Source organism: Marivita hallyeonensis (genome assembly GCF_900129875.1).
GTDB classification, from domain to species: Bacteria; Pseudomonadota; Alphaproteobacteria; order Rhodobacterales; family Rhodobacteraceae; genus Marivita; species Marivita hallyeonensis.
Genome location: NZ_FQXC01000002.1, coordinates 1 through 227520, shown reverse-complemented (window position 1 = coordinate 227520; position 227520 = coordinate 1). Strand labels below are relative to the sequence as shown.

Sequence of the window (227520 nt, the reverse complement as noted above, 5' to 3'; positions counted from 1 at the left end):
ATAGGATCGACCCATAAATCGCGCCGACGAGCAGTGCAGCGCCAAGAGTGATTGGCGACCTGTCGACAAGACCGCGTGTTACCAGAAAGCCGAACCATCCAAACACCAATCCGGACGCGCCGACATGGATGGCAAAACTGCCAAACAGCCAGACCAGCACGCCGCCGACGCCAACGATCACGCTATTCACAGTGACAAGCGCGCGTGTGGCCGTTGATACAAGCAGACAGCCCATCACCAAGAGGGGTGGCGTGTTCGAAATGAGATGGTTGAAGCTGCCGTGGAGCATTGGCATCCCGAGTATGCCGTCCAAGCCTTCCGGGTGGCGCGGCAACAGTCCGAATGCGGTGTTGAGGCTATAGCCCGTCGCCCAGTTTATGATCTGGATGACCCACAATGCGCCAACGAACATTGCAAGCCCCGCGACCCTGAAGAGGATGACACGCATTCGGTTTTTCGTTTCCATATTGTCAATAATTAGGTCCCGTGCAGAACGATCAAGGTGAGGATTCCGACGCTTTCGGATCGCGCCGCGCCGAAAGCGAATGTCAAAGCACCAAGCAGCGAGCGGTTCCTAGGGGATTAATCCAGATCAGGGTCAAGCGGCCCGTTTTCGCGATGATCGAAGCCATCCAGAGGGTGGTGCGCGATGAGGTGCAAAGTAAGTGTAGGAAACGAAGGAGGTGAGGGAATGGGATAAGCGCCGAGCGGCCTGGCTGTGATTTTTGGCTAAGTTCTCGTCTCTCATGTCGCTGTGAAGTGTTTTCAAAGTCAACTCAGATGCGAAAACCTGTATTAGCATTGGACTCATCTTGCCTCTGCACAGCGCTTCCCGAAGCGTTTTCACCGCAAATCCTCTGAGCATTCGATGGAAGACCTTTTTTACCTATCTGTCTTCGATACCTTTTTCTATGCGACCGTTCTTTTTGCGGCGTCGTACGTCCGGGGTTTCTCTGGATTTGGGTTCACCGGGGTGTTGTTTGCGGGACTGTCCTTCAAGTTGCCACTTGCCGAGATTGTCCCATTGTCGATCGCGCTCGAGTTGGCCGCGTCGTCTGTACAAGCGCGTGGCATCGTTCGGGACGTGAATTGGAGTGCACTTGGAACCCTGTTGGTGACTGGTGCAATCGGTACACCAATCGGTATCTTCCTTCTTGGATACTTTCCCGACGCGACCCTGCGGATACTCGCGTTGTCTTTTGTCTTTCTGTCGAGCGTCTATCTGATCTTCACAGGAACGCGGCGTTTCAGTTTTTCCCAAACATCCTACGCCGTGGTCGGTTCGTTTGTTGGCGTCATCAACGGTGCGGCAGCGTTGAGTGGTCTCGTGCTGGCTCTTTTTCTGAATTTCTCTGACGCAAGAGCGACTTCGATACGCGCGACGATGATCGCGTATTTGTTTTTCGCGGATCTCTGGGCCTGCGCGCTGCTCATCTACGCGGGCTATTACGATACCGTTGCAATCACTCGTTTTTTCACGTCTGTGCCACTGCTGGCCGCCGGTGTTTGGTTAGGGTCACGGCATTTCGCGTCGGCGCAGCCCGGGCAGTACAAAAGGGTGGTGTTCGGATTGCTCATCGCCCTGAGTGCAACCGGCCTTGTGGCAACCATTTTGGCGGAAATTTGAGCACGTTACGCGAGTCCGTCATCTGGCACGCGTCGCCACCAGACAACCTGTCCGAATTCGTTGATGTCGATGTGCAGAACGTCAGGTCGAAAATCGGTGCCATGTGGCTTCAACTCGGACGTGAGACACGCCCTAATGCCGCCCCTCGCTGAGCGGCTGCGACCCAAGCGCAACCACCTATCCTGGCCGAAACTCAGGTGCCGCCATTCCCATCGGACACGGAGTCCAGGTCTTGCAGGATGCGGACAACATCTTCATCGGAGACCTGTGAGAATTCCCTGTAATGTGCGCCAACTGCATTGAAGAATTCGGGTGTCTCAAGGCAGATCACCTCGTCGACCTCATCCTTCAAAGCGCGCAGCGTGTCGTCGGGCCCGACGGGCACTGCCAACACCAGCCGGGCTGGTTTCTGGCGACGCACCGCGGCCAGTGCCGCGCGGGTTGTCGCGCCGGTGGCGATTCCGTCATCCACAAGGATTGCAGTCTTGCCAGCGATCTCCTGACGCACGCGCCCTTTGAAGTAGCGCTCCCTGCGCTGCGCGATTTTCTCAAGCTGAGCTTGAGCGAGCCTGTCGATATCGTCCCGGTCGAGACCTGCCATGCGCATGACGTCCTCATTCAAGACAATCTCGGGGTCCGCGCCATCAACGACTGCGGCTGCAGCCAATTCGGGCCGGGACGGAACACCGATCTTGCGGACCATCACCAGGTCGAGCGGTGCATTCAGGCGTCGGGCAACCTCTGCGCCGAGCGGTACTCCGCCGCGCGGCAAGGCGAGGACCACGGGATCCGGATAGTTGCGTCGGGCAATGTCCTCCGCCAGGGCCTTACCCGCGTGAGCGCGGTTCAGAAAGACGACCATGCACGCCTCCTCCCGTGGAGCAAGTCATCCCTGAATGTCGCTCTAAATCCCCGACACCGCGGTGCATTCGCTTGCATCCATGTCTTGCACCGGATCATTCGGATCACACTCGATACCCGTTACCGGGTATGTGTCAGGCTCCGTGCATCCGGACATGGCGAGAATGGCCCCGATGAGAAGGGAACTTGCAAAGAGTTTCATAGCGTCACCTGTCTTCTGTTTTGCTGAGCAAACGGCTTGGAACTAGGGCTTACGTCTCCGGCCCTTCAGGCCAGCGCCAAGGCCATTTACTCGGAGGTCCTACACTCCCATGTACGCCGCAGATTTTTGTTGATTTGGATCAATGGGCGTATCGACGGCGTAGACGGTCCTCAGCATTCATTGGTGTCAGCATGGAGACGCTCCGTTTCCGGAATTGTGCGACTTAACCTGTGCAGATTTCAGACATTTTTCGGTCTCTTTGCACCAAGCGAGGTTTTTGGCGCCGGTAAACACGCGCCCTCCGGAATTGACCCCACAGCGAGGCTCTGTCACACACCTCTTCAAGTCACAGCCAAGGGGCCCGGGTACGGGCGAACGCCATGAAGGTTATCATCTGCGGAGCGGGTCAGGTTGGCTGGCAGATTGCGCGGCATCTCTCAGGAGAGCGCAATGATGTGACTGTCGTCGACAACAACGCCGACCTGGTGCGGCGGGCGACGGACAGCCTTGACGTGCAAGGGATCGCCGGGTTTGCGTCCTATCCGGATGTGCTTGAAAAGGCGGGTGCGCGCGATGCGGATATGATCATCGCGGCGACCCATTCGGACGAGGTCAACATGGTGACCTGTCAGGTCGCGCATTCGGTGTTCGAGGTGCCGCGCAAGATCGCGCGGCTGCGGTCGAAATCCTACCTGACAGCAATCTACTCCGACCTCTACCGCCGCGACCACATGCCCATCGACGTGGTGATCAGCCCCGAGATGGAAGTGGCGGAGGCGGCGCTGCAGCGGCTGAGCGCTCCGGCGGCGTTCGACACGGAGAAGTTCCTTGACGGTGAGGCGTCGCTGATGGGGCTGACCATCGACGATGACTGCCCGATCATCAACACGCCGTTGCGCCAGCTGACGGACCTGTTCTCGACCCTGCGCTCTATCGTGGTGGGCATCCGGCGGGAAGGCACACTCTTTGCGCCCGAGGCGGGAGATCAGCTCTTCGCCGGGGACGCCTGTTATATCATGGTGCACAACGAAGACGTGCGCCGCGCGCTGGAAATCTTCGGCAAGACCCACCGCAAGCAGGAGCGCGTGGTCATCATCGGCGGCGGCAATGTGGGGCTGACCGTGGCAAAGGAGCTCGAGGCGCGGGCGGATCGTATCCGGGCCAAGGTGATCGAGCGCAACCGCGTCTGTGCGGAGCGGGCGGCGGAGGCGCTGGAACGCACGATTGTGCTGCACGGCGATGGGCTGGACGTGGCGCTGCTGCAGGAGGCAAATATCGAACGCGCCGATGCGGTGCTGTGTGTGACCGACGACGACAAGGTCAACATGCTGGCCGCGGTGCGGGCGAAATCCGAAGGTTGCCCGATGGCGATTGCCCTCATCAATGACCCGACGCTTGAGCCGCTGATGGAGCCGCTGGGGATCGACGCCTATATCAATCCGCGTTCCGTGACGGTGAGTTCGATCCTGCGGCATTTCCGGCACGGGCGGGTGCGGGCGGTCTATTCCATCGGCGATGCGGAGGCAGAGGTGATCGAGGCGGAGGTTCTGTCGACGTCACCGATGGCGGGCCAGAAAATGCGCGATATCGACTTCCCTGAAGGCGTGATCGTCGGCGCGGTGCGCAAGGGCAGCAAGATCGTGCGTCCGACCGGTGCGATGGTGATCGAGGAGGGCGACCAGGTGGTGATCTTCACGCTGGCCAAGGACGTGCCAGAGGTCGAGCGCCTGCTGCAGGTCTCCATCGATTTCTTCTGATCGATGCCGGTTCTGTCCCGCCTGCCATTTCTGCTTCTGCTGACGGGCCTTGCGTCGGCGTCGATGATCCTCCCGGCGAGCGTGGCGCTTTGGAGCGAGTCCTTTCAGGATGCACGCAGTTTCTTCTATTCGGGGCTAATCGGCCTCATTCTTTGTGCGCTGGTGGCTTTCGCTCTGGCCAACCGGCCCCATAACCGCAGCGCGATCCGGCAGCTTCTGGCCTTGCTGGGGACCTTCATCGTCTTGCCGGCTGTTCTTGCCGTGCCGTTCTACGAGTCGGTGCAGACGACGTCTTTCCTGAACGCCTACGTGGAGATGGTGTCGAGCCTGTCGACCACCGGGTTGCCGCTCTTCGCGCCCGAACGGTTGTCGATGGCGGAACACCTGTGGCGGGCGCAGGTGGGCTGGATGGGCGGATTGCTCATGTGGGTCGCGGCGGCGGCGATCCTTGCACCCCTGAACCTTGGCGGGTTCGAGGTCACTTCACTGCGCGAGCCGGGGCAGGATCTGGTGGCGGGCGCAGCGCGGCGGGACATGGCCGATCCGGCAAGCCGTCTTGCGCGTAGCGCATCGGTGCTGGTGCCGACCTATACTCTTCTGACGCTTGCGCTTTGGTGTTTGCTGATCGTGGTCGGAGATGCGCCCTTCGTCGCGCTGACCCATGCGATGAGCATCATGTCGACCTCGGGAATTTCCCCGGTCGGGGGGCCGGAAGGAGCGGCGAGCGGCTTTACCGGCGAAGTGATCCTGGCGCTGTTCCTGATGTTTGCGCTGTCGCGGATGACGTTTTCGAAGGATACGGGCAGTTCCGAAAAGCAGGGGCTGCTCTTTGACCCCGAGTTCCGGTTGGGCCTTGCCATTGTTCTGATGGTGCCGGTCATCCTGTTTCTGAGGCATTTCCTCGCCGCGCTGGATATCGGCGATCAGGACAACTTGTTGGCCGGGTTGCGCGCCCTCTGGGGGGCGGCCTTTACCGTGTTGTCGTTCCTCACGACCACGGGGTTCGTCAGTGTCGATTGGGTGGATGCGCAGGCCTGGTCGGGGCTTGAGACGCCGGGGCTGATCCTGATGGCATTGGCGATGATCGGGGGTGGGGTGGCCACGACGGCTGGCGGTGTCAAGCTGCTGCGGGTTTTTGCTCTGATCATCAACGGAATGCGCGAGGTGGACCGATTGGTGCATCCGTCCTCGATCGGCCGGTCCGGGCTGGTGTCGCGGCGGACGCGGCGCGAAGGCGCCTTTATCGCCTGGGTTTTCTTCATGATTTTCGCCATTACGCTGGCGGCGACCACGATCGCTTTTGCGGCGTTCAACATCCCGTTCGAGCAATCGCTGGTGCTCGCCGTGGCCGTCTTGTCGAATTGCGGACCTCTCATCGAAGTGGTGGAGGCCGGGCGGCTGAACTTCATCGAGTTGGGGGCAGGGCCCAAGCTTGTGGCCGCCATTGCGATGGTCATGGGGCGTCTGGAATTGCTAGCCTTGGTGGTGATTGTGACACCGGATCTCTGGCAGGATTGAGCCGCAAAACACACTCTGCCCAAATTCCTTGTTTTTCCTCTGGAATTCACTGAGGTCGCACGACATAGTGACCGCAAATCACGTCCGACCGCGCGGTAAGAAAAAGAACAAAGGCAATTTTTATGGCATCCGACAAGCAAAATCTTCAGGACGCATTTCTCAACCATGTCCGCAAGACAAAGGTGCCGGTGACGGTATTCCTCATCAATGGTGTGAAATTGCAAGGTGTCATCACGTGGTTCGATAACTTCTGTGTGCTGCTGCGCCGTGATGGACAATCACAGCTTGTCTACAAGCACGCCATTTCAACCATCATGCCAGCACAGCCGATCAATCTCTATGACGGCGAAGGCGAAAGTTGAAAGAACACAAGGCGCATGTGACCCGCGCATGGGTTCTGCATCCTGACATCACTTCGGATCGCACCCGGCGGGCGGCGGAACCCGCCTTGGCGGAAGCCGTGGCATTGGCGGCTGCCTTGCCCGGTCTTGAGGTCGTGGGAAGTGATGTCGTCCGGCTGCCAAAACCTCAACCGGGCGCGTTGTTTGGCTCGGGCAAAATCAATGAGTTAGAGGCGCTTTTTAAAGCGCAGGACATTGAACTGGTCCTGGTCGACGGCCCGGTCACCCCCGTGCAACAGCGCAACCTGGAGAAGGCCTGGGGCGTCAAGCTTTTGGACCGGACGGGCCTCATCCTCGAGATCTTCAGCGACCGTGCGGCGACGCGGGAAGGTGTGCTTCAGGTCGAGATGGCCGCGCTCAGCTATCAGCGTACGCGGCTTGTACGGGCCTGGACGCACCTTGAACGTCAGCGTGGCGGTCTGGGCTTTGTCGGTGGTCCGGGCGAAACCCAGATCGAAGCGGACCGGCGCGCGATTGACGATCAACTTGTGCGTCTGCGGCGCCAGCTGGACAAGGTGGTCAAGACGCGCGGCTTGCACCGGGCGGCACGCGCCAAGGTGCCGTATCCGATCGTGGCCCTTGTGGGGTACACCAACGCCGGGAAGTCGACGCTGTTTAACCGGCTCACCGGGGCCGAGGTCATGGCGAAGGACATGCTGTTCGCGACCCTTGACCCGACCATGCGCGCCGTGAAGCTGCCGGACGGGCCGGAGGTCATCCTGTCCGACACGGTGGGTTTCATCTCGGACCTGCCGACAGAGCTGGTTGCCGCGTTTCGGGCGACGCTGGAAGAGGTTTTGGCGGCGGACCTTATCCTGCACGTCCGCGACATCAGCCACGCGGAAACCGAGGAGCAGGCTCAGGACGTGCGGGAGATCCTCAATTCGCTGGGTGTGACGGAAACCACCCCGATGCTTGAAGTCTGGAACAAGATCGACGTGATGCCTGCGGAAGACCGCGAAGCGGCGTTCACTCGGGCAGAACGGGACGACGCCGTCTATGCGACATCCGCCCTGACCGGAGAGGGGTTGGACGCGCTCCTTGCGGCCGTCAACCGTGTGCTTGTGGGCGAGAGGCGGGTGGAGCTTGTTCACCTCACCTTCGATGAGGGTCGCAAACGGGCGTGGCTATTTGACAAAGCCCTCGTCGAGTCCGAGCAACAGGACGAAGACGGCTACCACCTCACGGTGCGCTGGTCCGCCAAAGACGCACGCCAGTTCGAGACGCTCTAGGCCGCTGATAACCTGCTTTGCTCTGTTTCCTCTTGGGACAGGTATCCGGCGCAGAAAACAAGAAGCGGGATGGCCACGATAGCGCCCACCGGACCCCAGAGGTAGAGCCAGAAAACCACTGACAGGAAGACCAGTAACGGACTGATATCCATGTGTTTTCCGACAACTGATGGTGTCACGAACTGCGCTTCCATCGCGTTAATGGCGAGGTAGACCGCCGCTGGCGCGATGACCATCAACCCGTCGAAATTCAGAATACCGGCAAGAAGAAGCGCGCCCACCATGATCGCCGGTCCGACGTAGAGCAGGAAGTTCATCACGGCCGCCGCAGCACCCCAGGCATAAGCCATGGGAAGCCCCAGCGCCGACAGCCCAATGGCGACACAGATGCCCAAGCCGATATTGATGAGAGCCACGGTACCGAAATAGCGCGCGACGGCACGTTCGGCCCGGGCCAGACGGCTTTTGAGCGAGGCTTTACGAAACGCCCGCGCCGCCGACCGGTAAATGGCCCGCCTTTCCGTTAATGCGAAGAACAAGGCTGCAAAGAACATCAGGGCCTGACCCAGGATCAGGGGTGCAAAGAACACCGCGTCGAAAAGACTAGGCATCGGCGACGCGCTGCTGCTGTCGCCGTCGTCATCCGTGCCCATCATGGACTGGACATTCTGATTGAGTTCTTCGAGATCACGAAACTCGGCTCTGATTTCGAAGATCAAGAGGCGGACTTCGCGCTGAATGTTCGGGATTTCATCGAGGATGCGGATGACAATGGGTTCTGCCAGAAACGCGCTGATGGCGCCGATCACCAAGAGGGCAAGCAAAACGAGCGCCGCTGCCAGACCACTGCCGATGCGCATCCGACACAAACGGTCGTGAATGGGGGCCAGCACCACGGCAAAGACAAACGCAAGAACCAGTGGCGCCATGATGGACTTGGTCAAAAACAGTGCACCGATGACCACGACACTGGCCAAGGCGCACAGCGCAAATGTGCGCAGCGTGGCGTAGTGTGGGATGGCGTCCGCCATGTTACCCGCGACCGCGCGACTGGCCTGCCTGCATGCCAACGAGGAACGCTTCGACCATGGCGAGGTTTTGCGTCGGCGTTGATGCGCGCGCTGCAGCGCGTTTAGACCGGCGTTTCGACAACAAGATGACGCCGAGACCCATAACGACAAAAACGCCTCCAACAACCTGGGAGGCAATCAAAGAAGAATACTGGGTAGCCAGATAAGACCACGCAGCTTGGGTAAGAAAACCGAGGCCGATGGCTGCGAAGACACCGCCAATAAGCACGGAGAGCCCGCGCCGCACAGCGGCCCGGGCCTGAAACTTCAATAAACTCAGCATATTAGCGCCGCGACATGAATGTGCCGACAAGAAAGCCGATGCCAGTTGCGATCAGCAACGCCGTTGCAGGCTGCTCGCGCACTGTGTCTTCGGTTTTTTCCTTGAGCAGCAGGGCGCGCAGCTCTGCCTCGGTCTTCGCATTCTCGGCCTTGGATGCAAGGCTATTGATGCGGTCCGCGACGGTGTCCGCGGCAGAGTCCTTGGCGTTGGACCCCATTTGACCAACGATGCCAACAAGATCGCTCAGATCCTTGCGCAACTCGCTGATCTGCGCATTCAGTGCTTCCATATCTGCGGGTTTCTGTGAGCCGTTCGCTTTCGCGGTCGATGACGTCGCCATGAGTACCTCCTTGGTCTCTCTACAGGAGGCGTAACGCACCATGCCCAAAGGAGTTCCCAAGAACATCGACGGAAAACGCGCGTTGGGGTTTATTCACGCACCAGTCGCGTGATCCCCACCGATGCGGCGCGCGCAAGATCAGCGTCAAGAGACATCGGAATGTACTCACCCCGCCGCCACAGGATGCCCATGTCGTCGTAATGCCGGGACAGGAAATGACCGGATTGTCCGGTTGACAGGATGAAGACAGAGCTGTCGGGGTCAGCGAAATCGTAGACACCGCGATACCCCGCGCCATGAACATTATGGAACGGGTTTGGGTCTTCGCCTGAGACACGCCCGCGCATCAGCGTATGATCGCCACCCGATGTGCTTTGGCGGATGTTTACGAAATAGCGCAGGATCGGCACGTCGCCGAGTACGGCATGGTCGTGAGTTGCCTGATGCGCATCGCCCCAGCGCAGCGACTCGAGTGCGGTGCCGTAGGTTTCGGATATCCAAACCAGCGCATCGTCAAGCGCGAGGCGGGCGATATCGCTGCAGCTTTCCACAGCGGCGGACCGGATGATGTCGCACCACGCGCTGGCCCCGTCCACATCGCGATACACGCGTTCGATGAACAAAGGCTCGACATGCGTGAACTCTGACGCCAGTGGGCCAAGGTCATCACGGATCAGACGCTCCTGTAATGCACGCAGCCAGGCGGAATAGATCAGCGGTTCCGGCAGATGCTCATTCATCTCGCCGTTCCAGTTGGCGAGTAGGTCGAGCGCGCGCTGCCGCAGCCGTTCGGGCGTGCCCTCGGGGGCAGCTTCTCCTGTGAACCAGAGATCCGCACCGATCAGCGGCAAGAGCGCCCGCGCCGTGATCGAAACCGTATCGAGCTGTGCCTCGACAAAGCTGTCCCGCGTGTGAACCTCGCGCCCTTGCATCAGACCTTGCCAGCGCATCACGCGCTGACTGTCGCCCCAGTCGAAGCTCAGGTGCAGCGGGAAGGGTCGGTCGACCGATTTGTTGTTGGTATTGCCGACAATGCCGCCGGTCGGATTGAGGAATACGGGGTTTGAGTCGTCCGGGAACATACCTTGCCAACGGTTCTCTGGGCGCCAACCGAGCGATGGCAGACGTCCTTGGCTCTGATGGCTGTCGTCGCGCCGGGGCAGGGCACCGATCACCTTCATCGCGATGGAGTCTGCGTCGATCACCGTGAGGTTTTGCGATGGCGCCACATAGCCTTTGGATATGTCGAGCGCTTCCTCGACCGAACCGGCGTACATGAGGTTCACCGCCGCCGTCATCGACGTGTCGCGCGGGCTGAGCGCGGTCCAGCTGAGCGCGGTCACGTGTCCGGGTGGCGTGATGGTGCCAAGGTCGAACCGCGTTCCGGGCAGGATCGGACCATTGTCGCTCCAGCGAAGGGTCAAGGTCACAGGCGGCGCATCCTTGATCTCGATGATGGAGCGGCGGGTGATGAACTCCTTGAAGCCATCCGGTGTGCGGTACTGCTCGGGGTTGTCGGAGTTGAGCTCTTCGATGAACACGTCCTGATCATCGAGGTAAGATGATGTAACGCCCCATGCGATGTTCTCGGATCGGCCCGCCATGATGGCGGGAATGCCTGGAATCGTGGCACCGATCACACCCCCGACGGACAGGTCAATCCGCGCGAGATACCAGATCGCCGGGGCGGTAAACCCCAGATGCGGATCGTTCGCCATCAATGTTGACCCGGTAGCTGACCGCGATGCATCGGCCGCCCATGCGTTCGACGCCCCAGCCAGCCCGCGCCGTGGTACGGGCCACAGCATCGGGTCCGGGTCCGCCTGTGCAAATCGCGTGGCCGCGTCAGCGCCGGGGACAAGCGCAGCGTATTCCGGCAATGCAGCCACACCCTGACCGGGGATGTCCGGCAGGAGATCGGCCAGCCGGTTTTCGTCTGGCAAAAGAAGCGACGTGCGGGCGCGCAAGACCTCCTCGCTCAAATGGCCGGACAGTTGCAGCGCCATCAGCTTGATCATGGCGAGCGAATCCGCGGGCTGCCATGGGGCGATGGGCGCATTGAACATGAAAAACTCGGGCGCCCCCCGGCCAAGACTATCTCGGTTGATCTCGGTGATGCGGGCGTTGACGCCCGCAGCATAGGCGTCAAGGGCGTCTCGCGTGCGCGCATCTTGCACGTCGACCGATTGGACGGCCAGCGGGTACAGGTCCAGCCGTCTGAGCAGCTTGTCGTTCTCGACCGTGCGGCTGCCGAACAACTCCGACAACCGTCCCTGCGCGGTCCGGCGCATCAGGGTCATCTGCCAAAGGCGATCCTGGGCATGCGCGTATCCCAAAGCGAAGAACGCATCGCGGTCGGAGGCCGGAAAGATGTGCGGCACGCCGGAGTTGTCCCGCACGATTTCGACATCCGCTGTCAGGCCCGAGACCGGAATGACCTTGTCGTAATCCGGCAAGGAGCGCGAGGCGAGGTAGTAGATCGACACGGCCGCAACCACGCCGATCACCAGCGCCGCTGTTGTCAGCCAGACAAGTGCTCTGAATATCAGCGCCACGCCGGTTTCACCCCTTTGCAGTCGGTTCCAAGGACCCATCCATCATGCGCATGGCCCTACAGAACACGTCAGCCCTTGCCAAGAGGGGGGCGCGGCGTCAGGTAGAGGCAGCGAAATGGCACTGAATACGAGGGGAGCGTGCGTCATGGCAAAAGTTGCATTTCTGGGTCTTGGGGTCATGGGATATCCGATGGCCGGGCATCTGTCGAAGGCCGGTCACGAGGTGACGGTCTACAACCGGACCGCATCCAAGGCCGAGGCCTGGGCGTCGGAATTCGGCGGATCCCACGCGGCGACGCCCAAGGCGGCAGCCGACGGCGCGGAATTCGTGATGTCCTGCGTCGGCAACGATGATGACCTGCGCAGCGTGTGCCTTGGCGACGACGGTGCGTTCGCGGGCATGTCGGACGGCACCGCGTTCGTCGACCATACAACGGTGTCGGCGAAAGTGACGCGCGAACTGTATGCGGCGGCGTCGGATCAGGGAATCGGGTTTGTCGACGCGCCGATCTCGGGTGGGCAGGCCGGGGCAGAGAACGGGGTTCTGTCGGTTATGTGTGGCGGAGACGAGGACGTGTTTGCCCGCGCAGAGCCGGTGATTGATGCCTATGCCAGGATCTGCCGCCGCATCGGTGACAGCGGGGCAGGGCAGATGACCAAGATGTGCAACCAGATCGCCATTGCCGGGCTGGTTCAGGGCCTGAGCGAGGCGCTGCATTTCGCTGAAAAAGCCGGGCTTGATGGCCGCGCGGTGGTCGAGGTGATCAGCCAGGGCGCAGCCGGATCGTGGCAGATGTCGAACCGCTATGAGACGATGATCGACGACGAGTTCAACCACGGTTTCGCAGTGGACTGGATGCGCAAGGACCTTGGGATTTGCCTCGATACCGCCGACGAAGTGGGCGCGTCCCTGCCGGTGACGGCGCTCGTCGATCAGTTCTACAAGGACGTGCAAAAACTCGGCGGTGGGCGTTGGGACACGTCCAGCCTGATCAAACGCCTGCGCGCGATGGGATGATCGGTCGGGCGGATGTGGTGACACATCCGCCTGTTTCCAGTGACGGAAACGGCTCTATTCGGTGTCTGTCCCGCGCAGGGCCAGAATCGCGATAATGCCAACCACGCAAAGCCCCACGACGGCGATGTTGATCGGTCCCGAATTGGCAACGATGACGGCAATCAGGGCCCAAATCACCGTGATCCCGTATTCCGGCGCGCGATGCAGACGGTATTGCGCCACAAGTGCGATCACCAGACCAATCGACAACGCCACGATCGCGGACCATGTGCCGCTCAGGACACCGTAGCCGCCCAGCAGCAATCCGATCGAAACGGAGGATGCAGCGGTCAGCCACCCGGCATAGATCGCCACGGGCGCTTGCTGGAACCACCGGTCGGTGTCCCCGACGCGGAAGAGGCTGAGAAACGCGGTCGCCAGCATGGCCCAGATCAGGATTGTCGCCAGCACAGGCGACAGGTTGGCGACAGGCAGCCATGTGGCACCGATGGCAAGGCTGAGCACGAGGGGCGGGCGCATGGGCGCCCAGTCCGGATCGTCGCTGCGCTTGATCAGGCCAAAGACAGCGCCGACAATCAGCCAAAGGTAAATCAATCCCCAGATCGCGAAGGCGTACCCCGCCGGTTGCACGGGCGGGTTGTCCTGTGGGACCGGGAACTGATCAGGCTCAAACCCGTTGAAGCCCTCGGTGAACCAAGGCGATGCCGCAAACAACACTGCAGCGGTGACGACGAGTACGGACCAGAGCCTTTCCATCGATCAGACCATTTCTCCGTTTGCGCTGATGCGGGTCTTACCGCCTAACCAAGGATGCAACGCTTCGGGCAGGGTGACGGATCCATCAGACTCCTGTCCGTTTTCAAGCACGGCAATGAGGCACCGGCCCACGGCAAGGCCGGATCCGTTCAGCGTATGGACAAATTCCGGCTTGCCGCCACCGGCCGGTTTGAACCGGGCGTTCATGCGACGCGCCTGAAAGTCCCCGCAAACCGAGACCGAGCTGATCTCGCGATAGGTGTTCTGCCCTGGCAGCCAGACCTCGATATCATGCGTGCGCCGTGCGCCAAAGCCCATGTCCCCGGTGCAGAGCACAACCGTGCGGTAGGGCAGACCGAGCCGTTCGAGGATGCCCTGCGCGCAGCCGGTCATCCGGTCCAGCTCTTCGCGGCTTTTGTCGGGATGGGTGACCGACACCATCTCGACCTTCTCGAACTGATGCTGGCGCAGCATGCCCGCCGTGTCGCGCCCGGCGCTGCCCGCCTCGGAACGGAAGCACTGCGTGTGCGCGACGTAGCGGCGGGGCAGGTAATCCTCCTCCACCGTGAGGCCGTTGACGATGTTTGTCAGTGTCACTTCTGCCGTGGGCACCAGCCACCAGCCATTCGTGGTCTGATAGCTGTCTTCACCGAATTTCGGCAGCTGACCCGTACCGTACATCATGTCGTCGCGGACAAGGACCGGCGTCCATGTCTCGATCAGACCATTTTCCGAGATATGCGTGTCGAGCATGAATTGCGCCAGGGCGCGGTGTAGCCGCGCAACGGCACCCGACATCACGACAAAGCGCGAACCGGATAGCTTCGCGGCGGTCTCGAAATCCATGCCGGGCTGCACGCCCGCGATCTCGAAATGCTCTTTCGGCTGAAAGTCGAAGTCCCGAGGCGTACCCCAGCGATGGACCTCGACATTGTCCTCTTCGTCCTCGCCAACCGGCACGTCGTCGTGCGGCAGGTTCGGCAGACCCATGAGCAACGTGCTCAGGGTGTCGTCCAGTTCTTTGGCGCGCGCCTGCATCTCGGCGACCGCAGCCTTCTTGGCCGAAACCTCATCGCGCAGGCGTTCAAAGGCGGCCTCATCACCCGAAGTCTTGGCCTTGCCGATCTCTTTCGCCGCCTTGTTCTGGTCCGCCTGTGCGGTTTCGGCCGCGAGGATGGCAGCACGCCGGTCTTCGTCGATTTTCAGGATTTCGGACGAGACCGGCTCCAATCCACGACGCGACAGCGCCGCGTCGAACGCAGCGGGGTTCTCGCGGATGGCTCGGATGTCATGCATGGGTCTTGTCCTTCTGACTCGCTCGGGTGTTCGGCGGCCTTATGCACCGGAATTCGGATACATGGTAGGGGCTAAGGACCGGCGGTCAGTCTTCCGGCAAAAGGCTCACCGGCACTGCCAGTGCACCGCTCTGGCCCATCGCGCTGACAACCGCGGTCACCGACCACCTGTCACCGTCGCGGGTCAGTACGGGCCCCCCGGAATTGCCGGGCAATACGGGGCAGTCGAGGCGCAGCAGATTGGTAAGGGTCTGGCCGTCGCACTCAAATGACGCACTCAGCATATGTGGCCGTCGGGTCGAGTACCCCACAATACCGAAAGGTGCTGCGGCGCTGGTGGACAATGGCAGCGGGGGAATGTCGAGGGGACGCGCAAGGTCAAGCAACGCAATGTCGAAACGGATATTGAGCAAACCTTCCGCATAGGCCTTTGGGTGCACCCAGATGGACGCGCCAGTCGCGCTATCCGCCGCTGTGCCCTGAAGCCAGCCCGCGACAAAAGTGAACTCGTCGGGCCGGGGGCCAAGACCGTCAGTCCCCGAGACACAATGTGCGGCTGTCAGAACGCGATCCGGCGCGATCAGTACCCCTGTACACATCTCCCGGTTTCGAAAGCCGGATACGTTGAGCCGTCCCACGGCCTGCCACTGCGCGTGATCTTCGCGCGGCAGAACAGACAACTCCGTGGCGGACGCATGTCCTGCGGTCCAGCACAGCGCCAAAATGATCCAACCCCATCGCATGGCCGACTTAAGGCGCAATTTCCGCGCCATGCCAAGGTGCAGGATAAAAAATCGGAAGCCTTGCAACGAATGTCCTTTCCACAGACAACCGATCGCCTCGATCTCTCTCGGCAAGCCGCCTTGCAAAGCCCGACAGGTCAACATAGGTTCCGCGCAAATTTTCCGGCAATACAGCGTTGGGTGCCGCCCCGCCACGTGTGCCCACCCATCAACAAGGAGCCCGCCATGGAAGGCAGCGCAATCGCCCAGTTTATTCCGCTCATTCTGATCTTCGCGATTATGTATTTCCTGCTGATCCGTCCGCAGCAGAAGAAGATGAAAGAGCATCAGAAGATGGTCGAGGCGCTGCGCCGGGGCGATGTGGTCGTGACCCAGGGCGGGTTGATCGGCAAGGTTGTAAAGGTCAAGGAAAACAACGAGCTGGACGTCGAAATTGCGGAAGGTGTGAAGGTGCGCGTGGTGCAGAACACCATCGTGCAGGTCATGTCCAAGACCGAACCCGCGAATACCTGACCCTTTCCTAGCCTGCATCGGACCTATCCAACATGCTTCAGATCGATCTCTGGAAGCGCCTTTTGATCTGGACCACGGTCGCCGTCGGTCTGGTGCTGGCCCTGCCGAACCTGTTCTATCCGCGCGTCGAACAATACAACGATGCGATGGCCGCGATCGAGCTGACGGGTGAGACGCCCGAGCTGCTGGAACAAAGCGGTGACTGGCCGTCCTTTCTTCCGTCTGGATTGGTGAACCTTGGCCTCGATCTGCGCGGCGGGGCGCATTTGCTTGCCGAAGTGCAGGTCGAAGATGTCTATGCCGCCCGGCTCGAAGCGTTGTGGCCCGAGGTGCGCGATGTGCTGCGGCCTGAGCGGGACACGGTCGGCACCATCCGTCTGCAACCCTCGGCGGCGAACGAACTGCGAGTCCGTATATCAGAGCCCGACGGCATGGCGCGTGCACTTGAGCTTGTGCGCGGCCTGTCGCAACCGGTCGTGTCCCTGACCGGCGCGTTGAGCAACGACCTCGAAGTGCGCGCCGATGGTAGCGACATCGTCGTCACCTTGTCCGAGGCCGAGCAGCTTGCGACCGACGAACGTACGATGATGCAGAGCCTCGAAATCATCCGTCGCCGGATCGATGAGGTCGGCACTCGCGAACCCACGATCCAGCGGCAGGGCAGTGACCGCATCCTGATCCAGGTGCCGGGCATCGGCTCGGCTGCGGAGTTGAAAGAGATCATCGGCACGACCGCGCAGCTGACATTCCAACCGGTGGTTGGGCGCGGAACGGATGCAGCCGCATCGCCCGGTGTGGGCAACGAAATCCTTCCGTCGCTGGATGAGGGCGGCGTATTCTACACGCTGGAACAGGTGCCCGTGGTGACCGGCGAAGAGCTGGTGGATGCCCAGCCCAGTTTCGACCAGAACGGGCGGCCTGCGGTGAACTTCCGGTTCAACCCGGCGGGCGCGCGCAAGTTCGGCGATTATACGGCGGCGAATATCGGCAATCCCTTCGCGATCGTTCTGGACAACGAAGTCATCAGCGCGCCGGTGATCCAAAGCCACATCCCGGGCGGTTCGGGTATCATCACCGGCAATTTCACGGTGGAGGAATCGACCCAGCTCGCCGTGCTTCTCCGCGCGGGGGCTTTGCCGGCCGGTCTGGAGTTCTTGGAAGAGCGCACAATCGGCCCTGAACTGGGTCAGGACAGTATCGAAGCGGGCCGCATCGCCACTATCATCGCCTTCGTGGCCGTGCTGGTGTTCATGGGGCTAAGCTACGGTCTTTTCGGCCTCTTTGCCAATGTGGCGCTCATCATCAATATCGGCCTGATTTTCGGACTGCTCAGCCTGATCGGTGCCACGCTGACCCTGCCGGGCATCGCCGGGATCGTCCTGACGGTCGGCATGGCCGTGGATGCAAACGTGCTGATTTTCGAACGGATCCGCGAAGAGTTGAAAACGGCCAAAGGCCCGGCGCGCGCGATCGAGCTGGGGTACGAGAAGGCGCTGTCGGCCATCCTCGACGCGAACATCACCACATTCATCACGGCGGTCATTCTGTTTGTCATGGGCTCCGGTCCAGTGCGCGGCTTTGCGATTACACTGGGTCTTGGCATCATGACCTCGGTTTTCACCGCCATTTTTGTCACCCGGCTTTTGATCGTGATGTGGTTCGAACGCCGTCGCCCCAAGACGATCGAGGTCTGATATGCGCTTGCGACTGGTCAAACAGAACACGAATTTCGATTTCTTCAGCCGCTGGAAACTCTGGTTTGGCATCTCCGGCGTTTTGGTTGTTCTCGCCTTCGTGTCGTTCCTTTTGCAGGGTCTGAATTACGGGATCGACTTCCGCGGCGGTACGACGATCCGGACGGAGTCGACACAGCCGGTGGATGTTGGTGCGTACCGAGACGCGCTCACGCCTTTGGCGCTCGGCGACGTGGTGATCTCCGAAGTGTTCGACCCGACCTTCGGGCCGGACCAGAACGTGGCGATGATCCGCATTCAGGCGCAGGAAGGCCAAGAGGCGGTAACGCCCGAGGTCATCCGCGCAGTAGAGGCGGCGATGGTCGCCGTTGTGCCGGACATCCAGTTCGTCTCGGTAGAATCGGTGGGTCCGAAAGTGTCCGGCGAATTGATACAGACCGCAGCGATTGCCGTGCTTTTGGCGATTGGCGCGGTTCTGATCTACATTTGGCTCAGGTTTGAATGGCAGTTTGCACTCGGGGCGGTCGCTGCCTTGGTGCATGACGTGATCCTCACCATCGGCATCTTCTCGGAACTGCAGATCAAGTTCGACCTCGCCATCATCGCGGCGCTTCTCACGATTGTGGGGTATTCGCTGAACGACACGGTGGTTGTTTTCGACCGCGTCCGCGAGAACCTGATCAAATACAAGAAAAAGGATCTCAAGGAGGTTCTGAACATCTCGATCAACGAAACGCTGAGCCGGACATTCATGACCTCCGCCACCACGCTTCTGGCACTGATCGCGCTGTTCGTTCTGGGCGGTGACGTGATCCGGGGCTTCGTCTTCGCCATGATCTGGGGTGTGATCGTCGGAACCTATTCGTCGATCTTCGTGGCCTCGGCGATCCTCTTGTGGCTCGGCGTAAAGCGCGACTGGACAAAGCCGACGGACACGACCGGCAACCAGTTTTCGGGTGTGGATGCTTGAGGCCCTGACAGCCGCGCTGGAAACGGCGGGGCTGGTCTGGCTGGGATTGACGGTGCTGGTTGCCGGCATCGTCTATGGCTTCGCAGGCTTTGGCGCCGCGCTCATCTACATGCCGGTGGCCGTTGTCTTCCTCCCGCCAGCGGTCGCCATCGCGGCTTTCTCCGTCTCAGCCTTGTCTTCATTCTTCACGGTGGTGCCGAAGGCATTGCCACTTGTGGACCGGAAAGGGGTGTCGATCCTGATTATGTCGGCCACGATTGCCGCTTCGGTCGGCTTCTGGGTGCTCAGCCGCACGGATGTCACCGTCATTCGCTGGGTCGTCGTGATCGTCTGCGCCGTCACACTTCTCGCGCTTATCGCAGGCTGGCGGTATTCGGTAGAGCCGAACACCGTGACCCGGGCTGGTATCGGACTGGCCACGGGGTTCGTCGGTGGTGTGAGCGGGCTCTTGGGTCCGATCATGGTGCTCTTTCAGCTCGCCGGTCGCGATCGCGTTGCGGTGACCCGTGCCACGACCATCGTCTTTCTGACCGTCACCAGCCTTTTGTTGTTGCCGCTCATGTACTTGCAAGGCCTTCTTACATTGACTTCCGTCCTTCTGGGGCTGCTTTTCCTGATCCCCTACGGTCTTGGAACCCTCGTTGGGCAAGCCCTATTTGTACCGGATCGGGAACGGTTTTACCGGCTCGTAGCTTATGCCATTATCGCCGCAGCCACGTTGGCGGGCTTGCCACTCTGGGATTCCGTGTAAGGGGCACATCGCATGCGCTTGAACGAAGTAGTTTACACCGACGCACTGCCTGTTGAGGGCTATGGACCGGGTTTCTTTCGGATCGGTGGCGAAAAACACGAAGCCCCCCTGCTGACCTGGGCCAAGGGCACGTCCGCGTGGGGCGGTTACGATGACGCAAAGACCTTGGCAGCGTTGGCCAAAGAAGTGGACGTGCTCTTTGTCGGCACCGGGTCCGAGATTGCGCACCTGCCGGCTGACTTGCGTGACGCGCTGGAAGAGGCGGGGCTCGGGGTCGAGGTGATGAGTTCCCCCGCCGCCTGCCGCACCTACAACGTGCTTCTGTCCGAAGGACGGCGGGTCGCGCTTGCGGTCCTGCCGGTCACCTGACGCCGTTGCAGCGATAACGCCGACCAGTTTCGATTACGCGGCAGAGACATTTTGGCGCTTTTAGCGGTCGCGCCCGTGGTCTAAGCCCGAGCCATGACATTGACGGTCCAAGATTTGGCGGTGACGCGCGGCGGTCTGACGATCCTCGAAGGGGTCTCGTTCGAGCTTGCCGCGGGCGAAGCGCTGGTACTGCGCGGGCCAAATGGGGTCGGAAAAACCACACTTCTGCGCAGCATCGCGGGTTTGCAACCGGTCGAGGCCGGCATCGTGTCACGGGCGGAGGACCAGATCGCCTACGCGGGTCATTCCGATGGTTTAAAGGCCATGCTGAGCGTGACCGAGAACCTTCGGTTCTGGGCGTCGGTGTTTGGTCTGAGCGACGTTGAACCTGCCCTGGCGGCCTTTGACCTGATCGAACTTCGCGCGCGGATGGCCGGAACCCTGTCCGCCGGTCAAAAACGCCGTCTGGGCCTGGCGAGACTGATGGTGACCGGGCGCCCGATCTGGGTGCTGGATGAACCGACCGTTTCCTTGGATGCCGCGTCTGTATCGCTGTTTGCTGACGCCGTGCGACACCACCTGTCCTCAGGCGGCAGTGCGCTGATGGCAACCCATATCGATCTGGGACTCAGCGAGGCGCGTGTGCTGGACCTCAGCCCCTTCAAAGCAGGCCCCAAAGCACGTCAGATGGATGAGGCCTTCCTGTGAGGGCGCTGCTGATGCGCGACTTGATGCTGGCCTTCCGCGCGGGCGGCGGGTTCGGGTTGGGATTGGCGTTCTTCCTTATCGTCACAGTGCTCGTCCCCTTCGGCGTAGGTCCGCAAACCGACCTTCTTTCGCGGATCGCGCCCGGTATCCTGTGGATCGGAGCCCTGTTGGCCTGTCTTTTGTCGCTCGACCGCATTCTGGCGCTGGATTGGGAGGATGGGTCGCTCGACCTTTTGGCGACCGCGCCTTTGCCGATGGAAAGCATCGTTACGATCAAGGCGCTGGCCCACTGGATCACCACGGGCTTGCCTCTGGTCCTCGCGGCCCCGGTTCTGGGCGTGCTGCTCAACCTGCCTGGGCCTGCGTATCAATGGGTGCTCATCAGTCTCGCGGTCGGCACACCGGCGCTGAGTGTGATCGGCACGTTCGGCGCGGCGCTGACCGTTGGGTTGAAACGCGGCGGATTGCTGATGTCCTTGCTCGTGCTGCCGCTCTACGTGCCGACGCTGATCTTCGGAGCCGAGGTCGCGCGCCGCGGCGCAGACGGTCTCTCTGTGCAGACGCCGTTGATGCTTTTGGCCGGGATCAGCTTTGGCGTGATCGCACTTCTGCCATTTGCCAGCGCTGCCGTTCTCAAGATCAATCTGCGGTAACACGTCCCATGCGGTTTTTTGAATTGAAGGCGCTCGAAAAACCGCCTACCTGACACCCATGTCTTTGTGGGAATACGCCAATCCGGTAAAGTTCATCAGCACCACCGACAAGGTGTTGCCATGGATTTGGGTGTTGGCTGCCGGATGTCTCGCTACCGGGTTGATCTGGGGCTTCTTCTTCACGCCCGATGATTTCCGCATGGGGTCCACGGTCAAGATCATCTACATCCACGTGCCGTCCGCGCTTATGGCAATCAACGCCTGGCTGATGATGCTTGTCGCGTCGCTCATCTGGATCGTGCGCCGTCATCATGTCTCGGCCCTTGCGGCGCGCGCCGCTGCACCCGTAGGCGCGGTCATGACCGTCATCGCACTGGTCACGGGCGCTTTCTGGGGCCAGCCCATGTGGGGCACGTGGTGGGAATGGGATCCACGCCTGACGTCCTTCCTCATCCTGTTCCTGTTCTACCTCGGCTATATCGCCCTGTGGGAAGCCATCGAGAACGATGACACGGCCGCGGATCTGACCTCGATCCTCTGCCTCGTCGGGTCGGTCTTTGCGATCCTGAGCCGGTATGCCGTTAATTTCTGGAACCAGGGTCTGCACCAGGGGGCGACATTCTCTCTGGATCGGGAAGAGAACATCTCGGACGTGTTCTGGTACCCGGCAGTCATCAGCATGCTGGGGTTTGCGCTTCTCTTCGTGGCGCTCGTCTTTCTGCGCACCCAGACCGAGATCCGCGCACGTCGTACACGGGCGCTTCTGGCGCGTGAGGGTCAAGCCTGATGCCGGATCTGGGCAAATACGCATTCGAAGTGCTGAGCTCGTACGGCGTCACCTTCGTCATGCTGCTTCTGATCACATGGATCAGCGTCCGCCGGGCACGGAAGGTACGTGCCGCCTTGGAAGAGGTCGAGAGCCGCAAGGTGCGCAATGGCTAAAATCTCGCCGCTGATGGTGCTTCCGCCGGTGCTCTTCGCGGCGTTTGCGGTGCTGGCTTACGTGGGCATGTTCCGTGAAGACCCGCAGGGCCTGCCGTCGACGCGCGTCGGTCAACCGGCGCCAGAGATCACGACGCTGCCCCTTCCCGGCTACGCGCCGTTCTCGCCCGAGATGTTCCAGTCGGGCGAGGTGACACTCGTCAATTTCTGGGCCAGCTGGTGTCCACCCTGCCGCCTTGAACACCCGAAACTGCTGGAAATGCAGGCGGATGGCATTCCGATCATTGGCGTGAACATTCGCGACCGGGAAAACACCGCATCACAATACCTGGCTCAGGACGGCAATCCGTTCATCGCGGTGCCGTTTGATCCCGCGGGGCGCACGTCCATCGACTGGGGCGTGACCGCGCCACCGGAAACCTTCATCGTGGATCGGGATGGCACGGTTTTGTTCCGTTTCGCCGGGCCGTTGGTCGGGACTGACTATGAACAGCGCTTCGTGCCAGCGCTCAACTCTGCCCTGGCAGAGTAATCGCTCAGGGCAGGGTGATCGGAAGCGAATCCGTTGTCCCGGCGAATACGCTCGCGCCCGCAATAAGCAGCAGCGCGGCTGTCTGGACCAGCGTCAGCAGTTTCATGTCGTAACTCGTCAGTAAAGTGTGCCTGTTGAGACCTGAAAATGGGGGCAAGCCCGACAAAAGTGTAGGGTACAGGCTGTCACATGCGACAGGATGTGCCAGCAGTTGCACAAATTTGTCGAATTAGAGACGGTATCCGCCGGTCACGCCCAATATTTCGCCGGTGATGAAACCGGCTGCATCCGATGCCAGAAATCGCACCACGCCAGCCACATCGCTGGGGGTGCCAACCCGTCCGAGGGCCGTCAGATCCACAAACTTCTGAACCAATTTCTCTGGACGCGGCGACTCTGTGCGTTCGATCGCTCCGGGCGCGATCGCATTGACACGGATGCCGCGAGGGCCAAGAGTTTTGGCCATTCCCTTGGTCCAGGTATCGAGCGCCGCCTTGCTGGCGGAATACCCGGCAGCCCCCATCGCAGGCAGGCGTGCGTTCATCGAGGAAATGTTAATGACGGACGCCCCGGACTTGAGGTGAGGCAACGCCGCCTCCAGCAAGTGCATTGGCGCCGTGACGTTTACGGCAAAGGTCCGCGCCATGTCACCATCATCTGGCTCCACCACGCCTGCATTGTTCACAATGACATCCAGTCGACCCCACCGGTTGATCACTGCGTCGACAATCTCTTGTGCCGCCGCACGCTCCGCCAAATCGGCCTTGATCGCGTGGACACTGCGCAGCTTAGTCAGAACCCCATCTGGCTCAGTCGTGTTGTAGGTGAATGATACCGCGTGATCGCTGGCAAAGGCCTCGACAATACCGCGACCGATCCCGCGTGCGCCACCGGTGACAAGCACAACCTTCATCGCAGTCTCCTTTGGACTTAACTATCGTTTGCGACTGTCTCAGGATGCGCAAGCGCATGCACGGATCAAGCCAAGGGGTCAGGGCCAAAGCGGTTCTCGCCCGCGCTGCCTTTCTGAACGAAGAAGTAGATAAGGACCAGCGCGCCGAGGAACGGGATGAGGATCAGAAGATACCACCATCCCGACTTGTCCAGATCGTGCAATCGGCGGACACCAACGGCAATCGACGGCAGGATGATGGCCAGAGAGAAAACGGCCCCGATAATCGAAATCGGCTGACCGTCGGACGTCACTCCGAAGAGCGCTCGGTCGAGGATGGCGAGCAGTAGATTCATGACCATCAGAAACAGGACGAACCACCAGAATTCCGACCGCGCCGCGCGACCCGAGAATGTGGCGTATTTGGAAAGGCATGTTCTAACGGCGTCTTGAAAATTCATAACGTGCACCCTTCCACTCGAAAATCACGCGGGAATGCCGATATCGTGGCAGGCGACAGGATGGGCTTCAAGCTTTGATTGCTGCGTGTCTGAAAACGTCGCAAAAGGCCAAAAGAAAAGGCGAGCGGGACCGCTCGCCTTTCGCTTTGTTGAATAATGTAGCGCTTACTCTGCCGCGATCGCGTCTTCGCTGGCGAGGTTGCGCAGCACGTAGTGCAAGACGCCTCCGTTCTCGATGTATTCGATCTCGACCGCCGTATCGATCCGGCACTTGAGCGTGATCGTCTTCTCGGTGCCGTCCGCGTAGGTGATCGTGCAGGGCACTTCGGCCAGCGGTGTCACGCTGTCGAGGCCGTGGATCGCCACGGTTTCCTCGCCCGTGAGTTTCAGCGACTTGCGGGTGTCTCCGCCGGTGAATTCGAACGGGATGACGCCCATGCCCACGAGGTTGGAGCGGTGGATACGTTCAAAGCTCTCCGCGATGACTGCTTTGACACCCAGGAGCGCCGTGCCCTTGGCAGCCCAGTCACGCGACGAGCCAGCGCCGTACTGTTCGCCACCGAAGATGACGAGCGGTGTGCCCTGTTCCTGATAGGCCATGGCGGCATCGAAGATCGACGTCTGATTGCCGTCCGGTCCTTTGGTGTAACCGCCTTCGACGCCATCCAGCATTTCGTTCTTGATGCGGATGTTGGCAAATGTGCCGCGCATCATGATCTCGTGGTTGCCACGGCGGGAGCCGTAGGAGTTGAACTCGCGTTGTGGCACCTGACGTTCGATCAGGTACTTGCCCGCAGGGGTCGTGTCCTTGAACGATCCAGCCGGAGAAATGTGGTCGGTGGTGATCATGTCGCCAAGCAGGGCCAGCACCTTCGCGCCTTCGATGTTCTCGATCTTCTTGGTGTCCATGGTGATGCCCTGGAAGTAGGGCGGGTTCTGGACGTAGGTCGAGGTCGGCGGCCAGTCATAGGTCTTGGCATCGGTCGTTTCCACGCCCTGCCACTTCTCGTCGCCCTTGAAGACGTCGGCATACTTGGTTTGGAACGCCTCGCGGGTCACGGTCTGTTCGACCAGTTCCGCCACCTCTTTCGACGTCGGCCAGATGTCCCTGAGGTAGACGTCATTGCCGTCCTGATCATGCCCCAGCGGTTCCTTGGCGATGTCCACGTTCATGTCACCGACCAGCGCGTAGGCCACCACGAGCGGCGGGGAGGCGAGGTAGTTGGCGCGCACATCCGGGCTGATCCGGCCTTCGAAGTTGCGGTTGCCCGACAGGACCGACGTAGCGATCAGGTCATTGTCGTTGATGCACTTGCTGATTTCTTCCTCCAGCGGACCGGAGTTGCCGATACAGGTGGTGCACCCATAGCCCACGAGGTTGAACCCGATGGCGTCGAGGTCTTCCTGCAGATTCGCGGCTTCTAGGTAGGCCGACACGACCTGAGAGCCGGGCGCGAGCGATGTCTTGACCCACGGCTTGCGCGTCAGGCCTTTCTCGCGAGCCTTCCGGGCCACAAGTCCGGCACCGATCATCACGTACGGGTTCGACGTGTTGGTGCAGGAGGTGATCGACGCGATGACGACAGAGCCGTCATGCAACTGGTAATGGCCATCGTCGGTCTGAACATAACCACGCTTGTGATGACCCTCATCACCCGGGATCTCGGTCGGCTCCGGCGCGCCGCCTTCACCTTCCCAGCGGATTTCCTCTTTCGGACTGGCATCCTGGCCCGACCGGATGCCCTTGACGTACTCACCGAACGCCGTCGCTGCAGAGGTCAGCGCGATGTAGTCCTGCGGGCGCTTGGGACCGGAAATGGCAGGCACGATGGTGCCCATATCAAGGCTCAGCGTGTCGGTGTAGATCGGTGCGTAATCCGCATCCCGCCAGAAGCCGTTTTCCTTCGCATAGGCCTCGACCAGCGCCACGCGATCCTTGTCGCGGCCAGTGTTGGTCAGGTAGCGGAGCGTTTCGTCGTCGATCGGGAAAAAACCACAGGTCGCACCGTATTCAGGTGCCATGTTGGCGATGGTCGCGCGATCCGCCAGCGGCAGAGTGTCGAGCCCGGTGCCGTAGAATTCCACGAACTTGCCGACCACGCCCTTTTCGCGCAGCATCTCGACCACCTTGAGCACGAGATCCGTGCCGGTGGTGCCTTCCATCATCTCGCCGGTCAGTTCGAACCCGATGACCTCTGGGATGAGCATCGAGATCGGCTGACCCAGCATCGCGGCTTCAGCCTCGATCCCGCCAACGCCCCAACCAAGAACCGCCGCGCCGTTCACCATCGTCGTGTGGCTGTCGGTGCCAACAAGCGTATCGGGGTAGGCGACTTGTTCGCCGTTCTGATCCGCATCGGTCCAGACGGTCTGGGCAAGGTATTCCAGGTTCACCTGGTGGCAGATGCCTGTTCCCGGCGGCACGACGCGGAAGTTGTTGAACGCCGACTGGCCCCATTTGAGGAAGGTGTAGCGCTCCATGTTGCGTTCGTATTCGCGGTCCACGTTCATCTGGAAGGCGCGCGGGTTGCCGAATTCGTCGATCATGACCGAGTGGTCGATGACCAGATCGACCGGGTTCAGCGGGTTGATCTTTTCCGGATCGCCACCAAGCGCCACAATCCCGTCGCGCATCGCGGCAAGGTCGACCACGGCGGGCACGCCGGTGAAGTCCTGCATCAACACGCGGGCCGGACGATAGGCGATCTCGCGCGGGTTCTGACCGCCGTTTTCGCCCCACGTCCCGAAGGCCTTGATATCGTCGACGCTGACGGTCTTGCCGTCTTCGAACCGCAGCATGTTTTCGAGAACCACCTTGAGACAGGCGGGCAGGTTGGAAAACGATCCAAGCCCGGCCGCTTCTGCCGCGGGAATGGAGTAATACGCGATGGACGTACCGTTGACCGTTAGTGTCTTGCGGGTCTTGGCGGTGTCCTGACCAACCGTGATGGGCATGACATGGCTCCTTAAAGCGAGAAAATTCAGGAAGTCTGCCTGCTCTTTGCCCCATGCGTATGACTCGATCAAGGGGGGTGCGACGATTTTGGTATACTATTGCACACAATTATTTCAGAGCAGGGGAACGGACCCGAGATCGCGCGCTCTCGCAAAACCTTGATTGGTTATTTCAATCGGGTGAAGTTACATCTTCGGCAGGGTAAGAACGAACAGGACCACACATTCTATGGGCAAGCTTTGGGCAGTACTGGCGGCCATAATCATGGGCGCGTCGGTGACGACTGCGCGCGCGGAAGACGCGCCGGTGGTGGTCGAGCTTTTCACCTCTCAAGGCTGTTCCTCCTGCCCACCCGCCGATGAAATGCTCGCCCGACTGGGTGAGCGTGACAATATCATCGCCCTCGCGCTGCATGTCGATTACTGGGATTACATCGGCTGGAAAGACGAATTTGCGCATGCCGCCTTCACCAAGCGCCAGAAGGGATATGCACGCAGCTTCGGCAATCGCACGATCTACACGCCGCAGATGGTCATCAATGGCTCAAAGGACGTTGTCGGCAATCGCGCGATGGATGTGGCGGATCTGATTCAGGAGTACGAGCGCAAAGGCATGCTGGTGCCGCTCGACATTGCGCGCAACGGCACAACGCTTTCCGTTGCCGCTCCGGCGAAATCCGGAATGTCGAATGCCGATATCATCCTCGTGCGCTACACGCCTTACGAAAACGTCACGATCCCGCGCGGCGAAAACGCGGGCAAAACACTGACCTACAGCCATATCGTGACCGAATGGCGCGATATCGGTGATTGGAACGGCACTGCGCCTCTGTCGAAAACCGTGAACGTGACCGGATCAGCGCCGATCGTTGTCCTGGTTCAAGCCAAGAATCACGGCGCCATCTTGGCGGCGGCGCGCTTGCGCTGACGCTTCGGTTTCCAGCGCCGGTGAATCCAGAACCACTGCTCGGGATGCGCACGGACGCGCGCCTCAAGCCGCCGCGTCGCTTCCCGCATCATCTCGACCGGATCGCCATGTTCGATGGGAGCCTCGAACACGGCCTCGAAACTGACACCATCCGGCTGGCGGATGCCGAAGAAGGGCACCAGAAGCGCGCCGGTCTTGAGCGCGATATCGGCGGCTGACGTCAGCGTCGGGGCCGGTTGCCCCATGAAATCGATGGTCGCGCCTGCGCTGTCATACACATCGAACAGCAAAACACCCATTCCGCCTTCGCGAATGTGCTTGACCAGACCCATGGTGCCGCGTCGGCCCTGTTCGAACACCGGATCGGACAGGGCGTGCATATTCGCTGCGTAATGCGCGTTGAAGAACGGGTTGGACATCGGGCGATACAGCCCGCCGATGCGGTAGCCCCGTGCCACCAACGCGGCGCGCGGCGCTTCGAAATTGCCGAAATGACCGGTGACGAACAACACCGGTTGCCCGGCCTCCTTCGCCGCCTCCACCGCGGCCAGCCCTTCGCCGGAGACGGTCGCGTGTTGCATCCGGCGCATGAGGCCATGCACATCGTAATTGTCGATCATCGTCCGACCGGCATTGTCCGCAACCAGATCGGCCAGACGACGCCGGTCGAGCACACCCATGTCGGGCCAGATGTGTCTGAGGTTTTCCTCGGCACGTTGCCGGTAGCCCGCAAGCGGGGCCACGAGATGGCGGACCAAGCGCCCCATGAGCCATAACCGAGCGCGGATCGGCAGTCGCAGCGCCAGCCAGATCGCGCCGCGCAGGATCCGGTCCGACAGCCAGTCCTGCCACCCGCCCGGTTTGTGTTTGCGCTTCTTTTTCTTTGGCTTGGCCAATCGAGACCTCGGGAAAAACCGCGCGACGAAGCGCTTTGGAAAACGCTTGATACGCGATTTCGAAATCGCGTCAAAGCCCGTTCGACGCTGGTTTGTGAATTGCGCCGGATGGCTTGCCACGGGCTTTCCACGCGCCATAAAGAGAAAGGCGGGAAAAAGGGGGACTTGCGATGCACATCACCAACAAGACCACGGCAATCATTGCCGGAGGCGCGTCGGGCCTCGGGGCCGCCGCCGCGACGGCGCTGGCAGAGGTCGGCGCGCAGGTTGCGATCCTCGACATGAACACCCGCGCGGGCACTGACCTGGCGAAGACGCTCGATGGCATGTTTGTCGAAACCGATGTCAGCGATCCCACCAGCGTGTCCGCTGCGATGGATGCGGTGAAAGAGACCTTGGGCGCCGTCCACATTGCGGTGAATTGCGCCGGCATCGCGCCCGCAGCCAAAACCGTGTCCAAGGGCGCGGCGCATGATCCAGTGGTGTTCGTCAAAACAATCAACGTGAACCTGATCGGCACGTTCAACGTCGCCACACAAGCCGCTGCAATCATGTCGGAAAACGATCCTCTTGATGGTGATGGCATGCGGGGTGTCATCGTCAACACCGCGTCGGTTGCCGCTTACGAGGGGCAGGTCGGTCAGGTGGCCTATGCAGCCTCCAAAGGTGGGGTCGTGGGAATGACCCTACCGATGGCACGGGACCTCGCACCGCTTGGGATTCGCGTCTGCTCCATCGCGCCCGGGCTGTTCAAGACGCCGATGCTCGAAGGTCTGCCACAAGAGGTGCAGGACAGTCTTGGCGCGCAGGTGCCGTTCCCGTCGCGCCTCGGCGACCCGTCGGAATACGCACAGCTCGTGCGGCACATCGTGGAAAACCCGATGCTCAACGGCGAGGTGATCCGTCTCGATGGTGCCATTCGGATGGCGCCGCGCTAGATGCTACCGGGTAACGGGTGAAGTGAACGCGGCATGTCCTTCAGCGCTTTGATCGTCAGCCATGGTCAGCCCTCCGATCCCGAGGTCGGCGAGGCCGAGATCGCCGCGCTGGCGGCTGACGTCGCGCGGCACCTGCCCGAGGCACGGATCGACGGTGTGACGCTGGCGGCGGAAGGGCGGATCGAGGCGCTGAGCGCGGATCGTCCCGGCGCGCTTGTGTACCCGATGTTCATGGCCGACGGCTGGTTCACGCAATCGCAACTTCCGAAACGATTGGCAGACGGGGTTGGTCCGCAATTGGTGAGTTTCGGGATGGACTGCACTTTGCCGATGCTCGCGGCGAACTGGTGTCGGACCGTTTGTACGGAAAACAGCCTTGATCCGTACAAAACCGATCTGGTCGTGGCTGGCCACGGTTCGGGTAAATCAAGACGTGTGTCGGACGCGACACGGCGATTTGCCGAACAGGTCGCGGATGTGGTCAAACCGAACTCGGTGCGATGCGGGTTCGTGGAAGAAGACCCCTCACTTGAAGACGCGCTGTCTGGCCTCGGGACGAACGCCATCTGCCTGCCATTCTTCGCGGCGCGGCGTGGGCACGTTCTGGAGGATCTGCCAGCGGCGGTTGCAGCTTCGGGTTTCGAGGGCATCGTCCTTGATCCCATCGGTCTCCACCCGGATGTGCCCAAACTGATCGCCGATGCGCTTCGCTGGCGGGCGACGACGCCTGATGTCTCGAAATGCGTTTTTTGACCGTTTGGTAAAATATGGTAGGCCCGGCAGGACTCGAACCTGCAACCAAAGCGTTATGAGCGCTCTGCTCTAACCAATTGAGCTACAGGCCCGCCATGACTGTTTCAGTACCAGACCGCCGGAGCGCGTCAAGTCATGTGACAAGCGTCGGCGACGGGACGAGGTTGAGCGCGCCCATCGCCTCTTGCACGTCATCGGGCCAGAGCCACAGGCGATAGGCCGGTGGAAAGGCCATGTAGGCCTCGGGCCCGTGTAGCGTCCGGTCCCGGATGTCGGCGCAATAGCGACTGCGCCATGCGATCTTTTCGCGGTAACTCAGGCGATCTCCGCGCACGATCTTCTTGGTGATGCGATGCAGCTTTTCGACCATGCGGTACTCGTAGCCGGTGAGCGACAAGGGATCGGCGTACTGCCCGCGTCCGTTCGTTTGCGCGTCCAAAGCGGCCCTCACCAGCATCGGTAGATCCAACTCGCCCGGGACAGACGGGTAGATCACGAAAGGTGCGGCGTGGCCGCTTTCGATCAGGTCGAGATTGAAGGTCGCCCGCTCTGCCCGGGTCATCGTCGACAGCTCGGCGCCGGAATAGGACGGGGCGACATAGGCAAGGAGCCTGCCGTAATTGTCGAACTGCTCATCCGCCGAGCGCAGGAAGAGGTTCCTGCGGCGGCCATTCGGGCGGACGAGACGGGAATCGACCCGCGCCTTGAACCAGGCGCTGGCGGCTTTGCCCTGCGTGAACTGACGCGTCCCGGCCTGCGTCCCGTCGATCAGCGGCAGGATGTAGGTGGCGAAGTCCTGCGACACCGGCGCGTCGCCTTGCCGGATCCATGCTGCCAACTCGTCGAAATCCGCATCTCGTCGTGCTGCGCCTGCGTCTGACTTGGCGGTGACTTCGGGTGTGTCCACGGACAGCATACGAATAGGCATGCGGATGTTTGGGGTGTCGCCATCGCTGACATCGACCAGGGCGCGCGCGCCAAGAGAGGGCAAGTTGAACCCCGCGGGGGTCCAGAGGATGGAAATCGGATCTGCCATGGTGAATTCCTTCTTTTGAAAATTGCGGGTCAGGGCGGGCCAAAATTCACGCCACGCTCGCAGGGCAGTATAACAGATTTGTTGCGTCGCATGGACTTCGCAGTGCGCCTGCGCTAAGGCCGCGCCACATCGTTGGGGACGCGCTATGACAGACGGCAAGAACGGCATCACCTACGCGGATGCGGGTGTGGATATCGATGCGGGCAACGCGCTTGTGGAGCGGATCAAGCCTGCGGCCAAGCGCACGGCGCGGCCCGGTGTGATGTCCGGTCTCGGCGGGTTCGGGGCGTTGTTCGATCTCAAGGCGGCAGGCTACACCGACCCGGTTCTGGTGGCGGCCACCGATGGCGTCGGCACGAAATTGCGGATCGCTATCGACACCGGCCATGTCGACGGTGTGGGCATCGACCTTGTTGCGATGTGCGTGAACGATCTGGTTTGCCAAGGCGCAGAGCCTCTGTTTTTCCTCGACTATTTCGCCACAGGCAAGCTTGAGACCGATATTGCGGCGCGCGTGATCGAAGGGATCGCCGAAGGATGTGCCCGGTCGGGCTGCGCGCTGATCGGCGGGGAAACGGCGGAGATGCCGGGCATGTACCCGGCGGGGGATTTCGACCTCGCGGGGTTTGCCGTGGGCGCGATGGAGCGGGGCGGTGACCTGCCCAGCGGCGTCTCCGAAGGTGACGTGCTGCTGGGTCTTGCCTCGGACGGCGTGCATTCCAACGGCTACAGCCTTGTGCGCAAGCTCGTCGACGTTTCTGGCCTTGGGTGGGACGCGGATTGTCCCTGGTCGGAGGGATCACTGGGCGCGGCGCTTTTGACACCCACACGGCTGTACGTCACGCAGGCGCTTTCTGCGGTGAAGGCGGGCGGCGTGCATGCGCTGGCGCATATCACCGGTGGCGGGCTCACAGAGAACCTGCCGCGCGTGCTGCCCGAGAGCCTCTGCGCGCAGATCGACCTGTCGGCATGGACCCTTCCGCCAGTCTTCCGCTGGTTGGCCGAGACGGGCGGAATGTCCGAGGGCGAGATGCTCAAAACCTTCAATTGCGGTATCGGCATGATCGTTGTCGTGGCGGCGGACCGGAAGGACGAGATCGCCCAGGTCCTGCGCGATGCAGGCGAGACGGTGTCCGAGATCGGCACCGTAACCGGACAGCCCGGCGTTGCCTATTCCGGCAGTCTGCTTTGACGAAACGCGTTGCGATCCTGATCTCGGGTGGCGGTTCCAACATGGTATCGCTGGTCGAGGACATGACCGGGGATCACCCGGCCCGGCCCGTGCTTGTCTTGTCCAACAAACCCGATGCGGGCGGTCTGGCGAAAGCACAGGCGCGGGGCATTCCGACCGCGGTCGTTGATCATCGGCCGTTCGGGTCGGATCGCGCCGCGTTCGAGGTGGCGCTGAACCGGGTGCTCGATCAGGTGCGTCCGGACATCATTTGCCTTGCCGGGTTCATGCGCGTCCTGACCGAAGGGTTTGTCCAACGGTGGGACGGCAAGATGCTCAATATCCATCCGTCGCTTTTGCCGAAATACAAGGGTCTGCACACACATGCCCGCGCCATTGAAGCCGGGGATGCAGAGGCCGGATGTTCGGTGCATGAAGTGACCGCGGAACTGGATGGAGGCAAGGTTCTGGGTCAGGCGCGGGTACCCGTGTTACCCGACGACACGCCCGAAACGCTGGCCGCGCGTGTTCTGGTGCAAGAGCATGATCTTTATCCGAAAATCCTACGCCGGGTGGCCGAAGGCGACCGGTCGCGGCTTGACCTGACCTGATCGGTCCGCAGTTGAGCTATTCAACCCCGCGCATTTCCGCTATATCGGGTGCGGGGTGAAGAACAAGAACCGATAATGAACGACCCGAATTATGCACATCGTGACGACTACGGCGGAACTCGCGGCATTTTGTGACCGCGCGTCGCAAAGCCCTTATGTGACCGTCGATACCGAATTCCTCCGCGAACGGACCTATTATTCCAAGCTGTGCCTGATCCAGCTGGCCTTCAAGGGCGACGGGGACAGTGATGCTGTGCTGGTCGATCCGCTGGTCGATGGGTTGTCGCTTGATCCCTTGCTGGACCTGTTCCGCGATCCGGATGTGGTCAAGGTGTTCCACGCGGCCCGTCAGGATTTAGAAATCTTCTATATCGACCATGGCGTCATTCCCGAGCCGCTCTTCGATACGCAAGTCGCGGCCATGGTCGCGGGTTTCGGCGAGCAGGTGGGTTACGAGACGCTGGTACGCAAGATCGCGAAAGAGTCGCTCGACAAGTCCTCGCGCTTCACCGACTGGTCGCGGCGGCCACTGTCCGACAATCAGAAATCCTATGCCCTGGCCGACGTCACGCATCTTCGCGTGATCTACGAGCACTTGCGCACGCGGTTGGAGCAATCGGGCCGCCACAAATGGGTCGAAGAAGAGATCGCCGCGCTTCTGGCGCCCGACACCTATGTCACTCACCCTGAGAACGCGTGGAAGCGGGTCAAGACGCGGTCGAACGCGCCGCGTTTTCTGGCCTTTGTCAAGGAACTCGCGCGGTTCCGCGAGACCTATGCGCAAGAGCGGAACGTGCCGCGCAATCGCGTGTTCAAGGACGATGCGCTGGTCGAGCTGGCCTCGACCAAGCCGAAAGACACGGCGGAGCTTGGCCGGTCCCGCCTGTTGCTGCGTGAGGCGCGCAAGGGTGAGATTGCGGACGGGATCCTGAAAGCCGTTCACAAGGCGGCCAGCACGCCCAAGGAGCAGTTGCCCGAGGTCGACACGTCGCGCCAATCGCCGCAGGTCAATCCGGCACTGGCCGATCTGTTGCGCGTGCTGTTGAAGGCGAAGACAGAGGCGTCCGGCGTGGCGTCCAAGCTTATTGCCTCCGCGGCGGAGCTGGATGCCCTGGCGGCGGGAAAGCGCGACATCCCGGCCTTAAGGGGATGGCGGCGGGAGGTGTTCGGTGAGGACGCGCTTCGCCTGTGCGACGGTCAGATCGCCCTGACCGCGAAAGGCAAACACGTCGAGATCATCGAGATCTGAGTCTTAGCGCCGCACTGATCGGGCATTGTTCGCGCCGCGCACGGTGATTGTGCGGATGCCGCGCAGGTCCTGATCGGTGATCCAACGCGCAACAGTCACCTGACGCGCCAGTGGACCAACGCTGCGTGGACCGGGCTGCTGCAGGGCCCGCAGATCAAGCACAAGCGTGGTCGCATCGCTGGCGTCCTCGTCGGCAATCAGGCGAACGTCAAACGGACCGATCCGGCTTGCCACGCCGGTGGCGCGGATGATGGCCCCGCCGGGACGGCGGTCGACCAGAAGCTCGGTGACCTCGGCGATGGGACGTCCCTCGAAGGCCTCGGGCTGATTGTTGCGGAAGAAGGAAATGCGGCGGGCCGGAATGAGCGGGTTGGTCTCGCTTTCTGCCGGGTTCATCGCGGCGGGGTCCGGTGTGCTTGATCCGAACCAGTTGAACGGGTTGAAGCGGCTTTCGCTGACGGCGGCGCACCCGGTCAGCATCGCCGTTGCGAGGATCAGGAGCGTCACGGATTTACGCATGGTCGGGTTCCCTGCCTGTGTGTCTCCGACGTAACCGATTGTGCCGCCGTTGAAAAGCGCCAAGCCCGGGGTGGACGTTTGTGCCATGTCTGCCTAGGTGTGCGGGCAGACGCGTTCGACATCGGAGACAGGCATGGCCAACGCCGCATTTGAAGAGATTGTCGAGGATTTCGAGTATCTTGACGACTGGGAAGACCGCTATCGCATGGTGATCGAGCTGGGCAAGGCGATGGACCCATTGCCCGAGGCTCTCAAGGTGCCCGCCACCAAGGTCGAGGGCTGTGCGAGCCAGGTCTGGTTGCATCCGCAGATCGAAGACGGTGTGATTCAATTCGAAGGCGAAAGCGACGCGATGATCGTGAACGGGCTCATTGCCGTTTTGCGCAAGCTCTACAACGGATTGCCGCCGACCGAGGTGGCCTCGATCGATGCACGGGCGGAATTGGGACGGCTTGGATTGAACGATCACCTGTCGGCGCAACGGTCGAACGGATTGCGCGCGATGATCGAGCGGCTGCAGGGGTTCGCGAAAGTATCCGCGAGTTGAATTGAGCGCCTTTGGCGCGCTCTGTTGTGGTTTTGAGGGGCGCTGCCCCTCGGCCTGCGGCCTCACCCCGAGGTATTTGGGAAACAGAGAAGTGACGGGGGCTTGCGTGGCAACCGACGCCGGGAATTCCAGTTACGGTGGTTGTGGGCCGTTGAGTTAGCGGAACCGCTAGGTGTTGCCGTCTCCGGTAAAGCGAGCGGCGTCGGCGGCGGCGCGGCGGATGGCGTTCGATTTGTGAACGGTTTCTTGGTATTCGGCTTCGGGATCGCTGTCATAGACCACGCCGCCGCCGGCCTGGATGTACAGTTTCTTGTCCTTCACCAGGGCGGTTCGCAGCGCGATGCACATGTCCATGTCGCCGCCCGCGCTGAAATAGCCGACGCCGCCGCCGTAAAGGCCGCGTTTCTCCGGCTCCAATTCGTCGATGATCTCCATCGCGCGCACTTTCGGTGCGCCACTGACCGTACCGGCAGGTAGCCCCGCGAGAAGGGCCGAGAGGGCGTCATGCTCGTCGCTCAGTTCGCCCACGACATTCGAAACGATATGCATCACGTGGCTGTAGCGTTCGATGATGAATTTCTCGGTGGGGCGCACGGTGCCGATCTTGGCGACCCGGCCCACATCGTTCCGACCAAGGTCGAGCAGCATGAGATGCTCGGCGCATTCCTTCGCGTCCGTCAGCAGGTCCGCTTCGAGCGCGTTGTCCTCTTCGGGCGTCGCGCCGCGCGGGCGGGTGCCGGCGATGGGGCGGATGGTGACCTCATTGCCGAAGACCCGCACGAGGATCTCGGGGCTGGCCCCGATGACCTGAAAGCCGCCAAAGTTAAAGTAAAACATGAAAGGTGATGGATTAGTTCTTCTGAGAGAACGATAAAGAGAGAAGGGTGGAAGTGGAAAGTCCTGCGTCCACCGCTGCGCGGGCACCACCTGGAAGATGTCACCGGCGCGAATGTAATCCTTGGCGGTTTCCACGGCGGCCTTGTAGCCTTCATGCGTGAAGTTCGACACGGGCGGCGCAATATCGGCCGCGTCGCCCATTTCCCGCGCCTGCTGGGGCAAGGCGCGTTCCAGATCGCGCACCGCATCCATGACCCGTTCCGCCGCCTGTGCATAGGCGGCACGCGCGTTCAAGCCATCGCTGACCCAGGCGGGGGACACCACGGTGACCTCGCCTTTCACACCGTCCAGAACCGCCACGACCGAGGGGCGCAGCATCACCGCATCGGGCAGGTTGAGCGGGTCCGGATTGACGTTGGGCAGGTGTTCGACCAGCCGGATCATGTCGTAGCCCAGGTAGCCGAACAGGCCGGCTGCGGCCTGGGGCAGGTCGGCTGGCAGATCGATCTCCGATTCGGCGATCAGCGCGCGCAGTGTTGTCAGCGGGTCGTCGCTCTGGTCTTCGAAGGCGTCCGGGTCGTATCGGGCGGATCGGTTGATCCGGCTTTTTGTTCCGTGGCACTGCCAGATGATGTCGGGCTTCATCCCGATGATCGAATAGCGTCCGCGCACCTCGCCGCCCGTCACGCTTTCCAGAACGAAGGCATCCTTGGCCGCGCCGGTGAGCTTCAGCATCAGAGACACGGGCGTGTCGAGGTCAGCGGCAAGGCGGGCATAGACCACCTGGTTTTCACCCGCCTCATAGGCGCGGGCGAAGCTGTCATATTCGGGGATCAGGACGGCCATCGGTTACTGGATATAGGCGTGCACGGCGTTTATCGCGGTCTGGTTGACCTCGACACCGGCAGTGCGCTGGATGCTGGTTGCAAAGGCGCGGAACAGATCCTCGGCGATGTCGTTCGACGCTTGGTTGCGCAGGGCCTGCGCCAGCAGATCCATGGTTTCATCGCTGCGGTCGACCGGGTTGATTGCATCGAGACGAAGCAGGATGACGTCACCAACGCCCGCGATGGCCCGTGCATTCCCGACGTTCATCTCGAAAACGGCGGTGAGCAGATCAGCCGGCAGATCCGTGATTTGAGCGTTTCGGCCAAGGCCGGTTTCGGTCGTCGGTGTCAGTTCGACACTTTCGAAGGCCGCACCGCCCGACAATTGCGCGGCGACGCCTTCGGCAAGGCCCATCAGCTGTGCGGTTTGCTCGCGCGTGTCCCAGCCACGACGGACCTGGTCGATCACATCCTCGATCGGCTGCGGTGCGGGCGGCTGGATGCGGTTCAGGCGCATGGCAAAGATGCCACCATCGCCAAGCTGGAGAATCTCGGGGAAATCGCCTTCGGTCAGTTGCGCGGCGGCTTCGCCAAAGGCTTCATAGGCCGCGATCGCTCCGTCCGCGCCGGGGAACCAGTCGATCTGGCCAAGTTCGGCCTCGGTGGTCTCTGCCAGTTCCTCGAGCGTGGCGCCAGCGGCCAATTCATCGTCCAGCGTCTGCGCGAGGGCCTCGATCACGCGGCGCGCGCGATCGAGCGCCAGTTCGCCGCGCAGATCTGGGCGGGCGTCTTCGAAGGTCGTCACCTGCGCGTCGAGCACGGCGTTCACGCGGAAGAGTGCCGGTCCAAGGTTTGACGGTAGCGGGCCAACCACCTCGCCGACCTCGGCGTTGAAGACCGCGTCACCGGCGTCGCCCAACGCGTCCTGCGTGACGTCGCCCATGTCCACGTCGTCCAGTGCCAGACCGCGTTCGTCTACGAGGTCTTCGAAGCGCAACTCGTCATTCAGACGCGCCAGCGCCGCCTCGGCCGCGGCGGTGTCGCTGTAGACGAGACGTTCGACGAGGCGGCGTTCGGGTTGGTTGAACTGATCGAAGCGTTCGTCATAAGCGGCGCGGAGGGTGTCCTCTTCGACTTCGACGGTGTCGACGATCATGTCAGGCGTGATCCACGCGTAGGTGATGTCGCGCAGCTCGGGCAGGGTATAGGCATCGATATTGTCTTCGTAATACGCCTGCAGGTCGGCCTCGGACGGCTCGGGCAGGCCGGTCTGCAAATCCGATCCGGTCAGCCGCGCCCAGGTGAAGTCCCGGGTTTCGCCGGTATAGGCGAGCAGCGTATCGATATAGGTGTCCGGCAGGGTGTTGCCCGCGATCAGGGCGCTTTGCAGGATGGTGCGCGCGGTCTCGTCGCGCAGCTGCTCTTCGAACTCGGCTTCCGACAGCCCCTGATTGCGCAGGGCGAAGCGGTAGGATTCCCGGTTGAATGTGCCATCGCTGCCACGGAACGACGGGACCTGGGCAAGCTGGTCCGCGACCACTTCATCGCCGACAGACAAGCCGATGCTCGCTGCTTCGTTGTCGAGACTGCGCGCCGTGATCAGTTGCGCCAGCACCTGACGGTCAATGCCAAGTGCCTGCGCCTCGGACATGGGAACGGCGCGTCCGGCCTGCGCGGCGAAGGCGTTGATCTCGTTGCGCAGGGCGGTGACATAGGCGTCGGTCGACACTTCCTTTTCGCCGACCGTCGCAACCGAGCGCGCGGTGCCGGTCAGGCTGGTCGCGCCAAAGCCCGCAAGACCCACGAACAGCAGGCCCATCAGGATCCAGATGAAGGTCTTTGACAGTTTGCCTTTGCCCATCGCCATAGCGGTGTGTTCCTTGCTCTTCGCCGTTGATTTGCGTGTGTCTACGCGGCAGCGGTCGGGCTCGCAAGGGGCCAGTCCAGTGCGGCAAGACGGGTGAACAGGGTTGTGATCCCCTCACGGTCGACATTGGCGAAGGCGATGCGGAACTGCCGCGCGCCCGACGGGTCGTTGGCGGGGGTGAACATGGTGCCGGGCAGGGCGAGGATGCCCGCTTCCCGCACCAGTTTCGGAGCCAGTGTTGCGCTGCTTTCGGCGAAAGGATGTTCAAGATACGCGAAATACGCCCCGCACCCCATCAGCCGCCATCCCTTGTCGTCGAGCAGGGGCATGTTGTCATGGATCGCCGCGCGCCGGTCGAGGATTTCCTCCCTTTCGCCGGCAAGCCAGTCTTTCAGGTTCCGAAGTCCCCAGAGCGCGGCCTTCTGGCCCAGTTGCGGCGGGCAGATGGCGACGGTGTCGAGGAACTTTTCGACTTCGGCAAGAAGCGCCTGATCGGCGATGATCGCGCCGACGCGATGACCGGTGAGGCGGTAGGCCTTCGAGAATGAGTAGAGCTGTATCAGCGTATCGGACCAGTCAGCGTCGGAGAGCAGGCCGTGCGGTGGCGTCGGACGGCTGTCGAAATCGCGGTAAGTTTCGTCGACGATGAGCTTGAGACCGTTTGCGCGTGCAAGGTCGTAGAATGCCTTGAGTGTGTCGGCGGGATATTCCACGCCGCCCGGGTTGTTGGGTGACACCAGAGCGATGGCGCGGGTTCGGGGGGTGATGAGCGCCCCTGCCAGTGACGCGTCGGGAATCAGGTCGGGCCCGGTCTTGAGCGCGATCGCGGTGACACCGGACATGTCGAGCCACATCTTGTGATTGAAGTACCACGGCGTCGGCAGGATGACCTCGTCCCCCTGATCGCACAGGGCCGCGATTACCGCCGCGAAGGCCTGGTTGCAGCCTGAGGTGATGGCGACCTGCGACGGGGTTACGGTGCCGTGGTAATGCGCGGACCACTGGTCGCTGAGTTCCTCGCGCAGCGCGGGCAGGCCAAGTACCGGTCCGTAAAGATGCGTGTCGGGTTCAGTCAACGCCTCGGCCATCGCGTCGCGCAGCGGCGCGGGGGGTGGATCGACCGGGGCGGCCTGGCTGACATTGATCAGCGGCTGGTTGTCCGGAAACGTCGCGCCTTCGAGCCAGCGGCGGGCTTCCATGACCGGGGGCGCAAACGTGGCTTGGGTCCGCGTTGTCATGTCGGGTTCTCCAGAGTGTGCGCCTGCGGCGCGCTGGTTTGGTATGGTTCAGGGGCGCTGCCCCTCTTGGCCTTCGGCCAATTCACCCCGAGGTATATGCGAAACAGAGAAGCTGCGGGTCAGTCTTTGCCCCGGTAGGGTTCGACATATTGCAGGGCCATGTCCCAGGGGAAGAAGATCCAGGTGTCCTGGCTGACCTCGGTGATGAAGGTCTGGACCTGCGGGCGCCCCTTTGGTTTGGCGTAAACGGTCGCGATATGCGCGTTGGGCATATGAGCCCGAACCACCTCGAGCGTGCGCCCGGTATCCACGAGGTCGTCCACCACCAGAACACCGGTGCCATCACCGACCACGTCCATATCGGGGGATTTGATCACCTGTGGTTCGGACTGGGTCTGGTGGTTGTAGCTTTTTACGCTGATCGTATCGACCATGCGGATGTCCAGTTCGCGCGCAACAATCATGGCAGGGGCCATACCGCCCCGGGTGATGGCGACCACCGCCTTCCAGGCGCCGTCATCGGGGCCTTGGCCGTCGAGGCGCCAGGCCAGCGCGCGGGCATCGCGGTGCAGTTGATCCCAGCTTACGTGGAAGCCTTTTTCATGCGGCAGACGGTCGGTCATTGGATCCTCCGGAATGATCAGAACAGGGCGATACGCACGCCGAAGAGCGCGATCAACCCGCCAAACGCGCGGTCGATGCCGGTTTTCAGGCGGCCATAGGCGCTGCGCGCGTGTTGAAAGGAAAAGATGCGGGCGACGAGGATGTACCACAGCGTTTCGTTCGCGAAGATAATCGCCAGCAAGAGCACGCGGATGGAAAGCGGTGTGTCGGCGGGGACCAGACCCACGAAGACGGCGCCGAAAAAGACGGCAGTCTTGGGGTTGGACGCGAAGGTGACAAAACCGAACCAGATGGCGGAGAACGCGCTGCGTGGCGGTTGCGCACTGGTATCGGGCAAAGGATCCTTGGCGTGCCGCCACATCATGATGGCGATGTAGACAAGAAAGGCGCCGCCGATGAGTTTCAACGCGAGAAACAGCTGCGGCACCAATTCGAAAAGAAGCGCGAGGCCTGCCATGGCGGCCGCGGCCCAGAGCACGGCTCCGAGCCCGAATCCGATGGCGAGCGCGACGGCGGTGCCAAACCCTTCGGAGACGGCGGTGCGGGCCGAGACGACGAAGGACGGTCCAGGGCTCATCGCCGCGACGAGGTGAATGAGCGCAATGCTGAGGATGGCGGCGGTTGTCATGTCCTCAGCGCCCAAACAGAAGGCGCAGACCCAGCGCGCCGAGGATCACCGATGCGGCGCGATCGACCAGAGGCTTGAGACGAAGATACCCGGCGCGGGCCGGGGCGCTGGACAGACAGGCCGCGAAAATGGTGTAGGCCACGACCTCGACGACGAAGTGATTGAGCACGATCAGCGCTTTTGCGCCAAGGGTGAGATCGGGCGGAAAGATCACAACCAGAACTGCACCTGCGAAGAGCACGGATTTCGGGTTGGCGGCGTTCACTAAAATGCCGCCGAGATAGGCTCGCGCGCCCGGATGCGCAGAATCGCTTACCGCGTCCCTGGCATGGCGCCAGAGCTGGATCGCGATCCAGATCAGGTAGACCGCACCCGCTGTCTTGAGCAGAAGATACGCCCACGGCACCACCGCAAAAACCGCGTTCAATCCGAGCAGGGCCGCCCCGGTCCAGAGCGCCGCCATCGTCGCAAGCCCCGCACCGGTCGCCACACCTGCCGCGAAACCGCCCGCAACCGACTGACGCAGCGCGTAGAGCAGCGCGGGACCGGGAGCGGCCAGGGCGGCGAGCAGAGTGAGGTTGAAGGCGATGAACTGCGCGGTGGTCATGCCGGTTATTCCTTGCTCATGTCTGGCGCGTCGACCGCTTTCATTCCCACCACATGATACCCGGCGTCGACGTGGTGGGTCTCTCCGGTCACGCCCGCGCCCAGATCGGACAAGAGGTAGAGGGCCGAGTTGCCAACGTCATCGATGCTCACGTTGCGGCGCAAGGGCGAGTTGTACTCGTTCCATTTCATGATGTAGCGGAAATCGCCGATGCCGGATGCGGCGAGCGTCTTGATCGGACCCGCCGAGATCGCGTTGACGCGAATGCCGTCCTTTCCGAGGTCTTCGGCCAGATAGCGTACCGACGATTCCAGCGCGGCCTTGGCGACACCCATCACGTTGTAATGCGGCATGATCCGTTCCGCGCCGTAATAGGTCATGGTCAGCGCCGCGCCGCCATTGGTCATCATCTTTTCGGCGCGTTGCATCACGGCAGTGAAGGAATAGACCGAGATATCCATGGTCATGTTGAAATTGGCGCGCGTGGTGTCGACATAGCGACCGCGCAATTCGTTCTTGTCGGAAAAACCGATCGCGTGAACCACGAAATCGAGCGTGTCCCAGCGGGTTTTCAGGTCTTGGAAAAGGCTGTCGATCGACTCTTCGTCGCTTACGTCACAGGGCAGGACGATGTCCGAGCCAAGCTTTTCGGCGAGCGGGTCGACGCGTTTTTTCAGGGCGTCACCCTGGTAGGAAAAGGCCATCTCCGCCCCGGCGGCCCCCAAGGCCTTGGCAATGCCCCATGCGATGGACTTGTCGTTCGCAAGACCCATGATAAGTCCGCGCTTTCCCGCCATAATCCCGTCTTGCATGACACAGTGCCCCTTCTGCTAAAGTGTATATGTCGTTTAGGCGAAGGGCGCGAGGGCGGCAAGGCTGCGCGTGATTTCCGTTTATATCACGTAATTGGGTGACTCGACGTCCTACTCGACAAGACCTTAAAGCGTGCGCTACGCGAAATTTTTCGAGGAGACCATATGAGTGACCGCACCGGAATATTCGCGGGTGATGATCCGTTTGAGATTGCCCGTCGCTGGCTGAAAGAGGCCGAGGCGGCCGAGGTCAATGACCCGAATGCGATTGCGCTGTCCACGGTGGATGCAGCGGGCATGCCAAACGTGCGCATGGTGCTTCTCAAGGAGATCGAAGACGACGCCTTTGTCTTCTACACCAATTATGAGAGCCGCAAAGCGCAGGAAATCGATGGGGCGGGAAAGGCCGCGTTTGTTCTGCACTCGAAATCGTTGCACCGGCAAATCCGGGTCCGTGGGACGGTCACGAAAGAAGACGGTGAACGGGCCGATGCCTATTATGCTTCGCGGTCGCTCAAGAGCCGGTTGGGGGCTTGGGCGTCGAAACAATCGCAGCCTCTGGGGTCGCGTGGCGAGCTCATGGCGGAGGTGGCGAAACTGACGGCAAAGCTCGGGACGAACCCGCCGCGACCGCCGTTCTGGGGCGGGTATCGGATCAGCCCGACCGAAATGGAATTCTGGGCCGATGGCCCGTTTCGCCTGCATGACCGGTTCCGCTGGGTTCGAAATGAGGGTGAAAAGGGATGGAATATCAGTCGCTTGAACCCTTGACGCTCACGTCACGTGAAATGCGCGGCTTGTTTTCATTCCGGAAATAGGATGTTTTTGGCTTGCAACCCATCACCACACGGCCAAAATTGGAGTGGGAATTTGATGTTGGATAAGAATGTGGAACAGTCGCAAGACGTGGATGCGCGCGTTTCAGGTCACGTGAAATGGTTCGACCCGACGAAGGGGTTCGGGTTTCTGGTTTCCGATGATGGAGGACCGGACATCCTTCTTCACGCGAACGTGCTGCGCAACTACGGGCAGGGCTCGGTTGCGGACGGCGCGCGGATCGACGTGATCGTTCAGTCGACGGGGCGAGGCCTTCAGGCGATCGAGATCCTGAAGATCGCGCCGCCCGAAGGCGGTGACGTGGCACCGCTCGAGGACTTCAGCGGTGTGTCTCCGGACGAGATCGCGGCGGCCGAGCTTGAGCCGGCGCGTGTCAAATGGTTCGACAAGTCCAAGGGCTTTGGGTTTGCGAATGTCTACGGGCGGTCCGAAGATGTGTTTATTCATATCGAAGTCTTGCGCCGGTCCGGGCTTTCCGATCTTTTCCCCGGCGAAGCGCTCGCGCTGCGCGCCATCGACAGCAAGCGGGGGCGCATGGCTGTTGAGGTGCTTGCATGGGAAAGTGGTTTGGACTGAGCTTTGCGCTTGCGCTAGCCGCAACCGAAACGTTTGCACTCGATGCTTGTCAGGACGACACCATTCACCTGCGAGGGGACTGGGGGACGGCGCGGTTTTCCATTGACCTTGCGGACACGCCAGAGGAACGCAGCCGCGGCTTGATGTTCGTGGAAGACATGCCGCGGATGTTCGGCATGCTCTTTGTCTACGACCGCGAACAGACCGTTTCATTCTGGATGAAGAACACGCTCATCCCGCTGGACATGATTTTTGCCGATAGCGAAGGAGTGGTGCAGCGTATCCATTCCAACGCGGTCCCGGGGGACCTGACAGCCATTCCCGGCGGGTCGAACATTCAGTTCGTGCTGGAAATCAACGGCGGGATGGCCGACCGGTTGGGCATGGATGTTGGCACCGAAATGCGGCATCCAGCCATTCCCACCGAAGATGCCGCGTGGCCCTGCGGATCCTAGGCAAGCGGCGGAAAAAACCGCTTTTCAAATCGGACCACGACCGCTAAACGACGCGGCAGTCGGGGCGTAGCGCAGCCTGGTAGCGCGACGGTTTTGGGTACCGTAGGTCGCAAGTTCGAATCTTGCCGTCCCGACCATCATTCTCTTCCGCCACAGTTTCCAAATGCAGCCAACCGCGTTGCTAAGCGGCTGTTCTTGTTCAATTCCATTGAGCGTGGGATCAAAGTCACAGCCGTGATGTCAGACAGATTCGGCACGAGCCGAATAACGGGCGCTGACAATCCTCCAGCGACATTGAAGTGCGCCTTGAATACCTGTGGATAACTTTCTGACAGCGCTGAAAATTCCGCCCGCGCTTTATCCACAGACTTATCCGTCAGTCATCCACAGCTGAATCACCAGCCCTTGTGTCTTCTCTGCCGGTCAACCCAAAATCTATGTCAAAAAGTCGAAAAAACGTGTTGACGACTCTGTGAGCCTTCCGTCAGGTTGTGCAGGTCGGTCGATGCAACCACAACATATAGTGTTTCGGCGGACAAAGGGACGGGGATACCGGAAGACATGCTCACTCGCATTTCGCCTGCGCACACTGCCGTGCGCGGACCGGCATACTTGTCTCGATCTTGGCCTCATTTTGGGCCGTTGGGGTAGTCAAAAAAAGAGACCGGTGCGATGAAAATCGAAAGAAAATTTACGACAGCAGGGCAGGACGCGTATGCGGGGATCGAGTTTGTCTCGACCACGTCGGAAATTCGGAATCCTGATGGAACCGTCGTCTTCAAATTGGACGACGTGGAGGTTCCGGCAAGCTGGAGCCAGGTGGCAAGCGATGTCATCGCACAGAAGTATTTCCGAAAGGCGGGCGTCCCCGTTGCGCTGAAGAAGGTCAAGGAAAAGGACGTGCCGTCCTTCCTGTGGCGCTCGACCGCCGAAGACGAAGGCACCGAGCGCACTGGCGAAATTTCCTCCAAACAGGTCTTCGACCGCTTGGCAGGCGCGTGGGCGTACTGGGGCTGGAAAGGTGGCTACTTCAGCACCGAAGAAGACGCGCAGGCCTACTATGATGAGATGCGCCACATGCTGGCAACCCAGCGCGCCGCGCCGAATTCGCCGCAGTGGTTCAACACCGGTCTGCACTGGGCTTACGGCATCGACGGCCCAAGCCAGGGCCACCACTATGTCGACTACAAGACGGGCAAGCTGACCAAGTCGGACAGCGCCTACGAACATCCGCAGCCGCATGCGTGTTTCATCCAGTCCTGCTCGGACGATCTGGTGAACGATGGCGGCATCATGGACCTTTGGGTGCGTGAAGCGCGTCTCTTCAAGTATGGGTCCGGTACCGGCACCAATTTCAGCCACCTGCGCGGCGAGGGCGAACCGCTGTCCGGCGGTGGCAAGTCGTCGGGCCTGATGGGCTTCCTCAAGATCGGCGACCGCGCGGCGGGCGCGATCAAGTCGGGCGGCACCACACGCCGGGCGGCCAAGATGGTCATCTGTGATGCCGACCACCCGGATATCGAGCAATTCATCAACTGGAAGGTCAAGGAAGAGCAGAAGGTTGCCAGCATCGTCGCGGGGTCGAAGATGCACGAGAAGATGCTGAACGGCATTTTCGAAGCGATCCGCACCTGGGACGGCACCGAAGAAGACGCCTACGATCCCAAGAAAAACAATGCCTTGAAAGACGCAATTCGCGCCGCAAAAGGCGTGATGATCCCCGAGACCTACATCAAGCGCGTGCTCGATTACGCGCGGCAGGGCTATGCTTCGATCGAGTTTCCGACCTACGACACCGATTGGGACTCGGAAGCCTATGCCAGTGTGTCGGGGCAGAATTCCAACAACTCGATCCGCGTCACCAATGCGTTTCTGGATGCGGTCAAGAACGACGCTGATTGGGAACTGATCCGTCGCACCGATGGCAGCGTCGCCAAAACGATCAAGGCACGCGACCTGTGGGAAGATGTGGGTCACGCAGCATGGGCCTGTGCCGATCCGGGCATCCAGTTCCACGACACCGTCAACGAATGGCACACCTGCCCGGCAGACGGTGAGATTCGTGGTTCAAACCCTTGTTCTGAATACATGTTCCTTGACGACACAGCGTGCAACCTCGCGTCGATGAACCTGCTGACCTTCCTCAAGGACGGTGAGTTTCAGGCAGATGACTATATGCATGCCACCCGCCTCTGGACCTTGACGCTCGAGATCAGCGTCTTGATGGCGCAGTTCCCGTCCAAGGAAATCGCGCAGCGCTCCTATGACTTCCGCACGCTGGGTCTGGGCTACGCCAATATTGGCGGGCTCTTGATGAACCTCGGCTACAGCTATGACAGTGACGAGGGTCGCGCGCTCTGCGGTGCTCTGACGGCGATTATGACGGGCGTGTCTTATGCCACCTCGGCCGAGATCGCGGGCGAGTTGGGGCCGTTCCCGGGCTACAAGAAGAACGCCGATCACATGTTGCGCGTCATCCGCAACCACCGCAACGCCGCTTATGGCGCGACGGACGGCTATGAGGGGCTGTCGGTCAAGCCGGTGGCGTTGGATCATGCCAACTGCCCGGACAGCCGTCTTGTCGATCTGGCGATGTCGTCCTGGGACGAGGCGCTGCGGTTGGGTGAAAAGCACGGCTACCGCAACGCGCAGGCGACTGTGATCGCGCCGACGGGCACCATCGGTCTGGTCATGGATTGCGACACAACCGGGATCGAGCCGGACTTTGCGCTGGTGAAGTTCAAGAAGCTCGCAGGCGGCGGCTACTTCAAGATCATCAACCAATCCGTTCCGGCGGCTTTGGAAAAGCTGGGTTACGGATCTGCGCAGATCGAGGAGATCGTGTCCTACGCGGTCGGTCATGGCACCATCGGCAACGCGCCGGGCATCAACCACACCTCCCTGATCGGCCACGGCTTTGGCCCGGCGCAGTTGGAAAAGGTGGACGCGGCCCTTGCTGCCGCCTTCGACATTCGCTTCGTGTTCAACCAGTGGACGCTGGGCGAAGAGTTCTGCCGCGAGGTGTTGGGCATTCCTGCGGATAAGCTGAACGATCCGACCTTCGATTTGCTGCGGCATCTCGGGTTCTCGAAGGCCGACATCGACGCTGCGAACGACCACGTGTGCGGGACGATGACGCTGGAAGGCGCGCCGCATCTGAAGGACGAGCATCTGTCGGTCTTCGACTGCGCCAACCCCTGCGGCAAGAAGGGCAAGCGCTTTCTGTCCGTGGACAGCCACATCACAATGATGGCGGCGGCGCAGAGCTTCATCTCGGGTGCGATCTCCAAGACGATCAATATGCCCAACGATGCGACCATCGAGGATTGCCAGAAAGCCTATGAGCTAAGCTGGTCGTTGGGCACCAAGGCCAACGCGCTTTACCGCGACGGCTCCAAGCTGTCCCAGCCTCTCGCGGCTGCCTTGGTCGAGGACGACGAAGAAGCACAAGAGGTGCTGGAAAGCGGGTCCATCCCGGAAAAGGCGCAAGTGCTGGCCGAGAAGATCGTCGAAAAGGTGGTCATCAAGGAAATCGCCAAGTCGCACCGTGAGAAGATGCCGGAACGGCGCAAGGGTTATACGCAAAAAGCCATCGTTGGTGGGCACAAGGTTTACCTGCGCACGGGTGAATACGAAGATGGGTCCCTGGGCGAGATCTTTATCGACATGCACAAGGAAGGTGCGGGCTTCCGGGCGATGATGAACAACTTTGCCATCGCTGTGAGCGTCGGCCTGCAATACGGTGTTCCGCTTGAGGAATTCGTCGATGCCTTCACCTTCACCAAGTTCGAACCGGCGGGCATGGTGCAGGGCAATGACAGTATCAAGAACGCGACCTCGATCCTCGACTACATCTTCCGCGAACTGGCGGTCAGCTACCTCGACCGCACCGATCTGGCGCATGTGAAACCGGAAGGCGCGACTTTCGACGATATCGGTCGCGGCGAGGAAGAGGGCGTGTCGAACGTAAAGGAGATCAGTGAAAGTGCGGCGTCCAAGTCTTTGGAAGTGCTTAAGCAAATCTCGTCGACCGGGTACCTTCGGAAGCGGTTGCCGCAAGAGCTGATCGTGCTCCAGGGCGGTCAGGCGGCCGCGGTCGCCTTCGGTGGTGGCGATCCCGTGACGGCGCTCAACACGCTGGTGCCGGAAACGGCGGGTGTCACAGCCGTCGCGCTGGAGACCACGACATCGACCACGGCGATGACTGCTGTCACTCGGGCCAAGATGCAGGGCTACGAAGGCGAGGCCTGCGGCGATTGCGGCAATTACACGCTGGTGCGCAACGGCACCTGCATGAAGTGCAACACCTGCGGAGCAACGAGCGGGTGTAGCTAACCAGTCACGAGGCGGGTGCGCCCGCCTCTGACGCGCGTCAGGCCGCAGGCAAGATTATTCCGAGCGGTATACAAATGGGAGCTTGACGAGCGAAACTCAGAAGGGGGCCACTGCGGCCCCCTTTTTTTTCCAAACTTGCGCGTCAGAAGACCGAACTCACCCCGATAGCCTCCCGCAAACGCGCGCGGGCGCGGGCAAGGCGGGACATGACGGTGCCGACAGGAATGTCGAGCTCTTCGGCCAGCTCGCTTGGCGTGATCCCCTCGTAGGCCACGCGCCGCAGCAGGGCGCGGTCGGTTTGGGGCAGGTGGTCGAGATGGACCAGCACCTCGGCGCAGAAACAGGCAAGAGTGGCGTCCTCGGACGACGGCAGATCCTCGTCCTCAAGCGTGTCATGCCGTGCGATCGACTTGGATCTGGCCAAAGCCGCATGACGCAGGGCAGTCATCATGTAGGGCAAAGGCCGGTCGATCCGCGCGCCGTCGGCTTCCCGCTCCAACAGGGCGAGGCACGCGTCGTGGCACAGGTCTTCCGCATCCGCGTGAGAGCGGGTCAGGCGGCGGGCGCGTGCGCGCAGGCGCGGCAGGTGATCCGTATCCATGCATCCGGTATGACAGCGGGAAAATCCCCGGCCAGCCCGGGGCTTTCCGCCGACGGCGATCTCCCGCGCTTTTTCAGCGATGGGCTGCGCATGGCCACGAGCAAAACTGGCAGGTCTGCGCGCACGCAGGAGGTGACGGGATGCGAGGGCCGGTTTCGCCCTCATACATCGTGAAGGTCGCAACATCGCGGCGCTTCACATGAAGTTTGACATGGAGAAACACATGAAACGCACAATCGCAAAACTGATCGCACTTGGCCTGATCGCTTTGCCGGGAGCAGCCCTCGCGGCCGACTATGTGGCGGCCGATGGCAATGGCGACGGAATGCTGTCGCTGGAAGAGGTTCAGGCCATCCTGCCCGAAGTCACCACCGATACCTTCATTGCGGTGGATGCAGACGGTGATGGCCTTCTCAATCAGGACGAGTTGGCGGTGGCACAGACCGAGGGCCTGATGCCTGCATCGGACGGCTAACCTCCCTGCGTGGCTCCGGTCATCCGCGTGCCGGGGCCACGCGACTTAGTTCGTCCGAAATATCAGCATATTACAGGTCGATCGTGATCTCACCGTCCGCCCTTGCCGCCCGCGACTGGCAGAGGATGATCTGATCCGCACGCTGCGCCTTCGACAGAACGAAGTCCCGGTGTTCGACATCACCGCTCAGCACCCGGGCCTTGCACACCCCGCAAATCCCATCTGAACACTTCACATCCACCGCAATCCCGTTCTCCGCCAGCACGTCCGTCGCTGTCTTGTCGGCGGGTACGATGAAACTTCGCCCATCTTTCAGGCGCAGCGTAAAGGGGTGGTTTTCGTACGCCGGCTGCTCCGGCACAGCGAAGTATTCCAGGTGCCGGTGGTCATCGGGAAATTCTTTGGCTTCAGCGGCTTCCATGACGGCTTGCATGTAGTGGTCGGGGCCGCAGGTGTAGACATGATGCCCATCGGTATACTTGGGCAGCGTTGTGGCCAGATCAATGCGGCTGCCTTCGTCGCTAACATGTAGATGGACCTGCGAGGCCCAGGGCACGGATTGCAGGTCCTCAAGATATCCGGCATCCGCGCGCGACGGGATGGAGTAGTGCAGCGCGAAATCTCTGCCGAGTGCGTGCAGCTGGTGCGCCATGGCGATCATCGGTGTGACGCCGATGCCGCCCCCCAGAAGCCAGGTGAATTTGGCATCCTCGACCAGCGGAAAATGGTTGATCGGGTGCGAGATGAACACCTTGCGTCCCTCGGTGAAGACACGGTGCAGAAGGGCCGATCCACCACGCCCCGCATCTTCGCGCAGCACTCCGATCTGGTACGTACTGCGATCAGCCGGATCGCCGGACATGGAATACTGCCGCAGGTATTCCGGCGCCACGACCAGATCGAGATGCGCACCGGCGTCCCACGCAGGCAAGGCGGAGCCGTCGATGCTTTGGAATTCGTATTTCGTGACCGAGGGCGACATCCGTTCTACCTTGCTCACGATCACCGGGATGACCGGGCTTTCGGTTACGTCCTTCACCCGATGCAGATGCGTGGTGTCGCCCTTCGCCAGTCGCGCTCTGTGCGTGTCGGCGTCGACCATCTCGCCATAGGCCTTGATCCCGGCCTCGCGGTCCATCGGATCGGGGTAAGGGTAGGGATGTGGTGCCAGTGGTGCCGGATAGACGGCAAGCGTCTGGTCCTCGTACTTTAGATCAAGGCCCTTTTGCAGATCGCGGGCGTTCACCGGCTTGTCCGTCGGGCGATACCCACCGTCCTCTTGCAGTTCGAGGTCCCACCACCATTTCTTGACCGGGTTCAATCCGCCACGTCCGAGCGCGTCGTCGAGTTTTGCCAAAACCGGGGCCGCCTGAGGCACGTTCATCGCGGCCCAGCGGAACGGCTTTTCGGCGAACAAACCTTCGAGGTTCCACGGGCAGGTCTTCATGCACCGCCCACACATTGCGCCGCCTTCGGTGGTGATCCGATAGGTGGCGCATTTCTGGCTGTCCGATTTCCAGATCTCGTAGCCGTTGAACATCAGCTTCGGCCCGGCGGTTATTGCGCCAGACGGGCACTCACGGGCGCATTTGTTGCAGCTTTCGCAGAATTTCTGCAGACCGAAGTCGATGGGCTTGTCATGGGCAAGCGGCATATCGGTGGTGATGACGCCGGATTTCAGACGCGGGCCAAGGAAGGGGTTGAGGATCACTTCGCCGATGCGGCTGACTTCGCCGAGTCCCGACAGCAGCAGCAGCGGCGGTTGCAGCACCTCTCCATCCATCACGCTATGCGCCTTCGCGCTGTAGCCGAGGTTGCGGATCTGCCGTGCGATCACGCCCCCCAGAAGCGAAAACCGAAGATAGGCGCGCATCGATTGGGCGACGCTGATCCAATCGTCGCCGGACGCGCCTTCCATCGTCTCGTAGCCTTGGTCGATGATGACGCTGATCGCCTGATCGTGCGGCGGGTCGATGGGGTCGCCGCGCGCGTCGTGGCTGTACCACGCCCAGTCCGGGCAGCGGCTGATCCCGATGGCGTCCACGCCAAGCCAATAGGCAGTGGCCTTGATCGCATCGGCGTGGCCTTGCGGGTCGGGTACGTGGCGTTCGGGGGCAGGATCACCGTCCTGCAGGAGCACAAACGCGCCGAGCATCCGTCTTTGCGCCGACGACGGTGCCGATTTCCGGACGTAATGCCCGCCTTTGGCGCCGTCCTGCAGCTTCTTTCCCATGTCACCGAACAGCGCACGCGCGAACATATCGGTGCGCTTCGGAACACGCGGGACGTTTGCTTCGTCGATATAGGTCGTCGGGATGTCAACGCGTTTAAGCGTCTCGAACGGATGGGGGCCGTCGATGTATCGGCGTCGGTCAAACGGGTTCGTGTTCAGACTTGAGCGCGCGGATTCGGTGCCGAGGGTCCACGACAGCCCATGTGTGACCGCGTGTGGTTGGTCAGGTGACAGGGGCTGGTCGTGTTGCATCTCGAAGGTCGTGGACACGACCGCGACGCCAAAGCGGTCACCGAGCCACGGATTGACCAACCGGCCGTCCGAAACGTACGCCAACCCGGCCGCAACCGTACAAGTGTTCAGATCGACATCCGTGCTGGTCGCGGAATGCGCCTTCGCGTCCCAACCAAGAAGGCGCAGGTAGTTGGCGACAACCACGGCCGTTTCGGTTGCGCGCAGGCAGGCGCGATGGGCCTGTGCGCCTTCAATCCAGCCTGTGCCGGGCTCATTGGGCTTTGGGTCCCGCGGGATTTCGTACAGAAACACCAGCGCCGTCTGGTGATCGGCGATGGTCGTCTGCGGCGCGTCCATCGACTCCTTGAGGTCCGCCATGATGAGGTCGATGCCAGAGGCGAGGGTTTTCGTTTGCTGCGTCCGCAGAGCCTCTGCCAAACGGTCGATATCGGGATTGCGCGTTGGGGTGGAAAGCCGCGCTTCTGCGGGAACTGGCCCGATGCCGACCATTGACGCGTCCGAGAAATATCCGAATGCTTTCAGGTGATTGGAGCGTTCATTTAAATCTGTGGGCACGATTGACGGCGACCGGTTCACAAACCCGTCCCGAATGGCGTCCATCATCGCCTGGTAGTCGGTCATGGCGTTGATGATGGATGCCGGATCGTTGGCGCGCCGGAAGCTCAACGCGCCGTCGCGTGGGACGGAAGACAGGTCTGGCATCGGTCCGCGCACTGCTGTTTCCAAGGGAAACGGGCCCAAATGCACCGGGCGTGCCTTGTCCGAAAAGAGCCGAATACCCAAAGGGTGTCTCCTCACCTGTCCGGACGCAAGTGCATCATCGCTGCCTCAGGACTGCAAGGCATGAAAATCCTTCAGCCGCTTGCCTGCCTCATCCACGAACAGGCCTGGCAGCGGTGACAGCTCGATCACGCGGTCCATGCGGAAGGTTTCGAATGCCTCGTTTGTTTCGCTCCAGACAACGCAGGTCCAGATGCGACCCCAGTAGTCGAGGTGCAAGGGACGGACGATCTGCGGCGCCTCTTCGCCCTGTATGCGCAGACGCAGTTTCTGGCGCGCTCGGATGGCTTTGCGAAAGGCGGGCATGTGCTGAAACCCCTGTGCGGCCTCGGCAAAGGGGTAGGTGGCAAAGCCGAACCGTGCAGAGGGCGCGCCGACGTCTTCGGGCAGGACGGCGTCGACCTTGTCGGCAAGGCTGCGGGCGGCCTCGGCCAGATCATCGGTGGTGCCCGAGCCAACGGCCGCCAAACCGATATGCAGGGCCTCGAGCTCGACCTCGGTCAGGTTCAAAGGTGGCAAGGTGATCATCGCCCGGGCTGTGTAGCCGGACCCGCGCGCACCTTCGACCGGAACGCCCGAGGCAGCGAGCGTTTCCATGTCCCGGTAGATGGTGCGCACCGAGACATTGAGGTCCTGCGCCATGGCCTCTGCCGTGTGCAGATGTCCGTCCTTGAGCCGCTGCATCAAAGCGTAAAGCCGGTCGGCGCGTTTCATGCGATTCTCCTCATCTTGCGCATCAATACTGACAAAAACCTGTCAACTGACAAGCTCTTGACAAAAATCGCTGCGATTTGCCCCGGGGCCACGGATTTTGGCGCTTTTCCACAGGGGGCAAACCCACTAGAACCGGATCGAATTCAGCCGCGTGATCGCGGCAGGGACGATTCAAGGAGAGAGCGATGCTCAACAATATCGGCCTTCCGGGCCTTCTGCTGATCGCGGTCGTGGTCCTCGTGCTGTTTGGTCGCGGCAAAATCTCGTCACTGATGGGCGAGGTGGGCAAAGGCATCACGGCCTTCAAAAAGGGCGTGAAAGACGGCACCGAAGAAATCGAACAGGCCAATTCGGGTGACGAGGCCAAGGACGTGACGCCTGAGTCCGAAAAGGACAAGGTGTAACCCTAGATGTTCGATCTTGGCTGGACGGAGCTTCTGGTCATCGGCGTTGTTGCGCTGATTGTCGTGGGGCCAAAGGATCTTCCCGTGCTGTTTCGCAGCATCGGGCGGTTCATGGGCAAAGCGCGCGGGATGGCGCGTGAGTTCAGCCGTGCGATGAACGAAGCGGCGGATGACGCGGGTGTGGCGGATGTGGCCAAGACCTTCAAATCCGCAGCCAATCCGGTCAGTTCCGCAATGGATGGCGTGAAAGATGCCGCCAAGGCGATGACGGATATCAATCCCGACAGTCATACAGGTAAGCTGTCCGCCGAACGGCAGGAAGCGAAGAAAAAGATCGAGCTGTCTGCGGCCAAGGCTGCGGCGGAACGCAAGGCGCGGGAAGCCAAGGAAGCGGCGGACAAAGTCGCCAAGATGGAAGCCGCCGCCAAGCCGGACGCGACCGACACGAAAGACGCGTCATGAACAGTACGCCGGACGAGATCGAGGACAGCTCCGCCCCGCTGATCGAGCATCTGGCCGAGCTGCGCAATCGCCTGATCCATTCGGTGGTCGCCTTCATCATCGGGATGATCATCTGTTTCACGGTGGCGACGCCAATCTTCAACTTCCTGACGGCCCCTTTGTGCCAGGTGCTGGCAACGCGCGGTCAGGATTGCGACCTGATTTTCATCAGCCCGCAGGAAGGCTTTTTTGTCGCCATCAAGATCTCTCTCTTGGGCGGCTTCATGCTGGCCTTTCCCTATATCAGCCTGCAGATGTGGCGCTTTGTGGCACCGGGACTTTACAAGTCCGAGAAGGGCGCGTTCCTGCCCTTCCTGGTCGCATCGCCGTTCATGTTCCTCTTGGGCGCGTCCTTTGCGTTCTACGTGGTCACACCGCTGGCCTACGATTTCTTCCTCGGCTTCCAGCAATTCGGCGCGGAAGGCGAGGCCGTGGTCGACGAAGAGGTCGCCCAAGGCCTGTCGGTCGTCTTTCAGGGCTCGGCCCAGGAATATCTGAACCTCACTGTAAAATTCATCGTGGCCTTTGGTCTTTGCTTTCAGTTGCCGGTTCTTCTGACCCTGATGGGCAAGGCGGGGTTGGTGAGTTCCGACGGCCTTGGATCGGTGCGCAAATACGCCGTGGTCGCGATCCTCGTTCTGGCCGCTCTGGTCACGCCGCCGGATGTCATCACACAGATCATCCTCTTCGTCGTGGTCTACGGTCTTTACGAAGTGTCCATTTTCCTTGTCCGCCGGGTGGAGCGGAAGCGCGAGAAAGAGCTGCGCGCGCAAGGCCTCTGGATGGAAGATGATGACCTCGAAGATGATCCTCTGATGAAAGAGTTCGACGAAGACGAGGGCGCGAAACAGTGATCGACCCGATGGAGCGGATCGCCGCTGCGCTGGAACGGCTTGCCCCCGCGCCGCAGCCTGCGCCTGACTTCGATGCCGCTGACGCGTTTGTCTGGCATGTGGGCCCGGACCATCTGCAGCCCGTGCCCGAGGTGAGCCGGGTGCCGGTTGACCTGTTGGTCGGTGTGGATCGCAGCCGGGACACGCTGCTTGCGAACACAAGGCAATTCGCCAGCGGCCTGCCCGCGAACAACGCTTTGTTGTGGGGCGCGCGCGGGATGGGCAAGTCGAGCCTTGTCAAAGCGGTGCATGCGGCGATCCTGGCAGAAGGTCAGTCGGCAAAACTTGTGGAATTGCAACGCGAGGATCTGCCGAGCGTGGCGCGACTGCTCAACCTTTTGCGAGTGTCGTCGCACCGGTTCATCCTGTTCTGCGATGATTTGAGCTTCAGCCACGACGACCAGCATTACAAATCTCTGAAAGCGGTGTTGGACGGTGGCGTTGAGGGGCGGCCGGAGAATGTGGTGTTCTATGCCACATCGAACCGGCGCCACCTGATGCCACGCGATATGATCGAGAATGAGCGGTCCTCGGCGATCAATCCGTCCGAAGCGGTCGAGGAGAAGGTATCGCTGTCCGACCGGTTTGGTCTCTGGCTTGGATTCCATCCCTGCAATCAGGACGATTACCTCGCCATGATCCGGGGGTATTGCGACGCGTATGGCGTCGAGATCGACGATGCGACGCTGCGTGCGGAAGCGATCGAATGGCAAGCCACGCGCGGATCGCGCTCGGGGCGCGTGGCGTGGCAGTATTTCACCGATCTGGCAGGGCGTCGCGGCGTACGTGTCTGACGCTGCCCCGCGCTGCCTGTGCCAACGACATTAACCAGTCCTTTGGCAGACCGGCCGACGTTCATAGAATTTACTGGCAACGGCCCAGAATCTTCGTACGAAGATTCTGAGACCGGGGTGCTAATTTTGCGTTAAGGGCCTTATTGCCAAGGTCACGCGCGGCGGCGTCGGCCTCCGGACCGACCTGCGCGACCGCGCCCTTCGTGGCCGGCTTTCGGGGGCTGTTTGTTGAATTCGATCCAGGCCGCGCCGCCTTCGTCATTGTTGGTCAGGAAGTTGGCCGCGCGGATCGCCTCCATCTCTTTGCCCGGCTTCGGCTTGGTCGAGCCCAGGCCAAACAGCTGGCAAAACGTCTCGTCATCCATTTCGGGCGGAAGAACGATGCCTGCAGCCTCGACTTCGGCTCTTTTCTCGGCGAGTTTCGTCGGCCCCACGGGCAAGGCCACCGGGTTCATGATTGCGCTGGTCATGCCCGCCGTGATTGCCATCGGCAGGAAGGCGTTGTTGATCCCGTGTCGGTTCGGAAGCCCGAAGCTGATATTCGACGCGCCACAGGTGGTGTTGACGCCCAGCTCTTCGCGCAGACGGCGGACAAGGGTGAAAACCTGCAACCCGGCAGTGCCCATCGCTCCGATTGGCATGACGAGCGGGTCGACAACGATATCATGCGCGGGAATGCCAAAATCCGCAGCACGCTCCACGATCTTCTTCGCAACGGCAAACCGCACGTCCGGATCTTCACTGATGCCGGTATCGTCATTCGAGATCGCGACGACCGGCACGTTGTATTTCTTCACCAGCGGCAACACCAGTTCGAGCCGCTCTTCTTCACCCGTGACCGAGTTCAGAAGCGGGCGGCCTTCGGCTGCGGCAAGCCCGTTTTCCAAGGCCCCGGGCACAGACGAGTCGATGCAGAGCGGGCAGTCGGTGACGGCCTGCACATGTTCGACCAGTTCCTTCATCAAGGTCGGCTCGACGAAGTTGTTGTCGGCGTAGCGCGGGTCTTCGGCCATCTTGTTCGAGAAGACCGCGCCCGAGTTGATATCGAGCACATTGGCACCAGCGGCCACCTGTGCCAGTGCATCCGCCTCAACCCGGCTGAAATCGCCGCGTTCCAACTCTTCGTTGAGGACCTTGCGACCGGTGGGGTTGATCCGCTCCCCGATGACGCAGAACGGCTGGTCGAACCCGATCAAGGCGGTTTTGGTTTTTGACTCGATAACGGTCCGTGTCATGCGGCGGCTCCTTTGAGGCGGTCCAGCAGGGCTGGCAACGCGGTGTCGGTGAAATCCTGGATGGTGGCGTGGGCGCCGTTGTCCCGCAGGTCTGCGTCTGACAAGGCCGAGCGCACACCGATGGTAAACGCACCGGATGCAGTGGCGGCACGCACGCCTGTGGGGCTGTCCTCGAAGGCGATGCAATCGTGGTGCGCGACCTCGAGGCGAGACATCGCCGTCAGATAGGGCTCGGGATGCGGTTTGGCATGGGTACACTCCTCGCCGATGATCACGTCATCGACGAAGTCTTGTGCCCCGATGGCCGCGAGCATCGCGTCGGCATTCAGCCGCATCGCGTTTGTCACCACAGATACGGCCCATCCTTGAGCGCGCGCCGTTTCAAGCACATCCAGCACCCCCGGCATCGGCGGGTAGGGTCGCGGCAGGCGGGCGCGGAACTCTGCCTCTTTCCATTCGCTCAGGCCCTGCGGGTCCGGTTCGTCCGGCAGGAATTCGGCAAACACGTCGACATTCAGCCGCCCGTGCACATGCGCCATGTAGAACCCATCCGTCATCTCTAGACCGCGCGACGCCCAAAGTTCCCTGTACACCTGCTCGTGGATCGCGTCCGAATTGAGCATGGTCCCGTCGAGGTCGAACAGAAGTGCCGGCATCTTAGCTCAGCGGGCCGAGACCGGCGCCGTGGACTCACCGCCGTTCTCGATCGCCCAGGTCGCGTTTGTCTTGATCCCGCCAAGCGGGAAGAAATGCACCTGTTCGATATTGAAGTCCGGGTTCTTGGCTTTGTGCGCGGCAAGCTTGGTCAACACATCTGTCGGTTCGTACGGCAAAAGCAGCTTCGACACGTCCATCGCGCGCTTTTGCAGAACCCTGAGTGACGGACCAACGCCGCAGGCAATGGCGAATTTGATCAGGGTCTGAAGCTTGGCCGGACCCGCAATCCCGATATGGACGGGCAGGGTGATCCCCGCTGCAGACAGGTCGTCGACCCATTTGATGATCGGATCGGCGTCGAAGGCGAATTGCGTGGCCAAGGCCATCTTCGCGTCCGTCCGTTCGGAAAACGCCTGCTTCCAGCGCAGAGCGTCTTCGACATTCTTCATGCCGCCCTTCGGATCGATGTCCTTGTTGCCTTCCGGGTGGCCAGCCACATGCAGTCGCGTGAAGCCCGCCTTGTCGAACAGCCCCGTCTCTAGAAGCTGCATGGAGGAATGGAACGCCCCATGAGGTTCCGCCACACCACCCGCGAGGAGAAGCGCCTGTTCGACACCGGCTTCGCCCTGATAGCGCGCGATCCAGTCAGCCAGCATCATGTCGTCCTTGATGATGCGCGCCGGGAAATGCGGCATGACAGGAAAACCGGCCTCGGCAAGGCGACGGGCGGTGGCAACCATGTCCTCAATCGGCGTGCCGTCGATATGGGCAATATAGACGCGCGTCCCGGGTGCCAGGAGCGCTTGAAAATCGTCAACCTTTTCGGCGGTCCGGGGCATCACCTCGATGGAGAAGCCTTTCAGGAACGCCTCCAGGTCCGGAGAACCGGCCTGCCGCGTGTCTTCACGCTTGCGGAAATTCAACAAAGCCATGATGGCCTCCTTCAGGGTCACGGGGCGACAGCCCAGCCTTCATTGTCTATCAGCGCTTTCAGTCGCGCTGCGTCGTATTCCGCTTCCAGTCGCGCGGCCTCTGCCGTGCAGACGTCCTGCGCGTCTCCGTCGATCGCGTAAGGCGTGGCCTTGCGCCATTCAGCGAGGTAGCTGTCGGTGTCCGCCGCGCCGACCTTCATCGCGGCGCGATCAATCGCTTGCTCGAAGCGCTCACTCAGCTGCGCCTTGGCGCCGCGACGGCCTTTGCCAACGATGATTTGCGCTGGAATATCGCGCCAGTACACAACTGTGACATCCGCCATGGAACCGATTCCTTCGCCATTTGCGCCTTCGTAATTGAGCGCATCGCGCGCCAAGGGTCGGTTTTCGACTTAACCGCTTCTGTCCGCGACCCTGCAACAACAATAGGGTCTGGGCGTGACAAATGCGATGCACCACCGAGGCCAAAATTCTCAGCCTTTGCATGAGCCGCGTTCATAAAGCCGATATCGTCCATCAGGACGCTTGCGATACGCCGTGCGCCCGCTTAGGTTTAATGCAAGTTACAAATTCGGAAGGCGCGAAGTCATGGCGCCAAAGCGTCCCAAAGGTGCGGGCGCATTCCCGAAACCGGTTGAGAGCCCCGCGCCGTCGAGGCCCGATCCATCCGAGCTGTATGCCGCGTTGGATCTGGGTACAAATAGTTGTCGGATGTTGATTGCCCAACCCAAGGGCAATCAATTCCACGTGGTCGACAGTTTTTCCAAGTCCGTTCAACTGGGTGCGGGCCTTGAGAAGTCTGGGCGCTTGAGCCGGTCGTCGATGAACCGGACCATCTCGGCGCTTCGCGTGTGTCAGCAGAAGATCCGTCGCCACGACGTACGTCGGATGCGACTTGTGGCGACCGAAGCCTGCCGGCGGGCACACAATTCACGTGAGTTCATCCGCCAGGTGAAGCGCGAAACCGGTCTCACGCTTGAGATCATACAGCCCGAGGAAGAAGCGCGGCTCGCAGTGATCTCCTGTGCGCCGCTCGTCAGCACGAAGACCGAGCAGCTGCTTGTCGTCGACATCGGCGGTGGCTCGACCGAGCTTGTCTGGATTGACCTGAGCGCTGTGCCGAGCTTCGAACGCCCGCGCGCCATCATGCGCCTGCATGCCGGGTTTCACACCAAGGACAGCCCGTTCCCCGCCGCGCGCGTCGTGGACTGGATCAGCGTACCCTTGGGCGTTGCGACCTTGCGTGACCAATTCTCAGACGTCGAAAGCGATTCCGCGCGTTATGCGTTGATGAGCTGGTATTTCGAGGAAAACCTCGCCGAATTCGCGCCTTATAAGGACGAACAGGCGCGCGAAGGTTTCCAGATTGTCGGCACAAGCGGCACTGTCACCACGGTGGCCGCCAGCCATCTGGGTCTCAAGCGCTACGACCGGACCAAGGTGGACGGGCTGCGTATGACGTCGGACCAGATCGAAAAGGTGATTTCGGGCTATCTGCGCCTTGGGCCGGAAGGCCGCCGCGCCGATCCACGTATTGGGCAGGACCGTCAGGCACTCATCATGTCCGGCGCGGCAATTCTGCAGGCCTTGCTCAGGTGCTGGCCGACGGATCGCCTGTCGGTCGCGGACCGGGGTTTGCGCGAGGGATTGCTTTACGCCCAGATGTCGGCGGACGGTGTGCTGGAAGACGGGTCGTTCTGAGCCTCAACCCAACAGGCTGATCACCCGCCGCAGCGCAAGTTCGTAGCCTTCGACCCCGAACCCCGCCAGAACGCCATCGGCGCGGGCAGACACGTAGGAGTGGTGCCTAAACGCTTCGCGCTTGTGGACGTTCGAGATGTGGACCTCGAAGACCAGCCCGTCGAAAGCCTGCAGTGCATCGAAGATCGCGATGGAGGTATGCGTGAAAGCGCCCGGGTTGATCACAATCGCTGCCGCCTCATCTCGAGCGCGGTGGATCATGTCGATGATCTCACCCTCGTGGTTCGACTGCATGGCGTCCAGTGTCAGACCTGCGCCGGTCGCCAACGCGGCGCACCGCTCTTTCACGTCCTCAAGCGTGTCCGCGCCGTAGATCTCGGGCTCGCGCTTTCCCAGTAGGTTGAGGTTCGGTCCATTGATCAGGAAAACGGTCTTCGACATGGCGCTGCTCCGGCATTGGTGGCGCAGCAGTGCCAGCTTCGTCCGAAGCAAGCAAGCCGTCCCGCGGCATCAAACGCATCACGCGTGTCGCGCGAGCGACATCAAGATCGGACCTTTTCGTTGATTTTGGCTCCGGCGGTAGGGATCGAACCTACGACCAATTGATTAACAGTCAACTGCTCTACCGCTGAGCTACGCCGGAACACGAGGCGCGGTTTAGCAACAGTGTCGGCGCGCGTCCAGAGGGTTTGATAAAAAAAACCGTCGAAAGAGACGTTATCGGGTCAGACCAGTTCGAATACCGCGTCAGCGGTCAATTCTCCCTTGGGGAAAACTCTTTTTTTTCCATATAGATCAATAATATGCGCAAGAACATTGCGCATCGCGGCGGGCAAGAGGATGGCGGGTGTATCCGTGTAGATGCGCTCTGCCAAGGTGGCGCATGTTGCGGGGCTGTCCTGCAGAGCATCCAGGATCGCGGCCTCCCGCGAAAGCCGATGCGAGATGAGCCAATCCAACCGCGCGGCCGGATCGTCAATCGGCGCGCCGTGGCCCGCATGAAAGCTTGACCAGCGCGTTTCTCGCAACATCCGGCAAGACGCCATGAAATCGGTCAGGTCACCATCAGGCGGCGAAACCAGCGAACTGGCCCAGCCCATGACGAGGTCCCCGCAAAACAGGTGATCGCCAAGGGCAAAGGCCAGATGATTACCGAAATGGCCCGGCGTATGGAGCGCGGTCAATGACGCTCCTTCGATCTCAACATTGTCGCCTGTTCGAAGGCAAATGTCCGGAGCAAAACCCGCGTCAACGCCTTCGCCACCTCCCACCAAACCCGTCGCGGCCAAGTGCTGCATCACCGCGCTGCGCCCACCTGTGGCATCCGAGAACGCGTAGATCGGCGCGCCGGTCGCTGCCTTGAGCCGCGCCGCAAGAGGCGAGTGGTCGACATGGGCGTGTGTCACAAGAATGGCGGCGACCGTCGCGCCAGCACACGCGTCAAGAATGGCCTGCAAATGGCTTGCGTCTTCTGGTCCCGGATCGATCACCGCAACCTCGCGTTCGCCGACAAGATAGGTGTTTGTGCCGCGAAAGGTCATCGGGGACGGATTGGGGGCGACGAGACGGCGGATGCCCGGGGCAACTTCCTCTGCCTCTCCGATCTTCGGGCGAAAGTCGGGCTGGGGGTCTTGCATCGAACGCATCCACTCTCGGTCACATGCAACAGCACCAGTCTGCTGGAGAAAATGCAAGTCATCGGAGGCTGCTCATTTCGTTTTTCAGACACGTCCGCTAGCGTGGCCACATGACGTTTGACTGGTTGAAACGATACATGCCCCGTGGGCTTTATGGACGCGCTGCGCTCATTCTCATTCTGCCGGTGGTCACACTGCAGCTTGTCGTGTCGATCGTATTCATTCAGCGCCATTTCGAAGGTGTGACCGAACAAATGAGCCGCGAGATTGCCCGCGAGATCAACGCGGTGCTTTCGCCTGACTGGGTGGATGACCCGGCCTTGGCCGAGGCGCTCCGGCTTGATTTTCTTCCGACAAACGCAGCCGATCTTCCGGAAGACAACATCAGGCGGTGGTACGATTTTTCGGGCATTGTCGTGATACGCACGCTGGCCCGGGACGTGGTCGGGTTTCAGCGGGCGCATCTGGTCGACGACCGAACCGTATTCGTCTGGACCGCGAGGGACGGCCAGCAACTGACGAAGATCGAATTCAACCGCGAACGGGCCTCTGCGTCCAATCCGCACCAGCTTTTGGTCAATATGGTGGTCTTCGGTGCCTTGATGACCCTCATCGCCTATCTTTATCTCCGCAACCAGCTGCGCCCGATCACGCGATTGGCTGAGGTGTCAGAGGCTTTCGGTCGGGGCCGGCGATTGCCGTATTCGCCTGCCGGGGCGGTCGAGGTGCGAGCAGCGGGTCACGCGTTTCTGGACATGCGCGCGCGGCTTGAACGCCAGATCGAACAACGCACGATGATGCTGTCCGGGGTCAGTCATGACCTGCGCACACCGCTCACCCGATTGCGGCTTGGCGTGTCGATGTTGTCAGACGAAGAACGCGAACCATTGGAACGCGACATCGACGATATGCAGCGCCTGATCGACGCCTTCCTCGACTTCGCGCGCGGCAATGCCGAAAGCGCTGAGGCAGAGCCGACGCCCATACCGGACTTCGTGCGATCGATTGTTGAGGACAGCCAGCGTGCCGGAACACCGGTCACCCTTGCCGAGACCGAGGGGCAGGGCACCATCACCCTGCGCCGGACGGCCATGCGACGCGCGCTTGAGAACCTTATCGGCAATGCGGTCCGCTACGGAACACAGTGTGAGGTGTCCGTTGCCTTGGGGGAAAAATCTTTGCGTTTGAGGGTGGAAGATGACGGACCGGGTATCCCGCCCGAGCAGCGCGACGCCGCGCTTCGCCCCTTTGTGCGACTGGATCCCGCACGCAATCAGGATCAGGGGTCGGGTGTTGGCTTGGGCCTCGCCATCGCGGCGGATATCGCCCGCGTGCACGGCGGTGTCCTGCGCTTGAGTCAGAGTGAACGACTGGGCGGTCTGCGCGCCGATATCGTCATTGCCCGCTGACGGCGGGACGATGCCGACACCCGCAACCGGCCGCTTTCACCAAGCTAAAAAATCCGGCATTCTGGACAAAAGATATTGTAAAATGCGTCTTTTATAGACGATAACGACGGAGCGCTGTCGATATAAGACAGCCATTGGGAACCAAACGGGACGACCCGGCATGCCGGCATATAAATACGTTCACGATGTCATGCTCCGTGATTGCGAGCCATCTGGAATCGTTTTTCTTCCGCGATATTTCGACATGATGCACAATGTCATCGAGAATTGGCTCGATGAAGCACTTGATTGGCCGATGAGCCAGGTTCAGGGCAGCGATAATCTGTCATTGCCGTTTGTGAATGTCAGCGCGGAGTTTCCTGCGCCCAGCAGACTTGGCGACCGTTTGACGTGGCGGCTCTCGGTGCGCGAAATCCGTCGCAGCAGCATGTGGCTAGAGATTGTCGGCACCACCGGCGCCGAGACGCGCGTGTCGATGACCGGGACATTGGTTTTGACCGAGTCGATTGCCCTGCGAACTCGGCGCTGGCCGGACGCGATCCACGAGCGGGTCAAGGATTACCTCGTGGCGTCAGATCCGGCGGCAGAGAAGGTTGCCGAATAGGCGTCAGATCCCGGCCCGTAATGCGGCACTCTGAAGAAATTCAATCAGTTTCGCGCGATCCAGCGGCTTGAGCAGAAGCTCGATCTCCAGCCGTCGCGTCTCTTGTCGCAGGTGCGTCGATCTTTCTGCCGAGACAATCGCGCAGGGCAGGCGGCCCAGACGCCGAGTGAGCTCTTCGTACAGCTCCGTCCCGGTCGGGCCATCGCCAAGCTGGTAGTCAAGCAGCAGCGCGTCGGGAGAAATCTGCAGATCGTCCATCAGATCCAAGGCGCTCTCTGCGTCCTCAGCCTCGATCACGCTGACGCCCCAACTTTCGATCAAGATCGATATCGCGCGGCGCAGCTGCGGATCGTTTTCGACCAGCAGTGCGATCAGACCTGCTTGCGTCAGCCCGATGGGCGACGCGTTGATCGTTTTGTTGCGTGTGCTCAGTTCCGCATCATGTGCCAGTGGCACGTTCAGCATGAAACACGATCCGCGCCCGAGTTCGGACCAAAGGCCAAGCGGATGACCCAAACGCGCGCAGGCACGCTCGACAATGGCAAGGCCAAGACCGAGACCATCGTTGTTGCTGGCCTTCGTGTCGAGACGGCGGAATTCCTCGAAAATCGAATTTTGGTCTTCTTCGGCGATCCCGGGTCCGGTGTCCCAAACCTCGATCCGCGCGGATTCGCCATTGCGGCGCGCACCCACGACGACGCGACCGGTGTCAGTGTAGCGAATGGCGTTGGTCAGCAGGTTCTGCACGATCCGACGCAGATACGAGGGGTCGGTTTTCACCACCAGAGAACTGTCAAGGATGCGCAGTCTGAGCCCCTTCTGGGCGGCCAGAATGCCCATCTCGTCGCGCAAGGGATCGAAAACCTCGCGAAGCGCCACGGGGCGGATGTCAAAGCTCAGACCGTCCGATTCAAGCTTCGAAATGTTGAGGAGCGCGTCGATGATCTGTTCCGCCGCTTCGAGCGCGGTTTCGGCTTTGGACAGCACAGCCTGCTCGTTCGGGGCGTCCAGCTTGTCTGACAGCGACGCCATGAACAGCTTGGCGGCGGACAACGGTTGCAAAAGGTCATGGCTCGCCGCTGCCACGAACCGGGACTTCGACGCGTTCGCCCGCTCGGCGGCGCTTAGCGCATCTTCGAGCTCAAGCGTGCGCTCCATGACGCGCTGCTCAAGGATCTCGTTCAACTCGTACAGCTTCTGCGCCGCTTCGCGTTCGGCCGTCACATCGGTACAGGAGATCACGAACCCCCGGTCCGGCATCGCGCGACCGAAGATGTGCAGGATCGCGCTGTCCCCGCGTTGCACCTCAAAGGAAATCGGCTGCCGCAACCCGTCCGACACGGCCCAACGGCGGAACGACCCGCGATCGATGCCGCGGGTGAATTCGTATTCGTCGTCCAGATCATCCAGCAAGCCGACAAAGGTGGCGCCAATGCGCAACCGGCGGGCGGGGAGGGACAACAGCGTGCCGATTTTCTGGTTCCATCCGACCAGCTGCGCGTTCTCGTCGAAGATGCACACGCCTTGGTTCAAGTGATCCAGCGTCGCCCGGATCATGCGGGTCTGCTTGTCCCGAAGCTTGGCCTGCTCCTGCCGTTCGGTCCGCATGATGTCGGTGATGTCGGTCTGAAGAACCACGGTGCCGTTGTTCTTGGTGCGCTGTTCGGACACCTGCAGCCAGCGATCCTCGACAAGCCGGACGTTGAACATCACCCGCCGTTCCGTGTGCTTCTTGCGGCGCATCTTGGCCCAGGCGTTGCGATCCTGCGTTTCGGGCAGACTCAGGTACTTTGATCGGCTGACCCGGTCAACATAGCTGTCAAATGGCAGGCCCGGTTTCAGTTCCGTTGCGGTGTCCTTGAAGTCGCGGCAAAACCGCGAGTTGCAAAGCACCAGCACGTCCTGAGGATCGAACAGGGCGAACCCTTCCGAGATGGTTTCAATCGCATCGGCAAGGTTGCGCCGTGCGGCTTCGGTCTCGTCATTGGCCCGCGCGAGCTGAGCGTTGGCGTCGTGCAGAAGATCGAGCGTGCGCTCCAGTTCGAGTGTCCGTTCTCGCACACGCTTTTCCAACAACGCCGCGCGTTCGAACTGGGCATAGGCTGCACCGGATTGCGACGTCCCGTATTCCACACGCCGCATCAGACTGTCGGCGATCTTGAGCAGCTTTTCGTTCTGCCGCTCCAGCGTATCGTTTGGGTTAATCAGCGACATCGGATGCCTCGGACTTCACCGGTGGATAGATGGCCACTCCCGTGAGCGTCTGGTTGACGTGCAAACCGCCGATCTGTTCGCCATAGGTCGAAAAGCCGACGACGTTGTGTTCGCGCAAAACCGCGCTCATTTCATGCGTCCGCTGCTTTCTGCCAGCCTCGATCCGACGCAGGATGCAGTCACAGCCAAGGATGATCTCGGGTTTGTCCGGCATGGCAAGGTCAGTCAGTCCGCGCTCCAGATGCGCAACAATGTCCTCGTGGCGGGCAAGCGTCAGGACCATGCCCTCGTTGATGGCCGAGAAGAACACGAGATCGTTGTTCTGGTTCACCTGTTGGATTGCCCGAACGTGATGCGCATCGCCCAGCCGTACCACCACCGGGTGTTCTGCAAAGGTGAACTGGTCAAGCTGGTTGGGGTCCAGCCCAAGAAGCCGGGCGTATTCCAGCGCCGCTGGCTCTGCGTTGATCTCGTGCACGATGCGTTCGTCGGGTGAGGCCGACGTCACCACCATACGCTGGTCTGTAGGCAGGAGGTGATCGAGACTGAACACCCGCACAGGCCGATCACAGCGCGCAAGCACCACGATGGCGGCGTTCTTCATGATCGTGCCATTCCGCGCGAGCAGTGTTTCGGCAAATTTGGTCCCGTCGCCGGATGAGCCCCCGAAAAGGGGCGTCGGACCGAGCCCGGCAGACAGGAACGCGGTCAGCTGCTCTTCCCGAAGGCTGAGCCCGTCCACCAAGAGGAACGCGAATTCCGAGTGCCAGTTGGGTGCGCGTTTGGTCAGTGACAGGCGGGCTTCGATCAGCTCGCCGGCGATGGCGTGCTCGCTGATCGTTTCGAGGTCCTCGATCGCGTATGTCAGAACATTGATGTGATCCGACCGGAAACCCAGCGCGATGACCTGTTCTTCCTCGTAACCACCGCGTCCCAATTCGCCAGCGGTTGTACACGCAAGAACGTCCGCCGCACCGAAACGGCGCGACGCGTCTTCAACCAATGCCCGAAAATCGGCCTCTGGCGAGATAAACAGGCAGACAAGCTCAAAAGGTCCCGGTCCAAGCTGCTTCTGTAAATCTTCGACAATATTCGCGTCGTCGCAGCGCGCTTGAGCGAAGGCGACGACGTCTGAGGCGTTTTCAGTACATTCAGTTGCAGGAAAAACCCTGCTTCCTTCCACTCTGTGGTCCCCAAGTTTGGCTGGGACCGAGAATAGGAGGATCAGGTGTCGCTTGGCAAGACTCGGTTGAAGCGTGCTTCCTGCGCGATCAGGACGGCCTGGGTCCGACTGTGAACCCCCAGCTTGCGCATGATGGCGGTGACATGCGCCTTCACCGTGGTTTCCGCAATCGACAGGTCATAGGCGATCTGCTTGTTCAGCTTGCCTTCGCAGATCAGGTTGAGGATCCGCGCCTGTTGGTTCGTCAGCGATGCCAGTCTTGACAGCGCCTCTTCCGGGGCCTCGCGCGTCGCGTCCTGGCCTTGCGGATCGATATACCCGTCCGGCACAAAAGGCTGGCCCGATTGCACGGTCTCGAACGCATTCTGGAAAACAGCGCGCTGCGAATGCTTCGGCACAAACCCATCCGCACCCGCTTTCAAAGCGTGCGAAATCATGCGGTTGTCGGCCATGGATGACACGATCAGGATCATCGCCTTCGGTGCCGCTGTCCGTAGTCGCACCAACCCGTCCAGCCCATTCACGTCCGGCAGGTTCAGGTCCAAGAGGATCAGGCCGAACTCGTCTTCTTCCGACACTTTCGTGAGCGCCGCTTCCAGCGTGCCGGCCGTGTGGATGTCGTCAAAATCCGCAATCGACCTCAGGGTCAGGGTGAGCGCGTCACAAAACAGCGGGTGATCGTCCACCACCAAAGCTGTCAAAGCAGATGTTGATGTGTCTCGCATGGTCACGGGCTCACTCGTATCGTCGTCTGCGCGGAACCTGATCTCCGCCGATGTCGCTCAACTTTAGGCCGACAGGACGAGCGCGTCTCTTGCCGAAAGGTCTCATAGGCGCGCCGGATCACTTCTCGGGCAGAAGGCCCCGCGGGTTGAGTCGCAGCACCAGAAGAAGGATCAGACCCATCGTCAGAAGGCGCATATGCTGAACGGAATCAAGCAGATGGTCCTTCAACCACGACCCGTCCACCAAACCGGCTGTGATGACAGACATCAACAGTTGACCCATCGGTTCCACCTGTACCCAGAGGAACCAGATCAGGAACCCGCCGAGCACCGCGCCGAGGTTGTTTCCGGACCCCCCGACGATCACCATCACCCAGATCAGGAAGGTATAGCGCAGCGGTTGGTAACTCCCGGGCGTCAGCTGCCCGTCGAGTGTTGTCATCATCGCACCCGCGATGCCGCAGATGGCGGACCCGAGGATGAAGACCTGAAGATGCCGCGCGGTCACGTCCTTGCCCATCGCCCGCGCAGCCGTCTCGTTGTCGCGAATGGCGCGCATCATTCGGCCCCAGGGGCTCTTCAGCGCAAGCTGCGCCAGGACGAGCAGGGTGATAAGCACGACGGCAAACAACATGCCGTATTCAAGCTTCACGTACAGCGTGGATGCCGTCGTGGCATCCAGCCCAAAGCCCGCCGCACGCTCGACAAAGGCCGGGTCGTTCTGCAGATCGACCTCGTAGGGGACCGGCCGGGGCAGACCGATAACGTTCTTAACGCCCCGCGCCATCCAGTCCTCGTTCTTCAGGATCGCAATGACGATTTCGGCAATACCAAGGGTTGCAATGGCCAGATAGTCCGACCTCAGCCCCAGCGCGGTTTTGCCGATGATCCAGGCCGCACCCGCTGCCAGCAAACCGCCCACGGGCCACGCCAGCAGCACCGGAAGGCCGAGACCCCCAAGGTAGCCCGCAAGCGCCGGGTCCACCGATTCCACCGCATCCACCGCCGGGTCAAGCACCATGCGGTAGATGATCAACCCGACAAGCAGCACCGCCGCCGTGGCCCATCCCCGGACACGGCCCAGCGTGCGCGCCCAGACCAGCACTGCGCCGACAATCGTTGCAGCACCGAGGACGAGCCCCAACAGGATTTGCCCGCCCCCGGCGGCCCAGGCCGCGCCGACAGGCGGCATGGAGATCAGGACAACAGCCAAACCGCCCAGCGCGACAAAGCCCATGACACCGACATTGAAGAGCCCCGCAAGGCCCCATTGCAGGTTCACACCCAGCGCCATCACCGCGCTGACTAGACCCATGTTCAGGATCAAGAGCGCAGAGTTCCAGCTTTGCAGAAACCCGGTTCCAAGGATCAGGCACGCAACGGCGCCGAACAGTAAAAACGTTCTCATAGCGCTTTCCCCCGGAACAGTCCCGTTGGCCGGAACAGAAGAACGATCACGAGGATCACGAAGCTCACCGCGAATTTGTACTCCGTGCTCAGGATCTGCACCAAGCCGTCCGGCTCAAGGGCAGGGGGCATGAAATAGGTCAGCACCTTTTTCCAGGCATAGGTGATCCCGACTTCAGAGAACGCGATCACGAACCCGCCCGCAATGGCGCCCAATGGGTTGCCCAGGCCGCCCACGATGGCCGCGGCAAAGATCGGCAACAGAAGCTGGAAATAGGTGAAGGCTTTGAACGACTTGTCGAGTCCATAGAGCACACCCGCCACAGTGGCGAGTGAGGCGACGATGAGCCAGGTCACCAGAACCACCCGCTCCGGATTGATGCCGGAAAGTAGCGCCAGATCCTCGTTGTCGGAAAACGCCCGCATGGATTTGCCGGTGCGCGTCTTGTTGAGAAACCAGAACAGCGCCGCAACCACAATCACGGCTGTTACGACCGTAATCACCTGCGTGGTGCGGACAGCCAGACCTTCCTCAAGGCCCGTCATGTCGCGAAATGTCCGCGCCGAGATGACGAAGCGTTCACCATCGGCAAAGCGATAGTCGTCCGGTCCGATGATGATCCGCGTCAGGCCATTGTAGATGAACATCACGCCCATAGACACGATGACAAGGATCACCGGTTTGGCCTTTTGGGCGCGGTAGAACTTGTACACGTACTTGTCCGTCAACAACACCAGCGCCGTCGCGCCAAGAATGCCGAACGGTATTGCAAGCAGTGCCGTGGGGAAGGGGCCGAAGGAAATGCCCAGCGCCTGCATCCCCCAGGTGATCAGCACAACGAACATCGTTCCCATCGCCATCGTGTCGCCATGCGCGAAGTTCGAAAAGCGCAGGATGCCATAGATCAGCGTCACGCCCAGAGCGCCCAGCGCCAGCTGGCTGCCATAGGCAATCGCCGGGATCAGCACAAAGTTGGCCAGCGCCACGAAACCGTTGAGAAGATCCATCAGACGACCTCCTCGCATTGACCGTGATAGGTGATGACCATCGGTCCCTCGAAATACTGAACGGAGTACCGGGCGCTACCGCCAACGGCGATTGTCAACAGATGCGCCCCGTTCACATTTCCGCCCTGAAAGAGAAAGCCGCCGGTTTCAACGGTGTGTCCTTTGCCCGACATGGTCTCTGCATCCGTGATGATCTGGTAGATCGACGCCTGTGGCTGAACTTGTGTGACCGCGATTCCAAGGTCCGTCTCGCCGCAGGTCTCCGTCTCGAAACATTCGACGGTGAACCGACACTCGAACGCGTCGTCTGCGACTGCTGTCTGGGCGACAGCGCTCGCCAGTAGTCCCGCCATCATCAAAAGACGCATGCTCATCCCCCCAGAAAAGACCGGCGCACTTCGGCATCGGCCAGCAGGTCCTTACCGGTTCCGGTATGCGCATTACTTCCCTGCACCAGCACATACCCTTTGTCGGCGATCTCGAGCGCCTGTCGCGCGTTCTGTTCGACCATGAGAATGGAAATGCCGGTCCGCGCCACTTCGATGATCCGGTCGAAGAGTTCGTCCATCACGATCGGCGACACACCTGCGGTGGGCTCGTCCAGCATCAGCACTTTCGGCTGGGTCATCAACGCGCGACCCACGGCCACCTGCTGACGTTGACCGCCCGACAGCTCGCCCGCGGCCTGCGCGCGTTTCTCGCGCAGGATCGGGAACAGCTCGAACACCTGCTCCATGGTGCTGGCGAAATCATCTTCGCGGATGAAGGCCCCCATCTCGAGGTTCTCTTCTACGGTCATCGACGTAAAGATGTTCGACGTCTGCGGCACGAACCCCATACCGTGCCGTACCCGCGCCTGCGGCGTCAGGGCGGTGATGTCGTCACCGTCCAGCAACACACGCCCGTGACGCAGGTCGAGCATCCCGAACACCGCCTTCATCGCCGTCGACTTGCCCGCCCCGTTCGGCCCCACGATCACTGCAATCTCTCCGCGTTCTACGGAGATCGTGCAGTCATGAAGGATGTCGGGACCAGCCTTGCCATAGCCGCCCGTCATGTTTTCACCGATGAGGTACGGGCCATCCTTCCCCGGCATCGGATTCGGCTGCGTACCGCTTGATGTCAGGGTGCCGCGCCCGTGCGGATTGGTGATCGACGCATCCTTGTTGCCGCGGTCGTCCTGATAGGGGTTGTCGCTCATCCAACCGCCTCTTTGTTCTTCAATCCCGTGCCCAGATACGCCTCGATCACGCGCTCATCGGCCTTGATCTCGTCGATGGTGCCTTTCGACAGCACCTTGCCCTCAGCCATCACGATAACTGGATCGCAGAGGCGGCCGATGAAATCCATGTCGTGCTCGATCATGCAGAACGTGTAGCCGCGTTCCTTGTTCAGCCGCAGGATCGCGTCACCGATGGTGTTGAGCAGGGTGCGGTTCACGCCCGCGCCGACTTCGTCAAGGAACACGATGCGCGCGTCCACCATCATGGTGCGGCCAAGCTCCAGCAGCTTCTTTTGTCCACCAGAGACCTGACCCGCCTTGTGATCGGCCAGATGTTCGATTGTGAGAAATTCCAGCACCTCGTCCGCCTTGGCTTTCAGCGCACGCTCTTCATCCGCGATGCGCTTGCGCCCGAACCATGTGTTCCAAAGCGTTTCACCGGTCTGCCCACCGGGCACCATCATCAGGTTCTCGCGGCAGGTCATGGAACTGAATTCGTGCGCGATCTGGAAGGTGCGCAGGAGGCCCTTGTGGAACAGGACATGTGGCGGCAGGCCGGTAATGTCTTCGCCCGCCATGAACACCTGGCCCGAGGTCGGAGGCAGCACGCCTGCCACGACATTGAACAGCGTCGTCTTGCCTGCGCCGTTCGGTCCGACCAATCCCGTGATCGATCCGGTTTCGATCTCAAGCGTCGCGCCATCGACTGCGCGAAAGCCGCCAAAATGCCGATGGAGGTTCTTGACCTCGATCATTCCTCACCCAAAGCGTGAAAGACGCCCCTCAGTATATTGAAACGGCGCGGGAAACCCGCGCCGCCTGTGTCGTCATGTCAAGTCAAATCAGCGGTAACCGACCACCGTCAATGCGCCGTTCTCGACCGTGTACTCGGCATAGGATCCGGCAGCTTCACCCGGCTCGACCAGCTCAACACCCGTCGCGCCCTGGTAGTCGACGTCACCGCCACCGGCGATGATCTCAAGCGCCTTGTCCAGTTCACCCGGCAGGATCGGTTCGCCCGGTGCATTGGCCACGTGGAAGATGTGCGAAGCGTAATCCGCAGGCTCGGAAGAGCCCGCCGCTGCCATCGCCAGAAGCTTCAGCGCCGCCGCATCGTAGGACTCGCCCGCGTAAACGGATGTGCCGTCGATCCCAGCCGCCGTCGCCATTTCAGCGAACATCGCGGCTCCTGCGTTGTCGGAACCCGGCGCCGTGCCGATCATGCCGTCGATGTCAGATCCGAAACGCTCGGTCAGCGCGTCACCGATCATGCCGTCGCCCATCGCGAACATGTCGAAGGCACCTGTGTCGAGCGCGCCTTGGATGACGCCAGCGCCGCCCTGATCGACATAGCCCAACACGACAAGCGCGTCGCCACCGGCAGAGGCCAGAGCACCCACTTCGGCCGAGTAGTCGGCCTTGCCATCTTCATGCGGCGCAGAGAGCGTCACAGAACCGCCAGCGGCTTCATAGGACGCCTGGAACGCATCCGCGAAACCCTTGCCGTAGTCGTTGTTGGTATAGGTTACAGCCGCGCTGGTGATGCCTTTTTCAATCAGGATGTTCGCCAGGACTTCGCCCTGACGCGCATCAGACGGCGCGGTGCGGAAGAAGAGACCGTTGTCTTCGGCCGCTGTCAGGGCAGGGGACGTCGCAGAGGGCGAAATCATCACCATGCCGTTCGGCACCGACACGTTGGCCAGAACCGCACCTGTCACGCCCGAGCAATCGGGGCCCATCATGCCCTTGATGCCGTCGCTGGTGATCAGACGCTCGGCTGCCGCCGTGGCCGCCGCGCTGTCCACGCAGGTGGAGTCCGCGCGCACCGGTGTGACCGTTGCTCCGTCCAGCAGTTTGCCGCTTTCGGTGACTTCAGCCATCGCCATTTCGGCACCAGCGGCCATCGCCGGGGTCAGGGATTCAATGGGACCGGTGAAGCCCAGGATGATCCCCATCTTGATTTCGTTGGAATGGCTTCCTGCAATCGCAGCACCCGCCATCAACGCGCCAGCCGCAGTGGCTGTCAGCAGTTTTTTCATGATTCACTCCCGTGTTGGAACATCTCGCGTGTTCTGCCGCGAGATTAGAGTTGCCGGGGAAAAAAGAAAAGCCCTCTCCGCTCTATGAGGCACGACGTGGAGCCGTGGAAAAACAATCGCTTACGTACAGGAATTGGCTTTTCCTCCCGCTCTTGACGCAACGACGGTGCTGTTCACGTCTGCGTCGCCGTCGTTGTCGGCACCTAAATGCCCTCCATATTCATAGGTCAGGAGCGCTGAAACAGGAGATTGAGTCATGCTAAGCCTGCGGAGTTTGTCGTTTACCGTCCTTCTGGCTGTCACACCCGCGCTGTGTGCTGCGCAAGTCACGTCCGAGACGCTTCAGACACAGGCAGGCGCGATGCAGGCCTCTGCTATTGTCACCGGGCTCGACACGCCTTGGGCTTTCGGTTTTTTACCAAACGGTAAAATTGTCCTGACCGAACGACGTGGCGATGTTCTTCTGATCACTCCGGGCGAGGGTTCGGTTCAACTACGCAATCCGCCGAATGCCTATGCGGACGGGCAGGGCGGGCTGCTCGACGTGTTGGTGCCGCGGGATTTCGCGCAGAGCCGCGAACTGTTTTTTACCCATGCCATCCGACAGGGCCGCGGCAGCGGAACTGCCGTGACGAAAGCCCGCCTGTCAGCGGATGAGACGGCCTTGACCAATGTCGAGGTGATTTTTCAGATCGCACCTGGGTCCAGCGGCGGGCGTCATTTCGGATCCCGCATTGCCGAGGCCCCGGATGGTACGCTGTTCCTGACGGTCGGAGACCGGGGCGACCGCCCCTCCGCGCAGGATCGCAGCGTGCACAACGGCTCCGTTCTGCGGATCAACAAGGATGGCAGCGTGCCGACCGACAATCCGTTTGTGAACACCGAAGGCGTACAGCCCGAGATTTGGTCCTACGGCCACCGCAACCCGCAAGGTGCAGCATTTGATGAAAACGGTCAGTTCTGGGTCAACGAACACGGCGCGCGCGGCGGGGACGAGGTAAACCGCGTCGAGAAAGGCGCGAACTATGGCTGGCCCGTGATCGCCTACGGGCGTCACTATTCCGGCCGCTCTATCGGCGAGGGCACGTCAAAACCGGGCATGGAACAACCCGTGACCTATTGGGACCCGTCCATCGCGCCGTCGGGCATGGCGTTCTACAACGATGGTCCGGTGCGCAGCTGGGACGGCGACATGTTTGTCGGATCACTGAAATTCGACTACATCGCCCGCCTCGACGGATCACCGCTCCGCGAAGTTGAACAGATCCAGGGCGATAGCACACAACGCGTCCGCGATATCCGGCAAGGGCCGAACGGTGATCTGTGGTTCCTCAGCGTTGGCAACGGGGCGTTGTATCGGATGTCGGCGCCGTCGTCCTGATGGAGTGCATCCGCAAACAAGTTGGCCCGGCGAGGCACACCTCGCAGGGCCGCTTTTTCTTGAGAACTGCGCCTTAAACCGGCTCTGACTTCGCCGATTTCGTGACTTTGCGCGCCAGATCGGCGGCTTCGGTCATCGTCTCGTCGAGCGTGTTTTTCTCGGTATTGACGGCGTATTCGGCGCAACGGGACATGGTTTCGAACCATTCGCGAGCATCTTCGGCCATGCGTTCAGCCGAGTGACGCTGCCAGTCCGTCAGCATCGAGATGGCCGTCATCGGGTTGGATATGCCACCCGTGGTCACGCTGCGGGCCGTGTCCAGACTGCTCCGCACGGCGGCATGGCGGCGCTCGAACCAGTGCTGTGTGAAGCGTTGTGTTTCGTCCAGCACCTTCTCCTGCGTATCCCAGAATTGCTTGATCTGAGGCGCAATCAATGGCGCCAGAAAGGACATGGCCTGCATCGCATTCACGGATTTGGACATGTCAGGTGCGGCGGTGGTCTTTGAAGTGGCCTTTGGCATGGTTCCCTCGCGTTGGCATTCGATATCGGTGGTAGGTTACGGTGTGCTTTGGCATCGATGTCTCTGACTTCAAGCAACCGAGTGCGTAGATCGGCGGTTTCGTCGCGCTTGCTCCGGTCGACTGCCTAAATTTTCAGCAGATCTCAGGTTTCCGAGACCCCACGGATCGCCTCGGGATGGTCTTTCAGAAACGCGTGCAGCACCGCGTAGAGTTCTTTCGCATGGGCAACATTGTCCGCATGCAGCGCGGACCGGATGTCTTCGCAAATCATCTGCTGCACCTGCTGTGGCCCATGATGCAGGTGCATCATGTAATCCGCCAAAGCCGACGCGTTCACGGCCGGCAGGTTCTCGTGCTCTGCAATCGCTTCGATCTCCGCCCGATTCAGGCAGGTCATGTCTTCGATGTCGTCCAATGTGATCATGATTGGTCCTCCCCACGACGATCCGTTGAGGAGAAGTTTAGACAATCGCACCCGACGGCGCGCTGATGCAGATCAAAAGCCGGTTCAAACGGCGTCTTTCCTCTCAGACAGACAGGCGCGACGCATGTGCGCCGCGTTCACGGTACGGCGTCGTCTCGTAATGGGCGCGGTAGCATTTCGAAAAATGCGACGGTGAGGCAAAGCCACAGGCGAGGGCCACGTTGATCACGCTCATGTCGGTCTGCATCAGGAGGTTTCGCGCCTTCTGCAAGCGCAGTTCCATGTAATAGCGCTTGGGAGACCGTTTCAGGTAGCGACGGAACAGCCGCTCCAACTGCCTGGTGGACATGCCGACCTGTTGGGCGAGGATGGAGGGGCTGATCGGCTCCTCGATATTCTGCTCCATCATCTGGATAACCTTGGACAGCTTCGGATGCCGCACCCCGATGCGCGTCGGCACCGACAAACGCTGGGTGTCCTGATCTGTCCGGATGGAGTTGTAGATCAGCTGGTCCGCCACCGCGCCGGCAAGTTCTTCTCCATGATCGTCGGCGATGATCTTCAGCATCAGGTCGACGGAGGCCGTGCCGCCCGCCGTGGTGATCCGGTTGCCGTCGACCACAAAGATCGACTTGGTCAGCTCCACCTCGGGGAACTCCTCGGAGAAACTGTCCTGGTTTTCCCAATGGATCGTGGCGCGTTTGTTGTCGAGCAACCCAGCCGTGGCGAGCGAAAAGGCCGCTGTGCACAAACCCCCGATGACCAATCCGCGGCGCGCTTCACGACGCAGCCAATTGATGGTCTTCTTGGTGGTGGCCGACTGCACGTCGATGCCGCCGCAGACCAAGATGACGTCGTCTCGGTTCAGTTCGACGAGATCGGCGTCCAACCGAAAAGAGACACCGGCGGAACAGCGGACTTCATCTCCGCCCTCTCCGATGATCTTCCAGTCATACAGCGGCCGGTTCGCCATCCGGTTGGCGATGCGCAGGGATTCCACAGCGGCGGAAAAGCAAAGCATGGTGAATTCGGGCAAAAGCACAAACACGAAACGACGCGGTCGTTTGGGAACGGTCTCCACTTCAACGGTCTGACGTGTTGGTAGCATGCGTGGCGTTCCTTCCGACGTGCTCTGCGGCACCTTGCCTGCCAAATGGGCAGAAGTGGCAGGCTGGGTCAAGCACTAGGGGTGATTTCGCATATGGTCAGACCGTGCCGGGTTCGGTATAGACGGCCCGCTAACGCTAACGACCATGGATCTACCGGAGTAAAGACAATGACCGAGTGGCAAAAATCAGGCTGGCGCGCGAAACCGCGGGTGCAGATGCCTGACTATCAGGATGCAGAAAAGCTGGAGGCCGTCGAAGCCCAGCTTTCCAAATATCCGCCGCTCGTTTTTGCAGGCGAAGCGCGGAAGCTGAAACGGGAATTGGGCGCGGCTGGACGCGGTGAAGCGTTCCTGCTTCAAGGCGGCGACTGCGCCGAGGCGTTCGATCAATTCAGCGCGAACGCCATCCGCGACACGTTCAAGGTGATGCTGCAGATGGCGATGGTGCTGACCTTCGGCGCCAAGGTGCCGGTGGTCAAGGTGGGCCGCATGGCCGGCCAATTCGCCAAGCCGCGCTCGGCCCCGACCGAGGTCGTGGATGGTGTGGAACTGCCCAGCTACCGTGGTGACATCATCAATGAACTGGCCTTCACGCCAGAGGCGCGTATTCCCGATCCGGCGAAAATGCTGCAGGCCTACACACAGGCCGCCGCGACGCTGAACCTCTTGCGCGCGTTCTCGACCGGCGGTTACGCAGATGTGCATCAGGTGCATGCCTGGACGCTGGGCTTCACGGATCGCGAGGAATCCGAGAAGTACCGCGATATGGCGAACCGGATCAGCGACACGCTCGACTTCATGAAGGCGGCGGGTCTCGATTCCGATCGCGAACCGTCGCTTCAGACGGTGGACTTCTACACCAGCCATGAATCGCTTCTCTTGGAGTATGAAGAGGCGCTGACCCGTCAGGATTCGACCTCGGGCAAGTGGCTGGCGGGTTCCGGTCACATGATCTGGATCGGCGACCGCACGCGGCAGCCTGACGGCGCGCACGTGGAATTCGCGCGCGGTGTTCTGAACCCTGTTGGGCTCAAATGCGGACCGACGACAACCGCTGAAGATCTGAAGGTGCTCATGTCCAAGCTGAACCCCGACAACGAGGCGGGCAAGCTCACGCTGATCGCGCGCTTCGGCGCTGGCAAGGTCGGAGAGCACCTGCCGCGTCTCGTCAAGGCCGTGGCCGAGGAAGGTGCCAACGTAACCTGGGTCTGCGACCCGATGCACGGCAACACGATCAAATCGTCCACCGGCTACAAGACGCGCCCGTTCGAGAGCGTTCTGCGCGAAGTGAAAGACTTCTTCGCGGTGCACAACGCCGAAGGCACTGTTCCTGGTGGTGTGCATTTCGAGATGACCGGTCAAGATGTGACCGAATGCACCGGAGGTGTCCGGGCGGTGAGCGAAGAGGATCTGAGCGACCGCTACCACACAGCCTGCGACCCGCGTCTCAACGCGTCCCAGTCGCTTGAACTGGCGTTCCTCGTGGCCGAAGAGCTGACCGCACGACGCGAAGCAGAGGCGGCCGCAAAAGCGGGCTGACCCGTCGGGCCAGACGAATTGAAAGGGCGGGCTTCGGTCCGCCCTTATGCGTTTGAAACCACCAGTCGCAGATGGCCGCGCGAAATGCCGGGTCGTGAGGCCTGTGGCGCAGTCTCGCGCACCGGCTCTGTCTGCGCATCTTCTATCGTGAACCGCCGTGGCGACGAACCGATCCGACCGACCGTCACGAAGGTCCCCATCATCCGGGTCACACGGCCCTGATCATCGGTCAAAGGATAAAGACGCAATTGCGCGGACAAAGGCGGCTGACCGAACTTGACGTCGCCCGTCAATCCAAGTGTGACAATCGCCGGATCATCGAAAACATGTGCCACGCGATCCGTGAATTTCGCGCGGTCTTTCGGGGCGATCATGACGGCCAAGGGCATGCCAGCGACCTCCATATCCGCAACCGCGATCAAGGCCCCGCCCGCAACACGCACCCGCGCGTGCCCTTCGGACAAACGTTCGCCGACAAAGGCGTATTCCAACGCGTCCTGTATAACGCTTGGGTCGATGGCCGACCGCTTCGCCACACCGCGTCCCGCCGCAAGCTGATGCCAGTAGCGGTCGACGGCCTGCACAGCGCGTTCCTGATGTTGCGTCAGAACTGTTTCCAGCAGCGGATTGCCGAACATATCGCACCCCCATGTGATCTCACCCACCTCGGTATCGCACGAAACCCGCGCAACTTGATCTGAATTCTTAACAATTGGTTAACCGCTTTGCCGCGTTAGAGCGGCTTGCATCGCTTGGCGCCACAGCGTACCGAACGGACAAACCGACCATCGCGGGAGAGGCTATGCGGAATTCCATGACAGGCTTTGCATCGGGGCAGGGCGAGGCACTGGGCCTTGGATGGTCATGGGATCTGCGCAGCGTGAACGCCCGTGGGCTCGACATTCGCGTCCGCGTTCCGGATTGGATCGAGGGGCTCGATCAGGCCCTGCGAGCGTTGCTGACCAAGCGGCTGTCCCGGGGAAGCGTCACCGTTTCATTGCGGCTCAACGGCAATGGCACTGACGCCGTTCAGGATCTGAACGAGGCACAGTTGGAGCGTGTTCTGAGCGCGATGGCCCGGATCGAGGAAGACGCGATGGCGCGCGGTCTCAGCCTGACGGCGTCGAGCGCTGCGGATCTGATGAGCTTGCGCGGCGTACTCGATACCCCGCATCAACAGGCTGACCCGGCTGAGGTGCGCGCGTATCTGCTGCAAGACTTCGTTCCCGTTCTGGAAAGCTTTCTCGCGTCGCGTCAAAGCGAAGGTGCCGCCTTGACCGACGTGCTGCGCAATCAGGTTGCGCAGGTTGCCGATCTGGTCACGCAGGCCGACGCGATGGCGGATGCGCGCAAGGCGGAACAGCAGGACCGTCTGCGCGCCGCACTGGCGCGCGTGCTGGACGGTCAGGACAGCGTCGACGAGCAGCGCATCGCGCAGGAACTCGCACTCATCGCGGTCAAGGCGGACGTGACCGAGGAACTGGACCGCCTTCGCGCGCATGTGGATGCCGCACACGCGCTTCTTGACGCGGACGGAGCGGTGGGGCGCAAGCTCGATTTCCTGATGCAGGAGTTCAACCGAGAAGCGAACACGCTCTGTTCAAAAGCGCAGTCCGCGCCTCTGACCGCCATCGGGCTTGAGTTGAAGTCCGTCATCGATCAGATGCGGGAACAGGTCCAGAATGTGGAGTAACCCATGAGCACGCGTCGCGGCCTTCTCATCATCCTCTCGTCTCCGTCGGGCGCGGGCAAAACCACGCTGTCGCGACAACTGCTCGCCTGGGATCCGTCGCTCAGGTTTTCGGTCTCTGCGACCACGCGTGCCCCTCGTCCGGGCGAAGTGGATGGAAAACACTATCATTTCCTGAGCGAGGACGCGTTCAAGCGCGAAGTGGCCCAAGACGGCATGCTGGAGCACGCGCATGTGTTCGGGCATTTCTACGGAAGCCCGCGCAAACCGGTGGAAGAGGCAATCGAGGACGGGCGTGATGTTCTGTTTGACATTGATTGGCAGGGTGCGCAGCAGATCGTGAACTCGGCCCTCGGACCAAACACGCTGTCGATCTTCATCCTACCGCCCTCCATCGCCGAATTGCGCCGCAGGTTGGAATCCCGCGGTCAGGACAGTGCCGAGACCATCGGAAAGCGGATGCTGAAAAGCTGGGACGAGATCAGCCACTGGGGCAGCTATGATTTCGTGCTGGTCAACGATGATCTCGACCGGACGTTCGAGGATCTGAAAACCATCGTGACAGCAACCCGTCTCCGCCGACTTCAGCAACCGGGACTGGTCAATCATGTGCGCAAACTACAGCAGGAATTCGAGGATTTGAGATGACGCTTTACGCTTTGGATGGCGTGTCTCCGCAGGTGGCGGATGACACATGGATCGCCGATGATGCCAATCTGATCGGTGATGTCGTCATCGAAGACGGGGCCAGTGTCTGGTTCTGCGCCACCCTGCGCGGTGATAACGAACGGATCACCTTGGGCCAGGGATCGAACATTCAGGAAAACTGCGTTCTGCACACCGATATGGGCTATCCGCTTGTCATTGGTGAGAATTGTACGATCGGTCACAAGGTGATGCTGCACGGCTGCACCATTGGAAACAACACGCTGATCGGCATGGGCGCAATCATCCTGAACGGCGCGAGAATCGGTGACAACTGCCTCATCGGGGCAGGGGCCTTGATCACCGAGGGCAAGGAAATCCCGGACGGATCGCTGGTCATGGGGGCTCCGGGCAAGGTTGTCCGCGAATTGGATGCCGCCGCCATCGAGGGGCTGCGCAAAAGCGCGACCGGGTATCAAGAGAAAATGCGGCGCTACCAGACTGGGCTCACTGCGCTCTAACCCCGGCTTTTTCAACGAAAAGAAGAGTTTGCGCTTGAAGCCTCTTTCAATTGAGCCAGAGTAACCGGAATCGGTGTAAAGAGGATTGCAGAATGAAACTGCTATGGGCTGTCATCGCATGTCTTGCTTGGGTCACGAGCGTTGTGGCCCACGAGGTGCGCCCCGCTATTGCGGACTTTGAGGTTACGGATGGCACGCTGTCCCTGACAATCACACTCAACGGCGAAGCGCTGGCAGGTGAAGTCAGCCTCGATGGCATCACCAACACCGATGAACTTGACGCATCCGACGATGTTGATCGCCTTCGCGCCTTGGAACCGGAAGCATTGCAGGCTGAACTTCAGCCAAAAATGCCCGCCTTCGCCGAGAGCCTCGATGTGACGTCAGGCGATACGGCTGTGGCGCTGCAGGTGACTGACGTCACGGTGGACGAGGTTGGCAATACCGAATTGCCACGCGACACGGTGATTTCCCTGACCGGGGCAATCCCGTCGGGCGCTCAATCACTAAGCCTGACCTGGCCCGCAGCATACGGTGCACTCGTCCTGCGCCAGCAAGGCGTTGAAGAGCCGTATACCGGCTATCTGGAAGGCGGTCAGAGCAGCGGTGAGATCGCGCTCGGTGGCGGCGATGAAGCCAGCGGCTGGCAGACCTTTGCCACGTACATTCCGGTTGGGTTCGATCATATTCTGCCCAAAGGTCTGGATCACATTCTTTTCGTGCTGGGCCTCTTCTTCCTGTCCACGCGGTTCACGCCGCTTTTGTGGCAGGTCACATCCTTCACGCTGGCTCATACCGTGACACTGGCGATGGCCGTGCTCGGGATTGTCTCGGTGCCCGGCAGCATCGTAGAGCCATTGATCGCGGCTTCCATTGTTTACGTTGCGGTGGAAAACATCGTGTCCGACAAGCTGCACCGCTGGCGACCATTCGTGATCTTCGGCTTCGGCCTTTTGCACGGCTTGGGGTTCGCGTCGGTTCTGGGCGAATTCGGCCTTCCCGACGGCCAAGTGGTTCCGGCGCTGATCGGCTTCAACATCGGCGTGGAACTGGGCCAGCTGACGGTGATCGCGATTGCGTTCATCCTCGTGTGGTACGCACTTCGGGTGGACCGTGGCGAGGCAGACGTACGACCGGCTCAGGTTCTTTACGGCGTCCTTGCTGTTGTCTTTACGGGCCTCGGCATCGCAATGAACACCGACGGCTTCCAGGAGGTCATGGGCGCGTCCGCCATGGTGTTCTTCTGGCCACTGGCTGCTTTGTCGGTGCTCTGCGCCGTATCGGCAACGCTGGTCGATCAACTTGAAGCATACCGCCGCTACGTCGCCATCCCCGCCAGCGCGTCCATCGCGTTGGTTGGTGCGTATTGGTTCGTGGAGCGGGTGTTTCTCTGAGTATCCAATCCCTATCGGGAAGGCTTGAAGACGCGCCGCCGAAACCGCTTTGCAAGGCTTCTCGAAAAGCCTTGCACCCTGTTCGTGCTCTCGCTATACGCGCGCCACTGACACCGCAGGCGGGGTCGGGCCTTTGGGGGAGACATCCCCAAATGTCCACCGGTTGGCCATCTGGCTGATACCCCCGCTGAGGATTGAAACCGGAAAGGATACAACACATGGCTCTTCCAGAGTTCACCATGCGTCAGCTGCTTGAAGCTGGCGTTCACTTCGGCCACCAGACGCAGCGTTGGAACCCCCGCATGGGCGAGTTCATCTATGGCGCGCGCAATGGCATCCACATCATGGACCTGACGCAGACCGTTCCGATGCTCGACGCGGCATTGAACGTGATCCGCGAGACCGTCGCCAAGAACGGCCGCATCCTGTTCGTCGGCACCAAGCGCCAGGCGCAGCAGCCGATCGCCGAAGCCGCTGAGAAATGCGCGCAATACTACATGAACCATCGCTGGCTCGGAGGCACGCTAACCAACTGGCAGACCGTGTCGCAGTCGATCAACCGTCTGAAGAGCATCGATGAGCAGATGGAAGGCGGGGCAGAGGGCCTGACCAAGAAAGAGCGTCTGGGCATGGAGCGTGAGCAGGGCAAACTGCAAGCTTCGCTCGGTGGTATCCGCGAAATGGGAGGTGTCCCGGACCTTCTCTTCGTCATCGACGTCAAGAAAGAAGCGCTGGCCGTGGCCGAAGCCAACAAGCTGGGCATCCCGGTTGTGGCTGTCGTCGACACCAACTGCTCGCCCGATGGCGTGGACTACATCATTCCGGGCAACGACGACGCGGCACGTGCGATCAGCCTCTACTGTGATCTCGCAGCCCGTGCAGCTCTGGACGGCATGACCGCACAGATGGGCGCTGCCGGCGTTGACCTCGGCGCTCTCGAAGAAGCACCGGTCGAAGAAGCGGTGTCCGAGATGCCCGTCGGCGGCGCATCGGACGAAGCGGTCCATGACGACACGATGTCCAAGGACGCACCGCTCGAGCTTGAGAACAAGGAAGGCTGAGCCTTCGTTTGAACATGATGCGCGGCGTACCTATGTGCCGCGCAACCCGAACTGAATTTGAGGAGAGCCGAAAATGGCGATCACAGCAGCACAGGTAAAAGAACTGCGCGAGATGACCGGCGCGGGCATGATGGATGCCAAGAAAGCGCTGGTGGAAACCGATGGCGACATGGACGGAGCCGTCGATTGGCTGCGCACCAAGGGTCTGGCCAAGGCCGCGAAGAAGTCCGACCGCACTGCGGCAGAGGGCCTTGTGGCCGTCGTCGTGGAAGGCAACAAGGGCGTCGCGGTCGAAGTGAACTCCGAGACCGATTTCGTCGGCAAGAACGCCGAATTCCAGACCATGGTCGCGGGTATCGCAAAGCTGGCGATGAATGCGTCGGACGTGGCCTCGCTTCTGACCTCCGACATGGGCGGCAAGACGGTTCAGGATGTTCTGACCGACAAGATCGCCACCATCGGCGAGAACATGTCCGTACGCCGTATGGCAACGATCGAAGGCACGCAGGTCGTGTCCTACGTGCACAACGCGGCAGCGGATGACATGGGCAAGATCGGCGTGCTGGTCGCGCTGTCCGGCGACAACGAATCCTTCGGCAAGCAGGTCGCGATGCACATCGCCGCCGTGAACCCGGCATCGTTGTCTGCGGATGACCTCGATCCGGCCGTCATCGACAAAGAACGCCAGATCCAGATCGAGATCGCGCGCGAGTCGGGCAAGCCCGAGCAGGTGATCGAAAAGATGATCGAAGGCCGCATGAAGAAGTACCTCAGCGAAGTGACGCTGTTGGGTCAGTCCTTCGTCATCAACCCCGACCTGACCGTCGAAGCGGCGGCCAAGGAAGCGGGTGTCGATATCACCGGATTTGTGCGTCTTGAGGTCGGCGAAGGCATCGAGAAGAAGGAAGAAGACTTCGCTGCTGAAGTGGCGAAAGCCGTTCAGGGCTAAGTCATCCCCGACGAGACATGAAGGCGGCGCTGTCGGAATAGACAGCGCCGCTTTTTTTCGAACACCCGTCGCGCCATTGGGGTGGCTGCGACGGATCGTGGATCGGGATGAAACTCAGCCGGGACAGGCACACCATCTCCGAACACACAGTGCTCTTTGAGTGAGACCCGCAGAGCCTATACAATACGCGCGGATGCGGGCCTCGTGTTCCTAGGCTGTAATTGCCACCACTCACGGAACAACTTCAGATTGCCAGTTAACGCAACGTCAAGAAAGTCCGGATTTCCTGACCAAAGCAACTTTTTTCGGGTTTCAGGCGTCGCTGACGAACATTTGGTTCTGTAACGCGGCTTTCAGCACGGCCTGCGCCGTGGTGTCGACGTTCAGCGCCTGTCGCGCCAAACGCAAATGCTTTTCAACCGTTGCAGGTGTGAGCCCCATGATCGTGGCGATGTCCTGCATCGTTTTCCCGCCGCCGACCCATTCCAAAGCTTCACGCTGGCGCTTGGTGAGCGCCTGATTTGGGGGCGTATAGGGCAGGGTGAGGATCTTCAGATGCACGATGTTGTTCATCAGCTGAATGAGTTCGCCCGATCTTTCCCAAACCGCATCCACATCCGCCTGCGACATGCCCGGTTCCGCAATCAACGCGACGGCCCCCTTGGCGCGGTCCGACAGGCTGCGGAAGCTGATCGAGTATCCCGCTGTAATTCCATGTTTTGCATTGAACGCAAGGATGCGCCGCTCTGCATCGGTCACAGTGCCGCTTTCCATCATCATCTGCAGAACAGTCCAGCTTGCCGCGCCGTCGTTCTCAAGCGCCCATTGCACCATCGGCGCTTGGCGGTAGAGACCATCATTGACGAAATGCGTGACGTAATCGGATTCGATATTCGACAGGATGATGAAATCGTTCGGATCACCGAGCGAGGTCGCGGTGCGGAAACGCGTGAATCCGTAGAGCAACCGGTCAAACCCGAAATTCGCCATACGCCGACAATGCAGGTCCCACAGCGTCTCAATGCTGTTGGCGTGGGTCAAATCCAAAAGGGCCGCGTTTTGTACAGGCGTCATCGTGACCAAGACATCAAAGCTACAACTTTTTTTAGTGCGCGCGGCTTCGCTTTGTCTAGCGCGCCGGACGTTGTTTAACACTAATGGGTTACGTCCGACGTAGCTACGCTTTCCTACGGCACATGCAGGATTAGACGTTCCTTGTCCAAGACCGACTGCGAAAGCCCTAAATGCTGTTCGCAGTAGCAAGTTTATATTACATAATACTGATTATAAGAATAATATACGCGGGAAGCGTAGGCACTTCTCTTGTGAAATCAGCGGCCTGTGACACGTTGTTTACTTAGCGCTGTCTTGGAGATCAGAAGAACGCCTGAAGCCCTGTTTGCGCGCGTCCCAGGATCAAGGCGTGTACGTCATGCGTCCCTTCGTAGGTGTTCACCGTTTCTAGGTTCGCCATATGGCGCATCACCTGGAACTCGGCCGAGATCCCGTTCCCGCCGTGCATGTCTCGGGAAAGTCTTGCGATATCAAGTGCTTTTCCACAGTTGTTACGCTTAACCATCGAGATCATTTCCGGTGCGGCCTTGGCGTCGTCCATCAGGCGGCCCACTTGCAAGGACGCTTGAAGGCCCAAGGTGATCTCGGTCTGCATGTCCGCGAGCTTTTTCTGGAAGAGCTGCGTTTGCGCGATGGGCTTGCCGAATTGCTTGCGATCCAGCCCGTATTGCCGTGCTGCGTGCCAGCAGAACTCAGCGGCACCCATGACGCCCCAGCTGATGCCGTAACGCGCGCGGTTTAAACATCCAAACGGCCCTTTAAGCCCTTGAACATGCGGCAACAAAGCATCTTCGCCAACGTCGACCCCGTCCATGACGATCTCGCCGGTCACAGACGCGCGCAGCGACAGCTTGTTGCCGACTTTTGGTGCGCTCAGACCCGTCATGCCTTTCTCAAGCACAAACCCGCGGATCTTCCCGTCATGCGCGTCCGACTTGGCCCAGACGACGAAGACGTCGGCAATCGGGCTGTTCGAGATCCACATCTTCGATCCAGTGATCCGGTAGCCGCTCTCTGTTTTCTCGGCGCGTGTCTTCATCCCGGCGGGATCCGAACCTGCATCCGGTTCTGTGAGGCCGAAGCAGCCGATGAACGCGCCGCTTGCCAGTTTCGGGAGGTATTTCTGCCGCTGCTCTTCGGTTCCGTAGGCATAGATCGGGTACATGACGAGGCTAGATTGCACACTCATCATGGACCTGTAGCCGCTATCGACGCGCTCGATCTCGCGCGCGACAAGGCCGTAAGACACATAGGAGGCCCCTAGCCCGCCATACTCCTCGGGAATGGTGATCCCGAGAAGACCCATTTCACCCATTTCGCGAAAGATTTCGGGCTCTACGGTTTCACTGTTGTACGCTTCGATCACCCGGGGTTGCAGTTTTTCCTGCGCATAGGCGCGCGCGCTGTCGGCCATCATGCGCTCGTCTTCGGTCAGTTGATCGGCAAGACGCAGCGGGTCGTCCCAGGAAAACGACCCAAGATCAGGGGCGTCTTTGGCTTTCAAGGCAGGTTTCGGCGGGGTCATCTCGTTCATGGCAGGCTCCCAAATCTCGGCCTTTGAACGATAGCTTGTCGTCCTGCATCTTCAAACTCGATTCCGCAAGCCACGCTGAGGCACCTCCACATCAAAGCGACTCGCAAGATCGCGCGTGGACCGTCGTGGAAGGCCGCAAGCGGCTAATTTCGCCGAATGGACTTACGTCTTGCTGTCCCGCTGTCCGGCGTGACGTTTGGTCAATTCACTTGGGAAAGTCATGTAAAATCAGGCACCTGCAGGCAGCACTCAAATTTCTTCAATGCACGCGGGCCTGCGTCATAAAACTGTTACGCAACTGTCACAAAAGCATGGTCAACCGCGACTAGATCCGGCGCCAACGGTCATCAGGGGGATGGCCGAGAGATTCCAAACCAAGGAGCTGACTTCATGTCCGTGAAACTCTCTGTGTCCGCTGCTGCCATCGCAGCAGTTTCAGCAACATCTGCCATGGCGCGTGACAACGTCCAGATCGCCGGGTCGTCAACGGTCCTTCCCTATGCGTCCATCGTGGCCGAGGCTTTCGGTGAGAACACCGATTTCCCGACCCCGGTTGTTGAGTCCGGTGGCTCTTCCGCGGGCCTCAAGCGGTTTTGCGAAGGCGTTGGCGAAAACACCATCGATATCGCAAACGCATCCCGCGCAATGCGCGAGCGCGAAATTGCCGCCTGCGCCGAAAACGGCGTGACGGACATCATCGAAGTCCGCATCGGCTATGACGGCATCGTCTTTGCCTCGCAGCATTCCGGCCCGGCCTTCAACGCGTTCGTTCCGGCAGACATCTACAACGCCATTGGCGCGCAGGTCATGAAAGACGGTGCCCTGGTCGAGAACACCTACGAGACATGGGCCGAGTTCAACGCTGACCTGCCCGACGCGGAAATCGCGATGTTCATCCCGGGCACCAAGCACGGCACACGCGAAGTCTTCGAAGAACAGGTTCTGCTCGCCGGGTGCGAAGCCACCGGCGCCATGGAAGCGATGATCGCAGGCGGCATGTCCGAGGATGACGTAGAGGATGCGTGCCTCGACGTCCGGCAGGACGGCAAGTCCGTCGACATCGATGGCGACTACACCGAGACCCTCGCCCGCATCGACGCCAACACCAACGGCATCGGCGTGTTTGGCCTCGCCTTTTACGAGAACAATACCGACACGCTGAAGGTCGCGACCATGTCGGGCGTCGCCCCGTCGACCGAAACCATTGCCGCCGGTGAATATCCGGTCTCCCGCCCGCTCTTCTTCTATATCAAGAAAGCGCATATCGGCGTGATCCCGGGCCTCAAGGAGTTCGCCCAATTCTTCGTCTCCGACGATCTTGCTGACCCGTCCGGCCCGCTGGCGCAATACGGTCTGGTGTCCGATCCGGAACTGGCCAAGACACAGCAGATGGTCGCTGACGAAAAGGTCATGGGCGCCGACATGTAATCGTCCCTGCCCGACCAGACAGGAGGCGGCATATTTCGTCGCCTCCTTTTCCTTTTAGGTGATTAAACGTTTCTTGGGGGCTTCATGCCACTTTTCTGGCTCTTCCTGATCGTTCTGGCGATAGCCGCAGGGGCATATCTGCTCGCTCGGTCGCGGGTGTTGTCGATGGCTGGCGACGATCGCCGGGCACTGCATTCGCTGCCGTCCTACTACGGAAGCAACGCCGCGATGAAGTCGGCGGTCCCTGCCCTGCTGCTTCTCGTCGCCTGGCTCCTCGCGCAGCCGTTCATCGTCGATAACGCCGTTTCGTCGTTGATCCCCGACGCGGCGATTGCAGACAATTCGTCGCGCGCGCTGGTGATGGCCGAGGTGCGCCGGACGGCGGACGGGCTCGACATGGCCGTCGCGTCGGGCGGCCTGACCGAGGCGCTCGCGCGCAGCGAAGGGCTTGATCTGGACGTGGCCACATCCAGCCTGCAAGAGGCCGGAGCTATCGTTACTTCGCAGCTCACAGAGCCGGTGCTGGCCGCCGCACAGCAGTTTCGTGCGTTGAATACCATTGGCGCGCGTTGGATGTCGGTCGCGGTGATTATCGTTGCCTTGATCGGGGCCACATGGGGCATTCGCGAAGCATCGCCGGCGTTCCGCGCCCGCAACACTGTGGAACGAGGCGTGCGCGCCCTGCTCATCGCCGCCGCGTCCATCGCCATCCTGACCACGCTCGGCATCGTGCTGTCGCTGGTCTTCAACACCATTGAGTTCTTCCGCCTCTACCCCGCGTCCGAATTCTTCTTCGGTCTCAGCTGGGCTCCCAGCTTTTCGGGGCGCGGCGGCGCGTCCGACCTCGGGATCCTCCCGCTGCTGTGGGGCACGTTCTACATCTCGATCGTGGCGCTTCTTGTCGCCGTCCCGGTTGGTCTCTTCGCGGCGATCTACCTGTCCGAATACGCAAGCCCGAAGGTGCGCGCCATCGCCAAGCCGCTGTTGGAGGTGCTCGCAGGCATCCCGACCATCGTTTACGGCCTCTTCGCCCTTCTGACCGTCGGACCGCTTCTGGTCCGCGTCTTCGGCGACGATGGCCTAGGCTGGATGCAGGCCGGAACCGCGGTGATGACTGCGGGGCTTGTCATGGGCATCATGCTCATCCCCTTCGTATCTTCGCTGTCGGACGACATCATCAACGCCGTACCGCAAGCGATGAGAGACGGGTCATACGGGCTTGGCGCAACACAATCCGAGACGATCCGCCAGGTCGTGCTGCCCGCCGCCCTGCCCGGCATTGTCGGTGCGATCCTGCTCGCCGCCTCGCGGGCCATCGGCGAAACGATGATTGTCGTCCTGGGGGCCGGGGCCGCCGCGCGGCTGTCACTCAACCCGTTCGAAGCGATGACCACCGTGACCGCCAAAATCGTGTCGCAACTGACCGGAGACGCGGATTTCGCCTCACCCGAGGCGCTGGTGGCCTTCGCCCTTGGCATGACGCTTTTCGTCATCACGCTCGGGCTCAACATCTTCGCGCTCTATATCGTGCGCAAATATCGGGAGCAGTACGAATGACCGATGTCAGCATGGAAAGCGCCGCACCTCGCGGCACCCTCACCACTGTCGATGCCCGCACGAAAAAGCGCAACGCCGCCGAAAAACGGTTCCGCGCTTACGGGCTGACGGCCATCGTCATCGGGCTCTTCTTCCTTGTGGTTCTCGCGGTGTCGATTATCCGCTCCGGCCTGCCCGCATTCACCCAGACGGTTGTCGAGGTTGAGTTCACCCTGACGCAGGAGCAGTTTGATGAAGCCGAAAGTCAGCTCCTGAAAACAAAGGCTTACGAGAACATCTTCATCGCAGCCCTGCAAAGCCAGCTTGAGCAGCGCGGTCTGAATGTGGCTTTCGACGCCGCCGCCATTGAACGCCTCCTGGGCAAGACCGGTGGGACGATCCGCGAGTATTTCCGCGCCAATCCTGATCGGATCGGCACCCCTGTGAGTTTCGAACTGGCCGCATCTTCCCGTGTGGACGGCTATTTCAAAGGCCGCGTGACCCGCGACAGCGTTGTCGACAGTCGCTTTCTCATGGTGACCGACCTCGATCTGGTGGACGCGCTTTACGATGCCGGGATCATCAAAAGCGCGTTCAACTGGAACTTCATTACGGGAGCGGATACCGGCGTCGACAACCCGGGCGGTGCCGGGATCGGTGTGGCGGTGATCGGGTCGTTCTTCATGATGCTTGTGGTGCTCGTCCTGTCCTTGCCCATCGGCGTTGCCGCGTCGATCTATCTGGAAGAGTTTGCACCCAAGAACTGGTTCACCGACCTGATCGAGGTGAATATCTCCAACCTCGCCGCCGTGCCGTCCATCGTCTTCGGTATCCTGGGCCTCGCTGTCTTCATCCAGTTCATGCACCTTCCGCAATCCGCGCCGCTGGTGGGTGGTCTCGTTCTGACATTGATGACACTGCCCACGATCATCATCTCGACCCGCGCGTCGCTCAAGGCGGTTCCACCGTCGATCCGCGAAGCCGCGCTTGGCGTCGGAGCCTCCAAGATGCAGACAGTGTTCCACCATGTCCTGCCGTTGGCGGCTCCGGGTATCCTGACGGGCACCATCATCGGCCTGGCGCAAGCCTTGGGCGAAACAGCGCCGCTTCTGCTGATCGGTATGGTGGGTTATATCGCCCGCGCCTATCCCGAAGGTGTGGTCTCGGGTTTCATCGATCCGAATTCCGCCATGCCTGCCCAGATCTATACCTGGGCAGCGCGTGCTGATGCGGGGTTCTACGAAAAAGCCTGGGGCGGGATCATCATTCTTCTGCTGTTCCTCCTCACCATGAATCTCATCGCAATCATTCTGCGCCGCCGTTTCGAGCGCCGCTGGTAATCAGGACACGGTCCCATGTACGATGCACCATCCACGACGAAGGAGGCGGTAGTGACAGACGTCAAAATTCAAGCCAATGACGTACAGGTCTACTACGCCGACAACCACGCCATCAAAGACGTCTCAGTTGCGATTCAGGACAAGACCGTTACCGCCTTCATCGGCCCGTCGGGCTGCGGCAAGTCCACTTTTCTGCGCTGTCTGAACCGCATGAACGATACGATCGACATCTGCCGAGTTCATGGCAAGATCGAGATCGATGGCGAAGACATCTACGACAAGCGTGTCGATCCGGTGCAACTGCGCGCCAAGGTCGGCATGGTGTTCCAGAAGCCGAACCCGTTCCCTAAGTCGATCTACGACAACATCGCTTACGGTCCGCGCATCCACGGTATGGCAAGAAACAAGGCCGAACTGGACGAGATTGTCGAACGCGCCCTACGCCGCGGCGCGATCTGGGATGAAGTCAAAGATCGCTTGAATGCGCCCGGCACGGGTCTTTCGGGTGGTCAGCAACAGCGCTTGTGCATCGCGCGTGCCGTGGCGACGGAACCTGAAGTGCTGTTGATGGACGAACCCTGCTCCGCACTTGACCCTATCGCGACCGCGCAAGTCGAGGAACTGATCGACGAACTGCGCCAGAACTACGCCGTGGTCATCGTCACACATTCGATGCAGCAGGCCGCGCGCGTCAGCCAGCGCACCGCGTTCTTCCATCTCGGGCATCTGGTCGAATACGACGACACGTCGAAAATCTTTACCAATCCCGAAGACAGTCGCACTGAAAGCTACATCACCGGACGGATCGGATAAGCCGATGAACCAGGAACACATCTCAAGCGCTTTCGACCGTGATCTCGAAGGCATCCAGGCCCGCATCATGAAAATGGGCGGCCTAGTGGAACAGGCCATCCTCGACGCCGCGCAGGCGCTCGAAACCCGTGATCAAGAACTCGCCGAACAGGTCCGTAAAGGCGACCGCGCCATCGACGATCTGGAAGAGCTTCTGAACGAAGAAGCCGCCCGCGTCATTGCCTTGCGTGCCCCCACGGCCATTGACCTCCGGGTGATCCTGTCCGTCATGCGGATCAGCGCCAACCTCGAACGCATCGGCGATCTGGCCAAGAACCTTGCCAAGCGCAACGCGGTGCTAATGACCATGCCGCAGATCAACGGCTCTGCGTCCCAGCTGCGCCGCATGTCGCGCGATGTGCAGAAGATGCTCAAGGACGCGCTCGACAGCTACATTCAACGCGACGAGGGCTTGGCCCGCGACGTGATCGCGCGCGATGTGGACATCGACCAGATGTACAACACGCTCTTCCGCGAATTTCTCACCTTCATGCTGGAAGACCCGCGCAACATCACCCCGTGTATGCATTACCACTTCATCGCCAAGAACATCGAACGGATGGGCGATCACGTCACGTCGATTGCCGAACAGGTGGTGTTCCTCGTCACCGGCGAAAAACCCGGAGAGCCGCGCCCGAAAGAGGACGTGACCTCGTCCGACGCCGATCTGTCGCAACGCATGGAACTGGGGGACTAAACCGTGACCGCCGGGCAGCCCACCGTCCTTGTCGTCGAAGATGAACCGGCACAGCGCGAGGTTCTGGGATACAACCTCGAAGCCGAAGGATTTCGCGTGGCGAAGGCCGAGAATGGTGAAGAAGCGCTCCTCCTTGTCGATGAAGAGCAGCCCGATATCATCGTGCTTGACTGGATGTTGCCCAACGTGTCGGGCATCGAGGTGTGCCGCCAATTGAAGACGCGCTCGGACACACGCAACGTGCCGATCATCATGCTGTCGGCCAGGTCCGAAGAAGTCGATCGCGTGCGCGGGCTCGAAACTGGCGCCGACGACTATGTCATCAAGCCTTATTCGGTTGTCGAACTGATGGCGCGCGTCCGCGCCCAGTTGCGCCGTGCCCGTCCCGCGGCAGCGGGGCTCCGGCTCGAATTCGAGGACATCGTCCTCGACGCCGAGACCCATCGTGTCACGCGCGACGGACAGGAAATCAAGCTCGGGCCGACCGAGTTCCGTCTGCTCTCGACTCTGATGGAGAAACCGGGCCGTGTCTGGTCGCGCGAACAGTTGCTGGACCGCGTCTGGGGGCGGGACATCTATGTAGATACACGGACCGTTGATGTGCATGTGGGGCGGCTTCGGAAATCGCTGACCGCCACGGGCGGCACCGATCCCCTGCGCACCGTGCGTGGCGCGGGTTATGCGCTGGGGTGACTTTGCGCGGTGATGCATGACGCATCACTGGCCCGACCGCACCCTATCCGTCGACCGGCAAAATCACCGTAAAAGTCGTGCCAACACCAACACGGCTGTCGATCTGCAGGCGTCCCCGGTGCCGGTTGATGATGTGTTTGACAATCGCGAGCCCCAGTCCCGTGCCACCGAGTTCGCGGGACCGGTGGCTGTCCACGCGGTAGAACCGTTCCGTCAGACGGGGCAGATGCACAGGGTCAATGCCCGGCCCGGTATCATGCACGTCGATCCGCACCCCCTGCCCGCGCAGCCGGCTCTCGAAGCTCGGTTCCGACAGGCTGATCCGTACCGTCGCGCCCGTGCCAGAGTATTTGATCGCGTTCTCGACGAGGTTGGTCAGCACCTGTCGCAACTGATCCGCATCCCCCGGAACCGACACCGGAGTCTCGGGCAATTGCACGGAGAGGACGATGCCTGCATCGGCAGCAAGAGGGGCGAGGCTATGCTCTGTCTGACGGACCAGCGAGGCAAGATCGACGCTGTCGCGCGGCCGCACGCGTTCGTCCGCTTCCACCCGACTGAGCGAAAGAAGGTCCGACACAAGCCGGTTCATCCGTCCGGCTTCTGTGGCCATGATCCCCAGAAACCGCTCCTGCGCTTGCGGATCGTTCCGGGCGGAGCCTTGCAGCGTTTCGATGAAACCAAGCAGCGCCGTCAGTGGCGTGCGCAGTTCATGGCTGACATTCGCCACGAAGTCGCGCCTCATCTGACCCGCTTGTTCGACGGGCGTGATGTCCTCGAAAGACACCATGACGCCGCGCCCGCCTTGCATGTCGACCGCGCCGCAGGTCACCCGATATGTGACGTCATGCTGACCGTCATTGGTCAGGTATCGTGTTTCGCGCCGCGTCCCGTCGCGTTGCACCTGTTCGATGGTTTCCAGCAGAACAGGTTGTCGCAGCGCGGTGATGAAATGACGCCCTTCCGCGTTCAGGCCCAAGATTTTCTCTGCCGCCGCGTTCACTGCGAAAACCCGGTCATCGGGCGCAATGAGCATCGCCGGAATGCGCAACGCCGCCAGGATATCGCGCGGCGTCGCGGTCATCGTGACTTGGACACCGCTGCAAGCCCCGCATCAAACGCCGCGATCAAGGCGTCCGGATCCTCAAGACCCACGGACACGCGGAAGAACCCCTCGCTGATGCCCAATGCCGCGCGGCCCTCTGGCGTCAAGGCGCGGTGGGACGAACTCGCCGGATGGGACAACGTCGTGCCCACATCGCCAAGTGTCGGGGCAAAAGCGATCTGGTCCGCGCCCGCGGTGAACGCGTTCGCCGCAGCGCGTCCACCTTCGAGCTCGAAACTCACCATGTTGCAACCGTGCCCATGCAACAGGCTTTGCGTGCGTGGATAGTCCGGATGATCGGTCCGTGTCGGGAAAAGCACGCGCGTCACGCCGGGCTGTTTGGCGAGGTGATCCGCCAGCCGCGCGGCGGTTGCCTCGGCGCGGTCGAACCGCAGGTCAAAGGACATCAGGCCACGTTCCGCCAGCCAACAATCGAACGGGCTTGGAGTCATCCCGGTCGTCACCGCAAAATCGTAGATTGCCTTGGCATGGGCTTCGTCGCGCGCCGCGACCCAACCCAAAGTGACATCCGAATGCCCGGCAAGCAGCTTTGTGACCGAGTGCAAAACCACATCTGCGCCAAGCGCAAAGGGCTGCACCGCGCGCGGCGTCGTGAAGGTGTTGTCCACGACCAGAAGCACACCCCTCTCCCGGCAGAGCTCGGCAATACCGACCACATCCGCGATGCGCAGGGTTGGGTTGGACACCACTTCGATCAGGACGAGCCGGGTGTTCGGCCGCAACGCACCGGCCATCGCATCAACGTCTGTCGGATCGGCCAGCGAGGTCTCTATACCCAACCGCGGAAGATCGTCCCGCATCATGCGCAGCGACCGCCCGTAAAGCTGGTCACCGCCCACCACGTGATCCCCTGACTTGCACAGTCCCAGCAGCACGGCAGTCACCGCCGCCATACCCGACCCGACCGTGATCCCCGGCAGCGGCGCGCTCTCCAACGCATCGATACGGCGCGCCAGCACGTCGGCATTCGGATGTCCCTCACGCGCGTACGTATAGCCTTTGGCGCGACCCTCATATTGATCATCCAGACGATCCGGCGTCTCGCTTGCGTAAACCACGGAGGGCATAAGCGGAGTGACAACGGGGGTGGACGCGCTGTCTGGCATTCCATGCGGGCGCATCAGCGTGCGTTTCATCAACGGCGTTCCCTTTCGAACATTTTGCTGCAGCATGTTCGACACGGGGTGCCACAAAGCCCCGGCGGCAACAATGGGGGACGTCCCGCAACGTCCGAAGATCTCGCGCTTGCACCCGGCGGCGCGGCGCGCCATGACGGGGTATGTCTGTTCGCCCTGATATCCTCTGCATCGGCTCCGTTCTCTGGGACGTGATCGGCCGATCCGACCGGCATATGAAGCAGGGCAGCGACGTGCCCGGTCACATCACCCGGCTTCCGGGCGGCGTCGCCCTGAATATCGCCATGACACTCGCCCGCTTTGACTTGCGCCCTGCTCTTCTGAGCATCGTTGGCCGTGACCCCGAAGGCGAAGAGCTGGTGGCGGCCTGTGAGCATCTGGGCCTTCTGACGGAGCACCTTTACCGGTCGGACGACCTTCCAACCGATCAATACATGGCCGTGGAAGGCGCCAACGGTCTCATCGCAGCCATCGCCGATGCGCATTCGCTGGAACAGTCAGGTGACAAGATCTTGCGCCCGCTGATCGAAGGTCCGTTGGGGTTTGCCGATGCGCCCTTTGACGGTCCCATCGCGCTTGACGGCAACCTCACCGAAGGCCTGCTCGACCAAATCGCGCGCCATCCGGCCTTTGCTGCGGCAGATCTGCGCATCGCTCCCGCGTCGCCCGGCAAGGCCGAACGGCTCTTGCCGTTTCTGCGCGCAGGACGCGGTGTTCTCTATGTCAACCTCGAAGAGGCCGGTCTGCTCTGCCAGACCGAATTCGAAGACGCCCCACAAGCCGGCGCAACCCTGATCGAACGCGGCGCGGCGCGGGCGATTGTCACCGACGGCGCGAATGTCACCTGCGATGCAAGCAGCGACGGCACTCTCGCCGAACGCCCGCCCGAGGTCATGGTGACTCGCGTCACAGGGGCCGGAGACACGTTCATGGCTGCCCATATCGCGTCAGAGCTGCGCGGCGCGGATCGCGAAACGGCGCTTCACCGCGCCCTGTCCACAGCCGCCGCATACGTGGCCGGAGGACCGGGCGCATGACCACCCTGCCCCTTGATATCGCGTCACCGGTTCAAACCGCTCTCGATGAAGGGCGCGCTGTCGTCGCGCTCGAATCGACGATCATAACCCACGGCATGCCTTGGCCTCAGAACCTTGAAACCGCCCGCGCGATTGAATCCGCCGTACGCGATGCTGGGGCCGAACCAGCCACGATTGCCGTCCTCAAGGGCCGGCTGTGCGTGGGTCTCAGCGAAGCACAGCTGCACGATCTTGCCCAGGCCAAACATGTGGCCAAGCTCAGCCGCGCGGACATGGCGGTCTGTATCGCCAAGGGCGAAACCGGCGCCACCACGGTCGCAGCAACAATGACCGGGGCACAACTCGCGGGCATCGCCGTCTTTGCGACCGGGGGGATCGGCGGCGTGCACAAGGGTGCCGATCAAAGCTTTGACATCTCGGCGGATCTGCAGGAACTCGCCCAAACCCGCGTGACGGTGGTCTGCGCCGGGGCCAAGGCCATCCTCGATCTGCCCAAGACACTTGAAGTACTGGAAACTCTGGGTGTCCCCGTCATCGCCTACGGTCAGGACCACCTGCCCGCCTTCTGGTCGCGCCGATCCGCGCTCAAGGCGCCCCTGCGCTTGGACACCGCGACCGACATCGCGCGGTCGCACGCCATGCGCGCCGCTTTGGGCCTGCCGGGCGGGCAGCTGGTGACCAATCCCATTCCGGAAATCGCTGAAATCCCGCAATCCGAGATCGATCCGATCATCGCCCGCGCCACATGCGATGCCGAGGCACACGGGATCGCGGGCAAAGCGCTCACCCCCTACCTGTTGCAGCGCATTTTCGAACTGACCGAGGGCCGCTCGCTCGATGCCAATATCGCACTGGTGCTCAACAATGCCCGGTTGGCCGCCGAAATTGCACAGGAACTGACGCGCTTGCGCTGATTTCCGTGTCCTGAAAGTCACCGGCCATTGTATGGCGCGACCGGACTCCCTAGTTTTCAAGGGAACAGTGACGGAACCTCCATGACCACCCCATTCGACCCCAACCCTCGCAAACCGGGCTTGTTTTCCAGTTTGCGCGCAAGCTTTCTGACGGGTCTCGTGGTGATCGCCCCCGTGGGCATGACGATTTGGCTGATCTGGACACTGATTGGCTGGGTCGACGGTTTCGTCCTGCCTCTCGTTCCCGATAGATTCAATCCCGAAGAATACATCGGCATCAACCTGCGCGGCCTCGGTGTCATCATCTTTCTGCTGTTCACGATCGTCGTGGGATGGGTCGCCAAGGGCCTGATCGGTCGCTCGTTGATCCGGTTCGCCGAAAGCCTCGTGGAACGCATGCCGGTCATCCGCTCGATCTATAGCGGTGTAAAGCAGATCGCCGAAACCATCTTCGCGCAGTCCGAACGCAACTTCGAGAAGGCCTGCCTGATCCAGTATCCCCGCAAAGGCATCTGGGCGATCGGCTTCATCTCTACCGAGACGCGTGGCGAAGTTGCGATGAAGGCCGAAACCATGGGGCCACTGATTTCCGTCTTTGTCCCGACCACGCCGAACCCGACCTCCGGTTTCCTGCTTTTCTTCCCGCAGGAAGACATCATCGAACTGGACATGACCATCGAAGACGCGGCGAAGCTGGTGATCTCGGCAGGCCTCGTCTATCCAAATGCCAAGGATCCGACGCAACCCGCGAAGGCCGCGTAATAAATCCCTGACACTATCTTGAAGCGGAACACGGCGCTGTCCATGTGACGCTCAGGTCGCGCCGCAGTTTCGCGGTGGTGACTTGGGGATACATCTTTGGACATCATACTGGTGGCCTTCGGGCTTGCTGCGTTGCTGATCGGCGGCGATCAACTGGTGCGCGGCGCAGTGGGCGTGGCGAAACGTTTCGGCGTGTCGCCCTTGGTCATCGGCCTCACGCTGGTCGGTTTTGGCACCTCAGCGCCCGAACTGGTGACCTCGCTCAGCGCGGCCTTGTCCGGCGTCCCCGGCATCGCCATCGGTAACGTCGTCGGCAGCAACACCGCCAACATCCTGCTCATCCTTGGCGTTGCAGCGCTCATCCATCCTGTGACGGCCAACATGTCCGCCGTCTCGCGCGATCTGTTCTGGGTGGGGGGCACGGCCCTTCTCGTTGCCCTTCTCGCAGTTTTGGGCGAGGTCGGAAATTCGCTCGGCATGGTCTTGCTGGCACTGCTGGGCGTCTACCTCTGGCAGGCTTTCCGCGCTGCGGAACCTCCAAGCGAAGACCTGTCCATCCCGGCAGATCCGTTTTCCAACGCGGCCATACGATTTGTGATCGGCCTCGCACTGACCATCGGCGGAGCCATCGCGCTCGTCGATGGCGCAACCGGCATCGCACGCGGATACGGTGTTCCGGAAACGGTCATCGGTCTGACCCTCGTCGCGGTGGGCACGTCCCTGCCCGAACTGGCCACGACGGCCATGGCCGCACGACGGGGGCAATCCGACGTCGCCCTGGGCAATATCCTTGGCTCGGGCATCTTCAACATTCTGGGCATCCTCGGCACGACAGCGATTGTCGTTCCTCTGCCGATCGAACCATCGATGAGCCGCGACATCTGGGTGATGCTGGCAGCGACCGGCCTTCTTCTGGCGTTGCTCTACACAAGAGCACGGATCAGCCGTGCGTCCGGAGCCGGATTCCTGCTGCTCTACGCGGGGTACATGGCCTATCTCAGCCAAACATTTTAGTCAGATCGACGGTCTGGCGCTTACCCAAATCCTTGTGGTGATGCGCCAGAAAATCCCCGGCGGCGCGACGGCCGGCGTCCTTGAGACGGGCAATCACCGCCGGGACCGCGATCAGCTTTGTGGCCACCGACAGGTCATTCATCAGCGCGTCGTCGGCCACCATATGCACACGCACGTTCTTCATCGCGCCCTTCTTGATCGATCCCTCCGCCAACAGGCGCTGCACGAATTCGATCGCCCGCAATTCGCGCAGCAAGGAGGAATTGAAACTGATCTCGTTGATCCGGTTCTGGATCTCGTTCGGCATCACCGGCACCGAGTCCCGCTCCAGCGGATTGATGTTCACGATCAGAACGTCATCCGGCAGTTTTGGATCGAACAGCGGGAAAAGCGCCGGGTTTCCGGTATAGCCGCCATCCCAGAACGCCTCGACCGTCCCGGTCCGCGGGTCTTCAACCTCAACCGCCTGAAAGAGTGTCGGCAGACAGGCCGACGCAAGGATCGACTTCGTGGTGATGGCATCGCCCGAAAAGATACTGACCTTGCCGTCCCGCACCTGGGTGGCGCAGACGAAAAGCTCGGGCCCCTCGCGCGCGCAGACGCGACCGAAGTCGAACTGATCGACGATCTTCTCCAACGGGTTTTCGTAAAGCGGCCCCCAGGCATACGGCGACAGCATCCGTCCCAGCGTATCCCCAAGCATATAGGCGGGCGAAAACTCGATGGATTTGCTGACGATGGCGGGTTCGGGCATCCACGCCTGCATCCAGCGCGGCAGAGCCAGATCGTCCAGCTTTGCCACCTGCGTCCAGAGCCAGTCCAGGTTTTCCCGCGCGCCCTCGCGCCCACCAGTCAGCCAGCCGGACTTGAGCGCCGCCCCGTTCAGGGCACCGGCGGACGTGCCGGAAATCGCGGCAACCTCGATGTCATCCTCTTCCAGAAGCCGGTCCAGCACACCCCAGGTGAACGCGCCATGCGCTCCGCCGCCTTGCAGTGCAAGATTGATCTTTACCACAACACGTCTCGCTTCTCTGGTTCACAAATATCTCGGGGTGAGGCCGCAGGCCGAGGGGCAGCACCCCTCTCAGACGTCGATCACAACGCCGTCCAGCCGCCATCGACGGAAATCGTCGTCCCGGTGATCTGATCCGCCGCTGGCGAGCACAGGAACACCGTCGTTCCGCCAATCTGCTCTACCGTGGCAAACTCCTTTGACGGCTGACGTTCGAGGATCACCTTCTGCTTGGCCTCTTCCTCGGTCATGTCGTATTTCTTCGCCGTGTCCGGGATTTGCGCCTCCACCAAGGGCGTCAGGACATAGCCCGGACAAATCGCATTGGCGGTGATCGGCTCTTTCGCCGTCTCCAAAGCCACGGTCTTGGACAGCCCCACAATCCCGTGCTTGGCCGCGATATAGGCCGATTTGTAGGGTGAGGCTGTGAGCCCGTGCGCGCTCGCGATGTTCACCACGCGCCCCCATCCTGCTTTACGCATCATCGGCAACGCCGCCGCCGTTGTGTGAAACGCGGACGACAGGTTGATCGCGATGATCGCGTCCCACTTCTCGGTCGGGAACTCCTCGATGGGCGCCACGTGCTGAATGCCCGCGTTGTTCACGAGGATATCGCAGGCCCCCGCTTTCTCGATCAGCGCCCGGCACTGATCCGGCTTCGACATGTCCGCCTGAATGTAGCGCGCCGTGACGCCATGCTCCTTGCCGATCTCGGCAGCGAGGTCATGGTCTTCCTTGTTATCCGTGAACGAGTTGATAACGACATCCGCCCCGGCACGCGCGAGTTCCCGCGCAACGCCAAGTCCGATGCCCGAATTCGATCCGGTGATCACGGCGATTTTTCCCTTCAGCGACATGATCGCTCCTTCCTTCGTCATTTGCTTGTGCAGCACGCTAGATGCTGCGCCTGCATAATGCAAAGGGGAGATCGCGACGAACTCCGCGCATGCGAATCGATGGAGGTGGGGTTCCGAATCGGGACGTCGCGCTCGCGACGCGCCGATGACGCCGCCATTATCCGCATCCACGCTCGCGACACAGCGCGCCTTATTACAAAGGCACCTTGTGCATAACCCTGTGTATGAAGCGGCAAAAAAATGGCAGAAAAAAACCCCGGCACGAAGCCGGGGTTAAGTTATTGAGGCAGGTTTCATACAGGCAAGAAACCTATCGAGCAGTGACTCCTTTATAAGCAATGTTTCGCAGCGCTCCAAGCTAAAAGTTTGAAAAGGCACAAAAGCCTCGCTACCGTCGGCGACAATAAAACAAGGGCAGACAGGGATTGTTGCGAAAATGCGATCGGATTATTTCTCACTTAAGGGCTTGAGTTCCGCGATCAGTGCCCTTGCCGTCAGCGCTCAGATCGGAGCGGCTGAACCGCAGCATGGCATAGCTATGTACGGCGACCCGCAGCTTCCACCGGATTTTGTGTCCCTGCCCTACGCCAATCCCGATGCGCCCACTGGCGGCCGCATCGTCACCGGAGAGGTCGGCGGCTTCGACAGCCTCAATCCACATATCCCCAAAGGCTCCGTTCCGTGGCAGCTTCGTTTCCTCGCGTATGAAAGCCTGATGGGCCGAAACTACGACGAACCCTTCGCGCTTTACGGCCTTCTCGCCGAATCGATTGAAGTCGGGCCGGACCGCGATTGGGCCGAATTTGTCCTCCGGGAAGAAGCCCGCTTCTCCGACGGCAGCTCGGTCACCGTCGAAGACGTCATGTGGTCCTACGAAACACTCGGCACGGTCGGCCATCCCCGCTACCACGGTATGTGGGACAAGATCGCGTCGGTGGAACAGACCGGCGAGCGCAGCATTCGGTTCACCTTTAGCGAAGAAGACCGAGAGCTTGCCCTGCTCGTCGGCATGCGCCCGATCCTTCAGAAAGCGCAATGGGAGGGCAAGGATTTCGCCGAGTCCGGCGTCACGGAAATTCCGATCAGCAGCGCCGAATACGTGATCGACGATTTCGAACCCGGCCGCTTCGTGAGCCTGCGCCGCAACCCCGACTACTGGGGCAAGGATGTGCCCTTCATGCGCGGTCAGGGCAATCTTGACGAGATCCGCATGGAGTTCTTCGGTGACGGCACCGCCATGTTCGAAGCCTTCAAGGCCGGGGTCCTGAATTCGAACCGGGAATTCAACGCGGACGATTGGGACAATCGATACGATTTCCCCGCCATCGACTCGGGCGACGTGGTGAAATCGGTGCTGCCCCACGAACGCCCTTCGGGCATCACCGGATTTGTCATGAATACCCGAAACGAGGCGTTCAGCGACTGGCGCGTGCGCGACGCCATGCTGCACGCGTTCAACTTCGAGTTCATCAACGAAACCATGACCGGTTCGAAACAACCGCGCATCACGTCTTACTACTCGAACTCGGTTCTCGGCATGCGTGACGGTCCCGCAGAAGGCCGCGTGCGCGAATTGCTCGAACCCTTTGCCGATGAACTGCTTCCCGGCGCGCTTGACGGCTATGAACTTCCGGTTAGCGACGGCACAGAACGCAACCGCGCGAACATCCGGCAGGCCATCGCCCTGATGGAAGAGGCCGGATACACGATCACCGACGGTCAGATGATGACACCCGAAGGAGAGCCGTTCACGTTCGAGATCGTGCTCAGCCAAGGCAGTGCCGAAAACGAGGCGATCATCGACCTTTTCACCCAGTCGCTCGAACGCATGGGCATTTCGCCCACCGTCACCACCATCGACAGCGCCCAGTACAAGGAACGGACGAACAATTACGATTTCGATATGACCTATTACCGGCGTGGTCTGTCTCTTAGCCCCGGCAATGAACAGATGCTGTATTGGGGCTGTGATGGCGTCGAGGCACCGGGCACCCGGAACTGGATGGGGATGTGCTCACCCGCCGCCGAGGCGATGATCGACACGATCCTCAATTCCCGCAGCCGCGAGGAATTCCTGGCCGCCACCCGTGCACTGGACCGTGTCCTGACAACCGGCCGCTACGTGATCCCGATTTACCAGTGGAACATCAGCCGCGTCGCCCACGTAAAAGAACTCAAATACCCCGAAGAGCTGCCGATTTACGGCGACTGGATCGGCTGGCAGCCGGATGTGTGGTGGTGGGAAGAGGAATGATCTGATGCGACGCTGGTTCTTCCTGATCCTCACGGCTTGCACGCTCGGCGCCTGCGCCACCGTGGATGGCGTGGGTCAGGATATTTCGGCCGGAGCCCGCACCGTCCAGTCGTGGTTCTGACGGTCAAATCGCGGCCTACATGTTACCAAAGTCCTATGCGACTGCCTGTCACGTTAACATGTATTTGGGTTATGCCATTGTGAAAGCGCGAGGGGCGTTTAGGAGGAACGCCTGTGACCTGGGAAGACATTCGAAGCAATTGGCAGCATGCGCTGTCCGATTTGAAAGCCCGCTTTCCTCTGATGGATCACACGACCGTTGAGGCACCGCCGGAGACCTTGGTCGCCCTGACGCATCACATCGCAGAACGGCATGATCTGACCGCGTCAGAAGCATTGGAAGAGGTGAAGGACTGGATCTTCATTGTCTCCCTTGCCCGCATCGCAAGCGAGGTCGGTCACGAGTTTTCAGACCAGTGACGTCACCCAAAGGATGAGCGCGTCCTCGTCCGACACCGACACGACATTATGCCCCATCGTGGCGTCGTAATACGCACTGTCGCCCCGGCGCATCTCCACCGGTTCATAGAATTCGGTGTACAGCTTGATGACGCCCGTCAGGACATAAAGGAATTCCTCACCGTCATGGCGAACCCAACCGTCGAACTCATCCACCGACCTTGCCCGCACCCGCGCGCGGTAGGGCAACATCTGCTTCTTGGTCAGGGTTTCCGCCAAAAGCTCGTGTTCATAAGTGGTTGTGGCGTGGAGTTGACCCTCGCCCGTCGGCGTCACCACCATACGCCCGTTCACCTTTTCGCGCTGCGGCGGCGTGAACAGTTGCGGCACACTGATCTGCAAACCGGTCGCGAGCTTCTTCAGCGCGTCGTAGGTCGGCGACATCTGTCCGTTCTCGATTTTCGACAGGGTCGACCGCGCCAACCCGGCCTGCTGAGCCGCCTGCTCAAGCGTCCAGGTCCGCGCCTTGCGCAATTCGCGCACGCGCTCCCCTAAGTTAAGAGGTTCGGGGTGCTCATCGCCGCCACCATCACGTGCAATGCGGATCAGGTTTTTCGGATCATCTGACATGTGCGTAGCTATAGTCCGCGCCTTCCTGCCGCGCAACGTGCGCTTGCGCGCACCAGAACGACCGCATACGGCTTTGCCATGACCAGCCCTGCCTTTCCGCCCTGCCCGAGCAACTTCAACCTGACCGCCCATGTTCTGGGACAGGCAGACGCGCGCCCGGACAAGATCGCGCTTGCAGTGGTCAAACCCACCGGCGCAGAACGCTGGAGCTACGCGCGACTGAAAAGCGCCGTGCTTGGCTGCGCCACCGGTTTACTTCAATCGGGGCTCCAACCGGGCGACCGCCTTCTCATGCGCGTCGGCAATACTGTGGATTTCCCGGTCGCCTATCTGGCCGCCATTGCGGTCGGCATTGTCCCGATCCCCACCTCAACGCAACTGACCGAGGCAGAGGTGCAGGTCCTCATCGACATCACGGCACCCGCTGCCGTCTTGCACGATGGGCAAACCGACTGCCCGCCCGGTGTCAGGCTGATCCGTACGCAAGATACGCACGAATGGTACGGCCTCCCGCCCGCCGCCTACGATCCCGGCGACCCCAACCGCCTTGCCTACATCATCTTCACGTCGGGCACCTCCGGTACGCCCCGCGCCGTCTGTCACGCTCACCGCGCGATCTGGGCGCGCGGCATGATGATGGATGGTTGGTACGGGCTGCACGAGGATGACCGGCTCATGCATGCCGGTGCCTTCAACTGGACCTATACGCTCGGCACGGGTCTTCTCGATCCCTGGACCAAGGGCGCAACCGCCCTGATCCCGGCCCAAGGCGTAGAACATCACCAGCTCCCGCTTCTGTTGAAGCGGCACGAGGCCACGATTTTCGCAGCCGCACCAGGCGTTTATCGAAATGTCCTGAAGTCGTCTTCAATCGATCTTCCCAAATTGCGCCACGGGCTGTCTGCAGGCGAGAAACTCCCCGCCAGCATCCGTGACGCTTGGCAGAACGCCACGGGAACCCGGCTTTTTGAAGCCTTCGGCATGTCCGAATGCTCGACCTTCATCTCGACCAACCCTAAGTCCCCCGAGGTCGCCCCGCAAAGCCTGGGCTGGCCGCAACCCGGTCGCCGCGTCACGATTCTGGACGACTCCGGCCCCGTCGATTCCGGCCATCCCGGGATCATCGCCATCCACAAATCGGATCCGGGCCTGATGCTCGGCTACCTCAACGATCAAATCGCCACGGAACACCGTTACCAGGGCGACTGGTTCCTGACCGGAGACATGGGCCACATGACACCACAAGGCGACATTCACTACCACGGTCGCGCTGACGACATGATGAACGCGGGCGGCTACCGCGTCAGCCCGATCGAGGTCGAAACCGCCTTGCTGGCCCATCCCGATATCGCAGAGGTCGGAGTGACGGATATCGAGATCAAACAGGACATTCGCGTCATCGCGGCATTCTACGTGGCCGACCGCCCGCTTGACGAAGACGCGCTGAAGAACTGGGCGTCAAATCGTTTGGCCCGCTACAAGCAACCACGCCTGTTCCGGCGTATCGCCGCTTTACCGCGCAACGCCAACGGCAAACTTCTCCGCAAGACCTTGCCCGACGTCGATGCCCTATGACGTCGCCGGGTGTCCATTTCGGCCGGCACATGTTACGACAAACCAAATCGCAAGCTGGGAATGTAATATGGTCAAGCTCGACATCATGTCCGATCCGATCTGCCCGTGGTGCTATATCGGCAAGGCCAACCTCGACCGCGCCTTGGAGCAGCACCCGGATCACCCATTTCTCATCACCTGGCACCCGTTCCAGCTCAACCCCGACATGCCAAAATCCGGCATGGACCGCCGCGCGTATCTTGAAGCGAAGTTCGGCGGAAAGGAGGGTGCGGTCAAAGCCTATGCGCCTGTGGTCGAACACGCGGCAAATGCCGGGCTCGAGATGAACCTCGACGCGATCAAGACCACTCCGAACACTCTGAATGCCCATCGCCTGATTCATTGGGCCGGAATCGAAGGGCATCAGAACAGCGTCGTGGATGCGCTGTTCCGCGCCTATTTCGTCGAGGGCCGTGATATCGGCGATGTGGATGTGCTGGCCGATATCGCCGATACCGCCGGTATGGATGCCAGCATCGTCCTGCGCCTTCTGGCCACGGACGAAGACCTGAAGGACATCGTCGACCGCGATGCTGCTGCGCGCGGCATGGGCGTAACCTCGGTTCCCACGTTCATCGTCGCCAGCCAGCACGCCGTACCAGGTGCTCAACCGACCGAGCTTTGGCTCAAGGTTCTGGACGATCTCGCGCAAGGAGCCACGCTGGACGCATGACCACCCGCTTCCGTGTCGCGACCCTGATTCTCACGCTTGTGTTGATCATCGCAAGCGGCACGGTGTTTTTCCGCTGGGCCGAAGGGTGGTCCTGGCTCGACGCTTACTTCTTCACCGTCGTGACGCTGTCCACCGTCGGGTACGGCAGCCTCGTGCCAGCCACCGCGATCGGCAAGGTCGGGACAACCGTGTTCATCATGCTGGGCCTCGGTGTCTTTGCCGTCGCGGTCCAGCAATTCGGCGTCTTCGCCATGCGCAAACGGGAAGAACACGTGGAATGGCTCATCGGACGACTGCATCTCCCCGCAGAAACCGCGAATACGGACGCCGATCCGTCCGACTCCGAGGCCGAAGCCGAAGGCAAGGTTTAAGCTTTTCTCTATTCCTGACCGCAGCTTGGTGTTAGGCGTCGCGCCAGCCTGAGCGGAGTTCCCATGCCCACCAAAATGTCGCGTACAGAATTCATTGCCCTCATGGCAATGCTCGCGGCAACTGTTGCGCTGTCGATCGATGCCATGCTCCCTGCGCTGCCGCAGATTGCGGAAGACCTGTCGCCGGACAATCTCAACCGTGCGCAATTGATTATCACGAGCTTTGTCCTCGGCATGGGGGTTGGCACGTTTCTAAGCGGTCCGCTGTCTGACACGTTCGGTCGAAAGCCGGTGATGCTGGTCGGGGCCGCGATCTATATCTTGGGTGCGCTGATCGCGTCGACGGCGCAGAACCTCGACGTGCTTTTGGCCGCGCGCGTGCTGCAAGGGCTCGGTGCGTCCGGACCAAGAGTGGTGGCGATGGCCGTCGTCCGAGACCTCTATGTCGGGCGCGGCATGGCCAGGATCGTGTCCTTAATCATGATCGTCTTCGCCCTCGTTCCCGCCATCGCGCCGCTTCTCGGCGATATCGTGATCGACATCTGGAACTGGCGCGCCGTGTTCTACGGGTTTGTTCTGTTCTCCGCCATCTCGGCACTTTGGCTCGCCACTCGCTTGCCAGAAACGCTGGCACCGGAAAACCGCCGTCCGTTCCGTTTTGACGCCATGCGCATGGCAGTGGTCGAGATTTTTCGCCATCCCATCGTTCGGTTGTCGATTTTCGTTCAGACCCTCTGTTTCGCGATGCTGTTTTCTCTTTTGTCCAGCGTGCAGCCGATTTTTGACATCACCTTCGGACGCGCCGAGAGCTTCGCACTCTGGTTTGGAGCGATTGCGATCATTGCGGCAAGCTCTGGGTTTCTGAATGCGGCGCTGGTTGTCCGGCTTGGCATGATGGTGCTCGTGCGCGCGATGCTACTGGTGCAGGTCGCGCTCACCGCGCTTATCATCGCAGTCGGCTTTCTGGCCAAGGCCGGGCACGTCTCGAACGACCTCTATTTCGCGGCATTTGTTCTGTGGCAAATATCGCTGTTCTTTCAAGCCGGTATGACCATCGGTAATCTTAACGCCATCGCACAGGAACCAATGGGTCACATCGCCGGGATGGCCGCGAGTGTCATCAGCGCGGTGTCCACCGTTGGCGCTGTTTTCCTCGCCGCACCGGTTGGATTGCTGTTCGATGGCACACCGATCCCGTTGGCGGTTGCCATCTTCCTCGAAGCTGCGGCAGGGTTGGTCCTGATGCAACTCATGATGCAACGTGAGGCGCAACACATCGTGTAACCCGAGTGACCCAAAGGCAGGTAAGGACCGTCCCCATGTCAAAGATCAAAGTGGAAAACCCGATTGTTGAGATGGACGGCGATGAAATGACCCGGATCATCTGGGACTTCATCAAGAAGAAACTGATCCTACCCTATCTCGACATCGATCTGCTCTACTACGATCTCGGGATCGAGGAGCGCGACCGCACCGAAGACCAGATCACCATCGACGCGGCCGAGAAAACCAAAGAGGTCGGCGTCGCCGTCAAATGCGCGACCATCACACCTGACGAGGCGCGGGTCGAAGAGTTTGGGTTGAAACAGATGTGGCGCAGCCCGAACGGCACAATCCGCAACATCCTTGGCGGTGTGATCTTCCGCCAACCGATCATCTGCCGCAACGTCCCTCGCCTTGTCCCGGGCTGGACCCAGCCGATTGTCGTCGGTCGTCACGCCTTTGGCGATCAGTACAAGGCGACGGATTTCAAATTCCCCGGCGCGGGCAAACTGACCATGAAGTTCGAAGGCGTGGATGGCACCGTGATTGAACGCGAGGTGTTCGACGCGCCGGATGCCGGGGTTTTCATGTCGATGTACAACCTCGACGCGTCAATCACCGACTTCGCCCGCGCGTCCTTCAACTATGGTCTCAACCTGGGCTGGCCCGTCTACCTGTCGACCAAGAATACCATTTTGAAACAATACGATGGCCGCTTTCTTGAGATCTTTCAGGAGGTCTTCGACGCCGAATTCAAAGACCAGTTCGAAGAGAAGGGCATCGAATACCAGCACCGCTTGATTGACGATATGGTCGCCTGTGCGATGAAATGGAACGGCGGCTTTGTCTGGGCCTGCAAGAATTACGACGGCGATGTACAGTCCGACACCGTGGCGCAAGGCTTCGGTTCTCTGGGCATGATGTCTTCTATCCTGATGACCCCAGACGGCAAGATCGTCGAATCCGAAGCGGCGCACGGCACGGTCACACGACACTATCGTCAGCACCAGGCGGGCGAACAGACATCCACGAATTCCATCGCGTCCATATATGCTTGGACGGGCGCCTTAAAGCATCGCGCGAAGTTGGATGACAATATTGCCCTGCGCGCATTCGCCGAAACACTGGAACGCGTCGTCGTCGAGACAGTCGAAGCCGGCTTCATGACCAAAGACCTCGCACTTCTGGTGGGACCCGAGCAAAGCTGGCTCACCACGATGGGCTTTCTGGAAAAGCTGGACGACCGCCTGAACGCGGCACTGACAGGGTAATTCCCATGCGCGCCCTGCTCTTCGTCCTCGCATGTCTGGCCGCGCCTCTCTGGGCGCAAGGCTTTCCCGAGTTTGAGCGCACGACCATCACCGACAGGGCCGACCTTCTCACCGATGCACAAGAGGCAGCACTTCACGCCCGGCTCGCTCGGTTGCGTGAGGATACCGGTGTCGAACTTGCGGTGCTCACCCTGCCCTCACAAGCGCCCTACGCCCCGGAAGAGACGATCGAGACCTTCGCAACCAAACTCTTCAACCACTGGGGCATCGGCGACGCGTCGCGCAACGATGGCATTCTTGTGCTCATCCTGCCGGACGACCGCGCGATGCGCATCGAACTGGGCGCAGGATACGCCCGCGATTGGGATCGTGTTGCGGCAGAGGTGATCAACCGCTCTTTCCTGCCGTCGTTCGAGGCCGGCGACTACGCCACGGGTATCAGCACCGGTGTCGAGGACGTCATCACCTCCATCGCGGAACCTTTCACCACCGGCACCGAAGCGCCGCCGTCAAATATGCCCGCCATGAACTGGTTGGTCATCACTTCGATCGTGGGCTCATTTCTTCTGATCGCGAGGCGCTCCATCGGGGACTGGCTTACCCGACTGCGGCGCTGCCCCAATTGTGGGCGCCGGGCCCTCAGCCGCACGCGGAAAACGCTGCGAAAGGCCAGCAAGTCCTCCGAAGGCAACGGCGAGGTCAAAACGCGCTGCGCGATGTGTGACTACCGCGACGTGCGAAGCTTCACCATCCCGCGCACCCGATCCTCCTCGTCCGGCAGCTTTGGCGGCGGCCGGTCCGGTGGTGGCGGTGCCACTGGCCGCTGGTAGTGCAGGACCGGGTTGACACGGGCAATATATGTCATAATTCCTGACCTATGTTCCTGCTCAGCAAACCCCCTGCAGACCGCCACACCGCATTCGAAGATGCGCAAGGCATCCTCGTTGGCGCGACCCTCGTCGCGCTGTCGATCCAGTTTCTTGCCGCGTCGAACCTGCTTACCGGGCAGATCGCCGGTCTGTCGCTTCTGGGCAGCTACGCAAGTGACTGGTCTTTCGGTATCATCTTCTTTTTCCTCAACCTGCCGTTCTACATCCTCGCGATCCGCCAGATCGGTCTGACCTTCACGTTAAAAACCTTCGCCGCTGTCGTTGTGCTGTCGGTGATGTCGGAACTGTTTCCGCTGGTCCTTTCGATCGACACCCTTCATCCAGCGTTGAGTGCCAGTCTTGCCGGTGTCCTCGCCGGGGTCGGGCTGATCTCACTTTTCCGCCACGGCGCAACACTCGGCGGTGTCGGGATCGTGGCGCTCTGGCTTCAGGACACGCGCGGCATTCAGGCAGGGAACACGCAACTGGCGTTCGACCTCTTCGTCTTTGGCCTCGCCTTCCTGATCCTGCCGGCCGACGTCGTCATCTGGTCCTTGTTTGGCGCGGTCATCCTGAACCTGATCATCACGGTCAATCACCGCCGTGATCGCTACGTGGCCCGGTCATAACGCCCGCGACATGTCAAACGGCGCAAAAACGACCTGATGTCGTAATCGGCGCAGACCTGCTGCACCATCAGTCGCACGCTCCACCCTACGAATGAGGGAGGAGCTATGCGCAAACACTGGCCCGCGGTGGTCGTCATGTTGCGCACCATCGGAGCGCGTCGGGGACGCGCGGCTCGGGGACGACCCTTGGGGTGACCGATCCCGTCCACCCGTCCCATTGTTTGCCTGAAAGAACCCCATCATGACAGATATGTCCCCCCGTCGCGCCGGAGGCCGCGCCGCCCGCCGCGAGGCCCGCGCCAATCCTCTGGTTGACGAACTCCGCCCGATCCGCGCCGGAATGAACGGCGGAACCTACAAGCCTCTTGCTGAGACCGACCTCGAACGCATTCACAAGGCCGCCTTGCGCGCACTGGAAGAGATCGGACTCAGCGATGCCCCCGCCTCAGGCGTGCGGCTCCTGACCGAGGCAGGTGCCATCCTCGGCGACGATGGTCGCCTTCGGTTTCCGGCCGCTCTCGTGGAAGATATGCTGGCCATTGCCAACCGATCCGTCACGCTCTGCGGACGGGATCCGGTGCACGACCTCGACCTGTCGGGAACACGTGTGCATTACGGCACGGCTGGCGCGGCTGTGCATGTTGTCGATGTCGACACGCACGAGTATCGCGACAGCACCTTGCAGGACCTGCACGACGCAGCCCGCATCGCCGACCGCCTGGACAACATCCATTTTTTGCAACGGCCCATGGTAGCGCGGGACGTGACCGACAACCGCGAGATGGATCTCAATACGATCTATGCCTGCTGCGCGGGGACTAAAAAACATGTCGGCACCTCCTTCACCGAGGCCGCCTTCGTGCCAGACGCGCTGGAACTGTTGCACCTGATCGCGGGCGGCGAGGACACGTGGCGCGCGCGACCTTTCGTGTCGAACTCGAACTGCTTCGTCGTGCCGCCGATGAAGTTCGCGACCGAGTCGTGCGAGGTGATGGAGGCCTGTATCCGTGGCGGCATGCCTGTCCTGCTTCTTAGCGCCGGTCAGGCGGGGGCGACCGCCCCCGCATCGATCGCGGGCGCGATCGTTCAGGCCGTCGCGGAATGCCTCGCTGGTGTGGTCTACGTCAATGCCATGGCCCCCGGTCACCCGGCGGTGTTCGGCACCTGGCCCTTTGTCTCGGACCTGCGCACCGGCGCGATGTCTGGCGGGTCGGGTGAACAGGCGCTGCTGACCGCCGGTTGCGCGCAGATGCATCACTATTACAGCCTGCCGGGGGGCGCGGCCGCCGGGATTGCCGACGCGAAGCTGCCCGACATGCAGGCCGGATGGGAACAGATGTGCTCGAACGTCATGGCGGGTCTGAGCGGGCTGAACATGGTCTACGAGGCCGCCGGAATGCATGCGTCACTTCTGGGCTTCTGCCACGAAAGCCTGATCCTCGGCGACGACCTGATCGGTCAGGCCCTGCGTTGCGTTCGCGGGATCGAGGTCACCGAAGACGACCTGAGCCTTGAGGTGATGCGCGCCACCTGCCTCGATGGTCCGGGCCACTACCTCGGCAGCGATCACACGCTGACCCGCATGCAGCGCGACTACGTCTACCCCGTGCTTGGAAACCGCGCCTCACCGAAGGAGTGGGTGGAGCAAGGCCAGCCCGAACTTGTGCCGAACGCCACCGCGCGCAAGAACAGCATCCTCGCCCAACCGTCCCGCGCACGGTTTCCTGCCGAGATCGATGCGGACATTCGGCGACGGTTCGCCATCCATTTGTCGTAAAGCGGCGCGCCTGCGGCGCACAGGATGTTTTCATTGAGGGGCGCTGCCCCTCAAACTCCCCGGGATATTTTTGGCCGGAAGAAATACAGGCCCGCCAGACCCAAGCCCGACGGGCCAAAGAGAAAACTGCGTCTTCTCCCGGCGCGGTCATCGGCGTCCCCGCCTGTACCGCCAGGCCACCGTCGAAGACTTCGGTTAAGATTGTGTTTCTGCCGGCCGAAAATTATCCCGGGAGTGAGGCGCACCGCGCCGAGGGGGCCGACCCCCTTCCCTCATCTGACACAGGACCTGCCATGCCCTATGTGATCCTTGCCTTTGCCGTTCTGGCGGAAACCATCGGCACAACCGCCCTTCAGGCGAGCCAGCAATTCTCGCGTCCGCTGCCGTCAGTCATCGTGGTGATCGCCTACGGAATCGCCTTCTACCTGCTCGCCATCGCGCTCAGGACGTTTCCGGTGGGCATCGCCTATGCCATGTGGTCCGGGTTCGGGATCATTTTCATCACGATCATCGGCTTCGTCGTGTTTGGTCAAAAGCTCGACCTCGCCGCGGTTGCGGGTCTGGCAATGATTGTCGCGGGTATTCTGGTGATCAATCTGTTGTCGAATACCGCCACGCATTGATCGCACGCCCGGGCAGCCCGGGCGCGCGGCTCAGATCACACCGTCAGAAACGGAAGCTGCCACGGATCGAAATCGTATCCGCGTCCACGTCGATCCCGGAGTCGTCGAAATCCTCGAACCGGTGCGCGAGGTATTCGCCGCCAACGGTGAATTGCTCGGTCACCTTGTATTCGACGCCGAGACCGCCCACCAATCCGGTGTCATCCCCGACATTTGCGTTCAGCTGCGCTGCACCCACGGTGCCGTAGACCAGCGCGCGTCCGAGGTCGTACCCCCCGCGCAGCTTGGCGCGGAACACGTCGTCCACTTCGATCCCACCAAGTTCGATGTCTTCGCCGGTCTGGTAATCAAGCTCGCCCCCGATGACGAACTGGCCGAAATCGTAATCGTAGCCACCGTGCAGACCGTAGATGGTTTCGCTGTCGTCGAAATCATCGGCGTCGGCGGACAGATTGCCAAAGCTGAGACCGACATAAGGCCCGGTCCAGTCTCCGCCCGTCGGCGCGGGCGTGACCGCGATGGGTTGGGAAACCATCGGTTCCACCGGCGCGGGCTCGGGGCTTCCGGCAAAGCCTGCAGTTGCCGCCGACGCGATCAGCGCTGTGCTGAGCAAAATGCGTGTCATGAGATATCCTTTCTCTCAGGTAGGCCCGACGCGCGCCGCAACACTTTGCTGACGACCTGTCGCGGTGGGCTAGCCACACATGGCGCGATGCGGCGCAGTTTAGGAGGGGCGGCCACTTTGCTTGTGAATTCCGGCCATTCGCTGCCCAAATGCCATGCCGCGATCAGTGCTTTACCGCCGGTGGTCTGTCACAGTGCCGTGAGCCACTTGCGACGCATCTGCGGCACACCCAAATGCAACGGCTTTTTCGCTGGTGTTCCGAGACCCGGCCTTGTAACCCCCGCGCAACTCTTTCCTGTACGAGACTGACGATATGGACCTTCGCAACATTGCGATCATCGCACACGTGGACCACGGCAAGACCACGCTGGTGGACGAGCTCTTGAAGCAATCGGGCGCATTTCGCGCCAACCAGGCCGTGGCCGAACGCGCGATGGACAGCAATGACCTCGAACGCGAACGCGGGATCACCATCCTGGCGAAGGCCACATCCGTCGAATGGAAAGGCACGCGGATCAACATCGTGGACACCCCCGGCCACGCCGATTTCGGCGGCGAGGTTGAGCGCATCCTGTCGATGGTCGATGGCGTTGTTTTGTTGGTGGACGCTGCAGAAGGCCCGATGCCGCAGACGAAATTCGTCACCTCCAAGGCACTTGCCTTGGGTTTGCGCCCGATCGTTGTGCTTAACAAGGTCGACAAACCCGACGCTGAACCCGACCGCGCGCTGGACGAGTGTTTCGACCTTTTCGCCAGTCTGGATGCCAACGAAGACCAGCTCGACTTCCCGCATCTCTACGCCTCGGGCCGGTCCGGCTGGGCCGACTCTGAACTGGATGGCCCGCGCAAGAACCTCGACGCGCTGTTCAATCTGATCGTGAACCACGTACCCGCGCCCAAGCAGATCAAGCATCAGGACGAGGATTTCCGGATGCTTGCCACGACGCTTGGGTCGGACCCGTTTGTCGGCCGCATCCTGACCGGTCGGGTCGAATCCGGTCGGCTCAAGGTCGGTGCCACGGTGCAGGCGCTAAGCCGTGTCGGGCAGAAGATCGAACAGTTCCGCGTGACCAAGATTCAGGCCTTCCGCGGCCTGGCCATGCAGGACATCGACGAAGCGCTGGCGGGCGATATCGTCAGCATTGCGGGTATGTCCAAGGCCACCGTGGCCGACACGATCTGCGCGCTGGCGGTTGAAGAACCGCTCGAAGCGCAACCGATCGACCCGCCGACCATTACCGTCACCTTCGGCATCAACGACTCGCCGCTCGCCGGTCGGGACGGCAAGAAGGTGCAATCCCGCGTGATCCGGGAACGGCTGATGAAAGAGGCCGAATCCAACGTCGCGATCAAGGTCGCAGACACCCCCGGTGGTGAAGCGTTCGAAGTCTCGGGTCGCGGTGAATTGCAGATGGGCGTTCTGATCGAGAACATGCGCCGCGAGGGGTTCGAACTCAGCATCTCGCGCCCGCAGGTCATCATGAAAGAAGACGACGGCCAACTGATGGAGCCGGTCGAGGAAGCCACCATCGACGTGGATGACGATTATTCCGGCGCGGTGATCGAAAAGCTGACGGGCGCGCGCAAGGGTGAACTGGTCGAGATGAAACCGGCTGGCGCCGGCAAGACCCGCATCATTGCGCATGTGCCCTCGCGCGGTCTCATTGGCTATCACGGTGAGTTTCTGACCGACACGCGCGGCACCGGTGTTTTGAACCGCGTCTTCCACGGCTGGACGCCCCATAAAGGGCCGATCCCGGGACGCCGCGCGGGCGTTCTGATCTCCATGGAGAACGGAGAGGCCGTGGCCTATGCGCTTTGGAACCTCGAAGAGCGGGGACGCATGTTCGTTGGACCGCAGGCGAAGGTCTACACAGGCATGATCATCGGCGAGCACAGCCGTGACAACGACCTCGAAGTGAACCCGCTCAAGGGTAAGAAGCTGACGAACGTGCGGGCCTCAGGCACCGATGAAGCCGTGCGCCTGACGCCGCACATCAACTTCTCGCTCGAAGAAGCCATCGCGTATATCAACGATGATGAGCTGGTCGAGGTCACACCGAACGCGATCCGGCTGCGCAAGCGCTATCTTGATCCGCACGAGCGAAAGCGGATGTCGAGGGCAAGCTGACCCTGTTCAAATCGGAAGACACATCTTAGCCTGTGCATATGACCATGCGTGCATCGTGTCTCCTCGTGTTTGCCTTTTTGACAGGTGCTCCAGCCGGAGCCGTCGCCGAAACGCGCCTGTGCACGAACGGGTTGATCACGGTCCAAAGTGATACGCCCACTCACCTCGGCGCCATGTGTTCGGCGTCGGACCGCGCGCTAAGCCTGATGGATGAATGCGGCCTCAGAAAGCCGGCACCGGTAACCATCAGCGTCTCCGACCTCGACCCGCCGACCTGCCTTGGATTGTTTCATTGCGGTGAGGCCACAATCGAGGTTCTGTCGCCCGACATGATCGAAGCGCGTCGCAGTGAAACCGGAGTGTACAGCGACATTCCTGCAGACCGATTGTTTGAAAGCGTGATCGTGCACGAACTGGGCCATGCCGCGATGGACCAGACGCCCTGCCCGTATGGCAATTGCGTCGCGACCAGCGAATACTTCGCCTACACCTTCCAGCTTCTCGATCTTTCAGAAGAAGATCGCGCGACAGTGGTGCCGCAGGCCGAGCAACCGGTCGACGTGAAGCGCGATCAGATCAACTCAATGCTGCTTTTCATGGCGCCGGATGTGTTTGTCCGCAACGTGTGGGGGCACGTCTCGTCACGCGGGGACATATGCACCCAGCTGCGTGGCGTTCAGGACGGCATCATCGTCTTTGACCGGTTCCATCCCTAGGGCGCTCCCGGTCTTATTCCGTCGTCTCCACGATCAGCAATTCCCGCTCCGACGCATCCCGCGCGTGGTTCAGCGCCTGCTGATACTCAGGGCTGTTGTAACAGCTCTCTGCCGCTTCCAATGACGGGAATTTGGCCACCACGTTGCGCGCGCGCTCCTGCCCCTCAAGCTGCACATACCGCCCGCCACGCGCGATGAAGTGTCCGCCGTGCTTGGCAATCGCAGGTCCGGCCAGTTCTGCGTATTTTCCATACGCCTCGGGGTCGGTCACCGTGACATGGGCTATCCAGAGTGCTGGCATGGTCTATCCTCCCAAAACGGCCTCGGCGGCCTTGATCGCGGCATCGGCGTTCTCGGCGGATGCGCCGCCGCCCTGCGCCATATCGGGACGGCCCCCGCCGCCCTTTCCGCCCAGTTCTGGCACGGCGGCTTTCACCAGATCAACCGCCGACACGCGGTCTGTCAGATCGCCGGTGACACCCGCCGCAACTGCTGCCTTGCCGCCGGTATCGGCGATGAGCAGGATTGCACCCGAGCCCAGCCGCGCCTTGTGCTCGTCGATCAGCGGAGGCAGGTCTTTACCCGACACGCCTGACAGCACCTGCGCCAGGAACTTGACGCCATTGACCTCGCGCGCCTCGGCACCGCCGCCCTGCCCGGCCCCACCGGCCATCGCAAGCTCGCGCCGCAACTGCGCGACTTCGTTGGTGAGTGCCTTGCGTTCATCCAAGAGCGCCCGCACCCGCGACGGCACATCCGCCGCCTGCGCTTTCAACTCCAGCGCCACTTCGGCCAGACGGTGATCCTGCGCTGACAGATACCGGAACGCATCCGCCCCGGTCAGCGCCTCGATCCGGCGTACGCCTGCCGATGACGCGCTGTCGCCCAAGGTCACGAAAACACCGATATCCCCAGTCTGGCGCACATGTGTGCCGCCACACAGTTCCAGCGAATAGGTATTGCCGTTCGTGCCCTTTCCGGACCCCTTCTGCGCGCCCATCGACACGACGCGCACTTCATCGCCGTATTTCTCCCCGAAGAGGGCCTGTGCCCCGATCGCGCGCGCGTCGTCTGGCGTCATGATCCGCGTCTCGACCGGCGCGTTCTGACGGATGTAGGCGTTCACCTCCGTCTCGACCCTTTGCAATTCTTCCAGGGAGAGCGCCTTTCCATGGCTGAAATCGAAGCGCAGCCGGTCGGGTGCGTTAAGCGACCCGCGCTGCGCCACGTGATCGCCAAGCGCACGGCGCAGTGCTTCGTGCAGAAGGTGCGTGGCCGAATGGTTCGCCCGGATCGCTGTGCGGCGTTTGTGATCGACCTCCAATTGCAGCGCGTCCCCTTTCGAGAACGTGCCCCGCTTGACGGTGACCTGATGCGCAAACACCTTTCCGCCGCCCATGCGCTGGGTGTCGGTCACCTCGGCCTGTTCGTCCTCGTTTTCAAGACGCCGCAGCCAGCCGGTATCGCCCACCTGACCACCGGCTTCGCCGTAGAAGGGCGTCTGGTTCAGAACGACCCAGCCGGTTTCCCCTTCAGCCAAGCCTTCAACTTCAGCGCCGTCCTTGACCAGCGCGAGAACCTGACCTTCAGCGGTCTCTGTGTCGTACCCAAGGAAATCGGTCGCGCCATGCGCTTCTGCCAGATCGAACCACACCGCCGCATCCGCGGCCTCTCCCGATCCCGACCATGCCGCACGCGCCTTGGCCTTCTGTTCGGCCATTGCCGCATCGAACCCTTCGGTATCCACCGAACGGCCCTTCTCGCGCAGCGCATCCTGTGTCAGATCGAGCGGAAACCCGTATGTGTCATAGAGCTTGAACGCCGCCGCTCCGGGCAAAGGCGCTTCGTTGGACAGACTTGCCAGCTCGTCATCCAACAGCTTCAACCCGCGGTCCAGCGTCTGCTTGAATCGTGTCTCTTCCAGCCGCAGCGTCTCTTCGATCAGCGCCTGCGCCCGGCCCAATTCCGGGTAGGCCGCCCCCATCTGGCGCACCAGTGCGGGCACCAGCTTGTGCATCATCGGATCCTGCGCGCCCAAGAGATGCGCGTGCCGCATTGCCCGCCGCATGATCCGGCGCAGGACGTAGCCACGCCCGTCATTCGAAGGCATCACGCCATCGGCGATCAGGAACGACGTCGACCGCAAGTGATCGGCGATCACCCGGTGATGCGTCTTGCCCGGCCCGTCCGGATCGGAGGACGACGCATCGGCTGACGCCTCGATCAGCGCGCGCATCGTGTCGGTGTCGTAATTGTCGTGGCTGCCCTGCAAAAGCGCGCCAATCCGTTCCAAACCCATGCCGGTATCGATCGACTGCATGTCGAGCGCCTTCATGGAGCCGTCTTCGAACTGCTCGTTCTGCATGAAAACGATGTTCCAGATCTCGATGAACCGGTCGCCATCTTCCTCCGGGCTGCCCGGAGGGCCACCCCAGATGTGATCGCCGTGGTCGTAGAAGATCTCGGTGCAGGGACCACATGGGCCGGTCGGCCCCATCTGCCAGAAATTGTCGGACGTGGCGATCCGGATGATCCGGTCTTCTGGCACGCCCACCTTCTTCCAGATCTCGAAGGCTTCGTCGTCCGTGTGGTAGATCGTCGTGTAAAGCCGCTCTGCCGGGATGTCGAAATGCTTGGTGATCAGCTCCCAGGCAAACGGGATCGCCTCTTCTTTGAAGTAATCGCCAAAGCTGAAATTCCCCAGCATCTCAAAGAACGTGTGATGCCGTGCCGTGTAGCCCACATTGTCGAGGTCATTGTGCTTGCCGCCCGCGCGCACACATTTCTGCGCCGTGGTCGCGCGCGTATAGTCGCGATGCTCCACCCCGGTGAACAGGTTCTTGAACTGCACCATGCCCGAATTGGCGAACATCAGCGTTGGGTCATTTCGCGGCACGAGCGGGCTTGAGGCCACAACCTCATGCCCCTGTTTTTCAAAGTAATTCAGAAAGGTGGAGCGGATATCGTTCAGCGTTGGCATGGTGTGACCTGACGTGGCGCGGTGTGCTTTGATGTGGTTCGACGTGAAATAGCCGCTGGCCCATGCGCTGTCCACAGCCGAACCGGCCCCGCCAATGCAAAACAGGGCCGCCCGTCGGGAGCCCTGTTTCGCAACTCACCCAGACCTGCGTCGAGGTCCAGCGTGTTCAAGCAGTCAATGTCTACAACCGATCAGCTTTCGACGATGTCGTCGGCGTCTTCCTCGCCATGCGGCATGTCGAACTCCAGCCCGTGCGCGGCACGGATCTTATCCTCGATTTCGAGCGCAATGGCGGTGTTTTCCTTCAGGAAGGTCTTTGCATTCTCGCGCCCTTGCCCGATGCGTTCGTCACCGTAGGAATACCAGGCCCCCGACTTTTCGACGACACCGGCTTTCACCCCAAGGTCGATCAACTCTCCGGTTTTCGAGATGCCCTCGCCATACATGATGTCGAATTCCACCTGTTTGAACGGCGGCGCGACCTTGTTCTTGACCACCTTTACGCGGGTTGCGTTGCCGACCACCTCGTCGCGATCCTTGATCGCGCCGATCCGTCGAATGTCGAGGCGTACGGAGCTGTAGAATTTCAGCGCGTTGCCGCCCGTCGTGGTTTCCGGTGAGCCGAACATGACGCCGATCTTCATCCGGATCTGGTTGATGAAGATCACCATGCAGTTCGAGCGTGAGATCGACCCGGTCAGTTTGCGCATCGCCTGGCTCATGAGACGCGCCTGAACGCCAACGCTGCTGTCGCCCATGTCGCCTTCCAGTTCGGATTTCGGCGTCAGCGCCGCGACCGAGTCAACGACGACAAGGTTCACGGCACCCGACCGCACCAGAGTATCGGTAATTTCAAGCGCCTGCTCGCCAGTGTCGGGTTGTGAGATCAGAAGCTCATCAAGGTCGACACCCAGCTTCTTGGCGTATTGCGGATCAAGCGCGTGTTCCGCGTCCACAAAGGCACAGACGCCGCCTTTTTTCTGCTCTTCCGCAACGCAATGCAGCGTCAGCGTCGTCTTGCCCGAACTTTCAGGCCCGTAAATCTCGATGATGCGGCCTTTCGGCAAGCCGCCGATTCCCAGCGCGATATCAAGGCCGAGCGACCCGGTCGATGTCGACTCGATATCTCGAATGGCGTTTTCGCCACCCAGTTTCATGATCGAGCCCTTGCCGAACTGACGCTCGATCTGCGCCAGGGCCGAATCGAGCGCCTTTTGTTTGTTCGCGTCGCGCTTGCTGTCCATTGTCAGAAGATCTGCCGTTGCCATTTCTTTTCTTCCTTATTCCACACCCGTTGACGGGCGACAATTGCTGCTTTCGTTCACCTCTTGTTCTCACTGTGTATGAGATCAAAAAGAGAACATTTCAACTCTAAACTTCAACGCCACTGTTGCGCGCGCCGGTTAATGAGTGGTTTATGCCGCAGGATTTCGTCAAACGGATGCGCGTCATGCTGGTGTTCTGGAAGCAACGACTGGTGCTTTTGTCTGTGCCGAAAACCGGCACGCACGCGTATACACAGGCTTTGGCGCCTTTGGCATCCATGGTCATCACGGATCCACCAGAGCTGAAACACGCGCCCGTCTACCGCTACAATCGCTTCTTCCGCCCGATGTTCGAAAAGATGGGCGCGGACGACATGGACCTCGTTGCGGTGATCCGGGAACCGCTAAGCTGGCTTGGAAGCTGGTATCGCTACCGCCAACGTGACGACCTTGTCGGGCGACCGACGTCGACTCGGGATGTGACCTTCGATGACTTCGTCCGCGCGAGTTGCGAGGATGCGCCCCCGCCCTTCGCGAATGTTGGCTCGCAGGCCAAATTCTCAGAAGCGCGCCCCAACGGAACCCGGATCAGCCACTTCTTTCGCTACGAAGATCAGGCCGGATTACGTCGCTTCCTTGCCGAACGGCTTGGTCCGCTACCGGATATTCCGCATGTCAACGTCTCACCATCCACCGAGCTAAGTCTGTCCGAAGAGGAGCGCGCCCTCGCGCGTGCCCGACGCTCCGCCGACTTTGACCTTTGGGAGTCGATTCCCATCGCAGACGCGTCGCGCTAGGTATCCGCCTACTCGGCGGCGTCCCGGGCACGATCAGCGCTTGGCGCGACAAGTTGCTGATTCACAATCGACGTCAGATCGGTCAGGGAAAACGGCTTTGCGATAAAGGCCGACGCGTCGATGCCGGCACCTTCGGACTTGAACACGTCCTCGGCATAGCCCGACATGAACACCACCGGTACATCGGGCCGCGACGCGCGCGCTTCGCGCACCCAGCTTGGCCCATCCATGCCGGGCATGACGACATCGGTCACGAAGACATCCACGTGCAAGCTGTCGTCCTCCAGAAGTTCCAGCGCCCGTTCGGCGCAATGCGCTTCGATCACCTTGAACCCGCGCAGGGACAATGCGCGGGACGCGAACGCGCGCACGGGTGCCTCGTCCTCCACCAGAAGCACCACACCATGGCCAAGACCGACCGGCGCAGGCGCGGACTTGGGCGGGGTGCGGGGTGTTTCCGGCAGAGCGTCTTCGCATTCCGGGAACATGAGCGTGAAGATGCTTCCCTTGCCCATCACGCTGTCGACAAAGATGAACCCGCCCGTCTGTTTGACGATCCCGTAGACCGTCGACAAACCCAGCCCGGTGCCTTCGCCCGTGCGTTTCGTGGTGAAGAACGGCTCGAAAATCTTCTCGAGCTTGTCCTGCGGGATGCCCGACCCTTCGTCCTGAACCCGCACGATCACATATGACCCGGCGGGTACCTTGGCACGTCCATTCAGCGACGGTTCCGAAAGCACCTGCTTGTCGGTTTCAATGAGGATCCGGCCGCCATCCGCCATCGCGTCCCGGGCGTTGACGACGAGGTTCATGATGACCTGCTCCAACTGCCGCTTGTCGGCGCGGATTGGCGGCAAGGCGGGGTGCTGGCGCAGGTTCAGGGTCACTTTCTCGCCCACCAGTCGGTTCAGCAGATGCGTCAGATCCGACAGGCTGTCCCGCAGGTCGAGCCGCTCTGGCCGCAGCGTCTGCTTGCGCGAGAACGCCAGCAATTGACCGACCAATCCGGCGGCACGGTTGGCGTTCTGATGGATTTGGATCAGGTCGCCATATTCCGGATCACCCTGATCGTGCCGTAGCAACAACAGATCACAATGGCCTGAAATCGCTGTCAAAAGATTGTTGAAGTCATGCGCCACACCGCCCGCGAGTTGCCCGATGGCCTGCATTTTCTGACCTTGGACAAACTGAGCCTCCAGGCTCTTGAGTTCGGTCGCGTCGTTCAACACGGCAACGAGCATGGCCTCGCCTTTTTCGACCACGCGGGTCAGCGTGACCTGCACAAAGACTTCGCGGTCGGACCGGGTCAGCCGAAGGAATTCCGACCGCCGTAGGCCTTTCCCCGCCGCCGCGTCTTCCAGCCAGTCGGGGATCGACCGACCAAGCCCCTCCATGAAGTCGGGCAGCATACGATCATCCGTCTCTGACGCGTTGAGCAGTTCACGCGCCGACCGGTTCGCCCGGCGAATCGCGCCGTTCGGTCTGAGCTTCAAAAGCGGCACCGGCAAAGTGTCGAAGCCGCCCTCGTCGGCCTCGTCGCCCTCCATGCCGGTGGACGGCATCAGGACAACTTCCTCGCGGCCGAGGCCCGCTTCATGAACGCTCACCACATAGTCCTTCTGCGACCCGGTCCCGGTCAGATGGTGTACTTGCCCCGGCCGCAGCGGCGTATCTTCGATCAGGTCATCGATGCGTCGCACGCGCCCCCCGGCCAGATCGCGCGCGGCCTGGTTCATCCAGAGAACCGTGCCGTGTCGCCCAACCGTCAGCGTCGGAAATTTGACCGGTTTTCCGCCGGATACATCGCGCTCCTCGAAGTGCTCAAGCCGCCAGAGAAGCGCGTGCGGTCCGATCTGATGAGCGCTGATCCGAAGGTGCGAATCCGGCAAAACGACCGTCTCGGACGCGATGCCGTCAGCCATGGCGTTGCTCTGCACGCGATAGATCAGGGCCGCTGCGTCGGCCACGTACCCGTCAATCAACCCACGCACCGTCTGCCTGTCGACGGATTTGAAGGAATTCGCGGCGGCGCGGTTGGCCTTGATGACGGCACCGGAATGGTCAGTTAGCAGACAGGACGCCACATCGTATTCAACAAGACTGGCCAATTGTTTGAACGCGCGGCTTTCCATGATCCGCACCCAATAGCCTTTGCCGACAAGGAAGACCCAAGCCAAAGCAAATGCGCCCGCCGCAGACAGGAATCCCGTCTGCAGCGCCGCGTGCGGCGCGGCATAGGCCAAGATTGCGCAGACGCCCGTGAACATCCCCAACAAACCCTTGGTGGGAAATGCCTGCGACAAGGCAATAGCGGCGCGGTCAGGGTCGGTCATTGATGCGGGCCCCGGAACAGTTTGTTCCCGCCAGTGGACCGCATTTTCATTAAGCGAACATTAAGCGAGAATCGCGTTTAGGTTGTCGATGATTTACCGACTCTCCTCAAAATAGCTAGAAAAAATCCATCTCCGCCCGAAATCAAAGAAAACCGATGCTGAACAGCACAGATCCACTCGGGATGCGTCGACAGAAAACGTTGAATTTGAACTTCATTTTCAGACTTCAGCACAGAGCATGTGGCATAGGCTAAGGCACCGTCCGGCTTCACCAAAGGCGCCACGCGGTCCAAAATGCTCGCCTGAACGCCGTGCAGGTCCGAAAGACGGGCTTCGGTCAAACGCCATTTGCCTTCGGGAGAGCGCCGCCAGGATCCGCTGCCGGAACAGGGCACGTCGCACAGGACAAGATCGTAAAGGCCGGTCGGCGCGGCGACCTGCCGAATGTCGGCCCCCGCCCGCTGCGCGCGGGTGGTCAGGTCCGACATCCGACGCGGGTCGGCGTCATGCGCATCGACCGGGCCGCGCAGACGCGCCGCCATGGCAAGGGTCTTGCCACCCCCACCCGCGCAATAGTCCAGCACGCGCTGACCCGGCTGCAGTGGCAACGCATCGACAACCGCCTGGCTCGATACGTCCTGCAGTTCGACGAGACCGTCCAGATACGGACCGGACTGGGCAATGCGGCGAGCCCCATCGACAACCTCAAGGGCGGTCGGGGACAGGTCATGCGGGCGTGTGTCAATTCCTGCCGCGGAAAGCGCATTTTGCGCCGTTGTGCGATCTGCCTTCAGGGTATTTACACGCAGAAACACCGCCGCGCGCGACCGCACCGCTTCGGCTGTCGCATGAGCGTCATCGCCCAAGTCTCTGCGGAATATGTCGTAAATCCAATCCGGCAAGTCTGCCGCAGCCGCGCCGGACGGGACGTCACCGGCGTTTCGCTCGGCGTCAGATAGCGGTGCAAGACCGTACTTGTCCCCGGTGAACACCGTGTCCACGTCTAACCCGGTTTGCCGCACCCGCCCCAACACGAGCTCCCGACCGGACGTCCCACCGCCCAGCACAGCAACACTGCGCCAGCAGCGCAGGATGTCGAAGACGTGATCGCGCACCGCCGCGCGGTCCTTCGATCCGGCGAAGCGCGACCTGCGTGCCCAGTTGGTGAGCGCTTTCTCGGCTGGCACGCCGTCCGTGATCTCGTCCATGATCTGGGCAGCGGCAGCCCATCGCGCGGCAGGCGTCATGTCAGCGCTTACGACAAGCGGTAATTGGGCGACTCGCGGGTGATCTGCACGTCATGGACGTGACTTTCCTTCAGCCCCGCCCCGGTGATTTTCACGAACTGGCACTTGCTCCGCATATCCTCAATCGTCGCGCAGCCGGTATAGCCCATGGCCGCACGCAGACCGCCAACCAGCTGGTGGATCACCGTCCCGGCCGCGCCTTTGTAAGGCACCTGACCTTCGATCCCTTCCGGAACCAGCTTGTCATTGGCCGCATCCTTCTGGAAATACCTGTCCGCCGATCCACGCGCCATCGCCCCGATAGAGCCCATGCCACGGTACGCCTTAAAGCTCCGCCCCTGGTAAAGGATCACCTCGCCCGGGCTTTCGTCGGTCCCGGCGATCATGCTGCCGACCATCGCGCAGGACGCGCCCGCCGCGATGGCCTTGGCGAAATCGCCCGAGAACTTGATGCCGCCATCGGCAATCACCGGCGTGTCGCCCGCGGCCTCGGCGCAATCCATGATCGCGGTCAGCTGAGGCACACCGACCCCGGCCACCATGCGCGTCGTGCAGATCGATCCCGGCCCGATGCCGACTTTCACCGCATCCGCACCCGCGTCGATCAACGCCCGCGTCGCCTCGGCAGTGGCCACGTTGCCCGCGATGACCTGCACCTCGTTGGATAGCGTTTTGGCGCGTTTCACCGCGTCGATCACGCCAGCGCTGTGCCCGTGTGCGGTGTCGATGACCACGATATCGACGCCGGCATCCACGAGGGCACCGGTGCGCTCGAACCCGGCATCACCAACCGATGTCGCCGCCGCAACCCGCAAGCGGCCAAGATCGTCCTTGCACGCCGTCGGGTTCAGAACCGCCTGCTGGCTGTCCTTCAAGGTCAGAAGACCGGTCAGCTTGTTCCCCGCATCGACCACGAGAAGCTTCTCGATCCGGCGTGCTTTCATCAGGCTGATCGCCTCTTCCCGATCCGCCGGTTCGCGGAGTATGGCGAGGTTCTCCGACGTCATCATCACGTTCACCGGCGTGTCGTCGGAAGTTGCAAAACGCATGTCGCGATTGGTGACGATGCCGACCACGCGGTTCTTGTCGTCCACCACCGGAAATCCGGTGAAATTGTACCGTTCGATCAATGCCTTGGCGTCCGCGAGCGTCTGATCGGCGCGCAGCGTCACCGGGCTGTAGACAATCCCGGACTCAAACCGCTTCACCCTGCGTACTTCGCGGGCCTGCTGCTCAACGCTGAGGTTCTTGTGAATGACGCCCATGCCACCCGCCTGCGCCATGGTGATCGCCATCCGACCCTCGGTCACCGTGTCCATCGCAGAGCTCAGAAGCGGGATGTTCAACGCGATGCTCTTGGTCACCCGGGTGCGCGTGTCCGCGGTCGCCGGAAGCACCTCGGAGGCGCCGGGCACCAGAAGGACGTCATCAAAGGTGAGAGCCTCGCGAATCTCCATCGGAATCCCTTTCCACGGACAGTATCGTTAGGCACGTCCCTATCGCATGGGGCGGCACCGGGGAAAAGCCCCAATCGCCTTGCGGATTGCTCACGGCGTCGACTCGACCTTTACCCGGCTTTGACTCTGACGCACTGTCCCGGAAAAGACGGAGGGACGCGCGACATGACACACGGATATGAAACCGGGCGGCTCGATCTGCCCTTCACCGGCATCTGCACCTTCGCCCGCAGTCCCTATCAACCGGATTGGAGCGCCATCGACGCCGATGTCGCGATCCTAGGCGCGCCGTTTGATGCGGGCACGCAATGGCGCGCGGGCGCGCGGTTCGGGCCGCGTGCCGTGCGCGAGGCCTCGACCCTGTTCAGCTTTGGTCACGCCGGGGCCTATGATCACGAGGACGATGCCACGTACCTTTCAGATACGCGTACCGTCGATCTTGGGGATGCCGATATCGTCCACACCGACACAGGCCAAAGCCACGCCAACATTGCCAGAGGCGTCCGGGCGATCCGCGCGGCTGGCGCGCTGCCCGTGGTGATCGGCGGCGATCATTCCGTCAACATCCCCTGTATCGACGCATTCGAAGGCCACACCCCGTTCCACATCCTGCAAATCGACGCACATCTCGATTTTGTCGACGAACGCCACGGCGTCCGCGTTGGTCACGGCAACCCGATGCGCCGCGCGTCGGAAAAGCCTTGGGTCAGTGGCATGACACAAGTGGGCATCCGCAACGTCAGCTCTACCGCCCGCGAAGGGTACGAGGACGCGCGCGCCCGCGGATCGGACATCCTGTCGGTCCGTCAGGCCCGCGCTTTGGGTCCGAAGGGCGTGGCGACCCGCCTGCCCACGGACAAGCCGATCTACATCACCATCGATATCGACGCCTTCTGCCCCTCGATCGCGCCGGGAACGGGAACGCCGAGTCACGGCGGCTTTCTCTATTACGACGTGCTCGAACTGCTGCAGCAGGTGGCCCAACGCCACGAGGTCATCGGCATCGATCTGGTCGAAGTCGCCCCCGATTATGATCCCACCGGCTCCACATCGATCCTCGCGGCGCAGGTTCTGATGAACCTGCTCGGGTTCATCTTCCACGCCCGCGCAGAGAGAACCTGACCGCCCTGCCCACCAACGGGGCAAAGCGCACCCGTTTTCCGCCGAACGTGCTGCACCTGCAAAAGGGTGCTTGCGTCTGGCGCGCGCTCCGCCTTCACTCGGGGCAAACGACTCGACAGGCTTTTCATGACCCAAACCCTTACCGGTATTACGATCCTTGACCTGACCCACGTGCTCGCGGGCCCGTTCTGCTCAATGACGCTGGGCGATCTTGGGGCCACGGTGATCAAGGTGGAGCGCCCGGGCATCGGCGATGACACCCGGGCCTTCCCCCCGTTCAAGGGGGGCAAGTCGGCCTATTTCGCCGGCATCAACCACGGCAAGAAGTCCATTGCGCTCGACCTGAAAAACGATGACGACCGCGATACGTTCGAAAAGATGCTGGCGCGGTCCGATGTGCTCCTCGAAAACTTTCGTCCCGGCGTGATGGAGCGGCTGGCCTATGGCTGGGACGACCTGCACGAGAAATACCCCAAACTGATCTACGGCGCGGTGTCCGGCTTCGGCCACACTGGGCCCGAGGCCAAGCGCCCGGCCTATGACATGGTCGTGCAAGCCCGCGGCGGAGTGATGTCGATCACCGGAGAGAAGGATCGCGAACCGGTGCGCGTGGGCGCCTCCATCGGCGACATCGTCGCGGGAATGTACCTGTGCCAAGGGGTTCTGGCCGCCCTTTTGGATCGGGAAAGAACCGGCAAAGGCCGCAAAATCGACATTTCCATGCTGGATGCCCAGCTTGCCATCCTCGAACATGCCATCGCCATCACCACGGTCACCGGCACCCCGCCGTCACCGACGGGCGCGCGGCACCCATCCATTGCGCCGTTCGAAACCTTTCACGGGTCGGACGGGCTCTTTGTCATCGCGGCTGGTAATGACAAGCTCTTCGAAAAGCTCTGCGTCACGCTGAACCTGCCCTTGTCCGACGATCCGCGCTTTGCCACCAACCCGGCCCGGGTCAAAAACGCCCGGCTTCTCAAACGCCTGATCGAGGCCGTCACCATCGACAACACGCGCGCCCACTGGATTGCCAAACTCACCGCCGCCGGCATTCCGACCGGCCCGATCCAGACCGTCGATCAGGTGCTGCGAGACCCGCAAATCCTTGCCCGGAACATGGTGGTCGACGTGCTTGACCGCAACGGACGCCCCGCGTTCAAGGCATCGGGCAACCCGATCAAGCTGTCCGGCGTCAGTGACCCCTCCGTCCGTGCCGCCGCCCCGGACCTCGACGGCAACCGGGGCGAGATATTGCGCTGGCTGGAGAGCGACAAATAGCGTTACCCGCAAGGCCCTGCAGGGCGGGTCACGTCGACCCCCTGACGCGCGCGCGCAGTTACGGCCGAATGATGAAATAGCCTTCGTCATCAAGCTCCATCAACCGAACGACACCCGCTGTGACAACGCCGGCATGTTCCGTAATCGGCGGGGCAGCGCCCTCGTTCCGAGTCATCCCGGCAATCGTGTTGCCACACGCACTGAACGTCACCTCCGGGATACTTTCGGATATGCTTGCGATGCGCTCTAGAACGGGCGAGGTGTCCGCTCTGAGCATGTGGAGACCGGCATTGAAGGTCACGATCTCGATTTCGTAGAAATCACCGGAGTCGCTCATCCCCCGTGCAAAGTTTGTCGCCACGTTCAGCGCCTTGTTGAACGTGGCCGGATCATTGTCGCTGATCTGGATTGCCAGCCGTTTGACACCGTCTTCAGCTTGTCCGGCAAAGGCTGCGGGTCCGGCAAAGGTGGCCGCAATGGCCCCTGCCAGAACGGTTCTGCGTAACAGGTTCATGGTCGTCCTCCCTATGGTATGGGACAGGATAGATGCGATTATCGGCATGCGTCTAGGATTATGTCGTGCAACGCTGCCTCATGTCATGTTCAAACAGGCGCACACTGCCGTGCGACACACCCAACCAACGCACGGCATGTTTCGAGGTCGTTAACCAAGGACCCGGCATACCCCGCCGCACAAAGCGCTTTGAGCGGGAAGGGTCACTCCCATGCCGCGACACTTGAACTGACTCGCGAGGTTTGCGAATTCAAATACTATGTATTGCCAATATCCCGAGAGCGCGCAGCGCAGCAGGGTTTTGGCGATCCATGATTTCGAAAAGCTCGTATCTCTCTGCAGCCGGAAGGCGAACCATGAGAGACCGGTCTGAACAGGCTCTGGCAAACCCAGGGTACAGGTCCCGCGTTGAATCGCGGATTCGAGAGAACCGTCAGGCCCAAAAGGGCGGCGCCGCTTCTTTTCATGATGTTTCGTATGCCCGGCTAAACCCCGGTATACGACACACTATCAGTCTCGGGCGAAGGCCCGAGGACTTTGGAACACACAAATCCCTTGGTCAAACCAGGGGATGCCGAGCCCCTATGCGCGCGGGCAGGACATATCTGTCCAACCTGTCGGAAGCGATTTCGTCTACCGATACTGCCCCGCCGTGATGAACTCTCCGAACGCCTCGCACCAGACCACAACGGTGGTATAGGCCGTCAGATCGATACCTTCGGGGATCTCAAGAATGAACCCGCCAAACGTGTCGACATCCCCGATCAGAGCGGCCTCCGCCTTGATCGGTTCAAAAACGTCTTCGTGATCGACGAACTCGGTTGTCAGGTAAAGCTTGTAATCCGGCCCCGGAGCAAGCGCGCCTTCGTGCACGATCATGGTCGGTGTCAGGCTGATCGTGCCCTCCCCCCAATGCAACAGATCGCTGCCCCGCAAATCACGTGTCAACTCGACCGTGAAACTGGCGTTCGCCGCCTCCGCCTCGAGCATCGCCGCATCGGGGGATGGCGGTGCCGTGAGGATCGGCAGCAGATAGATGCCAAGCGCAAACCCGACCGCCACGGCAACTCCGTGGGTGAAAAGCCAAAGCAACAATCGCCTCATCGCACGTCTCCATAGGTGTGTCCCAAGCCTCGCACCACAAGCGCTGCGCGGTCAATCCGCGAACATGCCGTTCTGCATAATCATTATGACGCAATTCACCTTTTTCCGCCGACGCGCGCGCCTATGATCCATCGCAATCGAGCACAGTGAGAATCCCATGTCCGTCAAAGACCCTCTTGTCGTCTTCACACCCTCTGGCAAACGCGGTCGCTTTCCGGCAGGCACACCGGTGCTGACCGCCGCACGGCAATTGGGCGTGGACCTCGACAGCGTCTGCGGCGGGCGGGGCATCTGTTCCAAATGCCAGATCACGCCGTCCTACGGCGAATTTCCGAAACACGGCGTCACCGCGCTCGAAGGGGCGCTGTCTGACTGGAACGCGGTCGAGGCGCGTTATGACGAAAAGCGCGGTCTGAAGCCCGGGCGCAGACTTGGCTGTCAGGCCCAGATCCGTGGCGACGTGGTGATCGACGTCCCGCCCGAAAGCCAGGTGCACCGCCAGGTCGTCCGCAAGGCCGCCAGCGCGCGGGTGATCGAAATGGACCCGGCCACACGGCTTTACTATATCGAGGTCGATGAGCCGGACATGCATGAACCCACCGGCGATCTCGAACGCATCGCACGTGCGCTGAAGGCTCAATGGGATATCGCGGACGTGACCTGCGCCTTCCCGGTGCTCACCGGCCTGCAACCGATCCTGCGCAAGGGGCAGTGGAAAATCACCGTCGCCCTGCACAAGACCGCGCACGACGCCACACCGCAGATCATCGCCGCATGGCCCGGGCTGCACGAAGGCGGTCTCTATGGCCTGGCCATCGATCTCGGCTCCACCACCATCGCGGCGCATCTGACCAATCTCGACACGGGCGAGGTTGTGGCCAGTTCCGGCATCATGAACCCGCAGATCCGCTTTGGCGAAGACCTGATGAGCCGTGTCAGCTATGCCATGATGAACCCCGGTGGCGACGCGGAAATGACCCGCGCCGTCCGAGAGGCGATTAACACGCTGACGGTCGAAATCGCGACCGAGGCGCAGATCACGACGGATCTGATCCTCGAGACGGTCTTCGTCTGCAACCCGGTCATGCATCACCTTCTGCTGGGCATCGACCCGGTTGAACTCGGCCAGGCCCCCTTCGCGCTGGCCACCTCCGAGGCGATGAACCTCACCGCGCGGGACCTGCATCTGAACGCCCTGCCCGCCTCGGCGCAGATCCACATTCTGCCCTGCATCGCGGGCCATGTCGGCGCCGATGCCGCCGCGGTCGCGCTTTCCGAGGAGCCGGGCAAGTCCGAAGACCTTGTGCTGATCGTCGACGTGGGCACCAATGCCGAGATCCTGCTCGGAAACACCACCCGGGTGCTCGCCTGTTCCTCGCCCACCGGCCCCGCGTTTGAGGGCGCGCAGATCAGTTCGGGCCAGCGCGCCGCCCCCGGTGCGATCGAGGCGATCCGCATTGATCCCGGCACCAAGGAGCCGCGCTTCAAGGTGATTGGCTGTGACCTCTGGTCCGACGAGGACGGCTTCTGGGACCAGACCGCGTCCACCGGCATCACCGGCATTTGCGGCTCGGGCATCATCGAGGCCGTGGCCGAGCTGCGCATGGCGGGACTGATGGATCCGTCAGGCCTGATCGGGTCCGCCGCGCAAACCGGGACTGAGCGCTGCATTCCCGAAGGCCGCACCCATGCCTACCTGATCCACGACGGCACCGCGGACGGAGGCCCGCGCATCACCGTCACCCAGGGCGACATCCGCGCCATCCAGCTTGCCAAATCCGCCCTTTACGCGGGCGCACGCCTCTTGATGGACGAAATGAACGTCGACACCGTTGACCGCGTTGTGCTGGCGGGGGCGTTCGGGGCACACATCTCTGCCAAACACGCGATGGTTCTGGGCATGATTCCAGACGTTCCTTTAGAAAAAGTCACGAGCGCCGGGAATGCGGCCGGCACAGGCGCCCGCATCGCGCTCTGCAACCTCACCGCCCGCGAAGGCATCACTCGCACCGTCCGCGAGATCACCAAGGTTGAAACCGCCATCGAGCCGAAATTTCAGGAGCATTTCGTCAACGCCAACGCCATCCCGCACGCCACCGACCCGTTCCCGGAATTGGGGAAAGTGGTGACCCTGCCGGTGGTGGGGTTCAATGCGCAGGGGGATGGGAGTGATGGGAGGAGAGTTAGGAGGAGAAGGAGGGGTAACTCGCACGTCTGAATGGCATGTAAAGCTTGGGAATGCGTGCAAAAAGTGTTGTGGTGCAACCTTAAAGTGTGATCTCTTGTGTGTACGGCGTGAAGATCGGAGCCATTTTGTGGAAGTTAATGTCGTTTGCCCGTATTGCGAGAAGCAGAACCGTCATCAGGTTCACGGACTCAAAGAACACTCACTTACATGTCCTTATTGTAAGAAAGAGTGGCACTCACTAATTGGCATAATCAGGTCAAAAAGGTCTCGCGGTGACAAACGAAACCATTCGCGGAGCTACTCAATTAGAGCATTCTTCGACAATGGAGAAGACTTGCTGGAATTTCAGAGCTCTAGATATGAAGACGCCGAACTAAAGTCGAAAGACGACTTCATAATCAGTTACATTGAAAATAAACCAATCATTCTTCAAAACCTCAATGTTGCGAAATATTGGAAGTTGAATAACGGGCCAGTAGGTATCTGGGCAGTCCTTGTCGCTCTAACAATTATCCTTTTATTATTGCTTCTGTTGTTGTGAAACGACTCTTCCTGTGATGACAGTGATTTTTGAAAACGTCAGGCTTTAGAGCGTCTAGCATATCTCCTGCTGCATAAAACAAGTCCTCTGCCCCCCCCGACTTCGTTCGAACAACAAGGGTTGGGTACGTAATTTCACGCACCACCGATCTGCAAAACAACGTGCGTGCACGCACAAACCCTACGGCGACACATTGACCTGACATATAGTTATCCCGCCCGAGCGGCGGCGAAGCCGCCGAGTGATCGCCAGCCCGTCTCGGCGGGACGGCGATTTGGGTGACGTCTCGCGCCGCACATCGGATCGGCGGGTTTGGCTGGCATAAAGCGCATTGGAGCAGCGGTTGCATCGCCCTCCCACGGGCTCGCGGTCGCCCCGCTCACCCGCTTGCCGGAGGGTGTGCGATACCACGCCACTCGGTCTAATCCCGCACTCCCCTCGAATACCCTGTCGCACCATCCGGGGCTCTCGGCATATGGTCCGCATCTCACTTTGCTCCGGCGAAAAAAGCCACTGAACACGAAAAAAGCGCGGCCCAGTGGACCGCGCTCCTTCGAAAACTGTGGTATGGTTTACGCCGTCGCGGCGCGACCGCGGGGGCCTGCGATGAGCCAGACGATAAAGCCCACGACCGGCAGGATGAGGATCACGAGCGTCCAGATCACCTTGGGCAGTGTCGACGCGGCGGATGTGAAAATCTGGTAGATCGCATAAATATTCGCGACAAGAACGAGCAGTCCGATAAGTCCATATTCCATCTTAAGTCCTCCTTGAGATAACTGCTGGCTCAACCGACCACCCGTCACAAAGTTCCGAAAGAAATTTTGGGAACCCGATGCCACCCTGCTCGTTCTACCTGCAGTCAGCGGCTCGGAAGCTGCTGAAATGAAAGGAGTTTTAAGATGAAGGTTGGAGCTATTCTTGGTATCGCCGTGGTTGCCGTCGCGATCGCATTTGGTGTCTACATGGTTGATGTCGAACAGACAGAAGAGGCATCGCTGCCCAATGTCGAGCTGAACGTCGAGGGCGGGAACCTGCCCGAGTACAACGCCGAGGTGGGTGACATTGAAACCGGCACGGAAGAAGTGACCGTGACCGTCCCGACCATCGAGATCGAAAGCCCCGAAGAAGACGGCTCTTCCGGCTAAGGCATTATTGAACACGAACGCAGCCCGCTGACGCGCCACACGCCCGTCGGCGGGCTTTTTCGTGCCCGCAGCCCCCCGGCATGTCGAACGCTGACCCTGATCCCCTCGAAACTCTTTGGGCGCCCCACGAAAGCGCGGTATACTCGCCGCATTTCAGCACCCAGGGATTTCGCCATGACCGCGCCGCATGACCCTTTGCCGTCCCGCCGTCTGATCATCTGTTTCGACGGCACCGGGAACGAGATCGAGCAGAACGAGAGCAACATCCTGCGGCTCTACAAATGCCTCGAACACAGCGATACACAGCTGGTCTACTACGTCCCCGGTGTCGGCACGACCGACCGGGCGCGGATTTCCGGGCATTGGCTCGAAGGGTTTCGCGAATTGCAGGGGTTGGTGTTCGGACAGGGGCTGGAGGCGAATGTGCTCTCGGCCTTCGAATTCCTCTGCCGCAATTACCGCGAGGGCGATATCCTGTACTTCTTCGGCTATTCCCGCGGCGCGTACACTGCGCGGGTGCTGGCCGGGTTCATCAACCAGTTCGGTCTTGTCGCGCCGCACGAATTGCACCTGATCCGCCCCGCCTTCCGCATTTACCGCAGCCTGACCGAGACCGATCCGCGCAAGGCCTATGCCGATCTGCGCATCCAGACGCAGTTCTTTCACATGACCCACCCGCCGATCCGCTTCCTTGGCCTTTGGGACACGGTGAGTTCGATGATCCGCCTGCGGTTGGGTGCGGAGCGATGGATCCAGTTCGGCACCCATGCCTCGGTCAATGAAAACCCATCGGTGCAAGCGGTGCGGCACGTGCTGTCGATCGACGAACGCCGCCGCCTCTTCCGCCCGCAGTTTTGGGAACCGGGCCCATTCTACGGCAAGCGCAAGGGCAACGCGGCAACGGCCGAGGATCAGGATGTGAAACAGGTCTGGTTCCCCGGAACCCATACCGATGTCGCCGGGTCCGTGAGCGAAGCGCAGGCGGGGCTTGCCAAGGTGAGCTTTGTCTGGATGCGCGAAGAGCTTGATGCGCTCGACACGCCTTTGGCCTTCGAAGAAGAGCTGTATCGGCGCTATATGCTGGGCGAGCCGGACACGGTGACCAAGGAGATGGACCTCGATTTTGTCGCCCCCAATCCGCTGAGCACGCTGCATGATCAGTTGAAGAAGAACTGGGCCTGGCGCGCGTTGGAGCATTGGCCGCGCCGCAATGCCGACTCGAGCTGGCCCGACCAGAAATCCCGCCCCGGCTGGTACCGCCCGCGCGGACAGCACCGCTACATCGCCGAGGATGCCGACATCCACCCCGCCGCGTTCTTCCGCCGCCGCGAGATCAAGGCCTACGACCCGGCGAACCTGCGCCGTTTCGACGGCTGAGACTTCTTGACGGGTCCCCGCCCGCCCCGTATCTCACAGCCTTAGAGCGCGGGTATGGTGAAAAGGTATCACGCGAGCTTCCCAAGCTTAAGTTACGGGTTCGATTCCCGTTACCCGCTCCATGACTTTCCGGACACGATTTAGAGGAAGGTGACGTCGCTCTGCGTGCCGACGATCTGCAAGAGAAACTCACCGCTTCCATCGGCTGCCGTTGCCAGATCGAAAAACCCGTCCGCGGCGTTGAGACTGGCGGCTATTCCGTCGGACGTTCCATCAAATAGCGCCATCACTGTCGCGGCATTCTCAACGTTGCTCATGCCAAGCTCGGCTGCGAAATAGCGACCGATCAAAGCTTTCGAGATCAAGAAGTCCTGATCGGTTTCCTGCTGAGAGATGAAGTCTTCCGTCGCATCTGATGGCGTGAAACGCGTGCCTTCCAAGACGGCCAAAACAAATTGGCCGCGGTCCACGGCTCCGCTTTCCAGGGCACCGGTCCAGAAGGCGCGCCCGGCGTCGTCAGGCGCGCGCCCCAGCGTGTTTTCGTAAACGGTTGTGACAAGCTGCTGGGCCGGAAGGTCTGCCGGAAATACGGCAAGCCCTTCGGGCGATGTCGCGAAGAGTTCGGCAATCTCGGTCAATGGCGTGCCATTGGCAAAGGCATCAGCCCAGAAGGTTAATCCGACCGCATCAGGCGCACGATTGAAATAGCTGATATACATCTCAACCAAGTTGGTGAGGGACTCAAAACCGAGCGCACCGCCGTCGTCAAACCGCGACACATCGAATGAGCTATCTCTGAATTGAAGTGTTTCGATATCGAGCAAGGTGTCGACACCTTCGGCACCGCTTCTGTCAGTCAGCGTAATCCCATCGCTGAGGGAAAGCGTAAAAAGGTTCTGGGCGCCCGCGTAAACCGCCGTATCTGTGTTGCCATCGCCTTGCAGCAGGTCGTCTCCGGCATTGCCGATGATTGTGTCAGGCCCCTCCGTCCCTTCGAAGATGTCGTCCCGGCTTGACCCGGGCAGTTCATTTCCCGCCTGCGCCGTAAGGTCGAAACCGGCGGCTTTCGCTGCTCCCACCACGAAATCTGCGATGACTTTGTGTCCCGCTCCAGTCGGGTGAATGCCGTCCACACTGAAATATGTCTGATCATCCAAAGGAGCATCATCGGCAAAGATGTCGCTTGAGACATTGCTGAAACCAAAGCTGGCGGGATCGTCTTCGATATCGTCGACGAGCGACGCAATGTCGATGTAAAGCGCGCTTTGACCCACGACGGCGTCAACGTCGTCTGCGTAATCACTGAGCGCGTCATTGAAATCATCTGCGCGGCCATTCCAGAATCGTGCCAGCAGCGATCCCGAAGGAGCTTCATTGCCTAGGAACGCCCCGCCGATCGTGGGTTGGCCCAGAAGCAGGAAGTTCCGCGCACCGACTGCTATGAGTGTGTCCACAGCGGTTTCGATGTTGTCGACGATCGAGGAATCGAGCGAAAAGAGCTTTAAAATGTCGAAGTTGCTGGCATCTGCAACTTGCAGAAAATCATTGCCGCCGATCCAGATGGCAAAAACGTCCTGATCGTTTGGTGCTTCGATCTCGCCCGCCGCTACGAGGTTGGCGAAGCCTTGGGCTTGTTGCACGGCACCCGGCAGGGTCGGGTCCTCGTCCGAAGACGACACCGCGCCGCCATGGGCAAAATTGATCCCGTTCAGTTCTGAACCACCAAGAAACCCTTGTTCGTCCGGGGCCTGACTTATTGATGCAGCAGCAGGAGCAACGGCAAGGTCGTTACGAATGTATTCGTGCCAAACAAGCCCGTTCGAAGCCCGACCCGCGAAGAACAGGTCAATCGGCTCGTCTTGCAATTGAACGGCCGTCGCACCGTCATCGGACAGGCTGTCACCGAACACATAGAGTTCACCGGTTCTTGTCATGTTTTACAACTGTCTCATGATAAAGGGTCTGCCGGACAGACACTCGTTTGGTTTCAAACGCTCCGCAACCATTATACCAAGTCTTTGCGCCAGAGGCATAATTCCCACGAGTTGTCGAAGGTGGCCGGATCTTCGAACGTCCATTGACCTATCAATGGATCCATCGCGGCAACTATGTTTTCGTCAGTTCCCCAAACGCATACTGTATGGACCGAGCGCTTCCAGGTGCTCTTGCGATACATGTAGATCACGTGGCTGTTTTGCAGCCGCGGATACATCGAGGCATTTGTCGCAAGATCGGTTCCGTGAAACCATTGTAAGTTCAGTCGTGTCGCGAGCCAGCGCACGCCCTTGTCGCCACCCCTAAGCGCGCCGTTCCACGCCACGACCCCGGCGGCTTTCCCTTCATCCAGCAATTCAATGTAGGAAAGATGTTCCTGACCAAGGGTCTTTTCGGTATAGGCTTCAGTTGCGGCGGCCCAGCACGTGGACTGTTCCTGAATGAGGCGGGTTGGGCTTTCTCGGTAACACACTGGCATGATGATCGTCCTTTCAAATCGGCATTGAAAGGTTTCTGCCTGCAATCGACCTAGCTTGCCTGGTTCGGTTTTGTCGCACCACCAGACTCAAGGGTCGTCCCTGTTGGCACACCGGTCAATGGGCTTTGACCCAATCGGCGGAAAACCGATCATGCGTCCCGCAGGGCGATATCCGCTTCATGACACCTTTTTGCGTGTCTCGGCTTCTTTCACTTTCCTCGCGAGATCCTGCGCAATGGCGAAGGCGCCTTTGATCTTGTCGCTGTCTTTCTTCCAGTCGCGGCGGACGATGATCTTGTTGTCTTTCACTTTTGCCAGACCGCGTTGATCCTTGATGAAATCGACAAGGCCTTCGGGTGAGGCGAACTTGTCGTTGTGGAACTGAATGGTGGCACCTTTTGGTCCGCCGTCCAGTTTTGCGATCCCGGCGCGTTTGCACATCGCCTTGATGCGCACGATGAGAAGCAGTGTGTTCACTTCTTTCGGCAATTTGCCGAACCGGTCGATCAATTCGGCAGCAAAGCCTTCAAGCTCGACCTTGGTTTGCAGGGACGAGAGACGGCGATACAGGCCCAGGCGGACGTCGAGGTCCGGCACGTAGTCTTCGGGGATCAGCACCGGCACCCCCAGATTGATCTGCGGAGCCCATTGATCGTCGACCTCGGCCAGCCCCTCCATCTCGCCCGCACGGATCTTGGCGATCGCCTCTTCCAGCATCGACTGGTACAACTCGTAGCCCACATCGCGCATCTGGCCGGACTGTTCCTCGCCCAGGAGGTTTCCCGCGCCGCGGATGTCGAGGTCCTGGCTCGCGAGCGTGAACCCGGCGCCCAGCGTGTCGAGCGACCCCAAGACGCGCAGCCGCTTCTCTGCGGTGGTGGTCAGCTTGGCGCGCGGCTTGGTTGTGAGATACGCGTAGGCACGGGTTTTGGACCGGCCCACCCTGCCCCGGATCTGGTACAACTGGCTGAGACCGAACATATCGGCCCGGTGTACCACCATCGTGTTCGCGGTGGGGATATCGAGACCGGACTCGACGATCGTCGTTGCAACGAGCACGTCGTATTTGCCGTCGTAGAAGGCGTTCATCCGCGTGTCCAACTCACCGGCCGCCATCTGACCGTGGGCGATGACGTAGGACACTTCAGGCACCTGCTCTTTCAGGAACTCCTCGATCTCCGGCAAGTCACTGATGCGGGGAACCACAAAGAAGCTCTGCCCACCACGATAGTGCTCGCGCAGCAGGGCTTCGCGGATCGTCACGGCGTCGAATTCGGACACGTAGGTGCGGATCGCGAGGCGGTCGACGGGCGGTGTACCGATGATGCTGAGGTCGCGGACACCCGACAGCGACAGTTGCAGCGTGCGCGGGATTGGCGTTGCAGTGAGGGTCAGGACATGGATGTCCGAGCGCAGCTGTTTGAGCCGTTCCTTATGCGCCACGCCGAAATGCTGTTCCTCGTCGATGACAAGAAGCCCGAGGTTCTGGAACCGAATGCCTTTTGCCAAAAGCGCGTGGGTGCCGACGACGATATCCACTGTCCCCCGCGCCAGCCCGTCGCGGGTCGCCTGCGCGTCCTTGGCCGAGACAAAGCGCGAGAGCGGTCGCACCTCCAGCGGGAAGCCCCGGAAACGATCGGCGAAGCTTTTGTAGTGCTGGCGGGCGAGCAGTGTTGTCGGCGCAATCACGGCCACCTGCAAACCGGACATCGCCGCGACAAAAGCCGCGCGCATTGCGACCTCGGTCTTGCCGAACCCCACATCGCCGCAGATCAGACGGTCCATCGGCGTACCGGCGTGCAGATCGGTCATCACGTCTTCGATGGCGCGCAACTGGTCGTCGGTTTCCTGATAGGGGAAGCGCGCCGAGAACGCATCCCACGCGCCCGGCGGCGGATCCATGACAGGGGCCTTGCGCAAGGCCCGTTCCGCCGCGACGCGAATGAGCTTGTCCGCCATTTCGCGGATGCGCTCTTTCAGCTTGGCCTTCTTTGCCTGCCATGCGCCGCCACCCAAACGGTCAAGCAAACCTTCCTCGTGGCCGTATTTCGAAAGAAGCTCGATGTTCTCGACGGGCAGGTAGAGTTTGGCGTTCTCCGCGTATTCGATCAGCAGGCATTCATGCGCAGCGCCCGCGGCGGTGATGACCTCCATCCCGAGGTAACGACCGATCCCGTGGTCGACATGCACCACAAGGTCTCGCGGGCTCAGCGATTGCGTCTCGGTCAGGAAGTTCTCTGCCTTGCGGCGCTTTTTCGGGCTGCGGATCAGCCGGTCGCCCAGCACGTCCTGCTCGGACACCACCGTGATCCGGGCTTCTTTGCCCGCTGGATCCCAAGGGGCTTCGAACCCTTGCTCCAGCGGCCAGACCGTGAGGTGAAGCCCGCGCTTCCCGACCCGGGTCAGATCGTTGACCGAGATCGTCTCGGCGAGCCCTTCGTCTTCGATGAGCCCTGACAATCGTTCCCGCGCGCCTTCGGAATAGGACGCGATCACAACGGGCCCGTCCTGAAGTTTTGCACGTACATGATCAGCCAGAGATTTGAAAAGGCTGATGCTTTCCTGCTGACGCTCTGGTGAGAAGTTGCGCCCGATGCGACCGCCTGCATCAACCACGCCTGGACCGGAGGCCTGTGGCAACGGGTGAAACTGCACAACGCGACGATCCCCGAGCGCGGCCTCCCAAGCAGCGTCGTCGAGATAAAGCTGTTCGGGCGGCACCGGCTTGTAAACGGTATCGAGCCGCGATTTCTGCGAAAGTGCTGCCTTACGCGTCTCGTACTGGTCGACAATCCCGTCCCAGCGCGACAGCCGCGCGGGTGTCACCTGATCGTCCTGCGTCACGGGCACGCCCGGCAGGTAGTCGAAAAGCGTCTCCAGCGTCTCATGGAAAAACGGCAGCCAATGCTCCATGCCCGCCTGCTTGCGCCCTGCGCTCACCGCCTCGTAGAGCGGATCGTCACTTCCCGCGGCCCCGAATTCTATGCGGTAATTCTGCCGGAATCGCGTGATCGCCGCATCGTCCAGGATGACCTCGGACACCGGGGCCAGTTCTATAAGGTCCAGCTTCTCCGTCGTGCGCTGCGTGGCCGGGTCAAATCGGCGCGCACCGTCCAGAACGTCTCCGAACAGATCGAGCCGGACCGGGCCGCCTTCACCCGGAGGAAAAATGTCGATGATGCCGCCCCGGATCGCGTAATCGCCCGGTTCCAGCACCGTGGGAGCCTGTGAAAACCCCATGCGGACAAGAAAGGATCTCAGGGCGGTCTCGTCGATCCGGTTGCCGACTTTCGCGGTGAAGGCCGCATCCCGCAGCACGCTGCGCGCCGGTATCTTTTGTGTCGCTGCGCTGAGCGTGGTCAGCAGCACGTAAGCGGACGGCATCCCGTGTGTCAGCGCCGCCAGCGTCGCCATGCGCGCGGCCGAGATATCGGGATTGGGAGACACCCGGTCGTAGGGCAGACAGTCCCAGCCGGGAAAGGTGAAGACCGGCATATCCGGTGCGAAAATGCGTAGCGCATCGCGCATCTGCGCCATGCGCCGATCATCGCGGGCGATATGGCACACGGCACCACCGGCCTTTTCGGCCTCTGCCAAAACCAGCCGTGCATCGAACCCTTCGGGCGCGCCACCGATTGTGAGTTTTTGAGGACTGCTCATAGCCGCGTCATGTGGCGCGCGGGCGGGCAGAGGTCAACCGCCAAGCACTCCGATGCTCAGGTTGACATACATGCCCCACATCGCGGTGATGAAGATCGAAACCATACCGATGGCCTGTACGACCAACCGATGCCGCGCAAGGCGCTTGTAGATCTGGTCGATCGTATGCTCGGTCTCAAAAAGCGCCCGCGCCGTGCGCACGCTCAGCAAGCTGATGATCGCCATTGGGAATCCCAGGAAGAACAGGGCTTGCGCGATTTCCACACCGTAGAAGAACCCCAGCGTCACGCAGGTCGTCAGCAGGAACATGCCCACCCCGATGACCCAGAGGCCCGCCTCGTCCGCGATGTAAAGCAGTCGCCGGGAATTGATCCGCAGCAAATCGACAAAATCGTCTTCGGCCTGTCCGCCGTGCCGGCGCGCGCGACCGATCATGTCGTAGGGCACGCCCAGCACCCAATGGCTGGCCGATGACCATACCACGGCCAATCCGATCCAGAACCAAAGGTTGGAAAAGGACCGCATATCAATCAGTTCAAAGACGGATGAGTACCAATCCAAGTGGCTGCGGGTCCCTTGTTTGCCGGTCTTGCGCCGATCGAGGTCTTGTTCAGGCGGTCATTCCATGCCACCCAAACAGCACAAAGACAAGGACCGCCCCGATGAAACCGATCACTCCCGCTTTTCCTGCCACACGCCTGCGCCGGTTGCGCCGCACGGAAGGGTTGCGCGCTATGGTCCGCGAGAACAGCCTGAGCCCGGCAGATTTCATCTGGCCGGTCTTCGTGCGCGATGGCGAGGGTGTGGAGGAACCGATCCCGTCAATGCCGGGCGTGGTGCGGCGATCGGTGGACAAGGTGGTGCAGGCGGCGCGCGAGGCATATGCGCTGGGCATCCCGGCGATTTGTCTTTTTCCCTACACCGATCCGGCGTTGAAGACCAAGGATTGTGCCGAAGCCTGGAACCCCGAAAACCTGTCGAACCGCGCTACGCGGGCCATCAAGGACGCGGTGCCGGATCTCATGGTCATGACCGATGTGGCGCTCGATCCCTACAACATCACCGGGCATGACGGGTACATGGACGAGACCGGATACATCCTGAACGATGAAACGGTCGAGGCGTTGGTCAAACAGACGCTGAGCCAGGCGCGGGCGGGCTCGGATATCATCGGCCCGTCCGACATGATGGACCATCGCATCGGCGCGATGCGGGACGCATTGGAAGGGGAAGGGTTCCGAAACGTGGCGATCCTCAGCTATGCCGCGAAATATGCCAGCGCCTTCTACGGCCCGTTCCGCGATGCGGTGGGCGCGTCGGGCGCGTTCAAGGGGGACAAGAAAGGCTACCAGATGGACCCCGGCAATTCCGACGAGGCGATGCGCCTGATCGCGCGGGACCTGTCCGAAGGCGCAGACATGGTGATGATCAAACCGGGCATGCCCTATCTCGACATCTGCCGCCGCACCAAGGACATGTTCGGCGTGCCGACCTTCGCCTACCAGGTGTCCGGCGAATACGCGATGCTTGCGGGGGCGGCCGAGCGGGGGTGGCTCGATCATGACCGGGTGATGCTGGAAAGTCTGATGGCGTTCAAGCGCGCAGGCTGCGACGGGGTTCTCACCTATTTCGCCCCGGCGGCGGCGCGCGTTCTGAACGGGTAGACAAGGTGCCGGGCTGAGTCCGGTTCACCCCAACGTGTAGCAGTGCGCCGCTGATCCTGATCTATCCTTAGTGACAGAGCGTGTTCGTGGCGCTATACTGCGCACCAACCGGCGATAGACCGGACCATGAGGCATCGGCAAAAGAAAGAGCAGAACCATGACATCCCTGACACGACGTGAGCTGGCCCTTGGCCTTGGCGGCGCAGTCCTGCTTGCAGGCTGTTCGAATGGCGTAGGCGGCAATGGCGGCGCCCGCATCGATGCGCGGGTGGACGCGACGCTGGCGGAAATGTATCGGCGTTTCCCAGGAACCCAGAACCTCGCGGGCAATGCAAACGGCCTTCTGGTGATGCCGCTAGTGACCGAGGCGGGCCTCGGGCTAGGCGGTGCCTACGGGCGCGGCGCGCTACGAGTGAACGGCATCACCGTGGATTACTACTCGACGGCAAAGGCCAGTGCCGGTCTGCAGATCGGCGCGCAGCAATACGCACATGTCCTGTTCTTCATGACCGAGGACGCGCTGATGAACTTCCGTCGTTCGCCGGGTTGGGCCGCCGGGGCGAATATCGAATACGCGATCCCCGAGGGCGGTGAGACCATTGCAGCGGAAACCACAACGTCGCTGTCGCCCGTAATTGCGGTGATCTTCGGCCAGGCCGGTCTGCGGCTTGGCGCGACGCTGGAAGGTGTGAAGTATACGCGGATCATTCCCTGATCCGCGTCTGCTTGGGGGCTCTGCCCCCAAACCCCCGGGATATTTCTGAACCAGAGAAGAGACCTGCGGGTCCACCCCTTGCACGATGGCAAGGGGCTTCTCCGGTTACGGCCATCGGCGTCCCCGCCTGTACCGCACCGGCAGCTTGACGCGTTAAGGTTAACGCCTGGTTACTTCTCTGGTTTTCAAATATTCCTCGGGGGTGAGGCGCAACGCGCCGAGGGGGCAGACAGCCCCCTGCCCGATCAGCCAGCCATCGCCGCGGTCAGGTCTCTCAGTGCGCCGACCGGGTCGTCGGTCCGCCAGATTTCCTCACCGATCCCGAAGAAATCCGTGACCGGCGCAAGCGCGCGCACTGTTGCGGCGTCGAGGCCACCTTCGGCCACGACCGGAAGCTCGATGACCTGCGACCACCACTCGAACAGCTCGAATTCGGCCCGTGATCCGTCGCCGAGAGCGGTTTCCCCGACCGGGCCAAAGCTGACGTAGTCGGCACCCGCCTCGCCCGCGTTCATTCCGTCATGGCGTGACTGGGCGCAGAACGCGCCGACGATGGCGTCCGCCCCCAGTTCCTTGCGCGCCATGCGGACCGAGCGCGCGCCATCGGTCAGATGCACTCCGTCGAGGCCAAGGCGCTGCGCAAGGACCACGTGGGTGTCAATCACCAGCGCCACATCGAACCGATGCGCCACCTCGCGCACCGCGTCCGCCGCGCGCAGGATCAGGTCTTCGTCGCGGCTGGCCAGTGAGAGACGGACACAGGCCACCGCGTGGGTGTCCAGAACACGGGACAGGTCGGTCGGAAAATGGCTCAATTCGATCTCGGGCGGCGTGATGAGATAGATCTGCGGCTGCTCGGTGTCGGACATCTGCGGCCCCTTCGTGGTCTGTTGCGCTCCTATAGCGTCATTTCAACCGGCACGCCAAGGGCTTGGATGGCTTGCCCTTTGACCGGGGGCGCAATAGTCAGGCGCGCAATCGGTCCATTCGGAGCTTTCGTCATGCCCAGCGAGACAGCGCAGCCTGCCTTTGTACTCGTGCGCCCGCAGATGGGCGAGAATATCGGGGCCGCCGCACGCGCGATGTTGAATTTTGGCCTCGACCGGATGCGGATCGTGGCCCCGCGGGACGGCTGGCCGAACCCGAAGGCGGTGGCGATGGCCTCGGGCGCTGGGCGGCTTCTGGACGAGGCTCTGCTGGTGGAGCGAACCATCGACGCGGTGGCGGACTGCACCTATGTCTTTGCCACGACGGCACGGCAGCGCGGCATGACCAAACCCGTCGTCACACCGGAACGCGCCATGGAAATGGCGCGAGACAGGATCGCGGCCGGCGAGAAGGTTGCGGTGCTGTTTGGACCGGAACGTGCGGGGTTGGAGAATGACGATATCGCGCTTGCCAACGCGATCATTTCGGTTCCGGTCAACCCCGATTTCCCGTCACTTAACCTTGCGCAATGCGTGCTTCTGACCGGATACGAATGGCGGCGGCAGACCACCGAGGTTGTGCCGGAAACGGTCGAGATGGGCGGCAGTGACTGGGCCACGGCGATCGAAATGGAGAAGTTGGCCAGCCATTACGAAGACCAGCTTGACGCGGCGGGGTTCTTTTTCCCCGATGCCAAGGCGGATGGTATGAAACGCAACCTGCGGAACATGTGGTCGCGCATGCCGATGACGCGGGCCGATGTGCAGATGCTGCACGGCGTGCTGCGTCAAATGGTGCGTTGGAAAGAACGTCGCGACTGACTGGACGATGCCCGGGTGCAACCCTACTGTCTGCGCCAAATAACGGAGACACAATGAGCAGCAAACGCAGCATCTTTGAAGAGGTTGGCGCAGAGACGCCGCGCGCCACCGCACCGAAGGGCGGAATGATCGACGCGGGCAAGCGCGGCGCGCGCGGCGCAATCCGGGTCTGGCTGATGATCCTTTTCGCGCTTGTCGTCGTAATGATCGCCGTGGGTGGGCTGACGCGGCTGACCGACAGCGGGTTGTCGATCACGGTCTGGGCGCCGATCAGCGGGGCGATCCCGCCGTTGACCGCAGAGGACTGGCAGCGCGAGTTCGATCTCTACCGGCAGATCCCCGAATACCAGTTGCAGAACCAGGGCATGACACTGGCCGAGTTCCAGTTCATCTACTGGTGGGAATGGGGGCATCGGCAGTTGGGCCGCGTGATCGGACTGGTCTGGGCGCTGGGCTTCCTTGGTTTCCTTGTGGCGCGCAAGATCCCGACAGGTTGGACCGGACGTCTGCTGTTTCTGGGCGTACTGGGGGGGCTACAGGGCGCCATTGGCTGGTGGATGGTGGCGTCGGGTCTGACCGGAACCATGCTGGACGTGGCATCCTACCGATTGGCGACGCATCTGGGGCTGGCTTTCGTCATTCTAGGCTTCATCGCGTGGTACGTGTTCGAGCTGGGCCGCGAGGAGCGAGATCTGATGCAGGCGCGCCGCGCGCGGGAGGGCAAGCTGTTCGGCCTTGGTACGGGTCTGCTGCATTTCACCTTTCTGCAAATCCTGCTGGGGGCGCTGGTCGCCGGGATCGATGCCGGGCGGACCTATAACGATTGGCCGCTGATGGCGGGTGGCCTTCTGCCGCCCTTCCCGTTCGACATCGCGCCGGTCTGGCGCAACTTCTTTGAAAATGCGGGACTCGTGCAGTTCATGCACCGGGTGGCCGGGTACCTGTTGCTGATCTTCGGAACGGTTGTCTGGCTCCGGGCGCGGAAATCGCCCAATGCCGACACACGGTTCCGGTTCAACGCGGTTTATGCGATGCTCTGGCTGCAGATGGCGATTGGCGTCGTGACTGTGCTCTACATGGCCCCGTGGCAAATCGCGATCCTGCACCAGTTCGGCGCGGTGGTGCTGTGGGTTCTGATCCTGCGGGCCCGGTTCGGCGCGGGCTATCCAACGCAGCAATCCATTCGGGGAACCACGGCATGAGCACGGCCTATGACGCTTTGATGGCCTTTCAACGCGAGACCGAAGCGCTGGGTCAGATCGCCGGTCGGCTGGGCTGGGATCAGGAAACCACCATGCCACGAGGCGCGGCGGCGCAGCGCGGCGAAGAGATGGGCGCTCTGGAAAGCGTGCTGCATGCGCGCCGAAAAGACCCGCGCGTCGGCGAGTGGCTGGCAGCGTCGGACGCGACCGATGACGAAGCGAAGGCCAATCTGCGCCACATTCAACGGAGCTTCGACCGGGCGTCAAAAGTGCCGGATGACCTTGCCGCGGAGATCGCGCGGACAACTTCACTGGCGCAGGGCATCTGGGCCGAGGCACGGGCCAAGGATGACTTCGCAGCTTTCGCGCCAACCCTGAAACGGGTGCTGGACCTACGGCGTGAGGAAGGCGCGGCATTGGCAGATGGCGGTGACGCCCATGACGCGCTCTTGCAGGATTACGAGCCCGGCACGACGGCGGCAGAGCTTGAGACGATGTTCGGCGCGCTGCGTCCGCGTCTGGTGGCATTGCGCGACAAGGTGCTGGGTGCGCCCGCGCCTGCGGGTCTTGAAGGCACCTTCGATGAGACCGCGCAGATGAAACTGTCGCGCCAGATCGCCAAGGTCTTCGGCTACGACATGAGCCGCGGACGCGTCGACAAGGCTGTCCATCCCTTCAGTTCGGGGTCCGGCAATGATGTGCGGATCACCACGCGCACGAACCCCGTTGATCCGTTCAACTGCATCTACTCCACGATCCACGAGGTTGGTCACGCGGCTTATGAGCAGAATATCGACCAGGCCTATCTGCTGACGCCTCTGGGGCGCGGCGTGTCGATGGGGGTGCACGAAAGTCAGTCGCGCATCTACGAGAACCAGCTCGGGCGGTCGCGGGCGTTCACGACCTGGTTGCATGGGCAGATGGTCGAGGCCTTTGGCGATTTCGGAATCGCGGACCCGGACGCCTTCTACGGCACGGTCAATCGGGTGCACAAAGGGTTCATCCGGACAGAGGCGGACGAGGTGCAGTACAACCTGCATGTCCTGTTGCGCTTTGACCTGGAACGGCAATTGATCAATGGCTCACTGGATGTGTCCGACCTGGAAGAGGCGTGGAACACGCGGTTCGAGGCGGATTTCGGCTATCCGGTGGATCGCGCGTCGCACGGTGTGTTGCAGGACGTGCACTGGTCGGTCGGGCTCTTCGGCTATTTCGCCACATATACGCTTGGCAATGTCTATGCGGGATGCCTGCACGAGGCGCTGACAGCGGCGATCCCGGACATCGATGCACAGCTTGCAGCTGGCGACACCTCGGCGGCAACGGGCTGGTTGCGGGACAATCTGCAGCGGCATGGCGGCCTCTACGAGCCGCGAGAGGTGATCGAGCGTGCCTGCGGGTTTGCGCCGAATGAGGGACCGCTCCTGGCGTACCTGGAGAAGAAGTTCGGCGAGATTTACGGGGTGTAGGCTGGGTCTGCTTTGCGGACAAAGCCGCCGTTGGTCATTGCAGCCGGAATGGCTGCTTCTGGGGATGAAGATCAACTGCCTCAGGAAATCGCCAAACTACAAGGCAGCGCCCTGATTTCTCCAACAGCCATCTCTCCAATTGTCTGAGCAGTTATTACCACTCCGGCGAAGCGGTGCGTAAATTGATCGCTGGAGTACGCTTGTCTGGTAGTCCCCAAGGCTGGTTGCCGGCGCAACTCGTCAACCACACTCCCGTCACGGGCAAGGAAGCGCATCTCGACAGGTATACTGTTTCTTTGTTCTCTGGGTGGCAGGCTTATTTGGAACCCAATAGCACAAATCTCTTCGTCGAAGAGAAATGCGACGGAGTCTCTATCCTGCATATCAACTGACACCGCCAATTCTCCCGTTAAACCCTCCACTAAAGCTGCGCCGACTCGCACGCCTTCACCATCAATGACACGCCCCACAAGTTCTGTTGCTGTGAAGAAGCCCTCCAAAACGAGAGAGTTTGCCGGATCAATGTGCAGATAATTGGTTTCCCTAATACCATCCGCGGCGAGAGGACTACTTCCTAGGCAAGCAAAAGCCACACAGAGAAGACTACTTTTCATTTTGTGGTGCGTGCCGCTCGATTCATCACGTGTCACTCTATCCGGATCGTGTTCATCTAAAAACCGTGAAAGTCAGTTGCACAATACTGTTGACCTTCGTCATGAACATCGGCACTTGAGTATTTCATACTCATTTTCCATCGATCAAGATTCAAAAGCTGTCATTCGTTGGTCGCGCAGCATTTGGCGTTCTGGGCTCAACCCGGCTTTCACTGCACAAGCGAGAACGCCGTCGACCTTTCGGTACGTGGAGTGTCGGACGCTCTCTACAACGCCTTTTAGATGCGGCTTCGAAACTGCGCGCCAACGCCTGTCGATAGGCGTTGAACCCTTGCTCTATTGAACGGTGAATTCCCCCACCAGTTGCTGCCATTCGCCCGAGGCCAGCATCTTTCGGTGCGTGTATTGCACCGAATGTAACGGGCCTTCGATGCTGTCCTGCCAGAACTCGATGAACTCGAACAGTTTTGGATGATCCGGGGCCAAATCGTATTCCTGCCAGACAAAGGTGTTCAGCACATTCCGGTAGTCCGGCATTCGGTAAAACAGCTGCGCCGTGGTTAGCCCGTAGCCGCGCAGCATCAGCTCCGTTTCGCTCATCTCTGACATGCAAACCTCATACGTCGTTTCTTATACGACTCAGCTTGCCATGGTTTTCTTAACTTTCAACAAAAACAGTATGTTGGCAGGGCGCATGGATGAGTGCCAAAGCCACAGGTGCTGAAATCTTGGTCATTTGCATTGCGGCCTACATCCTGTCTCTGATATACCCTTGATCAACAAAATATAGACAAACCGACAGCAGGCTATCCACGTGAGCGACACGCCAGAACCCCCTGAAAATACGGAAGATATGCCGCCCTCGCGTCCGAAGTACGATGGGCCTCAAATCTCGATCACCGACGAGATGAAGTCTTCCTACCTCGATTACGCGATGAGTGTGATTGTGAGCCGGGCGATCCCGGACCTGCGGGATGGCCTAAAACCGGTGCACCGCAGAATTCTCTACGCGATGCATGAATCCGGCAACAGTCACGACAAGGCGTACCGAAAATCGGCGCGGCCTGTGGGCGACGTGATGGGGAAATACCACCCGCATGGCGACAGCGCGATCTATGACGCGTTGGTGCGGATGGCGCAGGATTTCTCGATGTCGCTGCCACTTCTCGATGGTCAGGGCAATTTCGGGTCGATGGACGGCGATAACCCGGCGGCGATGCGCTATACCGAAGTGCGCATGGACAAGCCTGCCGCCTATCTGCTGGCGGACATCGACAAGGACACCGTCGACTTTCAGGACAACTATGACGGCAAGGACCGTGAACCGACGGTTCTGCCCGCGCGGTTCCCGAACATGCTCGTCAATGGTGCGGGCGGCATTGCCGTCGGCATGGCGACGAACATCCCGCCGCATAACCTTGGTGAGGTGGTGGACGCCACACTGGCCCTGATCGAAGAGCCGGACCTGTCATCCGAGCAGTTGATCGAATACGTTCCCGGCCCCGACTTCCCGACGGGGGGCATCATGCTGGGCCGGTCCGGCGCGCGGAAGGCGTATCTGGAAGGACGCGGGTCGGTCATCATCCGCGCCAACACGCGGGTCGAGGAGATCCGCAAGGACCGCTGGGCCATTGTGATCGACGAGATCCCCTACCAGGTGAACAAGGCAACGATGATCGAACGCATCGCAGAAGCGGCGCGGGAGAAGCGGATCGAGGGTATCGCCCACGTTCAGGACGAGTCAGACCGCAACGGCGTGCGCGTGGTTGTCGAGTTGAAGCGCGACGCGACGGCCGAAGTTGTTCTGAACCAGCTGTTCCGCTTCACGCCGATGCAGACCTCGTTTGGCTGCAACATGCTGGCGTTGAATGGCGGGCGGCCGGAACAGCTGACACTGCGCAAATTCCTGACGGCGTTTATCGATTTCCGAGAAGACGTGGTGGCGCGGCGCACCGCCTACCTGCTGCGGAAAGCGCGCGAACGAAGCCATGTGCTTTGTGGTCTGGCGGTCGCGGTCACGAATATCGACGAGGTGGTGCAGACCATCCGGTCCTCGGCGGACGCGGCCGAAGCGCGCGAGCGGTTGATGACACGGCGTTGGCCGGCCAAGGACATCCTGCCCTACATCGCGCTGATCGACGACCCGACCCATACGGCGAACGAGGACGGGACCTATAACCTTTCGGAGACACAGGCCCGCGCGATCCTGGATTTGCGGTTGCAGCGCCTGACTCAGATCGGTGTCAAGGAAGTCACCGACGAGTTGGAAGAACTGGCGGGCAAGATCAAGGAATACCTGGAGATTCTCGGATCGCGCGACCGGATCATGGGTATCATCGCGGACGAACTGCGCGAGGTCCGCGAGTTGTTCGCCGTCGACCGTCGCACCGAGATCGTCGACTGGTCCGGCGACATGGAAGACGAGGACCTGATTGAACGTGAGGACATGGTCGTCACGGTCACGCAGTCGGGCTGGATCAAACGCACGCCTCTTGCCGACTTCCGGGCGCAAAAGCGCGGTGGCAAGGGCCTGTCGGGAATGGCGACCAAAGATGACGACGTGGTCACCACGCTGTTTGTCGCCAACACGCATACGCAGTTGTTGTTCTTCACGACCGACGGCATGGCCTACAAGCTCAAGACCTGGCGGCTGCCGCAAGGTGGGCGCACGTCCAAGGGCAAGGCCATCGTCAATATCCTGCCAATTCCGACCGGCGTGTCGATTGCAGCGATCATGCCGGTGGATCGGGACGAGGAAGACTGGGACGACCTGCAGATCGTGTTCGCCACGAGCGCCGGTGACGTACGGCGCAACGCGCTGTCCGATTTCACCAACGTCAAGTCGAACGGCAAGATCGCCATGAAGCTGCCCGAGGGGGTGGAACTGGTGAACGCGCGCATCGCGTCCGAGGATGACGACGTCATGCTGGTCACAGATGCCGGTCGCGCCATCCGTTTCCGGACCACCGATGTGCGTATCTTCAAAGGGCGCGACTCGACCGGCGTTCGGGGCATCAGGCTGAGTAATGGCGACCGCGTGGTCAGCATGGCCGTGATCCGACACTTCGAGGCCACGCCGGATGAGCGCGCGGCATATCTTAAGCAGCGGCGCCTCGTTGCAGGTGTGACGGACGATACGGAAGCGACCGATGAGGACGAAGGCAACGCAAATGCGCAACTGACGCAGGAGCTTTATGCCGAGATGTCCGCAGCGGAGAACCTGATCCTGACGATCACGGCCAAGGGTGCGGGTAAACTGTCGTCATCGCACGACTACCCGGTGCGCGGGCGCGGCGGTCAGGGTGTGCAGGCGATCGACAAGGCGATGCGCGGCGGGCCACTTGTCGCATGTTTCCCGGTCGAGATGGATGACCAGATCATGCTCGCCACCTCCAAGGGGCAGTCGATCCGTGTGCCGGTGGACGGTATCTCGTTCCGGTCGCGCAGCGCAGGCGGCGTGAAAGTGTTCAACACCGGTGCCGACGAGGAAGTCGTCTCGGTCGCGTGGATCGCGGATCAGGGCGAAGAAGACGCGCCGGAGGAATAAGCCCATTCCGGCGCGACCGACCGCCAAGACAAGCAACGATAGTGAGCGGCGCAGGGTTTTTCCTGCGCAGTTTTGTCTTTGTGGTGGTCGATGGGCCCGAGCACAGCGCGATGCGATTATCGCTGCACACGTCCATTCTTCGGGTCGAAATGTGACGTAGGGTCAGGAAATCCGGACTTGGTGCTTACCCTAGGTAAGGTGTATAAGTTACGTGTAACGAAAGTTCGTTGTGACTGGACTGAACGACATATCATTTCAATTGTCATCGCAGTTCGATCGCATCTTGTTCACGAGTGACCAAAAAAACGATTTTGAAAGACCTTTGACGATTTGGTATTGCGCGCGGCCCTGATCCGTAAGTGACACCTTCTTTTCAGAACGCCGGCCCGACCTACCCGTCGCACGGCAGGTCGGGTCTATTGACCCGGAGACGTTATGTCAGGCGTCCTTGACTACATGCGGACCTATCCAGACCTTCTTCAGGCCAGCGGTGTTCTGGGCTCGATCATCTATGTCGGTGGATTCGCCCTGGTTCAGTCGGGGCGCGCCTGCGGGAACGGGGCGACCTATTCCGCCAGCAAGATCGTCGCGGCGCTGCTTGTGCTCATCAGCCTTGTGGGCGCGTTCAACCTCGGTGCGTTTCTGATCCAGATCGGGTTCATCTTCTTCGGCACCTGGGGTCTGTTTCGGCGTTCCGGTACGCTGCCGCCGCAGGACGGGGTGGTGCACGCGCGCCTCGACGGGACGCGGCTGGTCACTCAGCCAAGCGCGAATGGGCAGATCGCACCTGCGTCTCCAGATGACTTGCCAGCGATTTCCGGTTCGGAAAGCCATCAACCGGCACCGGCGGGTGGTAAATCAGCTCGACTTTTCCTTGGCGACGCTGGGCCAGCACTCTGATGAGGTGTTCGCCAAATCCCATGTCGCCCCACCAACCGTAGAACCTTTGATCGCGGCCTTCCGGCGGATGATAAATCACCGTGACCGGCTGCACGTGCATGGCATGCATCAAGCGATCCGAGAAGAACGCGGCGAACAGGGTCGGCTTGAACGGCAAAACGCGTAGTGTGTCGGTCGACGTGCCTTCGGGGAAGAACAACAGCCGGTGGCCATGCTGCAGGCGCTCTTCGAAGATCGCCAACTGATTTTTCGCGTCGCGCGGGTCACGCCGGACAAAGACCGTGCCCGTGGCGCGTGCGAGCCAGCCGATCCCGGGCCACCCGGCGACTTCGGATTTGGAGACGAAATACACGTTCTTGCGTGCGTTCAGCGCGAATATGTCGAGCCATGAACTGTGGTTGGCCACAACCGCCCCCTGCACCTTCATCCGTGGCCCGCGTACCAGAAGGGGCAGTTGCAGAATGACAAATGCGGATCGGCATACGGCCTGGGTGATGTACGGGGTGACGGGGCGGTCGACGCCGAAGATGGGTCGTTCGATCAACCGCACGACCAGCAAGAGGCCAAGCCCACCGAAGGTCACAAGCCCAAGCAAGGTGCCGCGCCAGAGAACGCGCGTCCAGCCGAGCGCGGAAATCGCAACATCTTCGGGAGGATCGACGCTGTCCCAGGTTGGGCTCATGGTCGGGGCCGCGCCGCGAAGGACCCGGCGCCACCGGGCAGCGCGTCGGTGTCGAGGATCAGGCAGACGTCGGTGGTGTTGAACGCGTGATCCACAAACGCGCCCTGCCCGATCTTGCCGCCGATCTTGAGATAGGACTTGATCAGCGCAGGCGTGTCGCGCATCGCCGCCTTCCGGTCGACCTCGTTCTCCGGCAGGATTGCTACGGCGTCCGGTGTGCGCGATACCACCCGGTTTTCAGGGCGCGCGAGATAAGCGTGATGGAGATGCGAAATCGCATTGCTCAGGGTCACGACGTCGGTGCCGTGAAAACTTGCGACGCCGAACAGCACGTCGATCTCGTGCGAGGTCACGTAGTTCGCCAGCCCCTTCCAGAGCGCCATCAGCGCAGCGCCGCCGCGGTAGTCCGGGTGAAGGCAGGATCGCCCGAGTTCGAGCACCCTCCGGGGACTGTTCGTCAGGGTCGAAAGGTCAAATTCCCGGTCAGAGTAGAAGCCACCCGCCTGCTCTGCCTGCGTGCGCCGCAAAAGCCGGTAGACACCGACGACACCGCCCGTCGGTCCCTCGGACTGCAGGGGATCGTGCAAAAGCAAATGATCGGCAAACGCATCGAAGCGATCCCGTTCAAGCCGGGCATCATGATCGACATCCGGTCCATCCCCGCCCAGTTCGGCGATGAAGACCTCGTACCGCAGACGTTGCGCCGCCCGCAGATCGCTGTCCGAGCGGGCCAGTGAAACGTGCAGTGTTGGCGCATCCTGAAGCATGAATGAGGGACCCCAAGGTCGACTGACGCCACTCTAGTGGGAGCGGGTGTGACGCGCAACGACGTCACCCTGACGCCCGAATGTTGCCCGCGCTGCACGAATTAGGACTTTATCAACTTTTGGTTGCAAGCCTAGTCTTCAAAAACGGGAAGAAGTCCAATTCGCGACCCATCAATCACCACCTTGCCGACCTCGCGGAAATTCACGGTGATACGGCCGCCAATTTTGGATTGGACCTGTCCGATCCCCCAATCGGGCTCGGTTGGGTGGCGAACCAGTGAACCGGGTTCCAACAGGCCATTGAGGTCAGACATCAGAAGGCTCCTTACAGCGTGACGGAGAACATAGTGCACCACGACAAAGCTTCACTGGCCGCATTGATCGGATCGCGCATTTGCCACGATCTGATCAGCCCGATCGGTGCGATCTCAAACGGTCTTGAGCTGGTTGCCATGGGCACACCGGACCCGGCAAGCCCCGAAATGACCCTGATCCAGCAAAGCTGCGACAACGCCGCCGCGCGGATCCAGTTTTTTCGCATCGCATTCGGAAGCGCCGGTGATCCGCGACTGGTTTCGGCCGACGAAGCGCGCCGGACCCTGGCCAATCATTATGGCGGGACACGGATCATAACAGAATGGGCGCTGGACGATCCCGCCTCTCGGGACACGGTACAGTTCGGCTTCCTCGCCGCGCTGTGTCTCGAGTCGGCCTTGGGTCAGGGTGGCAGCATCGTTGTGGCCGTGGAACGTGACGCGGTTCTGGCGGATGCCAGGGGGCCCAGTATCCTCAATGATGCCGACTGCTGGTCGCTTCTCGAAACCGGCGCGGGCTCGGCGGACCAAGCCCTGCGCCCGGCTCAGGTGCAATTCGCTTTCCTGAGGCAGTTGTGCACGGATGCCGGCGTGACACCGCTGGTGCAGGTCTCAGCGACGCATGCGCAGGTCGTGATCCCGTTAACCACGGCGTGATTTCAATCTGCGCACGACGTCGTTGACGTGCTCCGACACCGGCCCGTCGCGCGGGGGGTCGAGCAGCGTCGTCAGCATGTCCGCCGTGGGCCGCGCCTTTCGCGTCCAGGTGAGTTCCGCAAGGATGGCGTGTGCTTCCGTCGGAAGGCGATCCGGGATCGTCTGCCCGGCCAGGGTCGCCCAGACGCAGGTCCATGCGCGACCGACGCTCCACGGATTGTAGCCGCCACCGCCCGAGACGATGAAGCGCGGCGACAAGGGGCGCAGCGCTTTGACCGCTGCAACATGGCAGCGGTTGGAGAGGTTCAGGCGCGACAGCGGGTCTTCGGTCACGGCGTCAGCCCCGCATTGCAGGTAGATCGCCTCTGGGCGGAACGCCTCGACAGCGGGCAGGATCACCTCGTTCAGGATCAGCGTAAATTCGGTGTCATTGAAACCGCGCGGCACGGGGATGTTGATCGCCGCGCCACCGGCGGTGTCGTCCACATCCCCCGTGAAGGGCCAGCGCCCGTCTTCGTGGACCGAGATCATGCGCACCTCTTCGGAGCCGTGAAACCCCACTGCAACCCCGTCGCAATGATGCGCGTCGATGTCGACATAGGCCACGCGGGTGAGACCCTGCGCCAGGAGGTGCTGGATCGTCAGGACAGGTTCGTTGATGTAGCAGAATCCGTTCGCGCGATCCGGCAGCCCGTGATGCGTCCCACCGCCGGGATTGTATGCGACACCGCCGTGACGCACGAGTTCCGCTGCCAGAAGCCCACCCCCGGCCGCGGTTGCGGGGCGGCGGTAGACTTCGGGAAACACGGGGTTGGACAGCGACCCGAGGTCGAAGTCGAGGTTCGGTTTCAGCGTGGCTTCTGCCGTTTGAAGCGCGTCGATGTAATCCGGCGCGTGAAAGCCGTGCAGCGCATCGGGTTTGGCGCAGGGGCTGGTGCGGTATTGCTCGGAGGGGAGCCATCCAAGGGCGCGGGAGAGATCGGTGACCGTCGGCACACGCGGGATCGACAGGGGATGATGCGTGCCATAGCTCGACCCGCGATAGATGCGGGCGCCGATGAAGACGGGTGCGGTCATGGGCGCAGAGCTAGACCGGCGCGCGCGGTGTGCAATGCGTGGACGCATTGCACCGCTTCCGGTGACGGCAGCGTCATCCGGCTTCGGCCTTTTCCGACAGTTCGAGCCATAGGTCCTCGGCCTCGGACAGCGCTTTCTGGCGGGCGACCAGGGCCTCTGACGCTTTCTGGAACTTCACTGGCTCACGGGTGAAGAGATCCGGGTCCGCCATCAACTGTTCCAACTTGGCGATCTCTGCGGTCAGGCGGTCGATTTCGGCGGGAAGTTCTTCAAGGCGGTGCTTTTCAGTGAAACTCAGGCCAGACTTTGCTTTCGATTGCGGTGCAGGATCGGTTTTGGGCTTGGCCTTGATCGCCGATTTCGCAGTGGATGCGGTGTCCTCTGACGTCTCACCCCGCTGGGCGCGATAGTCGCTCCACCCTCCGGCATAGACGGTGGCGCGGCCCCTGCCCTCCATCGCCACGGTGGTCGTCGCGACGCGATCAAGGAAATCGCGATCGTGGCTGATGAGCAGCACCGTGCCGTCGTAGTCACCCAGCAGATCCTGCAGCAGGTCGAGCGTTTCCACGTCGAGATCGTTGGTGGGTTCGTCCAGCACCAGGAGGTTCGATTCCCGCGCCATGATCCGGGCAAGCAGCAGCCGCGCTTTTTCGCCCCCCGACAGGGAACGCACCGGCGCGCGGGCCTGCCGTTCGTCAAAGAGGAACTCCTTGAGATAGCCGACCACGTGGCGAGGCTGTCCGCGCACCATGATCTGGTCCGTCTTTCCGGACACGCGCATCTCGGGATCGCCGGTCAGGTTCTCCCACAGCGACAGATCGCCGTCCAACTGCGCGCGGGTCTGGTCAAAGACGGCCGGCACCAGATTTGTGCCGAGCTTCACCGTCCCGGTGTCCGGCGCGATTTCCCCGATCAGCATCTTGATGAGGGTCGTCTTGCCAACGCCGTTCGGACCGACGAAGGCCACGCGATCGCCACGCTGCACGGTCAGCGAAAAGTCTTTCACGATAACGGTATCGCCAAAGCTTTTGGCAAGATGTCTGGCTTCGATCACCTTGCGGCCGGATTTCGGAGCGGAGGCGAGGTCCATCGCTGCCGCGTCCTGCCGCTTGATCATGGCGGCGCGTTCCTTACGCAGGTCCTGCAGCGCGCGCACCCGGCCCATGTTTCGCTTGCGGCGAGCGCTGATGCCTTCGACAGCCCACCGCGCCTCGGCCTTGATCTTGCGATCCATCTTGTGGCGCTGCAGGTCTTCTTCGTCCCACATCTTGTCGCGCCATGCCTCGAAATCGGCGAAGCCCTTGTCCTGACGACGCACCTGCCCGCGGTCGATCCAGAGTGTCACGCGGGTGAGTTCCGAGAGAAAACGGCGGTCGTGGCTGATCAGGACGAACCCCTTGCGGGTTTGCTTCAGTTCGTTTTCGAGCCAACCGATGGCTTCGATGTCCAGGTGGTTGGTCGGCTCATCGAGGAGCATCACATCCGGGTCCTGCGCCATCAGGCGCGCCAGCGCGGCACGGCGGCGTTCCCCACCCGAGGCCGTCTCGACCGGGCGCGCGGGATCGAATTTCAACCCTTCACCAGCCCGTTCCACCTTGTACATCTCTGACGGCTCAAGCCCGGAAGACGCGTAGTCGCCAAGTGTTGCAAAGCCGCGCAGGTCCGGGTCCTGTTCCATATAACCGACGCTGGTACCGGAGGGCACAACGCGGTCGCCCTTGTCAGGCTCAACCAGCCCCGCCATCACTTTCATCAGCGTCGATTTGCCCGATCCGTTGCGCCCGACCAGCGCGATGCGGTCGCCCGGTTGAATGACAAGACCGAGGTCATGAAAAACGGGCTCTCCGCCGAAGGTCAGCGAGATATCATTAAGTTGCAAAAGCGGGATGACAGCCATGCCGCTGCGCTATGATGCGCGGCGTCTGACGTCAAGTGGCGGCGTGCATCCCCCGCGCCAGGGCACGCAGGCGGCGCTTTCGCGGCTCGGGAATGTCCCCGATGCGCAGCGCGGTGAAGACGTGCAGCCGGTCGAGATCGGGGTCGCGTACCGCGAAATCGCTGACCCAGCTTCCGAGGCCCAGATAGCTTTTCAGAAGATGTGGCAGCCCTGCCGGGTCCGCGGGCCCATTCGGCAGGTCGATTGTGTCCACCGCGGTTTTTCCGGGTCGAAGCTTTTGCGGGCCGAGGTGATGCGCCCTGAGATACGCGAGCGCAGTGCGGTGGCGGTTGACATCGGTTCCGTCAAAGGAGCTGCACCCGATCATCATCGCCGCGCCATGGGTGTCGACCAGCGCGCCAAGCGCTGCCCATACGAGGCGAAACGCCATCGGGTCCAAAAGATCCGGCGCGTGACACAGGCGGCCCACCTCGACAAACGGCCCACGTTCGAACTGAAGCGGTGTCAAATCATAGGATTGGGCGGTGTAGGTCGATGACAGATGCGCGGCGTTGGATATCACGCGGGTTCGGAAGGCTGAAAGCACTTGGTCATTGCGCGTGTCGCAGACGGTCCCGTGCAGGCTAAGCGCATCGAACCTGTCGCGATCCGTGCCGGATTGCGGCCGAAAACAACGCCCTCGCAATTCGAGCGCAGCCTCACGCAAGTCCGCGCCAATGCCGATACGCGCGCGGTACGGTCCGACCCGAAGGTCGACCTCGTCAAGACCGTCCGCGACAGGCTCTGTCGCGGCGGGGAGCGCCATCAGTTGAAGAAATCGGCGGCGTTGATCCCGCCGATATTGCCGAAGAGCTTGCGGATGAAGCTCAGATCGCCATCGCCCGATTCCGTTACACGGCGCGCCAGCGGAACCACTTGCCCGTCCTGCAGGCCGTAGCGTTCGATGTTCTCTACCACCCCGGCGGTGTCGAAGGTGATCGCAAGAACCTCACGGTCTACCACTTCGGGACGGCGCCAGGCGAAGGTGCGCATTTCACTTTCGACATAGTAGAAGCCCGACTCGTTCAATGTACCCGAGGTGGAAGGCACACCAACAAGGTCCTCGACCGTGCCGCGCGTGTCCACGCCGGGCACGATTTGCTGCAGTTCGTCTTCTGTGGGAACGTAACCATGTGTGCGGTACTGGGCCGCACACCCTGCCATCGCGACAAACACAAGCGCCCCAAGCCCGATCCTGAGTGTCGATCCGATGCCCTGCATAGCGCCTCTCTTGCGTTGGCATTCACTGCCTTTTATCCCGATTACACGGCCTTGGGCCCGCGTTCAAGCAAAGGGTGCATCAAGAGACATGCCACAACAGGTTCTGAAACCCGGACAATTTCGCGTCGCCGATCTTTCGACACGCCATCCGACTGCCTTCGATCTGCAACCCGAAGCCGACGCGCGCGCGGCGGTGGCGGCGCAGTTGAACCTGCTGGGCGTGAAGAAGCTGCGCTTTCGGGGGGAGATCAGTCCTGCCGGCGCACAGGGCTGGAGCCTGACCGGTGCGCTGGGTGCGACGGTGGTGCAACCCTGCGTCGTGACGCTTGACCCTGTGACGACGCGCATCGACGAAGCCGTCGAGCGGCTTTTTGTTCCCGCCTCGTATCTTGAGATCGAAGCAGAGGCCGGGGCGGAAACCGAAATGCCCGAAGACACGCGGTTGGAGCCTCTCGGGCCGGTGATCTCGGCCTATGACGTGATGATAGAATCGCTGTCTCTGGCGCTGCCGCAATATCCGCGGCGCGCGGATGCTGATCTGGGCGACGCGGTGTTTGCCGAAGATGGTGTCACCCCGCTGACGGACGAGGATACAAAGCCCTTTGCGGGCCTTGCAGCGCTGCGCGACAAGCTCGACAAGGAAGAGTGAATAAAGGCGCCAGAAAACGCTTGCGGATTTCGCGTTTGCCCCTATGTTCGCGCCTTCATCTGAGGTGGGGGTTGCCCCCTGACCCGGTTCCCCGTAAGAGGCCGGACACACCCGAAAATGCGGCATGGCATTCATGCCACCGGTTATAGACAATTGAGGTTGAGACATGGCTGTCCAACAGAACAAAGTATCGAAGTCGCGTCGCAACAATCGCCGCGCACATGACGCTCTGGTTGCGGGAAACCCGAACGAGTGCACCAACTGCGGTGAACTGAAGCGTCCGCACCACGTGTGCCCGTCCTGCGGCCACTACGCGGATCGCGAAGTGATCGCACAGGCCGACGAAATCGACCTGGACGAAGACGCAGCATAAGCAACGATAAGGCGTTTCCCTCCGCATGACCTCCTTGCAGGATCAACATATGGCGGGTGACGGACCAATCGTTTTATCAATCGACGCGATGGGCGGCGATCTGGGGCCGGAGGCAGTTGTCTCCGGCATGTCTCGTTCTGCGAAGGCGAATCCGGAAATCCGGTTCTTGGTGCATGGCCCTGCAAAGAAGCTCAACAAGCTGATTGCAAAGAAGAAAGGCCTCGCCGAGCGGTGCGAGGTCCGCGATGCCGACAGTGTCGTGTCGATGACCGACAAACCGAGCCATGTCGTGCGCAACGGGCGCGAGACCTCCATGTGGGCCGCCATTGAGGCTGTCCGCAATGGCGAGGCAACCGTGGCCGTGTCCTGCGGCAATACCGGTGCGCTCATGGCGCTGTCGATGATCCGGCTGCGCAAGCTGCCCGGCGTGAACCGTCCGGCCATCGCGATCCTTTGGCCGTCGCGTAACCCGCAGGGCTTCAACGTGATGCTGGATGTGGGTGCCGATATCCGCGCGGACGCCGAAGACCTGTTGCAATACGCGCTGATGGGGGTGTCCTACGCCCGCAACGGATTGCATCTGAAGAAGCCCCGCGTCGGACTTCTCAATGTCGGCACTGAAGAGCACAAGGGTCGCCCGGAACTGCACGATGCACATGAGCTGATCTCCAAGGCGGCAGAACGTGCGCCTTTTGAATTCGTGGGCTTTGTCGAAGGCGGCGACATCCCGGGCAAAGCCTGTGACGTCATCGTCACCGACGGATTCACGGGCAATGTCGCGCTCAAGACAGGTGAAGGTACCGCATCGCTGATCGGCGATCGCCTGAAGGAAGCGTTTGCCTATTCACCTTTGTCGCGTCTCGCATCGCTTCTGGCGCTGACGTCCCTGCGACGTCTGCGCAAGAAGATTGACCCACGGCGCGTGAACGGCGGTGTGTTTCTTGGCTTGAACGGCACCGTGGTGAAGTCGCACGGATCTGCGGATGCGACTGGTGTGTCGGCGGCGATCAAGCTGGCCTTCCAATTGGCGCAATCCGGTTTTTCGGAACGGCTTGCCGCGCGGCTTGAGTCGATCAACGACATCACCTGGGACATCACCGAAGACACCGGCAGCGACAAGGAGAGCCAGGCATGACCAGACGTGCGGTTGTTGTCGGGCTTGGGCATTACCTACCGGAACGGGTCGTGCCAAATTCGGAGTTCGAGGCCACGCTTGAGACCTCGGACGAGTGGATCAAGTCACGCTCCGGCATCGAACGGCGTCACTTCGCGGCAGAGGGCGAGACGACATCTGACCTTGCGACGCGGGCTGCCGAGAAGGCGCTTGCGAATGCGGGGCTTGAGGCGAACGACCTTGACGCGATTGTCCTGGCGACGTCCACGGCAGATCTGACCTTCCCTTCAGCGGCCACGATGGTGCAACACGCCCTTGGCATGACACGGGGCTTTGCATTTGACGTTCAGGCCGTCTGCGCCGGGTTCATCTATGCGCTCAGCACGGCCAACGCGCTGATCCTGTCGGGTCAGGCCAAACGGATCATGGTGATCGGGGCCGAGACCTTTTCGAAGATCATGGACTGGACCGACCGCGGCACCTGTGTCCTGTTCGGCGACGGGGCCGGTGCGGTGATCCTCGAAGCACAAGAGGGTGAGGGGACGGCAGCGGATCGCGGTATTCTTTCTGTCGATCTGAATTCCGACGGGCAACACAAGGACATCCTCTTCGTTGACGGCGGGGTGAGCACTCAGTCAACCGGCTTCCTGCGGATGCAGGGCAAGGAAGTGTTCCGCCATGCGGTCGAGAAGCTGGCACAGACAGCGACCACAGCGATGGAACAGGCGGGCATCGACAGCGCGGATGTGGACTGGATCGTGCCACATCAGGCCAATATTCGCATCATCCAGGGCACCGCGAAGAAGCTTGGCCTGTCGATGGATAACGTTGTCGTCACGGTTCAGGACCACGGGAACACATCGGCGGCCTCGATTCCGTTGGCGCTGTCGGTTGGCGTCGAGCGCGGCCAGATCAAGCGCGGAGATGTCGTTGTCACCGAAGCGATTGGTGGCGGTCTGGCCTGGGGCGCCGTGGTGCTGCGCTGGTAGGCAAAAACCTTCTAAATTCTCGCACACAAGCCATTGATATTGACTCGGAAATTCGCAGGTCGCATGCTGTCCGGAACCGGGAGGGATGTATTGATGGGCCAAAAGACTTTGACACGGATGGACCTGAGCGAAGCGGTTTTTCGCGAGGTTGGATTGTCCCGAAATGAAAGCGCCGACCTTGTTGAAAGCGTGCTGAATCACATGTCGGACGCGCTGGTCGCGGGCGAACAGGTCAAGATTTCGTCCTTTGGCACGTTCTCGATCCGCGACAAGGCGGCACGCGTTGGACGCAATCCGAAAACCGGTGAAGAAGTCCCGATCAATCCGCGCCGCGTTCTGACTTTCCGGCCCTCTCATCTGATGAAAGACCGCGTGGCCGCCGGCAATAAGGGCTGACCACAATGAGCAAATCCGCAGATGCCTTCCGCACCATAAGTGAGGTGGCAGAGTGGCTGGACACACCAGCCCATGTTCTGCGGTTTTGGGAGAGCAAGTTCACGCAAGTCAAACCGGTCAAACGCGCCGGGGGGCGACGGTATTATCGTCCGTCAGACATGCTGCTGCTCGGGGGGATCAAGAAGCTGCTTCACGAAGATGGTATGACCATCAAGGGCGCGCAGAAAATATTGCGTGAACAAGGCATAAAGCACGTTTCTTCACTCTGCACTTTAAGTGTCGGTGACGAGGACATCATCGAGGACGTGGTGCTTCAAGAGGTACCCGCGTCCGAACCGGTGGACACTGTCGTGCCCTTCGCGAAACCGGCCGAGTCTGACACCGTTGATGACGCGACGGAGGAGATCGTTGCGCATGCCGAGGACGCGATGTTGGAGGTATCGACCGAAGACGAAAACGCACCAGCGGATGCGCAGATTGCCGAATCTGACGCCTCGGACACAGAACCCGTGTCGCCGGAAGAAGAGGCCCTGCCTGAGCCCGAAACGGCTGTTGAAGACACGCTCGAGGCCGACGCCGAGCCCGACAAGTCAGAAGACCTTGAACCGGAACCAGAGACGGCCGCCCTGCCCGGCTTTCTTCAGAAATCGATGGAAGAGCGCATCGAGGTTCAGGCGGAAGAGGCAGAGACCGAAGCCGCTGTCGCCGACCCCACACCGGAGCCCGCCGTCGTGGCACCGGAGCCGAAAGAACCTGCGCCCAGCGTCCTAAGTCACCTTTCGCGGATCCGAACGCTGTCGCCCGAGTCGGCCAAAGAGATCGCGCCCATCGTCGAGAAGCTCCGCGCCCGCGTTGGGTGATTGATGCATGAAGTGACGGTGGAATTCGCTCTTGCGGCCTGATCCAAAACCGTTATGACAGTCCGCAGTCGGGCTATGGCGCAGCCTGGTAGCGCGTCCGTCTGGGGGACGGAAGGTCGCAGGTTCAAGTCCTGCTAGCCCGACCAATCACACCATCCGCTATCACATGTCTTCGCACGAAAATCACTCTCGCGCGGGGCTCACCCAGTTGCTATGCAAGGCGAAACGCGAACCGGGGGAGTTTGGCATGACGGGTGTGTTGGCCAACCAGCAGATCGAGGCACTGATGGATCAGGGCGTGATTGCCGCTGATGTGCCGTTCGTCGATGGTCAGGTTCAACCCGCAAGCCTCGACCTGCGTCTTGGTACGGTCGCCTATCGCGTGCGGGCGTCGTTCCTTGCGGGCAAAGGCCAGCGCGTCGAGGATCGGCTCGCCGATTTCGAGATGCACCGGATTTCGCTCGAAAGCGGGGCGGTGCTTGAGAAAGGTTGCGTATACCTTGTGCCGTTGATGGAGCGGCTGGCGCTGCCCAAAGATATCAGTGCGGTGGCCAATGCCAAAAGCTCCACCGGGCGGCTGGATCTGCTGACGCGGACGATCACCGACGAGGGCACGGAGTTCGATCGGATCACCGCTGGTTACACCGGGCCGCTTTATGCCGAGATCTGTCCGAGATCATTCTCTGTGTTGGTTCGGCCCGGAATGCGGCTGAACCAGATCCGGTTCCGCAATGGGCAGTCCGTGCTGTCGGATGACGCGCTTGCAACGCTGCATGAAGAGCAAACGCTTGTGAATGGCGGCCCGGCGGTCATTGGCGACGGGCTGGGATTTTCAGTCGACCTGAAACCTGCCGAGGGGGATCTGGTCGGGTATCGGGCGAAACCGCATACCGGGGTGATCGACCTCGACAAGCTGGGGCATTATCGCCCGTCCGAGTTCTGGGAAGAGCTGCACACCACAAATGGCCGCCTGATCCTTGATCCGGATGCGTTCTACATTCTGGTGAGCCGTGAGGCGGTACACATCCCGCCGGATTACGCCGCCGAGATGGCACCGTTTTTGGCGATGGTGGGTGAATTTCGCGTTCACTACGCGGGGTTCTTCGATCCGGGCTTCGGCCATGACGCAGCAGGTGGCACGGGGTCTCGGGGCGTACTGGAAGTGCGCTGCCACGAAGCGCCGTTCGTGCTGGAACACGGGCAGATCGTGGGGCGTCTGGTGTATGAAAAAATGGATCAATCCCCGAGCCAGCTTTATGGCGCGGGGATCAAATCGAATTATCAGGGACAGGGTCTAAAGCTGTCCAAGCATTTCGCGGCTTAGTGCTGCGCGTCGTCGGAATGCTGTGACGGCTGCGGTTTTTTCCGCTTGGCCAGTGCACTTTGGCCCGCGTTCATCCCTGCATTGATGCCGGAATTGATGACGCGACGCATCACAGTGCGCATTACCATGTTGATGATCTGATTGAGGTTCATGTCGCCCTCCTACTGCTTTTGGCTGCCTCGATCCTGCAGATAGGCGACAATTGCGACGATTTTCAGGCAGTGTTTCTGAAAAAATGTGCAGAATTAATTAATCTTCAAACAGTTCGGACTGACCCTCTTCGGTCTCTTCCTCCGCGTCCACATCGCCTTCCCCAAGCTGCGGGACAGTTCCGGGCGGCGGACGGTTCTCTAGAAGACCTGCTGCGCGAAGTTCTTTGAGTCCAGGAAGATCGCGCGCGGATTCGAGACCAAAATGGTCGAGGAAATCCTGTGTGACGACAAAGGTCACAGGCCGACCCGGCGTCATGCGGCGACGCCCGAAGCGGATCCACTCCATCTCAAGCAGTTGATCGACAGTGCCCCGGCTGACCGAGACGCCGCGGATCTCTTCGATCTCGGCACGGGTCACCGGTTGGTGGTAGGCGATGATCGCGAGTGTTTCGATCGCGGCGCGGCTGAGTTTACGTGTCTCAACCGTTTCCTTTTGCATCAGAAATCCAAGGTCCGGCGCGGTGCGGATGGCCCAAGCATCGCCGACCTTGACTACATTGACCCCCCGGCCTTCGTAGCGCTTGCGCAGATGCACCAGCGCTTCGGCGGCGTCCGCGCCATGCGGCATGCGGTCGTTCAGTTCCTTCACGGTTACAGGTTCTGCTGTGGCGAAGAGGATCGCTTCGACCATACGCTCCTGTTCGCCCATCGGCGGTGCTTCGAAAAGGCTCTCTTCGATCTCGCTTTCGGTTGTGTCAGTCACCGCGCGGCTCCTTCCGGCGCAGTTCGATGGGGGCGAAGGTGTCGGACTGACGCAATTCAACCTTGCCCTCCTTCGCCAGTTCCAGCGAGGCCGCAAAGGTCGACGCGGTGGCTGAACGCCAGCGCCCCGGATCGATATTCCACCCATCCGGCATATAGGTGGAGATGTCCGTCCACGTTCCCGCAAAGCCAATCAAACCACGCATCCGCTCAAGCGCTTGTTCCATCGTGAACACCGCGTCCCTGTCCATAACGAAGGGGCGGAATTCATCCTTGGTGCGGATACGGGCGTAGCCCTGCATGAGGTCAAGCAAGGTGGCCGTATATTCGACCTTGCGCACGCGCTCGACCTGTTGTGTCACGCCGCGGGCAAAGAAATCGCGCCCCAACTGGTCGCGCGCCATGAGCTTTGCCGCCACGTCGCGCATCGCCTGAAGCCGTTCCAGCTGAAACGCGAGATGCGCGGCAAGATCTTCGCCTGACGGACCTTCTTCGGTCGGGTCCGGTGGCAGCAAAAGGCGGGATTTGAGAAAGGCGAGCCACGCCGCCATCACAAGGTAATCGGCCGCCAGTTCGATCCGCAAGGCTTTGGCCTGTTCGATAAAGGCGAGGTATTGCTGTGCGAGTTGCAGGACCGAGACCTTGCGCAGATCGACCTTTTGGGTGCGGCTTAGACTGAGGAGCAGATCGAGCGGGCCTTCGAACCCATCGACATCGACAATCAGTGCCTCGGCGGCAAGCCGATCAGCGACTGACACGTCAAACGTCTCTGGAGTCACGTCGTTCATGCACTGCGTCCCTGCTCAAGTTCTGCCAGATTGGCCTTGAGGGCGGCAATGTCAACATCCTCTGGCGTCGGACGTCGCACGATGGCCGCCTCGGCCCGGGCCTGACTTGCAGCGGGCATGGTCCCGATCCGGTCGATCAGGGCGATCCGTTCGGCCAGATCGCCGTTGCAGTGCAGAATGACATCGCAACCGGCGCGCATCGACGCGGCGCCCCTCTCCGGGACAGTGCCACTGAGCGCGTTCATCGAAATGTCGTCGGTCATGAGAAGACCGTTGAACCCGATATCGTCGCGGATTCGCCGGATCATGCTGGGTGATGTGGTGGCCGGTTGTGTTTCGCCCAAGGCACTGAAAACAAGGTGCGCGGTCATGCCCATGGCGCAGTCTGCAAAGGGTTTGAACGCCGCGAAATCGATCGTGTTCAGCGTCTCTTCCGGTGCGTCGATCCGGGGCAAGTCAAGATGGCTGTCCATCCGCGCCAGGCCGTGCCCCGGGATGTGCTTAATCACCGGGAACACCCCGCCAGAGAGGTGCCCTTCGACCACGGCTCGGCCAATCCGAACCACCTGATCCAGATCCGATCCGTAGCAGCGATTGCGCAGGAACGGATGGGTTTCGGGACGCGCGATGTCAAGCATCGGGGCACAGTTGGCGTCGATACCCAAGTCCATCAGTTCGTGCGCGATGATCCGGTAACGCAGGTGCATGCCCTCTTCCGCGTTTTTGCCAAGGCGTGTCACGTGGTCAAGTGGGGGCAGCCATACCGTCGCCAATGGGGGGCGCAGGCGCTGTACGCGGCCGCCCTCCTGATCGATGAAGATGGGCGCGTTCCAGCCCACCGTGTCGCGCAGGTCGGCGGTCAGCGCGCGGATCTGATCGGCGGTTTCAAGATTTCGGTCGAAGAGGATGAAGCCAAAGGGGTTGGCCTCTGCAAAAAACGCGCGCTCGTCCGGAGACAGGCGCGCGCCGTCGCAGCCGAAAATGGCTGCGCCAAACGGTGTCACCGACTGACCACCGGGATGCAATCGGTGCCTTCTGCAACAATGGCGGCACAAAAGCGACGCGAGTCGCTCAGATCGGCAAATCCGTGCGCCCGAAGGCGGTAGAAGACGCGCCCACCTGACGTGGCTTCCTCGATCACGCGCGACTTGCCTTCAAGGTATTCGCCGAACCGCGCTTCGAGCTTTGTCCACTGATCGCGAGCAATCTCGGGGCTGTCATACGCACCGAACTGCACGAGCCGTGTGCCGGTGGGGATCTCGGACGGAGAGAGTTCCGAAACGCCGGTCGGCGCGGCGGCGGGGATGGCCAAGGACGCCTGCTGCAGCCCGGCCGGGCGTTGGGCCGGTCGCAGGGATCGCGCGACACCCGGGATCGAGGCGGGGATGATCTCTGGGCCCTGGTCGACGGCGGCCACCTGTTCCGTGGCGGTGTCGTCAAAGACACCCGTGTCCGGCGCGGGGTCCAGGTCGGCAAACGGCGTGGCGTTTGCGGCGATCTGGTCCGCCAACGCGCGGATCGGATCATCCGCGCTCATGATATCGGTGAGGGCCAAAGACGATGTGTCTTCTTCCGCGTCCTGGCGCAAGGATGCGAGAGCTACCTGCTCTGCCTCGGTCAGCGACGTGTCGGGGCCGATCTGAGAGACCGGGATGTCTTCATCCGTGATATCCAGAGGACGCGGCGCGAGGACCAATTGCTCGGGCGGTTTGGCCGAGGTGCCAGATCCGGCCACGTCGTTGACGGCCAGTCCTTCGTGACGGGCAATCTGTCCACCCGGGTTTTCCGGGGCCACCCGCATCGGGCCGTCGATCGCCTGCACCACCGGGACGCCGGATACGTCTCGCATGATGAGCCTGTAGCCCCACACTGCAATCCCCACAACCAACGCCAGCGACATGGCCGCGCCCAGCCAGTTGGCTGCCGAGGCCACGTTGCCCGACGTCTTCTCCCCGCGTGCGGGGCCCGTCATCTGCATGTCTGCCATGTCCGCCTCTTTGCCCGGTGACTGTGCCACCGGTGATCTCTTGCCTTTGCCTCAGCCAGTCACGGCGCTTTTGTCAGCGCATCTCTTCGACTGGCGTCACGCCCAAGATACCAAGGCCGGACGAAATAACAACCGAGACCGCCCGAGCGAGGGCGATTTTCGCTTGTGAGGCCGCGGTGTTGCCTTCCTGCAAAAACCGAAGCTCGGGCACGTCGTTGCCCCTGTTCCAAAGCGTGTGCAAATCCGACGCGAGTTCATAGAGATAGAACGCCACGCGGTGCGGTTCGTTGGTCCGGGCGGCGATCTGGATCAGACGTGGCCATTCGGCCAGTTTCCGCGCGACTGCGAGTTCCGTGTCATGGGTCATACCGGACAGATCGACGGAGGCGAGGGTCGCGTCATCAACATCAATCCCGGCCTCCCGCGCCTTGCGCAACACCGAATTTACCCGGGCGTTGGCGTATTGCACGTAGAAGACGGGATTGTCCTTGGACTGCTCCAGCACCTTGTCGAAGTCGAAATCCAGCGGCGCATCGTTCTTCCGCGTGAGCATGACAAAACGGGTCACGTCGGGGCCAACCTGATCGACAACGTCCCGCAGGGTGACAAAGGTCCCTGCCCGCTTGGACATCTTGAACGGCTCGCCGTTCTTGTAGAGCTTCACAAGTTGGGTGAGTTTGATGTCGAGCGGCGTCTTACCATCCGACAGCGCACTGACCGCTGCTTTCATCCGTTTGACATAGCCGCCATGGTCAGCACCGAAGACGTCGATCAAGAGGTCGTAACCACGCTGCACCTTGTCGTAGTGATACGCGATGTCGGGCGCGAAATAGGTCCAGCTGCCATCCGACTTCATGATCGGGCGGTCGACGTCGTCGCCATGCGCGGTCGACTTGAACAGCGTCTGTTCGCGCGGTTCCCAATCTTCGGGTTTCTTGCCCTTGGGCGGTTCCAACACCCCCCGGTAGATCAGGTTCTTGTCCCGCAGACTATCGATGGCCGCCTCGATCAGACCGGTGCCGTAGAGCGACTTTTCGCTAAAGAACACGTCCATTTCGACACCGAGCAGCGCGAGATCCTCGCGGATCAACTGCATCATCGCGTCGGTGGCGAAGGACCGGACCTCGGCCAGCCAGACGGACTCGGGTTGATCGACATAGGCGTCGCCGACCTCGGCCATCAGCGCCTCCCCGACCGGGATCAGGTAGTCGCCGGGATAGGTGCCGTCCTCAAAGGCCACCGCCTGACCATGCGCTTCGAGGTAGCGCAGGTAGACGGACCGCGCGAGCACATCGACCTGCGCGCCACCGTCGTTGATGTAGTATTCCCGCGTGACGTCGTAGCCCGCGTAATCAAGCAAGGACGCCAGCGCGTCCCCGAACACCGCGCCACGGGTGTGACCGACATGAAGCGGACCGGTCGGGTTGGCGCTGACATATTCGACATTCACCTGTTTGCCCGCGCCCATGTCGGACTGGCCATAGCTCGCGCCAGCACCCAGAATGGCGCTCGGCAGAGTTTGCCAGACCGAGGTATCCAGCCGCAGGTTCAAAAACCCCGGACCGGCGACCTCGGCGGTCGACACCCGCGGATCCTGCGCAAGTTTATCAGCCAGCGCCTCTGCGATATCGCGCGGTTTCTTGCCGGACGGTTTTGCCAACACCATGGCCGCATTGGTCGCCATGTCACCGTGCAACGGATCGCGTGGCGGTTCGACCGTCACGTTGTCAAAGCCCAGCCCGTCCGGGAGCGCACCCTCGGCCACCATGGCATTGAGGTTGTCGATCACCAGTGTCCGAATGTCGGAAAAGAGGTTCATGTCACACGTCCTTTGCTCGGCACGTCCTCTACCACCTTGGCGCGCGGCGTCAAATGGCGGTTTCCGTGGGTCAGGAATGCGCGTCCATGACATCGGTCCCGGTCAGACGGGCGTGCTCTTGCAGGGCAAAGCGGTCGGTCATACCGGCGATGTAATCGGCCACGATCCGGGCGAGTTCGGTGTCCGACGTCACCTCGGCCACGTCCTTGCGCCACTGTTTGGGCAAAAGCGACGGATCGGACATGAAGAGCGGGAAGAGCGTGTTGATCACATCCGTCACTTGCGTGCGCATTGTGACCACGTCGGGAGCGCGGTACATCCGGTGGAACAGGAATTCGCGGATCACCTTCAGATGCGTCCAAAGGTCGGGCGAGAATTGCACCATCATCCGGCCGGCGTGCCGGATATCGGTCGGTGATTGCGGATCGAGGTCAGCTAGGTTGCGGCGCGTCACGGTGATGACATCGGAGACCAGCAATCCGAAGAACCGGCGCAACGCTTCGTGCCTGCGGCGGTAGTAGTTGAGGCCGGGATGTTTGCGATCCACCTCGGTAAAACAATCACTTACGATGGGGAGTTCGGCCAGTTCATCGGTCGAAAACAACTCGGCACGAAGACCGTCATGCAGGTCGTGATGGTTGTACGCGATGTCGTCTGACAAAGCCGCGACCTGCGCCTCGGCGCTGGCGTGGGTGTGCAGTTCAAGATCGTGGCGCGCGTTGTAATCGGCCAGGGCAAGTGGCACTGGGGCGCCCACCGGGCCATTGTGTTTGGCAATGCCTTCAAGAGTTTCCCAGGTGAGGTTCAACCCGTCGAAATCGGCGTAGTGCCGCTCCAGAGAGCTGACAATGCGGATCGCCTGGGCATTGTGATCGAACCCGCCATAGGGTTGCATCAGCGCATTGAGCGCGTCTTCGCCCGTGTGGCCAAACGGCGTGTGGCCCAAGTCATGCGCCAGCGCAACCGCCTCGGTCAGTTCCAGATCGAGGCCCAGCGTCTTGGCGATGGTCCGCGCCACCTGCCCGACCTCGATCGAATGGGTCAGACGTGTGCGGAAGTAGTCACCCTCGTGTTCGATGAAGACCTGCGTCTTGTGTTTCAACCGCCGAAACGCCGAGGCGTGGATGATCCGGTCGCGGTCGCGCTGGAAACAGGAGCGGAACTCGCTTTCCTCTTCCGGATAAAGCCTGCCCCGCGATCCCTTCGGATCGCACGCAAATCGCGCCGTCATCGCCGCACCGCCTGTTCTTGTCGCCTGTCCCGCCGATCCTTATATTGAGGGTTGAGCACAAATCAAAGCGTAGCCGAGGGCAACATGCAGCTTCCCCCAAAAGTCACAGAACGTGCGTTCGAACGTTTGTCCGAGATCGGCGCAGGCGCAGAGGGCAAGGCACTGCGCGTTGCGGTCGAAGGCGGCGGGTGCTCCGGGTTTCAGTACGACATCAAGCTGGATGAGCCCGCCGAGGACGATCTGGTCCTTGAAGGACACGGCGAACGGGTCGTGGTGGACTCCATCTCGTTGCCGTTTCTGTCGAATGCGGTGATCGATTTCTCCGAGGAGCTGATCGGCGCGCGGTTCGTGATCCAAAACCCGAACGCCACATCCTCATGCGGATGCGGCACCAGTTTTTCGATGTAGCGATCTTGGGGGCGCTGCCCCCAAACCCCCGAGGTATTTCCGAAACAGAGAAGGATCAGCGGGCGACGCTCTGATCCGCGCGGGCGAAGCCGTGGAAAAAGTCCGCAAAGTGCTGTGATGAGGTTTCGGCCTGGTCGAGCACCGTCATGGCCTCTTGCGACAGGGCGTCTTCCATATGCAAGCGCATGGTCAGCCAATCGCCGCTGCGCGCGTCCATGTTCAACATCGCTTCGGACATCTCTCGCATCGGTGTGGCGCGACCGGGACGGTGATCGAAGCGCATCCGGTCATACGCGAAACCCTTTACGAAGGCCGGGTCACCGGTGACGGCCTGGTGCCAGTTGCAGACCAGAAACTCGTGGTAATCGTCCTGCAGACCGACATGTGATCCTTCCTCGACATGGAAGAGCGCGGTTTCGCGTTTCAGCCAGTCAGTCCAGAGCGGGCTTGGCGTTTCACCTGCGTAGTGCATGGCGATGCAGATTTCCGACAGCAGATCGGCGTTCTGCTCGATGAAGGCCAGCAGCCCGGCGAAATGCAGACTGCGCTTGGCCTGCGCGTCAATCTGCGGATCGCGGCGGCCGTATTCGCTCAGATAGAACACGATATGCGTGAGTTCGTAGGCGGCCTTCTTGTTGGGCAGTGTGAATGTCTCTGACCGGGCCATGAAGTCCCGCGCCCGGGCCTCAAGCGCCGGAATATCGCCTTTCGGCATCACGCCGCGACGTGTCATCAGGCGCACGGCTTCGAACCTTTGCAGGTCGGACAATTCGCTCTGCGGCAGGTCCTTGTCGGCGACCCATCGGATCAAACGCTCCGCGTGGTCGCCCGGCATGCCAAGGTCTTCCAGATCGAGGGTGATCGACAAAAAGAACCGGTAGTACTGCGGGAAGAACTGCAGCCGCTTTTCGATCTTGGCGTAAAACTCGGTGTAGGGGTTGAGCGCTTCGGCACCAGGTTGCGTTCCGGTGCATTCGAGGATGTTGAGGACCTCTGCGTTTTCCTTGAGCCAGAACACATCGTCCGTGGTGCGGCGGTGGCGGGCGAAGCAGCTCAGAAGCGCGCCGAGGCGCGCCTCTTGCGGGTTGATCCGGGACGGGGGGGTGAGTTGAATGACGTTGGTCATTGTCCATGCCTCCATTTTTTTCGGGCGACAGGACGGGCCACCCCGCCCCGGGTCAGATACGTGGATTACAGGCCGCAGGTGAACAGCGCGCAGCCGTCACCGGAGCGTGTGTCGGACGCGGATGCCGAGAGACCGCAGGTGAAAGCCTCGACGGCGTCGCCAGTACGGCTGTCGGTGGAGGTCACCCCCAGACCGCATGTGAAAGCCTCAACGGCGTCACCAGTGCGGCTGTCGGAAGACGTCGGGGCGAGGCCGCAGGTGAACATCTCGGTCGCGTCACCGAGCATCACGTCGCCTGAAGACGTCGAAGTGAGACCGCAGGTGAAGAGCGCAGTTGCATCTCCGCCGTGAATATCGCTTGCGGCGAATTCCTGCTGAATTTCTTGCGTGTTTTCAGTAATCTGGAACTTACGAAGTGCGGTCATGATGACCTCCTGTGGCTAGGGTTTAGAGCCTCAGGCTGGCACGCAAAAATTGTATTTGTGAATATTGAATATCGTTAAACGTGTACTAGGCGATCTTATCCACACGAGGACTCGCCTATAGGTTGTTTTTGAAATTGGCGGTTCTGGCTTGTCCACAAATGCAAATTTCTTGTGGATAAGATGACGTTTGGTCAACGACACCGGACACATTGTGCTTTTTCGGGACCGCAGAACCTCGATCTAGCGCCGAATCCTTGCGTTTCGATTCGGTACAAACACGCCTTGTGCGTCTCACTGCATCTTGGGATAGAGGGGCATGGCGGGAGGTCTGACATGAAAATAGCCACGTTCAACATCAACGGGATCAAGGCGCGCCTGCCGGCCCTGAAAGACTGGCTGACCGAGAGCGCCCCGGATGTGGCGATCCTGCAAGAGATCAAATCCGTCGATGACGCCTTCCCGCGCGAGGCCATCGAAGAGCTTGGATATGCGGTCGAAACACACGGCCAGAAAGGCTTCAACGGGGTCGCCATCCTGTCGAAGCTGCCCTTGGAGGACGTCACACGCGGCTTGCCCGGTGATGACGACGACGAACAGACCCGCTGGATCGAGGCCACGGTCGTGGGTGAAACGGACGCTGTTCGGGTCTGTGGTCTGTACCTGCCGAACGGCAACCCGGCGCCCGGACCGAAATACGACTACAAGCTGGCGTGGATGGAGCGGCTGCATGCGCGCGCACAGGCGCTTCTGGCGGCCGAGATGCCCGCGCTGATGGCCGGGGATTACAACGTGATTCCACAAGCCGAGGATGCCGCGAAGCCGGAGCAATGGACCAAGGACGCGCTGTTCCTGCCCGAAACCCGTCAGGCGTTTCGACGCATCCTGAACCTAGGCTTTACCGAAGCCTTCCGCGCACGCACGCACGGCGGCGGGCATTATTCGTTCTGGGACTACCAGGCTGGTGCATGGGAACGGAACAATGGTATCCGCATCGACCATTTCCTGCTGACGCCCGCCTGTGCGGACATGATGACGGATTGCTGGATCGAAAGCGCTGTACGCGGCCGGGAAAAACCGTCCGACCACGTGCCCGTCTGGGTATCCCTGACGGCCTGAGCGACACGTCTCTTGCCTTGCGCAACAGACCACCGCGACTTACATCGTCACCAAGACCAACCACGGAGTTCCCCAGTATGGCCATGCAAGCGCAGGAAATCGAAGACTTGATCCGCGCAGAGTTTCCGAATGCCAAGATCACCATCACCGATCTGGCGGGTGACGGAAATCATTACGCGGCCGAGGTCATCGACGAAAGCTTCAAGGGCAAGAACCGGGTGCAACAGCAGCGCGCGGTCTACGCGGCGCTCAAGGGCAAGATGGATGGGTCGAACGGTGAATTGCACGCGCTGGCTCTGACGACGAAAGCCCCGGACTGATGCCCGCACGCCTGTGGAACATCTTCATGGTGCTTCTGATTGGGCCATTCGCCTATTTGGTTTGGAAACCCGTCGGCGCGAAACCCGGTGAGCCCCCTTCCAAGGCTGGCGCGGAATGCTAGACTTCCTTGCCAATACATGGCCGATGTTCGCCGCCATCGGTCTCGTGACCGTAATAACCATAGGCGCAACCATGCCGTATATCCGCAAGGACCGGAAACGCCACGAAGAGATGGAGCAAGACAATGAGTGACGCGACGCAGAAAATCGAGGAAACCGTCAAATCCCACGACGTGGTGCTGTATATGAAGGGCACGAAAGAGATGCCGCAATGCGGGTTCTCCAGCCGTGTGGCTGGTGTGCTCAACTACATGGGCATCGACTATACGGATGTGAACGTGCTGGCAGACGAAGGCATTCGGCAGGGGATCAAGGAGTATTCCGACTGGCCGACCATCCCGCAACTCTACGTCAAAGGCGAATTCGTCGGCGGGTGCGATATCGTGACCGAGATGACGCTGTCCGGTGAACTGGACACACTTTTCGATGAAAACGGCGTCGCCTACGACAAGGACGCGGCGGAGAAAATTCGTCAAGCAAACGCCTGACACTGCTTTGCGTATCAGGAAAAAGGCGCCCCGGAGGCGCCCTTTTTTCTTGAAGCGGCCCCTACCCGGCCCGTTCCTCGACATCGCGCGCCAAGGCTTCGGTGCGCGCGGCGATCTCCTGCAGCGTCTCCGTGACTTCGGTTGGGACCACCGGAACTTCCACCCGCTCGGGTTTGGGTGGCGGCGCGTCTTTGAGCATCCGCAGCTCTGATTGATAGCCCGCTGCACGATCTTCCATTTCGCGCAGCTTGTCTTCAAGACCGGCAGTCTTGTCCGCCAACATCAGACCCGCCATCAACAACATGCGGGCTTCCGGAATACGCCCGACCTGCTGGGCCAGAACCTGCGCTTCGGTGTCCAGCATCTTGGCTGCCGCATGCAGGTACTGCTCTTCGCCTTCCTGGCAGGCAACATCGAATTTGCGTCCACCGATCGAGATTTCGACTTCGGGCATCAGCTTGCCTCCTGTTTGTCCGCTGCCGCTTCGAGGAGCGGTTCGAGCGAGGCCAGCACCGCTTGTGTTTCCGCGCTCTCGACCGCGCGCGCGGCGCGCAGGCCTTCCAACTCGGCCAGCATGGCTTTGTTGATTAGATGCGGTTCTCCGACGTTTTCGGCAAGCGCGCTGCGCAGCTCTTCGTTTGTGGCGCGCAGCATCTCGTTCGACTGGCGCAAACGCTGCATTTCAAGGTCTAGGGCAGAGACATCGACGCCCGGCGCCGCGCTCGCGCGGGCCGCTTCCAACTCGTCCCGGTGACTTTCATGCAGCTTGCGTACCCGCTCTTCCAATTGTGCGTTGGCGAGCTTTTCGTCTTCGAGTGCTTCCTTCAGACGGGCCACCTCTTCGGGGTCACCCTGTGGTTCCGGTGCTGGGCTGGAGGCCGCAGAGGCACGCTCTTCGAGGCGCGCGACACCCTGCGCCACCCTGTCCAAAGCCGCCGTGATGCGGTGTTGCAACTCGTCAATCTGGGTCATTTGCCTGATCCCTGTTTCTTCTCTGCCCGAGCGTGTCCAACTGCGGTCACACCCATTTTTCCGTGCTCCCGGAACGAATCGCTCCGTCCTCTTAATGTGAAAGTTTAACAATCCGCGCATAAAAATGCGCCCCCCTATCGGTGACCGGCGCAGGCGTGCGGCTTGAACTCTGACACAACACTGGTATGAGCGCCCTGACCGACCCTCATCACCTTTACGACAAGGACGAATTGGCCCGTGGATATCGAAACACTCAAAGCGCAGAACCCCGCTCACTGGACCAAGGCCGCCGCCATCCGGGCGCTGACGCTCGACGCGGTTGCGGCTGCGAATTCGGGACATTCGGGCATGCCTATCGGCATGGCGGATGTGGCGACCGTGCTGTACGAGAAGCACCTGAAATTCGATGCCGCGCGCCCGGATTGGTTCGACCGCGACCGGTTCATCCTGTCCGCAGGGCACGGGTCGATGTTGCTCTATTCGCTTCTGTACCTGTGTGGCGATCCCGAAATCACCCTCGATGAGATCAAGAACTTTCGTCAGTGGGGCGCAAAGACCGCCGGACACCCGGAGAACTTCCTCGCGCAAGGGATTGAGACGACAACCGGTCCGCTGGGTCAGGGTCTTGCCAACTCCGTGGGCTTCGCAATGGCCGAGGAATCCCTGCGGGCGCGGTTCGGCAAGAAACTGGTCGACCACTACACCTACGTAATCGCAGGCGACGGATGCCTGATGGAAGGTGTCAGCCACGAGGCCATCGGCATCGCGGGCCGACAGAAATTGTCGAAGCTCGTTGTCTTCTGGGACAACAACAACATCACAATCGATGGCACGGTTGAGTTGTCGGACCGGACGGATCAGGTCGCTCGTTTCAAAGCGGCGGGCTGGCACGTCCAGGAAATCGACGGCCATGATCCGTCCGAGATCGACGCGGCCATCACTGCGGCGAAGACCGACGACCGTCCGTCCATGATTGCCTGCAAGACGCATATCGCCCTCGGCCACGCGGCACAGGATACGTCCAAAGGGCATGGCGCGCTGACCGACGCTGACCAGAACGCGGCCGCAAAGGCGCTATGGGGATGGACCACCGGACCATTCGAAGTCCCGGATGACACGAAGACGGCGTGGGAAGACATCGGCCGCCGAGGTGTTGCGGAACGCGAGGCCTGGGAGGCGCGCGTGGCCGACCTCTCCGCCACGCGTCGGGCCGAGTTCACGCGGACGATGTCGGGCGAGGCCCCGAAGAAACTGTCCTCGACCATCAAGGCCCTGAAGAAGCAAATCTCCGAATCCGCGCCGAAAGTTGCGACACGCAAAAGCTCCGAAATGGTTCTTGAAGTGGTGAATCCCATCGTGAAGGAAACCATCGGCGGATCAGCGGACCTTACCGGATCGAACAACACAAAAACCGGCGATCTGGGTGTCTTCGACGTCGACAACCGCAAGGGCCGTTACGTCTATTGGGGCATCCGGGAACACGGCATGGCCGCCGCGATGAACGGGATGGCGCTGCATGGCGGCATTCGGCCCTATGGCGGCACGTTCATGTGCTTTACCGATTACGCGCGCCCGGCAATGCGCCTTTCGGCGTTGATGAAGGTGCCGACGGTCTACGTGATGACGCACGACTCGATTGGACTGGGCGAAGACGGCCCAACGCACCAACCTGTCGAACACCTCGCCATCAGCCGCGCTACACCGAACACGCTGGTCTTCCGGCCTGCCGACACGGTCGAGACCGCAGAGGCATGGGAGTTGGCGCTGACACAGACCTCCACCCCCTCCGTCCTGTCGCTGACGCGGCAAGGCCTGTCCACTGTCAGGACCGAGCACAAAACCAAGAATATGGTAGCCCAAGGCGCTTATGTGCTGGCCGATGCGGACGGCAAACGCCAAGCGATCCTGCTGGCCACCGGGTCGGAAGTCGAAATTGCCATGGCGGCGCGTGATATGCTGCAGGCCGACGGTATTGGCACGCGTGTCGTGTCCATGCCCTGCTGGGAACTGTTCGAAGAGCAGGACGAGCGCTATCGCAAGCGGGTTCTTCCCGGCGGCCCCGTGCGCGTTGCGGTCGAGGCAGGCATTCGCTTTGGCTGGGACCGGTGGCTCTTTGGCGAGCGCGGCAAGCGCGAAAAGTCGGGATTTGTCGGCATGCATGGCTTCGGCGCGTCTGCCCCGGCCGAGACCCTCTATTCCGAGTTCGGCATCACGGCAGAGGCCGTGGCGCAAAAGGTGCGGGGTCTCATTGAGGGCAAGTGGCAGCCGGACCCGCGCACGTAAGACGTGCGCGTCGGGCGGTGCACACCGCCCGCACGATGCGGTGACGCATCGGTCGTATCGCGATGACGCGATCCGGGCGATGCCGGACGGCATCGCTGAGACTGCGGTGACGCAGTCTCTGTGCTGTCAGGACGTGCGGCGCAGCTCCGTCGATCTTTGGAACACCGGATAGGCCCGTTCCGAGAGTTTTGGCGGATCACGCTCCACGATGAGGCGCACCGGATCGCGGTTGCAGAACACCACGAACTGTTCCCCGTTCTCCACCAGTGTGAAGCCGCGTCTGTGGACTTCGGCAACGAACAACTCGCGCCCCGCGATCCGTTCCACGTCGCGCACGGCGCGATGGATAACACCACCACGGCCAACCGCCTTGGCGGAAAAGACGCTGCGGAGCCAATGGACGGGATCGAGGGGACACGGTGTTGTCATGCGGTAGAGCATGGTCCCATCGCGGTTAAGGAGTAGTTAAGCCCCCTTGGGCATGATCGCCCTCCAGACGGGACCGACCACCTTCACGCCAACTGGGATCAGGATCAGCCCCCACAAAAAGCCCAGTACGAAGTCAACGGCTGCGGTCACCGCCCATTCGAGGAAACCGTTCCCATTGCCGAGCGCGACTGCGAGATGATGGATCGTGTCCTCGGGCCAATGCCAGCCCATCTGCGCGACGGAGTGCACGATGATGGACCCGCCAACCCACAGCATCGCCGCCGTGCCGACAATCGTCAGCCCCTTCAGCAGCCACGGCATGAACTTCACAATGCCACGTCCGAGCGCCCGCGTGATGCCAAGCTTGCCCACCTGGCTGAGCCACAGCCCCACGTCATCCATCTTCACGATGATCGCCACGGCACCGTAGACGGCGACCGTCACCATGATCCCGACGAGCGCCAGTGTCGCGCCCTGCATCCAGATATTGTCACTGTCGATGACCGAGAGCGCAATAGTCATGATCTCGGCCGACAGAATGAAGTCGGTCTTGATGGCGCCTTTGACCTTCTCTTCCTCGAGATGCAGCGGGTCCTCGATGTCGTGGCTGCCATCCGGGCCACCGGAGTGATCGTCATGGGGCTGCAAAACATGCACGATCTTTTCGGCGCCCTCGAAGCAAAGGTAACTGCCGCCGAGGATAAGAAGTGGCGGGATCAGCCATGGCGCAAAGGTGGACAACAACAGCGCGGCGGGCAGAAGAAAGACGAGCTTGTTGATGAAGGACCCGCGCGCGATGCGCCAGATGATCGGCAGCTCGCGGGCCGGTTCGAACCCGTGCAGGTATTTCGGTGTGACCGCCGCGTCATCGATCAGGACGCCTGCGGTCTTTGACCCGGCTTTCGCCGCCGCAGCACCAATATCGTCGACAGAGGCCGCCGCTACCTTTGCAATTCCCGCAACATCGTCCAGCAAGGCCAGCAAGCCACTCATACCATCTCTCCACGCGACCGGTCTGCGCGAAAACCTAGCGCCACTTGCCGGTCAAGACCACCCGTGTGATTCCCCGCAGCGCGCGACGGTGCAAACCGTTATCGCAAACGGTTTCCGCATGGCGCGCGATTGTTAGCGCAAGCACGAGGCACCACGCCACGTTTATCGCTAACATATTGCGAAAAAACGGCTTTTGCCTTTGCCCGCATTGCATGCATCGGTATACGAAGCGTGAAAACGCAGGAGACGCAGTCATGACGGTCACTCTCGGTATCAACGGTTTCGGACGCATCGGGCGCTGCACGCTCGCGCATATCGCGGAAAGCAGCCGCAATGATGTTCAGGTTGTGAAAATCAACGCGACCGGCCCGATTGAGACCAACGCGCACCTTCTGAAATATGACAGCGTTCATGGCCGGTTTGCCGGCGACGTGAAGATCAGTGGCTCGACGATGGATCTGGGCCGCGGTCCGATGGACGTCTTCTCGACCTACAACCCGGAAGAGCTCGACTGGTCAGGCTGTGACGTGGTGCTGGAATGCACCGGCAAATTCAATGATGGCCACAAAGCCGATGTGCACATGAAACGTGGTGCGAAATCGGTTCTGATCTCGGCACCTGCGAAGAACGTGCAGAAAACCGTCGTCTACGGCGTCAACCATCGCGACCTGGTGGCGGGCGATACGATGGTGTCAAATGGGTCCTGCACCACCAACTGTCTCGCACCGCTCGCGAAAGTGCTGGATGAAGCCATCGGCCTCGAGTCGGGCATTATGACGACGATCCACTCCTACACTGGCGATCAGCCGACGCTGGACCGTCGGCACAAAGACCTGTATCGCGCCCGCGCCGCGGCGATGGCGATGATCCCGACCTCTACGGGCGCTGCGAAAGCGTTGGGCGAGGTCTTGCCGAACCTCAAGGGCAAGCTCGATGGATCGGCCGTTCGGGTGCCGACGCCGAATGTGTCGGCTGTCGATCTGACGTTTTATGCGAAGAAAGATGTCACGGTAGATGATGTGAACGCGGTCGTGGCCGAAGCGGCGGCGACACATATGGGCACTGTTCTGGCTTACGATCCGGAACCCAAGGTCTCGATCGATTTCAATCACACCACGCAATCCTCGATCTTTGCGCCAGACCAGACCAAGGTTGTGGGCAAGCGCATGGTTCGGGTGTTGGCGTGGTACGACAACGAATGGGGTTTCTCGGCGCGGATGGCGGACGTCGCGGGTGCGATGGGACGCCTGTTGCACTAACGCGGCGCGTTGACACCCGAATGCCGTCAAATGCGCGGTTTGGACGCCGGTTCCCGGTCTGAATCGCAAGTATTGGGCTCCCCCTTCGCTTCGATCAGCAGCACCTGAACTTCCCTTTCCGCGCGCGGACGGTGCACGACTCTTTTGGGCACGATGACCATCTCACCTGCCCGCACCACTTCGGATGTGCGATCCTCGTAATCCATGATCATCTCACCCGTCAGCACGAGAAAGAAATCGTCGGTCCTATCGTGTTTGTGGAAAGGAAATTCGCCCTGGAATTTCACCACCATGACTTCGCTGTCGTTGTAATCCGCGACAACGTGCGGGTCCCAGTGCTTTGAAATTACGCCAAGTTTTTCCACAAGATTGATGGCGTTAATTGCATCCTCCGTCACTCCAGGCCCCTGGTTTCCACTGTGGCACAGAACCTGTGATGGGGTGGCGTGACAAGCCGATTGCGCTCTGGCATGTTTGGCCCGAGCAGAAAGTGTGGGTGACGTGACCAACTCAATTGCCATTGGCCTGGGGCTTTTGATCCTTGGAGGGATAGGCGTGGATGCCTTTCTGACCGGGGGCGAAGGATTTTTGTTTCTGGTGCGCAAGGGCCTAGATCTGCTCGAGTGGATCGCGTTCTGGCGATAGCGACCGCGTGTTCGGTCGCTTGACAGTGGAATGATGGTCTGATTGTTAGCGTTAACAGCGCCGTCCGGCGCGGCTGCCACCAAAAGCGAGGAGCCCCGAATGAGCATAAAGGTTGCAATCAATGGATTTGGCCGGATCGGCCGGAATGTGTTGCGGAGTATCATTGAATCGGGGCGCACCGATATCGAGGTCGTTGCGATCAACGATCTGGGTCCGGTCGAAACCAACGCGCATTTGCTTCAATTCGACTCTGTGCACGGCCGTTTCCCGGTCGAGGTGAAAACCACCGAAGACACGATTGATGTGGGCCGTGGCCCGATGCGCGTGACCGCGATGCGCAACCCGGCTGACCTGCCCTGGTCGGACGTGGATGTCGTCATGGAATGCACCGGCATCTTCACGTCGAAAGAGGCCTGTCAGGCGCATCTGGACAACGGGTCTTCCCGCGTCCTCATTTCGGCGCCAGGGAAAGATGCCGACAAGACAATCGTATACGGCGTGAACCACGACAGTCTGACCTCGGACGATCTGGTGGTCTCGAACGCGTCCTGCACCACGAACTGCCTGTCGCCAGTGGCCTACGTGCTCAACAATGCGATCGGTATTGAGCGTGGGTTTATGACCACGATCCACTCCTATACCGGCGACCAGCCGACGCTGGACACGATGCACAAGGATCTGTACCGCGCCCGCGCGGCGGCACTGAGCATGATCCCCACCTCCACCGGTGCAGCCAAAGCCGTGGGACTGGTCCTGCCTGAGCTCAATGGCAAGCTGGACGGCGTGGCGATCCGGGTGCCGACACCGAACGTGTCCGTGGTTGACCTCACCTTCACTGCGTCGCGCGAGACAACCGTGGATGAGATCAACGACGCGATCCGCACGGCGGCAAACGGGCAGCTCAAGGGCATCCTTGGCTATACCGACCGCAAGCTGGTGTCATCGGATTTCAACCACGATCCGCATTCGTCGATCTTCCACACCGATCAGACCAAGGTCATGGACGGCACTATGGTGCGGATCCTGACGTGGTATGACAACGAATGGGGGTTCTCGAACCGTATGGCGGATACGGCGGTGGCGATGGGCAAGCTGATCTAGGCCTTCTCGCCCTGCAAGACCTGAAAAGCGTCCCATCGGGGCGCTTTTTTGCTGACCGATACGTGGTCCGGGAACAGTGTTCGCGTCATGGCGTTGAGCCTTCACAAGGAGGACCATCATGACCCATTCCGTCAATCCCCCCATCACCGCAGGCCGCGAGCCCGATCTGGCCGATGAGGATGCCCGCACTCCGAACGATCACCTGCAAGAACTGTATACCCGCATCGTTGACGCCAAGGCTGGCTTTGACGTCATGGTGGATAAGGCCGAACCGGACTTCCGCGATGTGGCCCTGTCTTTTCGCGACATGCATCAGCGCCATGCCGACACGATCAAGGACATGCTCCACGGCAATGTGGAGGAGGACGGGTCGTTCATGGGCACGATCAACAAGGCCGTGGTCTCCATGCGCGCGTTTTTCGACGAGATCGACGAAGACGTCATGGACCAGGTCCGTCGCGGGGAAGAGCATGTCATCGATGCCTTCCGTACTGCAGAGGCGAGTGTGTCACAGGCTGACGAAGCACGTCTGATCGCCTTGCGCGCCGAACTGGAAGACCTGCTGGATCGCACCAAGCATCTGGATTGACGGACACAACTTGACGTCGGGTCGCTATGCATCCCATGCATGGTGGCTTGACGTTTTCTGCAGTTGTGCTGCGGCGCGGCATCCCTATCTCTTGGGCATAGCTGGTAGCGCAAACAGTGCTGTCGGTTCAGGACCATAGAGCAAGGAAAGGACTGACAATGGCCCATTTTATGTCTTCCGTGCGTGACCGTATCGAAAAGCGGGCCGCTTACAATCGCACCGTGCGCGAAATCCGCAACATGCCGCTGGATGTGGCACTTGACCTGGATATCTACCCAGGTGACGCGGAGAAAATCGCGTATCACGCCGTTTACGGCCGGTGAGCGCCGATCACACTCGGACCCATGGCACAGCCGCGCGATCTCGCGCGGCTTTTGTCATTTGGTGTTCTGGAACCGTTGGGTCAATGCGTCCCGCACCGGGGCCGTGACAAACTTGCTGACGTCGCCGCCAAGTCGCGCGATTTCCTTGACCAGTTTCGACGCAATCGCCTGGTGACGCGCTTCGGCCATGAGGAAGACCGTCTCGACGCTGTCATCCATGGCCCGATTCATGCCCACCATCTGAAATTCGTATTCGAAATCCGCAACGGCACGAAGCCCGCGAATTATCAGGGTCGCCTTCACGTCATGGGCACAGTCGATAAGCAGGTTTTCAAACGGATGCACCACGATCTCGATCCCGGTCTGTTCCGCAAGAGAGACGCATTCGGCCTCGATCATCGCCACACGCTCTTCCAGATTGAACAACGGACCTTTGTCGCGATTGATCGCCACGCCGATGACAAGGCGATCCACGAGCGCCGCCGCACGGCGAATGATGTCGATATGGCCCATGGTGATCGGGTCGAAGGTCCCTGGGTAAAGACCAATGCGCATGGGCAGTCTCCGGCGTGACGTCGCTGTGTGCCTGTCTGGCATCAAAGACTGAGGAGAATCAAGTCGATGGGCTTCGGGCCTAGTGGCCCATGATCATCCCTTCGAGCGCATTCTTCTCCATCGCCAGTTCGTTCAGCCGGGCCTTGACCACGTCACCCAGTGTGATGAGGCCGATCATCTTGCCATCCTCGACCACCGGCATGTGTCGGAAACGGCCCTCGGTCATCTTGGCAAGAACATCATCGGCGTCATTGTTGCGTTGGCAGGTCACGAGTTTGGATGTCATGTAGGTGTCGACCGTTTCGGACAGGCACCCTGCCCCGCGCGCAGCCAGCTCGCGGACGATGTCGCGCTCGGAAAGAATGCCAAGCGCTTCGACCCCGTCGTTGGAGATCACCACCGTCCCGATCCGCTTTTCCGCAAGCACCTTGGCCGCTTCAGAGATGCTCGTCCCGGACGCCACCGTCACAACCGCGTCGTTGGCTTTGCTCTTCAGGATGTGGTGCACTTGCATGATCGTCCTCCGATGACGTGATCTTAAACACCAGCGTCCTCACCGGACCGTGATCTGTCAAGTGTTTCAAGGTCGGACAGGTGCGCCCGGCGGAAACGCTGCGCGCTATCCACCGCATCGGATTGAACCAGTCGCATCGGGAAAACGACAACGGTTGGCTTTGCTGCCGTTCGTCGAACTCGATGAATCGTAGCAAATATCTGATCAACAGTTAGTCTTCTTGAACATGAGCCTTGAGATCACACTGCTGGTACTGATCGCGGCCGCGTTGCACGCAGGCTGGAATGCACTGATCAAGATCAGCGGTGACCGTATCGCCGTCATGGCGGTTGTCACGTTGGCTGGCGCAGTTCTCTCTCTGTTTGCCCTGCCTTTTGTGGAGAGCCCGGCACCGGCAAGCTGGCCGCTACTGGCGTTGAGTATCCTCATTCACACCGGATATCATTTCTTTCTTCCTGTAGCCTACGACCACGGTGACCTTGGGCAGGTGTATCCCATCGCTCGAGGCGCCGCACCGATCCTCGTGACAGTGGGCGCGTTTGTTTTTGCAGGTGAAAGTGTCAGTGGGTTTGCACTCGTTGGCATTGGTTGCCTTGCGGTGGGGGTCATGGCGCTCACGTTTGATGGCGGAAAAGCCAGTTCAATCAAACCCAAAGCAGTCTTTTTTGCGCTTGCGACTGGGGTTTGTATTGCTGCCTACACGGTCGTCGACGGGTTGGGCGCGCGGCAGGCGGGTTCCATTTTGGGCTTTGCGGTGTGGCTTACGATTGGGGATGGCATCCTGACGTTTCTGATCGCGCTGATCTGGAAACGCCGCGAAATCACTGGCGTCATCAGAGACAGCGCATTGATCGGCTTCGCCGCTGGCGCGATGCAAATCGGGGCGTATTGGATCATTGTGTATGCCTTGGCCGTCGCACCAATGGCCATGGTTTCCGGCTTGCGAGAAACAAGTGTCCTCTTCGCGGCGCTCATTTCGACATTCATACTTAAGGAAGGATTCGGTGTGTGGCGCTTTGTCTCTGCCACACTGGTGACTTTTGGGCTGATCGTCAGTCGCGCGAGAAATTAGTCAGTGCAGGTGACGTCCACTTCAGGCTCGGAGTTGCCATAACTCGGCACAAACCGTGCTCCGTCTCGTTTGGTATTGCTGGCTAAGAAGTCTGCGCACTCTCACACCCCCTTGAGCCTAAGCGCGCGGTGACTAAGCTGCGCGCGACTTGTGGAGGAGGATTCTCATGGAAGAGCTGTCGCATTATCTGGATGGCGCGCTGGTTAAGGGGACGTCTGGGCGGTTCGCCGATGTCTACAATCCGGCAACGGGTGAAGTTCAGGCAAAATGTCCGCTGGCCAGCGCCGACGAAGTGGCCAAGGCGGTCGACATCGCGGCGGCGGCACAACCGGCCTGGGCCGCGACCAACCCGCAGCGCCGCGCGCGCGTGATGATGGAGTTCGTCCGCCTCCTCAACCGGGACATGGACAAGCTGGCCGAAGCGCTGAGCCGCGAGCATGGCAAGACGATCCCGGACGCGAAGGGCGATGTCCAGCGTGGTCTGGAAGTGGTGGAATACTGCATCGGCGCACCGCAGATGCTGAAGGGAGAATACACTGACAGCGCCGGCCCCGGCATCGACATGTATTCGATGAAACAGCCCTTGGGCGTCACGGCCGGCATCACGCCGTTCAACTTCCCGGCCATGATCCCGATGTGGATGTTCGCGCCGGCCGTCGTGTGCGGCAATGCCTTTATCCTGAAGCCGTCCGAACGCGACCCGTCCGTGCCACTGATGCTGGCGGCGCTGATGGAGGAAGCGGGTCTGCCCAAGGGCATTTTGCAGGTCGTGAACGGCGATAAGGAGGCGGTGGACGCCCTGCTCGACCACCCGGTGGTCCAGTCGATTGGTTTCGTCGGCTCCACGCCGATTGCCGAATACATCTACGGGCGCGGCTGCTCCAACGGCAAACGCGTGCAATGCTTCGGTGGCGCGAAAAACCACATGATCGTCATGCCCGACGCGGACATGGATCAGGCGGCGGACGCGCTGGTCGGTGCAGGTTACGGCGCGGCTGGCGAGCGTTGCATGGCGATCTCGGTCGCGGTGCCCGTGGGGGACGAGACAGCGGACCGTTTGATCGAGAAACTGGTGCCCCGGATCGAAAAGCTCAAAGTTGGCCCCTACACTGCCGGTGATGATGTGGACTACGGTCCGGTCGTGACATCCGCTGCGAAGCAGAACATCCTTGGCCTTATCCAGTCCGGTATCGATCAGGGCGCCGAGCTTGTCGTGGATGGTCGCGACTTCAGCTTGCAGGGCTATGAGGACGGCTTCTTTGTCGGTCCCCACCTCTTCGACCGGGTCACACCCGATATGGACATCTACAAGAAGGAAATCTTCGGTCCCGTCCTGTCGACTGTGCGCGCCGGATCTTATGAAGAAGCCATCAAGCTCGCGATGGACCACGAGTACGGAAATGGCACCGCGATCTTTACCCGTGACGGCGACGCGGCCCGTGATTTCGCCAACCGGATCAATATCGGCATGGTGGGTGTGAACGTCCCCATACCGGTACCGCTGGCCTACCATACTTTCGGCGGATGGAAGAAATCGGTCTTCGGTGACCTGAACCAGCACGGTCCGGACGCTTTCAAATTCTACACGCGCACCAAGACCGTGACGTCACGCTGGCCGTCCGGCATCAAGGAAGGCGGAGAGTTTAACTTCAAGGCGATGGACTGACCGCACGGGTTTTCAACGCGGAAGCGGGCGATCCCCCGCTTCCGCATCTCAACAGCGTCACGACTTGCGCCACGGCAAGCAGTTCGGGTCACGCTCTGAGGTACACGTCAATTTCAGGGCGCAAAATTCCCGCGTCACATCAGATTTCACGCCGCCACTGACTTGGGTCGATGGCTGTTGCACCCGCAGCACTGGCCACGCGGGCCAAGGCAGCCACCCATACCGTCACCCTACAGGGCTTTGCGTTTTCGCCTTCCTCGCTCACGAATTCTCCGGGCGACACGCTCGTTTTCACGAATGCCGACGCCGCACCGCATGCGGCAACGGCAAGCAACGGCGCGTTCGATCCGGGGCGTCTGGGACGCGATGAAAGCGCGCAGCCACAGTTCGCGTCCGCAGCCTCTTTCGCCGATATCTGCGCGACCCATCCCAGCTTTCCGGGCTCAATCACCGTCACCTGACGCGATCTCACGTGGTGCGCCTCACAATCAGGTTTGCGCGACAAGGGATTGATCTTCCTTATGTTTTGCGAAAGAACCGGGGTATTGACCCACAATCGCCCGGTTCCCATATGCCCGCCACGTTTCAAATCCTGCCCTCCCACAACCTTGTCTATGTCCAGTACAGCGGGCTGATGCTGGTCGAAGACAGTCTGCGGGCCTTCGGCGCTTACGCACAACACCCCGACGCCCGACCGGGCCAGCGCCATTTGATCGATCTGAGCCGCATCACGGATATGGAGCGGGATTTCGCAAAGGTGATGCAGCTTCAGGCCGCAAAGGCGGAGGACCTTGCTCATAACGGATTGGAGACCATGATGGTCTATTTCGCCAATACGCCCGTCTCGCTGAAGGCGGCGGCGCTGGCGAAGAACGGCTGGTCGGCAAGCCAAGGGGTCATCGCGATCGTTCAGGAAACCGAGGCCGCGGCGTTGTCGTCACTTGGTCTGGCGTTTTCGAACATCTCGGCCATGCTCACCGCTGAAGAACGCAAACGCGCCTGACGCGGGTTGATGACAACAGACACACAATGTCTAAACTGACGCGACTTGCGACAGGAGGCACGGCATGGCAGAACCGGAATTCAGCATCGGGATCGAAGAGGAATACCTGCTGGTCGACCTCGACAGTTTCGAGTTGGCCGAGGCCCCGGAAGAGCTGATGAATGCCTGTGCAGCGGAGCTGGAGGATCAGGTCAGCCCCGAGTTCTTGCAATGCCAGATCGAGATCGGCACCAAGGTGTGCGCCGACATCAACGAGGCGCGGGACGATCTCAAACGACTGCGCAGCACGGTGGCGCGTTGTGCCAAGACATACAACCTCGCGCCGATTGCCGCCTCCTGCCATCCGTTCGGCGACTGGAAGGCGCAGCACCACACTGACAAGGAAAGGTACAATAACCTCAATTCCGCCCTGGGCGGGGTCGTGCGGCGCATGCTGATCTGCGGCATGCATGTTCATATTGGACTGAATGACGACGCGTTGCGCGCCGATCTCATGGGCCAGATGGCGTATTTCCTGCCGCATCTGCTGGCCTTGTCCACCTCCTCTCCGTTCTGGCAAGGCGAGGATACGGGTCTTGCCTCCTATCGCATCTCCGTCTTCGACAACCTGCCTCGCACGGGCTTGCCACCGTCCTTCGACAGCTGGTCGGAATACGAACGCTCCGTACAGGTGCTGATCGACCTCGGCGTGATCGAGGATGGCACGAAGATCTGGTGGGATCTGCGCCCCTCTGCCAATTTTCCAACGCTGGAAACCCGTATCATGGATGTGCAACCCCGGCTGGAAGACACGCTGAGCCTTGCGGCCCTGAACCAGTGCATCATGCGGATGCTGTGGCGTCTGCGCACCAAGAACCAGCGGTGGCGGCGCTATGATCCTTTCCTTATCGCCGAAAATCGCTGGCGCGCGCAGCGCTACGGTGTGAGCGACGGGTTGATCGATTTCGGCCGTGGCGCGATCGTGCCGATGCCGGAACTGATCGACGAACTCATCGACCTGATCGAGGAGGACGCTGGCATCCTGCGCTGTCTCAGCGAATTGGAGAACAGCCGCGCCATGGTCACATCGGGCAATGGCACGACCCGGCAACGCGATGTCGTTGAGGCGTCCAAGTCGGCGGGCAAGGACCAGGACACCCAGATGCGGGATGTGGTGGCGCATCTTGTCGATGCTTTCCATGACGGGCTCTAGCGCGGGTCTTGCAAAACTCCTGAAACAGTTGGAAATTAAACGGGCGTTCAATTCGCAGACCAGAGGGGGAGCTGTGCGATGGATTTCGCCCTGACCGAAGAACAATCCGCGATTTTCGACATGGCCTACGCCTTCGGGCAAGAGAACATCGCGCCGCATGCCCGCGAGTGGGAAGCGCAGGGCACCATCCCGAAAGAGCTCTGGCCGGAACTGGGGGCCTTGGGCCTTGCGGGGCTCTATGTCTCTGAGGACAGCGGAGGGTCGGGCCTGAGCCGCCTCGACGCGACGCTGGTGTTCGAGGCCCTGTCAATGGCTTGCCCCTCGGTCGCGGCGTTTCTGTCGATCCACAACATGTGCGCCAAGATGATCGACAGCTTCGCCAGCGACGAGATGAAATCCCGGGTGCTACCCAAGGCCATGACGATGGAAACCGTGCTCAGCTATTGCCTGACCGAGCCGGGCAGCGGGTCGGACGCAGCCGCGCTGAAGACCCGCGCGGATCGCACCAATGAAGGCTATACGCTCAACGGAACCAAGGCGTTCATCTCGGGTGGCGGCTATTCGGACCTTTACGTCGCGATGGTGCGCACCGGTGAGGACGGACCGAAAGGCGTATCCGCTGTTCTTGTCGAGGATGGCACGCCGGGGCTGAGCTTTGGCGGGTTGGAAGACAAGATGGGCTGGCGGTCGCAACCCACGCGACAGGTGCAGTTCGACGACTGCAAAATCCCCGCCGCGAACCTTCTGGGTGAGGAAGGCCATGGCTTCAAATATGCCATGGCGGGTCTCGATGGCGGACGTCTGAACATCGCCGCCTGCTCGCTCGGTGCGGCGCAGACCGGACTGGACGCAACGCTTGCCTATATGAGCGAGCGCAAGGCGTTCGGGAAATCCATCGATCAGTTCCAGGCCTTGCAGTTCCGCCTGGCCGATATGGAAATCGAATTGCAGGCGGCCCGAACCTTCCTGCGTCAGGCTGCGTGGAAGCTCGACACAAACGCACCGGATGCCACGAAATTTTGCGCGATGGCCAAGAAATTCGTGACCGAAGCCGGCAGCAAGGTGGTCGACCAGTGCCTGCAGCTGCATGGCGGCTACGGCTACCTCGCCGATTACGGCATCGAAAAGCTGGTCCGCGATCTGCGTGTGCACCAGATCCTCGAAGGCACGAACGAGATCATGCGCCTCATCGTGGCGCGCCAGATGCTTGCCAAATAGCCCGCGTCCGGGCTTCTCTGGTTTCCAAATATCCCGGGGGTGCGGCCGAAGGCCGAGGGGGCAGCGCCCCCTGCTCCGCCATCAACAAGCGACGGACCATGACAGACATCCACATTCGCCAAGACGGCCACGCCGGTCGCATCACGCTGAACCGGCCGAAAGCCCTGAATGCGCTGACCTACGAGATGTGCCTCGCCATCGAAGACGCGTTGTGGCGCTGGCGTGACGACGCGGGTGTCAAGCTGGTGCTGATCGACGCGGAAGGCGAAAAGGCGTTCTGCGCGGGCGGCGACATCGCAGAGATGTACGCCACCGGGACCGCAGGGGACTTCGCCTACGGTCAACGCTTCTGGCGCGATGAATACCGCATGAACGCATTGGTGGCGGAATACCCCAAACCCGTGGTCAGCTTCCTGCAGGGCTTCACGATGGGCGGCGGCGTCGGGGTCGGCTGCCATGGATCGCATCGCGTTGTTGGCGACACGAGCAAGATCGCCATGCCGGAATGCGGGATCGGTCTGGTTCCCGATGTGGGCGGGTCCTACCTGCTGGCCCGCGCGCCGGGGCGTCTGGGCGAATATCTGGGCCTGACAGCCGAACGGATGGGCGCGGGCGATGCAATCCACGTGGGCTTTGCCGATCTCTACTTGCCCGAGGCTGAGTGGGAAGGCGTGAAAACCGCCCTAAGCGCCTCCGGCGACGTGACGCACCTAAAGACCCGCGCACAAACACCACCCGACGCCCCTCTCGCCGCGCAGCAGGCGCAGATCGATGCACTCTTCGGTGGTGCGCAGCTGGGCGATGTCGTGAACGCGCTGCGGGCCGATGGCGGTGAGTTCGCGCAGTCGGCGCTGGACAAGCTGCGCCGCAATGCGCCCCTATCGATGGCTTGCGCGCTTGAGATCATACACCGGTTGCGTGAAGGCACACCGAACATTCGCAAGGCGCTGGAGCTGGAGTATCGCTTCACTTCGCGGTCGATGGAACATGGCGATTTCATCGAAGGTATCCGCGCCGCCATCATCGACAAAGACAGATCACCAAAATGGCGGCATGATCTGGAGTCGGTGCCCGCGGTCGACATGGCGGCGATGCTGCGTCCGGTGACTGGGGAAAAGTTGGATTTCGAACGACAGGAGCGAGCGATGAAGATCGGGTTTATCGGTTTGGGGAACATGGGCGCACCAATGGCGAAGAACCTGGCACGCGCCGGACATGAAGTCATCGGCTATGACATGGCCACGGTTGCAGTCGATGGCGTCTGGTCGGCCCGCAGCGCGTCCGAGGCGGCGACCGATGCCGACATCGTCGTCACAATGCTGCCAAATGGCGATATCCTTCGCGCCGTCGCCGCCGAGGTGATCCCGGCTATGAAATCCGGGGCCGTGCTCCTTGATTGCTCGACCGTCGACGTCGAAAGCGCGCGCGCCGTGGCGGCAGATGCCGAGGCTGCCGGTCTTCTGCCCCTCGATGCGCCGGTGTCCGGCGGGATTGGCGGCGCGGCTGCCGGAACGCTCACCTTCATGGTCGGAGGATCCGAGGCGGCGTACAAGACCGCCCTGCCCCTGTTCGACATCATGGGCCAGAAGGCGGTGCATTGTGGCGCGTCCGGAAACGGTCAGGCGGCGAAAATCTGCAACAACATGATCCTTGGCGTCACAATGATCGCCACCTGCGAGGCGTTTGCCCTGGCAGACAAGCTGGGGCTCGACCGGCAGGCGATGTTCGACGTGGTAAGCACGTCCTCGGGCTACAGCTGGTCGATGAACGCCTACTGCCCAGCCCCGGGGATCGGACCGCAAAGTCCGGCCGACAATGACTATACCCCCGGTTTCGCAGCGGAATTGATGCTCAAGGATTTGCGGCTCAGTCAGCAGGCCGCCGAAGCCTCGGATGCGGACACGCCGCTCGGTCAGGCGGCGACCGAGCTCTACCGGACCTTCGTTGAAGATGAAGACGGTAAGGGGCGCGATTTTTCAGCCATGTTGCCCAGGTTCGAAGCCCGCAAGCGTGGGTGATATGGCGGCGCAGGTTTGATTCATATCATATTCCAGGTGGTGCATGTGACGTAGAGTGACGGCATGGAAACCTTGGGAGGCTGATATGTTTGCAAAAAATATGCGGACTTGGGACCGCATTCTGCGCATCGTCGTCGGAGCGGCCCTGATCATCGCGTTCTTTATGGGCGTTGGCGGCTCATGGAACTGGGCGTTTCTGATCGGCATCGTCCCGCTTGTAACCGGAGTGCTGGGATCCTGTCCCGCATACTCGGTTTTTGGGATCAAGACGTCCGGCTGACCTGCCTTAATTCGGGCCAACCCGTAAACAATCGTCAAGATTAAGTCCCAATTAACCTTAATTCCTGCGCACTGATGCCGTCTTGGCGAGTGAAACAAAGGCAAGTCACCTTTGGTTCACTCGTCGGGACAGTATCCCATGCCCATCGCAACAGAGCTTCCAATCAACACCGCCGCCACTGCGCTTGACATGGCGAACGAAATCTTCGGCAGCGGCGTTACCGTCGTCAGTGCCACCTATTCCGGGGACCCGCTGTCGTCGGGAACCTATTCCAACGGTCTTGTGGTATCACCGGGCGTTGTTCCGGCAGATACGGGCGTTATTCTGTCCACTGGGTTTGTCGCAGACTTCACCAACGATTCCGGCACCACGAACACGAACATCAGCGCCAGCACCGGGAGCAACTCCAGTGGTATTAACGGTGATGCCGACTTTGATGCCCTTGCCGGACGCCGCACGTTCGATGCGGCGATCCTCGAAGCCGTGTTCGTTCCCGATGGGGATCAGATCACCGTCGACTTTGTCATCGCCTCTGACGAGTACCCGGAATTCGTGAATTCGGAATTCCTTGATACCGTAGGTGTTTGGGTGAATGGCGTGGAAGCCACCGTATCCATCGGGAACGGCGATGCGTCGGTTGGCAACATCAACAGTTCTTCTGCGCCGAACCTGTACAACGACAACACCGGCGACCAGTTCAACACCGAAATGGACGGCTTCACCGTCACACTGACCTTTGTGGCGCCGGTCAATCCCGGTGTCGCCAACACCATCAAAATCGGCGTCGCGGACGTATCCGACCCGAACTACGACACAAACCTTCTGATTGCGGGTGGCTCGGTGCAGTCCACGATCGTGGCACAAGACGATCAGGTGAACGCGGGTTTGAACAGCACCAAAACCCTCGCCGTTCTGGACAATGACAGCACGACTGGCGGGACGCTGACGATCACCAAGATCAATGGCATTTCCGTCAATCCGGGAGACTCGGTCACGCTCACCTCCGGGCAGGTTGTCACGCTGAACGCAGACGGAACTCTGACGGTTGATACCGACGCGGACGTGGAGACCGTCTATTTCAACTACACGGTGTCCAATGGCCTCGGAAACGAGGATACCGCGATCGTTCAGGTCACGCAGATGCCCTGCTTCGTTGCCGGCACGCTGATCGACACACCCAAAGGCCCGGTCCCTGTCGAGACCATCAAGGCCGGTGATCTGGTCATGACGCTGGATGATGGGCCGCAGCCGGTGCAATGGGCCGGTGCGCGCGAGACAGCGGCACAGGGTGATTTCGCGCCCATCCGGATTTCCGCGGGCACATTCGGCGCAAGCGCCGATATCTGGCTGTCACCCCAGCACCGCGTGTTGATCAGCGATTACTGGGCGGATCTGCTGTTCGGCGAACCCGAGGTGCTGATCAAGGCGAAGGATTTGGTGAACGGAACCACCGTGCAACGCGTGCCGACCGGAACACCGGTGACCTACGTGCATCTATTGTTCGACCGTCATCAAATTGTACGAAGCAGCGGATTGGCATCCGAGAGCTACCTGCCGGGGCCGATGATGTCCAAAAGCTTTGACGCAGAGGCGCAGGCCGAGATCGTCGCGCTGTTTCCGGAGCTGGCCGATGTGACCAATCGGGCGTGGCCGTCCGTGCGCCCCATCCTGAAGAGTCACGAAGCGCGCACCCTGCTGGCACGCGCGGCGTGATCGTCATTCCGCGGCCATCGGTTTCTTTGTTCCCAGCATCGGTTTGAGGTAGCGACCGGTATGCGAGGTCGCGACCTCGGCCACTTGCTCGGGCGTACCCGTGGCCACGATTTCCCCACCGCCATCGCCGCCCTCAGGGCCAATGTCGATCAGCCAGTCGGCCGTCTTGATCACGTCGAGATTGTGTTCGATCACGATGACCGAATTTCCCTGCTCCACAAGTTCATGCAGCACTTCAAGAAGTTTACGCACATCCTCGAAATGTAAGCCAGTTGTGGGCTCGTCCAAGATGTAAAGCGTCCGCCCGGTCGACCGTTTTGCGAGCTCTTTCGACAGCTTCACGCGCTGCGCTTCTCCGCCTGACAGAGTCGTCGCTTGCTGGCCAACCTTGATGTAGCCAAGCCCGACTCGTACCAATGCATCCATCTTCTCGCGGATGCTGGGCACCGCCTTGAAGAACTCCTGCGCATCCTCAACCGTCATATCAAGAACGTCGGCTATGCTCTTGCCCTTGAACTTGATTTCAAGTGTCTCGCGGTTGTACCGCGCGCCTTTGCAGGTTTCGCAGGTGACATAGACATCTGGGAGGAAGTGCATCTCGATCTTGATGACACCGTCGCCCTGACACGCCTCGCAGCGACCGCCCTTGACGTTGAAGCTGAACCGCCCCGGTTTGTAACCGCGCGCCTTGGCCTCGGGCAGGCCCGCGAACCAGTCGCGGATCGGAGTGAAGGCCCCGGTGTAGGTCGCCGGGTTCGACCGTGGCGTCCGGCCAATCGGGCGTTGATCGATATCGATGACCTTGTCGAGGTGCTCCAGCCCCTTGATCGTTTCGCACGGCGCCGGTGTCTGCCGCGCACCGTTGAGGCGCATGGAGGCGGTCTTGAACAACGTCTCGATCGTCAGCGTGGACTTGCCGCCGCCCGACACACCCGTGACGCAGACGAATTTGCCAAGCGGGAATTCGGCAGTGACGTTTTGAAGGTTGTTGCCAGTGGCCTTGACCACCTTGATCGACTTGCCCTTCTTGCCCTTCCGCCGTTCCGGTGGCACCGCAATCTCCCGCGCGCCGCTGAGGTACTGGCCGGTCAGCGACGCCGGATCGTCGGCGACCTGCTTGGGCGTGCCCTTGGCGACGACCTGCCCACCATGCACACCGGCGCCCGGGCCGATATCGAAGACATAGTCGGCTTCGCGGATGGCCTCCTCGTCATGTTCCACAACGATCACCGTATTGCCTTGATCGCGCAGCGATTTCAGCGTGCCGAGCAGACGGTCATTGTCGCGCTGGTGCAGACCGATCGAGGGTTCGTCCAGCACGTAAAGCACGCCGGTCAGACCCGACCCGATCTGGCTGGCAAGCCGGATCCGCTGGCTCTCGCCGCCCGAAAGCGTCCCGGCATTGCGGCTGAGCGTCAGGTATTCAAGACCCACATTGTTGAGGAACCCGAGCCGTTCGCGGATTTCCTTGAGGATCGCACGCGCAATCTCGTTCTTCTGATCGGTCAGGTGTTCCGGCACGATTTGACACCAGGCGAACGCCTCCTTGATCGACATCTGCACCACCTGGCCGATATGCAGAAGACTGTCCGGGTCATTCGACGGGCCGATCTTGACCGCCAGAGCCTCTTCCCGCAGGCGATAGCCGCCGCAGGTACCACAGGAGCGATTGTTCTGGTACCGCTCGAACTCTTCCCGGATCCAGTTGCTGTCGGTCTCGCGATAGCGGCGTTCCATGTTCGGGATCACGCCTTCGAAGCTGCGCGTGACCTGATAGACGCGACCGCCTTCATCGTAGCGGAACAGGATCTCTTCGTCGCCGGAGCCGTAGAGGAAGACCTGCTGGATATGCGGTGCGAGGTCCTTCCAGCGGTCATTCTTGTTGAACTCGTAATGCTTGGCGAGCGCTTCGATGGTCTGCAGGAAATAGGGTGACTTGCCCTTACGCCACGGGGCCAATGCACCGTCTGCGATCTTGAGTGTGGCATCCGGGACGACCAGACGTTCGTCGAAGAACAGCTCGACACCCAAACCATCGCAATCCGGGCAAGCCCCGAACGGCGCGTTGAACGAAAACAGGCGCGGTTCGATCTCGGGGATGGTGAAACCGCTGACCGGACAGGCGAAGTTTTCTGAAAACGTGAAGCGCTGAGGCTCCTGAGCGCCATCGTCGCCGGAGGAGGACGGCACGGTTTCAAGGATCGCAATGCCATCCGCGAGATCGAGCGCGGTGCGGAAACTATCGGCCAACCGCGTCTCAAGCCCTTCCTTCACCACCAGACGATCGACCACCACGTCGATGTCATGCCGGAACTTCTTGTCGAGCGTCGGTGGTTCGTCCAACTCGTAAAACTGACCGTCAACCTTGACGCGCTGGAAGCCCTGCTTGCGCAGTTCAAGGAATTCCTTGCGGTACTCGCCCTTCCGGTCGCGCACGATGGGGGCAAGAAGATAGGCGCGCGTGCCCTCCTCCATCGCCATGACACGGTCAACCATGTCCTGCACTTGCTGCGCTTCGATAGGCATGCCGGTGGCGGGGCTGTAGGGCGTGCCGACGCGTGCGAACAGCAAGCGCATGTAGTCGTAGATTTCGGTAACCGTGCCCACGGTCGAGCGCGGGTTTTTCGAGGTCGTCTTCTGTTCGATTGAAATGGCCGGGCTCAGGCCCGAGATGTGATCCACATCCGGCTTTTCCATCATGTCGAGGAACTGCCGCGCGTAGGCGGAAAGCGACTCCACATAACGGCGTTGACCCTCGGCATAAATCGTGTCGAAGGCCAGAGACGACTTGCCCGAGCCGCTGAGACCGGTGATCACCACAAGCTGATCGCGTGGAATATCCACGTCGATGTTCTTGAGATTGTGCTCACGCGCGCCGCGTACTTCGATGTTCTTCAGCTCGGCCATCATGTCCCCCGGATCGGATGCGTTAACACATAGTAGACGCCTCCGATTTCGCCAATCGAAAAATGAGAACAAAGGCGGAACTTCACATTTCGCCCACAGGAAAAGCAAAAGCCCCGGGCCATCCCCAGGGCTTTGTCGTGATGCGATATGCTGGCCGTTACTTGAGCGTCACGCCGCAACTTTCGAAGAACGCGAGGATTTCGTCGGTCAGAAAGCCTTCGCCGGTGGCGATCTGGATCAGTTCGAAGGCACAGCCATTGTTGACTTCAATAACGACGGGACCGTCTTCGGTGATCGCGATATCAGTCGATCCGAAGCGGTTCGCCCCATGCATGAGCGCCACCTTCTCGTTAACGTCCAGCACTTCTTTCCAGTACGGCAGGGTCTCGCCCAGAAACTTGCGATCCGATCCGGGAAGGCCATCAAGCTCGGTCAGCTCGCCATTGCGGTTGGCGACGATGCGCTTGATTTCGCCCGTTTCCGGCTCAAGCAGGCACACCAGATTGCCTTTGCGCCAGAAGTTGTCGGCAATGTTCGCGCCCATGGGCAGCTTGAGCAGCGTAAACGGCACGCGGAAGCCATCGTCAGTGATGAGGTTCAGACAGCGCACCGTTGCCACGGCATCCGTCACACCGTCGAAGAAGCTATGCGGGACAACGCAGTGCTGGATGAGGTAGCTGCGGTCGCCGAAGACGTCATTCGCCAGTTCCTCGTACGTCACAGGATCACGGCCATCGACCATCACATGCGTGTCGGTGCAGCCAGACAGACGCACTGCGCCCGCGCTCCACATGCCATTGAGGTTCTTGGCGAAGAGCGGGAACTCTTTGCACGTCGTCAGGAAGTCTTTCAGCGCGTCAGCGCCGTGTACCTTCGGCACGTCCGGATAGTAGCGCGGGCTTGCATCGTAGACGGCGGCGTTGCGCGGCTGGGGCACACCATGTGCGGCGAGGATGGAGAAAGACAGCCATTTGTCTTCCGTCACGGACCACCACTGCGGGTCATTGCAGGGCTTGATCGTCGGCCAGTGGATATGGGCCGAGATGAAACGCGAGCGCTGGTCGTCGGTGTATTTGCTGCGGTCATAGAGCTTGTACATGAGGTATTCGTACAGCTTCAGCTTGCCGCGCTGCTTGCGCAGCTTGAAAAAGTCAAGCGCGATTGTGATCGGGCTCAGACCGCTGGCTTTGGCGGCGGCGGCGAGTTGCTCGGCCGCGTTGACCTTTGTTTTGCCCTCGATCAGCGCGAGGTCTTCGACGTAAACAGACATGCTCATCCTCATTGAACTGTTTCCAATTCGGATAAGCGGGATTTGTGGGCAGATTGTGGCGGAAGCAGATCAATTTTCGGGAGGTCAGGGTACCGACCTGCTTCCGCGCAGGGATCACCGATAGAGGAGCGATGTCCCGTTATGGAACACGTGCACCTTGTCAGGTGACGCCCCCAATTTCACCGATTTCCCGCGCAGTTCCGCGTGGATGCCGGGCAATTTGCCGATGACAGCATCGCCATCGCCCTGCTTTTCGAAGTAAAGCAGCGTGACCTCTCCGAGGGCTTCTGTGATGTTCACCTTGCCTTCGAAGATGTGTTCCCCGTCGGTTTCGAGGAAGTCCTCGGGGCGGACGCCGACATTGACCTTCAATCCCATGTCCGCGTCCGTGGTCGGGTAATCGGACACCGCGGTCCCGCCGCGATCCATCTTGATCGTGGTTTGCTGCCCGGTGCCGACGATTTCGCCCGGAAGCAGGTTCATCGACGGCGAGCCGATGAACTGCGCGACGAATTCGCTGTTGGGCCGCTCGTAAAGTTCGAGAGGCGCGCCGACCTGCGCGATGCCCTTGTTGGCCAGAACCACGATGCGGGATGCGAGCGTCATCGCTTCGACCTGGTCGTGGGTCACGTAGATCATCGTGGATTCGGGCATCTGCTCTTTCAGCTGCGCGATCTCGATCCGGGTGGCGACGCGCAGTGCCGCGTCCAGGTTGGAGAGCGGTTCGTCGAAAAGGTAGACCTTCGGATCACGCACGATGGACCGGCCGATGGCCACACGCTGACGCTGGCCACCGGACAGTGCTTTGGGCAACCGGTCGAGGTAAGGATCAAGCTGCAGCATCGTCGCTGCGCGGTTCACCGCCTCGTCGATTTCGTTCTGCGGCTTCTTCGCGATCTTGAGCGCAAAGCTCATGTTCTCGCGCACGGTCATGTGCGGGTAGAGCGCGTAGGACTGGAACACCATGGCAATCCCGCGCATCGCGGGGGGCATGTCGTTGACCATTTCGCCGTCGATTTCCAGCGTGCCGCCAGTGATCTTTTCAAGACCTGCGATCATCCGCAGAAGCGTGGACTTGCCACAGCCGGACGGGCCGACGAAGACGATCAACTCCCCCTGCTTGATATCGAGGTTGATATTGTTGAGCACGTTGACCGCGCCGGCATATGTCTTTTCGACATTGGTCAGCTTCAAGTTGGCCATGATTGTCCCTCCCTTTTCCTGGTATTTCAGGAATTCATTTTCAGCGCGAGGCTGGGTTGCCACGGGCCAAGATGCAATTTGCCGTCCGGCTGTGGTCCGGCACTCCCTAATTCCAGACCGATCTGCGCCCATTTCCCTTTCGGCATGTCGATGACCGCCGGGTCATCGCTGATGTTGAAGGCGCAGAAGATCGTTTCGTTCTCGTAGGTCCGGGTGAAATGGATCACCGTCCCGGTTGCCTTGACCTTGTCATGGCTGCCCTTGCTCAGCGCGCGGTGCGCGTGGCGGAAGCCGATTGCGCGACGGTAGTGGTGCAGGATCGCTGACGGATCCTCCTCCTGGTGCGCCACTGACCGCTGCAGGTGTTCATGGCTGACCGGGAGCCAAGGCATTCCGGTGGTGAAGCCGCCGTTCTGGTTGGAATGCTCCCACACCATCGGCGTGCGGCATCCGTCGCGACCCTTGTACTCCGGCCAGAACTCGATGCCGTACGGGTCCTGCAGGTCTTCGAACGCCACGTCGGCTTCGGTCAGGCCAAGCTCTTCGCCCTGGTAGATACAGGCCGATCCGCGCAGGCACATCATCAGCGTCGTCATCAGGCGCTGCGCGCTGTGGTCGAGGCTCCAGCGGGTGGCGTGGCGTTGCACATCGTGGTTGGAGAAAGCCCAGCACGCCCAGCCGTCGGCGGCCACGTTATCGACCCGGTCCATGACCTGCACGATGTAGTCAGCCGTCGGTCGGGTCCCGGAAAGGAACTCGAACGCGTAGCACATCTGCATGAGATCATCGCCCTTGGTATATTCGCCCATGATCTCGAGCCCGCGCTGTGCATCGCCCACCTCGCCCACGGCGGCGGCCCCGTAGGGTTCCATCTCCGCGCGCAGTTTGCGCAGGAAATCGAGGTTCTCGGGTTGGTTCTTGGAATACAGGTGATCCTGGTGATTATACGGGTTCACGCTGGGCGCGATGGTCGAATTGCGCTTCTCGGGCGGCAATGGCGGGTTGTCCCGCAACTCCTTGTCATGGACGTAGAAGTTGATCGTATCCAGACGGAAGCCATCCACCCCGCGATCCAGCCAGAACCGTGCCACGTCCAACAATGCATCCTGCACTGCGGGTTCGTGGAAATTCAGGTCAGGCTGCGAGGTCAGGAAGTTGTGCAGGTAGTACTGCTCTCGCCGACCGTCCCACTGCCAGGCCGAGCCGCCAAAGATCGACAGCCAGTTGTTGGGCGGTGTGCCATCGGGTTTGGGATCGGCCCAGACATACCAGTTCGCCCGCGCGTTGTCGCGGCTTGACCGGCTTTCCTTGAACCACGGGTGCTGATCCGAGGTGTGGCTGAGCACGAGATCGATCATCACGCGCATGCCGTGCTGATGCGCGATCTGAACGAGATGATCGAAATCGGCGAGCGAACCGAACATCGGATCGACATCGCAGTAGTTGCTCACGTCATAGCCGAAATCCTTCATCGGAGAGGTGAAGAACGGGCTGATCCAGATCGCATCCACGCCAAGCGACGCGACATGCGGCAAACGGTTGGCGATTCCAAGAAGATCGCCGATACCGTCGCCATTGCTGTCCTGATAGCTGCGCGGATAGATCTGGTAGATCACCGCACCGCGCCACCAATCCGTGTCGATGGCTGGCAATTTCGCTGCTTGGCTCATTGCAACGCTCATGTGTCTCAATCCTTGAATTGGCCCCTTTCGGGCCGGTCTCAGTTGTTATTTGGGCGGGGGTCGATGTTACTTGACCGACCCGGCAAGAAGTCCGCGCACCAGGTATTTCTGCATCGCGAAGAACACCAAAAGTGGTACGGCGATCGACACGAAGGCGGCGGTGGCGAGGATTTCCCAGTTGCCTCCACGGGTGCCGAGCAATTCCACGATCTGGTTGGTCATGACGGTCGTCTGCCCCGTCGCGTCGATCAGGAACACTTTTGCCACCAGCAGGTCGTTCCACGTCCAGAGGAACTGGAAAATCGCGAAACTGGCGAGCGCCGGGAAGGACAGCGGCAGGATGATCTTAACAAAGATCTGGAATTCCGTCGCCCCGTCGACGCGCGCGTTCTCGATGATGTCACGCGGCAGGCCGACCATGTAGTTGCGCAAGAGGTAGACCGCCAAGGGTAACCCGAACCCGGTATGCGCCAGCCACGTGCCAAGGTAGCCCTTTCCGATGCCGATCCCGAGGTGCAGTTTCAGAAGCGGGATGAGGGCCAGTTGCAGCGGCACCACCAAGAGGCCCACGACAATCGCGATCAACAGCGCCCTGCCCGGGAAATCCATCCATGCCAGCGCATAGGCTGCAAAGGCGGCCACCACGATGGGAATAATGGTCGCCGGGATGGTCACGGTCAGCGTGTTGAAAAACGCCTTCGCCATACTGTCGGTCGCGTTGCCCGACAACAGAACCTGCTCGTAATTTTCCAGCGTGAAGTCCGGCGGCACTTCTGCAGTCACAAAGACGCGCTGCCCTCGATTGCCCTCCATCTGCACCGGGCTTTCCAGCCGGTAATCGCCATTGGCGTTGACCGTGATGCGCTCGCCGTCGCGCAGCTCGGCTGTGTCGCCGGGTGCATACGCCCCCACATCGCGGGACGAGGTACCCCATGCGGACATGTCGATTTCGTCCGACAGGTCTTCCCCGGCGAACAGGTTGCCTTCGATCACGTAGACACCGTCGACCAGCACTTGTTCATCCGGTGCCGCAGTGCGGAGCGTGAGGCTTTGCTCGGTCGGGAACAACGCGTTCCACCAGCCCGACGTGGCAATCTGGTCGGCCGTCCGGAAGGACGACACGAACAGACCCACGGTCGGGAATAGCCAGAGCGCGACCAGCACCACGACCGAGATATGAACGGCCCAGGTGAGAGAGGATTTGGTTCCTGCGATATTGTCCATTGGTCCGTCTCTCCCTAGCGCATTTCAGCGCGCGCGTTGCGCACATTCCAGACCAGGATCGGCGTCACCAAGAGCATGATGACAATCGCACTGGCCGACCCGACGCCCCAGTCATTGGCGCGGAACAGTTTGTCGAACATGTAGTTGGCAAGAACCTGCGTCTCCCACTGGCCATTGGTCATCGCGAAGACGATGTCGAAAACCTTGAGAACGACGAGCGTGATGGTGGTCCAGACCACGACAATGGTCCCCATGATCTGCGGAACTTTGATCTTGAAGAAGATCTGCAAGGGACTCGCGCCGTCCACGATGGCGGCCTCGATGGTTTCTTCCGGAATCCCGCGTAGAGCGGCGGACAGGATCACCATGGCAAAGCCTGTCTGGATCCAGATCAGTACGATCATCAGCAGGAAGCTGTTCCAGATCGGAACGGTCAGCCACTGTTGCGGGTCGTTGCCGGTCATCCAGACATAGATCGCGTTCAGTACACCGATCTGCTCGGTCCCCGGCGGGCGTGCATCGTAGACCAGTTTCCAGATCACCGCCGCGCCCACGAAAGAGATCGCCATCGGCATGAAGATCAACGATTTCGCGATATTCCCCCACGAGATCCGGTCGGTCAGCTGCGCCGCAAGAAGGCCGAAGGCCGTCGACATTGCAGGCACCACGATCAGCCACATCATATTGTTGCGCATGGCTTCCCAGAACTTCGGTTCGGATGCCATTTGCGTGTAATTGGCGAGCCCCACGAAATTATAAACCGTGGTCCCGTCCGGCAGCGTTTCGCGTTCGGTCAGGGACAGACGAATGGTTTCAAAAACCGGGTAGGCCAGATAAAGCCCCAGAGCCAGAATGGCAGGCAAGAGAAACAGCCAGGGACGCACAAGATTGGCCCGGTTGATGTTCTTTCCGGCGTTCGGTCCCTTGGCCGGGAAGATCACCTTGTCCAGAAGCTGGTTCGAAAAGTAGAAATAGCTGAGACAACCGCCGACGCCGATGGCGATGGTCAGAAGACCTTGTAGCGCGGGATTCATTCTCGTCCCTCCCAATGTGTTGGCTGATCCAGCATGTTTCGCTGGCAGACCCTTCGCGGGCTCTTGGTAGTGCAGCGGTCAGGCTGCGGGCTGCCCGGGGAACCGGGCAGCCCTTTGCTTGATAGGCGTGCTTACTTCAGCGCGTCCCAGCTGTCCTGGATCTGGCTGGCAACTTCACCAGCGTCTGCGCCGCCAGCATAGTCGACCATGCCGGTCCAGAACGTGCCTGCACCCACGCCACCCGGCATCAGGTCGGACCCGTCAAAGCGGAAGGTCGTCGCGTTCAGCAGGATGTCGTTCATCTTGGCTGCCGCGTCGGTGGAGAACTTGGAGCTGTCCACACCCTTCAGCGGTGTGAGGAAGCCACCCTTCTCCATCCAGATCTCGTGCGCGTCTGTGGTTTGCAGATACGCGATCAGGTCATGCGCCGCGTCGTTTTCGTTGGTGATGGCCCAGAGCGTGCCAGCACCCAGAACCGGGGCGCCAAGATCCTGACCTGCATAGGCCGGGAAGTAGAAGAAGTCGGCATCCGCGCCCACTTCGGTGCCTTCCGGGAAGAATGCCGGAATGAACGACGCCTGACGGTGCATGTAGCACTGCGGCGGCGCTGCAAAGAGACCCTTGGGACTGTCGCGGAAATCGGTCGAGGCCACGGCCCCCGCTCCACCGGCAACGTAATCGTCGTTGCGGGCGAACGCTCCGAACTCTTCGATCGCCGCAACGACACGCTCGTCATTGAACGGGATCTCGTTGGCGACCCACTGGTCGTAGACTTCAGGCGGCTGCGTGCGCAGCATCATGTCTTCGACCCAGTCCGTCGCTGGCCAACCTGTGGCCCCGCCGGACCCCAGACCGATGCACCACGGTGTTTCACCGTCGGCAACAATCTGATCGGTCAGCGCCTTGAGCTCTTCCATTGTCTCGGGGATGTCGTAACCCGCGTCTTCGAAGTTCTCCGGCGAGTACCAGACGAGCGACTTCACATCGACCTTGTAGAAGAAGCCATAGAGGTCCTCGGACCCGTCGGGACCCGCATAGGTGCCCAGATCAACCCATGACTGACCCGCCGCGTAGTTTTCGGCAACCCAATCTGCCGTGCCATCACGCAGCGGTGTCAGGAACCCGCGCGACGCCATGTCGGACGCCAGACCCGGCTGCGGGAACACGGCGATGTTCGGAGCGGACCCGGCTTCGGCATCCACCACGATCTGCTGTTCAAAGCTGTCGGAGCCGACATAGCTGACGTTGTGGCCGGACTTTTCCGCGAAGTCGGCGAGCACCGCCTCAACGATTTCCTGGTCCGGGCCGAGCCACGGGCCGAAGACCGTCAGGTCTTCAGCATAAGCGGCGCTAGCGCAGAGCGCGGCAACGGCCACACTCGACGTGAGTGTCTTTTTCATGAAATACCTCCCAAGTTGCGCTTTATCAGCGCCTAACTCATCCCCCGCCCCGGAATCACTCCAAAGCGCTTTGGATGCAGTGACGATACGCATTCCCGTGCACCTGTCAATCCAATGATGATACCGCTAACCACATAAGTTTTGCTGCTTTGCAGCATAATTCGTTTCTCAAGAGGGCTTCCCACCAAAGAAGTTTTGTGTGTTACTGATCGGGTGTTTTCAAAGCGCTTTGGGACCGACACGTGAATCTCAAACAATTGTCAGAATACCTGAACCTGTCGCAAACCACGGTCAGCCGTGCGCTGAACGGGTACCCAGAAGTGAACGAGGACACACGTACACGGGTTCTGAAAGCAGCGCACGAGCTGAATTATCGTCCAAACACACGCGCCAAAGGCCTCGCCACGGGTCGCGCTCTGGCCATCGGACACGTCATACCGGTCTCGAACCAGCATGAGATGGTCAATCCGGTCTTCGGCGACTTCATCGCGGGCGCTGGCGAAAGCTATGCCAAGGCGGGCTACGACATGATGCTGTCGCTCGTCGCCGATCAGGACGAGGCGCGCGCCTATCAGGACATCCGCGCGCGTGGCACCGTGGATGGCATCATCGTGCACGGACCAGTCATCAACGATGTCCGCATCGCGCTTTTGTCGGGCATCGGCTTGCCCTTTGTCGTGCATGGCCGGTCGACGGACGTGAATCTGGCCTATTCTTGGATCGACGTGAACAACCGCGGCGCGTTCGAACGCGGCACGCAGTTTCTGATCGAACTCGGCCACCGGCGGATCGCCCTGCTCAACGGGCTTGAGCACATGGATTTCGCATTCCGCCGTCGCAAGGGGTACGAAACCGCGCTGCAGAACAACGCCCTCTCCATCGACCCGGATCTGATGCGGAGCGAGGAGATGACCGAGATCTATGGCTACCGCGCCACGAAAGCCATGCTGGGGTACGAAGACCCGCCCACCGCGATTGTGTGCTCGTCGATCATCACCGCCATCGGCGCGCGCCGTGCCATCCACGAGGCGGGACTGACGCTGGCGCGGGATGTGTCGATCATCACCTTCGACGATGCGCTGAGCTACCTGGAAAACGGGGACGATGTGCCGATCTTCACGGCACTGCGGTCCTCGGTGCGCTATGCGGGACGGGAAGCGGCAGAGATGCTTTTGTCGCTGATCTCGGTGCCCATGAACGCTCCAAAAACACGGCTTCTTGAGGCGGAACTGATCATCGGTCGCTCCACCGGCCCTGCCCCAACATAAAGGACATCGCTATGTTCAATTTCACGCGGCAGGACTTTCCTGACGACTTCCTCTTTGGCACCGCGACGTCGAGTTACCAGATCGAAGGCCATGCCTTCGGAGGCGCCGGAAAGACCCATTGGGACACGTTTGCCGCCACACCCGGCAACGTGGTTCGCGCCGAAAACGGCGACCGCGCCTGCGACCATTACCACCGCTACGAAGAAGACCTTGATCTGGTCGCTGCAGCGGGCCTTGACGCCTATCGCTTTTCGACCAGCTGGGCGCGGGTTCTGCCCGAGGGCCGCGGCACACCGAATGCCGAGGGTCTCGACTTTTACGATCGCCTCACCGACGCGATGCTGGAACGCGGTCTGAAGCCCTGCGCGACGCTCTACCATTGGGAATTGCCTGTGCCGATGGCCGATCTCGGCGGCTGGCGCAATCCGGACATCGCAAAATGGTTCGGCGATTTCGCGCACGTGATCATGTCTCGGATCGGGGACCGCATGTATTCGGTTGCGCCCATCAATGAACCTTGGTGTGTCGGCTGGCTGTCGCACTTTTTGGGCCACCACGCCCCCGGCCTGCGCGACATCCGGGCGACGGCGCATGCGATGCACCACGTTCTTCTCGCTCATGGCACAGCGATCCAGACGATGCGGGGGCTTGGCATGACCAACCTTGGCGGCGTGTTCAACTTGGAATGGGCGACGCCCGCGGATGACAGTTTGGCCGCGAGACAAGCCGCTGACCTATATGACGGGTATTACAACCATTTCTTCCTGTCCGGCGTCTTCAAAGGCACCTACCCCGAAACCGTGATGGAAGGTCTCGGGCCCCACATGCCAAAAGGCTGGCAGGACGATTTCGATGTCATCCAAAGCCCGCTCGACTGGTGCGGGATCAATTACTACACCCGCAAGATTATCGCGCCGAACGATGACCCGTGGCCGAGCCACGAAGAGGTTGAAGGCCCGTTGCCCAAGACTTTCATGGATTGGGAGATCTATCCCGATGGCCTCTACCAGTTCCTGACCCGGACGGCGCAGGACTACACAGGCGATTTGCCGATCTATGTCACCGAGAACGGCATGGCGGCCCCTGATGTGCTGGAAAACGGTCAGGTCGCGGACTCGCACCGGATCGATTACCTCAACCAGCATGTCGCCGCCGCGCAACGGGCGATGGCCGACGGTGTGCCGCTCAAGGGATATTTCATCTGGTCGCTGCTCGACAATTACGAATGGGCGCTTGGATACGAGAAACGCTTCGGACTGGTGCATGTCGATTTTGACACGCTGGACCGCACGCCGAAATCCTCTTATCACGCGCTCAAAACCGCTTTGGCCCGGAGCTGATATGCCGCTGAAAGCCCTCGTCGCCGATCTGGGCGGCACCAACACACGCGTGGCGCTGACCGATGGTGCTCAGGTCCGCACGCATACGATCAAACGTTACCGCAATGCTGACTACCCGGACCTGCCTTCAGTCCTGCGGGCCTATATGGCCGAACAAGATGCCGCACCGGATGCCGCATCGGTTGCGATGGCGGGGCCGGTTCGGGACGGTGTCGGCACACTCACCAATCTGAACTGGACGGTGGACCGCGCAGCGGTGGCCGAGGCCACGGGCGCAAGCACCGTTGCGGTGCTGAACGATCTCCAAGCACAGGGCCACGCGGTCGATCACCTGGCACCCGACGTGGTCAAAACGGTCCTCAGAGGCGCAGAGGCCGGCCCGCAGGCGGCGCGACTTGTGATCGGTGTCGGCACGGGCATGAACGCCGCGGCGGTCTACCGGCTGGACGGCCGCACGTTGGTACCGCCATCAGAGGCAGGGCACGTGTCCTTGCCCGCGCAAGATACCCGAGAGTTGCGCTTGCTGGACTGGATCGCGCGCAAGCACGGGACACCGGGACTGGAAGACGTCCTGTCGGGCCGAGGGTTCGAGAGAGTTTACGCTTGGCTCTGCGAGGAGGCCGGTGACGGCGACCCGCTCGACGCTGGCCAGATCATGGCCGGTGTCGATGACGGATCGAATCCGCGTGCAGTGGAGGCTGTGCGGATGTTCATCCGCATGCTCGGTCGCGCGGCGGGCAATCTGTCTTTGGTTCACCTGCCTTTCGGCGGTGTGTATCTCTGCGGCGGCGTCGCTCGGCACTTTGCGCCGCATTTCGAACGGTTTGGTTTTGAAGAGGCGTATTTTGACAAGGGTCGGTTCTCGGACTTCATGCATCAGTTTCCGGTGCACGTCATTGAAGACGATTTCGCTGCGCTGACCGGGTCCGCTGCGCATCTGGTGGAGATTTACGGGTGAACATCCGTTAACGCAGTCACGATACGCATCGATGGTTAGATCGGGTCGCGACGCACGCCAGCTGACGCAAGCGTTTCCCCTTCAATCTCAACGTCATGCGGGTTGTGGTTAAACCAGAATCGTTCGGTCGCGGTGTCACGCACACGCACGCCCCGCGGCAGGTCGAGCGTCTCAACACCAGCACGGTTGCAGAGATCTTTTACCAACCGGTCAAAAAACGCGTCATCACCCCATCCGCCGCAATAAGTTGTGGTCCCAGACCGCATGACCACCGGCATCTTGCTCTCGGTTTCAAAGACCGCCTCGGCGCCACCTTCCAGATGCTCGAACCAGTTCCGAACGGAACCGCCACCCGCCACCGCGATCGGCATATCCGGGCGCAGTGTTTCGAGGCGAGAGACCGTCACGTCCAAATCCGGCCAGGCAGGTGGCAGCGGTACAGGGATGTTGAAATCCGCGTCACGGCACGCGCTGCGCGGTCCGATCAGAACTTCGGTATCTGACGCCATCAACGCGGTCTTGAGGTCATCTGGCATCACCATCATGCCCGGCGCGGCCACAATTCGATAGCCATCGAACTGTCGCTGCGTCGGCGGAAGGATGTCGATGGACAGGCCCGCCCTGCGGAACGCCCGGTAGAGATCGAACACCAGCCCGAAATAGTCGAGCCCCTGCCCCTGTGGCTGCACCTCCCAGGACCACGCTGCGTCGTAGTCGAAGATCAACGCGACCGGTGCTTGGGCGGGTGCCACATCGGGCGCGTCGGCCAGCTCCTCTGCCACTTGCTCGGCCTCGAAAAACCCCGGTGCGGCCACGCTGTCGGGCCGCAGGAGGCCCGCGTGCAGCTGTTCCTGCGCAAACGGCGCTTGCCGCCAGCGGAAATAGCACACCGCCTCTGCCCCGTGCGCGAACGCCTCCCACGTCCAAAGCCGCACGATCCCGGGCAGTGGCGCGGGGTTGTAGGGCGCCCAGTTCACCGGGCCGGGCTGCTGTTCCATCACCCACCAACGGCCTTTGCCAACGGCACGGTAAAGATCGTGGTGAAATGCCTGAAAATCCGGGTCCCCCTGACGGGCATAATGGCGCTGGTCCAGGGGCGTGGCCCCGACGCGGTCTTCGAGGAACCCCAGCGGATAGCTGTCCCATGTCGCGATCTCGAGGTCTTCGCCAACTGCGAAATGGTCAAAATCGACGATCCGGCCCATGTAATTGTGCGAGATCGGCGCGTCGGAATACTGCCGGATGATGTCCACCTGCGCGCGGTTGAAGGCGACGACCTGATCCGATGAAAATCGCCGAAACGCCTGCACATGCGCGGGGTTGGGTTCGGTGACCGTGAGGTTGGGCAACTCGATCTGGTCGAAATCGTCGTAGTCCATCGACCAGAACACGTTGCCCCAAGCCGCGTTCAGCGCCTTGATATCACCATCGTTGCCATGCCCCGGATAGCGCGCGCGCAGCCAGCCGCGAAATGCCTGACGGGCGGCACTGGAATAGGACAGGATGGTGTCGTGGCAGCCGTATTCATTGTCCGTCTGCCACGCCGCCACGTGCGGATTGCGCCCGTAGCGTTTGGCAACCTCGGTCACGATCCGGCGGCATTCGTTCAGATACCCCTGATGGCTGAAGCAGTAGTGCCGCCGCGACCCGAACCCCCGACGCCGCCCATCTGCATCGACCGCGAACATGTCGGGGTGCTTGTCACATACCCAACGCGGCGGTGTGGCAGTTGGCGTGCCCAGAACGACCTTGAGACCGGCCTCTCCAAGAACGTCTATCGCATCGTCGAGCCAGCCCCAGTCGAACCGTCCGCCTTCGGGTTCAATCCGGCTCCACGCAAATTCGCCGATACGAACCCAGGTGAGGCCCAACGCAGCCATCCGGGCCGCGTCCTCTTCCCAGATCTCACGCGGCCAGTGTTCGGGGTAGTAGCAAGTGCCGAGCGTGCGTTTCATAGCAGGACTTGGTGTTCTTTCTGGCCTGTGGTGCCCGAGGGTGCAGAGAAGGTCATCCCGTCGGTGTCGCCTGCGGGGTTCAGACCATCAGCTGCGGTGGTCACAAAGAGCGTCGACAGATCCGCACCGCCAAACGCCGGGCAACTCGACTGTGCACCCGGCACGTCGATAGCGCGGACAAACGCGCCGTCGGGACCGTAGCACGCCACGCGCCCGGCCCCCCACTGCGCGACCCAGAGATTGCCGTTGGCATCCACAACGGCTCCATCGGGATTGAGACCGGCCGCGTTCAAATCCGTGAAGAGCTCCGGCTTGCCCTCGGGAAAGCCGTCATCATCCAGCGCGACGCGCAGGATCTTGCGGTTCGGCGTATCCGTGTAGAATGCGTGGCGGCGATCGGGGGCGAAACAGATCGCGTTCGAGATGGTGATCCTGTCGAAAAGTTTGGTCAGCGTGCCATCGTAGTACCGATAGATCGCGCCAGCCTTGGGTTCGGCATTCTTGCCCATCGTGCCGATCCAGAACCCGCCCCAGGGATCCGCACGCCCGTCATTAGACCGCGTGACGTCATTGTCACTCTCAAGCGGATGCAGAAAGGTGCTTTCGCCTGTTGCAGTCTCAAACACTGACAGCGAAGTCTCACTGGCGATCAGAAGAACGCCGGTGTCGATCCATCCCGCGGCCGAGACGTGTTCATCGAAATCCCAGCTCTGCTCGTCCGTGCCATCGCTGCGGAAAAGCCGTTTGCCAAGGATGTCGAACCAGTAAAGCACCTGTTCTTCGGGGTGCCAGAGTGGCCCCTCTCCCAATGCGCAGACCGTTCGGCTGAAGATATCCGCCATCAGGTCATCACCGCGTCATAGGCTGTGACAATCTCGGTCGCGCGGTTGTGGACGTCCTCAACGCTCGCACCGGGTTTGTAGAGTGCCGATCCGATGCCGAAACCGCTGACACCGGCTTTAGCCCACTCCGCAAAATTCTGCGGACCCGCGCCACCAACAGCATAGGTTTCTGTATCCTCGGGCAAAACCGCCTTGATTGCCTTCAGCCCGTCCGGCCCGATCAGCGATCCGGGAAAGAGCTTCAGCCCGTCCGCGCCATTGCGCAGCGCCGTGAAGCATTCAGTTGGCGTCATCACGCCCGGATAGCTTTGCATGCCGGCCTGTTTCGTCGCCACAATCACGCGCGGGTTGCAGTCGGGTGACACCACCATCCCCGCCCCAATCCGGCTGAGGCGCAGCACATCGTCGGGCGACAACACCGTGCCTGCGCCGATGAGAGCGGTATCGCCGAACGCCGCGACCATGCGTTCGATGGAGGTAAACGGGTCCGGCGAATTGAGCGGCACTTCGATCCGGTCGATGCCCGCGTTGATCAGCGCTTCGGTGATCGGTTGCGCCTCGTCCGGTGTGATGCCGCGCAGGATGGCGATGATCTTGCGGCTCATGTTGCGCGCTCCTTCAGGCCCTCGTAGGCCGCCTTCAACCCTTCAAGCGTCATGCGTTCGGCATCCGTTCGTTTAACGGGCAGACCCTGTGCTCCAAGCGCGTCTGCGTAAGCTTTGCACAACGCGTCGTCGCCGATCAGCGCAACGTGCTGGCCCAGCCAATAGGGTCGCGCGGCGGCAAGTTCTGCGCCAATGAGCAGACCCGACAGCCGGGCGCGCGCCTCGTGTGCATCAAGATTGTTCAGCAACCCCTCGGCCCGTATGGAAAAAAGACGTGCAGCGAGGTCGGACGGGTTCGACATGGCGGTCGAAACTGCATCGGCAAAGGCTTCTGGATCCCATCCCATTTCCGCGACGCTGTGGCGGAGGACCGATTGTTCGGACAGAAGAGCGAACATCTCGCCGGTCATGAAGGTGCGGAAACTGACGATCTCTCCCGCGCTGATATGCGCCCACTTGGTGTGCGTGCCGGGCAGGCAGATGATGCCGTCGAATTTCGGGTTGAGCGCGAGGAAGCCTGCGATCTGGGTTTCCTCACCGCGCATGACATCCGCCGGGCTGGTTTGTTTCACACCCGGCAGGATGTGAACGGTCAACCGTGGATCCCGTGTCGCTAGCGGTGTCGCGCGGTCGATGCCCGGTGGAGCGCAAGGAACAGCCACGTATTTCGCCTCGGCCCAACCTTGCCGCGAACCGGCCATCCCGCAGATGACAACAGGCGTGCGATCCGTCTCAAGCGCTTCGCCGACAAGGTCCAGCAAGGCGGGTTCGAACTGATCGCGCGTCAGGTGCCCCATGCCCGCATCGCTGGTTTTCCGGAACTTCACTGCTCCGTCTCGGGACATGCCCCAGACGCGCAGATGCGAAGTGCCCCAATCGACCGCCAGCCAATCCGTCATGCCGCCACCGTCACGACACCACCGTCGACGGCCAGCGTCTGGCCCGTCATCATGCGGCTGGTTTTGGACGCGAGAAAGAGCGTGGCATCCACCACGTCCTGTTCCACGAGGTGTTCCTTGAGGCACTGCTTCTCGAGATGCGCGGCGAGCGAGGCCGGGTCGGCCCACAGCTCTTTCTGTTTGGGGGTCAGCACCCAACCGGGGGCCAGCGCGTTGATCCGGATGTTGTCGGGGCCGAATTCGCGGGCAAGGCTGCGGGTCATGCCGGTGATCCCGGCGTTCGACGTGGTGTAGGCGATATATCCAGCGTTTCCCATCATGTAGCTGATGGAGCTGAAGTTGACGATGGCGCCGCCGCCGGCGGACTGCATGCCCGGGATCACGGCCTGGCAGGCAAAGAAATACGCGTCGAGGTTGATCGACAGGGACCAGTCCCAGAACTCCGGATCGACATCGAGCGCCTCGTGCCGCTTGTCATTGGCAGCGTTGTTCACAAGTGCGGTGATCGGGCCATGCGCCTCGGATGCCTGCGCAATGGCTGCCTGCAATGCAGTGGTGTCGGTGATGTCGCATTGTATGAACAGCGACTCTGTGCCGTGCTTGTCCGCCATCGTGGCCACAAATTCCGACGCGTCCGAGCGGCCGACAAACGCGACCTTGGCGCCCTGCCCCAGAAAACCGTCCGTCAGAGCCGCACCGATACCGGACCCGCCCCCGGTGATGAACACCGACGCGCCCTTGAGGTCGTGGAAGGTTGCATATGACGACATTCAGGCGGCCTTTTTCCGTCGGGCGAATTCGGGAAGCATCTCGCCATGCGCGGCGAGCAGATCGGTCACGAGGCTGCGGATCTGGCGCAGGTCCAGTTCAGCAGCGGTGTGCGGATCCATCATCGCGGCGTGGTAGATGTGGTCAATGTTTTCGTCCACTAATGCGCGGACCACCAACTCCTGCACGTTGATCTGTGACCGCATCAGGGCCACGAGTTGCGGCGGGATATCGTCGACGACCGAAGGCTGAATGCCATTGTGATCGACCATGCACGGTACCTCGACCGCCGCGCCCATTGGCAATTGCGGCGCCTGCCCGCGATTCGGAAGGTTGCCATAGATCGTGTAAGGCTGATCGGTGACCATCGCATTCATGATCTCGGCTGCGAATTCGTGGCTTTTGGCGAAGTCGATCTGATCCGTCGTGCGGTAGGTTTTGGCCTGCTCAGACCAGTCGGCCATCTGTTCGATGCAGCGCTTGGGGTATTCGTCGAGCGGTACGCTGAACGTCTCGATAAGGTCCTCACGTCCATCCTTGATGAACCACGGCACGTATTCCGCGAAGTGTTCCGAGCTTTCGGTACAGAAATAGCCCAGATGCTCCATCACCTCGTAGCGCACCTTGTTGGCACAGCGCGGCATGAGCAGCGGCGGTTTCGGCAGGCTGCCGGTGCGATACCCCTCGCGCAACGCGGGATAGAGCGATTGGCCCTTGTGGGTGAGATCAAGGAAGAAGGCGACGTGATTCACGCCGGCAACGCGGTAGCGGATCTCGTCTTTCGGCAGATCAAGATCGTGCGCCAGTTCCTCGACCGTGTTCTGCACCGAATGGCACAGGCCCACCTGCTTCACGTGAGGATACCGTTCGGCGAGCGCCCAGGTGTTGATCGCCATCGGGTTCACGTATTGCAAAAGCGTCGCCTCGGGACACAGCTCTGCCATGTCCGCAGCCACGCGCCAGAGATGCGGTACGGTGCGCAGGCCACGCATGATGCCGCCGACGCCCAGCGTGTCGCCGATGGTCTGGCGCAGCCCGTATTGCTTGGGAATGTCGAAGTCGATCACGGTGGACGGCTCATACCCACCGATCTGGAACGCGGTGACGACGAAGTCGGCGCCGGCCAGCGCGCGGCGTTGATCCATCGTTGCTTCGACCTGCGCGCGCCGACCAGAGGCAGCAATCAGCTTGCGCGCGACGAGTGCCGATTCTTCCAGCCGCTGCTCGTTGATGTCCATCAGCGCGAAGGTGGCCCCCTCCAGTGCCGGGAAGTGGAGGACATCGCCCACGATATTCTTCATGAAAATCGTCGAGCCCGCACCGATAAAGGCGATACGTGTCATCTGTCGTAGGTCCTTATTTCACCGCGCCCAGCGTGAGGCCCGCGATAAAGTGTTTCTGCATGAGGAAGAACATCAGCACCGGCGGCAGGGCCGCGACAATGCTGCCCGCGCTCATCAGGTGGTAGGCGGCGCGGTACTGTGCGTTGAAGCTGGTGATGCCGGCAGTGACGGGTTGGGCGTCCGGCCCTTGCGTCAGCACGATGGCCCAGAAGTAATCGTTCCAGATGAAGGTGAAGATCAGCACCGCCAATGCGGCCAAGGCCGGTTTCATCAGCGGAAGCACCACAAACCAGAAGATGCGCCATTCCGCGACGCCTTCGACCCGCGCGGCTTCGATCAGCGGAAACGGCAAGGCGCGGATGAAGTTGCGCATGAAGAGCGTGCAAAAGCCGGTCTGGAACGCGATGTGAAAGAGAACGAGACCGGTCTTCGTGTTGTAAAGCCCCATGTCGAGCGTCAGATCGCGCACCGGCACCATCAGAATCTGGAACGGCACGAAATTGCCCGCGACGAACATGAAGAACACCCACAGGTTCGACCTGAACTTGTAGATGCCAAGAGCAAAACCCGCCATCGCGGACAGCGCCACCGCACCGATCACTGTCGGCACGGTGATCAGCACCGAATTCAACATGTAGCGCGGCATGTCCGAGTTGAAGAACACCTGAGAGTAGTTATCAATCAGGTCGAAGGAGCCGGGCATGCCCCAGTAATTGCCTTGCGTGAAGTCGGAGGCTGGTTTGACCGAAAACACAGCCACGGCGATCAGCGGCAAGAGCCACATGATGAGCGCGAGCGGCAGGAGCGTTTTGTACGTGGTCTGCGCGGCGGGGCTCGCTTGTTGGATGGGACGCGGGAACATCAGCGCACCTCTCTCGCTGGAAGCGCATCGCGCTCTGCCTTCTTCAGGCTTTTCCGGATCAGATCATAGGACGCACCCAAACGATGCGTGACCTCGTCGAGATCGGCATCATCGAACCGCAGCCGCACCCAGCTTGCGTGGAAATAAGGGGCTTTCACGGCGCTGGTCGTGTCAATGAGCATCGCCGCCATGTCAGCGCTTTCGGTTTTCACAGACACACCGTCCATGTCGCCGTCACCGCCGAAGCAGGCGTACATCTTGCCGCCGACTTTCCAGCTGACCAGTTCCGGCGGATGCGCCGGGGTCGCTCCCGGAAAGGTCGCACAGATGGCGTCAATCTGGTCTCGGGTGACCGCCATCTCAGCGCCCTCCCCGCTCTTCGCGGTACATCGAGAAGAGGAAGTAGGCGATGAAGACCAGCATGATGAGGAAGAGCACAACCGCAATGGCCGCGCCGTAGCCCATGCGGAAGCCATATTCCGACAGGGCTTTTTCGAACATGTAGAAGGACAGTACCCGCGTTTGCCCAAACGGGCCGCCATTGGTCATGATGGAAATGAGGTCGAACGACCGCAGCGCGCCGATGATGGTCACGACGAACGCGATGAACGTGGCGGGTTTGAGCTGCGGGATGATCACGTACCAGAGCATCTTCCAGCCCTTTGCCCCATCCAGACGCGCGGCCTCCACCTGCTCCGGGTCCACGGCATTGAGGCCCGTCAGGTAAAGGATCATGCAATACGCCGTCTGCGGCCACAGACCGGCAGCGATGATGCCATAGGTGGCCCATGTCGGATCACCCAGCACGTTCACGGGGCCAAGGCCGAACCAGCCCAGCATGTTGGACAACAAGCCCTCATTCGGCAGGTAGAACCATGCGAAGACAAGGCCGACAACGACCTGTGAGAGAACAAACGGAGAGAAAAACAGCGACTTGTAGATGCGGATGCCCGTGACCGTCTGGTTGAGGAACAACGCAATGAAAAGGCCCGCGGGAATGGCGAGAAGGTAGAAGACCAGCCATTTGAGGTTGTTCCAGAGCGACACCTCGAACGCGCGGTCGGTCACCAGTTCCTGGTAGTTCGCCATGCCGACAAAGCGCGCCTCTCCCAGACCGTCCCAGTCATAGAGCGAGATCGAAAAACTCTGGAAGATCGGGATGATGACGTAGACCGCGAAGAACAGGATCGCAGGCGCAAGAAACAGCCATGGCGTGACCGCAATTTCGTTACGCTTGTACCAGCCGCGTTTCGGCGGCGTGGCTTCGGTGTCGGGCAAGGCTGTGACGGTCATGGGCGTTTCCTCCACACGGCACATGCGAAAACCGGCAGTTTGCGGATGTGTCGTGGTGGGCCGGGCCAAAGCACCGGCCCACCGGTCTGGCGTCGGCCGGGCCTAAGCCCGGCGTCAGATTATTGATAGACGCGCTGGCGCACCTGTTCGAGGCGGGACAGGATGTCGTCAAGGTTGTCCGGGAACACCATGAATTCCTGGAAGCCTTGCATCGCTTCTGCCGCCATCTCGGCCGGGAAGTCGCGGTCAAAGAACTGCGCCACACCGCCCGGGCTGTTGGAGCTGAGCATCTCGAAACCTTCCGCGAGGAACTTGTCATCGTCGATCGACGCCGAGGCGTTCACCGGAAGCTGGCCCAGGTTTGCGCCGTTGTTGATCTCCGTCTGCTCTTGCGCCGAGACGACGAAGCGCAGGAACTCACGCGCCGCGTCCTTGTTCGCGGCATTTGCCGGAATGTGGAACGTGTCGGTCGGCGCATCTTCGGCCAGCGCGACATCCGGGTTGATCGCCGGGAACTGGTAGAAATCGATCTGGTCGTTGCTCAAACCCGCTTCGCGCAGCGGAGCCACGGCGAAATTCCCCATAAGATACGCGGCAGCTTCGCCGTTCACCATGAAGGGCAGAGCTTCCTGCCAGCTGTAGTTCTGATGGTTGTCGACATAAGCGCCCATGTCGATCAGCTCGCGCCAATTGGCGAAGGTCTCGCGCACGCGGTCATCCGTCCACGGCACATCCCCGGCGGCCATTTCCATATGGAAATCATAGCCATGCGTGCGCAAGTTCAGGTAATCAAACCAGCCACCCGCGGTCCAGAGGAACTTGGTGCCAATGGTGTAGCACTTCACGCCATTGTCCAAGAGCGTCTGACAGTTGGACTTCATCTCATCAAAATTGGTGGGCTCGCTCAGACCGTACTGGTCGTAGAGGTCCTTCCGGTAATAGACGCCCCACTGATAGTACGTGTACGGCACCCCCCACTGCTTGCCATCGATGGTCATCGCGCCCTTGGTCGAGGCAAGGTTCTCGGCGATTTCGGGCTCTGCCCACAGGTCAGAGACGTCTTCGAAGAGACCCGCCTCAACATACGGACGCATGCGGTTCGCCGCGTACCATGTGGCCACGTCGGGCGCATCGGCAGTCAGGAAGTTGCGGATCTGCGTCTTGTACGCTTCGCGGTCGATCACCGTGGTTTCGATGTTCAGATCGGGATGCATTTCCTGGAAGCGGCCGATCATGGCTTCCATTGTGGCGCGCGGTGCCGGGTTCGACGTGTCGAGAAAAATCTTCAAATCGCCGGTCAGCGCGTGGCCCTCTGCAAACGCCGCCGGAGCGGCAAATGCCGCTGCAAGCGCCAGTGCCGACGCTTTCAATGTGGAACGCATGGTATCCTCCCTTATGCTCCCAACTCTGTCGCAACTGGTTTCATTATTTGAAACCTTGTTTTGCATATTGAAATCATAACAGCGACTCGCCTATGCTTGTCAACAGCCGCTTCGACGCGACGGACGGCACAGGGAGGATTTTCGCGCATATGACGGCGGTCGATAAAAGCGACGGAACCGTGGGCAAAGCGCTTGCCGTGCTGGACCAGATTGCGTCTTACGGGCGCCCCGTGCGCTTTGCCGAGCTTCTGGGTGACTCGCCCCTGCCGAAGGCCACGCTCTATCGGTTTGTGCAGACCCTGACCAATCAGGGCATGCTTCAATACGACGTCGAGCGACAGACCTATGCACCCGGTTTACGCCTTGTGCGTCTGGCGCATTCCGCATGGGCTCAGGCCTCTCTGGCACCCGTCGCGCGGCCCCATATCGACGCGCTCAGCCATGAGACTGGCGAGACGGTGCATCTGGCGCAGCTTGACCATGCGCAGGTTCTGTACGTCGACAAGCGCAACGCGCGCGATCCGGTTGAGATGTTCAGCCAGGCGGGCAAGGTCGGCCCTGCCTACTGCACCGGGGTCGGCAAGGCGATGCTGGCTCATCTGCCGGAACCGGAACTGACCACGGTTCTGGCCCAACAAAGCTGGCACCAGTTCACACCCGCGACGCACGGATCGCCCGAGAGCCTCCGTGCCGAATTGGCCGAGATCCGGGCAACCGGGATCAGCTTTGATCGCGAAGAACACGAGATCGGGATCATTTGCGTCAGCGCGCCGATCCTGAACAGCCAGAACCGCCCGCTTGGCGCTTTGTCGGTCACCGGAACAACGCGTCGTACCAATCTCGACGCGCTGGCGCAACTTGGACCACGGCTGCAGCAAGCGGCCCGCGCCATCGCCCGGGACGCCGAAAGCTGGGTGTTTCCACAGTCAGCCGCGCCCCACACCATGTCACAGGGAGAGAGACCATATGTCCGGAGTGACGCTTGAGAAAGTCATCAAGCGCTATGGAGACACACAAGTCATCCATGGCGTCGACCTCGACATCGAGCACGGCGAGTTCTGCGTGTTCGTCGGACCATCCGGCTGCGGCAAGTCCACGCTTCTTCGCATGGTCGCCGGGCTGGAGGAAACGACGGAAGGTACGATCCATATCGGCCCACGCGATGTGACGCGGCTGGACCCGTCCGACCGGGGCGTATCCATGGTGTTCCAGACCTACGCGCTTTATCCGCACATGACGGTTGAGGAAAACATGGGGTTCGGTCTGAAGATGACAGGCCATCCCAAAGCGGCAATCACCGAAAAAGTGGCCGAAGCGAGCCGTATCCTGAAGCTCGACGAGTATCTCAAACGCAAGCCCAAGGCGCTTTCCGGCGGCCAGCGGCAGCGCGTTGCCATCGGGCGCGCCATCGTCCGTGGACCAGAGGTGTTCCTGTTCGACGAACCGCTTTCCAACCTCGACGCCGAATTGCGCGTGGAAATGCGCGTCGAGATCGCGCGCCTGCACAAGGAAATCGGCGCCACCATGATCTACGTGACCCACGATCAGGTCGAAGCCATGACGCTCGCCGACAAGATCGTCGTGCTGCGCGCGGGTCGGATCGAACAGGTCGGTGCCCCGATGGAGCTTTACCGCGACCCCGACAACCGGTTTGTCGCCGGTTTCATCGGCTCGCCGTCGATGAATTTCCTTGCCGGGACCGTCTCAGGCGACAGCGTTTCGTCCGAGGGTCTTGGCACATCCATTGCAAAAACCGCCTCGGCTCAGGATGGGCAAAACGTTCTGATCGGCCTTCGCCCCGAACATCTGGAGATAACCCCGGGCGGCCAGCACCGCGTGGATCTGACCGAGAGTCTTGGTGGCGTGTCCTACGCCTATATCACTTGCCCGAGCGGCGAGAAGATCGTTGTGGAAGAACGAGGCGATCACCGGTCTTCCGAAGGCGACATGGTAGGTCTGGTGATCGATCCCAACCACCTGTTCTTGTTCGACGCAAAAACCGAAGCGCGTTTGCGCTAGCCGAGGATCAGGCTTCGATCATCTCGACCCGCGTGGCGTGACGCCCGCCTTCAAACGCAGTCGTCAAAAAAGCCTCGACGATATCAAGCGCCAGTCCTTCGCCCACGACACGCGCGCCGAGGGACAGCATATTCGCATCGTTATGCGCCCGGATCATCCGCGCCGAGAAGGTGTCAGAACAGACACCGCAGCGGATGCCTGGCACCTTGTTTGCGGCCATCATGATCCCCTGCCCGGTGCCGCACAGGATGATCCCCAGATCGCAATCGCCGGAGGCCACCTTCTCGGCCGCAGCCTTGCCGTGAACCGGATAATGCGTGCTCTCGGTCGAGGTCGGTCCGATATCGACCACGTCCCAACCCAAGCCTTGCGCGTGACGCGCCACCGCCTGGCGCAATTCGATCGCGGCGTGATCGCTCGACACAACAATACGCTGGGCCATACTCACTCTCCGTCAATTTTGAAGGGGCAAAAGGGTCAGTTCAAAGGGATCGATACTCGAAACTGAACAGTTTCGATGCCCGGGTTGTCGTCGTAGATCCCGGCATTGGAGCGATGATCATAGCTCACCGCCATGCGCCATCCTTGCCGGGTTTCGTATCCCAGCTCGATCCCAGACCGGAACGCGATGGGTCCACCAAGGTCGAACCCGCCATTGTCGAAATAGAGCCCCGGCATCGAGTGCAGTTCAGCATAGGCGCCGCTGCGGCCGAACGGGATGGTGTAGGTCGAGCCGAAACCCATCCAGGTCTCGCCGTTTTCCCCAACGGACAGACCCGCCGCATTGCCGAACGGCCCCCGCTTATGGCCCAGATCGTAGCGCAAATACACTTCCGCCGCCGGATCGGCCCGTCGTTCAAGCACTTCGCCCCCCGACAGCGCAAACCGCGGCGTGGTCTCGGATTTGCCAAGACAGCCCGCCTCGGTGCCGCAATGGTTCATGCCCATGTCGGTCAATCCAAGAACAAACAACAATACCGCGAAGGTCCCGTCTGCCATGATACCTGCCTCGTCACTGCTTTTGCAGACCATGCCAAACTCGCGCGTGAGACGCAATCATCGCCCCCGGACTAAGACCAAGTTTCCGCTGAAGCATCCGTTCACGGGTTAGTCGCTCAAACCGCTCGCCTGCACCGCGCTGTGCGATATCCGCATCTGGACACGGTGCCCCGACATTGTAGGATCCCAATGTTCAGATTTTTCAAAGGAATTTCACATGCCCGTAGAGTACCAGGTTTTCAGAGACACCCCTGCAGTTGCCCATTACGCACCCTACGGCCTTGGGGACCTGGTCTTCACGACGTTTTATTTCCGCGTCCCGAACGGACTGGTGACGAACAGCAATCGCCGTCGACCGGTCATGCACGCGAACGTGACAAACAAGGGCGGCGTCACATTCCGTGCCACCCTGAACGGCGTACTTTTGGTGTCCCGGTCTCTGGGACGGAACAGCAACGTCTTTGTCTCGGAAGTTTTTGACTGGCGGACAGTGGTGCCGGACGGCGCGCAGCCCGGAGACGAACTTGCCTTTCGGTTTAGCGGAGACCACAACCTCAGACTTTCAGATGCCGTCATCTGGTATCATGTTGAATAGAGGTCGCAGCAGACACAAAACTCGGTAATCCGAGCGGTGCGTCAATCATGCTGGTGCAAGGCACGTGCGCGGGCTGCTCCACCCCGCGACAGGGTTGTTTCATCGTTTTTGAGGGATACATCACTTTTTACTAGGTTTGGCGGTGACCTACTCTCCCACGTCTTGAGACGCAGTACCATTGGCGCGACGGCACTTAACGGCCGGGTTCGGAATGGAGCCGGGTGTTTTGCTCGTGCTA

223 protein-coding genes, 5 tRNA genes, 1 rRNA gene and 2 pseudogenes (1 of these 231 only partly in view) are annotated in these 227520 nt (G+C 61.0%); 117 read left to right on the top strand and 114 right to left on the bottom strand.

Annotated elements, in window-relative coordinates; translation table 11 throughout:
* On the bottom strand, positions 1 to 466 hold the 5' portion of the coding sequence (locus BUA42_RS06760; protein ID WP_143152636.1) for a rhomboid family intramembrane serine protease. 134 nt of this gene lie to the left of the window's left edge; the window shows 466 of its 600 coding nt (coding positions 1-466); the start codon lies at positions 464 to 466; its stop codon lies beyond the left edge, outside the window.
* Positions 467 to 868: 402 nt separating this feature from the next.
* Between BUA42_RS06760 and BUA42_RS06755 the strand changes: the two genes are divergently transcribed.
* A complete protein-coding gene (locus BUA42_RS06755; RefSeq protein WP_072776958.1) occupies positions 869 to 1627 on the top strand; it encodes a sulfite exporter TauE/SafE family protein in 759 nt (252 codons plus the stop codon).
* Positions 1628 to 1820: 193 nt separating this feature from the next.
* Here BUA42_RS06755 and BUA42_RS06750 read toward each other — a convergent pair whose 3' ends face one another.
* Positions 1821 to 2489, bottom strand: a complete 669-nt coding sequence (locus tag BUA42_RS06750; RefSeq protein WP_072776957.1) for a phosphoribosyltransferase — start codon at positions 2487 to 2489, stop codon at positions 1821 to 1823.
* A 42-nt stretch (positions 2490 to 2531) separates the two neighbouring features.
* Positions 2532 to 2690, bottom strand: a complete 159-nt coding sequence (locus BUA42_RS21130) for a hypothetical protein (protein ID WP_178346867.1) — start codon at positions 2688 to 2690, stop codon at positions 2532 to 2534.
* Between the two features lie 380 nt (positions 2691 to 3070).
* On the opposite strand from BUA42_RS21130, the gene trkA reads away from it, so the two are divergent.
* The 4 genes from trkA (at position 3071) to hflX (ending at position 7598) form a co-directional block, all read left to right on the top strand.
* Positions 3071 to 4447: a Trk system potassium transporter TrkA gene (gene trkA, locus BUA42_RS06745; protein ID WP_072776956.1), complete on the top strand. Its 1377-nt coding sequence runs from the start codon at positions 3071 to 3073 to the stop codon at positions 4445 to 4447.
* 3 nt (positions 4448 to 4450) lie between these two features.
* Positions 4451 to 5965, top strand: coding sequence for a potassium transporter TrkG (locus tag BUA42_RS06740; protein ID WP_072776955.1), 1515 nt, complete (start codon positions 4451 to 4453; stop codon positions 5963 to 5965).
* Positions 5966 to 6087: 122 nt separating this feature from the next.
* Positions 6088 to 6327 carry an RNA chaperone Hfq gene (gene hfq, locus BUA42_RS06735; RefSeq protein WP_072776954.1) on the top strand — a complete coding sequence of 80 codons (240 nt, stop codon included), beginning with the start codon at positions 6088 to 6090 and terminating at the stop codon, positions 6325 to 6327.
* Positions 6324 to 7598 (top strand): GTPase HflX, encoded by a 1275-nt coding sequence (gene hflX, locus BUA42_RS06730; RefSeq protein WP_425435026.1) that lies wholly within the window; start codon positions 6324 to 6326, stop codon positions 7596 to 7598. The genes hfq and hflX overlap by 4 nt, the downstream gene beginning before the upstream one ends.
* On the opposite strand, the gene BUA42_RS06725 is transcribed toward hflX, so the two are convergent.
* The 4 genes from BUA42_RS06725 to BUA42_RS06710 form a co-directional block, all read right to left on the bottom strand.
* Positions 7595 to 8629, bottom strand: a complete 1035-nt coding sequence (locus tag BUA42_RS06725; protein WP_072776953.1) for an AI-2E family transporter — start codon at positions 8627 to 8629, stop codon at positions 7595 to 7597. The two genes, hflX and BUA42_RS06725, sit on opposite strands and share 4 nt — an antisense overlap.
* A 1-nt stretch (position 8630) precedes the next feature.
* The gene (locus BUA42_RS21305) at positions 8631 to 8951 is read right to left on the bottom strand and encodes a phage holin family protein (protein ID WP_072776952.1); all 321 of its coding nucleotides are present in this window, start codon (positions 8949 to 8951) and stop codon (positions 8631 to 8633) included.
* 1 nt (position 8952) lies between these two features.
* On the bottom strand, positions 8953 to 9291 hold the full coding sequence (locus BUA42_RS06715) for an ElaB/YgaM/YqjD family protein (RefSeq protein ID WP_072776951.1): 339 nt from the start codon (positions 9289 to 9291) through the stop codon (positions 8953 to 8955).
* 89 nt (positions 9292 to 9380) lie between these two features.
* Positions 9381 to 11846, bottom strand: coding sequence for a penicillin acylase family protein (locus BUA42_RS06710; protein ID WP_072777450.1), 2466 nt, complete (start codon positions 11844 to 11846; stop codon positions 9381 to 9383).
* Positions 11847 to 11961: 115 nt separating this feature from the next.
* On the opposite strand from BUA42_RS06710, the gene BUA42_RS06705 reads away from it, so the two are divergent.
* Positions 11962 to 12864, top strand: coding sequence for an NAD(P)-dependent oxidoreductase (locus BUA42_RS06705; RefSeq protein WP_281249778.1), 903 nt, complete (start codon positions 11962 to 11964; stop codon positions 12862 to 12864).
* Between the two features lie 54 nt (positions 12865 to 12918).
* Here the strand turns inward: BUA42_RS06705 and BUA42_RS06700 are convergent, their stop codons facing one another.
* The 3 genes from BUA42_RS06700 to BUA42_RS06690 all read right to left on the bottom strand — a co-directional run bounded on the left by BUA42_RS06700 (position 12919) and on the right by BUA42_RS06690 (position 15688).
* Entirely contained in the window at positions 12919 to 13620 is a 702-nt protein-coding gene (locus BUA42_RS06700) for a hypothetical protein (protein ID WP_072776949.1), read from the bottom strand.
* 3 nt (positions 13621 to 13623) lie between these two features.
* Positions 13624 to 14916, bottom strand: coding sequence for a serine--tRNA ligase (serS, locus tag BUA42_RS06695; RefSeq protein ID WP_072776948.1), 1293 nt, complete (start codon positions 14914 to 14916; stop codon positions 13624 to 13626).
* A gap of 85 nt (positions 14917 to 15001) precedes the next feature.
* Positions 15002 to 15688, bottom strand: a complete 687-nt coding sequence (locus BUA42_RS06690) for a trypsin-like serine peptidase (protein WP_072777449.1) — start codon at positions 15686 to 15688, stop codon at positions 15002 to 15004.
* Positions 15689 to 15883: 195 nt separating this feature from the next.
* On the opposite strand from BUA42_RS06690, the gene yajC reads away from it, so the two are divergent.
* The 10 genes from yajC (at position 15884) to BUA42_RS06640 (ending at position 22790) form a co-directional block, all read left to right on the top strand.
* Entirely contained in the window at positions 15884 to 16171 is a 288-nt protein-coding gene (gene yajC / locus BUA42_RS06685) for a preprotein translocase subunit YajC (protein ID WP_072776947.1), read from the top strand.
* Between the two features lie 32 nt (positions 16172 to 16203).
* Complete coding sequence (secD, locus tag BUA42_RS06680) at positions 16204 to 17865, top strand: protein translocase subunit SecD (RefSeq protein WP_072776946.1); 1662 nt, start codon at positions 16204 to 16206, stop codon at positions 17863 to 17865.
* A 1-nt stretch (position 17866) separates the two neighbouring features.
* Complete coding sequence (gene secF, locus BUA42_RS06675) at positions 17867 to 18835, top strand: protein translocase subunit SecF (protein ID WP_072776945.1); 969 nt, start codon at positions 17867 to 17869, stop codon at positions 18833 to 18835.
* Positions 18828 to 19586 (top strand): sulfite exporter TauE/SafE family protein, encoded by a 759-nt coding sequence (locus BUA42_RS06670; RefSeq protein WP_072776944.1) that lies wholly within the window; start codon positions 18828 to 18830, stop codon positions 19584 to 19586. The genes secF and BUA42_RS06670 overlap by 8 nt, the downstream gene beginning before the upstream one ends.
* 12 nt (positions 19587 to 19598) lie before the next feature.
* A complete protein-coding gene (locus tag BUA42_RS06665; protein ID WP_072776943.1) occupies positions 19599 to 19955 on the top strand; it encodes an Mth938-like domain-containing protein in 357 nt (118 codons plus the stop codon).
* A gap of 93 nt (positions 19956 to 20048) precedes the next feature.
* On the top strand, positions 20049 to 20663 hold the full coding sequence (ccmA, locus tag BUA42_RS06660; protein WP_072776942.1) for a heme ABC exporter ATP-binding protein CcmA: 615 nt from the start codon (positions 20049 to 20051) through the stop codon (positions 20661 to 20663).
* Complete coding sequence (gene ccmB, locus BUA42_RS06655; RefSeq protein ID WP_072776941.1) at positions 20660 to 21316, top strand: heme exporter protein CcmB; 657 nt, start codon at positions 20660 to 20662, stop codon at positions 21314 to 21316. Before ccmA ends, ccmB begins: the two co-directional genes overlap by 4 nt.
* 58 nt (positions 21317 to 21374) lie before the next feature.
* The gene (locus BUA42_RS06650; RefSeq protein ID WP_072776940.1) at positions 21375 to 22103 is read left to right on the top strand and encodes a heme ABC transporter permease; all 729 of its coding nucleotides are present in this window, start codon (positions 21375 to 21377) and stop codon (positions 22101 to 22103) included.
* Positions 22103 to 22258 carry a heme exporter protein CcmD gene (ccmD, locus tag BUA42_RS06645; RefSeq protein WP_084066144.1) on the top strand — a complete coding sequence of 52 codons (156 nt, stop codon included), beginning with the start codon at positions 22103 to 22105 and terminating at the stop codon, positions 22256 to 22258. Before BUA42_RS06650 ends, ccmD begins: the two co-directional genes overlap by 1 nt.
* Positions 22251 to 22790: a DsbE family thiol:disulfide interchange protein gene (locus tag BUA42_RS06640; protein ID WP_072776938.1), complete on the top strand. Its 540-nt coding sequence runs from the start codon at positions 22251 to 22253 to the stop codon at positions 22788 to 22790. Before ccmD ends, BUA42_RS06640 begins: the two co-directional genes overlap by 8 nt.
* Positions 22791 to 23019: 229 nt before the next feature.
* Here BUA42_RS06640 and BUA42_RS06635 read toward each other — a convergent pair whose 3' ends face one another.
* From BUA42_RS06635 to acnA, 3 genes are all read right to left on the bottom strand, one after another.
* Positions 23020 to 23703: an SDR family NAD(P)-dependent oxidoreductase gene (locus BUA42_RS06635; RefSeq protein WP_072776937.1), complete on the bottom strand. Its 684-nt coding sequence runs from the start codon at positions 23701 to 23703 to the stop codon at positions 23020 to 23022.
* Between the two features lie 65 nt (positions 23704 to 23768).
* The gene (locus tag BUA42_RS06630; RefSeq protein ID WP_072776936.1) at positions 23769 to 24143 is read right to left on the bottom strand and encodes a DUF805 domain-containing protein; all 375 of its coding nucleotides are present in this window, start codon (positions 24141 to 24143) and stop codon (positions 23769 to 23771) included.
* Between the two features lie 165 nt (positions 24144 to 24308).
* Positions 24309 to 27098, bottom strand: coding sequence for an aconitate hydratase AcnA (gene acnA, locus BUA42_RS06625; protein WP_072776935.1), 2790 nt, complete (start codon positions 27096 to 27098; stop codon positions 24309 to 24311).
* Between the two features lie 229 nt (positions 27099 to 27327).
* On the opposite strand from acnA, the gene BUA42_RS06620 reads away from it, so the two are divergent.
* A complete protein-coding gene (locus BUA42_RS06620) occupies positions 27328 to 28026 on the top strand; it encodes a DUF1223 domain-containing protein (protein ID WP_072776934.1) in 699 nt (232 codons plus the stop codon).
* Here the strand turns inward: BUA42_RS06620 and BUA42_RS06615 are convergent.
* Complete coding sequence (locus tag BUA42_RS06615) at positions 27990 to 29060, bottom strand: lysophospholipid acyltransferase family protein (RefSeq protein WP_084066143.1); 1071 nt, start codon at positions 29058 to 29060, stop codon at positions 27990 to 27992. The two genes, BUA42_RS06620 and BUA42_RS06615, sit on opposite strands and share 37 nt — an antisense overlap.
* A 32-nt stretch (positions 29061 to 29092) precedes the next feature.
* Here BUA42_RS06615 and BUA42_RS06610 point away from each other — a divergent pair, with 32 nt between their 5' ends.
* A complete protein-coding gene (locus tag BUA42_RS06610) occupies positions 29093 to 29860 on the top strand; it encodes an SDR family oxidoreductase (RefSeq protein ID WP_072776933.1) in 768 nt (255 codons plus the stop codon).
* A 33-nt stretch (positions 29861 to 29893) separates the two neighbouring features.
* Entirely contained in the window at positions 29894 to 30613 is a 720-nt protein-coding gene (locus BUA42_RS06605) for a sirohydrochlorin chelatase (RefSeq protein WP_072776932.1), read from the top strand.
* A gap of 15 nt (positions 30614 to 30628) precedes the next feature.
* On the opposite strand, the gene BUA42_RS06600 is transcribed toward BUA42_RS06605, so the two are convergent.
* Both BUA42_RS06600 and BUA42_RS06595 read right to left on the bottom strand, forming a co-directional pair.
* A tRNA-Ile gene (locus BUA42_RS06600) sits at positions 30629 to 30705 on the bottom strand.
* 41 nt (positions 30706 to 30746) lie between these two features.
* Positions 30747 to 31649, bottom strand: a complete 903-nt coding sequence (locus BUA42_RS06595) for a thermonuclease family protein (RefSeq protein ID WP_072776931.1) — start codon at positions 31647 to 31649, stop codon at positions 30747 to 30749.
* A gap of 145 nt (positions 31650 to 31794) precedes the next feature.
* On the opposite strand from BUA42_RS06595, the gene purM reads away from it, so the two are divergent.
* From purM to rnd, 3 genes are all read left to right on the top strand, one after another.
* Positions 31795 to 32841 carry a phosphoribosylformylglycinamidine cyclo-ligase gene (gene purM, locus BUA42_RS06590; RefSeq protein ID WP_072776930.1) on the top strand — a complete coding sequence of 349 codons (1047 nt, stop codon included), beginning with the start codon at positions 31795 to 31797 and terminating at the stop codon, positions 32839 to 32841.
* The gene (purN, locus tag BUA42_RS06585; protein WP_072776929.1) at positions 32838 to 33431 is read left to right on the top strand and encodes a phosphoribosylglycinamide formyltransferase; all 594 of its coding nucleotides are present in this window, start codon (positions 32838 to 32840) and stop codon (positions 33429 to 33431) included. Before purM ends, purN begins: the two co-directional genes overlap by 4 nt.
* A gap of 91 nt (positions 33432 to 33522) precedes the next feature.
* Entirely contained in the window at positions 33523 to 34680 is a 1158-nt protein-coding gene (rnd, locus tag BUA42_RS06580; RefSeq protein ID WP_072776928.1) for a ribonuclease D, read from the top strand.
* A gap of 3 nt (positions 34681 to 34683) precedes the next feature.
* Here rnd and BUA42_RS06575 read toward each other — a convergent pair whose 3' ends face one another.
* Positions 34684 to 35286 carry a hypothetical protein gene (locus BUA42_RS06575; RefSeq protein ID WP_245818967.1) on the bottom strand — a complete coding sequence of 201 codons (603 nt, stop codon included), beginning with the start codon at positions 35284 to 35286 and terminating at the stop codon, positions 34684 to 34686.
* Positions 35287 to 35332: 46 nt separating this feature from the next.
* On the opposite strand from BUA42_RS06575, the gene BUA42_RS06570 reads away from it, so the two are divergent.
* The gene (locus tag BUA42_RS06570) at positions 35333 to 35746 is read left to right on the top strand and encodes a SufE family protein (protein ID WP_072776927.1); all 414 of its coding nucleotides are present in this window, start codon (positions 35333 to 35335) and stop codon (positions 35744 to 35746) included.
* A gap of 168 nt (positions 35747 to 35914) precedes the next feature.
* Here BUA42_RS06570 and trpE read toward each other — a convergent pair whose 3' ends face one another.
* The 7 genes from trpE to fabI form a co-directional block, all read right to left on the bottom strand.
* Positions 35915 to 37429: an anthranilate synthase component I gene (gene trpE / locus BUA42_RS06565; RefSeq protein ID WP_072776926.1), complete on the bottom strand. Its 1515-nt coding sequence runs from the start codon at positions 37427 to 37429 to the stop codon at positions 35915 to 35917.
* Between the two features lie 3 nt (positions 37430 to 37432).
* On the bottom strand, positions 37433 to 39277 hold the full coding sequence (locus BUA42_RS06560; protein ID WP_072776925.1) for a peptidylprolyl isomerase: 1845 nt from the start codon (positions 39275 to 39277) through the stop codon (positions 37433 to 37435).
* 41 nt (positions 39278 to 39318) lie between these two features.
* Positions 39319 to 40515 (bottom strand): aminotransferase, encoded by a 1197-nt coding sequence (locus BUA42_RS06555; RefSeq protein WP_072776924.1) that lies wholly within the window; start codon positions 40513 to 40515, stop codon positions 39319 to 39321.
* 119 nt (positions 40516 to 40634) lie between these two features.
* Complete coding sequence (gene gpt, locus BUA42_RS06550; RefSeq protein WP_072776923.1) at positions 40635 to 41138, bottom strand: xanthine phosphoribosyltransferase; 504 nt, start codon at positions 41136 to 41138, stop codon at positions 40635 to 40637.
* Positions 41139 to 41155: 17 nt separating this feature from the next.
* Positions 41156 to 41767, bottom strand: coding sequence for a LysE family translocator (locus tag BUA42_RS06545; RefSeq protein WP_072776922.1), 612 nt, complete (start codon positions 41765 to 41767; stop codon positions 41156 to 41158).
* 4 nt (positions 41768 to 41771) lie between these two features.
* Positions 41772 to 42374 carry a LysE family translocator gene (locus BUA42_RS06540; protein WP_072776921.1) on the bottom strand — a complete coding sequence of 201 codons (603 nt, stop codon included), beginning with the start codon at positions 42372 to 42374 and terminating at the stop codon, positions 41772 to 41774.
* A gap of 5 nt (positions 42375 to 42379) precedes the next feature.
* On the bottom strand, positions 42380 to 43186 hold the full coding sequence (fabI, locus tag BUA42_RS06535; RefSeq protein ID WP_072776920.1) for an enoyl-ACP reductase FabI: 807 nt from the start codon (positions 43184 to 43186) through the stop codon (positions 42380 to 42382).
* 165 nt (positions 43187 to 43351) lie between these two features.
* Between fabI and pdxH the strand changes: the two genes are divergently transcribed.
* From pdxH to BUA42_RS06510, 5 genes are all read left to right on the top strand, one after another.
* Positions 43352 to 43957, top strand: coding sequence for a pyridoxamine 5'-phosphate oxidase (gene pdxH / locus BUA42_RS06530; protein WP_072776919.1), 606 nt, complete (start codon positions 43352 to 43354; stop codon positions 43955 to 43957).
* 102 nt (positions 43958 to 44059) lie between these two features.
* Positions 44060 to 44599 carry a cold-shock protein gene (locus tag BUA42_RS06525; protein WP_072776918.1) on the top strand — a complete coding sequence of 180 codons (540 nt, stop codon included), beginning with the start codon at positions 44060 to 44062 and terminating at the stop codon, positions 44597 to 44599.
* Positions 44578 to 45054 carry a DUF192 domain-containing protein gene (locus tag BUA42_RS06520; RefSeq protein WP_072776917.1) on the top strand — a complete coding sequence of 159 codons (477 nt, stop codon included), beginning with the start codon at positions 44578 to 44580 and terminating at the stop codon, positions 45052 to 45054. The genes BUA42_RS06525 and BUA42_RS06520 overlap by 22 nt, the downstream gene beginning before the upstream one ends.
* Positions 45055 to 45114: 60 nt before the next feature.
* Positions 45115 to 45191, top strand: a tRNA-Pro gene (locus BUA42_RS06515).
* Positions 45192 to 45726: 535 nt separating this feature from the next.
* Positions 45727 to 49389 carry a vitamin B12-dependent ribonucleotide reductase gene (locus BUA42_RS06510; protein WP_072776916.1) on the top strand — a complete coding sequence of 1221 codons (3663 nt, stop codon included), beginning with the start codon at positions 45727 to 45729 and terminating at the stop codon, positions 49387 to 49389.
* Between the two features lie 142 nt (positions 49390 to 49531).
* On the opposite strand, the gene BUA42_RS06505 is transcribed toward BUA42_RS06510, so the two are convergent.
* Positions 49532 to 49990 carry an RNA polymerase sigma factor gene (locus tag BUA42_RS06505; RefSeq protein WP_072776915.1) on the bottom strand — a complete coding sequence of 153 codons (459 nt, stop codon included), beginning with the start codon at positions 49988 to 49990 and terminating at the stop codon, positions 49532 to 49534.
* A gap of 223 nt (positions 49991 to 50213) precedes the next feature.
* Between BUA42_RS06505 and BUA42_RS06500 the strand changes: the two genes are divergently transcribed.
* Positions 50214 to 50465: an EF-hand domain-containing protein gene (locus BUA42_RS06500; protein ID WP_072777446.1), complete on the top strand. Its 252-nt coding sequence runs from the start codon at positions 50214 to 50216 to the stop codon at positions 50463 to 50465.
* A 70-nt stretch (positions 50466 to 50535) separates the two neighbouring features.
* Here BUA42_RS06500 and BUA42_RS06495 read toward each other — a convergent pair whose 3' ends face one another.
* Positions 50536 to 53736 (bottom strand): reductive dehalogenase, encoded by a 3201-nt coding sequence (locus BUA42_RS06495; RefSeq protein WP_072776914.1) that lies wholly within the window; start codon positions 53734 to 53736, stop codon positions 50536 to 50538.
* A gap of 45 nt (positions 53737 to 53781) precedes the next feature.
* On the bottom strand, positions 53782 to 54447 hold the full coding sequence (locus tag BUA42_RS06490; protein ID WP_072776913.1) for a helix-turn-helix transcriptional regulator: 666 nt from the start codon (positions 54445 to 54447) through the stop codon (positions 53782 to 53784).
* A gap of 185 nt (positions 54448 to 54632) precedes the next feature.
* Here BUA42_RS06490 and BUA42_RS06485 point away from each other — a divergent pair, with 185 nt between their 5' ends.
* From BUA42_RS06485 to BUA42_RS06470, 4 genes are read left to right on the top strand one after another with little or no spacing between them, the layout of a single operon-like run.
* Positions 54633 to 54851, top strand: a complete 219-nt coding sequence (locus BUA42_RS06485) for a twin-arginine translocase TatA/TatE family subunit (RefSeq protein WP_072776912.1) — start codon at positions 54633 to 54635, stop codon at positions 54849 to 54851.
* 6 nt (positions 54852 to 54857) lie between these two features.
* Positions 54858 to 55313 carry a Sec-independent protein translocase protein TatB gene (gene tatB / locus BUA42_RS06480; RefSeq protein WP_072776911.1) on the top strand — a complete coding sequence of 152 codons (456 nt, stop codon included), beginning with the start codon at positions 54858 to 54860 and terminating at the stop codon, positions 55311 to 55313.
* Positions 55310 to 56206, top strand: a complete 897-nt coding sequence (tatC, locus tag BUA42_RS06475) for a twin-arginine translocase subunit TatC (protein ID WP_072776910.1) — start codon at positions 55310 to 55312, stop codon at positions 56204 to 56206. Before tatB ends, tatC begins: the two co-directional genes overlap by 4 nt.
* 8 nt (positions 56207 to 56214) lie before the next feature.
* Complete coding sequence (locus tag BUA42_RS06470; RefSeq protein ID WP_072777445.1) at positions 56215 to 57039, top strand: ATP-binding protein; 825 nt, start codon at positions 56215 to 56217, stop codon at positions 57037 to 57039.
* A 152-nt stretch (positions 57040 to 57191) separates the two neighbouring features.
* Here the strand turns inward: BUA42_RS06470 and BUA42_RS06465 are convergent, their stop codons facing one another.
* From BUA42_RS06465 to BUA42_RS06450, 4 genes are read right to left on the bottom strand one after another with little or no spacing between them, the layout of a single operon-like run.
* Complete coding sequence (locus BUA42_RS06465; RefSeq protein ID WP_072776909.1) at positions 57192 to 58274, bottom strand: methyltetrahydrofolate cobalamin methyltransferase; 1083 nt, start codon at positions 58272 to 58274, stop codon at positions 57192 to 57194.
* Positions 58271 to 58930 carry an HAD family hydrolase gene (locus tag BUA42_RS06460; protein ID WP_072776908.1) on the bottom strand — a complete coding sequence of 220 codons (660 nt, stop codon included), beginning with the start codon at positions 58928 to 58930 and terminating at the stop codon, positions 58271 to 58273. Before BUA42_RS06460 ends, BUA42_RS06465 begins: the two co-directional genes overlap by 4 nt.
* Positions 58931 to 58936: 6 nt before the next feature.
* Positions 58937 to 59863, bottom strand: coding sequence for a methylenetetrahydrofolate reductase (locus BUA42_RS06455; protein ID WP_072776907.1), 927 nt, complete (start codon positions 59861 to 59863; stop codon positions 58937 to 58939).
* 17 nt (positions 59864 to 59880) lie between these two features.
* On the bottom strand, positions 59881 to 60186 hold the full coding sequence (locus tag BUA42_RS06450; protein WP_072777444.1) for a virulence factor: 306 nt from the start codon (positions 60184 to 60186) through the stop codon (positions 59881 to 59883).
* A 265-nt stretch (positions 60187 to 60451) separates the two neighbouring features.
* Here BUA42_RS06450 and BUA42_RS06445 point away from each other — a divergent pair, with 265 nt between their 5' ends.
* On the top strand, positions 60452 to 61564 hold the full coding sequence (locus tag BUA42_RS06445; RefSeq protein ID WP_072776906.1) for a Ppx/GppA phosphatase family protein: 1113 nt from the start codon (positions 60452 to 60454) through the stop codon (positions 61562 to 61564).
* 3 nt (positions 61565 to 61567) lie between these two features.
* Here BUA42_RS06445 and aroQ read toward each other — a convergent pair whose 3' ends face one another.
* The 3 genes from aroQ to BUA42_RS06430 all read right to left on the bottom strand — a co-directional run bounded on the left by aroQ (position 61568) and on the right by BUA42_RS06430 (position 63201).
* Positions 61568 to 62005 (bottom strand): type II 3-dehydroquinate dehydratase, encoded by a 438-nt coding sequence (aroQ, locus tag BUA42_RS06440; RefSeq protein WP_072776905.1) that lies wholly within the window; start codon positions 62003 to 62005, stop codon positions 61568 to 61570.
* A gap of 127 nt (positions 62006 to 62132) precedes the next feature.
* Positions 62133 to 62207, bottom strand: a tRNA-Asn gene (locus tag BUA42_RS06435).
* A gap of 82 nt (positions 62208 to 62289) precedes the next feature.
* Complete coding sequence (locus tag BUA42_RS06430; RefSeq protein WP_072777443.1) at positions 62290 to 63201, bottom strand: MBL fold metallo-hydrolase; 912 nt, start codon at positions 63199 to 63201, stop codon at positions 62290 to 62292.
* Positions 63202 to 63311: 110 nt separating this feature from the next.
* Here BUA42_RS06430 and BUA42_RS06425 point away from each other — a divergent pair, with 110 nt between their 5' ends.
* Both BUA42_RS06425 and BUA42_RS06420 read left to right on the top strand, forming a co-directional pair.
* Positions 63312 to 64610, top strand: a complete 1299-nt coding sequence (locus BUA42_RS06425; protein WP_072776904.1) for an ATP-binding protein — start codon at positions 63312 to 63314, stop codon at positions 64608 to 64610.
* A 247-nt stretch (positions 64611 to 64857) separates the two neighbouring features.
* The gene (locus BUA42_RS06420) at positions 64858 to 65214 is read left to right on the top strand and encodes an acyl-CoA thioesterase (protein WP_218588616.1); all 357 of its coding nucleotides are present in this window, start codon (positions 64858 to 64860) and stop codon (positions 65212 to 65214) included.
* 3 nt (positions 65215 to 65217) lie between these two features.
* Here the strand turns inward: BUA42_RS06420 and BUA42_RS06415 are convergent, their stop codons facing one another.
* The 9 genes from BUA42_RS06415 to BUA42_RS06375 all read right to left on the bottom strand — a co-directional run bounded on the left by BUA42_RS06415 (position 65218) and on the right by BUA42_RS06375 (position 75012).
* Positions 65218 to 67428: a PAS domain-containing hybrid sensor histidine kinase/response regulator gene (locus BUA42_RS06415; protein WP_072776902.1), complete on the bottom strand. Its 2211-nt coding sequence runs from the start codon at positions 67426 to 67428 to the stop codon at positions 65218 to 65220.
* Complete coding sequence (locus tag BUA42_RS06410) at positions 67415 to 68611, bottom strand: FIST N-terminal domain-containing protein (RefSeq protein WP_072776901.1); 1197 nt, start codon at positions 68609 to 68611, stop codon at positions 67415 to 67417. The genes BUA42_RS06415 and BUA42_RS06410 overlap by 14 nt, the downstream gene beginning before the upstream one ends.
* A gap of 41 nt (positions 68612 to 68652) precedes the next feature.
* Positions 68653 to 69336 carry a response regulator gene (locus tag BUA42_RS06405; protein ID WP_072776900.1) on the bottom strand — a complete coding sequence of 228 codons (684 nt, stop codon included), beginning with the start codon at positions 69334 to 69336 and terminating at the stop codon, positions 68653 to 68655.
* Positions 69337 to 69454: 118 nt separating this feature from the next.
* Positions 69455 to 70744, bottom strand: coding sequence for a branched-chain amino acid ABC transporter permease (locus BUA42_RS06400; RefSeq protein ID WP_072776899.1), 1290 nt, complete (start codon positions 70742 to 70744; stop codon positions 69455 to 69457).
* Positions 70741 to 71751: a branched-chain amino acid ABC transporter permease gene (locus BUA42_RS06395; RefSeq protein WP_072776898.1), complete on the bottom strand. Its 1011-nt coding sequence runs from the start codon at positions 71749 to 71751 to the stop codon at positions 70741 to 70743. The genes BUA42_RS06400 and BUA42_RS06395 overlap by 4 nt, the downstream gene beginning before the upstream one ends.
* The gene (locus BUA42_RS06390; RefSeq protein ID WP_072776897.1) at positions 71751 to 72119 is read right to left on the bottom strand and encodes a hypothetical protein; all 369 of its coding nucleotides are present in this window, start codon (positions 72117 to 72119) and stop codon (positions 71751 to 71753) included. The genes BUA42_RS06395 and BUA42_RS06390 overlap by 1 nt, the downstream gene beginning before the upstream one ends.
* Before the next feature lie 2 nt (positions 72120 to 72121).
* Positions 72122 to 72952: an ABC transporter ATP-binding protein gene (locus BUA42_RS06385; RefSeq protein ID WP_072776896.1), complete on the bottom strand. Its 831-nt coding sequence runs from the start codon at positions 72950 to 72952 to the stop codon at positions 72122 to 72124.
* Positions 72949 to 73728, bottom strand: coding sequence for an ABC transporter ATP-binding protein (locus BUA42_RS06380; RefSeq protein WP_072776895.1), 780 nt, complete (start codon positions 73726 to 73728; stop codon positions 72949 to 72951). Before BUA42_RS06380 ends, BUA42_RS06385 begins: the two co-directional genes overlap by 4 nt.
* Before the next feature lie 87 nt (positions 73729 to 73815).
* Positions 73816 to 75012, bottom strand: a complete 1197-nt coding sequence (locus tag BUA42_RS06375) for an ABC transporter substrate-binding protein (RefSeq protein WP_072776894.1) — start codon at positions 75010 to 75012, stop codon at positions 73816 to 73818.
* 256 nt (positions 75013 to 75268) lie between these two features.
* On the opposite strand from BUA42_RS06375, the gene BUA42_RS06370 reads away from it, so the two are divergent.
* Positions 75269 to 76393 (top strand): PQQ-dependent sugar dehydrogenase, encoded by a 1125-nt coding sequence (locus BUA42_RS06370; protein WP_072776893.1) that lies wholly within the window; start codon positions 75269 to 75271, stop codon positions 76391 to 76393.
* A 73-nt stretch (positions 76394 to 76466) separates the two neighbouring features.
* Here the strand turns inward: BUA42_RS06370 and BUA42_RS06365 are convergent, their stop codons facing one another.
* The 3 genes from BUA42_RS06365 to BUA42_RS06355 all read right to left on the bottom strand — a co-directional run bounded on the left by BUA42_RS06365 (position 76467) and on the right by BUA42_RS06355 (position 78449).
* The gene (locus tag BUA42_RS06365) at positions 76467 to 76916 is read right to left on the bottom strand and encodes a hypothetical protein (RefSeq protein ID WP_072776892.1); all 450 of its coding nucleotides are present in this window, start codon (positions 76914 to 76916) and stop codon (positions 76467 to 76469) included.
* Positions 76917 to 77059: 143 nt separating this feature from the next.
* Positions 77060 to 77341, bottom strand: a complete 282-nt coding sequence (locus BUA42_RS06360) for a hypothetical protein (RefSeq protein ID WP_072776891.1) — start codon at positions 77339 to 77341, stop codon at positions 77060 to 77062.
* Positions 77342 to 77444: 103 nt separating this feature from the next.
* The gene (locus BUA42_RS06355; RefSeq protein ID WP_072776890.1) at positions 77445 to 78449 is read right to left on the bottom strand and encodes a GlxA family transcriptional regulator; all 1005 of its coding nucleotides are present in this window, start codon (positions 78447 to 78449) and stop codon (positions 77445 to 77447) included.
* Between the two features lie 168 nt (positions 78450 to 78617).
* On the opposite strand from BUA42_RS06355, the gene BUA42_RS06350 reads away from it, so the two are divergent.
* Entirely contained in the window at positions 78618 to 79988 is a 1371-nt protein-coding gene (locus BUA42_RS06350; RefSeq protein ID WP_072776889.1) for a class II 3-deoxy-7-phosphoheptulonate synthase, read from the top strand.
* 44 nt (positions 79989 to 80032) lie between these two features.
* Here BUA42_RS06350 and BUA42_RS06345 read toward each other — a convergent pair whose 3' ends face one another.
* Entirely contained in the window at positions 80033 to 80653 is a 621-nt protein-coding gene (locus BUA42_RS06345) for a PAS domain-containing protein (RefSeq protein ID WP_178346865.1), read from the bottom strand.
* A gap of 149 nt (positions 80654 to 80802) precedes the next feature.
* Between BUA42_RS06345 and BUA42_RS06340 the strand changes: the two genes are divergently transcribed.
* The 6 genes from BUA42_RS06340 (at position 80803) to tsf (ending at position 86248) form a co-directional block, all read left to right on the top strand.
* On the top strand, positions 80803 to 81681 hold the full coding sequence (locus BUA42_RS06340; RefSeq protein WP_245818966.1) for a YicC/YloC family endoribonuclease: 879 nt from the start codon (positions 80803 to 80805) through the stop codon (positions 81679 to 81681).
* Positions 81682 to 81684: 3 nt separating this feature from the next.
* The gene (gmk, locus tag BUA42_RS06335) at positions 81685 to 82326 is read left to right on the top strand and encodes a guanylate kinase (protein ID WP_072776886.1); all 642 of its coding nucleotides are present in this window, start codon (positions 81685 to 81687) and stop codon (positions 82324 to 82326) included.
* Complete coding sequence (locus tag BUA42_RS06330) at positions 82323 to 82844, top strand: gamma carbonic anhydrase family protein (protein ID WP_072776885.1); 522 nt, start codon at positions 82323 to 82325, stop codon at positions 82842 to 82844. Before gmk ends, BUA42_RS06330 begins: the two co-directional genes overlap by 4 nt.
* 92 nt (positions 82845 to 82936) lie before the next feature.
* The gene (locus tag BUA42_RS06325; RefSeq protein ID WP_072776884.1) at positions 82937 to 84238 is read left to right on the top strand and encodes a HupE/UreJ family protein; all 1302 of its coding nucleotides are present in this window, start codon (positions 82937 to 82939) and stop codon (positions 84236 to 84238) included.
* A gap of 218 nt (positions 84239 to 84456) precedes the next feature.
* Complete coding sequence (gene rpsB, locus BUA42_RS06320) at positions 84457 to 85299, top strand: 30S ribosomal protein S2 (protein WP_072776883.1); 843 nt, start codon at positions 84457 to 84459, stop codon at positions 85297 to 85299.
* Positions 85300 to 85372: 73 nt separating this feature from the next.
* The gene (tsf, locus tag BUA42_RS06315; RefSeq protein ID WP_072776882.1) at positions 85373 to 86248 is read left to right on the top strand and encodes a translation elongation factor Ts; all 876 of its coding nucleotides are present in this window, start codon (positions 85373 to 85375) and stop codon (positions 86246 to 86248) included.
* 312 nt (positions 86249 to 86560) lie between these two features.
* Here tsf and BUA42_RS06310 read toward each other — a convergent pair whose 3' ends face one another.
* Positions 86561 to 87322, bottom strand: a complete 762-nt coding sequence (locus BUA42_RS06310) for a LuxR family transcriptional regulator (RefSeq protein ID WP_072776881.1) — start codon at positions 87320 to 87322, stop codon at positions 86561 to 86563.
* 301 nt (positions 87323 to 87623) lie between these two features.
* Positions 87624 to 88847 (bottom strand): acyl-CoA dehydrogenase, encoded by a 1224-nt coding sequence (locus BUA42_RS06305; protein ID WP_072777442.1) that lies wholly within the window; start codon positions 88845 to 88847, stop codon positions 87624 to 87626.
* A gap of 399 nt (positions 88848 to 89246) precedes the next feature.
* Here BUA42_RS06305 and BUA42_RS06300 point away from each other — a divergent pair, with 399 nt between their 5' ends.
* From BUA42_RS06300 to phoB, 6 genes are all read left to right on the top strand, one after another.
* On the top strand, positions 89247 to 90284 hold the full coding sequence (locus BUA42_RS06300) for a substrate-binding domain-containing protein (protein ID WP_072776880.1): 1038 nt from the start codon (positions 89247 to 89249) through the stop codon (positions 90282 to 90284).
* 84 nt (positions 90285 to 90368) lie between these two features.
* The gene (pstC, locus tag BUA42_RS06295; RefSeq protein ID WP_072776879.1) at positions 90369 to 91841 is read left to right on the top strand and encodes a phosphate ABC transporter permease subunit PstC; all 1473 of its coding nucleotides are present in this window, start codon (positions 90369 to 90371) and stop codon (positions 91839 to 91841) included.
* Entirely contained in the window at positions 91838 to 93160 is a 1323-nt protein-coding gene (gene pstA, locus BUA42_RS06290; protein ID WP_072776878.1) for a phosphate ABC transporter permease PstA, read from the top strand. The genes pstC and pstA overlap by 4 nt, the downstream gene beginning before the upstream one ends.
* A gap of 15 nt (positions 93161 to 93175) precedes the next feature.
* Positions 93176 to 93973, top strand: a complete 798-nt coding sequence (gene pstB, locus BUA42_RS06285) for a phosphate ABC transporter ATP-binding protein PstB (protein ID WP_072776877.1) — start codon at positions 93176 to 93178, stop codon at positions 93971 to 93973.
* 4 nt (positions 93974 to 93977) lie between these two features.
* Positions 93978 to 94709 carry a phosphate signaling complex protein PhoU gene (gene phoU, locus BUA42_RS06280; protein WP_072776876.1) on the top strand — a complete coding sequence of 244 codons (732 nt, stop codon included), beginning with the start codon at positions 93978 to 93980 and terminating at the stop codon, positions 94707 to 94709.
* Between the two features lie 3 nt (positions 94710 to 94712).
* A complete protein-coding gene (phoB, locus tag BUA42_RS06275; protein ID WP_072776875.1) occupies positions 94713 to 95402 on the top strand; it encodes a phosphate regulon transcriptional regulator PhoB in 690 nt (229 codons plus the stop codon).
* A gap of 43 nt (positions 95403 to 95445) precedes the next feature.
* On the opposite strand, the gene BUA42_RS06270 is transcribed toward phoB, so the two are convergent.
* Complete coding sequence (locus tag BUA42_RS06270) at positions 95446 to 96486, bottom strand: ATP-binding protein (RefSeq protein ID WP_072776874.1); 1041 nt, start codon at positions 96484 to 96486, stop codon at positions 95446 to 95448.
* Positions 96483 to 97664: a trans-sulfuration enzyme family protein gene (locus BUA42_RS06265; RefSeq protein WP_072777441.1), complete on the bottom strand. Its 1182-nt coding sequence runs from the start codon at positions 97662 to 97664 to the stop codon at positions 96483 to 96485. Before BUA42_RS06265 ends, BUA42_RS06270 begins: the two co-directional genes overlap by 4 nt.
* A 143-nt stretch (positions 97665 to 97807) precedes the next feature.
* On the opposite strand from BUA42_RS06265, the gene BUA42_RS06260 reads away from it, so the two are divergent.
* From BUA42_RS06260 to BUA42_RS06245, 4 genes are all read left to right on the top strand, one after another.
* A complete protein-coding gene (locus BUA42_RS06260; protein ID WP_072776873.1) occupies positions 97808 to 98701 on the top strand; it encodes a PfkB family carbohydrate kinase in 894 nt (297 codons plus the stop codon).
* Complete coding sequence (locus tag BUA42_RS06255) at positions 98698 to 99615, top strand: pseudouridine-5'-phosphate glycosidase (protein WP_072776872.1); 918 nt, start codon at positions 98698 to 98700, stop codon at positions 99613 to 99615. Before BUA42_RS06260 ends, BUA42_RS06255 begins: the two co-directional genes overlap by 4 nt.
* Before the next feature lie 81 nt (positions 99616 to 99696).
* Positions 99697 to 100377 carry a DUF502 domain-containing protein gene (locus tag BUA42_RS06250; RefSeq protein WP_072776871.1) on the top strand — a complete coding sequence of 227 codons (681 nt, stop codon included), beginning with the start codon at positions 99697 to 99699 and terminating at the stop codon, positions 100375 to 100377.
* Positions 100378 to 100473: 96 nt separating this feature from the next.
* On the top strand, positions 100474 to 101391 hold the full coding sequence (locus BUA42_RS06245; protein ID WP_072776870.1) for a calcium/sodium antiporter: 918 nt from the start codon (positions 100474 to 100476) through the stop codon (positions 101389 to 101391).
* Here BUA42_RS06245 and BUA42_RS06240 read toward each other — a convergent pair.
* Positions 101375 to 102406: a patatin-like phospholipase family protein gene (locus tag BUA42_RS06240; RefSeq protein ID WP_072776869.1), complete on the bottom strand. Its 1032-nt coding sequence runs from the start codon at positions 102404 to 102406 to the stop codon at positions 101375 to 101377. The genes BUA42_RS06245 and BUA42_RS06240 overlap by 17 nt on opposite strands.
* A gap of 80 nt (positions 102407 to 102486) precedes the next feature.
* On the bottom strand, positions 102487 to 103260 hold the full coding sequence (locus BUA42_RS06235; protein WP_072777440.1) for a 3-hydroxybutyrate dehydrogenase: 774 nt from the start codon (positions 103258 to 103260) through the stop codon (positions 102487 to 102489).
* 436 nt (positions 103261 to 103696) lie between these two features.
* Between BUA42_RS06235 and BUA42_RS06230 the strand changes: the two genes are divergently transcribed.
* The 3 genes from BUA42_RS06230 to BUA42_RS06220 all read left to right on the top strand — a co-directional run bounded on the left by BUA42_RS06230 (position 103697) and on the right by BUA42_RS06220 (position 105994).
* A complete protein-coding gene (locus BUA42_RS06230; protein WP_072776868.1) occupies positions 103697 to 105514 on the top strand; it encodes an extracellular solute-binding protein in 1818 nt (605 codons plus the stop codon).
* Between the two features lie 4 nt (positions 105515 to 105518).
* Complete coding sequence (locus BUA42_RS06225) at positions 105519 to 105635, top strand: entericidin EcnA/B family protein (RefSeq protein ID WP_072776867.1); 117 nt, start codon at positions 105519 to 105521, stop codon at positions 105633 to 105635.
* 182 nt (positions 105636 to 105817) lie between these two features.
* Positions 105818 to 105994, top strand: a complete 177-nt coding sequence (locus tag BUA42_RS06220; protein WP_218588615.1) for a hypothetical protein — start codon at positions 105818 to 105820, stop codon at positions 105992 to 105994.
* Here the strand turns inward: BUA42_RS06220 and BUA42_RS06215 are convergent.
* Positions 105983 to 106603, bottom strand: coding sequence for a helix-turn-helix domain-containing protein (locus tag BUA42_RS06215; RefSeq protein ID WP_072776865.1), 621 nt, complete (start codon positions 106601 to 106603; stop codon positions 105983 to 105985). The genes BUA42_RS06220 and BUA42_RS06215 overlap by 12 nt on opposite strands.
* A 78-nt stretch (positions 106604 to 106681) precedes the next feature.
* Between BUA42_RS06215 and BUA42_RS06210 the strand changes: the two genes are divergently transcribed.
* From BUA42_RS06210 to BUA42_RS06170, 9 genes are all read left to right on the top strand, one after another.
* Positions 106682 to 108178, top strand: coding sequence for a class I adenylate-forming enzyme family protein (locus BUA42_RS06210; RefSeq protein ID WP_072776864.1), 1497 nt, complete (start codon positions 106682 to 106684; stop codon positions 108176 to 108178).
* A 67-nt stretch (positions 108179 to 108245) separates the two neighbouring features.
* Positions 108246 to 108890: a DsbA family oxidoreductase gene (locus BUA42_RS06205; RefSeq protein WP_072776863.1), complete on the top strand. Its 645-nt coding sequence runs from the start codon at positions 108246 to 108248 to the stop codon at positions 108888 to 108890.
* The gene (locus tag BUA42_RS06200) at positions 108887 to 109261 is read left to right on the top strand and encodes a potassium channel family protein (protein ID WP_072776862.1); all 375 of its coding nucleotides are present in this window, start codon (positions 108887 to 108889) and stop codon (positions 109259 to 109261) included. Before BUA42_RS06205 ends, BUA42_RS06200 begins: the two co-directional genes overlap by 4 nt.
* Before the next feature lie 63 nt (positions 109262 to 109324).
* On the top strand, positions 109325 to 110545 hold the full coding sequence (locus tag BUA42_RS06195; protein ID WP_072776861.1) for a multidrug effflux MFS transporter: 1221 nt from the start codon (positions 109325 to 109327) through the stop codon (positions 110543 to 110545).
* Positions 110546 to 110580: 35 nt separating this feature from the next.
* Complete coding sequence (locus BUA42_RS06190) at positions 110581 to 111795, top strand: NADP-dependent isocitrate dehydrogenase (RefSeq protein ID WP_072776860.1); 1215 nt, start codon at positions 110581 to 110583, stop codon at positions 111793 to 111795.
* A gap of 5 nt (positions 111796 to 111800) precedes the next feature.
* Positions 111801 to 112625, top strand: a complete 825-nt coding sequence (locus BUA42_RS06185) for a TPM domain-containing protein (protein ID WP_072776859.1) — start codon at positions 111801 to 111803, stop codon at positions 112623 to 112625.
* A 47-nt stretch (positions 112626 to 112672) separates the two neighbouring features.
* Complete coding sequence (locus BUA42_RS06180) at positions 112673 to 113293, top strand: YitT family protein (protein ID WP_072776858.1); 621 nt, start codon at positions 112673 to 112675, stop codon at positions 113291 to 113293.
* A 241-nt stretch (positions 113294 to 113534) separates the two neighbouring features.
* The gene (locus tag BUA42_RS06175; protein WP_072776857.1) at positions 113535 to 115070 is read left to right on the top strand and encodes a trimethylamine methyltransferase family protein; all 1536 of its coding nucleotides are present in this window, start codon (positions 113535 to 113537) and stop codon (positions 115068 to 115070) included.
* A gap of 293 nt (positions 115071 to 115363) precedes the next feature.
* Positions 115364 to 115693, top strand: coding sequence for a DMT family transporter (locus BUA42_RS06170; RefSeq protein WP_072776856.1), 330 nt, complete (start codon positions 115364 to 115366; stop codon positions 115691 to 115693).
* A gap of 43 nt (positions 115694 to 115736) precedes the next feature.
* Here the strand turns inward: BUA42_RS06170 and BUA42_RS06165 are convergent, their stop codons facing one another.
* Positions 115737 to 116318: an outer membrane protein gene (locus BUA42_RS06165; RefSeq protein ID WP_072776855.1), complete on the bottom strand. Its 582-nt coding sequence runs from the start codon at positions 116316 to 116318 to the stop codon at positions 115737 to 115739.
* A 313-nt stretch (positions 116319 to 116631) separates the two neighbouring features.
* On the opposite strand from BUA42_RS06165, the gene typA reads away from it, so the two are divergent.
* Together typA and BUA42_RS06155 are read left to right on the top strand one after the other, a co-directional pair.
* Positions 116632 to 118449: a translational GTPase TypA gene (gene typA, locus BUA42_RS06160; RefSeq protein WP_072776854.1), complete on the top strand. Its 1818-nt coding sequence runs from the start codon at positions 116632 to 116634 to the stop codon at positions 118447 to 118449.
* Between the two features lie 77 nt (positions 118450 to 118526).
* Positions 118527 to 119165 carry a DUF6639 family protein gene (locus tag BUA42_RS06155; protein WP_218588614.1) on the top strand — a complete coding sequence of 213 codons (639 nt, stop codon included), beginning with the start codon at positions 118527 to 118529 and terminating at the stop codon, positions 119163 to 119165.
* Positions 119166 to 119178: 13 nt separating this feature from the next.
* Here BUA42_RS06155 and BUA42_RS06150 read toward each other — a convergent pair whose 3' ends face one another.
* From BUA42_RS06150 to recA, 3 genes are all read right to left on the bottom strand, one after another.
* Positions 119179 to 119466, bottom strand: a complete 288-nt coding sequence (locus tag BUA42_RS06150; RefSeq protein WP_072776853.1) for a DUF1330 domain-containing protein — start codon at positions 119464 to 119466, stop codon at positions 119179 to 119181.
* A gap of 3 nt (positions 119467 to 119469) precedes the next feature.
* Positions 119470 to 122145 carry an alanine--tRNA ligase gene (alaS, locus tag BUA42_RS06145; RefSeq protein ID WP_072777438.1) on the bottom strand — a complete coding sequence of 892 codons (2676 nt, stop codon included), beginning with the start codon at positions 122143 to 122145 and terminating at the stop codon, positions 119470 to 119472.
* 191 nt (positions 122146 to 122336) lie between these two features.
* Positions 122337 to 123413 (bottom strand): recombinase RecA, encoded by a 1077-nt coding sequence (recA, locus tag BUA42_RS06140; protein ID WP_072776852.1) that lies wholly within the window; start codon positions 123411 to 123413, stop codon positions 122337 to 122339.
* Between the two features lie 182 nt (positions 123414 to 123595).
* Between recA and BUA42_RS06135 the strand changes: the two genes are divergently transcribed.
* Positions 123596 to 124207, top strand: a complete 612-nt coding sequence (locus BUA42_RS06135) for a gamma-glutamyl kinase (RefSeq protein WP_072777437.1) — start codon at positions 123596 to 123598, stop codon at positions 124205 to 124207.
* Positions 124208 to 124215: 8 nt separating this feature from the next.
* On the opposite strand, the gene BUA42_RS06130 is transcribed toward BUA42_RS06135, so the two are convergent.
* From BUA42_RS06130 to guaB, 3 genes are all read right to left on the bottom strand, one after another.
* Complete coding sequence (locus BUA42_RS06130; protein ID WP_084066140.1) at positions 124216 to 126540, bottom strand: hybrid sensor histidine kinase/response regulator; 2325 nt, start codon at positions 126538 to 126540, stop codon at positions 124216 to 124218.
* A 77-nt stretch (positions 126541 to 126617) separates the two neighbouring features.
* Positions 126618 to 127787 (bottom strand): RsmB/NOP family class I SAM-dependent RNA methyltransferase, encoded by a 1170-nt coding sequence (locus BUA42_RS06125; protein WP_072776851.1) that lies wholly within the window; start codon positions 127785 to 127787, stop codon positions 126618 to 126620.
* A gap of 8 nt (positions 127788 to 127795) precedes the next feature.
* The gene (guaB, locus tag BUA42_RS06120) at positions 127796 to 129244 is read right to left on the bottom strand and encodes an IMP dehydrogenase (protein ID WP_072776850.1); all 1449 of its coding nucleotides are present in this window, start codon (positions 129242 to 129244) and stop codon (positions 127796 to 127798) included.
* Between the two features lie 165 nt (positions 129245 to 129409).
* Between guaB and speB the strand changes: the two genes are divergently transcribed.
* Both speB and BUA42_RS06110 read left to right on the top strand, forming a co-directional pair.
* Positions 129410 to 130366, top strand: coding sequence for an agmatinase (speB, locus tag BUA42_RS06115; RefSeq protein ID WP_072776849.1), 957 nt, complete (start codon positions 129410 to 129412; stop codon positions 130364 to 130366).
* A 126-nt stretch (positions 130367 to 130492) separates the two neighbouring features.
* Positions 130493 to 131644 (top strand): CaiB/BaiF CoA transferase family protein, encoded by a 1152-nt coding sequence (locus tag BUA42_RS06110; RefSeq protein WP_072776848.1) that lies wholly within the window; start codon positions 130493 to 130495, stop codon positions 131642 to 131644.
* Positions 131645 to 131702: 58 nt separating this feature from the next.
* Here BUA42_RS06110 and BUA42_RS06105 read toward each other — a convergent pair whose 3' ends face one another.
* The gene (locus BUA42_RS06105; protein WP_072776847.1) at positions 131703 to 132158 is read right to left on the bottom strand and encodes a DsrE family protein; all 456 of its coding nucleotides are present in this window, start codon (positions 132156 to 132158) and stop codon (positions 131703 to 131705) included.
* A 633-nt stretch (positions 132159 to 132791) separates the two neighbouring features.
* Positions 132792 to 133262: a DM13 domain-containing protein gene (locus tag BUA42_RS06100; RefSeq protein ID WP_072776846.1), complete on the bottom strand. Its 471-nt coding sequence runs from the start codon at positions 133260 to 133262 to the stop codon at positions 132792 to 132794.
* A gap of 157 nt (positions 133263 to 133419) precedes the next feature.
* On the opposite strand from BUA42_RS06100, the gene BUA42_RS06095 reads away from it, so the two are divergent.
* A complete protein-coding gene (locus tag BUA42_RS06095) occupies positions 133420 to 135480 on the top strand; it encodes an ASKHA domain-containing protein (RefSeq protein ID WP_072776845.1) in 2061 nt (686 codons plus the stop codon).
* A 1083-nt stretch (positions 135481 to 136563) separates the two neighbouring features.
* Here BUA42_RS06095 and BUA42_RS06085 read toward each other — a convergent pair.
* Positions 136564 to 136749, bottom strand: a complete 186-nt coding sequence (locus BUA42_RS06085) for a PLDc N-terminal domain-containing protein (protein ID WP_072776843.1) — start codon at positions 136747 to 136749, stop codon at positions 136564 to 136566.
* Positions 136750 to 136893: 144 nt separating this feature from the next.
* On the opposite strand from BUA42_RS06085, the gene BUA42_RS06080 reads away from it, so the two are divergent.
* The 3 genes from BUA42_RS06080 (at position 136894) to BUA42_RS06070 (ending at position 138638) form a co-directional block, all read left to right on the top strand.
* Complete coding sequence (locus tag BUA42_RS06080; RefSeq protein WP_072776842.1) at positions 136894 to 137139, top strand: hypothetical protein; 246 nt, start codon at positions 136894 to 136896, stop codon at positions 137137 to 137139.
* A 174-nt stretch (positions 137140 to 137313) separates the two neighbouring features.
* The gene (locus BUA42_RS06075; protein WP_072776841.1) at positions 137314 to 138516 is read left to right on the top strand and encodes a T6SS phospholipase effector Tle1-like catalytic domain-containing protein; all 1203 of its coding nucleotides are present in this window, start codon (positions 137314 to 137316) and stop codon (positions 138514 to 138516) included.
* 48 nt (positions 138517 to 138564) lie between these two features.
* Positions 138565 to 138638 (top strand) — tRNA-Gly (locus BUA42_RS06070).
* A gap of 18 nt (positions 138639 to 138656) precedes the next feature.
* On the opposite strand, the gene BUA42_RS06065 is transcribed toward BUA42_RS06070, so the two are convergent.
* The 4 genes from BUA42_RS06065 to BUA42_RS06050 all read right to left on the bottom strand — a co-directional run bounded on the left by BUA42_RS06065 (position 138657) and on the right by BUA42_RS06050 (position 145210).
* Complete coding sequence (locus BUA42_RS06065) at positions 138657 to 140450, bottom strand: DUF4214 domain-containing protein (protein WP_072776840.1); 1794 nt, start codon at positions 140448 to 140450, stop codon at positions 138657 to 138659.
* A gap of 71 nt (positions 140451 to 140521) precedes the next feature.
* On the bottom strand, positions 140522 to 140989 hold the full coding sequence (locus BUA42_RS06060) for a hypothetical protein (protein WP_072776839.1): 468 nt from the start codon (positions 140987 to 140989) through the stop codon (positions 140522 to 140524).
* 177 nt (positions 140990 to 141166) lie between these two features.
* Entirely contained in the window at positions 141167 to 144649 is a 3483-nt protein-coding gene (gene mfd / locus BUA42_RS06055; protein WP_072776838.1) for a transcription-repair coupling factor, read from the bottom strand.
* 33 nt (positions 144650 to 144682) lie between these two features.
* Entirely contained in the window at positions 144683 to 145210 is a 528-nt protein-coding gene (locus BUA42_RS06050; protein ID WP_072776837.1) for a component of SufBCD complex, read from the bottom strand.
* A 101-nt stretch (positions 145211 to 145311) separates the two neighbouring features.
* Here BUA42_RS06050 and hemB point away from each other — a divergent pair, with 101 nt between their 5' ends.
* Positions 145312 to 146313: a porphobilinogen synthase gene (hemB, locus tag BUA42_RS06045; RefSeq protein WP_072776836.1), complete on the top strand. Its 1002-nt coding sequence runs from the start codon at positions 145312 to 145314 to the stop codon at positions 146311 to 146313.
* Between the two features lie 157 nt (positions 146314 to 146470).
* Entirely contained in the window at positions 146471 to 147028 is a 558-nt protein-coding gene (locus tag BUA42_RS06040) for a lipid-binding SYLF domain-containing protein (protein ID WP_072776835.1), read from the top strand.
* A 245-nt stretch (positions 147029 to 147273) separates the two neighbouring features.
* On the opposite strand, the gene BUA42_RS06035 is transcribed toward BUA42_RS06040, so the two are convergent.
* Entirely contained in the window at positions 147274 to 147897 is a 624-nt protein-coding gene (locus BUA42_RS06035; protein ID WP_072776834.1) for a thiamine phosphate synthase, read from the bottom strand.
* A gap of 132 nt (positions 147898 to 148029) precedes the next feature.
* Here BUA42_RS06035 and BUA42_RS06030 point away from each other — a divergent pair, with 132 nt between their 5' ends.
* Genes BUA42_RS06030 through BUA42_RS06020 form a run of 3 tightly spaced genes read left to right on the top strand, consistent with a single transcriptional unit; the run spans position 148030 to position 151447 of the window.
* Complete coding sequence (locus BUA42_RS06030; protein ID WP_072776833.1) at positions 148030 to 148776, top strand: RNA methyltransferase; 747 nt, start codon at positions 148030 to 148032, stop codon at positions 148774 to 148776.
* 53 nt (positions 148777 to 148829) lie between these two features.
* Positions 148830 to 149978, top strand: a complete 1149-nt coding sequence (gene ctaA, locus BUA42_RS06025; protein WP_072776832.1) for a heme A synthase — start codon at positions 148830 to 148832, stop codon at positions 149976 to 149978.
* Positions 149975 to 151447: a carboxypeptidase M32 gene (locus BUA42_RS06020; RefSeq protein WP_072776831.1), complete on the top strand. Its 1473-nt coding sequence runs from the start codon at positions 149975 to 149977 to the stop codon at positions 151445 to 151447. The genes ctaA and BUA42_RS06020 overlap by 4 nt, the downstream gene beginning before the upstream one ends.
* 80 nt (positions 151448 to 151527) lie before the next feature.
* Here BUA42_RS06020 and BUA42_RS06015 read toward each other — a convergent pair whose 3' ends face one another.
* Positions 151528 to 152097, bottom strand: a complete 570-nt coding sequence (locus BUA42_RS06015) for a hypothetical protein (protein ID WP_143152633.1) — start codon at positions 152095 to 152097, stop codon at positions 151528 to 151530.
* 300 nt (positions 152098 to 152397) lie between these two features.
* Complete coding sequence (locus tag BUA42_RS06010) at positions 152398 to 152670, bottom strand: usg protein (RefSeq protein WP_072776829.1); 273 nt, start codon at positions 152668 to 152670, stop codon at positions 152398 to 152400.
* A gap of 244 nt (positions 152671 to 152914) precedes the next feature.
* On the opposite strand from BUA42_RS06010, the gene gyrA reads away from it, so the two are divergent.
* Both gyrA and BUA42_RS21510 read left to right on the top strand, forming a co-directional pair.
* On the top strand, positions 152915 to 155608 hold the full coding sequence (gene gyrA, locus BUA42_RS06005; RefSeq protein WP_084066139.1) for a DNA gyrase subunit A: 2694 nt from the start codon (positions 152915 to 152917) through the stop codon (positions 155606 to 155608).
* 435 nt (positions 155609 to 156043) lie between these two features.
* Positions 156044 to 156241 (top strand): annotated as a pseudogene (locus BUA42_RS21510) (CBU_0592 family membrane protein); the annotation flags it as partial.
* A gap of 121 nt (positions 156242 to 156362) precedes the next feature.
* Here the strand turns inward: BUA42_RS21510 and olsA are convergent.
* The 3 genes from olsA to BUA42_RS05985 all read right to left on the bottom strand — a co-directional run bounded on the left by olsA (position 156363) and on the right by BUA42_RS05985 (position 158271).
* Positions 156363 to 157190 carry a lyso-ornithine lipid O-acyltransferase gene (gene olsA / locus BUA42_RS05995; RefSeq protein ID WP_072776826.1) on the bottom strand — a complete coding sequence of 276 codons (828 nt, stop codon included), beginning with the start codon at positions 157188 to 157190 and terminating at the stop codon, positions 156363 to 156365.
* The gene (gene olsB / locus BUA42_RS05990; protein ID WP_072776825.1) at positions 157187 to 157957 is read right to left on the bottom strand and encodes an L-ornithine N(alpha)-acyltransferase; all 771 of its coding nucleotides are present in this window, start codon (positions 157955 to 157957) and stop codon (positions 157187 to 157189) included. Before olsB ends, olsA begins: the two co-directional genes overlap by 4 nt.
* A 131-nt stretch (positions 157958 to 158088) precedes the next feature.
* Positions 158089 to 158271, bottom strand: coding sequence for a DUF3553 domain-containing protein (locus BUA42_RS05985; RefSeq protein WP_072776824.1), 183 nt, complete (start codon positions 158269 to 158271; stop codon positions 158089 to 158091).
* Positions 158272 to 158304: 33 nt separating this feature from the next.
* Here BUA42_RS05985 and BUA42_RS05980 point away from each other — a divergent pair, with 33 nt between their 5' ends.
* On the top strand, positions 158305 to 158928 hold the full coding sequence (locus tag BUA42_RS05980) for a histidine phosphotransferase family protein (protein WP_072776823.1): 624 nt from the start codon (positions 158305 to 158307) through the stop codon (positions 158926 to 158928).
* Here the strand turns inward: BUA42_RS05980 and BUA42_RS05975 are convergent.
* The 4 genes from BUA42_RS05975 to BUA42_RS05960 form a co-directional block, all read right to left on the bottom strand.
* Positions 158914 to 160005 (bottom strand): acetoin utilization protein AcuC, encoded by a 1092-nt coding sequence (locus tag BUA42_RS05975; protein WP_072776822.1) that lies wholly within the window; start codon positions 160003 to 160005, stop codon positions 158914 to 158916. The genes BUA42_RS05980 and BUA42_RS05975 overlap by 15 nt on opposite strands.
* Positions 160006 to 160078: 73 nt before the next feature.
* On the bottom strand, positions 160079 to 161902 hold the full coding sequence (locus BUA42_RS05970) for an ABC-F family ATP-binding cassette domain-containing protein (RefSeq protein ID WP_072776821.1): 1824 nt from the start codon (positions 161900 to 161902) through the stop codon (positions 160079 to 160081).
* Between the two features lie 31 nt (positions 161903 to 161933).
* Positions 161934 to 162707: a GNAT family N-acetyltransferase gene (locus tag BUA42_RS05965; RefSeq protein ID WP_072776820.1), complete on the bottom strand. Its 774-nt coding sequence runs from the start codon at positions 162705 to 162707 to the stop codon at positions 161934 to 161936.
* Positions 162707 to 163162, bottom strand: coding sequence for an outer membrane protein assembly factor BamE (locus tag BUA42_RS05960; RefSeq protein WP_072776819.1), 456 nt, complete (start codon positions 163160 to 163162; stop codon positions 162707 to 162709). Before BUA42_RS05960 ends, BUA42_RS05965 begins: the two co-directional genes overlap by 1 nt.
* An 88-nt stretch (positions 163163 to 163250) precedes the next feature.
* Here BUA42_RS05960 and BUA42_RS05955 point away from each other — a divergent pair, with 88 nt between their 5' ends.
* The 8 genes from BUA42_RS05955 (at position 163251) to BUA42_RS05920 (ending at position 168867) form a co-directional block, all read left to right on the top strand.
* Positions 163251 to 163811, top strand: a complete 561-nt coding sequence (locus BUA42_RS05955; RefSeq protein WP_072776818.1) for a YceD family protein — start codon at positions 163251 to 163253, stop codon at positions 163809 to 163811.
* Positions 163812 to 163977: 166 nt separating this feature from the next.
* Entirely contained in the window at positions 163978 to 164184 is a 207-nt protein-coding gene (rpmF, locus tag BUA42_RS05950) for a 50S ribosomal protein L32 (RefSeq protein WP_072776817.1), read from the top strand.
* A gap of 25 nt (positions 164185 to 164209) precedes the next feature.
* A complete protein-coding gene (gene plsX / locus BUA42_RS05945) occupies positions 164210 to 165319 on the top strand; it encodes a phosphate acyltransferase PlsX (RefSeq protein ID WP_072776816.1) in 1110 nt (369 codons plus the stop codon).
* Positions 165316 to 166287, top strand: coding sequence for a beta-ketoacyl-ACP synthase III (locus BUA42_RS05940; protein ID WP_072776815.1), 972 nt, complete (start codon positions 165316 to 165318; stop codon positions 166285 to 166287). The genes plsX and BUA42_RS05940 overlap by 4 nt, the downstream gene beginning before the upstream one ends.
* Before the next feature lie 93 nt (positions 166288 to 166380).
* Complete coding sequence (gene ihfA / locus BUA42_RS05935; protein WP_072776814.1) at positions 166381 to 166683, top strand: integration host factor subunit alpha; 303 nt, start codon at positions 166381 to 166383, stop codon at positions 166681 to 166683.
* 5 nt (positions 166684 to 166688) lie between these two features.
* The gene (locus BUA42_RS05930) at positions 166689 to 167543 is read left to right on the top strand and encodes a MerR family transcriptional regulator (protein ID WP_072776813.1); all 855 of its coding nucleotides are present in this window, start codon (positions 166689 to 166691) and stop codon (positions 167541 to 167543) included.
* 69 nt (positions 167544 to 167612) lie between these two features.
* A tRNA-Pro gene (locus BUA42_RS05925) sits at positions 167613 to 167689 on the top strand.
* Positions 167690 to 167790: 101 nt separating this feature from the next.
* Entirely contained in the window at positions 167791 to 168867 is a 1077-nt protein-coding gene (locus BUA42_RS05920; RefSeq protein ID WP_072776812.1) for a 2'-deoxycytidine 5'-triphosphate deaminase, read from the top strand.
* Here BUA42_RS05920 and BUA42_RS21125 read toward each other — a convergent pair.
* From BUA42_RS21125 to BUA42_RS05890, 7 genes are all read right to left on the bottom strand, one after another.
* Positions 168864 to 169019: a hypothetical protein gene (locus BUA42_RS21125; protein ID WP_178346864.1), complete on the bottom strand. Its 156-nt coding sequence runs from the start codon at positions 169017 to 169019 to the stop codon at positions 168864 to 168866. The genes BUA42_RS05920 and BUA42_RS21125 overlap by 4 nt on opposite strands.
* Before the next feature lie 97 nt (positions 169020 to 169116).
* Entirely contained in the window at positions 169117 to 169728 is a 612-nt protein-coding gene (gene scpB, locus BUA42_RS05915; RefSeq protein WP_084066180.1) for an SMC-Scp complex subunit ScpB, read from the bottom strand.
* Between the two features lie 46 nt (positions 169729 to 169774).
* Positions 169775 to 170569 carry a segregation and condensation protein A gene (locus tag BUA42_RS05910; RefSeq protein ID WP_072776810.1) on the bottom strand — a complete coding sequence of 265 codons (795 nt, stop codon included), beginning with the start codon at positions 170567 to 170569 and terminating at the stop codon, positions 169775 to 169777.
* Positions 170566 to 171573, bottom strand: a complete 1008-nt coding sequence (locus BUA42_RS05905) for a glycoside hydrolase family 3 N-terminal domain-containing protein (RefSeq protein WP_072776809.1) — start codon at positions 171571 to 171573, stop codon at positions 170566 to 170568. The genes BUA42_RS05910 and BUA42_RS05905 overlap by 4 nt, the downstream gene beginning before the upstream one ends.
* Positions 171570 to 172586: an SPOR domain-containing protein gene (locus tag BUA42_RS05900; RefSeq protein ID WP_245818965.1), complete on the bottom strand. Its 1017-nt coding sequence runs from the start codon at positions 172584 to 172586 to the stop codon at positions 171570 to 171572. The genes BUA42_RS05905 and BUA42_RS05900 overlap by 4 nt, the downstream gene beginning before the upstream one ends.
* 43 nt (positions 172587 to 172629) lie before the next feature.
* Positions 172630 to 174375: an arginine--tRNA ligase gene (gene argS / locus BUA42_RS05895; protein WP_072776808.1), complete on the bottom strand. Its 1746-nt coding sequence runs from the start codon at positions 174373 to 174375 to the stop codon at positions 172630 to 172632.
* Between the two features lie 70 nt (positions 174376 to 174445).
* Positions 174446 to 175606 (bottom strand): deoxyguanosinetriphosphate triphosphohydrolase, encoded by a 1161-nt coding sequence (locus BUA42_RS05890; RefSeq protein WP_072776807.1) that lies wholly within the window; start codon positions 175604 to 175606, stop codon positions 174446 to 174448.
* A gap of 84 nt (positions 175607 to 175690) precedes the next feature.
* Between BUA42_RS05890 and BUA42_RS05885 the strand changes: the two genes are divergently transcribed.
* Entirely contained in the window at positions 175691 to 176014 is a 324-nt protein-coding gene (locus BUA42_RS05885) for a HesB/IscA family protein (protein WP_072776806.1), read from the top strand.
* Positions 176015 to 176069: 55 nt separating this feature from the next.
* On the opposite strand, the gene BUA42_RS05880 is transcribed toward BUA42_RS05885, so the two are convergent.
* Positions 176070 to 177140 carry a DUF6902 family protein gene (locus BUA42_RS05880; RefSeq protein WP_072777434.1) on the bottom strand — a complete coding sequence of 357 codons (1071 nt, stop codon included), beginning with the start codon at positions 177138 to 177140 and terminating at the stop codon, positions 176070 to 176072.
* A 65-nt stretch (positions 177141 to 177205) separates the two neighbouring features.
* Positions 177206 to 177565 carry a DUF6749 family protein gene (locus BUA42_RS05875; protein WP_072776805.1) on the bottom strand — a complete coding sequence of 120 codons (360 nt, stop codon included), beginning with the start codon at positions 177563 to 177565 and terminating at the stop codon, positions 177206 to 177208.
* A gap of 333 nt (positions 177566 to 177898) precedes the next feature.
* Between BUA42_RS05875 and xth the strand changes: the two genes are divergently transcribed.
* The 4 genes from xth (at position 177899) to grxD (ending at position 179609) form a co-directional block, all read left to right on the top strand.
* A complete protein-coding gene (gene xth, locus BUA42_RS05870; RefSeq protein WP_072776804.1) occupies positions 177899 to 178681 on the top strand; it encodes an exodeoxyribonuclease III in 783 nt (260 codons plus the stop codon).
* A gap of 77 nt (positions 178682 to 178758) precedes the next feature.
* Complete coding sequence (locus tag BUA42_RS05865; protein ID WP_072776803.1) at positions 178759 to 179001, top strand: BolA/IbaG family iron-sulfur metabolism protein; 243 nt, start codon at positions 178759 to 178761, stop codon at positions 178999 to 179001.
* 115 nt (positions 179002 to 179116) lie between these two features.
* Positions 179117 to 179254: a hypothetical protein gene (locus BUA42_RS21120; protein ID WP_178346863.1), complete on the top strand. Its 138-nt coding sequence runs from the start codon at positions 179117 to 179119 to the stop codon at positions 179252 to 179254.
* On the top strand, positions 179247 to 179609 hold the full coding sequence (gene grxD / locus BUA42_RS05860) for a Grx4 family monothiol glutaredoxin (protein ID WP_072776802.1): 363 nt from the start codon (positions 179247 to 179249) through the stop codon (positions 179607 to 179609). The genes BUA42_RS21120 and grxD overlap by 8 nt, the downstream gene beginning before the upstream one ends.
* Positions 179610 to 179670: 61 nt before the next feature.
* Here grxD and BUA42_RS05855 read toward each other — a convergent pair whose 3' ends face one another.
* Both BUA42_RS05855 and BUA42_RS05850 read right to left on the bottom strand, forming a co-directional pair.
* Positions 179671 to 180063 (bottom strand): cell division protein ZapA, encoded by a 393-nt coding sequence (locus tag BUA42_RS05855; protein WP_072776801.1) that lies wholly within the window; start codon positions 180061 to 180063, stop codon positions 179671 to 179673.
* Positions 180063 to 180581: a Rossmann-fold NAD(P)-binding domain-containing protein gene (locus tag BUA42_RS05850; RefSeq protein ID WP_072776800.1), complete on the bottom strand. Its 519-nt coding sequence runs from the start codon at positions 180579 to 180581 to the stop codon at positions 180063 to 180065. Before BUA42_RS05850 ends, BUA42_RS05855 begins: the two co-directional genes overlap by 1 nt.
* 237 nt (positions 180582 to 180818) lie before the next feature.
* Here BUA42_RS05850 and tkt point away from each other — a divergent pair, with 237 nt between their 5' ends.
* Positions 180819 to 182864 (top strand): transketolase, encoded by a 2046-nt coding sequence (gene tkt, locus BUA42_RS05845; RefSeq protein ID WP_072776799.1) that lies wholly within the window; start codon positions 180819 to 180821, stop codon positions 182862 to 182864.
* Positions 182865 to 182990: 126 nt separating this feature from the next.
* Here the strand turns inward: tkt and BUA42_RS05840 are convergent, their stop codons facing one another.
* Both BUA42_RS05840 and BUA42_RS05835 read right to left on the bottom strand, forming a co-directional pair.
* A complete protein-coding gene (locus tag BUA42_RS05840; RefSeq protein ID WP_072777433.1) occupies positions 182991 to 183293 on the bottom strand; it encodes a hypothetical protein in 303 nt (100 codons plus the stop codon).
* Between the two features lie 36 nt (positions 183294 to 183329).
* On the bottom strand, positions 183330 to 184286 hold the full coding sequence (locus BUA42_RS05835) for a DUF808 domain-containing protein (protein WP_072776798.1): 957 nt from the start codon (positions 184284 to 184286) through the stop codon (positions 183330 to 183332).
* A gap of 254 nt (positions 184287 to 184540) precedes the next feature.
* Between BUA42_RS05835 and gap (BUA42_RS05830) the strand changes: the two genes are divergently transcribed.
* Positions 184541 to 185545 carry a type I glyceraldehyde-3-phosphate dehydrogenase gene (gap, locus tag BUA42_RS05830; RefSeq protein WP_072777432.1) on the top strand — a complete coding sequence of 335 codons (1005 nt, stop codon included), beginning with the start codon at positions 184541 to 184543 and terminating at the stop codon, positions 185543 to 185545.
* Positions 185546 to 185571: 26 nt separating this feature from the next.
* On the opposite strand, the gene BUA42_RS05825 is transcribed toward gap (BUA42_RS05830), so the two are convergent.
* Complete coding sequence (locus BUA42_RS05825; RefSeq protein ID WP_072777431.1) at positions 185572 to 185928, bottom strand: cupin domain-containing protein; 357 nt, start codon at positions 185926 to 185928, stop codon at positions 185572 to 185574.
* A 361-nt stretch (positions 185929 to 186289) separates the two neighbouring features.
* On the opposite strand from BUA42_RS05825, the gene gap (BUA42_RS05815) reads away from it, so the two are divergent.
* From gap (BUA42_RS05815) to BUA42_RS21115, 3 genes are all read left to right on the top strand, one after another.
* Positions 186290 to 187291, top strand: coding sequence for a type I glyceraldehyde-3-phosphate dehydrogenase (gap, locus tag BUA42_RS05815; RefSeq protein ID WP_072776797.1), 1002 nt, complete (start codon positions 186290 to 186292; stop codon positions 187289 to 187291).
* Positions 187292 to 187409: 118 nt separating this feature from the next.
* Positions 187410 to 187880: a DUF2383 domain-containing protein gene (locus tag BUA42_RS05810; RefSeq protein ID WP_084066137.1), complete on the top strand. Its 471-nt coding sequence runs from the start codon at positions 187410 to 187412 to the stop codon at positions 187878 to 187880.
* Between the two features lie 179 nt (positions 187881 to 188059).
* Positions 188060 to 188203: a hypothetical protein gene (locus BUA42_RS21115; RefSeq protein WP_218588628.1), complete on the top strand. Its 144-nt coding sequence runs from the start codon at positions 188060 to 188062 to the stop codon at positions 188201 to 188203.
* Between the two features lie 54 nt (positions 188204 to 188257).
* On the opposite strand, the gene coaD is transcribed toward BUA42_RS21115, so the two are convergent.
* The gene (gene coaD, locus BUA42_RS05805) at positions 188258 to 188758 is read right to left on the bottom strand and encodes a pantetheine-phosphate adenylyltransferase (protein WP_072776796.1); all 501 of its coding nucleotides are present in this window, start codon (positions 188756 to 188758) and stop codon (positions 188258 to 188260) included.
* A 79-nt stretch (positions 188759 to 188837) separates the two neighbouring features.
* Entirely contained in the window at positions 188838 to 189272 is a 435-nt protein-coding gene (locus BUA42_RS05800; protein WP_072776795.1) for a CBS domain-containing protein, read from the bottom strand.
* 226 nt (positions 189273 to 189498) lie between these two features.
* Between BUA42_RS05800 and BUA42_RS05795 the strand changes: the two genes are divergently transcribed.
* From BUA42_RS05795 to BUA42_RS05755, 10 genes and pseudogenes are all read left to right on the top strand, one after another.
* Complete coding sequence (locus BUA42_RS05795) at positions 189499 to 190344, top strand: EamA family transporter (protein ID WP_072776794.1); 846 nt, start codon at positions 189499 to 189501, stop codon at positions 190342 to 190344.
* A 166-nt stretch (positions 190345 to 190510) separates the two neighbouring features.
* The gene (locus BUA42_RS05790) at positions 190511 to 192010 is read left to right on the top strand and encodes a CoA-acylating methylmalonate-semialdehyde dehydrogenase (protein WP_072776793.1); all 1500 of its coding nucleotides are present in this window, start codon (positions 190511 to 190513) and stop codon (positions 192008 to 192010) included.
* A 170-nt stretch (positions 192011 to 192180) separates the two neighbouring features.
* Positions 192181 to 192471 carry a cupredoxin domain-containing protein gene (locus BUA42_RS05785; RefSeq protein WP_072776792.1) on the top strand — a complete coding sequence of 97 codons (291 nt, stop codon included), beginning with the start codon at positions 192181 to 192183 and terminating at the stop codon, positions 192469 to 192471.
* 110 nt (positions 192472 to 192581) lie between these two features.
* The gene (locus BUA42_RS05780) at positions 192582 to 193013 is read left to right on the top strand and encodes a hypothetical protein (RefSeq protein ID WP_072776791.1); all 432 of its coding nucleotides are present in this window, start codon (positions 192582 to 192584) and stop codon (positions 193011 to 193013) included.
* Between the two features lie 64 nt (positions 193014 to 193077).
* Positions 193078 to 194205, top strand: a complete 1128-nt coding sequence (locus tag BUA42_RS05775; protein ID WP_072776790.1) for a carboxylate-amine ligase — start codon at positions 193078 to 193080, stop codon at positions 194203 to 194205.
* A gap of 78 nt (positions 194206 to 194283) precedes the next feature.
* Positions 194284 to 195423, top strand: a complete 1140-nt coding sequence (locus BUA42_RS05770; RefSeq protein WP_072776789.1) for an acyl-CoA dehydrogenase family protein — start codon at positions 194284 to 194286, stop codon at positions 195421 to 195423.
* A gap of 98 nt (positions 195424 to 195521) precedes the next feature.
* A pseudogene (locus tag BUA42_RS21485) lies at positions 195522 to 196484 on the top strand (enoyl-CoA hydratase/isomerase family protein); the annotation flags it as partial.
* Positions 196485 to 196568: 84 nt separating this feature from the next.
* Positions 196569 to 197441 (top strand): 3-hydroxyisobutyrate dehydrogenase, encoded by an 873-nt coding sequence (gene mmsB / locus BUA42_RS21480; protein WP_342716002.1) that lies wholly within the window; start codon positions 196569 to 196571, stop codon positions 197439 to 197441.
* A gap of 100 nt (positions 197442 to 197541) precedes the next feature.
* Positions 197542 to 197721, top strand: coding sequence for a YgaP family membrane protein (locus tag BUA42_RS05760; RefSeq protein WP_342715945.1), 180 nt, complete (start codon positions 197542 to 197544; stop codon positions 197719 to 197721).
* A 138-nt stretch (positions 197722 to 197859) separates the two neighbouring features.
* Positions 197860 to 199434 carry a Hint domain-containing protein gene (locus BUA42_RS05755; RefSeq protein ID WP_072776786.1) on the top strand — a complete coding sequence of 525 codons (1575 nt, stop codon included), beginning with the start codon at positions 197860 to 197862 and terminating at the stop codon, positions 199432 to 199434.
* A 3-nt stretch (positions 199435 to 199437) separates the two neighbouring features.
* Here the strand turns inward: BUA42_RS05755 and uvrA are convergent, their stop codons facing one another.
* The 7 genes from uvrA to BUA42_RS05720 all read right to left on the bottom strand — a co-directional run bounded on the left by uvrA (position 199438) and on the right by BUA42_RS05720 (position 210154).
* Positions 199438 to 202341, bottom strand: coding sequence for an excinuclease ABC subunit UvrA (gene uvrA, locus BUA42_RS05750; RefSeq protein WP_072777428.1), 2904 nt, complete (start codon positions 202339 to 202341; stop codon positions 199438 to 199440).
* 157 nt (positions 202342 to 202498) lie between these two features.
* The gene (locus BUA42_RS05745; protein WP_178346861.1) at positions 202499 to 203611 is read right to left on the bottom strand and encodes a sugar-transfer associated ATP-grasp domain-containing protein; all 1113 of its coding nucleotides are present in this window, start codon (positions 203609 to 203611) and stop codon (positions 202499 to 202501) included.
* A 114-nt stretch (positions 203612 to 203725) separates the two neighbouring features.
* Positions 203726 to 204814, bottom strand: a complete 1089-nt coding sequence (locus BUA42_RS05740; RefSeq protein WP_072776784.1) for an ABC transporter ATP-binding protein — start codon at positions 204812 to 204814, stop codon at positions 203726 to 203728.
* Between the two features lie 26 nt (positions 204815 to 204840).
* Positions 204841 to 206496 carry an alpha-glucosidase gene (locus tag BUA42_RS05735; protein WP_084066135.1) on the bottom strand — a complete coding sequence of 552 codons (1656 nt, stop codon included), beginning with the start codon at positions 206494 to 206496 and terminating at the stop codon, positions 204841 to 204843.
* Positions 206497 to 206562: 66 nt separating this feature from the next.
* Positions 206563 to 207720: a carbohydrate ABC transporter permease gene (locus tag BUA42_RS05730; protein WP_072776782.1), complete on the bottom strand. Its 1158-nt coding sequence runs from the start codon at positions 207718 to 207720 to the stop codon at positions 206563 to 206565.
* A 14-nt stretch (positions 207721 to 207734) separates the two neighbouring features.
* A complete protein-coding gene (locus BUA42_RS05725) occupies positions 207735 to 208754 on the bottom strand; it encodes a carbohydrate ABC transporter permease (RefSeq protein WP_072776781.1) in 1020 nt (339 codons plus the stop codon).
* A 131-nt stretch (positions 208755 to 208885) separates the two neighbouring features.
* On the bottom strand, positions 208886 to 210154 hold the full coding sequence (locus tag BUA42_RS05720) for an ABC transporter substrate-binding protein (RefSeq protein WP_072776780.1): 1269 nt from the start codon (positions 210152 to 210154) through the stop codon (positions 208886 to 208888).
* Positions 210155 to 210396: 242 nt separating this feature from the next.
* Between BUA42_RS05720 and BUA42_RS05715 the strand changes: the two genes are divergently transcribed.
* The 3 genes from BUA42_RS05715 to BUA42_RS05705 are packed head-to-tail and all read left to right on the top strand — an operon-like array spanning position 210397 to position 213720.
* The gene (locus BUA42_RS05715; RefSeq protein ID WP_072776779.1) at positions 210397 to 211422 is read left to right on the top strand and encodes a substrate-binding domain-containing protein; all 1026 of its coding nucleotides are present in this window, start codon (positions 210397 to 210399) and stop codon (positions 211420 to 211422) included.
* An 11-nt stretch (positions 211423 to 211433) separates the two neighbouring features.
* Positions 211434 to 212762 (top strand): GH1 family beta-glucosidase, encoded by a 1329-nt coding sequence (locus tag BUA42_RS05710; RefSeq protein WP_072776778.1) that lies wholly within the window; start codon positions 211434 to 211436, stop codon positions 212760 to 212762.
* 1 nt (position 212763) lies between these two features.
* Positions 212764 to 213720, top strand: coding sequence for a glucokinase (locus BUA42_RS05705; RefSeq protein ID WP_072776777.1), 957 nt, complete (start codon positions 212764 to 212766; stop codon positions 213718 to 213720).
* A 35-nt stretch (positions 213721 to 213755) separates the two neighbouring features.
* Here the strand turns inward: BUA42_RS05705 and BUA42_RS05700 are convergent, their stop codons facing one another.
* The 10 genes from BUA42_RS05700 to BUA42_RS05655 form a co-directional block, all read right to left on the bottom strand.
* Entirely contained in the window at positions 213756 to 215675 is a 1920-nt protein-coding gene (locus BUA42_RS05700) for a beta-galactosidase (protein WP_072776776.1), read from the bottom strand.
* Positions 215672 to 216517, bottom strand: coding sequence for an SMP-30/gluconolactonase/LRE family protein (locus BUA42_RS05695; RefSeq protein WP_072776775.1), 846 nt, complete (start codon positions 216515 to 216517; stop codon positions 215672 to 215674). The genes BUA42_RS05700 and BUA42_RS05695 overlap by 4 nt, the downstream gene beginning before the upstream one ends.
* On the bottom strand, positions 216517 to 217122 hold the full coding sequence (locus BUA42_RS05690) for a 2-dehydro-3-deoxy-6-phosphogalactonate aldolase (protein WP_072776774.1): 606 nt from the start codon (positions 217120 to 217122) through the stop codon (positions 216517 to 216519). The genes BUA42_RS05695 and BUA42_RS05690 overlap by 1 nt, the downstream gene beginning before the upstream one ends.
* Entirely contained in the window at positions 217119 to 218021 is a 903-nt protein-coding gene (locus BUA42_RS05685) for a 2-dehydro-3-deoxygalactonokinase (RefSeq protein WP_072776773.1), read from the bottom strand. Before BUA42_RS05685 ends, BUA42_RS05690 begins: the two co-directional genes overlap by 4 nt.
* Positions 218018 to 218791 carry an SDR family NAD(P)-dependent oxidoreductase gene (locus BUA42_RS05680; RefSeq protein ID WP_072776772.1) on the bottom strand — a complete coding sequence of 258 codons (774 nt, stop codon included), beginning with the start codon at positions 218789 to 218791 and terminating at the stop codon, positions 218018 to 218020. The genes BUA42_RS05685 and BUA42_RS05680 overlap by 4 nt, the downstream gene beginning before the upstream one ends.
* Positions 218792 to 220132 carry an alpha-glucosidase/alpha-galactosidase gene (gene melA, locus BUA42_RS05675; protein WP_072776771.1) on the bottom strand — a complete coding sequence of 447 codons (1341 nt, stop codon included), beginning with the start codon at positions 220130 to 220132 and terminating at the stop codon, positions 218792 to 218794.
* Positions 220133 to 220145: 13 nt separating this feature from the next.
* Complete coding sequence (locus tag BUA42_RS05670) at positions 220146 to 220994, bottom strand: carbohydrate ABC transporter permease (protein ID WP_072776770.1); 849 nt, start codon at positions 220992 to 220994, stop codon at positions 220146 to 220148.
* Entirely contained in the window at positions 220994 to 221353 is a 360-nt protein-coding gene (locus BUA42_RS05665; protein ID WP_072776769.1) for an MmcQ/YjbR family DNA-binding protein, read from the bottom strand. The genes BUA42_RS05670 and BUA42_RS05665 overlap by 1 nt, the downstream gene beginning before the upstream one ends.
* A 1-nt stretch (position 221354) precedes the next feature.
* Positions 221355 to 222287, bottom strand: coding sequence for a carbohydrate ABC transporter permease (locus BUA42_RS05660; RefSeq protein WP_072777427.1), 933 nt, complete (start codon positions 222285 to 222287; stop codon positions 221355 to 221357).
* A gap of 119 nt (positions 222288 to 222406) precedes the next feature.
* Positions 222407 to 223669, bottom strand: coding sequence for an ABC transporter substrate-binding protein (locus tag BUA42_RS05655; RefSeq protein ID WP_072776768.1), 1263 nt, complete (start codon positions 223667 to 223669; stop codon positions 222407 to 222409).
* Positions 223670 to 223818: 149 nt separating this feature from the next.
* Between BUA42_RS05655 and BUA42_RS05650 the strand changes: the two genes are divergently transcribed.
* Entirely contained in the window at positions 223819 to 224655 is an 837-nt protein-coding gene (locus BUA42_RS05650; RefSeq protein WP_072777426.1) for an IclR family transcriptional regulator, read from the top strand.
* Positions 224636 to 225688 carry an ABC transporter ATP-binding protein gene (locus BUA42_RS05645; RefSeq protein ID WP_072776767.1) on the top strand — a complete coding sequence of 351 codons (1053 nt, stop codon included), beginning with the start codon at positions 224636 to 224638 and terminating at the stop codon, positions 225686 to 225688. Before BUA42_RS05650 ends, BUA42_RS05645 begins: the two co-directional genes overlap by 20 nt.
* A 7-nt stretch (positions 225689 to 225695) precedes the next feature.
* On the opposite strand, the gene rpiB is transcribed toward BUA42_RS05645, so the two are convergent.
* A complete protein-coding gene (gene rpiB, locus BUA42_RS05640) occupies positions 225696 to 226130 on the bottom strand; it encodes a ribose 5-phosphate isomerase B (protein WP_072776766.1) in 435 nt (144 codons plus the stop codon).
* A 35-nt stretch (positions 226131 to 226165) separates the two neighbouring features.
* Positions 226166 to 226687 (bottom strand): acyloxyacyl hydrolase, encoded by a 522-nt coding sequence (locus BUA42_RS05635; protein WP_072777425.1) that lies wholly within the window; start codon positions 226685 to 226687, stop codon positions 226166 to 226168.
* Positions 226688 to 226904: 217 nt separating this feature from the next.
* On the opposite strand from BUA42_RS05635, the gene BUA42_RS05630 reads away from it, so the two are divergent.
* A complete protein-coding gene (locus BUA42_RS05630; RefSeq protein ID WP_072776765.1) occupies positions 226905 to 227282 on the top strand; it encodes a hypothetical protein in 378 nt (125 codons plus the stop codon).
* Between the two features lie 134 nt (positions 227283 to 227416).
* Here the strand turns inward: BUA42_RS05630 and rrf are convergent.
* A 5S ribosomal RNA gene (gene rrf / locus BUA42_RS05625) occupies positions 227417 to 227520 on the bottom strand; the annotation flags it as partial.

Coding starts and splice junctions, on each gene's coding strand:
- BUA42_RS06755 (WP_072776958.1), top strand. CDS start 869: ATGGAAGACCTTTTTTACCTATCTGTCTTCGATACCTTTTTCTATGCG.
- BUA42_RS06750 (WP_072776957.1), bottom strand. CDS start 2,489: ATGGTCGTCTTTCTGAACCGCGCTCACGCGGGTAAGGCCCTGGCGGAG.
- BUA42_RS21130 (WP_178346867.1), bottom strand. CDS start 2,690: ATGAAACTCTTTGCAAGTTCCCTTCTCATCGGGGCCATTCTCGCCATG.
- trkA (WP_072776956.1), top strand. CDS start 3,071: ATGAAGGTTATCATCTGCGGAGCGGGTCAGGTTGGCTGGCAGATTGCG.
- BUA42_RS06740 (WP_072776955.1), top strand. CDS start 4,451: ATGCCGGTTCTGTCCCGCCTGCCATTTCTGCTTCTGCTGACGGGCCTT.
- hfq (WP_072776954.1), top strand. CDS start 6,088: ATGGCATCCGACAAGCAAAATCTTCAGGACGCATTTCTCAACCATGTC.
- BUA42_RS06725 (WP_072776953.1), bottom strand. CDS start 8,629: ATGGCGGACGCCATCCCACACTACGCCACGCTGCGCACATTTGCGCTG.
- BUA42_RS21305 (WP_072776952.1), bottom strand. CDS start 8,951: ATGCTGAGTTTATTGAAGTTTCAGGCCCGGGCCGCTGTGCGGCGCGGG.
- BUA42_RS06715 (WP_072776951.1), bottom strand. CDS start 9,291: ATGGCGACGTCATCGACCGCGAAAGCGAACGGCTCACAGAAACCCGCA.
- BUA42_RS06705 (WP_281249778.1), top strand. CDS start 11,962: ATGGCACTGAATACGAGGGGAGCGTGCGTCATGGCAAAAGTTGCATTT.
- BUA42_RS06700 (WP_072776949.1), bottom strand. CDS start 13,620: ATGGAAAGGCTCTGGTCCGTACTCGTCGTCACCGCTGCAGTGTTGTTT.
- serS (WP_072776948.1), bottom strand. CDS start 14,916: ATGCATGACATCCGAGCCATCCGCGAGAACCCCGCTGCGTTCGACGCG.
- BUA42_RS06690 (WP_072777449.1), bottom strand. CDS start 15,688: ATGGCGCGGAAATTGCGCCTTAAGTCGGCCATGCGATGGGGTTGGATC.
- yajC (WP_072776947.1), top strand. CDS start 15,884: ATGGAAGGCAGCGCAATCGCCCAGTTTATTCCGCTCATTCTGATCTTC.
- secD (WP_072776946.1), top strand. CDS start 16,204: ATGCTTCAGATCGATCTCTGGAAGCGCCTTTTGATCTGGACCACGGTC.
- secF (WP_072776945.1), top strand. CDS start 17,867: ATGCGCTTGCGACTGGTCAAACAGAACACGAATTTCGATTTCTTCAGC.
- BUA42_RS06670 (WP_072776944.1), top strand. CDS start 18,828: ATGCTTGAGGCCCTGACAGCCGCGCTGGAAACGGCGGGGCTGGTCTGG.
- BUA42_RS06665 (WP_072776943.1), top strand. CDS start 19,599: ATGCGCTTGAACGAAGTAGTTTACACCGACGCACTGCCTGTTGAGGGC.
- ccmA (WP_072776942.1), top strand. CDS start 20,049: ATGACATTGACGGTCCAAGATTTGGCGGTGACGCGCGGCGGTCTGACG.
- BUA42_RS06650 (WP_072776940.1), top strand. CDS start 21,375: ATGTCTTTGTGGGAATACGCCAATCCGGTAAAGTTCATCAGCACCACC.
- ccmD (WP_084066144.1), top strand. CDS start 22,103: ATGCCGGATCTGGGCAAATACGCATTCGAAGTGCTGAGCTCGTACGGC.
- BUA42_RS06640 (WP_072776938.1), top strand. CDS start 22,251: ATGGCTAAAATCTCGCCGCTGATGGTGCTTCCGCCGGTGCTCTTCGCG.
- BUA42_RS06635 (WP_072776937.1), bottom strand. CDS start 23,703: ATGAAGGTTGTGCTTGTCACCGGTGGCGCACGCGGGATCGGTCGCGGT.
- BUA42_RS06630 (WP_072776936.1), bottom strand. CDS start 24,143: ATGAATTTTCAAGACGCCGTTAGAACATGCCTTTCCAAATACGCCACA.
- acnA (WP_072776935.1), bottom strand. CDS start 27,098: ATGCCCATCACGGTTGGTCAGGACACCGCCAAGACCCGCAAGACACTA.
- BUA42_RS06620 (WP_072776934.1), top strand. CDS start 27,328: ATGGGCAAGCTTTGGGCAGTACTGGCGGCCATAATCATGGGCGCGTCG.
- BUA42_RS06615 (WP_084066143.1), bottom strand. CDS start 29,060: ATGGCGCGTGGAAAGCCCGTGGCAAGCCATCCGGCGCAATTCACAAAC.
- BUA42_RS06610 (WP_072776933.1), top strand. CDS start 29,093: ATGCACATCACCAACAAGACCACGGCAATCATTGCCGGAGGCGCGTCG.
- BUA42_RS06605 (WP_072776932.1), top strand. CDS start 29,894: ATGTCCTTCAGCGCTTTGATCGTCAGCCATGGTCAGCCCTCCGATCCC.
- BUA42_RS06595 (WP_072776931.1), bottom strand. CDS start 31,649: ATGGCAGATCCGATTTCCATCCTCTGGACCCCCGCGGGGTTCAACTTG.
- purM (WP_072776930.1), top strand. CDS start 31,795: ATGACAGACGGCAAGAACGGCATCACCTACGCGGATGCGGGTGTGGAT.
- rnd (WP_072776928.1), top strand. CDS start 33,523: ATGCACATCGTGACGACTACGGCGGAACTCGCGGCATTTTGTGACCGC.
- BUA42_RS06575 (WP_245818967.1), bottom strand. CDS start 35,286: ATGGCACAAACGTCCACCCCGGGCTTGGCGCTTTTCAACGGCGGCACA.
- BUA42_RS06570 (WP_072776927.1), top strand. CDS start 35,333: ATGGCCAACGCCGCATTTGAAGAGATTGTCGAGGATTTCGAGTATCTT.
- trpE (WP_072776926.1), bottom strand. CDS start 37,429: ATGGCCGTCCTGATCCCCGAATATGACAGCTTCGCCCGCGCCTATGAG.
- BUA42_RS06560 (WP_072776925.1), bottom strand. CDS start 39,277: ATGGCGATGGGCAAAGGCAAACTGTCAAAGACCTTCATCTGGATCCTG.
- BUA42_RS06555 (WP_072776924.1), bottom strand. CDS start 40,515: ATGACAACGCGGACCCAAGCCACGTTTGCGCCCCCGGTCATGGAAGCC.
- gpt (WP_072776923.1), bottom strand. CDS start 41,138: ATGACCGACCGTCTGCCGCATGAAAAAGGCTTCCACGTAAGCTGGGAT.
- BUA42_RS06545 (WP_072776922.1), bottom strand. CDS start 41,767: ATGACAACCGCCGCCATCCTCAGCATTGCGCTCATTCACCTCGTCGCG.
- BUA42_RS06540 (WP_072776921.1), bottom strand. CDS start 42,374: ATGACCACCGCGCAGTTCATCGCCTTCAACCTCACTCTGCTCGCCGCC.
- fabI (WP_072776920.1), bottom strand. CDS start 43,186: ATGCAAGACGGGATTATGGCGGGAAAGCGCGGACTTATCATGGGTCTT.
- pdxH (WP_072776919.1), top strand. CDS start 43,352: ATGAGTGACCGCACCGGAATATTCGCGGGTGATGATCCGTTTGAGATT.
- BUA42_RS06525 (WP_072776918.1), top strand. CDS start 44,060: ATGTTGGATAAGAATGTGGAACAGTCGCAAGACGTGGATGCGCGCGTT.
- BUA42_RS06520 (WP_072776917.1), top strand. CDS start 44,578: ATGGGAAAGTGGTTTGGACTGAGCTTTGCGCTTGCGCTAGCCGCAACC.
- BUA42_RS06510 (WP_072776916.1), top strand. CDS start 45,727: ATGAAAATCGAAAGAAAATTTACGACAGCAGGGCAGGACGCGTATGCG.
- BUA42_RS06505 (WP_072776915.1), bottom strand. CDS start 49,990: ATGGATACGGATCACCTGCCGCGCCTGCGCGCACGCGCCCGCCGCCTG.
- BUA42_RS06500 (WP_072777446.1), top strand. CDS start 50,214: ATGAAACGCACAATCGCAAAACTGATCGCACTTGGCCTGATCGCTTTG.
- BUA42_RS06490 (WP_072776913.1), bottom strand. CDS start 54,447: ATGAAACGCGCCGACCGGCTTTACGCTTTGATGCAGCGGCTCAAGGAC.
- BUA42_RS06485 (WP_072776912.1), top strand. CDS start 54,633: ATGCTCAACAATATCGGCCTTCCGGGCCTTCTGCTGATCGCGGTCGTG.
- tatB (WP_072776911.1), top strand. CDS start 54,858: ATGTTCGATCTTGGCTGGACGGAGCTTCTGGTCATCGGCGTTGTTGCG.
- tatC (WP_072776910.1), top strand. CDS start 55,310: ATGAACAGTACGCCGGACGAGATCGAGGACAGCTCCGCCCCGCTGATC.
- BUA42_RS06470 (WP_072777445.1), top strand. CDS start 56,215: ATGGAGCGGATCGCCGCTGCGCTGGAACGGCTTGCCCCCGCGCCGCAG.
- BUA42_RS06465 (WP_072776909.1), bottom strand. CDS start 58,274: ATGACACGGACCGTTATCGAGTCAAAAACCAAAACCGCCTTGATCGGG.
- BUA42_RS06460 (WP_072776908.1), bottom strand. CDS start 58,930: ATGCCGGCACTTCTGTTCGACCTCGACGGGACCATGCTCAATTCGGAC.
- BUA42_RS06455 (WP_072776907.1), bottom strand. CDS start 59,863: ATGGCTTTGTTGAATTTCCGCAAGCGTGAAGACACGCGGCAGGCCGGT.
- BUA42_RS06450 (WP_072777444.1), bottom strand. CDS start 60,186: ATGGCGGATGTCACAGTTGTGTACTGGCGCGATATTCCAGCGCAAATC.
- BUA42_RS06445 (WP_072776906.1), top strand. CDS start 60,452: ATGGCGCCAAAGCGTCCCAAAGGTGCGGGCGCATTCCCGAAACCGGTT.
- aroQ (WP_072776905.1), bottom strand. CDS start 62,005: ATGTCGAAGACCGTTTTCCTGATCAATGGACCGAACCTCAACCTACTG.
- BUA42_RS06430 (WP_072777443.1), bottom strand. CDS start 63,201: ATGCAAGACCCCCAGCCCGACTTTCGCCCGAAGATCGGAGAGGCAGAG.
- BUA42_RS06425 (WP_072776904.1), top strand. CDS start 63,312: ATGACGTTTGACTGGTTGAAACGATACATGCCCCGTGGGCTTTATGGA.
- BUA42_RS06420 (WP_218588616.1), top strand. CDS start 64,858: ATGCACAATGTCATCGAGAATTGGCTCGATGAAGCACTTGATTGGCCG.
- BUA42_RS06415 (WP_072776902.1), bottom strand. CDS start 67,428: ATGTCGCTGATTAACCCAAACGATACGCTGGAGCGGCAGAACGAAAAG.
- BUA42_RS06405 (WP_072776900.1), bottom strand. CDS start 69,336: ATGCGAGACACATCAACATCTGCTTTGACAGCTTTGGTGGTGGACGAT.
- BUA42_RS06400 (WP_072776899.1), bottom strand. CDS start 70,744: ATGAGAACGTTTTTACTGTTCGGCGCCGTTGCGTGCCTGATCCTTGGA.
- BUA42_RS06395 (WP_072776898.1), bottom strand. CDS start 71,751: ATGGATCTTCTCAACGGTTTCGTGGCGCTGGCCAACTTTGTGCTGATC.
- BUA42_RS06390 (WP_072776897.1), bottom strand. CDS start 72,119: ATGCGTCTTTTGATGATGGCGGGACTACTGGCGAGCGCTGTCGCCCAG.
- BUA42_RS06385 (WP_072776896.1), bottom strand. CDS start 72,952: ATGAGCGACAACCCCTATCAGGACGACCGCGGCAACAAGGATGCGTCG.
- BUA42_RS06380 (WP_072776895.1), bottom strand. CDS start 73,728: ATGATCGAGGTCAAGAACCTCCATCGGCATTTTGGCGGCTTTCGCGCA.
- BUA42_RS06375 (WP_072776894.1), bottom strand. CDS start 75,012: ATGAAAAAACTGCTGACAGCCACTGCGGCTGGCGCGTTGATGGCGGGT.
- BUA42_RS06370 (WP_072776893.1), top strand. CDS start 75,269: ATGCTAAGCCTGCGGAGTTTGTCGTTTACCGTCCTTCTGGCTGTCACA.
- BUA42_RS06365 (WP_072776892.1), bottom strand. CDS start 76,916: ATGCCAAAGGCCACTTCAAAGACCACCGCCGCACCTGACATGTCCAAA.
- BUA42_RS06360 (WP_072776891.1), bottom strand. CDS start 77,341: ATGATCACATTGGACGACATCGAAGACATGACCTGCCTGAATCGGGCG.
- BUA42_RS06355 (WP_072776890.1), bottom strand. CDS start 78,449: ATGCTACCAACACGTCAGACCGTTGAAGTGGAGACCGTTCCCAAACGA.
- BUA42_RS06350 (WP_072776889.1), top strand. CDS start 78,618: ATGACCGAGTGGCAAAAATCAGGCTGGCGCGCGAAACCGCGGGTGCAG.
- BUA42_RS06340 (WP_245818966.1), top strand. CDS start 80,803: ATGACAGGCTTTGCATCGGGGCAGGGCGAGGCACTGGGCCTTGGATGG.
- gmk (WP_072776886.1), top strand. CDS start 81,685: ATGAGCACGCGTCGCGGCCTTCTCATCATCCTCTCGTCTCCGTCGGGC.
- BUA42_RS06330 (WP_072776885.1), top strand. CDS start 82,323: ATGACGCTTTACGCTTTGGATGGCGTGTCTCCGCAGGTGGCGGATGAC.
- BUA42_RS06325 (WP_072776884.1), top strand. CDS start 82,937: ATGAAACTGCTATGGGCTGTCATCGCATGTCTTGCTTGGGTCACGAGC.
- rpsB (WP_072776883.1), top strand. CDS start 84,457: ATGGCTCTTCCAGAGTTCACCATGCGTCAGCTGCTTGAAGCTGGCGTT.
- tsf (WP_072776882.1), top strand. CDS start 85,373: ATGGCGATCACAGCAGCACAGGTAAAAGAACTGCGCGAGATGACCGGC.
- BUA42_RS06310 (WP_072776881.1), bottom strand. CDS start 87,322: ATGACGCCTGTACAAAACGCGGCCCTTTTGGATTTGACCCACGCCAAC.
- BUA42_RS06305 (WP_072777442.1), bottom strand. CDS start 88,847: ATGACCCCGCCGAAACCTGCCTTGAAAGCCAAAGACGCCCCTGATCTT.
- BUA42_RS06300 (WP_072776880.1), top strand. CDS start 89,247: ATGTCCGTGAAACTCTCTGTGTCCGCTGCTGCCATCGCAGCAGTTTCA.
- pstC (WP_072776879.1), top strand. CDS start 90,369: ATGCCACTTTTCTGGCTCTTCCTGATCGTTCTGGCGATAGCCGCAGGG.
- pstA (WP_072776878.1), top strand. CDS start 91,838: ATGACCGATGTCAGCATGGAAAGCGCCGCACCTCGCGGCACCCTCACC.
- pstB (WP_072776877.1), top strand. CDS start 93,176: ATGTACGATGCACCATCCACGACGAAGGAGGCGGTAGTGACAGACGTC.
- phoU (WP_072776876.1), top strand. CDS start 93,978: ATGAACCAGGAACACATCTCAAGCGCTTTCGACCGTGATCTCGAAGGC.
- BUA42_RS06270 (WP_072776874.1), bottom strand. CDS start 96,486: ATGACCGCGACGCCGCGCGATATCCTGGCGGCGTTGCGCATTCCGGCG.
- BUA42_RS06265 (WP_072777441.1), bottom strand. CDS start 97,664: ATGAAACGCACGCTGATGCGCCCGCATGGAATGCCAGACAGCGCGTCC.
- BUA42_RS06260 (WP_072776873.1), top strand. CDS start 97,808: ATGTCTGTTCGCCCTGATATCCTCTGCATCGGCTCCGTTCTCTGGGAC.
- BUA42_RS06255 (WP_072776872.1), top strand. CDS start 98,698: ATGACCACCCTGCCCCTTGATATCGCGTCACCGGTTCAAACCGCTCTC.
- BUA42_RS06250 (WP_072776871.1), top strand. CDS start 99,697: ATGACCACCCCATTCGACCCCAACCCTCGCAAACCGGGCTTGTTTTCC.
- BUA42_RS06235 (WP_072777440.1), bottom strand. CDS start 103,260: ATGTCGCTGAAGGGAAAAATCGCCGTGATCACCGGATCGAATTCGGGC.
- BUA42_RS06230 (WP_072776868.1), top strand. CDS start 103,697: ATGCGATCGGATTATTTCTCACTTAAGGGCTTGAGTTCCGCGATCAGT.
- BUA42_RS06225 (WP_072776867.1), top strand. CDS start 105,519: ATGCGACGCTGGTTCTTCCTGATCCTCACGGCTTGCACGCTCGGCGCC.
- BUA42_RS06220 (WP_218588615.1), top strand. CDS start 105,818: ATGGATCACACGACCGTTGAGGCACCGCCGGAGACCTTGGTCGCCCTG.
- BUA42_RS06215 (WP_072776865.1), bottom strand. CDS start 106,603: ATGTCAGATGATCCGAAAAACCTGATCCGCATTGCACGTGATGGTGGC.
- BUA42_RS06210 (WP_072776864.1), top strand. CDS start 106,682: ATGACCAGCCCTGCCTTTCCGCCCTGCCCGAGCAACTTCAACCTGACC.
- BUA42_RS06205 (WP_072776863.1), top strand. CDS start 108,246: ATGGTCAAGCTCGACATCATGTCCGATCCGATCTGCCCGTGGTGCTAT.
- BUA42_RS06200 (WP_072776862.1), top strand. CDS start 108,887: ATGACCACCCGCTTCCGTGTCGCGACCCTGATTCTCACGCTTGTGTTG.
- BUA42_RS06195 (WP_072776861.1), top strand. CDS start 109,325: ATGCCCACCAAAATGTCGCGTACAGAATTCATTGCCCTCATGGCAATG.
- BUA42_RS06190 (WP_072776860.1), top strand. CDS start 110,581: ATGTCAAAGATCAAAGTGGAAAACCCGATTGTTGAGATGGACGGCGAT.
- BUA42_RS06185 (WP_072776859.1), top strand. CDS start 111,801: ATGCGCGCCCTGCTCTTCGTCCTCGCATGTCTGGCCGCGCCTCTCTGG.
- BUA42_RS06180 (WP_072776858.1), top strand. CDS start 112,673: ATGTTCCTGCTCAGCAAACCCCCTGCAGACCGCCACACCGCATTCGAA.
- BUA42_RS06175 (WP_072776857.1), top strand. CDS start 113,535: ATGACAGATATGTCCCCCCGTCGCGCCGGAGGCCGCGCCGCCCGCCGC.
- BUA42_RS06170 (WP_072776856.1), top strand. CDS start 115,364: ATGCCCTATGTGATCCTTGCCTTTGCCGTTCTGGCGGAAACCATCGGC.
- BUA42_RS06165 (WP_072776855.1), bottom strand. CDS start 116,318: ATGACACGCATTTTGCTCAGCACAGCGCTGATCGCGTCGGCGGCAACT.
- typA (WP_072776854.1), top strand. CDS start 116,632: ATGGACCTTCGCAACATTGCGATCATCGCACACGTGGACCACGGCAAG.
- BUA42_RS06150 (WP_072776853.1), bottom strand. CDS start 119,466: ATGCCAGCACTCTGGATAGCCCATGTCACGGTGACCGACCCCGAGGCG.
- alaS (WP_072777438.1), bottom strand. CDS start 122,145: ATGCCAACGCTGAACGATATCCGCTCCACCTTTCTGAATTACTTTGAA.
- recA (WP_072776852.1), bottom strand. CDS start 123,413: ATGGCAACGGCAGATCTTCTGACAATGGACAGCAAGCGCGACGCGAAC.
- BUA42_RS06135 (WP_072777437.1), top strand. CDS start 123,596: ATGCTGGTGTTCTGGAAGCAACGACTGGTGCTTTTGTCTGTGCCGAAA.
- BUA42_RS06130 (WP_084066140.1), bottom strand. CDS start 126,540: ATGACCGACCCTGACCGCGCCGCTATTGCCTTGTCGCAGGCATTTCCC.
- BUA42_RS06125 (WP_072776851.1), bottom strand. CDS start 127,787: ATGACGCCTGCCGCGCGATGGGCTGCCGCTGCCCAGATCATGGACGAG.
- guaB (WP_072776850.1), bottom strand. CDS start 129,244: ATGGAGATTCGCGAGGCTCTCACCTTTGATGACGTCCTTCTGGTGCCC.
- speB (WP_072776849.1), top strand. CDS start 129,410: ATGACACACGGATATGAAACCGGGCGGCTCGATCTGCCCTTCACCGGC.
- BUA42_RS06110 (WP_072776848.1), top strand. CDS start 130,493: ATGACCCAAACCCTTACCGGTATTACGATCCTTGACCTGACCCACGTG.
- BUA42_RS06105 (WP_072776847.1), bottom strand. CDS start 132,158: ATGAACCTGTTACGCAGAACCGTTCTGGCAGGGGCCATTGCGGCCACC.
- BUA42_RS06100 (WP_072776846.1), bottom strand. CDS start 133,262: ATGAGGCGATTGTTGCTTTGGCTTTTCACCCACGGAGTTGCCGTGGCG.
- BUA42_RS06095 (WP_072776845.1), top strand. CDS start 133,420: ATGTCCGTCAAAGACCCTCTTGTCGTCTTCACACCCTCTGGCAAACGC.
- BUA42_RS06085 (WP_072776843.1), bottom strand. CDS start 136,749: ATGGAATATGGACTTATCGGACTGCTCGTTCTTGTCGCGAATATTTAT.
- BUA42_RS06080 (WP_072776842.1), top strand. CDS start 136,894: ATGAAGGTTGGAGCTATTCTTGGTATCGCCGTGGTTGCCGTCGCGATC.
- BUA42_RS06075 (WP_072776841.1), top strand. CDS start 137,314: ATGACCGCGCCGCATGACCCTTTGCCGTCCCGCCGTCTGATCATCTGT.
- BUA42_RS06065 (WP_072776840.1), bottom strand. CDS start 140,450: ATGACAAGAACCGGTGAACTCTATGTGTTCGGTGACAGCCTGTCCGAT.
- BUA42_RS06060 (WP_072776839.1), bottom strand. CDS start 140,989: ATGCCAGTGTGTTACCGAGAAAGCCCAACCCGCCTCATTCAGGAACAG.
- mfd (WP_072776838.1), bottom strand. CDS start 144,649: ATGAGCAGTCCTCAAAAACTCACAATCGGTGGCGCGCCCGAAGGGTTC.
- hemB (WP_072776836.1), top strand. CDS start 145,312: ATGAAACCGATCACTCCCGCTTTTCCTGCCACACGCCTGCGCCGGTTG.
- BUA42_RS06040 (WP_072776835.1), top strand. CDS start 146,471: ATGACATCCCTGACACGACGTGAGCTGGCCCTTGGCCTTGGCGGCGCA.
- BUA42_RS06035 (WP_072776834.1), bottom strand. CDS start 147,897: ATGTCCGACACCGAGCAGCCGCAGATCTATCTCATCACGCCGCCCGAG.
- BUA42_RS06030 (WP_072776833.1), top strand. CDS start 148,030: ATGCCCAGCGAGACAGCGCAGCCTGCCTTTGTACTCGTGCGCCCGCAG.
- ctaA (WP_072776832.1), top strand. CDS start 148,830: ATGAGCAGCAAACGCAGCATCTTTGAAGAGGTTGGCGCAGAGACGCCG.
- BUA42_RS06020 (WP_072776831.1), top strand. CDS start 149,975: ATGAGCACGGCCTATGACGCTTTGATGGCCTTTCAACGCGAGACCGAA.
- BUA42_RS06010 (WP_072776829.1), bottom strand. CDS start 152,670: ATGTCAGAGATGAGCGAAACGGAGCTGATGCTGCGCGGCTACGGGCTA.
- gyrA (WP_084066139.1), top strand. CDS start 152,915: ATGCCGCCCTCGCGTCCGAAGTACGATGGGCCTCAAATCTCGATCACC.
- olsA (WP_072776826.1), bottom strand. CDS start 157,190: ATGAGCCCAACCTGGGACAGCGTCGATCCTCCCGAAGATGTTGCGATT.
- olsB (WP_072776825.1), bottom strand. CDS start 157,957: ATGCTTCAGGATGCGCCAACACTGCACGTTTCACTGGCCCGCTCGGAC.
- BUA42_RS05985 (WP_072776824.1), bottom strand. CDS start 158,271: ATGTCTGACCTCAATGGCCTGTTGGAACCCGGTTCACTGGTTCGCCAC.
- BUA42_RS05975 (WP_072776822.1), bottom strand. CDS start 160,005: ATGACCGCACCCGTCTTCATCGGCGCCCGCATCTATCGCGGGTCGAGC.
- BUA42_RS05970 (WP_072776821.1), bottom strand. CDS start 161,902: ATGGCTGTCATCCCGCTTTTGCAACTTAATGATATCTCGCTGACCTTC.
- BUA42_RS05965 (WP_072776820.1), bottom strand. CDS start 162,707: ATGGCGCTCCCCGCCGCGACAGAGCCTGTCGCGGACGGTCTTGACGAG.
- BUA42_RS05960 (WP_072776819.1), bottom strand. CDS start 163,162: ATGCAGGGCATCGGATCGACACTCAGGATCGGGCTTGGGGCGCTTGTG.
- BUA42_RS05955 (WP_072776818.1), top strand. CDS start 163,251: ATGCCACAACAGGTTCTGAAACCCGGACAATTTCGCGTCGCCGATCTT.
- rpmF (WP_072776817.1), top strand. CDS start 163,978: ATGGCTGTCCAACAGAACAAAGTATCGAAGTCGCGTCGCAACAATCGC.
- plsX (WP_072776816.1), top strand. CDS start 164,210: ATGACCTCCTTGCAGGATCAACATATGGCGGGTGACGGACCAATCGTT.
- BUA42_RS05940 (WP_072776815.1), top strand. CDS start 165,316: ATGACCAGACGTGCGGTTGTTGTCGGGCTTGGGCATTACCTACCGGAA.
- ihfA (WP_072776814.1), top strand. CDS start 166,381: ATGGGCCAAAAGACTTTGACACGGATGGACCTGAGCGAAGCGGTTTTT.
- BUA42_RS05930 (WP_072776813.1), top strand. CDS start 166,689: ATGAGCAAATCCGCAGATGCCTTCCGCACCATAAGTGAGGTGGCAGAG.
- BUA42_RS05920 (WP_072776812.1), top strand. CDS start 167,791: ATGACGGGTGTGTTGGCCAACCAGCAGATCGAGGCACTGATGGATCAG.
- BUA42_RS21125 (WP_178346864.1), bottom strand. CDS start 169,019: ATGAACCTCAATCAGATCATCAACATGGTAATGCGCACTGTGATGCGT.
- scpB (WP_084066180.1), bottom strand. CDS start 169,728: ATGGGCGAACAGGAGCGTATGGTCGAAGCGATCCTCTTCGCCACAGCA.
- BUA42_RS05910 (WP_072776810.1), bottom strand. CDS start 170,569: ATGAACGACGTGACTCCAGAGACGTTTGACGTGTCAGTCGCTGATCGG.
- argS (WP_072776808.1), bottom strand. CDS start 174,375: ATGAACCTCTTTTCCGACATTCGGACACTGGTGATCGACAACCTCAAT.
- BUA42_RS05890 (WP_072776807.1), bottom strand. CDS start 175,606: ATGACGGCGCGATTTGCGTGCGATCCGAAGGGATCGCGGGGCAGGCTT.
- BUA42_RS05885 (WP_072776806.1), top strand. CDS start 175,691: ATGCAGCTTCCCCCAAAAGTCACAGAACGTGCGTTCGAACGTTTGTCC.
- BUA42_RS05880 (WP_072777434.1), bottom strand. CDS start 177,140: ATGACCAACGTCATTCAACTCACCCCCCCGTCCCGGATCAACCCGCAA.
- BUA42_RS05875 (WP_072776805.1), bottom strand. CDS start 177,565: ATGACCGCACTTCGTAAGTTCCAGATTACTGAAAACACGCAAGAAATT.
- xth (WP_072776804.1), top strand. CDS start 177,899: ATGAAAATAGCCACGTTCAACATCAACGGGATCAAGGCGCGCCTGCCG.
- BUA42_RS05865 (WP_072776803.1), top strand. CDS start 178,759: ATGGCCATGCAAGCGCAGGAAATCGAAGACTTGATCCGCGCAGAGTTT.
- BUA42_RS21120 (WP_178346863.1), top strand. CDS start 179,117: ATGCTAGACTTCCTTGCCAATACATGGCCGATGTTCGCCGCCATCGGT.
- grxD (WP_072776802.1), top strand. CDS start 179,247: ATGAGTGACGCGACGCAGAAAATCGAGGAAACCGTCAAATCCCACGAC.
- BUA42_RS05855 (WP_072776801.1), bottom strand. CDS start 180,063: ATGCCCGAAGTCGAAATCTCGATCGGTGGACGCAAATTCGATGTTGCC.
- BUA42_RS05850 (WP_072776800.1), bottom strand. CDS start 180,581: ATGACCCAGATTGACGAGTTGCAACACCGCATCACGGCGGCTTTGGAC.
- BUA42_RS05840 (WP_072777433.1), bottom strand. CDS start 183,293: ATGACAACACCGTGTCCCCTCGATCCCGTCCATTGGCTCCGCAGCGTC.
- BUA42_RS05835 (WP_072776798.1), bottom strand. CDS start 184,286: ATGAGTGGCTTGCTGGCCTTGCTGGACGATGTTGCGGGAATTGCAAAG.
- gap (WP_072777432.1), top strand. CDS start 184,541: ATGACGGTCACTCTCGGTATCAACGGTTTCGGACGCATCGGGCGCTGC.
- gap (WP_072776797.1), top strand. CDS start 186,290: ATGAGCATAAAGGTTGCAATCAATGGATTTGGCCGGATCGGCCGGAAT.
- BUA42_RS05810 (WP_084066137.1), top strand. CDS start 187,410: ATGACCCATTCCGTCAATCCCCCCATCACCGCAGGCCGCGAGCCCGAT.
- coaD (WP_072776796.1), bottom strand. CDS start 188,758: ATGCGCATTGGTCTTTACCCAGGGACCTTCGACCCGATCACCATGGGC.
- BUA42_RS05800 (WP_072776795.1), bottom strand. CDS start 189,272: ATGCAAGTGCACCACATCCTGAAGAGCAAAGCCAACGACGCGGTTGTG.
- BUA42_RS05795 (WP_072776794.1), top strand. CDS start 189,499: ATGAGCCTTGAGATCACACTGCTGGTACTGATCGCGGCCGCGTTGCAC.
- BUA42_RS05790 (WP_072776793.1), top strand. CDS start 190,511: ATGGAAGAGCTGTCGCATTATCTGGATGGCGCGCTGGTTAAGGGGACG.
- BUA42_RS05785 (WP_072776792.1), top strand. CDS start 192,181: ATGGCTGTTGCACCCGCAGCACTGGCCACGCGGGCCAAGGCAGCCACC.
- BUA42_RS05780 (WP_072776791.1), top strand. CDS start 192,582: ATGCCCGCCACGTTTCAAATCCTGCCCTCCCACAACCTTGTCTATGTC.
- BUA42_RS05775 (WP_072776790.1), top strand. CDS start 193,078: ATGGCAGAACCGGAATTCAGCATCGGGATCGAAGAGGAATACCTGCTG.
- BUA42_RS05770 (WP_072776789.1), top strand. CDS start 194,284: ATGGATTTCGCCCTGACCGAAGAACAATCCGCGATTTTCGACATGGCC.
- mmsB (WP_342716002.1), top strand. CDS start 196,569: ATGAAGATCGGGTTTATCGGTTTGGGGAACATGGGCGCACCAATGGCG.
- BUA42_RS05760 (WP_342715945.1), top strand. CDS start 197,542: ATGCGGACTTGGGACCGCATTCTGCGCATCGTCGTCGGAGCGGCCCTG.
- BUA42_RS05755 (WP_072776786.1), top strand. CDS start 197,860: ATGCCCATCGCAACAGAGCTTCCAATCAACACCGCCGCCACTGCGCTT.
- uvrA (WP_072777428.1), bottom strand. CDS start 202,341: ATGGCCGAGCTGAAGAACATCGAAGTACGCGGCGCGCGTGAGCACAAT.
- BUA42_RS05745 (WP_178346861.1), bottom strand. CDS start 203,611: ATGTCTGTTTACGTCGAAGACCTCGCGCTGATCGAGGGCAAAACAAAG.
- BUA42_RS05740 (WP_072776784.1), bottom strand. CDS start 204,814: ATGGCCAACTTGAAGCTGACCAATGTCGAAAAGACATATGCCGGCGCG.
- BUA42_RS05735 (WP_084066135.1), bottom strand. CDS start 206,496: ATGAGCGTTGCAATGAGCCAAGCAGCGAAATTGCCAGCCATCGACACG.
- BUA42_RS05730 (WP_072776782.1), bottom strand. CDS start 207,720: ATGGACAATATCGCAGGAACCAAATCCTCTCTCACCTGGGCCGTTCAT.
- BUA42_RS05725 (WP_072776781.1), bottom strand. CDS start 208,754: ATGAATCCCGCGCTACAAGGTCTTCTGACCATCGCCATCGGCGTCGGC.
- BUA42_RS05720 (WP_072776780.1), bottom strand. CDS start 210,154: ATGAAAAAGACACTCACGTCGAGTGTGGCCGTTGCCGCGCTCTGCGCT.
- BUA42_RS05710 (WP_072776778.1), top strand. CDS start 211,434: ATGTTCAATTTCACGCGGCAGGACTTTCCTGACGACTTCCTCTTTGGC.
- BUA42_RS05705 (WP_072776777.1), top strand. CDS start 212,764: ATGCCGCTGAAAGCCCTCGTCGCCGATCTGGGCGGCACCAACACACGC.
- BUA42_RS05700 (WP_072776776.1), bottom strand. CDS start 215,675: ATGAAACGCACGCTCGGCACTTGCTACTACCCCGAACACTGGCCGCGT.
- BUA42_RS05695 (WP_072776775.1), bottom strand. CDS start 216,517: ATGGCGGATATCTTCAGCCGAACGGTCTGCGCATTGGGAGAGGGGCCA.
- BUA42_RS05690 (WP_072776774.1), bottom strand. CDS start 217,122: ATGAGCCGCAAGATCATCGCCATCCTGCGCGGCATCACACCGGACGAG.
- BUA42_RS05685 (WP_072776773.1), bottom strand. CDS start 218,021: ATGACGGATTGGCTGGCGGTCGATTGGGGCACTTCGCATCTGCGCGTC.
- BUA42_RS05680 (WP_072776772.1), bottom strand. CDS start 218,791: ATGTCGTCATATGCAACCTTCCACGACCTCAAGGGCGCGTCGGTGTTC.
- melA (WP_072776771.1), bottom strand. CDS start 220,132: ATGACACGTATCGCCTTTATCGGTGCGGGCTCGACGATTTTCATGAAG.
- BUA42_RS05670 (WP_072776770.1), bottom strand. CDS start 220,994: ATGTTCCCGCGTCCCATCCAACAAGCGAGCCCCGCCGCGCAGACCACG.
- BUA42_RS05665 (WP_072776769.1), bottom strand. CDS start 221,353: ATGGCGGTCACCCGAGACCAGATTGACGCCATCTGTGCGACCTTTCCG.
- BUA42_RS05660 (WP_072777427.1), bottom strand. CDS start 222,287: ATGACCGTCACAGCCTTGCCCGACACCGAAGCCACGCCGCCGAAACGC.
- BUA42_RS05655 (WP_072776768.1), bottom strand. CDS start 223,669: ATGCGTTCCACATTGAAAGCGTCGGCACTGGCGCTTGCAGCGGCATTT.
- BUA42_RS05650 (WP_072777426.1), top strand. CDS start 223,819: ATGACGGCGGTCGATAAAAGCGACGGAACCGTGGGCAAAGCGCTTGCC.
- BUA42_RS05645 (WP_072776767.1), top strand. CDS start 224,636: ATGTCCGGAGTGACGCTTGAGAAAGTCATCAAGCGCTATGGAGACACA.
- rpiB (WP_072776766.1), bottom strand. CDS start 226,130: ATGGCCCAGCGTATTGTTGTGTCGAGCGATCACGCCGCGATCGAATTG.
- BUA42_RS05635 (WP_072777425.1), bottom strand. CDS start 226,687: ATGGCAGACGGGACCTTCGCGGTATTGTTGTTTGTTCTTGGATTGACC.
- BUA42_RS05630 (WP_072776765.1), top strand. CDS start 226,905: ATGCCCGTAGAGTACCAGGTTTTCAGAGACACCCCTGCAGTTGCCCAT.